Here is a 178,201-nt window from a genome sequence, read left to right as displayed (position 1 = left end):
AGCGGCGAAGACGCTGCACGGGTTCATTGGTCAGGTCGTGGAACCCGGCGCACACATCATCACCGACGGCTGGCTCGGTTACGAAAATCCTCCGGCAAACACGCACGAGGCGAAGGTCGTCAGCGGCAAGAAGGCACACGAGATCCTCCACTGGGTCCACCGCGTGTTCTCCAACCTGAAAACATGGGCCAAAGGTGTCTTCCACGGCCTCAGAAAACGCCATCTGCAACGCTATCTCGACGAATTCGTGTTTCGCTGGAACCGACGGCGACACTTGCGCAGCGCGTTCGACACGCTGCTCGGGATCGGTGTTGGTCTCGGTCCCGCGACATATCGCGATTTCGTTGAACTGCGGGCCTGAAGGCCCTCGTCCCCACAAAAGCCGCCACCCATAACTCAGCATAGCGATCAAAACTGATCCGGGTCGCCTCTAAAGCCGCAGACGCGAGGTTCTGCGCCGCGTCAACATGTAGGCCGACCGGACTAAAAGGGATAAGCCTTTGCAACCAAATGGAGTTGTTGACCCGTGGATGTGCACAAGTCCTCAGTTCTCGCCGTGTTCGATGCCAAGCAACGGCTTGAGGTCCCTCTATTCCAGCGCCAATACGTCTGGAACGAAGAGCAGCAGTGGCTTCCCCTTTGGGAAGACATTCAGCGCAAATTCGTCGAATCGCTCGAAGGCCGCAAAGATGCACCCAACCACTTCTTGGGCGCACTGGTTCTAGATCAAAAGCAAACCCCAACGGGCCATGTTGTCGTTCGGCAAGTCATAGATGGTCAGCAACGTCTGACTACCCTTCAAATCTTTCTGGCTGCCTATCGGGACTTTTGTTCAATTCAGGCATGTAGCGACTTAGCTGCCGAGTGCGAAAAATTTCTGTATAATACGGGAATGATGACTGATTCAAATGTAGACCGTTTCAAAGTCTGGCCTACTCAATTGGATCGATCTCAGTTCACAGACGTCATTTCTTCCGGCTCTCGCAAGACTCTACTTGATCGACACCCCCTCCAGCGCAAGCCCTATGCGCGCCACCCAGAACCGCGCCCCCGGATGGTTGAAGCCTATCTATTTTTTTCCGACCAACTAGAGTCTTTCTTTCTAGGGGTGAACGGCGAGCCTCCACTCTGTGCCGAATTTGAAATTCATGCGCGCCTTGATGAGTGCTTCCAGACGCTTCGAAATTCTTTGATGGTAGTTGTGATCGATTTGCAAAAGGATGATGACCCCCAAGTAATCTTCGAAACGCTTAATGCGAGGGGAGAGCCTCTGCTTCCCGCTGACCTTTTGAAGAACTATATATTCTTTCGGGCCAGCCGCGCTGGACTTAATAGCGAGGAGCTCTATGAAAAGTATTGGTCAAGGTTTGATGACCACTTTTGGCGACAAGAAGTGAAACAAGGGCGCTTAGTCCGTCCGCGCAGTGATCTATACATGCAGCATTTTCTTGCGAGCCGTCAGGGCCAAGACATCCCAATAAAGCATCTCTATGTTGAGTATAGGCATTGGCTTGAACGGGAAAAACCGTTCTCGGACGTGACAGCCGAGCTTTCCACTTTGGCGCGCCAAGGTGATCACTTTAGGCGAATTATTGAACCTGCCCGGGGTGATTTCATATTCGGAGTTTGTAGTTTTCTCGACGCATTTGACATTCGCACAGCCTACCCATTGTTGCTTACGCTTCTCGAAGCAAATCTTGGCCACGACGAATGGAAAGAAATTTCGGGAGTTCTAGAGTCATATTTGCTTAGACGCGCAGTTTGCAATCTTGGAACCCAGAACTATAACCGAATTTTTTTGTCACTGACTCGGGCAGTTCGAACAGAAGGCTTTTCAGCAGAAACTTTACGACGGGCATTGATGGCTCAAAAGGGTGATTCCGGGCTTTGGCCAAACGATGCAGTGTTTAGAGAAGCTTGGATTCACAAGCCGCTTTACGGACCACTTAACAATCCGAAACTAGTTTATCTGTTTGGAAGGTTGAACCAAAGCTACATGTCTTCCAAGTCAGAGGCACTTAGTTTCGATAAAAAACCGTCCGTCGAACATATCATGCCCCAACAATGGGAAAAGAACTGGCCTTTGCACGGCGACGTTCTTGGTATGGACTTCATGCAACTCTACACGGCTGCCGAAACTGATCCGAGAGCAGTCGGATCGCGCGCCCGCAATATTGCCAAAGATACTCTTGGGAATCTCACGATTTTAACTACAGAGTTAAATTCGTCACAATCGAATCTCGCTTGGAACACGAAGAAGCCGGAAATGATGAAACACTCTCTCTTGCCGATAAATCTTTCCCTATTCGAAAAAGAGACTTGGAACGAGCAACAAATTGCTGAGAGGGGTGAGCAATTGTTTATTAGGGCGCAAAATCTTTGGCCCAGATAGAAGTTCATTCCTCTAATTATTCATCCGGCCCGATCAGGTCAGGCAGTTTCGTCGGAATGTCCTGCATGAGAACAAGCGCACATTCGACCGTCTCGCCTGTTATCTCAATTTGAAGCTGACCGGCAGGCACGGCATTGTCCCACGAAAAACTCGTGGTCAGGAAGGACAGGACGGCCTGCTTGTAATCTGTGTCGGGATTCTGAAGGTGATCGCCCTTCGTTTCCAGAACAACCACCCGGCCCTTGCCAGCATTGCCCCCAGTTGCGAAAATGAAGTCGGGATAGATGCGACCACGTTTCCAGCCCTGAAGCCCGTAGTCCGCGCGAGCGACGTTTCTGTGCCACCACTTTACAGCCGCTTCTCCGTCAAGGTGGACGGCAACGCCACGCTCTTCCTCGTTCAACTCGGCACGATAGACTGGCGAGAACAGGCTTCGCCGTAGGGCCGCACCATCACCCCCAGTCAAGTGCGGCGAACCTGCCGCCTCTGTCGTTTGGATAACGTGCGGCATTTGCCAATTCTTTTGACCGTCGATACGCAAGCGGAATTGGATCGTCCCCGCCGCCACCTCAGCCCTGAACAGCGCCTCAGCCCGCGAGTCTCGCTCCTTGTCGAGCGCCTTGCGCAGTTCATCAACGATCAAACCCGAAGCCGCTCCGATCTTGGCGTCGTCAAATCCGCGCTGCCTTAGAACGGCTAGGACCTTTTCGACAATCTCACGCGCCACAAAAGGGTTGGGCACTAGATCAGAAATGACCCGCACCGCATAGGCTGGGTCAAAGCGTAGCGCCTCTAGCCCCTTCGCCACCGTCTCACCGGCAAAGTGCTCTTCGCCTGCCGTGGTCAAGCTGATGCGCTGAAGCTGGGATGCAACTTCCTTCGGGTTCTCCGGCAACGTCTTGGCCATCGCAGACGGGTCATAGCCGCGCCAGTCGATAACCGACAGAAGGTCCGTTTCATAATCGAGGTCGCGCATCACAGGCCCATCGGCCCTCAAGACCTTGGGCAGATAGATTTCGACCGTCTTGAAGTCTGGGCGACGTTGAACAGGGCGCGGTATACCTGCCCCGCCTACCGGGCCACCTTGCGCCACAGTCAGCACCAGATCGGCCAGCCCATCTTTTTCCAGCCCGTCCTTGATCGCCCGCACCACTCCTTCCGTGCCCGCGTGGTGTGTCACCACATAGCATTCGTCGAGAAGGGGGTTGCCGGTCTTCAGCGCATGCGGTTGCCGAAGCACACGGCCCACAAGCTGCGTCATGGCCGATAGGTTGGACGCCGCCGCGAGCGAGCACAGCACATAGGCAAAGGGGCAGTCCCAGCCCTCTTGCAGCGCCGCCTTGGTCACGATCACCCGCACCCGGTTCGTTGTCGAAAGCAGGTCTTGGTTCTCCGCTTGGCTCAGGTCGTTCTGTTCCGCCGTCTTGATAGCCACCGCTGCATCATCAAGCCCAGCCTGCAACAGCCATTCCCGCACGTCTTGGGCGTGTATATGCACACCGTCGCGTTGGTCTTTCCCGGTCCGCTCTACCTGCACCAGCATGATAGGGCGGATATAGGTCAGGTCGCCCTTTTCGGCCCTGTAGGCATCAGCCGCCACCTGCAACGTGTTCAGCGTGGAAAGCGCCGCTGTCAGTGTCGCATGCCAATCTGTCCCATGCCGCGCGTCGAGATTCAGCGGCATTTTGATCATGTCTTCCGCGTGTAACTCTCGCCCGGTGACTTCCACCAAGAGGTTCGCATACCGCGCTGGGCGCGGCATAGGGGCACCACGCGCCGCCACGTCCTTGGGCGTTGCCGTCAGTTCCAGAACGAAGATCGGGTTGAAACCATAAAGCGTGTCATAGGCCACCAGAGCCGGGCCGATATTGGACAACCCAACTTTGGCTGCCTGTCGGACGAACTGCCAGCCCAAAGCCAGCCAGATCGGAGTCCCACCAAGTCTCCGGTTTTGCCGGGACGGACAGACCGCTGATGGACTTGCGAGACAACTTCATGCTGGGCATTTCGCGTTCCTTTCGAGGGCTTCGGTGATGACTCGCCGTTGCGAGTCATCACCGAGTCATCACCAATCACTGAAACGCTAAGATAGGCGATGTGGCCATATGATACAATATACATAATTATCAACAGTTTAGTGCAACTCCATGCAAGCCCAAGAGACCCTGTGAAACGCAGAATGTGAGAATGGCATTCAAGAGGTCGGGAGTTCGATCCTCCCTGGCTCCACCAAATTTCTAAACCAAAGCAAAATGGCCTGCCTTTCGGTGGGCGTTTTGGTTTGTGAAACGGCTCGGGTGGGTGGGCAGGGTGTCTGGCGTGGCCTTTGTTTTTGCGGGGGCATCGCAGTTTGCAGGGATGTCCATCAGCGGCAGTTTCATTCCCCGCTGGGAAGCACTTGTGCCCATCGCGACATTTGAGGGATTTTTCCACAACATGTTGTGGCCCCATGCCTATAAGTTCAGATCACGTCTGATTCTGAGATCACTTTGCCCCATCAGTCGCAGGTCATGCAGGTGTGGTGCGGCTTGCGGTGGTTGCCCTCGCAAGCCGCGCGGGGCAGCTCATCCTTGCTTGGCCTCAAGCACCGCAAGCCGCGCCGCCAGTGCCACGTTCTCCTCACGGGCTTTTTGCGCCATCAGGCGCACCGCGTCGAATTCCTCGCGGGTGACGAAATCGCGATCCGCCAGCCAGCGATCCACAAAGCCCTTCATCGCGGTTTCGGCTTCGGATTTGGCACCCTGTGCCACGCCCATCGCATTGGTCATCAGCTTTGACATATCGTCGAAGAATTTGTTTCCGGCCGTCATCTGGGGCCTCCTTTCGATTAAGTCTTATATGATCCGCCAAAGGCCTGCGCACAAGATGGCGATCTGCCGCAATCCCACGTTGACATCGCCCCGCCGCTTGCCGACAACGCGGGGGAAATCGCAGGAAGCCCCATGTCCTATATCCCCTTCCCGAACCTGTCGCCCGATATCTTCTCGATCCCGCTGGGGCCGATGACGCTGACCCTGCGCTGGTATGCTTTGGCCTATATCGTCGGGCTTTTGGCGGGCTGGAAGCTGATCGTGTGGATGATCAACACGCCCCGTCTGTGGTCCGGCCCGCCGCCTCTGACGGCTGAGGCGGTCGAACGCCTGCTGACTTGGGTGATCTTCGGCGTCATCCTCGGCGGGCGCTTGGGCTATGTGATCTTCTACCAACCCGACCATTTCTTACAAAACCCGTTGCAAATCCTGCGGGTGTGGGAGGGAGGTATGTCGTTCCACGGTGGCTTCCTTGGTGTCGCCATCGCGGGCATCTGGTTCTGCAAGCGCGAGAAAATCGCGATGCTGCCGCTGGCCGATCTGATGGCCGCCGTAGCGCCGATCGGCCTGCTGCTGGGCCGCTTGGCCAATTTCGTGAATGCCGAGCTTTGGGGCCGCCCCACCGATCTGCCCTGGGGCGTCGCCTTTCCGGGTGAGGCCGCGCAAACCTGCGAGGGCGTGCTGACCATCTGCGCCCGCCACCCCAGCCAGCTTTACGAGGCCGCATTGGAAGGCATGCTGCTGTTGGTCGTCCTCAGCTATCTGATCTGGCGGCGCGGCTGGCTGAAAACACCGGGCAAAATCGCGGGCCTGTTCTTCGCAGGCTACGGCATCGCGCGCTTTCTGGTCGAATTCGTCCGCCAACCCGACGCGCAATTCGTCTCGGAGGGCAACCCGCTCGGCCTTGCGCTGCATGCCGCAGGATACGGTCTGACCATGGGGCAAATCCTGACCCTGCCGATGATCGCCGCGGGCATCTGGTTCATCGCCAAAGCCAAACCCACCCCAGCAAACCCCGCATGACCCCCATCGCCGAACTGCTGATCCGGCGTATTCAGGCGACAGGCCCAATCACCCTCGCCGATTATATGGCCGAATGTCTGCTGCATCCCGAATACGGCTATTATTCCACCCGTGACCCGTTCGGCGCTGCTGGCGATTTCACCACCGCGCCCGAGATCAGCCAGATGTTTGGCGAACTTCTGGGCCTCTGCCTTGCGCAAACTTGGCTCGACCAAGGCGCGCCTGCCCGCTTCACCCTCGCCGAACTCGGCCCCGGTCGTGGCACCCTGATGGCCGATGTTTTGCGCGCCACCAAGCGCGTTGCGGGCTTCCACGCCGCAGCGCAGGTGCTGCTGGTGGAAGCCTCCGCCACCCTGCGCGCCCGCCAGCGCGCCACTCTGGGCGATTATCCAGTGCAATGGGCCGACCAGCTCACGCTCGGTGAAACTCCGCTCTACCTGCTCGCCAATGAATTCTTCGACGCCCTGCCGATCCGGCAATTCACAAGGCACGGCCAAGGCTGGGAGGAAACCCTGATCGGCGTCACAAACCACCGCCTGAGCCTCGGTAAATCCCCCCCCAGCCAAATTTCCCCGCTGGACCATCGCCTTGCCGACACCAAACCCGGCGATATCGTCGAAATCTGCCCTGCCGCTGCCCCGATCATGCAGACCATCGCCGCCCAAATTGAAACCCACGGTGGCGCGGCCCTGATCCTCGACTACGGCGATTGGACCTCACGCGGCGACACGTTCCAAGCGCTGAAGGCGCATAGCTTCACCGATCCCATAGCGCAACCCGGCGAAGCCGATCTGACCGCCCATGTCGATTTTGCCGCCCTCGCTGCGGCCTGCACATCCCATGCCTACACCACGCAAGGCCAGCTTCTGACCGCGCTTGGCATCCACCAGCGCGCCGTCCAACTGGGGTTAAAACTGACCGGAGATGCCCTTGTCCAGCACAATGCCGCCACGCACCGCTTGACCGCGCCCGAGGAAATGGGAAGGTTGTTCAAAGCCCTCGCCATCACCCCCTCTCACGCCCCCAAGCCCCCCGGATTCGCCTGATGCTTGAAATCATCACCTCCGATGCCCTTACCCCCCGCCACGGGTTTTTCACCCGTAAGGGCGGGGCCTCTTCCGGGATTTTCGCCGGGCTGAACTGTGGCACCGGATCGACCGACCAAGCCGACGCCGTGGCGATCAACCGTGCCCGCGTCGCCGAGGCACTGGATCTGGCCGCCGATCACCTCGTTTCCGTCCACCAAGTCCATTCGCCCGATGCCCTGCACATCACAGCCCCGTTGCGAGTCCGCCCACAAGCCGATGCGATGGTCACCGCCACGCCGGGACTCGGCCTTGCGATCCTGACCGCCGATTGCCAGCCCGTGCTGTTCGCCGATGCCAAAGCCGGGGTTATTGGCGCCGCCCATGCCGGCTGGCGCGGTGCGAAAGACGGTGTGCTGGAAGCGACGCTTGTGGCGATGGAGGCGCTGGGGGCATCTCGTGGCCGCATCGCCGCCGTGATCGGCCCCTGCATCAGTCAATCCGCCTATGAGGTTGGCCCCGAATTTTTTGAAGCCTTCACCGACGACGATCCTGAGACCCGCCGCTTCTTCGCTCAAGGCCAAGCCGACCGGATGCTGTTTGACCTGCCCGGCTATGGGGTGTGGCGGTTGCGTGCGGCGGGCGTCGGCCGTGCCGAATGGACCCGGCACTGCACCTTCTCAGACGCCTCACGATTCTTCTCGTATCGCCGCACCACCCATGCGGGTGAGGCCGATTACGGCCGCCTGTTGTCGGTGATCCGGCTTTAACCCAGCGGCCCGCGCCACAATTCAGCCCAAACCCGCTGAAAATCTCCTTAAACTCCACCGATTCCGGTCCAACCGCCGCCGCAAACTTCCGGCAAATTGTCTCCAACGCATGAACAAACCTGCAAGGGACAAGGGCCATGAAGAAACAACGCCGCTGGATGAAATCCGCCATCGCAGCAAGCGCCGAGCCGCAAGTGTGCCTGCCTTGGGCACGCGGCCAACGCCGCCGCCCCGAGGCAATGGCTGTGGCGCTGAAAGCCGCCACCGCCAAGCCGCGCGCGCAGGCTGCCCACTGATCTATCGCCCAAATCTGGGCCCGATTCGTAAAAAAGGCCGGGGACAACCCCCGGCTTTTTTTGATTTTCGGCGCACAACGCCTGCATTGCACCTGCAGCGTGGACAATAACGGCAACGACATGAAGATCGCGTCATAACTGCATATCAATTAAGAATAAACTTTGACAACAGGGCGTGTTTCCGCCATGTTTGGCCTTACAGATGTCCCTCTGTGAAAACAGGCGGTGGCGGGCGTGGTAAGACCCCTCAAAGGCACCCCCCTCAGCGCACCAGTTCGGCAAATGTCGGGCTGCGGATGATGCTCAGTTAAGGCGGCCCTGGTGTTCTCTGACACCATCAAGGGGCCGCCTAAACATTTGTGCAGACCGCTGGCCAGCAGATCGAATTCTGTCACAGAATTCGGCACGTTTTCTGACTTCAGAAAACGCCCCCTCCTGCCAATTCAGGCGTGCTTGGCCAGCCGCGCTTCCAGCACATCAAACGGCAGTCCCGGATCGTCCTTGGCACAGCGGATCACCAAGGATGTTTTCACATTCGCCACATTCTCGGCCTTCAAAAGCTGCTCGGTCAGAAAAGACTGAAAGCTCGACAGATCGGGGGCCACGCATTTCAAGATGAAATCAATCTCGCCGTTCAGCATATGGCATTCACGCACCAATGGCCACGCGCGGCAGCGGCCCTCAAAGGTTGACAGATCCGCCTCGGCCTGACTTTGCAGCCGCACCATCGCGAACACCTGCACCTCAAAGCCCATTTCGCGCGCATCAATATCGGCGTGATAGCCCTTGATATAGCCCGCCTCCTCCAGCGTGCGGACCCGGCGCAGGCAGGGTGGTGCTGAAATCCCCACCCGGCTCGCGAGTTCCACATTGGTCATCCGACCATCCGCCTGCAATTCAGCTAAGATTCGGCGGTCGATCGGATCGAGTTTGCTGCCGGCCATATGGGCCTCCTTTTTGCCTCGTATCTATGCCTGTGCCCTGCGCTGCGCAACATTCTTTCACAACCGCGCAAGATGTTTTCGCAAAACACCCGCTCTCCGCACAATTCCGTCCTGCGTTTGCCAGCCCTTCCCCCGCGCGCGGGCAACGCATATATCAAGCGTCACACGATTCCGGGGATGCGCCATGACCACGACACGCCACAGTAAAGTTCTGATCATCGGCTCTGGCCCCGCAGGCTATACCGCCGCAGTTTACGCCGCCCGCGCCATGCTGGAGCCGATCCTGGTGCAAGGTCTGCAACCCGGCGGGCAGTTGACCATCACCACCGAGGTGGAAAACTGGCCGGGTGACACCCATGTGCAAGGCCCCGATCTGATGGTGCGGATGCAGGGTCATGCCGAGGCGATGGGGGCGGAAGTGATCTCGGACTACATCACCAGCCTTGATCTGCAAAACCGCCCGTTCACCGCGCAATCAGACAGCGGCACCACCTACACCGCCGATGCGGTGATCTTGGCGACGGGGGCGCAAGCCAAATGGCTGGGTCTGCCGTCGGAAGAAAAATTCAAAGGCTTCGGCGTCTCGGCCTGCGCCACTTGCGACGGTTTCTTCTATCGCGGCAAAGAAGTTGTTGTGATCGGCGGCGGTAATACGGCGGTCGAAGAAGCCCTGTTCCTGACCAATTTCGCCACCAAAGTCACCCTGATCCACCGCCGCGATACGTTGCGGGCCGAGAAGATCATGCAGGACCGTCTGTTCAAACACCCGAAGATCGAAATGCTGTGGAACTCCGAGGTCACCGAAGTCTTGGGCAGCGACGCCCCGGCTTCTGTCACCGCGGTCCGTACCCGCAATCTGAAAACCGGAGAAGTGAAAGACGTACCCTGCCACGGCTTCTTCGTCGCCATCGGCCATTCCCCCGCTTCGGAATTGGTCAAGGATCAACTGCCGCTGCATGAGGGCGGCTATGTGCAGATTGGGGCAGGCTCGACCCGCACCGCCATTCCGGGCGTCTTCGCGGCAGGCGATTTGACCGACCATATCTACCGCCAAGCCGTCACCTCTGCCGGAATGGGCTGCATGGCCGCGTTGGATGCCGAGCGTTGGCTGCAAGAGCAAGCCGAGAACGACGGCGTCGCCGCATAAACAAACCCGCATGCCAAACAAAAAGCCGCGCATTTTGCGCGGCTTTTTTCATATCGAAAATACAGTGTTATACCGGGTTGAGTCTGATCTGTCTTCAAAGCCGTCGGAGTGGGAAACGCTTCCCAGCGGGGAACGACTTGTGCTTTTGCTCGATTTGAGCAGGTATTTTTACAACATATTGTGGTTTTGCTGCGTATTGTGATTTAGGGCATCGTTAAAGAATGATGCGACAGATCCGGCGCGACTTATAATTACTTTGCGCCAGATCCCCCCGAAACGGCTTTAATGCGCGTTGACCGGCGCCATATCGTGCTGACGTGCCAGCGAGAACGCCAGATCGCGGTCAGCGACCAGCGCCAGTTGTTCGCCATCTTCGCCATGCACGGCATAGACGGTTTTCATGCCGTTGATCTGTGCGCGCACCTTTTCGGGCAGGCTTTCCACCGCAATCGGGCGCACATACACGATGCGGTTTTCTGCCGCATCAAGGCCGTCAAATTTCACATCCATCATCATCTCTCCTTATTTGCGGCCAATACGAATGGTCTGCACAATGGTGTCGGGCACCATGCGGCGCAGGTCGATGTGCAGCAGCCCGTGATCAAGATCAGCCCCCGCCACTTCCACGCCATCGGCCAAAACGAACGAGCGTTGAAACGCCCGCGCTGCAATGCCGCGATGCAGGAACACCCGCTCGCCCAGATCATCGCTTTGCCGCCCGCGCACCACCAGCTGACGGTCTTCTACCGTGATCGCCAGATCTTCATCGCGAAAACCAGCAACGGCCAGGGTGATGCGGTAGGTGTTCTCGGACGTGGCCTCAATGTTGAACGGCGGATAGCCTTCCGAGGCAGTTTTGGCGGTACGCTCCACCAGCCGTTCCAACTGTTCAAACCCCAGCAGAAACGGGTGCGAGCCGAAGGTAAGTTTCGTCATAACCGATGCCCTTTGCAACAAGCGACATGAGAGGTCAGGCCCAGACAGCGGCACATGACCATTTTAATATGGGGGCAGCGGCGGATGCCTACAAGGGACGGATTGCGCAAGAAAAGTGACGCGCTGATGCAGAAACGTTGCGCGGAATTTGGGCGAATCACTGTATCTTAAAGGCAAGCCATAAAGACTGGATTCGGTCCTGCCATGAATGCCTCCTCCGAGATGAACTTTGAAGACATGCTGCGCGTGAAGCTGGAAGTGCTGCGGCGTGAGCATCGCGATCTGGATGAGGCGGTTTATGCGCTGGAAACCGCAGGCCGCCCGGATATTCTGACGCTGCGGCGGCTGAAAAAGCAGAAATTGCAGATGAAGGACCAGATCGTGTGGATCGAAGATCTGCTGATCCCCAATATCATCGCCTGATCGGTCAGAATGGTGCGTGAAAAGCGCACCCTACCCCTGATGTTCCGGCTTTTCCTTGCCTCCTCCGCCTGCATTGCTATGAAGCGCTGTGAAATCAGCCGGAGTTGCCAATGTCTGTTGATGTCGGGATCATCATGGGAAGCCAGTCTGACTGGCCAACGATGAAAGAAGCGGCGCTTGTGCTGGATCAGCTTGGCATTTCGTATGAGACGAAGATCGTCTCGGCCCATCGCACCCCCGACCGGCTTTGGGCTTATGGCAAAGCGGCGGCAGGACGTTTGCAGGTGATCATCGCAGGCGCGGGCGGGGCGGCGCATTTGCCGGGCATGATGGCTTCCAAAACCCGCATCCCCGTGATTGGCGTACCGGTGCAGACCAAAGCCCTGTCGGGCGTCGATAGCCTGTATTCCATCGTGCAGATGCCGAAGGGCTATCCGGTGGCTACTATGGCGATCGGTGCCGCTGGCGCTGCCAATGCGGGCCTGCTGGCTGCCGGGATTCTGGCGCTGCATGATCCGGCTTTGGCGGCCCGTCTGGATGCGTGGCGCGAGGCCCTGTCCGCCTCGATCCCAGAGGAGCCGAAGGATGAATAACCTGCCACTTGGGTCCACAATCGGTATCCTTGGCGGTGGGCAGTTGGGCCGGATGCTGTCGGTCGCGGCCTCTCGTCTTGGCTACAAAACCCATATCTTCGAGCCCAGCCAGAACCCACCCGCCGCTGATGTCGCCCACACCCTCACCACCGCCAGCTATGATGACATCGCCGCTTTGCAGGCTTTTGCCGCTTCGGTCGATGTGATCACCTATGAGTTCGAGAACATCCCCACCGCCGCCCTTGACGCGCTGGAGGCCCTGCGTGAAGTCCGCCCCAATCGCCGCGCGCTGGCAATTTCTCAGGATCGTATTCTGGAGAAAGACTTTCTCACTGGATTGGGGCTGAGCTGCGCCCCCTATACCGCCGTGCAGACCCTGCCCGATTTAGAGGCTGCCATCGAAAAGATCGGCACGCCTGCGATCCTGAAGACCACCCGGCTGGGCTATGACGGCAAGGGGCAGGCCCGGATCAGGAACGCCTCTGATACGGCCGAGGCGCATGCCAGCATGGCGGGGGCGGCTTGCGTGCTGGAAGGTTTCATCGACTTCAGTCACGAGGTTTCGGTGATCGCGGCGCGGGGCCTGGATGGTTCGGTCGCCTGCTATGATCCGGGTGAGAACGTGCATCGCGATGGCATCCTTGCCACCACCACCCTGCCCGCGCGGCTGTCGGCTTCGATGCGGTCGGATGCGATCCTGCTTGCGGCGCGGATATTGAACGCGTTGGAGTATGTTGGTGTGATGGGGGTGGAGTTGTTTGTCACCCCCGCCGGGCTGATCGTGAATGAGATCGCGCCGCGGGTGCATAATTCGGGGCATTGGACGCAGAATGGCTGTGCTGTCGATCAGTTTGAGCAGCATATCCGGGCTGTCGCGGGGCTGCCGTTGGGCGATGGCGGGCGACACTCGGATGTGGTGATGGAAAACCTGATCGGCGACGATATGGATCGGTTGCCGGAATTGCTGCGCGAAAATGATTGCGCGGTGCATCTTTATGGCAAGGCCGAGGTGCTGCCGGGGCGGAAGATGGGGCATGTCAACCGGGTGATCCGAAAGGCGTAGCGTCCACGCATGGACACAGACGCCACGAAGGGAAATCAGGGACTTAACAGGGTTTCATTCATACTTTGTTAAGCTTTGAGCCTGGCTCAGGAACACACCACCGCGATCACCATGAACTTGCAGGTTGGCTTTTTCTTCACGGGTGCTGCGACAGCGGGTTTTTTCTTGGTTGTGGTGGCCGCGACTTTTTTGGTGGTTGATTTCTTCGTGGTGGCCTTCGGCGTGGTCTTGGTGGCCGATTTCACCGCCACAGCGGCCTTTTCGCAGGTCTTTTCCGGCTCGGCCAGCAAGGTGCGATACACCGCTTCGCTTGGCTCCAATTCTCCGGGTGGCACCTTTTTCGCCTCATAATACGCGGTCATGGCGCGGCGCGAACCATTGCCCCAATCGCCATCAACCCGCATCCCATAGCAGCCGATGCGGTCGAGTTCGGTCTGCACGCCCAAAGCCAAATTCTCGGGCAGGGCTGCGTTCAGGCTGCGGGTGTCACTTTCCAAAGACGCCAGCTGATCATCGCCCACCCCTTGGCCGATCACCGCAATGCCACCCGGAGGCGCAAGTGCCGTGCTTTGATCCGCCACCACTTCAAACGCGGGCAGCACGTCTTCGGCGGCAGCAACTTCGGCCACCGGCGGCACGAAGAAGAACTGTTCACGCAGCGAGGATTGCTCCCACGGGGTTTGCTTGCCGCTGGTTGCAGTTTCCACATCATTGCGCACCGCGATCATCAGATCGGAAATATTCTGCCCCGGCTTGGCGATATGGGCGAGCAATGCAGCGGTAAACGGGCTGTTCACCGCGCCTTCGGTCTTGTCCCAAGCCACCTGCCCCGGCGCTGTGGCAAAGGCGACGTAAGTGCCCGCGCCACCGTCAAACTGCGCCAGACCGCCCGCTTCGGCAGCGCTGCGCACGGCTTCGGGCAGCGGGTTGTCGCGGCAGGCATCGACGAACAGCAAAAGCTGATTGGTCTTGCCTTTCAACGCTTTGGCAATGTCGTCCAGCCGCCACGTTTCGGTATCCAAAGCCTTGGCATCGGCCAGCCGCGCATTGACCGGCACCAGATGGTTGACGCCGTCTTTCTGAAACGCGTGGCCCGCGTAGAAGAACAAAACCGTATCGGTCTCATCGACCTGTGCGGTGAAAGTGCCCAGCACCGCCTGAAACACCGCAGGGCCAACGTCGGTGAGCAAAGTCACCTCAAACCCCAGATTGCGCAGCGCATTTGACACGCCTTGCGCGTCTTCAACCGGGGTATTCAGCCCCGGCAGCACCGTGTAAGCCTGATTGCCGACCACCAACGCCAGCTTGCGACCCGCAGCTTCCGCAGCCGCTGGCAGCAGAGCCAGCGTCAAGATGCCAAACAGGCAAAGCCGGAAAAAATGCCCGAGTCGATCAAACATCAGCACAACCTGTTTCTGAAATCTGCAAGAAGTTTAACCGAAATTGCGCTTTTCGCAAAGTCTTCTGTTTTGCTGCCGCGCGGCTTACGCTTCGGGCGAGTCGGTGTCGATGCCGCCCGCCAACCGCAAATCCCGGGCGGTACGGGCCAAAGCCTCGTATCGTCTGCGGAAGGATTCCAGCGCGCGCTCGTCCAACTCCTCCAGATCAAGCAGCGCGTTGTGCGCGCCTGTGGTGGCGCGGATCAACTCATCCAGTTTCAACTGGATGGCTTGGGTGTCACGGTTCTGGGTGTTCTGGATCAGGAATACCATCAGGAAGGTGACGATCGTGGTGCCAGTGTTGATCACCAACTGCCATGTGTCTGAAAAGCCGAACAAAGGCCCGGTGATGATCCAGATAACGATCACCCCGCAGGCCAGCAGGAAGGTGCTGGGTCGCCCGCAGTAGCGTGACACTGCCTTTGCGAGCCCGGCATATCCCAGACCCGTGCGTCCTAAGCGTGCCATGCGTTATTCCTTGTTAAAAGCGATGCGCAGCGCATCGGTGTAGCTGAGGTTATGATCAAACTGCCCGGCGTCCAGAAAGATCAGGGTCTCGGCGATCACCACCGGGTTCAGCATCATGAAGGTATGGGTGACGGGCAACTCGATCTGATCTGCCATCCCTGCAAGATGCGTGCTGGCGACCGAAACCTTGCCATCATCGGGGCCGGGTATCACCACCGAGGTGATCGGGTTCAGCGATTGCGTGCCCGCGATCACGCCGACGGCGTAATCCGGCTTTGGCAGTTCCTGCGGCACAGCGCCGGGGTCGGTGCCAAGCTGCAACCCTGCCGGGCCGTTCATCCACCGAAACGCGCCGATCTCTCCAAAGGTATCGACCAGCTCTGATCCGTGATTGGGGGGGCCGAGCATCACCACGCGGCCCATCACCTCGGGTTTGTGGGTGGCCAGCCAATAGCGTGCAAGGATGCCGCCCATCGAATGGGTGACGAAATCGACGCGCGCACCTTTGGGGCATTGCGCAACGCGGGCACCAACGCCTGCGGCGAGTTCGGCAATCGGCGCTTCGGTGGACGGATAGCTTTCGTTGATCACAACATGGCCCTTGGCCTCCAGCGCGGCTTGCATCGCGACCAGCGAGGTTTCGGTGCGCGCGAGGCCATGCAGCAGAACCACGCAATCGGCCTGAGCAGGGTTATTCTGCGCAAACGCCGCGAACAGCATAAAAATCATCGTTTTTGTCATGCTGGCATTAAAGCGCATCTTATGTGCAGGGCAAGTGGGGTTTGCAGCTTGTGCCCGAGCGGGGGGCTGGTAGAAATTGCACGTCCGGGGAGGCCCGGACATTCTCAGGGCGGGGTGCAATTCCCCACCGGCGGTAAAGCCCGCGAGCGCCTTTGGCTTTGGTCTTTCGGGACTTCGGCCTTGGGGTCAGCAGATCCGGTGTAACTCCGGGGCCGACGGTATAGTCCGGATGCAAGAGAATGCGCGCAGCCTCAACCGTTTTGCGGGGGGTGTTGGCGTGTCATGTCCCCCTGATTGATGTTGGTCTTGAAGGAGGACAGGCATGAATCAGTCGAATATCGCCCCGCTGAAAGGCGCGCTTTTCATGGTGCTGGCTGGAGTGGCCTTTGCTGCCGCCAATGCGATCACTTGGACCGTGACCTATAAGATGGGTTTCAAACCGCAATCGGATGCGTTCTGGCAATATGCCATCGCCACGCTGTTCTCGCTGCCGTTCATCTGGCGGCAAGGAGTGGCGAGCATGAAGACGGGGCATCCCTTTTTGCATGGGTTGCGCATCCTGCTGTCGGTGCTGGGGGTGCAGGCGTTTACCCAAGCTTTCGGCGCAGGTATGGCGCCCTGGCATGTGGTGGCCCTGGTGATGACCTCGCCGTTCTTCGTGATGATCGGGGCGGCGGTGTTTTTGCGCGAGCGGGTGGCGGCGAACCGCTGGCTGGCGGCGTTGATCGGGTTTAGCGGCGCGATGATTCTGCTGCGGCCATGGGAGGGGGCTTTGACGCTTGCCATGCTTTACCCGATCATCGCTGCGATCTGCTGGGGCGGGGCCTCGTTGATCACCAAGCGGCTGACCGCGACCGAGCCGCAAACAGCGATCACGCTATGGCTGTTGCTGCTGCTGACGCCGATCAACGGGCTGTTCTCGCTGCACGCCGGGTTTGAAATTCCAACCGTAACTGTGCTTGGCCTGCTGATCCTTGGCGGGGCGATCATGTACGCGGCTCAGCATTTCCTGACCCTCGCCTATGCCAGCGCCGATGCGGGGTTTGTGCAGCCGTTTGATGATCTGAAGCTGTTTTCCAATATCGCGGTCAGTTGACTGGTGCTGGGCTTTGCACCCGAAGGTGCCTATTGGTTGGGCGTGGCGCTGATCCTTGCGGGCTCGATGTATCTGCTGTGGTCGGAACGGCAGGGGCAAAACCATCCCGTCACAGTATAGGCCCTTGACCTTGCGGCACCGGGGCATCAGCCTGACACCATGTCGAAACGCCCCACCCGCCTCGCCACCCGCGCGCTGATCTTGCATGAGGATCGGCTGCTGTTGGTCAACGCCTATCCCGGCGCGAGATCAGACCTGTGGTGCGCGCCGGGCGGCGGGGTCGAGCCCGGCACCTCGCTGCCGGTCAATCTGGCGCGCGAAGTGCATGAGGAAACCGGACTTTCAGTGACCGTAGGCGCGCCCGCGTTGATCAATGAATTCCATGACCCGGTGTCAGGCTTTCATCAGGTCGATATCTTCTTTCGCTGCACCATCACCGCAGGGGCGATCAACGCCAGCTGGCGCGACCCCGAAGGCGTCGTCACCCAACGTCGGTTCTTTACCCGCGCCGATCTGGAATCGGGCCGCATCCGCTTTAAGCCCGACAGCCTGATCGCCACCGCTTGGGGCATCGGCATCCTGTATGACCCGCTGGAAGTCATCGTGCGATGAGCGGTTATCGTGAGTAGGGCTTTCGTCAAAGAAGGCGACGGCACGCTTGATCCGCTGCCCGATCTGCCACAATCGCCGCATCCGAACTACGTCACGCCCCGAGGCCTGAACGCCCTGCAAGCCCGCCTGCGCGATTTGCAAACCACGCTGAGCGCCCTGAAATTCCGCCTCGAACGGCTCGACAAACTGCCTGAAGCTGCCTGCGAGCGTGACATCCGCTACTTTGAGTCCCGTCTGCGCTCTGCCATCCTGATCGACCCCGCCACCCTGCCGCTTAGCGAAGTGGCCTTTGGTCTCGCCGTGACCGTCGCCGATGATCACGGCCAACAGACCACCTATGAGATCACTGGCGAGGACGAGGCCGACGCGCGCCTGCACCGCATCACCCCGCAATCCCCGCTCGCCCGCGCCTTGATCGGCGCACAGGTCGGCGATGAGGTTATATGGCGCAAACCTTCTGGCCCGGTCAGCCTTGAGATTGTCTATATTACCCATTCCAATCAGTAAGTTATATTAACATGGCGGTGATCACTTTGATCCCATCATTCGAAACACCAAACAGACCCTCCGGGGGGAGTATTTCAAAAAGAGCAACGCGAAAGTAGCGTTCAAGCCCTAAAGTCATCCTCTGCGCTTAAACATCCGCATACCCACGCCTGCTCTGCACGCTGACCTTACAGAACCGGCACCCACCGCGCGCAAGCGCTAAAAGGTCTTGCGGCGTAAGCCGCGCTATAAGGTCACGTCTGTAGGCCCAAACGCGCCGCCAAAAGAAAAGGGCGCAGCTTGCGCCACGCCCGTCCCGATCTTCAATCCAGAGTACTGGATTACATCATGCCGTCCATGCCGCCCATGCCGCCCATGCCGCCGCCCATGCCGCCGCCATTGCCTTTAGGCTCTGGACGATCCGCAATCATCGCTTCGGTGGTGATCAGCAGCGATGCAACCGAAGCTGCATCTTCCAGCGCGGTCCGCACGACTTTCGCCGGGTCGATCACGCCGAATGCGAACATGTCGCCATATTCTTCGGTCTGTGCGTTGAAACCGAAGGTCACGTCGGTCGACTCGCGCACTTTGCCAGCCACAACCGCGCCATCAACACCGGCGTTCTGTGCGATCTGACGCAGCGGAGCCTCCAGTGCTTTACGGACGATGTTGATGCCGTTGGTCTGGTCCGGGTTCGCCCCAACCATACCTTCCAGCACTTTGCCAGCCTGGATCAGCGCCACACCACCGCCAACAACGATACCTTCTTGCACGGCCGCACGGGTCGCGTTCAAAGCGTCGTCAACACGGTCTTTGCGCTCTTTGACTTCGATTTCGGTCATGCCGCCAACTTTGATGACAGCAACGCCGCCCGCCAGTTTCGCCACACGCTCTTGCAGTTTTTCACGGTCATAGTCCGAAGTGGTTTCTTCGATCTGGGTGCGGATCTGCGAAACACGGGCTTCGATCTCGGCCTTGACGCCCGAGCCATCAATGATGGTGGTGTTGTCTTTGGTGATCGAGACTTTCTTGGCTTTGCCCAGCATGTCGATCGTGACCGACTCCAGCTTCATGCCCAGATCTTCCGAGATCACCTGACCGCCGGTCAGCACTGCGATGTCTTGCAGCATGGCTTTACGACGATCGCCAAAGCCCGGAGCTTTCACAGCCGCGATTTTCAGACCGCCGCGCAGTTTGTTCACGACCAAAGTCGCCAAAGCTTCGCCTTCAACATCTTCCGAGATGATCAGCAGCGGGCGCTGCGATTGGATCACGGCTTCCAGCAACGGCACCATTGGCTGCAGCGACGAGAGTTTTTTCTCGTGCAGCAGGATCAGCACGTCTTCCAGATCGACAATCATCTTGTCAGCATTGGTGACGAAGTAAGGCGACAGATAGCCACGGTCGAACTGCATGCCTTCGACAACGGTGGTTTCGGTTTCCAGACCCTTGTTTTCTTCAACAGTGATCACGCCTTCGTTGCCGACTTTCTGCATCGCATCAGCAATCTGACGACCGATTTCAGCTTCGCCGTTGGCCGAGATGGTGCCAACTTGTGCGACTTCTGCGGTGTCTTTCACGGGGCGGGCAGCCGCTTTGATCGCAGCCACAACCTTGGTGGTCGCCATGTCGATGCCGCGCTTCAGATCCATCGGGTTCATGCCAGCTGCAACAGCTTTCATGCCTTCTTTGATAATCGCTTGCGCCAGAACGGTCGCGGTGGTGGTGCCGTCGCCAGCCTCATCATTGGTGCGGGAAGCGACTTCCTTCACCATTTGCGCGCCCATGTTTTCGAACTTGTCGGACAGTTCGATTTCTTTGGCAACCGTCACACCGTCTTTGGTGATGCGCGGAGCGCCGAAGCTCTTGTCGATCACAACGTTACGGCCTTTCGGGCCAAGCGTTACTTTGACAGCGTCAGCCAGGATGTTCACGCCGCGCAGCATGCGGTCGCGGGCATCGGACTCAAAACGTACGTCTTTTGCAGCCATGATATGGACTCCAGTCTAAGATGTTGAAAAGTAAAGCGTAGGGTGGGGTTTCACCCCACCACCCACCCCTTAGGAAATGATCCCGAGGATATCGCTTTCTTTCATGATCAGCAGATCTTCGCCGTCAAGTTTCACTTCGGTGCCCGACCATTTGCCGAACAGGATCTTGTCGCCGGCCTTGACCGAAGGCGCGATCAGCTCGCCACTGTCCTTGCGTGCGCCCGGACCTGCCGAGACGATTTCGCCCTCAGCCGGTTTTTCTTTGGCGCTATCCGGGATGATAAGGCCGCCCTTGGTTTTGTCTTCGCCTTCGATACGACGGACCAATACGCGGTCATGCAGCGGTGTGAATGCCATCTGGTTACACTCCCTTGAGTTTCCAGGTTTGAATAAGATTAGCACTCGTATTCACTGAGTGCTAACGAGGCTAGAATTAGGCGTTGTGCCTCTCACAGTCAACACCCGACTGCGCGAAATTTTTGCGACAGCCGAACAGATCGGCGGCTGACTTCCGCCTTGGCGGCGTGGTTCGGGCTTGGCCTTGCAGCTTCAAAATGCAACGCTTGTGCCACCTCCAAAAGCAGGACGCCATGCGCCAAATTTTATCTATAGTCATCGCCCTGTTGGCCATAACCGCCCCTGCCTTGGCCGAATGCAAGGGTCAAAACCTGATCGCAGACCTGTCGCCTCAGGCGCAAACCGCCCTGCGTGCCGAGGCCGCAAAACAGCCCTTTGCCGTCGGCAATTTATGGCTGGCCACCAAGGGAGCCGAGAAAATCACCCTCGTCGGCACCTATCATTTCGACGATCCGCGCCATGCCACCACATTGGCCGCCCTTGCGCCCGTATTGGCCAAAGCCAAGGTCTTGCTGGTCGAGGCAGGTCCAAAAGAGCAGGAATCGCTGAAAGCCCGCATGGCCGACGACCCCTCCCTGATCGTCAACACGGATGGCCCCACCCTTGCCGAAGTGCTTGCGCCCGAAGACTGGCAGCACCTGCGCGCGGCAGCCTCGGCGCGCGGCGTGCCCAGTTTCATGGTTGCGAAATTCCGCCCGTGGTATGTCTCGGTCCTCTTGGCAATGCCGCCCTGTAGCATGGACCTTGCCGCGATGCCCGAAGGTCTGGACTCACAACTGATCAAAGCCGCCAGTGCGCGTGACCTGCCCGTCGAGGCGCTGGAACCCTATGACACGCTGTTTTCGATCTTCGGCGGCATGTCGCAACCCGAGCAGATCGACATGATCACCTCGGCTTTGGCGCTTGAAGATAAATCCGCCGACATGGCCGTCACCCTTGCGGATGCCTATTTCGCCGAGGAAGGTCGGCTGATCTGGGAGTTTTCCAAGCTGCAATCGCTGCAACTGCCCGGTTTCACCCCGGAACGGGTGGAGCGTGAATTTGCCGTGATGGAAAAGCTGATGATGAACGACCGCAACCAGTCCTGGATTCCGGTGATCACAGCGGCAGCCGCGAAAGGCCCGGTGCTGGTGGCGTTCGGTGCGCTGCATCTGTCGGGCGATCAAGGGGTGTTGAAGTTGTTGCAGGATGATGGCTATACGATCACCCGCCTGTCCCTTACCCCGTAAAGGTTTGTTATGAAATGATTGCTGATGTTTGTGGTTATCATTGCGCTCGCCGTTCTCGGCACCGGTGGCTATCGCTATTACGCTTGGGTCAACAATACTGCAGGGGCTGCCGACCCCTTTGATGAAGTGGGCATCGACTTGCATAAGATGATGCCGGGCTTTGTGCAGGATTGGGGTTGCAGCCAGTTGAAATCGCATTTTGGCGACAAAACCCTGCCGCCTTATGGCTGCCAGTCGGAAACCGATCCGGCGCAGTGGCCGTAAACGCGTGCGTGCCCGCGGCTTTGCGACCCCGTGACAATTCCCCCCCCTGCCCCTATAAGCCGGGCAAAATCCCATCGCGAAGGCTTGCCCCATGACCACTCTCGTTTTCGGCCACAAATCCCCCGACACCGACGCCACGCTGTCGGCAATCATCTGGGCTTGGTATCTGACCAATCTGCGCTGCGGCAATGCCGAGCCGCGCCTGCTGGGACAGCCTAACACCGAAGCCGCCTTCGTGCTGAAACATTGGGGTTTCGCGCAGCCTGAAATCATCGCCGATGTCGCCGCCGGTCAGCAAGTGGTGATCGTCGATACCAACAACCCGGCTGAACTGCCGCCCTCGATCAACGAGGCCAATATCATGGCGATCATCGACCATCACATGCTGGTGGGTGGCCTGAAATCCAAAACCCCGATCAATGTGGTGATACGGCCCTTGGCCTGCACCGCCACCGTGATGCACGATATTATGGGTGCCGATCTGGCGAAATGCCCGCGTGAAATCAAGGGCGCGATGCTGTCCTGCATCCTGTCTGACACGCTGGAATTCCGCTCTCCCACCACCACGCCGCATGACCGCGCGGTGGCCGAGGCTTTGGCGGCGGATTTGGGCGTGTCGATCCCGGAACTGGCGGCTGCGATGTTCGCGGCGAAATCCGATGTGTCGGCGTTTTCCGATGTGGCTTTGCTGCGGATGGATAGCAAGGAATACAACGTCGCCGGGCGCGAGCTGCGGATTTCGGTGTTGGAAACCACTTCGCCCGCCACTGTGCTGGCCCGCAAAGCTGCCCTGATGGCCGCGATGCCCGGCGTGGCGGCGGAAGACGGGGCCGAGCAGGTGCTGCTGTTCGTCATCGACATTCTGCGCGAGGAAGCCACGTTGCTGGTGCCGAACGATCTGGTAAAGGCGCTGGCCGAAGCTTCCTTTGGCGTCACGGTGACGGGCGATACCGTGCTGATCCCCGGCCTGATGAGCCGCAAAAAGCAGATCATCCCGGCGCTGAAATTCTAAGCTGATACCGCCGGAACCGACGAGCCTCCGGCGGGTTTGCGATATTGCCCGGATATGGCCGGTTTCTGTGTCGTCAACCTCTCGAAACCCCTACGCCCTGAAAGGCCCGCCATGACGCAGATCATCGCCAACCTCGCTCAGATTTCCGCCCGCTATGATGCTGTGTTCTGCGACCTGTGGGGGTGTTTGCACAACGGCCTCGCGCCGTTCCCGGCAGCGGTGGCGGCGTTGCAGGCTTTCCGCGCCAAGGGGGGCCGGGTGATCTTGCTGACCAATGCGCCCCGCCCAAAATCCAGCATAATCAAACAGTTGGATGAAATGTCCGTACCGCGCGATGCCTGGGATGATGTAGTGACCTCGGGCGATGCCGCGCAATATGCGATGCTAAGCGGGGCTGTCGGGCATAAGGTGCATTTCATTGGCGCACCCAAGGATGAGGTGTTTTTCACCGATTTCGCCGAAGATCTGCAAGCGGTTGCCGCCGCTAATCCGCCGATTGCCCGCGTGGCCACCAAAGACGCCGAGGGCCTTGTGGTGACGGGTCTGGTGGATGATCTGACCGAAACGCCGGATGATTACCGCGCCACTTTGCTGCTGGCGAAAAACCTTGGCCTGCCCATGCTGTGCGCCAATCCCGACATCATCGTGCATTGGGGTGACAAGCTTTTGTATTGCGCGGGGGCGCTGGCGAAAGAATATGAGTCGATGGGCGGCACCGCGCTGTATTTCGGCAAGCCGCACCCGCCGATCTACGATCTTGCCCGCCGCCGTCTGACAGCCTTGGGCGGCGCGGAAGATGCGCGTATCCTCTGCATCGGCGACGGCATCCATACCGATGTGCAGGGCGCGATTGGCGAAAGCCTTGATGCGCTTTTCGTCACCGGCGGCATCGCGCATGAAAGCTTTGGTGCGGATTCTAACAATCCAGACAAGGACTTGCTGGAGGACTGGCTGGAAGCGGGGATGCTGTCGCCCAGCTATAGCATTGGCCATCTGCGCTAGCGCAGCAACAAAATTACCCAATAAGTCGTTTTTGCGCACAATTAATGCGCTTTGAATTTGCGCCGCAGCGCAGCATCTGCTACGCTGCATTGGCATATCTAAGGGATTCGGCTCATGCTTGATAACCACCCGCGCGGCACCATCTGCATCGAAGACTTGGAAATTGGCATGGTGCGCAGGTTGCAAAAAACCATAACCGACCGCGATATTCAGCTTTTCGCCGAAATTTCCACCGATCATAATCCGGTGCATCTGGATGAGGCTTATGCGCAGGACACAATTTTTCAAGGACGCATCGCGCATGGCATGCTGACCGCCGGGCTGATTTCAGCGGTGATCGGCGAACAGCTTCCCGGCCATGGCACTGTTTATCTTGGACAATCCCTGAAATTCCTTGCCCCCGTCCGCCCCGGTGATACCGTTGAAGCCGTGGTGAAAGTGCTGGCCATCGACCATTCCCGCCGCCGTGTGACCCTTGAAACCCATTGCGCGGTGGGCAATACCATGGTTCTGAAAGGCGAAGCGCTGGTTCTGGCGCCTAGCCGTAAGTTCGACTAGGGGTGCCTGCCGCCCCACCCTGGGGTAGCATGCAAATAAACCAGCATTGGCAAGGGCTTGACCCTGACACACGCGGCGCTTCGGTGGCGATGGGCAATTTTGACGGCGTGCATCTTGGCCACCGCTCGGTGATAGACCGCGCCCGCCCGCATGGCCCCCTGGGCATCGTGGCGTTCGAGCCGCATCCGCGCGAATATTTCGCCCCCAACGCTCCGCCGTTTCGTTTGATGAACGCCGAAGCCCGCAGCAACCGTCTGGCCAAGCTGGGCGTCAAGCAGTTGTTTCAACTGCCGTTTAACGCAGAAATGGCCGGCTTCACGCCAGAAGAATTCGCGCGTCAGGTGCTGGCGGAGGGCCTTGGCGTCGCCCATGTTGTCGTCGGAGCAGATTTTTGCTTTGGCAAAGGCCGCACGGGTAAAGCGACCGATCTGCAAGCGCTTGGGCGGCAATATGGATTCGGCGTCACTATTGCCGATCTGGTGAAGACCGAGGGCCGCGAGATTTCCTCAACCGCGATCCGTCAGGCGCTGACCGAGGGCCGCCCGCGCGATGCGGCCTCGATGCTCGGCCACTGGCACCGCATTGACGGCGAGGTGATCCATGGCGAAAAACGCGGCCGCGAACTCGGTTATCCGACCGCGAATATGTCCGTCGCGGGTCTGCATCTGCCAAAACTTGGCGTCTATGCCGCGCTCGTCGATGTGCTGACCGGACCGCAAGCGGGCAGTTATCAGGGCGCAGCCTCGCTTGGCGTGCGGCCGATGTTTGGCGAAAACACCCCGAACCTTGAGACGTATATCTTTGATTTCAATGGCGATCTCTACGGGCAGCACGTCTCGATCGGCCTTGTCGATTACCTGCGGCCCGAGATGAAATTTGAGGGTCTGCCGGGGCTGATGACGCAAATGGCCGCTGATGTCGCCCGCGCCCGCGAAATTCTCACCGCACTCTAGCCCTTCCCTTTTCCGCGCGCCCGCGTCATTTTGCAGCCATGACAAATCTGCGCCCGAAATTCTGGGAGACCGTTCCCCTCGCCAAAATGACCACCCCGGAATGGGAGGCGCTTTGCGACGGCTGCGGCAAATGCTGCCTGAACAAGATCGAATATGAAGATACCGGCGAGGTCGAGTACACCCGCGTCGCCTGCCGCTTGCTGGACAATGAAACCTGCCGTTGCAGCAACTATACGCGGCGGTTCGAGTTTGTGCCGGAATGTATTCGGTTGAACCCGAAGACCTTGAAAAAGATCAGCTATTGGCTGCCCGCCACCTGCGCCTACAAGCTGTTGCAGCAAGGTAAAGCTTTGCCCGACTGGCACCCTTTGATGACTGGCGACCCGCTGTCCACCCATACCTCTGGCCAGTCGATGCGGGGCCAGACCGTCTCGGAAGTCACAATCAATGAAGACGATTGGGACGATTATATCATTCAGGAAAATATCTGATGTATTTCACGTCTGACAACGCCTCGGGCGCGCATCCCGAGATTCTGGCGGCGCTGACCCGCGCCAATGATGGTTTCGCGCGCAGCTATGGTGCCGATGCGATCATGGAGCGGGTGACGGCGCAGGTGCGCGCGGTGTTCCAGCATCCTGATGCCGCCGTTTACCTTGTGGCCACCGGAACCGCCGCCAATGCGCTGTCCTTGGCGATCTACAGCAAGCCGTGGTCGGCGGTGTTTGCCCATAAAGACGCCCATATCGCCACCGACGAATGTGGTGCGCCAGAGTTTTACACCGACGGTGCCAAGTTGATCGGGGTGCCCGGCGATCACGGCAAGATGACGCCGGACAGCCTTGCGCAAACCATTGGCCGGATTGGCGAAGTTGGCGTGCATGGCGTGCAGCGTGGCATGGTCTCGATCACCAATGTGACTGAGGCTGGCACGGTTTACACCCCCGCCGAGGTTGCCGCCTTGACCGCTGTGGCGAAGCAATGGGACCTGCCCTGCCATCTCGACGGCGCGCGCTTTGCCAATTCTTTGATCGCCACGGGTGCTTCGGCTGCCGAGATGACATGGCAGGCCGGGATTGATGTGATCTCATTCGGTGGCACCAAAAACGGCTGTTTGGGCGTGGAAGCGGTGGTTATGTTTGACCCCGAAAAGGCGTGGGAGTTTGAATTGCGCCGCAAGCGGGCGGGGCATCTGGTCTCAAAGCACCGATACCTCTCGGCGCAGATGGAGGCCTATCTGACGGATGATCTGTGGCTGCGGCTGGCGACCCATGCCAATGCGATGGGGGCTCGGTTGGCGGCTGGCGTCGCAGCTGCAGGTGCTACGCATCAGCACCCGGCGCAGGCGAATATGATGTTTCCAGAATGGGCGACGGGTACGCATCAGCGGCTGGAAGCAGCGGGCGCGGCCTATTATCAGATGCCCGCAAGCGCTGGCATGGAGGCCGCCCGGTTGGTCACCGCATGGAACACCCAACAGGCGGAAGTTGATCAGTTCCTGACCGCTCTGCGGGCCTGACAGCCCTTATCGCTGGGTGCCGCCGCAGCGCAGAGAGCCGAAAGGCCCGATAAGCGTCTAAGCGCCATCCAGATGCGCCTGAACGCTTGGTGCAATGGTTGCGGCATGGGTGATCGCCACCATATGCGCCGCCCCCGGCACCACCAAGCGCGCGGCTTGTGGCAGACGCAGCACCAAGGCGCGGTGCAGCGCGTCGATGATCTCGGGGCTGCCGGCGCCCTCGATCAACAGCACCGGAACATCAACCGCCTCTAACCCACCGGGGCGCAAGATACCTGCGGCATCGTCAAGAAGCGCCGGATTTTGCGCCACAATAAGATGGATACGGTCCACCATATAGGCGCGGGTGCGTTCGGGCAGATCATCCAGACGGTCGCCCGATCCCCAATGGCTGTGGAACAAGGCGGCCGCGGCTGCGCGGTCGCCGGTATCGACCAGTTCGGCAAAGCCAAGGTGATCCGCGCGGAAACGCTGATAGGCGGCGGCATCGACGGCACGGCCCGCGGCGAAAATCACCGGCTCGACCAGCGTCAGGCTGCGCACCAGATCGGGGCGCTCGACCGCTATACGCAGGGCCACGGTGCCGCCAAAGCTGTGGCCGATCAGGTCAATCGGCTTGCCTTGACCCAGACTTTCCGCCATCGCAATCGACTGCGCCGTGGCCAGTGCGTGCATATCAGTGCCCGGCAGCCAATCTGGCGCGCGACCATGCCCCGGCGCATCGGTGGCGGTGATCGTCACCCCTTCCAGCGCGCCCGCCAGCCCAGACCACGCCCCGGCATGGGCAAGGCTGCAATGCAGAGCCAAAACCGGGCGCTGACCGCCGCGATGCCAGACACGGTGCGGCGGCAGCGCGATATGGTGCATATCTTCGGGCATTCAGAGCTTGCCAGACAGGTGCATGTCAAGATCTTCCAAGCGATCCTGGCCCCAGAACCGCTCGTCGCCGACGATATAGAACGGCACGCCGAAGACACCGCGCACCACCGCTTCTTCAAGGTTCGCCATATAGGTTTCCGCCGCCATCAGCATGTGTTTGTCAGCGATTTTCGGATCAAAACCGTGGGCGGCAAGAATGTCTTGCACCACCTCATCCTCGGCAATGTTGCGCCCCTCGGCCCAGACCGCGCGCGGGAAGGCTTGCACCAAACCACCCAGATCGCCGCCGCCCACTTTCGCCGCCGCGATGATCGCATAGGACGCGGGCGCGGGGTTGACCGGGAAATGCGCGGGCTGCACATCCAGCTTCAGCCCCAGCCGCGCCGACCAGCGCCGCAACTCTTGCAGTCGGTAGGTCTTGCGCGACTCGTGCCGTTCGGCCAGCACCTGACCGCCAGTGCGCGGGAGCAGCGCGGGTGAGTTCAGCGGGATATAGCGGATGCTGGCCCCATGTTTGGCGGCAATCGCCTCCAGCCTGTTTCCCGCCAGATAACAATAAGGCGAGATTGGCGCGAAGTAGTAGTCGATCTGTGGCATTTCAGGCGCCCCCTAGGCTTCAAGGTTTGCAAGACCCTAGCTGGGTGATAAGCGGTGTCAACGATCCGAATCTGCCCACCGGAGATCCCCATGCCCGCTATGACTGAGCCGAAACTGATTTCCGGCAACGCAAATCTATCCCTCGCCAAATCCATCGCGCGCCGCATGTCGATGCATCGCGGCATGTCGGTCAATCTGGTCGATGCAAGGATTGAACGCTTCAATGATGCCGAGATTTTCGTTGAGGTGTTCGAGAATGTGCGCGGCGAGGATATGTATATCATTCAGCCGACCTCGAACCCGGCCAACGACAACCTGATGGAACTGCTGATCATGACCGACGCGCTGCGGCGCTCGTCGGCCAGTCGGATTACTGCGGTGATCCCGTATTTCGGCTATGCGCGGCAGGATCGCCGCGCCAAGGCCCGCACCCCGATCACAGCCAAGCTGGTGGCCAATATGATCGCCGAGGCCGGGGTGGACCGGGTGTTGACGCTGGATCTGCACGCAGCACAGATTCAGGGCTTTTTCGACATTCCGGTGGACAACCTTTATGCCTCGCCAGTGTTCGCTTTGGACATCGAGCATCACTTCAAAGGTCAGATGCACGACTTGATGGTCGTCTCACCCGATGTCGGCGGTGTGGCGCGGGCGCGGGAATTGGCGAAGCGGATCAACGCGCCGCTGGCCATCGTGGATAAGCGGCGCGAAAAGGCGGGCGAGATTGCCGAGATGATCGTCATCGGCTCGGTTGCTGGCAAGAAGTGCATCATTGTGGACGATATTTGCGACACCGCCGGGACGTTGTGCAAGGCGGCGGAAGTGTTGATGGAGAATGGCGCTGTCGAAGTTCACAGCTATATCACGCATGGGGTTTTGTCGGGGCCTGCGGTAGAGCGGGTCACCAATTCGGTGATGAAATCCTTGGTGATCACCGATTCGATTGAGCCGACCGAAGCGGTGAAGAACTGCCCGAACATTCGGATCGTGCCGACAGCGCCGATTTTCGCGCAGGCGATTTTGAACATCTGGAACGGCACCAGCGTTTCATCGCTGTTTGAGACGGACACACTGGTTCCGATTTATGAGGGTATGTATCAGCGGCCTTAAGGGCGGTGCGTGCCAGCACGCACTCTACCAATAATGGAAAGGTCCCAACTCGGGACCTTTTTTATTTGTTTGATATCAATATGTTAATGCAGTCATTTTAACGAAATCTTAACGAATTCGCCACTTAGGCACCCGAATTGCTCTTTTTGAAATACTCCCGCCGGAGGCTTCAACGGTCCAACCCTCAATACAACTGCCAGTCATCCTCACTCGCAGCCGAGCCCATCGCGATCCAGTCGGCGCGAACGCGGGCGACGCGGGTGTCACCCCAAGTGCGGAACACCAGATGAAACCCGGTCTCGGTGATGTTCTCCGCCGTAATATCGGCGCGGGAGGTGTGTTTGTGGTCAATGTCCCACATCGAGATCGAGGCCATCACGGTGGGGGCTTCGGTGAAGGCTTCCTTGAACGTTACCACATGGCGGCTTTCGCGCGCGCCCTGCCCTGTCCACATCACGCCACCGTCGGCAAAGTCGGAAAACAGGACCCGGCTGCCCTGTTGAATGCCGATGGTGTTGGAGGTGATGCGTTTCATGCGGACCCGGATTTTATAACTGCAACGTAGCAATGAATTTCGGCGAAACTAGGTTGATTCCGGGTTTATGACGCAGCTATCGCGAAATTTTGGTGTGACTTTCTGCTGTTAAACCGCAAACCCACCAAAATGAAAAGGCCCCGACAAAGCGGGGCCAGATCCATTCTGTCACAACCAGCTTAGAAGCCAGCGGCGGCGCGCATTGCGACCAGATCGGCCAACGCTTTGTCGGCAGCGTCTTTGTCAACCGCAACGGCGGTGGCCTCGGACGCATCGGCGATCAGTTGATCCATTAGCGCGGCGTTGAGTTCCTCAATCGGCACCGCGCGTTCGGCCAGAACCGAGACGCTGGTGGCGCTGATTTCGGCAAAACCGCCTGTGACGACGAAGGATTTAGAGCCTTCGCTTGAGACAACCTTCAACACGCCGGGGCGCAGGGTGGTGATGGTGGGGGCGTGCCCCTCCATCGCCGTCAGGTCGCCATCGGCGCCCGGGATTTGCACTTCGGATGCCACAACCGACGCCAAGCGGCGTTCGGGTGACACGAGATCAAATTGCAGCGTTCCAGCCATGATGCCCCCTTAGGCCGCAGCCGCAGCAAGCCGCTGTGCTTTGGCCTTCACGTCTTCGATGCCGCCAACCATGTAGAAGGCCGCTTCCGGCAGATGGTCGTATTCGCCCGCCACAACCGCCTTGAACGAGCGGATGGTTTCTTCCAGCGGCACCTGCACGCCGTCAGAACCGGTGAACACCTTCGCGACGTCGAACGGCTGCGACAGGAAGCGTTGGATCTTGCGCGCACGCGACACGGTGAGTTTGTCTTCTTCGGAAAGTTCGTCCATGCCAAGGATGGCGATGATGTCTTGCAGCGATTTGTAGCGTTGCAAGATACCTTGCACCGAACGGGCGACGAGGTAGTGCTCCTCGCCGATAACCGCCGGGTCCAACAGACGCGAGGTGCTGTCCAGCGGGTCAACCGCCGGGTAGATGCCGAGTTCCGAAATCGCGCGGCTCAGAACCGTGGTTGCGTCGAGGTGGGCGAACGAGGTTGCTGGTGCAGGGTCAGTCAAGTCATCGGCAGGCACGTAGATTGCCTGAACCGAGGTGATCGAACCCGCTTTGGTCGAGGTGATGCGTTCTTGCAAAGCACCCATGTCGGTTGCCAGCGTCGGCTGGTAGCCCACGGCAGACGGGATACGACCCAAGAGAGCCGACACTTCCGAACCGGCTTGGGTAAAGCGGAAGATGTTGTCCACAAAGAACAACACGTCGGTGCCGGACTGGTCGCGGAACTGTTCTGCCAAGGTCAGACCCGACAGAGCCACGCGCAGACGTGCGCCCGGCGGTTCGTTCATTTGGCCGTAAACCAACGCCACTTTCGATTTGGTCATGTCTTCGAGGTTGATAACCCCGGATTCGATCATCTCGTGGTAAAGGTCGTTGCCTTCACGGGTACGCTCACCCACACCAGCGAACACCGAGAAGCCCGAGTGCACTTTGGCGATGTTGTTGATCAATTCCATGATCAGAACGGTTTTACCAACGCCCGCGCCGCCGAACAGGCCGATTTTGCCGCCCTTCGCGTAGGGGGCCAGCAGGTCGATCACCTTGATGCCGGTGACCAGCACTTTGGATTCGGTGGCTTGCTCGGCGAAGGTCGGGGCGGGGCGGTGGATCGAGCGGTATTCGCTGGCCACAACCGGGCCCTTTTCGTCCACCGGCTCGCCGATGACGTTCAGGATGCGGCCCAAGGTGGCGTCGCCAACCGGAACCTGGATCGGAGCGCCGGTGTCGGACACAGGTGCGCCACGCACGAGGCCTTCGGTTGCGTCCATCGCGATGGTGCGGACGGTGTTTTCGCCAAGATGCTGGGCCACTTCAAGCACCAGTTTCTTGCCGTTGTTGTCAGTGATCAGCGCGTTCAGAATTGCGGGAAGATCACCCGTGAACTGCACGTCAACCACGGCGCCGATGATTTGCGTCACCTTGCCTGCTGCGGCAGCGCTTTTCGGTGCTTTTGCCATGTTGTTTCTCCGGTTCCTTACAGCGCTTCCGCGCCGGAAATGATTTCGATAAGCTCTTTGGTGATCGCAGCCTGACGCGAGCGGTTGTAGATCGTGGTATATTTGGTGATCATGTCGCCTGCGTTGCGCGTTGCGTTGTCCATCGCGCTCATCCGCGCGCCCTGCTCGGACGCACCATTTTCCAGCAAAGCCGTGAAGATTTGCGTGGCAATACTGCGGGGCAGCAAATCGGCCAGGATGGCTTCCTCGCTGGGCTCGTAGTCATAAAGCGCCGTCGCGGCACCTGCCTCAAACTTCGCCGGGATCACCTGCAACGCGGTCGGGATCTGGGCGATCACCGACTGGAAGCGGTTGTAGAAGATGGTGACCACATCACATTCGCCAGCTTCAAAGCGGGCAAGCACGTCACGCGCGACGTTCTGGGCGTTGACATAGCCGACGCGTTTCACCTCGCCCATATCGACATGGCCGACCATATTGGCGGCGTAATCCCGGCGCAGCTGTTCGCGGCCTTTTTTGCCAACGGTGAGGATCTTCACCGTCTTGCCAGCCGCGATCAACTCTTGCGCCTTGGCGCGGGCCAGCCGCACGATGGTCGAGTTGAAGCCGCCGCAGAGCCCGCGTTCCGAGGTCATCACGACCAGCAGTTGCACTTGGTCGCTGCCCGTCCCGGCGAGAAGCCGGGGCGCGCTGGCCGATGTTCCAACCGAAGACGCAAGGCCCCCCATCACCGCATTCATCCGCTCGGCATAGGGCCGGGCAGCTTCAGCGGCTTCCTGGGCGCGGCGCAGTTTTGCCGCAGAGACCATCTGCATGGCTTTGGTGATTTTGCGGGTGTTTTTCACACTCGCAATCTTGTTTTTTAAGTCCTTAAGGCTGGGCATTGTCTATCCCCCGGCGCTTAGGCGAAGTCTTTGGCGAAGGCCGCGATCTCAGCTTTGATGGCTTTCTCCAGATCGCCCGCAACTTTGCGGTCGTTCTGGGTGATGTCATCCAGCAAAGCCTTGCCAGCGCCGCGCAGATGCTTCAGAAGGCCCGCTTCAAAACGGCCGATGTCTTTCACAGCCACTTTGTCCAGCGCGCCGGAGGTGCCTGCGTAGATCACGCAGACAATCTCGGCGTTGGTCATCGGCGAATACTGCGCTTGCTTCATCAACTCGGTCAGACGCGCGCCACGGTTCAGCAGTTGCTGGGTCGAGGCGTCAAGGTCAGAGCCGAACTGCGCGAAGGCAGCCATCTCGCGGTACTGCGCGAGTTCCAGTTTGACCTTGCCAGCCACCGATTTCATCGCGTTGGTTTGGGCAGACGAACCCACGCGGGAAACCGACAGACCGGTGTTCACAGCCGGGCGGATGCCTTGGTAGAACAATTCGGTTTCAAGGAAGATCTGGCCGTCGGTGATCGAGATCACGTTGGTCGGAATAAAGGCTGAGACGTCGCCGCCTTGGGTCTCAATAATCGGCAGCGCGGTCAGCGAGCCCGAACCAAAATCTTCGTTCAGCTTCGAGGAACGCTCCAGCAAACGGGAGTGCAGGTAGAACACGTCGCCCGGATAAGCTTCACGGCCCGGCGGACGGCGCAGCAGCAGCGACATTTGACGGTAAGCCACGGCTTGCTTGGAAAGATCATCATAGATGATCAAAGCGTGACGGCCGTTGTCGCGGAAGAATTCTGCCATCGAGGTCGCGGCATAGGGTGCAAGGAACTGCATCGGCGCCGGGTCGGAAGCGGTCGCTGCCACCACGATGGTGTATTTGATCGCGCCGGTTTCTTCCAGCTTCTTCACCAACTGCGCCACGGTCGAACGCTTTTGACCGATAGCCACGTAGATGCAGTAGAGCTTTTTGTATTCGTCGTCGCCAGCAGCCTCGTTATAGGACTTCTGGTTCAGAATGGTGTCCAAAGCCACGGCGGTTTTGCCGGTCTGACGGTCACCGATGATCAGTTCGCGCTGGCCACGGCCAACCGGGATCATCGCGTCGACAGCTTTCAGGCCGGTTGCCATCGGCTCGTGCACCGATTTGCGCGGGATGATGCCGGGGGCCTTCACGTCAGCCTGACGACGCTCGGTCGAGGCGATCGGGCCTTTGCCGTCGATCGGGTTGCCCAGACCATCGACAACGCGACCCAACAGGCCGTTGCCAACCGGCACGTCCACGATGGACTTGGTGCGCTTGACGGTGTCGCCTTCTTTGATGTCCTGGTCGGAACCGAAGATAACGATACCGACGTTGTCGACTTCAAGGTTCAACGCCATGCCGCGGATGCCGCCGGGGAATTCCACCATCTCACCGGCTTGGACATTGTCCAGCCCATGCACACGGGCAATGCCGTCGCCAACGCTGAGAACGCGACCAACTTCGGCCACCTCTGCATCTTTGCCAAAGTTCTTGATCTGGTCCTTAAGGATCGCAGAGATCTCAGCAGCCTGAATTCCCATCACCCAACCTCTTTCATTACATTCTGGAGCGCCGCGAGCTTTGCCTTGACCGAGGTATCGATCATCGACGAGCCGAGCTTGACGATAAGTCCGCCGATGAGGCTTTCATCAACGGTGGTTTGAAGTTTGACATCTTTGCCGATTTTGGCTTTCAGCGAGGCCGCCAGCTTCGCGGCCTGATCTGCCGAAAGCGCTGTCGCCGAGGTGACTTCCGCCGTCACTTCGCCCTTTTCAGCGGCGATGCGGGCAGTGAGATCGCTGACCAGTTGCGGCAGCACGAACAAGCGGCGGTTCGATGCCATCAAAGCGATGGTATTGGTCATCACCGTGGACAGCCCCATTTTGGCAGCAATCGCCGCCATCGCGCTAGCTTGATCTTCACGCGCCACAACCGGCGAGGCGATCATGCTGGCAAGCTCGGGGCTGGCAGCAAGGGCCGCTCCCAAAGCATCGGTATCGGCCTCAAGCGTTTTAAGACCGTTTTCTTCTTTCGCAATCTCAAACAAAGCCTGCGCGTAGCGCGATGCAATGCTCAAGGAGATTGAAGCTGGTTCGGACACGTCAACCCTTCCGCTGTATAGGCCCCTCGCGCGGGCCGCATCCGGGTTACAACCCATTTGCGGCGCATACTTGGGGCATGCGTCTTCTCGATTTCGGGCGTCTCTAGCAGACGATTGGCCATCCCGCAACGGGGAAGGACACTCAATATCCGCGTGCGCGCGTGCGACATATCGGCATGGCGGTTTTGTCGCAGGGGTGGCAGGTTTGAGATGTGGCCGATCACGCGGGCTTCACCTTTTCGGCATTGCTTTGTTAATCAAGGCGAAACAATCCGGGAAGGTGCCGGGATTGCCCCGCAAACCCCTGCAAATGCGTCATATATTCGCCATATTGTTTGACCCGGCGTCGGTGCGCAATTTAGTCTAAAGCGATGATTTTCCGAGTGAGGGGTTAACGCGATATGGATTTGCTGATTCTGGGATCGTTACTGCTGACCGGGGGCTTGCTGGCGCTGTCGGGCGTGTTTGATGGCGACGACGACAAAGAAGATACCCCGCCCAATGAGGCGCAGCATGGCACAGCCGGAGATGACACCCTCAGCGGCGATCAGGGTGTTGTGAGCGGCTGGGGCGGCGACGACACGCTGCACCTGAGCGGCACTGCCGAGGTCCATGGCAATCAGGGCGATGACACTATCACAGCCGAGGATCACAGCACGGCCCATGGTGGGTTGGGTGAGGATGATCTGACGGCGGATGGTTTCAGCACGCTTTATGGCGGCGGCGGGGATGACGCGCTTGTAGGCCAGGGCAATGTTCAGGGGCATGGTGACGCTGGCAACGATTCCATCGAGGCTTATGACAATGCCACGATGTGGGGCGACGCCGGAGATGATCGGCTATACTCGGGCCTGTTTCCATCTGGCGACACCGGCTTGCCAACAACCTACGGCGGTGCCGGGAATGATCTGCTTTTCACAGAGCTTGGTCATGGCTATGGCGGCGATGGGACTGATCATCTTGTCGCCAGCGGCTTCGCAAATATCCCCGTCTACGACGGACTTGGCACGACCGTTTCGGGCGGAGACGGCAGTGATGTGATCGCGGCCAGTTTCAACGCCCACGCACAGGGCGACGGTGGAGGTGACACGCTGGTGCTTGACCATGGCGCCTCTGGCGCGGGCGGTGCGGGCGACGATACCTTGGTGCTGAACGGGCAAATTATCGCACAGGATGCCACATTCAACACGACCACCGCTTCGGGCGGCGATGGCGCGGATCGTTTTGTGATCGACGGCTCGGCATCTCACTTTGGGTTGCCGATATCGACGCCACTTGAGATCACTGATTTCGTGTCGGGCACCGACCATCTGCTGGTTGATGCAACGGGCGGTCCGAACGACAGCTATGTCTATGACCACGCCAGCGTCGTCGTGAACGCCGATCAAGGCTATACCGAAGTCACCCTGCATTGGCTGGATCCGAATGACCCCGACGCCGCCCAACAAACCAATGTGGTGCGACTGAATGGCGTGACCAGCGATTTTGACATCTCGGACATCGAGATCGCCTCGCATGTTCATACAGTCTCCGGCACCGAGAGCGGCCCCGTCGTCGAAATCGGCAGCCCGCTGCACCAAGCCGATGGCAGCGCGGGCAACGACACCCTGTTGCAGCAACATGATGTGGTGTTGAACACCGGCGCGGGCGATGACAGCGTGACCTCCACGCGATCGGACGAGTTGATCGTGCAACTCGGCGATGGCAACGACAGCTTCATCGGCAATGGTGCAGCACATGTGGTCTATGCCGGCGCGGGTGATGACAGTTACCTGCTGAACGCGCCAAACGGAATCGCGGGCACAACGCTCGATTCAGGATTTTACGGTGGCGCGGGCAACGATCATATTGTGATCCAGAACGACGGCCCAGGTCTGGTGCAGCCCGGCCACCATGCACCGCAGTATGAGGGTGGCAGCGGCGACGATTACCTTGAGGCGCAGGCTGGCACAGGCGCGTTGTCGATGGATGGCGGTTCGGGGCATAACATCTTGATCGGTGGCGCGGGGCAAAACTTTAACAGCGGCGATTACTTTGATCTCGGCAGCGATGATGTCACGATCAATTTCAACGCCGAGGATGTGGCAGCCTATGGCCCAGCAAATGTGCGCCTGCTGGGCAGTGATCACCTGACGCTGAACATCGACGCAAATCTGCAAGGGGAAATCACCTTCCACTACAACACCGCAGGCAATGGCGTTGAAGTGAACAGCACCAAAATCCGCGTCGGAGGGGTCACTGTCGCGATTGTCGCCGAAGGCATACCGCTGATTGAAGATGCGATTGCCGCAGGTGACTCTCAGCTTACAGTCCATCGCGTTTGAAAATAGACTGAATGCCGGGCAGCACCTTATGGCTGGGCACCGCAGCCCCCACGCCCTCTAACACGCGCAGCGGTTTGCGCACGGTTGCGCCCAAGCCGCCGCGCGTCGGGGCATAGACTTGTTTGCTGGCCTCGACCATCAGCACCCCGCCTGCCAGCCATGGCAGGCGGCGGCCAAAGCCCTCCCAAAAATTCGACGTGCCCAGCCAGAACCGGCTTTCCGACGGCGGCGCGAACAGCGAGGTCATGCTGCGTTCTGGCGTGAAGCCGTGGGCCTTCAGTTGCGCCTCTAACTGTCCACCGGAATAGGGGCGGCCAAAGCCGAACGGCGTGCCGTCGCGGCGCGCCCACAGGCCTGCGCGGTTCGGCACCACAAACAAGGCCCGGCCACCGGGGCCAAGCACGCGGTGGGCTTCCTCCAACACGGCGGTGGGGTTGTCGGAAGTCTCCAACCCGTGCATCAGCACCAAGCGGTCGACATGCCCGGTCGGCAGCGGCCAGAGCCTTTCCTCACAGAGCACCGAGACGTTGGCCATCCCCGCGGGCCAAGGCATCACCCCTTGCGGACCCGGCATCAGCCCAATCACCCGGCGTGCATCCTGCAGATAGGGCCGCAGCAGCGGCACCGCAAAGCCAAAACCCACCACAGTCTGCCCCGGCGCAGGCGGCCAAAGGCTGACCACCTGATCGCGGATCGCCCGCTGCGCCACCCGACCAAGCTGGGTGCGGTAGTAGAAATTGCGCAGATCGAGGACATCAAGATGCATGGAGTCGGGGTTTCCTCGGCGGTAAAATCGCGCCAATCATAGCCGGATGCGCCGGTATGGCTATGGCCGAAACCTATCCCCTGCCGATTAAGCAGAGCCTTTGCGGCAAGGCCACGGAATTTCTCAAATTCCGTTTGGTTTCTGCCCGATTGTGCGGCGAAACGAATTGCACCTGCCCGGCGCGCGCTGCACTCTGGCTGCAAACCTTGAAAGGCCACCGCCGCATGACCCTGGAACTTGTCACCATTCCCTGCCTGAAAGACAATTACGCCTATCTGCTGCATGATCCGGCCAGCGACGAGACGACGTTGATCGACGCCCCCGAGGCAGGCCCGATCCTTGCCGCGTTGAAGGCGCGTGGCTGGCATCTTGATCAAATCCTGCTGACGCATCACCACTGGGACCATATCGACGGCGTGGGGGCGATTGTCGAAGCCACTTCCGCCACCATCCTGGGTGCTGCCGCCGACGCCCACCGCCTGCCGCCTTTAAGCCGCGCACTGGTCGAGGCCGATCAGGTGACAGTCGGCGCCGAGATCGGCTATGTCATTGATGTGCCCGGTCATACCGTCGGCCATATCGCGTTTTACTTCCCCGCCTCAGGCCTGTGCTTCACCGCCGACAGCTTGATGGCCGCAGGCTGTGGTCGGCTGTTTGAAGGCACGCCGCAGCAGATGTTCGAAAGCCTTGCCAAGTTGCAACAACTGCCGCCCGCCACGCTGATCTGCTCGGGCCACGAATACACCGCCGCGAACCTTGCGTTCGCAATCAGCGTCGATCCGGGCAACTCCGCCCTGCAAGCCCGTATCCGTGCGGTGACACGCGCGCGCAGCGGCGGCCATCCCACTGTGCCGGTGACCTTGTCAGAAGAATTGGCCACCAACCCTTTTCTGCGCGCGCAAGACCCCTATATCAGACAATATCTGGGTATGGCTGATGCAACCGATGCCCAAGTCTTCACCGCAATCCGCGCGCTAAAGGACAAATTCTGAGTCCATTCTGCACCGCGCCCATCACAAATTGCATCACTGCCGACAATTTACGAAATCTTGCTGAAATAGGGCTTGAAGATCGCAGAATAAAACCGATCCTTTACCTTATGAGGCCATGGTTGGATTAGGGCCATCCGCCCGTCCGACCCGCAGGACAGGAGCACGACCAAGTGCCATCATTTTCGACGACCCTCGAACAAGCCATCCATGGCGCTTTGGCGCTTGCCAATGCCCGCCGCCATGAACTTGCCACCCTGGAGCATCTTCTGCTCTCTTTGATCGACGAGCCTGACGCTGCCCGCGTCATGAAGGCTTGTTCGGTCAACCTCGATGATCTGCGCAAAACCCTGAACGACTTCATCGACGACGATCTGTCAACTTTGGTCACAGATGTCGAAGGCTCGGAAGCCGTACCAACTGCCGCCTTCCAACGCGTGATCCAGCGCGCGGCGATCCATGTGCAAAGCTCGGGCCGCACCGAAGTCACCGGGGCCAATGTGCTGGTTGCGATCTTTGCCGAACGCGAATCCAACGCCGCCTATTTCCTGCAAGAGCAGGATATGACCCGTTATGACGCGGTGAACTTCATCGCTCATGGTGTCGCCAAAGACCCCAGCTATGGCGAGGCGCGCCCGGTCACGGGGGCGGAGGAACACCACCATGAAACCCCGAAAGCCGAGGCGGGCGAGGCCAAGGAATCCGCGCTGTCGAAATATTGCGTGGATCTGAACGTCAAGGCGATGAAGGGCGATGTCGATCCGCTGATCGGCCGCGAAGCCGAGGTGGAACGCGCGATTCAAGTGCTGTGCCGCCGTCGCAAAAACAACCCGCTGCTGGTCGGTGATCCGGGTGTCGGGAAAACCGCAATTGCCGAAGGTTTGGCGAAGAAAATCGTGGATAAACAAACGCCTGAGATTTTGGCGCATGCCACGATCTACTCGCTTGATATGGGCGCATTGCTGGCAGGCACCCGCTACCGTGGTGACTTTGAGGAACGCTTGAAAGCGGTCGTCAAGGAAATGGAAGATCACCCCGACGCGATCCTGTTCATCGACGAAATCCACACCGTGATCGGCGCGGGTGCGACTTCGGGCGGTGCAATGGATGCCTCGAACCTTTTGAAACCGGCCTTGGCGGGTGGCAAGTTGCGCTGCATGGGCTCGACCACCTACAAAGAATTCCGTCAGCATTTTGAGAAAGACCGTGCGCTTGCCCGGCGTTTCCAGAAAATCGACGTCAATGAACCCTCTGTGCCCGATACCATCAAGATTCTGATGGGGTTGAAGCCGCATTTTGAGCAGCATCACGACCTGCGCTACACCAATGATGCGATCAAATCGGCTGTAGAACTGGCGGCGCGCTATATCCACGACCGCAAACTGCCGGATTCTGCGATTGACGTGATCGACGAAGCCGGGGCTGCGCAGCATCTGCTGGCGGATTCGAAAAAGCGCAAATCTCTGGGTGTGAAAGAGATTGAGGCGGTTGTCGCCAAAATCGCCCGCATCCCGGCCAAGACGGTATCGAAAGACGATGCCGAAACCCTGCGCGATCTGGAAAAAACCCTGAAACGAGTGGTGTTCGGGCAGGATAAAGCCGTGGAATCGCTATGTTCCGCGATCAAACTCGCCCGCGCTGGCCTGCGCGAGCCGGAAAAACCCATCGGCAACTACCTGTTCGCAGGGCCGACGGGCGTGGGTAAAACCGAGGTTGCCAAGCAGTTGGCATCCTCGCTTGGCGTCAAGCTGCTGCGGTTCGATATGTCGGAATACATGGAGAAACATGCGATTAGCCGTCTGATCGGCGCGCCTCCGGGCTATGTCGGCTTCGATCAGGGCGGCATGCTCACCGATGGCGTCGATCAAGACCCGCATTGCGTCCTTCTGTTGGACGAAATGGAAAAGGCCCACCCGGATGTCTACAACATCCTGTTGCAGGTTATGGACCACGGCAAGCTGACCGACCATAATGGCCGGACGGTGGATTTCCGCAATGTGATCCTGATCATGACCTCGAACGCAGGCGCTATGGAGCAATCGAAAGAATCGATTGGCTTTGGCCGCACCGCGCGCACCGGGGAAGATACGGCGGCGATCGAGCGCACCTTCACGCCCGAATTCCGCAACCGTCTGGATGCGGTCATCAGCTTCGCGCGTTTGGGCAAAGAGGTCATCATGCAGGTGGTGACCAAGTTTGTGCTACAACTGGAAGCGCAACTGTTGGATCGCAATGTCCATATTGACCTGACGCCCGAAGCCGCCGCTTGGCTGGGTGACAAGGGCTATGATGAGAAAATGGGCGCGCGGCCGCTTGGTCGGGTGATCCAGGAATACATCAAGAAACCTTTGGCCGAGGAGTTGTTGTTCGGCAAGCTGACCAAGGGCGGTCTGGTACATGTCCATGTCAAGGATGGCGAACTGGCTTTGACCTTTGAGGAGCCGCAAAAGGCCCGCCTCACCGGGCAGAAACCGCCGCTGCTTACGGCGGAATGATCAAGACCTTACTTCTGACTTTGGCCCTCGCCTTCCCGGCGGGGGCCTTTGAACTATCATTCCCCGCCGACTGTCGCTTCGGGTCAACCTGCTACATCCAGCAATATGTCGATCACGACCCCGGACCGGGCGCGCAGGATTTCACCTGTGGGCCGTTGTCGTATGAAGGCCATGATGGCACCGACATCGCCTTGCCCACCCGTGCCGCGATGCAGGCTGGGGTAAATGTGCTGGCCGCAAGTGCCGGAACCGTGAAAGGCGTGCGCGATGGCATCGCTGATTTCGCGCCTGTTGTGGCCGATAAAGAATGTGGCAATGGCGTTCTGGTCGATCATGGTGGTGGCTGGGAAACTCAATATTGCCATATGAAACAAGGCTCTGTGCGCGCACGCGTCGGCGATGAGGTGGATACAGGCACGGTGCTGGGCCAGATCGATCAATCCGGCATGGCCGCCTTTCCGCATCTGCACCTCTCGGTGCGCCGCAATGGCGCGGAGCTTGACCCTTTCGCGCCCGAAACCCTGACCAGTTGCGGCGCGCCCGGCCCCGGTCTGTGGGATCAGCCCGTGGCCTATCAACCGGGCGGCTTGCTCAGCATCGGCATCAGCGCGGAAATTCCCGATTATCAAGTCGTCAAGGATGGGCTTGCCAGCCCTGCCCTCGCGGCCAACGCGCCCGCCTTGGTGGTCTGGGCGTTTCTTTATGGCGCGCAACCTGCCGATGCGATCCTGTTTCGGCTGACCGGGCCTGAGGGCGATATTCTGACCGACCGGTCTGTGATCGAGAAAACCCAGGCGCAGGCGTTTCGCGCGGTGGGGCGGAAGTTGAAGACCGCCGCATGGCCTTCGGGGCGCTATCAGGGTGAAGCAGTTTTGCAGCGGGGCGGGGTCGAATTGGGGCGTGAGCAGATCGAGATTACGGTGGGCCAATAGTTAATAAGCTATGAATATCACCACCGTAACCCTTTGATTTCACATAAACCGCACCCCTGTCCACGTGCAGACACTACCTCTCTGTCAGCTTCAACTCAATCCGCCGGTTCTGCGCCCTTGCCTGCGCCGAATCTCCCGCAGCCACCGGCTGATACTCGCCAAATCCGGTCGCCGCCAACCTCTGCGGCGGGAAGCCCAGATTGTCCTGCATGAACCGCACCACCGACAAAGCCCGCGCCTGAGACAGCTGCCAGTTATCCTTGAACGCCCCGGCCCCCGACAACGGCACGTCATCGGTGTGGCCATCGACCCGGATGATCCAATCAATCCCCGGCGGAATTTTCCCGGCCACCTCATCTAATATCTTCACCACATCAGCGATCTGAGCCTGCCCCTCGGGTGCCAGATCAGCCGAGCCGGGGTTGAACAAAACCTCGGACGAGAACACAAACCGATCCCCGACCACCCGCACGCCTTCGCGGCCCGCCAAAAGCTGCGAGAGTTGGCCGAAGAATTCGCTGCGGAACTTCGCCAGATCGGCGTTCTCGGCCTGCAACCGCACCCGCTCCGCAGCCTCCAATTCGGCGCGTTTTTTCTGTTCCGAAGCGACCTGCGCCAAAGCGGCGTTCAACTGGCTGCCCAAAGCCTCAATTTGCACTTTGTTGGTGGAGTCTTTCGAGGCCGAAGCATCCAGCAGGCCCTGCAATTCCCCCAGTTGCACCCGCAGGGCAGCGATTTGCTGGTTCAGCACCTCGGTCTTGCGGGCCGCGTCAAGCGATTTGGCTTGCTCGGCGGTCAAAGCTTGCTGCGCCACGGCAAGCAAGGGGGCGTTTTTATCGCCTGCGGTTGCCGATTGCGCGGCTTTGGTGTTGGCGGCAGCCAGCAGGGTCAGGGTGTCTTCGGCCGCTTTGCGTTGATCTTCCAGCGCCAATGTCATCGCGGTCAGTTCGGCATCCGAATTTTTCAGCTTGTCGCGCAGCGCGGCGAGGGCTGCGGCATCGACCAGACGGGTGGCCTCGGCGTCAGTGATTTTGGTTTGGGCGGCTTTAAGGTCGGCAGCGCTGGTGTCGCCCTTTGCTTTCAGATCGGCCACCAAGGTTTCCAAAGCCTCTCGGCGGGCGGCGGTAAGGCGGGCGGCCTCGGTGCTGGCGTCAATCTCGGTGCGGGCTTTGGCGAGGGCGAGGTCAAGGGCCTGTTTTTCGGTCAAAAGTTTCGCGCCTTTGGCTTCAAGATCGCTGACTTGCGCGCTCAAGGCGCTGGCTTGCCCACGCGCGGTGTCACGTTCCGACAGCAGGCTCGCGACTTGGGCTTCAAAGCTGGTGATGCGGGTTTGGGCGGCGGCGATTTCGCCCTCTTTGGTGGCAATTTGCCCGGTGAGGGTGGCGATCAGGGCGGATTGCTGCTCGCCTTTGGTTTGGGCCGCGGTCAAATCAGAGCTGAGCGTGCCGACTTGGCCTTGCAGATCGCTGACCTTTTGCCGTTCCAGCCCCAAAGCGTCGGCCAGGCCGGCGATTTGCGCGGTGAGGCCGTCAAGCTCGGTCGATTGCGTGGTGATGGTGTCGCGCAACACCGATTGCATAACAGTGAAGATGGTGAGCACAAACATCAGCACCATCAGCAAGGTGGTCACGGCATCGACAAAGCCGGGCCAGATCATCGCGGAATCGCGTTTGCGGCGCAAAGCCATGGCTTAGCCCCGCGCGGGGATGCCGCGCGCCAACTGGCGGACGGAGGCGGTCAGCGCCGAGATGTCGCCGCGCAAATCGGCAAGGCTTTCTTGGCGACCAGCTGAGATTTCTTCAAGGATACGCAGCAGTTGCACGTCGATCGAGCGCAGCCGCATCCGGCTTTCGGCGTCGGAATGGGCACCACCTTCGGCCCCGGTGAGGGCGGCAATCAGGCGGTCTTGGCCTTCGGCGATGCGGTTGAGCGCTGCGGTTTGACCACTTTCGGCAGCGATCAGCCCGGTCAGTTGGGCGACAGCCCCAGTCAAATCACCAAGCCCTTGTCTGAGATCGCCAAGCCCCTGCTCCAACCCCGCGAGGCCTTGTTCCACGCCGGAACGGTTGGCCTCGACTTGCGCGAACAGGCTTTGCATCACCTCGATCTGTTCAGCCAGATGATCCAGCACGGCAGACGTGACGCCGGACTCACCGCCCTCTGCATCGCCACTGGAGAAGCCGACGCGGGTGATTGAGGACAGCCATTCTTCCAACTCGCGGGCGAAACGGTTTTGGCCATGGTTAGCGAACAGTTCCAGCAGACCGACAACCAGCGATCCTGCGAGGCCCAAAAGCGAGGAGGAAAACGCGGTGCCCATGCCGCCAAGTTGGCTTTCAAGCCCCTTCATCAGCTTGCCGAACACGTCCATACCGGATTCGCCCGCTTGCGGCGCGAGGGAGCGGATGGTTTCGACGATGGCGGGGACAGTGGTGGCAAGGCCGTAAAAGGTGCCGAGAAGTCCGAGGAAAACCAACAGATTGATCAGGTAGCGCGTGATATCGCGGGCTTCCTCAATCCGGGTTTCCACCGATTCCAAGATTGAGCGCGAGGCGGACGACGAAATTTGCATCCGCGCGCCACGGGTGCGTAGCAGATGCGCCAAGGGGGCGAGAAGCCGCGGTGCGGCGGCGTCTTCATAGCCCGGTTCGTGGCGCACGAAGCGTTCGATCCACGATACCGATTGCACGAGGGTAAAGACTTGCCAGAAACAGGTCAGCACGCCCAACAGGAACACCAGGATGATGAAGCCGTTCAGCAGCGGGTTGGTGTCGACGATGCCCAGCACGGTGCCGTGGATCAGCCATGCCCCCGCGCAAACCAGCGCCACGGCCAGAAGCATGGTGACAATCTGGCGAATAGGTTGGCTGAAGAAGGTCGACTGCTCGGCCTTGGAGATGTCCATTTCGTCGGTTCCGCCCGGCTGTTCTGCTGGAGTTAAGCATAGCAGGCGGCGGGCATCTGCCAAGTAAAACCCTTAGAGATTGCGAACTTGTGTGGAAAGCCACGCCAAATCGGGGTCGGCGATGCCAAGCTCGGCGAGATGATCGGCGGTGGCGAAAAGGTAATCGCGGTTCGGGCCGCGCCCGCCCGTGGCATGGGCGATGATCTGGGCTTGTTGTGCCAAGGGCAGGTCACCGCAATATTGGTCGTGATCGGGGTCGATCACATAAGCTAGGGCGTTGATATTGCGACCATCTGAGAGGGTGAGCGGCAAGGTGGTTTCCAAGTAAGCCGAGGAAATCAGCTCGCGCTCGCGTAGGGTTTGCAGGGTTTCGGCCTCGGCCCCCGGTGTGACGCGGAAAGCGACGCCGTCGCAGATTGCCCCCGGTGCGTGATCCAGCGCGAGGACAAGGCCGGGGGCCTCGACGCTACCGCGATGGTGGATCGAGCGCATGCAAAAGCTGCGATGCCAGTCGGTGGCGCGGGCAATTTGGCGTTCGACGACAGGGAAATCCGGGTTCCAGATCAGCGAGCCATAGCCGAAGACCCAAAGCGGTTCTGGTATTTCTGGGCTGTCTGGCATTGGCTATCCCTCTGTTCGGCTTAGGTGTAAGCATTGGGCAAAGCAAAGAAAAGGGGGCGAGGATGCGCGCGCTTATTTGGATCGTGCTGGCGGCAGCGGCGGTGTGGACCGGCTATTGGTGGCTGGGGGCGTCGCAGCTTGAAAGCGGGGTCAAGGCGTGGATCGCGCAGCAGCCGCCGGGAGTGGTGAGTGCCTCTGGCGTGGAGGTGCATGGCATTCCGAACCGTTTTGATCTGACGGTTTCCGATCTGGTGCTGGCTGATCCGGCGCAGGGCGTGCAGGTTTCCAGCCCGTTCGTGCAGGTTTATGCGATGACGTGGAAGCCGTGGCATGTGATTGCGGCTTTGCCCTCGGGTCAGGTGATTACGCTGCCAGATCAGAAGGTTACGGTTGGATCGCAGCTGCTGCGGGCGAGTGTGCAGGTGCATCCCTCGACCATGCTTGCGCTGAATGAATTGGTGGGTGAGGCTGCCGGAGTAAAGCTGACCTCGGATGCGGGCTGGACGCTGGGGATCAATAGCGCCACGGTCTCGATGGCCGAGGATGTAACCCGCGCGAACGCATATCGGTTGGGGTTGCGGGTGGCCGAGATTGCGCCGGATGCGGCGGTGTTGCAGGCTTTGGCGGCGACGGATTTGCCGGATTTGATGGATGAGGTGTTTCTGGATGGCCATGCGGTTTTGACCGCTCCGCTGGATCGTGCGGCGGCGACATCGAAGCCGCAGCTGGCGGCGCTGGAGATCGCCGATACGCGGGTGACTTGGGGGGCGCTGAAGTTTTCCGCCAAGGGCATGCTGACGGCGGGGCCGGATGGGCTGGCGGAGGGCGAGATTGCACTGCGGGTCGAGGGCTGGAAACGGCTGCCACCGATATTGGTCGCTTTGGGGTTGGTGAAGCCGGATGTCGCGCCGACGGTAGAGCGGATGTTGGGGATTGTCGCAGCGCAGGGCGGCGATCTGGAGGTGTTGCAGATCAAGCTGATTTGCAAGGATGGCGGCATGGTACTGGGGCCGCTGCCGTTGGGCCCTGCGCCCCGGATGCGGAATATGGGCGGGGCTTGAAATTTGGAAATGCGTATCTGCCGTCCTGCGCTGCCCCGGACCTGATCCGGGGCCTCTGATCCAATTTCGCAACCAGAGGCCCCGGATCAAGTCCGGGGCGGCGTGTCTCATATGGTGGCCTTAGCGGCAGTAGGCAGAGCCACGCCGCTCAGCGGTGTCAAAGTGCAGATGGTCTTCGTGGTAACCGTCTGAACCGGGGCCAAGCGTCGTGCCAAAGATGCCGCAGGCGGCTTTCTGGGCGCGGCGGATTTGCTTGTTGTAGTCGCGCGCCACGGTCCATTCTTTGCCGTCAGAGAAGATAAATCCAGCGATATCAACGGCTTTACCGCGCCCATGTTCGGAGATTTTCGCGCCCCGGACGTTGTTGCGGCTACGGCACATGTAGCTTCCGAAGATGTGAAGTTGCACGACCTCGCGGTTGCCGAAGGCGGGGGCCATGCCTTCGCGCATCCAGCGTTTCAGCGCGATTGCGGTGTCGCAGTCAATGGTGGCGGGCTGGCTGAACGGGATGCCGTCGATGGCGGTGACGCGGACGGGCTCCGTTATGCCGCAGCCTTTTGTACGCGAGGTGACGGGGGGGAGGTCTTGGCCACGGATGGCGGGGTCGCCGCAGACCGAGCCTTTGCGGGATTCCTTTTTGGATGTTCGGCTGGGGGCTGCTTCCGGTTCGGGCTGGGCCATCGCCACTTGTTCGACTTGAACTTGCAATCCTTTAGGGCGGGGCTGGGGTCGTGGCAGCGGCGCAACCGCTGTGATCTCTGGGAGGGCCTGTTGCGGCGCTGGTTCTGATGCGATTGGCGGCACGGCGGCAAGGATGGTTGGGCGATGCCGGGGGCGAAGGATGGGTGCCGCCACGGGCGTTTCGGGTTGTGCAATGATCGGGCGCGGTAAGGGATGCGGTGAGGTTATCGGGGCCTCGGCCAGCGCCATCCCGGCCAGCGCCATACAGAGCAGCGTCAAGGGGCCAATGGCCCGCATGTTAGGCCTCGCCTGCGGGCTTTGCGGCGGCAGGGGCGCGACCGAAATCGGGGGCAGAGGTGTCTTGCCCAGCCTCGATAATGCCGCGACGGATGGCGCGGGTGCGGGTGAAGTAATCGTGCAGATGATCGCCGTCGCCCATGCGGATGGCGCGTTGCAGCACGAACAATTCCTCGGCAAAGCGTCCCAAGATGTCGAGCACGGCGTCTTTGTTGGTGAGGAACACGTCGCGCCACATGGTGGGATCAGAGGCGGCGATGCGGGTGAAATCGCGAAAACCCGAGGCGGAGTATTCGATGACTTCCGAATTGGACACTTGTGCGAGATGATCCGCGACACCGACCATCGTATAGGCGATCAGGTGCGGGGTGTGGCTGACGACGGCCAAGACCTGATCATGGTGGGCTGCGTCCATCAGATTGACCTTGGCCCCCATGCCGACCAGCAGCGATTGCAGGCGCGCGAGGGCTGCAGGATCGACCTCGGGCGCGGGGGTCAGCAGCCACCAGCGGTTTTGAAAAAGCGTAGCAAAGCCCGAGCGCGGGCCGGAATATTCGGTGCCGGCCATCGGGTGGCCGGGAATAAACTGAACGCCTTCAGGGATATAGGGGGTGACGGCGGCGATCACCGCCTGCTTGACCGAGCCTACATCGGTGACGGTGCAACCCGGCATAAGATGCGGGCCGATTTCTTCGGCAATCGCGGCCATAGCACCGACCGGGACGGCGAGAACCACCAGATCAGCACCCTGAACGGCCTCGGTAGCGGTGGCATAGACGTGATCACAAAGCCCTAGTTCCAAGGCGGTGGCGCGGGTCTCAGCGGATTTGGCGTGGCCGACAATTTGCCCCGCCAAGCCATTGGCGCGCATCGCATGGGCCATCGACGAGGCGATCAGGCCCAGCCCGATCAGCGCGACACGGGCATAGATTTGCGTCATTTCACACCCTTGAACTGCGCAATCGCGTGGACGACGCGGCGGCACGAGGCCTCATCCCCCACGGTGATGCGCAGGCAGTGCGGCAGTTTGTAGCTGGCGACGCGGCGCACGATCAGGCCTTGCTTTTGCAAGAACAGATCGCAGGCTTCGGCTTCTTCCGGGCTAGCAAAGCGGGCGAGGATGAAATTGGCAAGCGAGGTGTCGGACGGGATGCCAAGCTCGGCCAAAGCCTGCGCAAGCCAGTGGCGCATCCGGGCGTTGTCGCTGCGGCAGCGGTTAACGAAATCCTGATCGCGCACGGCGGCTTCGGCGGTGTCAAGCTGGGTATTCGACAGGTTGAACGGGCCACGAATACGGTTCAGCACGTCGATGATTTGCTGCGGGCCATAACCCCAGCCGATGCGCAGGCCGCCCAGACCGTAGATTTTCGAGAAAGTGCGGGTCATCACGACGTTGGTGCGGGATTCGATCAGCGCGAGGCCAGCGTCGAAGCCTTCAACGAATTCCGCGTAAGCGCCGTCGAGCACCAGAATGGCTTGCGCGGGTAGGCCAGCGGCAAGGCGTTCGATCTCGGCGGCGGAAATCATCGTGCCGGTGGGGTTGTTCGGATTGGCGATAAAAACCAGTTTTGTCCGACGGTTACAGGCGCGTAGGATGGCATCGACATCGGTGGTGCGATCCCGCTCGGCGACTTCAACCGGGGTTGCTCCTGCGGCAAGGGCCGAGATGCGATACATCAGGAAGCCGTGTTCGGTGAACACCACTTCGTCTTTCGGGCCGGCATAGGCTTGGCACAGGAAGGTGATGATTTCATCGGAACCAACGCCGCAGATCACGCGGTTAGCATCAAGGCCATGCACTTCGGCGATGGCTTGGCGCAAGGACGCGTGGTCGGTGTTCGGGTAGCGGTGCAGGTTGTGGACCGAGCGCGCGAAGGCGTCTTTGGCTTTGTCAGATGGGCCGAACGGGTTTTCGTTCGACGACAGTTTCAGCACATTGGTCGCGCCTGCAATGGCGGCTTTACCACCTTCATACAAAGCGATGTCCATGATGCCGGGCTGCGGGCGGATTGCGTCGTTCATCGTATTCCCCAAGTGTTGCGCGGGTTTTAGCGACGGGAGCGGTGCAATACCAGCAACATTTGGCCTATACAGCTGCGCAAGGGGCTAGCCCTTGCGCAAATGTCTCAAACCGCGAGGAAGTTGGTGAACTGCCACGGGTCGTCTTCGTCGCGGTCCTCGGCGAAGTGGTTGATGCGGTTTTGCAGCGGGGTCCAGTCGGTGTAGTGACATTCAATCCGGCCAAGGTAGGGGCGCTGCACATCAAGGCAACGGGCGTGGTCCATCTCATCGGCTTCCACGAAGCCTTCGTTGGGGTTTTCGGCTGTCCAGACCATTGCGGCAAGGACGGCGGACGTTACCTGCATGCCGGTGGCGTTCTGGTAAGATGCCAGAGCGCGGGCTTCTTCGATGGTCAAGCGCGAGCCATACCACATCGCGCCCTTGGCATGGCCGTAGAGGAACACGCCCAGATCATCGCCGCCGCCGGTGATCTCATCGGCGGTCAGGATGTGCTTGGATTCGGGGAGTTTTCCGGCTCCGTTGGTTTCGTGCAGGCTAAGGATCGCATCGGGGCATGGGTGGTAAGCGTAGTGGCAGGTCGGGCGATACAGCGCCTTCGGGCCGTCCCAGACTGTGTAGTAATCCGGGATCGACAGGGATTCGTTGTGGGTGACGACAAGGCCGAATTGCGGGCCAATGTCGGGGCACCACGAGCGCACGCGAGTGTCAGCGCCGGGGCGGTCGATCCAGATCGCATAGCCGGGGCCGGATTCGAATTTGTGGCCGTTGGGCGGTAGCTTTTTCTCATGCGTGCCCCAGCCGAGTTCGGCGGGCTGGTAGCCTTCCGACAGCAGGCCATCGACCGACCACGAGTTGACGAAGGTGCCTTGGGGTTTAGGGCGGGCCGAGACTTGGGTATCCCGCTCCGCAATATGCACACCATTGACACCTAGGGTCATCGCCAGCAGTGCCCAGTCTTTTTGGGTTTTTGGGTCGGCTTTTACGCCGGTATCTTTGGCGAGGCGCAGCAGGGCCTCTTTCAATAGCCAAGACACCATGCCCGGATTGGCACCGCAGCAGGAGACGGCGGTGGGGCCACCGGGATAGGTTTTGCCCAAAGCGCGGACCTTTTCGCGCAAGGGATAGTTGGTGCGGTCGGCATTGGGCAGCGGCGAGTTGAAGTAGAAACCGGGCCACGGCTCGACTACGGTGTCGATGTATTGCACGCCAAGCTCTTGGGCTAGCTTCATCAGTTCGATGCTGTCCACATCCACCGACAGGTTGACGATGAAACCTTTGCCATTCGGGAACAGGTTGCGCAGGGTTTCGGCGAAGTTGGCCTCGGTCAGCGCCAGTTGCAGGTGTTTGATGCCATGTTCGGCCAGCATCGGTGCAAATTCTGCCGAGGGCTCGATCACGGTGAACTGGGCGCGGTCGAAATCAATATGGCGCAGGATCAGCGGCAGGGTGCCACGGCCAATCGAGCCGAAGCCGATCATCACCAAGGGGCCGTCGATGCGGGCGTGGATTTGGTAGGTCATTATGCTCTCAATGCTTGTCGGTCTTGGCGGCAAGCCAATCCATCAGGGCCAGCAGGACGCCCGAGATGACGAAGGTCAAATGGATGATCACCATCCAGCGCAAGGTTTCCGTGGTCACCGGGTAGGCGGAATCTGTCTTTCCCAACCCCATGAAAACCTTCAGCAAATGAATACCCGAGATCGCCACGATCGACGCGATCAGCTTCATTTTCAGGCCCGAGAAATCAACCTTGCCCATCCAGTCGGGGCGGTCATTGCTGGTGATATCCAGTTTCGAGACAAAGTTCTCATAACCGGAAAACAGCACGATCAGCAGCAGGTTGGCGGCAAGGCTGAGATCAATCAGCGTCAGGATCGAAAGGATGCCCTGATCGGCGGTCATGGTTAAAACTTGCGGCGCGTAATAAGCCAATTCCTTGACGAAGATCACCACCAGCATCGCCAGACTGATCACCAGCCCCAGATACATCGGCGCCATCAGCCAGCGGCTGGCGAACAGGCCCTGTTCGAACTTTGATTCAAGCGTGGGTTTGTCTGACATCATGGGCTCCGTGGAAAATAAAAAGGCCCGCCATAAAGGCGGGCCGATCGTAACGGTTTCGCCTCTGCCGAGTGGGGCAGAGCTTAGTTTTTCGCGTAATATTCGACGACCAGGTTCGGTTCCATCACGACGGGATATGGGATGTCGCCCAGACCCGGCGTGCGAATGAACTTCACGGTCAGCTTATGGGTGTCGATTTCCAGATAATCCGGGGTGTCACGCTCGGTCAGAGCCAAAGCTTCGGCGATGATCGCAAGTTGGCGCGACTTTTCACGAACGGCGATAATGTCGCCCTCTTTGACGCGATAGGACGCGATGTTGACGCGGCCGCCGTTAACGGTGACGTGGCCGTGGTTCACGAACTGACGCGCGGCGAACACGGTTGGCACCAGTTTAGCCCGGTACACGACGGCATCGAGACGACGCTCCAACAGACCAACCAGCATCTCGCCGGTATCGCCTTTGACGCGTTCTGCTTCGGTGTAGATCTTGCGGAATTGCTTTTCGGTCAGATCGCCGTAGTAACCCTTCAGTTTTTGCTTAGCGCGCAACTGAGTACCGAAATCCGACAGTTTGTTCTTGCGGCGCTGGCCGTGCTGGCCGGGGCCGTATTCGCGCTTGTTCACCGGGGATTTTGGGCGGCCCCAGATGTTTTCGCCCATGCGGCGGTCAATTTTGTACTTGGCAGAGGTGCGTTTTGTCATCTCTGATCTCCTTCTTTAGACGTGAAGGGCGTTGTCCTTTAACCCGAAGGTTCGACAGGGTTCTTCTTGCGAAGTCCACCAACACCAATGAAAAAGCCCCGGACGCATCTCCGGGACTTGGGGGGCTTATACAGTCGGTCTAAGCAGAGTCAACCGCTGCGGACGACTTTATGCCGCCAGTTCGTGCCGCAGGATGGCGGCTTCCGAGCCCGAGATATTGCGGCGGGCGTAATCGCCGTAGGCATGTGGGTTTTCCGCGATCTCAGGCAGGATGTTCAGCAGGCCCTCGAGTTGTACTGGATCGACCGTGTCCAAGGCGGTGTTGGAGGGGTGGAAGCTTTCGGTTTCCAGCCCATTGGCCCAGACAATGTTGTGCCGCTCCAACAGGATATGCACATAAGTCACCTCGCGCAGCATGTGATCGACGGCGATGGTGGCGTCGTTGACCAGATCTTCGGCAGCGACCAGCACTTCCGAGGTGTTGAACAGGGCCTGCGCGGCGGCCCCCTTCACCAGCATCCGGTGCTGCGGCGAGACCAGCAGGTCTTCGTCCGGGCGATACAGCCCCATCGAATTTGCCTTGAACCGAATGGGGCGCAGATGCGGCATGGCGTAAAGCCGCGCGCCGGACATGCGGCGGTGACCGCTCCAGAGCACCTCTTGCGGGCCATTGTCGCGGGTGAGGATCATATCGCCGCTGCGCAGATGGCGGATTTGCTGCACGCCGGCCGGCGTGGCAACCCGTGTATCCGGTGTGAAGCAGATCACCCCACCCGCCACACGCGCCCCTGCCCCGGAATGGGTGCGGTCAATCGCGGTGCGCACCACCCACAAATCCTGATCGCAGGGCGGCAGATCGCCGACCAGCATCAACAGTTGCGCCCCGGTGTCGGGCACCGGAATGATGGTTACCGTGAAGGACTGATGCCCGTCGGTGACGATAAAGCCCTGATCGGGAAGATCAGGATAGGGATCTGCTTGGTATTCCGGCTTAACCTCGCCACCCACCGCTACTCCCACCAGCCGGCGCACCATGCGCGCCGCCCGTTTGCGTAAATCCGCCGCCCCTTCAGCCTGTTCCAAAAGCAGCAACCCCTGAGGACCGTCCACGCGGACGGCTGCACCCGTCCAGCGCCATGCGGCACCGACGCTCAGTAAGTCTAAAGATGCGGCCTTGAGGCCGTCTACTTCTGTTTGTGACCAGGAGATGACGAACGTGCCCAAAGAGCCCGTTTTCATGCCTGTTTGCCTGCCTGTTTGCCTGCCTGTTTGCCTGCTCGTTTTTTTGTTTCTTATCTGGAAACGTTAACAGAGGCTTAGCCGAATTCCTATGGTAAAAAGGCAACAGAGCAAGTGAATGTTGCATTGTACAGCTTAGGGTTGAATGCGGATGTTTAGACCCACTCGGCCTGATCAGAACTTCAGATTCAGGTTCAATCCGCCGACAAGCTGACCTTCTGGCTGCTGATCGAATTCTTTGCTCAGATAGGTGACACCATAAAACAGCGAGGCCTTTTCGCCCTGCCAATGCACCCCGGCGCGCAGGCGAGAGCGATCTTCGGTCAGGGTTGCCACACCGTCTGCGGGCAGCAGGGCCGAGTCGAACACCCGCGCGATATCACCACCCAGAATGAAGCTAACGCCTTGATCGCGCGTGCCTTCCACGGCGCGGTAGCGCTGGCCTGTGACGCCTTCGCGCACCATCAGATCATCGCGGCCCAGCGTGCCGATCACCAGATCGCCGCCAACGCGCACAAAGCTTTCCACCCCGGCTTGGGCCTGCACGAAGGGACGCAGCTCGGCCCGGTCACCCAAGGCAAACTTGCGGCCAAACTCGCCAATAACGGTGGGGTAAATGCCATTGCCGATCTGATCATCAATCACCGTCGGCGCATCCATACCGACGATCCGATGCACCCATTTCTGGAAATTACTGATCCCGGTCTGTGGCCCGACGAACACCAGATCAGTGCCGACGCTGATATCATTGCCGCGCCAATCGAATTGGGTGTGCAGCCCGAACGACAGCGTGGCGGCGTAACGGCGGTCTGTGGGCGGCGGCGACACCAGATCTTCGGGCGCTACGATCTGCGCAGAGGCGCGGAATTCGAGGATCTCGCCGGGTGTGGTGGGCAAAGCGCCGTCCCACGCATGTCCCCGGATGCGGCTGACCTGATAGCCGCCGGTACGCCAACGGTCTTTTTGATCGCCCAAAGCGTCATTGCTGAACATGCGACCCCAGCCGAGCGTCACCCGATCTTCGGCCAACGCGGGCAATGCCGCGCAAAGTGTGGCTGCAATCACAAGGGTTTTGACAAAGTTCAACATTCTGGTCCTCAGTTTCGCGACTATGCGGCCTATCCTGCCACAAACCACGCCTTTTATGCTATAAATCAACCGCCACCTCAGTAGCGCATCTGCTGTTGTTGCATTTGCACTATGGCAAGAAGATGGAAAACACTTTCTTAGTACAAAAGAAATTTCGCCGCGAAAGGATGTGCGATGGCCACAGGATTCTACCATGACGAGCGGTGTCTGTGGCATACGGGCGGCGAGCAGGCGCTGTTCATGCCCGCAGTTGGCTATGTGCAGCCTCCATCTGCAACCGGATTTGCCGAGAACCCTGAGACGAAGCGGCGGTTCAAGAACCTGCTGGAAGTGGCGGGGATCTGGTCGCAACTGGTGGTGCGCTCGGCTGAGCCTTCTAGCCGCGAGGATTTGTTGCGGGTGCATACGGTGGCTTATCTTGATCGCTTGCAGGCGATGTCGGATACGGGTGGTGGCAATATCCCACCGCATTTCGCGCCATTTGGGCAGGGCAGCTATGAGATCGCTGGCCTGTCGTCTGGGCTGGTCAGCCGCGCGGTGGAGGATGTGGTAACGGGGGTGTCCTCAAGGGCCTACGCACTGTCGCGCCCGCCGGGGCACCATTGTTTGCCGGATGCTTCGATGGGGTTTTGCCTTTTAGCGAACATCCCGGTTGCACTGGAAGCGGTGCGCGCCAAGCACGGGCCGTTGCGGGTGGCGGTGGTGGATTGGGATGTGCATCATGGCAATGGCACTCAGACGATTTTCTATGACCGTGCCGATACGCTGACGATATCCTTACATCAGGAAAACTGCTTTCCGCCGGGTTATGGCGGGGCGGAAGATCGCGGTGCGGGTGCTGGGCATGGCGCAAACCTCAACATTCCACTGCTGGCGGGCTGCGGGCATCAGGCCTATCTTGATGCCTTCGCGCTGTTGGTGACGCCAGCGCTGCGCGCGTTCAAACCCGATCTGATCGTGGTGGCCTCGGGCTATGATGCGTCTTGCGTCGATCCCTTGGCGCGGATGATGGCGACGTCTGAGACATTTCGCGCGATGGCGCATCAGGTCTGCGAATTGGCGGAGGAGCTGTGTGGCGGCAAGATTGTGGTGGCGCATGAGGGTGGCTATTCAGATATTTATGTGCCGTTTTGCGGGCTGGCGGTGGTTGAAGAATTGCTGGGCACGCGCAGCCCGGTGATCGACCCGCTGCTGAAGATGTCTGATCTGCAACAGCCGCCCGCCGATCTGATCGCGTTTCAGCGGGCGAGGCTGGAGGCGCAGGCGGCGCGGGTGTTCGGCTGATCGGCTGATCACGAAGGTTTTCCGCCCAAGGCAAAGCACACCCTTCCCTGCGCTTGCGCCAGACTGTATCATACCGCGTGAACGGGTCGGAAACGGTCAACGGCAGAGGAAAAGCCACCAAAAGGTGGGAAAGCGCGAGCAATAATACGCGCAGGGGAGCAGGGCATGACAAGTTTGGCAATGCGACGTTTGATGATCGCGGTGGCGATGGCTGCGATTTTGGCCGGGTGCCAAGAGGGCAAGGGCCCGCTGGCTGCCAAGGCTCCACCGGATGCGGCGGCGCAGGGCGCGGTTCCAGCCGCGTCAAAATCGGTCAAGCTGGTGGACCGTGATGTGGAAGACCCGTCGATTTTCCATACCACCGATCAGGCCTTGTGGGATGGCCGCCCCTCGCTGGGCGGTGTCTGGGTGGCCTCGCCCGATGCGAAAGACCCCGAGCGGGTGATCCTGCGCAATACCGCGAATGGCAAATTCGTGATCGGCGCGCTGTTCCGGCGGGAATTGGACAATCCGGGGCCGAAACTGCAAATCTCGTCGGATGCGGCGGCGGCTTTGGGCTTGCTGGCGGGCGAGCCGGGCAAGGTTTCGGTGACGGCTTTGCGGCGTGAGGAAGCGGCGAAGACCGCGCCCGATGCCACGAAACCGATTTTGGATGCCGCAGAAACCGTGGCCACCGAAACGCTGGACCCGATCCCCGGTGCGGCGGCGGCGATTGATCGCGCGGCACCGAAGGACGGCAAGCCGACGGCGCCGCCGCTGGCAACCATGCCTACCAGCGGCAAACCTGCGGCAGCGGCCCCTGCCCCGGCGGCACCGAAAGCTCCGGTTGCCAGTGGTAAAGGCGGGTTGATCCAGGTTGGCATTTTCTCGGTTGAGGCCAATGCCAAGCGTGCGCGCGATCAGTTGAAGGCCGCAGGGATCGCGGCTGATATCCGCGCAGAAACAGCGCAAGGCAAAAGCTTCTGGTCGGTGACGGCGCGCGGCGACAAGGCCCTGATGGGTAAAATCAAGCAGGCGGGATTCAAGGACGCCTATTTCCTGAAAGGCTAAGCCAATGATCTTCCGTTTATTTTCCGCAGCTGCTTTGTTTTTGACCGCCAGCCTGCCGGGTCAGGCGTTTGAAACCAGTGCTACGGCGGCATGGGTTTATGATGTGACCACCCATACCGTGCTGATGGATAAAAACGGCGAACAGGCGTTGCCGCCAGCCTCGATGTCCAAGCTGATGACGGTTGAGATGCTGTTTCAGGCGCTGAAAGATGGCCGGGTGCAGATGGACACCAGCTTTGGCGTCTCGGCCGAAGCGATGAAGTTCACCGATTTGAACGGCTCGACCATGTTCTTGCAGCGCAATGACCGCCCCACGGTCAGCGATCTGATCCAAGGTATGGTGGTGAACTCGGGCAATGACGCCTGCACCGTGGTCGCCGAAGGGCTAGAGGGCAGCGAGGCTGAATTTGCCAAGAAAATGAACGAGCGCGCAAAGGTTTTGGGTCTGGAAAACTCGACCTTCGCCAATTCATCGGGCTGGCCAGACCCGGGCCAACGGATGAGCATGAAGGATCTGGGCCTGCTGTCGGTGCATCTGATCACCACTTACCCTGATCTATACCCGGTGTTTTCGCAGACCGAATTCAACTACAAAAACCGCGCGCCCGCCAATGCCAACAATCGTAACCCCTTGCTGGCCTTGGGCATTGGCGCAGATGGCTTGAAAACCGGCCACACCCAAGAGGCCGGCTTTGGCATGGTGGGATCTGTCAAACAAGGCGAGCGGCGCATCGTGTTTGCGATCTCGGGCATGGCTTCGGCAGAAGAACGCTCGAAAGAAGCCGAAAATATCGCCAACTGGGCATTCCGGCAATTTGCACTGAAAACCGTGGTGAAAGCGGGCGGCGAAGTGGCGCAGGCCGAGGTGTTCATGGGTGACGCGGCCAGCGTAGCCTTGGTGCCAGCCGAAGATTTGCGCCTGCTGATCCCGGCGGGGGCTGCCGCGGCTGTGCAGGCCGAAGTCAGCTACACCAGCCCGATCAAGGCGCCGGTGCTGAAGGGCACCAAACTGGCCGAATTGCTGGTGCATCTGCCCGATATGCCGGATCGCCGGATTGATCTGGTGGCCGGGGCCGATGTTGGCGCGGGCGGGTTCATGACCCGGCTGAAGGCTGCCGCCCAGAAGTTGCAGGCTGATTATCTTGGCGATAACACGGGCGCTGACACGGTGGGCGAAAAGGCTCCGGCGACGTGAGCGTATTCCTTTCGTTTGAAGGCATTGACGGCTCTGGTAAGTCTACCCAAGCGCGGTTGTTGGCCGAGGCATTGCGCGCACGCGGGCTGGTGGTGTGTCTGACCCGCGAACCGGGTGGCAGTGCCGGGGCCGAGGAGATCAGGCGTCTGGTGCTGGAGGGCGACGCAGATCGCTGGTCGACCGAGACCGAGTTGCTGCTGTTCACCGCCGCGCGGAGGGATCATCTGGAAAAGACCATCCGCCCGGCTTTGGCGCGGGGTGAGGTGGTGATCTCGGATCGGTTTGCCGATAGTTCGCGAATTTATCAGGGCCTGACCCGTGGCGATCTGCGTGAAACGGTTGACCGTTTGCACGCGCTGATGATCGGGGTGGAGCCGGATTTGACCGTGCTGATCGACATTGATCCCGCAGAGGGACTGGCGCGGGCAGTGGCGCGGGCTGGCCGCGAAATGCGCTTTGAGGGTATGGGCTTGGGCGTGCAGGAAAAAGCCCGTGATGGCTTTCTGGCATTGGCTGTGGCACATCCGACGCGGTTCCGGGTGATTGCCGGTGCGCGGATGGCTGAGGTTGTGGCGGCGGATGTTTTGGCTGCCGTTTTGGCGCGGATATGAGCGAGGATCTGCCCGAGCCCGACCGGATCGAGGGCGCGCCGCATCCCCGCCACACTGCGCGGCTGATCGGGCAGGCGCAGGCGGAGGCGGCGTTTTTGCAGGCGTTCAATGGCACAAGGCTGCACCATGGTTGGCTGATCACCGGGCCGCGTGGCGTGGGCAAGGCGACTTTGGCATGGCGGATCGCGCGTTTTTTGCTGGCGACGCCCGAGGATGACGGTGGGATGTTTGCACCGCCGCCACCGGAGATGTTGGATATTCCCGAAAGCCATCCGGTGTCGCATCGCATGGCGGCGCTGACGGAATCGCGGATGTTTCTGCTGCGCCGCGCACCGAATGAAAAGCGCGACAAATTGCAGACCGTCATTTCGGTGGATGAAGTGCGCAAGATGAAGTCGTTCTTCGCGCTGTCGGCGGCGGATGGCGGGCGGCGGGTGGCGATCATTGATTCTATTGACGAAATGAACGTCTCGGCGGCCAACGCGTTGTTGAAACTGCTGGAGGAACCGCCCGCAAAGGTGACGATTTTGATGATCTCGCACCAGCCTGCCAAGCTGTTGCCGACCATCCGCTCACGTTGTCGCGAATTGCGGCTGGGGTCGTTGTCTGCGGAAAACCTGTCGGATGCGCTGACGCAGGCGGGGGGCGAGGTTGCCCCCGAGGATCGCGTGGCACTGGCGGAACTGGCGGGTGGCTCGGTGGGTGAGGCGTTTCGGATGACCAATCTGGACGGGTTGAAGCTGTATGAAACCCTGATCCGGCTGTTTGGCACCCTGCCCCGCTTGGACCGCCCCCGCGCGCAAAGTTTGGCCGAGGCGGGGGCTGGCAAGGGTGCCGAGGCGCAGTTTGAGTTGATCGTGACGCTGCTGGATTTGTTTCTTGCACGCCTGGCGCGGGCGGGTACGCTGCAGCAGCTGCCGCCCGAGGCTGCGCGCGGCGAAGGCGATCTGATCGCGCGGCTGTCGCCCTCGCCCGAGTATGCCCGCATTTGGGCCGATGTGGCGCAACATTTAGGCCTGCGCGCCCGGCGCGGCAAGGCGGTGAACCTTGACCCTGCCGCCCTTCTGATGGATATGGTTCTGCATATCAATGAGACGGCGGCAGAGCTCGCCTAGAGGTGCGGCATGGCTTTTGAGATTGTTGACAGCCATTGCCATCTCGATTTTCCGGACTTTCAGGGGGAATTGCCGCAGATCATCGCCCGTGCGCATGAGGCGGGGGTCAGCCGGATGGTGACGATCTGCACCAAGCTGCACAACTTGCCGAATGTGCGGGCGATTGTGGGGGCTTATCCCTCGGTGTTTTACGCGGTAGGCGTGCATCCGATGAGTGCTGCGGAGCATCCCCCTGTTTCAGTGAGCGATCTGGTGGCACTGGCGGCTGATCCGAAGTTTGTCGGCATCGGTGAGACGGGCTTGGATTATCACTACACGGCTGAGACGGCAGAAATTCAGCAGCGGTCGCTGCGCATCCATATTGAGGCGGCGCAGGAAACTGGATTGCCGCTGATCATCCACTCGCGTGCGGCGGACGCGGATATGGCGCGGATTTTGGCGGAGGGGATGGCGGTAAAGCCTTACTCTTGTGTCATGCACTGCTTTTCCTCGGGTGAGGCTTTGGGGCAAGCGGCGCTGGAGATGGGGTTTTATCTGTCGATGTCCGGCGTTGCGACCTTCCCCAAGTCACAGGACTTGCGCGATATTTTTGCTCGCGCGCCGCTGGACCGGATTTTGTTGGAGACCGACAGCCCGTATCTTGCGCCGCCGCCCTATCGCGGGCGCCGCAATGAGCCCGCCTATACCGCTTTCACGGCACGGGTCGGCGCGGGCGTGTTTGGCGTCACAGAGGCAGAGTTTGCCACCACCACCACAGCCAACTTTGACCGCCTGTTCGCGCGGGCTGCCAAAGCGCAGGCGGCATAATGGCGACGCTGCGGTTTACCATCCTCGGTTGCGGCTCGTCGGGCGGTGTGCCTCGGCTGGGCGGTGATTGGGGTGATTGCGATCCAAGTAACCGCAAGAACCGCCGCCGCCGTTGCTCGGTGTTGGTAGAGCGGCTGACGGGCGATGCAATCACCCGGGTGCTGATCGACACCTCGCCGGATATGCGCGAGCAACTTCTGGATGCCGGGATTGGCACGCTGGACGGGGTGGTGTTCACCCATTCGCATGCCGACCACACCCATGGCATTGACGATTTGCGCCAGATTGTCTTCAACATGCGGCAGCGGCTGGCGGTCTGGGCCGATCATCCGACGCAAGAGGCGCTGCTGGCGCGTTTTGCCTATGCGTTTGTGCAACCCGAAGACTCGCCCTATCCGCCAATCCTTGATCTACACACCATTGCGCATGGGGCGTTTGAGGTGCCGGGGCCTGCCGGGGCGATCCGGTTTGACCCGGTGGTGGTTGATCATGGCTCGATGGAGGCTTTGGGATTTCGGATTGGCGACTTGGCTTATATTCCCGATGTGGTGACGATCCCAGAGGCGGTTTGGCCGCAACTTCAGGGGCTTGAGTGCTGGATCATCGACGCGTTGCGCCGCAAGCCGCATCCGACCCATGCGCATCTGGCGCTGACATTGGAGTGGATCAACCGGGCGCGTCCCGAACGCGCGGTGATCACCAATATGCATCTGGATATGGATTACGACACGCTGGTGGCGGAACTGCCGCAGGGGGTCACACCCGCGTTTGACGGCATGGTCTTGACCTTTGAGAATGTCGCATGAGCGCGTTGCTTGACGTTATTCTGCCGGTGTTTTTGCTGATTGGCTTTGGTTATGCGGCGGCCCGGGCGAAGCTGTTCAGCGAAAGTGCTGTCGATGGTGTGATGCGCTATGCACAAAGTTTTGCGCTGCCGGTGCTGTTGTTCAAGAACGTCGCGACGCTGGATTTGGCCACGGCCTTCGCACCGGGTCTGCTGATCTCGTTCTATACCGGGGCGGCGGTTTGCTATGCGTTCGGATTTTGTGTGGCGCGGTTTGGGTTTGGCCGGCCTTTGACCGATGCGGTGGCGATCGGTTTTGCCTGCACGTTTTCCAACTCGCTGCTGCTGGGGGTGCCGATCACTGAGCGTGCTTATGGCACCGCAGGGCTGGCGGGGAACTTTGCGATCATTTCGATCCACGCGCCGTTGATTTACACATTTGGCATCGTGTTCATGGAATGGGCGCGCTCACGTGAAGCCGACACCCGTAATCACGCCGATTTGGCGTTGCAGGTGCTGCGCGGGGTGTTTACCCAGCCGCTGGTGGTGGGGCTGATGATCGGTTTCGCGGTGAACTTGAGTGGGGTGCCGCAGCCGGGATTCTTCATGGCGGCGGTGGACATGATGGCGAAGTCGGGCCTGCCAGCCGCGCTGTTTGGCTTGGGCGGCGTGCTGCTGCGCTATCATCCTGAGGGTGATAAGGGGCTGATCGCGACGGTGTGCTTTGCCTCATTGCTGCTGCATCCGGCGATTGCCTATAGTTTGGGGCGTTGGGGTTTTGGCCTGGATGTCAATGGCTTGCGGTCGGTGACGGTGACTGCGGCAATGGCACCGGGGGTGAATGCCTATATGTTTGCCAATATGTATGGTGTGGGCAAACGCATCAGTGCGACGGCGGTGCTGGTGGCGACCGGGTTGTCGATCTTCACCTCTTGGGGCTGGTTGCACATTTTGCCATAGGGTGCCGATTTCCGAAGACGGAAATCGTGTACGAATTCCGTTACGGAATTCGGCTTACTTTACCCCGCGCGCGTGGAAGACGAAGCCCAGGAAGTTCAGCAATATCTGTGCAGCGAGGATGCTCGTTGATTGCGTGGGGTCATAATCGGGGGCGACCTCGACCAGATCCATGCCGACCACCTCGTGGTTTTTGGCAATCGCTTGGAGCATTTCCAGCACTTCGTAATAGAGGAAACCACCGTGGCTCGGCGTCCCCGTGCCCGGCGCAATCGAGGGGCAAAAGCCGTCGATGTCGAGCGTGACATAAACCCGCGCGCCTTTCGGGATACGGGCAACCACGGCTTCTGCCCCCAAAACGCGGGCTTGGCGGACCGAGAGAATATCGGTGCCCATCGCGCGCGCGGCGTCATAACCTTCACGCGAGGTGGACGATACGTTGCGAATGCCCACCTGTGTCAGCCCGGTGACATAGGGCTTTTCCGCTGCCCGGCGCATGGGCGAGCCGTGGCCGACCTTTACACCGTGGCGTTCATCGACAAAATCCAGATGTGCGTCAATCTGGAAGATATGAATATCGCCGTGGCCCTCAAACGCCTGAATGCAGGGGATATTCACCGAATGATCGCCGCCGATCACCACTGGCAGCGCGCCTGCGGCCAGCATCGCTTGCACGCCTTGGCGAATATTGTCGTGGCTGCGGGTGGTGTCGGTGTGGATGATATCGGCATCGCCAATATCGACGATGCGGACGGCGGCGGGCAGATAGGTGCAGTCGTCTTCGTGATCATAGGCCCCGGCATGGCCGAAACTGAACAGGGTAGATGCCTCGCGCACCGAGCGCGGACCAAAGCGCGCACCGGCGCGGAATTGGGTGCCGAAATCGAAGGGCGCACCCATCACCGCCACGTCGGCGTCGATCTTGCTCCAATCCTCGACATAGGGCCGCTTGCCGAAAGTCGCGATTCCGACAAACGGCAGATTTAACCGTCCGGTGTCATAGGTATTGGCCATGATGGTTCCTATTGCGGGGTGACACCGCGCAGGCGTTCCGAGCGGCGACGCAGGATTTCGACGGTGGCGAGCATGGCGATGGAGACGATCACGAGGATTGTGGCCACGGCAAGGATGGCCGGGCTGATCGCTTCGCGGATACCGTTCCACATCTGGCGCGGGATGGTTTGCTGTTCGGGGCCTGCGATAAACAGCACGGCCACGACTTCATCAAACGAGGTGACGAAGGCGAACAGCGCACCAGATATCACGCCGGGCAGGATCAAGGGCATGATCACCTTGAAGAAAGTTGTGCGCGGGTTGGCACCCAAACTGGCGCTGGCGCGGATCAGCGATTGATCAAACCCCGACAAAGTGGCGGTGACGGTGATGATTACAAACGGGATACCCAGCGTCGCGTGTGCCAGAATGATACCCAGATGCGAGTTTGCAAGGCAGCCCTTGACCGACAAAAATGGCGACAGCAGCCAGCCCAGCCAATTATCCGGCGAAATACAGGCGCTGGAGTAGAAGAAGAACAGCCCAGTGCCGATGATGATGATGGGCACGATCATCGGTGAGATCAGCAGTGCCATGATCAGGCGACGATACGGCATCTCTGGCCGCGACAGGCCAAGGGCTGCGGTGGTGCCCAGAACGGTGGCGAGGATGGTGGCCCACATGCCGATCCACAGCGAATTTTTCGCAGCTTTCACCCACGTCGCCTGCTCCCACACCATGCCCCACCATGCACTGTCGCGCACGGCATCATCCGGCGCGTTGACGCCCAAGGTCAGCAGGGTGTCGTACCAGCGCAGGCTGTAGCCCGAAGGGTCCAGCGCCAACATCTTGTGGGTAAACGAAAAATACGGCTCGACGTTGAACGACAGCGGGATCACGATCAGGATCGGGGCGACCAGAAACAGAAAGATTAGCGCGCAGAGGGTGCGGAAGCTGTAGTACCAGACGCGCTCTAGTGGTGAGGCATAGACGGGAAGGGCCATGGTTCTCTCCTCAGCCGAGTTTCAGGCGGTCGATGCCGATCAGGCGATCATAAAGCCAATAGAGCAGCAGCACGGCAGCCAGCAGAATCGCGGCCAAAGCGGCAGCCATCGACCAGTTGGCTTTGTTCATGTGGAAGCTGATCAGGTTCGAGATCAACTGACCATCCGCGCCACCGACCAAGGCCGGGGTGATGTAATAGCCGACGGCCAGAATGAATACCAACAGCGAGCCTGCGGCGATGCCCGGCAGGGTTTGCGGCAGATAGATGCGGCGGAAGGTGGTCCAACTGGTCGCCCCCAAAGAGCGCGCCGCACGGGCATAGCTGGGCGGGATCACCCGCATCACCGAATAGAGGGGCAGCACCATGAACGGCAGCAGGATATGCGTCATCACGATGATGGTGCCGGTTTGGTTGTAGATCATCCGCACCCGGCCATCCTCGCCAAACACGCCGATCCACACCATCAAGTCATTGATAATGCCTTGCTCTTGCAGAATGGCGATCCAAGAACTGGTGCGCACCAACAACGATGTCCAGAACGGCAGCAGCACCAGAATCATCAGCAGGTTCGACTTTGCCATCGGCAAAACCGCGAGCAGATGTGCAATCGGGAAGGCCAGCAGCAGGCAAGCGACGGTGATCACCACCGACAGAACAAAGGTTTTGACGAACAGGTAGATGTAGATGCGTTGGTTGTCGTCAACGCTGACCAGATTGTCATTGGCATCACGCTTCAAATCCGCCGAAACCATATAGAAATCCGAGGTATAGGCCGAAGACGCGTTGCGCATCGCCACCCAAACCAGCGGATCACCCCACATTTTGTTGCTGGCGATCAACGCGTCTTTATAGGGCGGAGTCATTTTTTCAGCCGCACGCGCCGCCGATTTGAACACTGAAATCGTGCCGGGCACTGTGTAGTTGATCCGGGTGCCCGCGGCGCCTGCGGTTTTGCCCTTTTGCATCTGCTTCAGGTCAGTGACCAAAGCGGCATAGGCGTCTTCGGGAATATCTGACGCGGCGGGATTGGCTTGAAACCACGCCACCATCGTCGGCGCGTTTGCGGAAAATCCGTCGTGGTTGACCGAGCGTTCCAACATTTTCAGAATCGGCACGATGAAGGTCAGCACCACGAAGGCCAAGAGCGGCAGCACCAGAAAGAAGGCGCGCCATTTGGCTTTGCGCTGCGCTTGCGCCAGCGCCGCTTTCAGCGGGCGGCCATCTGCGGTGCGCAACATGTCGGGGGCAGAGGTCAAATCAACCATGGGGCATCCTTGCGGTCGCTCAGCAAAAGACGACTAAGACCACGCGCATAAAGGGAAATTCGCAAAGAAAACCGGGCGCGGCATTACACCGCGCCCGATATTCAGATCAGTTTGCCGCCAGCCATGCGTTGAAGCGGTCGTTCAGTTCTGCGTCATGGTCGACCCAGAATTCGAACGACGAGCCCAGTGCATTGGCCATGTTTTCAGGCGCTGTCGGCACGTTCGGACCCATCAGGGTCTTGCCGTCTTTGTACATGATCGGGGTGGCGTTGGCAGATTTGCGCGCCGGACCATAAGAGATCTGGGTCGCCTGCGCCTGCATGCCTTCCGTCGAGGTGGCATAAGCGATGAACTGCAACGCCTCTGCTTTGTTCGGAGCACCCTTCGGGATCACATACATTTCGTTCTCGAAGGTCTGCGCGTCCCAGACGATTTGGAACGGCTTGCCTTCGCCGATGGCGGCGTTGAAAATCCGGCCATTATAGGCCGAGGTCATCGCGACTTCGCCATCTGCCAGCAGTTGCGGCGGCTGCGCGCCTGCTTCCCACCACACCACATCTTTTTTGATGGTGTCGAGCTTTGCAAACGCCTTATCAACGCCTTCCGGGGTGCCCAGAGTTGCGTAAACGTCAGCAGGTGCGACTCCGTCTGCCATCAAAGCGAATTCCAGAACGGCTTTCGCGCCCTTGTGCAGGCCGCGCTTGCCGGGGAACTTGGTCAGATCAAAGAAGTCAGCCGCAGTTTTCGGGCCTTCGGGGAACTTGGTGGTGTCATAGGCGAAAACGGTTGCCCAGATGTCGGTAGACACGCCGCAATCGGTGAGAGCGCCCGGCAGGAAATCGTCAACGGCGGCAACGCCGTCAGCGCCAGCAGGCAGGCTTGCCGGATCAATCGGCTCTAGCACGCCTTCGTCACACAGACGGATCGCATCGGCATATTCCACCGAAGCCACGTCAACGGTGACGTTGCCAGCCTCGACCATCGCTTTGATCGGGGTGGCAGGGTTATCGCTGTCGGTCATCGTGGCTGCGATGCCGGTTTTCGCGGTGAATGGCTTGACGTGTGCTTCGGTTTGCGCAGCGCCATAAGCCCCGCCCCAAGACATCACGGTCACATCGGCCTGCGCGGCAAATGCGATGGTGGTCAGGGCGGTGGACAGAACGAGAAGTTTCTTCATTGACGACTCCCAGGTTGGATAAGGACGTTTGTTAAGAGGCCGCGTCCCTGCGGCCGCCCCCTTTGCGGGGGATCACATTGGATCAAGCGCGCGGGCGTCTTGCGGCGCCCAGCCGATCTTGATCTTCTCACCCGGCGCCAGCATGCGCTGACCCAAGGTATTGCGCGATTTGATCACGAATTCATCCGATCCGGCAACACGCAAACGCGTGCGGAACATGTCGCCCATATAGATAAATTCCATCACTTCCGCGTCGATGGTGTGAGCGCCTGCGGGCATCGCCTCGGATTTGTATTCGACACGTTCGGGGCGGATTGAGACAAGAGTTTTCGCGCCTTTGGTCGAGACGTTCACTGGCGTGGCATCAATAACCTCGCCAGTTTCCAGCCGCACGGTGCATTTGCCGTCGCCGATGGATTCAATGGTGCCCGGCAGTTTGTTATTCTCGCCGATGAACTGCGCCACAAAGCTGTTGTCGGGGCGTTCATAGAGGTCGGACGGCGTCGCAAGCTGTTGGATGCGGCCATCGTTGAATACCGCGACCCGGTCTGACATCGTCAAAGCTTCGCCTTGATCATGGGTCACATAGACCACGGTGATGGCAAGGCTTTCGTGCAAGTGTTTGATTTCGAACTGCATGTGCTCGCGCAACTGTTTGTCCAGCGCGCCCAAGGGTTCGTCCATCAAAACCAAGGACGGATCAAACACCAACGCCCGCGCCAACGCGATGCGCTGCTGCTGGCCGCCCGAAAGCTGCGCCGGGCGGCGGTTGATGAAGGAATACATCTGCACCATGTCAAGCGCGCGTTTGACTTTGGCCTCACGGTCAGATTTGCCCATGCCGCGCACTTCCAGCGGGAAGGACAGGTTTTCGCCCACCGTCATGTGCGGGAACAAAGCGTAGTTCTGAAACACCATGCCGATGCCGCGCTTATGCGGCGGCACCTCGTTGATATTGGTGCCGTCCAGCATGATCCGGCCATGCGTCGCAGTTTCAAACCCGGCCAGCATCATCAGGCAAGTGGTCTTGCCCGAGCCTGATGGCCCCAACATCGTCAGAAACTCACCTTTGCCAATCGACAGGTTCAGGTCTTTGACGACCAATGACACGCCGTCATAGCTTTTCTGAACGTGCTCAAAAGCGACGAAAGCGTCGTTCGGGCTGGTTGCAACCACGCCAATCTCCCCATGTGTCCGGCAGTTTTCCTGCGTTTGTCATATACGCTTAAGGCAATGGCCTATCGGATGGCAATTCCCGATTACATACGGGCAGGCTTGCATGGTCAAACTGGTTCAATCGGGCATTTTGCGCCCTGTTTGCCGCTTAGAACGGCAGTTGATAAACCATGTGGCAGTCGGATCGGCTGCAAGGCGGTGAAGCCGGCCGGGTTAAGGCAAGGCTTCAGTCGATAGGCTTAGCGCTAACTGATTCCCAAAACCGATCTGCGGGCGTGTCAATAACGCCCAATGCTCAGGTTTTGGGCGCGGGAAGCACCCCGCGGCAGCCCCGGAGAGTGGCAGATAGACCCCATGCTGCGGCGACAAACAGCAGATCGTGGTGATTGCCGAAGCCGCCAGCGGACGGTCGGATCGGCTGATCGCGCGATTGGGAAGCCAGAACCTTAACCAGCCGTTGGCTATGCCAGAACACTTGGCAGCGGCGCGGCCAAAGGCGGTCGTCACCAGATCGCCGACAGCTATATCTTCAACAAGCCGTGCGCCCTGTTGCGTCATAATCCGGGTGCCCGCAGCAAAACACAGCACCGCCATCGCATGCCGTGTTGCGGCATCTGAGTCGGGCTGACGCCACCCAGCGCCACACTTTTGCCGCCCGGAAAGCTTTGCAGCGCTTGGCTGTGGCCATCGTCGCTAACGGGGATGTCCCAGGGCCGGAGCGTGCTGCCGTCGGCGTTGTGCAATTCAGACACATCGAGTTGATCTGTGGTGTGACCGCCGCCCAACGACATATCGAAATCGCTGACAAGATCGTGGCCGCCGCTGGTGTCAAAGGCAAAGCTATCGTTGCCGCTGCCGCCAGTTAAGGTGTCATTGCCCGCGCCATTGAACACCGTATCGTTGCCCGTGCCGCCATGAAACTGATCGTCATTGGATTCACACGCCAAGGAATCATCGCCCGAATCGCCATAAAGCATGTCGTTGCCCAAGCCTGACCAAACAACGTCATTGACGCTGCTAAAGTAGATTGTGCCATTGCCCGGCCCAGAGGTGATCAAATCAACGCCCGCGCCAGAATTCAGCCGCAGATCGCCCGTCGCTGCCGCGCTGTTCAGCGTGTCATTGCCATCATTGCCGTGGATCGTATCGCTACCGGCAAGGCCCGAGAGGGGGTGTCGGCCCAAGCGGTGCCCGTCAGCGAGTCATTGGCCGATGTTGCGATGGGCATCCCGAAGCTGTCGCACAGCTGCGGCTTGTGTGAGGCCAAGTCGGGCGAGAAGGAATGGCAATAAATCTGGCATTATCAGCCTTGGCTTGCGCAGCGCATCCACTTCAAAGATTCAGCCTGACGTTCAGGCCATATCTCTAGGTTAAGACGTGTATTTTAGCAAAAATCTATAGCATTTCTTTGCTGCAACTGGTGAGCCTCAGGCTCAAACCACCTTGCCGGATTGGTGCGGATGAAACGCACGAATCAATCCACGCTGGCACTTGCATAGGCACGAAATAAGCCTAAGAATTAAGGCAGTTAACGCCCCCAACTGCCGCTTCGCCACGATCTGCAACGCACTGAATCGGCGATCAAATGGGGGGCTAATTCATGGGCTGAGAATGACATTTAGCATTGATACGCGCTTGGACAACTTCGAAGTAGTTGGGCTTCCTGTGCGATACAGCAATGTGCTGGCCAATGATGGGATCATCACGGTTAAGGATTTAGTCAAGGCCGTTGGCACGAAAGGTGGAGCTGGCCTTGAGCGCACGCCCAATATTGGGAAGAAGGGCGCAAAGATGATCCTAGATGTTTATGACCGCGCCGCGCCGATGCGGGGCGCGCCAGAGAAAAGCTGTTGGCAACCGATAGAGACGGCACCAAACTATCATGCAGGTGAGAGATTACGGGTATTGGTTTGGAACCGCTACTTGGGAAATGGCGGCGTGGAAATGTGCTTGGCGGATGGAGATTTTTGGCGTCACCGTGGCGAAGATTGCGCATATACCCACTGGATGCCACTCCCGGCCTCGCCCAAAGCATGACCCGCGCCACTTCCCGCCTGACCGCTATTCAGATCAAGAACGCCGCGCCGGGTAAGCTACTCGACGGCGGCGGGCTGTTGCTTGATCGGACAGAGACGGGCGGGAAGTGGGCCTACCGCTATAGCATCGCCGGACAGCGCCGAGAAATGGGCTTGGGCGCATACCCTGACACAACCCTAGCCGAAGCGCGCAAGGCCCGTGACAAGTGGGCTGTGGTGCTGGCTGCGGGGTTGGACCCGATCACCGAACGCAAGCGGCAGATTGAGATTGAGAAGGCCGAAGCAAACCGCAAAGACCCGACGCTAGCCGAAGTCACTGACACGGTGTTTGATGCGATCAAAGCTGGCTTGCGCGGCGAAGGCACACGCGGGCGCTGGCGCAGTCCGCTGGATATCCACGTGCTGCCCAAGATCGGCAAGCGCAATATCTCAACCATCATCGCCGCCGATATCCGCGACACGCTTAAGCCGATCTGGAAAGCCAAGAACGCCACGGCAGAAAAGGCCATTCAGCGGCTTGGCATTATATTCCGCCAAGGCAGGCTGATGGGCTATGACTGCGACCCGTTCACGCTGGAACAGGCTAGGCATATGCTGGGGGTGTTTGTCCGCGCGCCCGTGGGCATCGCCTCGACGCCGTGGCAGGATATCCCTGCGCTGTTCACCGCACTGTCTGCGCAAACGGTTTCACACGCGGCGTTGCGGCTTACGATCCTGACATGCGCCCGCACTGATAGCCTGCGGGGGATGCGGTTCAGCGAGATTGACGGCGATGTGTGGACGGTGCCGGGGGATAGGATGAAGTCGGGCGAGCCGTTCCGCTACCCGCTGCCGCCCGCTGCATTGTCGGTGGTGCAAGAGCGATCAGCCTATGCGATGGATGATTTCGTACTCCCAAGCTATCGCCGGGGCCAGTGCATATCGGAAACCGCGTTGCTGAAGGCGTTGAACGCCACGGGGGAAGTTGGACGCCCGCACGGGTTCCGCACCAGCTTTCGCACTTGGGCGCAGGATACCGAGGTCTGCACCTTCGATGTGGCGGAAACGGTTCTTGCGCATAAGGTCGGCGGCAAGGTGGAGCGCAGCTATGCCCGGTCGGACCTACTGGACCGCCGCATGATCGTCATGCAGAAATGGGCCGATCACGTCACGGGGCAGACAGCGCAAGTTGTGCAGTTACGCCGGGGCTGAAACGCGAAAGCCCCCGCCTGTTACAGCGCGGGCCGGGTTGTTTGCAGATTGCGCAAAGAAGTCAGCCGACCCCGTAGGATCGGCTGGGGCCTCTGGGCTTACCATGAGGCGGGGCAGTATTGGCGGACAGGTAGAGCGTGGCGGGTCAGGAATCGAACCCGCAAGGCGTCTTAGCCGCTCCCATCGTCGCGCCGCGCTCTAGTGGTGCATCTCAGCCGAAAAACTCCAGCCCTTAAGACCAAGCGGGAAAATCCCACTCCAGAAGATGCACCGCCAGAAAGCGGCGCGGTCTTTCCCGCCGTCACACCATCCTGTCAGCTTTGCGGGGATGTGGTGATTTCATCCGCAGCCGGGTTATGAGGTGCACGGATTGCCCGCCGTGCCGGGGGTTGCGTTGAATTCGCCGCCCGCCCACCATAGCCCATATAGCCGCGCGTGGGAATCCCCCTAACCTGCCGACTGCCTCACGCATTCCAGCGCGTCAGCCATCGTTTCAGCCGAGCCGTGCTGCGATCCGGCAAACCAGCGCCATTGCATCGGGGGGATGTAGTTTTCGCCGAAATACACCCGACCAACGGGCTTGCCGTCCCGCAGCACTTCCCGGTCACCCGGCGATGATCTGCCGCCGATTATGGTTGCGCGATGTGTCCACACGCGGGGTTTCTGACATAAGCCGCGCCCTCATGTCAACAAAACCGCGAAAAACTAACATGACGCGCGGCACGTGTTAGCCGATGCACGCACCACCGCCGCAAGAATCGTTGACTCAATTCCGCACCGCGCCCACGCTCAGATTTTGCGCGTATATTGGGGGTGAGTGATGCACAGGTTTTTCTTGGCGATGTTGGCGGCGGTTGGGTTGGCGGGGAGCGCGGGGGCGGCGACTTATGAACTGAAATTCTATGACACCCTAGAAGCTGATGCCAATGAAGTAGGCAGGGCCAAATTTAGCACATTCAATCTACACTGGTATTCCCCCACACTGGCCGCTACCTATTCCGTATCGCTGATTTCCATGATACTTAATGGCAACATCTATGAGACATGGGAACCAACCGAGTTCAAGATTGTGGACGGCGTTGATATCATACAAACAGAAGCTTTTATCGGACAGCCGCAATGTACCGATAAGGGACTGAAAGCAATTTCTCTGAGCGACTCCTTGAGCATTTTGTATTCGGAGGGGCCTGCTGATCTTCCCGCGCATACGTGGGTTCCCGTATTGTGGGGTGATTGGTGTCACGGATCTGGAAGCGTTGGCTTGCCAGAGGGTTACAAGATTGGGCGCTACACCATTGCTGCCGTGCCCTTACCGGGGTCCGCCGCAATGGTGCCACTGTCCATTGCGGCGCTAGCTCTAATACGTCGGCGCAAGCGCAACCATTAATAGCTTGGCGTTGTGCTGGAAGCGGTCAGCGCGCCCGTAACGGTCAGCGCGCCGCCCGTGCCTTGGTTGGACCAAGCAGCCCCGGCCCCGTCCAAATAGAACTCTGGCACTGTTCCCGTGGGGATTGCGCCATTGCCGCCCTGATTAACAGGAACCCCCGCAGACACGAATTTTGCCCGATTGGTGGAGTTGGTGATATCAAGTGTTTGAGTTGTCGAGAACCAGAAGTGCGCTAGATCGCCTTTCCAGATCGAAGTGCCGATGGTGTTTGATCCGAACGCGATGGAGGTGATATTGGCACCGCTCATATCAACAGACGCAAATGTCATTGTGGCTACAGATGCGCCGTTGACGTAGATTGTCGCCCCCGATGCAGTCCACGCGATCATGATATGATACCAAGTCGCGATTGCAAACTGAACGCTTCCGGTCGCAGAGAAGAACGTCGCCGTGTCAGTTGCTGTATCGTTGTTAAGTCGGAATGTTAAGCGCCCCGTAGTAGTCGTGGACAAACTGCAAACAATAGTGCTGCCAACTATACTGCTGAAAATAGTCCGGGCACTGGCGTTCCACGCGGTATCGTCAGATTTTATCCAGAACGACATAAGACCGTTAGAGCCACACGTGACAGCAGACGATCCATTTCTAAGGTTGTCGGCGCTGTCAAAGTAAGCCCCGCGCGCTGCAAACGCGACCGCAGCAACAACTTGAAGGGAACTCCACACCCGCGTTGTCACCCCACCTGAAGTCACGTCGCACCCGATGTAATAGCCAACATCAGCGTTAGCCGCATCTGGCGTGTAAGAAGTTCCAGTCTGGCCGCTTATGTTGGTAATCCCTGTGATGCGGGTTGTTGACCTTACCCATTGCTGCGTTTGTGCCGCAAAGGGGTAGCCCACGCGATAGCCACCGACTAGGCTTAGGGCGGTGCCGCTGGTTGGAGTGCCAGAGATTGTAGGCCGTTCAATCCATATCATAGGTACTGCAAGCGGACTGAGCGCATTGACGTATGGCCCCATTGGCGGGGTTGCTGAGTTAAACGCAGCGCCTGAAATATCGTAAGCCATTTGGCTTGCAAAGTCGGGAAACCAACCTGCAAGAACAGCGATATCCGCAGCAATGCTGGCGGTTGCTGCCGACAGTGTAGGACTGCCAGCTTTGATTGATGTGTCACCATTCATTACGTCATTGTAGATCAGCGACAAGTTGGTGTTGACTGTATCGGAGGCGTCAATTGATACACCAGACGACAGGAAGTTATTTTTCCAGCCGCCCGCTTTCAGCTTGCTTTGATCAACGCTAGACGCTCCTGTAGCGCCGTGGAAAATGTTATTCTTGGCTGTGAACAAAACAGCGGTTTCAGCGGTTATCCCGAGCGCGATAGATGTGGTTGCCGATACCGTATCTCTGAATGGCGCGGTGATGCAGTTCAGGAAGTAACTGTCGCCGTTGATTGATTGCTCGGTGGCTGGCGATTGTTGCCCCGCGGTGGCGCTGTTCTGATCGTTGATCGCATAGACGTTATCCGAGATATAAGTGACCGGGATATCACAGAACGCGGCAACGATTGACGAACACTCTTGGAATGTCCAATAGCCGGAGCAACTACGCCAATCGCAGCCCCAATACAGAACTTTGTGTGATGATGCGTAGACAGAGGCTTTATTGGCGTGAGCAGTGACACCGCAATCCCGGCAGGAAGTCCAACTGACAACGCAAAGCGTTTGGCCCCACGTTCTGATTGGGCTGCTTTCCATTCTCTCTATCAGGCATCGGTCAATGCGGTTTCCTGACGCCATACCCGTGCCGTTCCACTCGCCACCTTGCAAGAAAATAGCGCCCTGATTGTACCCGTCTTGGATAGTGGTCTGGCGGATTACAACGTCGCTTACGTTGCCCATATGAATCATGGTATAGCTACGATTGGCGCGATAGCCGTGGCGAACTAGGCAGTTATCAACGACAAATCCGATACCTGACCCCGCGCCTGCGATGTTATAAAGTCCATCCGCCCCAACACCTGCCGATGATGCGCGCTCAATGATCAGGCCCGCAACTTCGCAATGGCTTTCAGAAGCCCGATCAATAACCTTTCCGCGTGCCGAATATTCGATATTCGCGGTCATATTGGCGGCGCTGGTCGGGTAAATGTAGAGCGTGCAGTTGGTGGCGTCGTCGTCTGTAAAGCCCCACTCCCCGGCCTTTAGTTGCGGCAAAATGTTGATGAGAGCAAAGCGGTCCTTGTAAGTGTTGGTTTCATAGGTCTGAGTTTGGTCAGTCAGGTTGATCGTGTTTGCAACAGCGTCCGTGCCAGCGCCAAAAGATGCGACCTTCGTGCGATAGTTGACGTTTGGATAAGCGTGGAAATATACATCAGCGTTTTGGATTTGCGCTGTCGTGTAAAGGCTTGTCATAGATGCAAGGCGGAAGCCTGTGACCAAACCTAAGCTTGTGACAGTTGTCGTTGCAGTTTGCCAATCCGCCGTGACGCTTTCGTATTGCGGGAATTGCGGAGCGGGCAGCTTTGCCATGCAAGGGTTTAGCTTCACCCCATTTTCAAATGGGAATGCCGCGCGCGGATCGCTGCTGGCAATCGTGGATTTAGCAACGGTTTTCTTGTAAACGGGAGACGAAGCCACACCCAGCACCGAGCCTAGAACCGTGCTATCGCCAGCGGCGCATTGCGTCCAGCCTGTCAAGGCTTCTGCTGCGGTGACAATAACCTGTTCAGTCCCGTAGCCGGAAACCTTAGTCCTAGCGCCGACAGTGCCGCCCTTGCCCGAGAAAGAAACTGAGGGAACAGGGCGGTACTTTCCAGCCCGAACCTTGATGTGTTGCCCCGCTGTAATCTGCGTCATTGCATATTCGATGGTCAAATACGGAGAGCCGATGGTGCCTGCGTTTGCATTCGAGCCAGTCGGAGACACAAACTTATCGCCCGTGGTCCCCATATTCATACTGGGTTGATATCCGCGCATAACCGACAGCGGCGCACCGCCCCCACCGCCCCCACCGCTGCCCATGAGTTGCGCCGTGAGGCTAAGGCCAAATCCGAAATTCATAGCTTACACCCCGCATCCATTAACTTGATCAGCCGCGCGCCTGTAACCAGCGACCGAGGCCCGCCATCATCTGCCAAAGCCGCCGCGTGTTGCGTGCGCGCCTGTGCGGTCCCGCCGCAGATCGCCGCGTCATTTACCGCGCTCACGCAGCCAGCGTTTAGCAGCGTCAGGATCATCCCCAGCTTCCACATCATCCATCGCCTTCCGTGTTTTCTGATACCGTTCCAGCGTGTCGCGGTGCGCCTTCACCACGCCGTTGTGCCTGCCGCGCAAATACAGCCCCACCAGCGCCATGAGGCCGATCAGGTAGGGAATGGCCTTAACGAACAGCCACGCGGTCATGCCCTGCCCCCCACGCCAGCCAGAAACTCATGTTGCAGCATCGAGACCGCCGCAATCATCGGCATGGATTGATCGCCGCCGCTCCACCGCGTAGCAATTGATCCATCGCTGTTGACGAAGGCCATGCCCATAGCGGTGATTGATCCCGCCTGCGCGCGGGCCAGCAATTCTTCTAACTGCTCCACCAAATCGGGGTTGCCAGCAGCAGAGGACGGCTCACCGCTCCACATATTGACGACGCTCATTTGCGCGCCCCCCAGCCCCGCCAGATGGCTACCATAGCCAGCGCGTTGCCGCCGCCAGACACCGCCGACCGCACAGCATCATCGACGCGGAACGGGTACAGATCGAACGTCATGTTCGCGCTATCCCATGTGCCGAATTGCGCGATTTCCAGCCCGGTTGCGCCGATGCCTGCGAGATAGATCATCCATCGAATTGCCGTGGGGTTCATATCAGGCTCCTTTGCCGAATAGCCACGCGATCAAGCGGGCGAGGAAAGAGGGGGGTGTCGAGCTAGGGGTCGACACCCCCTGTTGAGTGGGCGCGACTGGTTTCTGTGCGGGCATATCCGGCAGCAGCCGCAGCGCCGCCTCAAACTCGCGCGCATAGCGGCCTGCTCCTCTTTGGTAGGCTGCGAGACGCCCATGGAAACCAGCTTCTTGCGGCTCCACTCGCGCACATCGGCAAGCCCTTGGCCTTCCATGTTGTTGATCGCCACGTTGGTGAGGACAGTCAGCGTTTCAGGGTCTTGCGCCACGGCCATCAGCCCGGTGACCGACCGCACAACAGCATCACGCTTGGACTTGGACGATGGTCCTACCTGAACCGCCACATCAAAATCAGCATCCTTGAAGCTCAGCTCGTCCTTGATCTTGCCCGTATCTTTGTCCAGCATCGGCTTGCCAATCTCGACAGTGCCGCGCTTGCCCGTGTCGGACATGATCTTAATCTTGCGCCCGCGCTCGGTGTAAACTTCCTTCGCCACGCCAAGCCAGATCGAAGCCCCCAAACGTTCCATATCGCCGAGGTTTTCAACATAGCCAGAGGTTTGCATATCAATGCGGCCCTGCGTCAACTCCATCGCTACGCCAGAGGTTTGAGCCTGCAACTGCTCGCCCATCTGCGGGTTGCCGAGAATATCCATCAAGCCCTGATTGCTGATATTCAACAGCCCGGTGATAGCCTCTGGCACAGACGGCGCTTTGGTTGACCCGATCTGCGCTACCGGGAGAGGGTTGCCATCGGTTCCGATAATTGGGTTCAACAGCAGAAATGCCGGGTTTTCAATCGCCTGATTGTTCCAGCGGTTTTCATGGCCCGCGATCTGTTCCGGCAAAAAAATAGGAACCTCAACTGCCGACGATGCCGCAATCTCGGCCATCTTTGACACCCAGATATCAAACAGAATCTGCGGATCAATCGCGGGCAGGACATGGCCCCGGAACCGCTCAACGCCATTGATCACCGAGCGATACGCATAGCCCACTGCAATCGGAATGCGGTCGCCTGCAATCTCGCCATCATCCGACAGCACCTTTGCACCGGACAGCGTGTATTTGCGAACAGTTGTTTGCTTTGTCTTGAACGTCTCGCCCTCGACGTATCCCTGCGCCATCATATCCGCCACATCTTCGGCGGTCAGATCATCGGCACAATATTCCTCAACCGATCCGTCAATTGCGGTGAAGCTGCGATATATCTCGCTGCCCTTGGTTTTGACGAAGTACTCCGCGACATAGATCAGATCGCCAAACCACGCGAATTCAAACTGTCCTTTGAGGTGCAGCGGCCAATCGCTGCCTTCATCGCCGAACAGCGTCTTGTATGCGTCTTTCGTGTAAGGCCGGATCAAGAACGCATGTTCAGCGTCGGACTTATCCTTGCGCTTGGAATTGGCGTCAAAATACACCGTTGTCGCCGCGTCATGGATTGGCTCGATCACAATCCGCTGAGTGCCCTTGCGCTCGTCCTCAAACTCGGTGCGATAGCGCACTGCGCCCATGCCGCCCTTGATCATCTCATCAAAGGCATTATCACGGGCTTCTTTGCCGTTGCTATCTTGGAAGTCAGCACGATAGCGGGACGCGCACAGATCAGCGATAGGATCGGCCTCAGTGCCATCCTTGGGAATGAACTGCGCCTCGATCTCGTTTGCCTTGTATTCGTTGTTAATCCGGGTGCAGGCCAGAGAGACGAAGTTAAATTCCAGTTTCATGCGAACTGCAAAATCGTTGTTGGTGTCCCAATCCCACTGTGCGCCGCGAATATCGACAAAGCGCCTTGCGGCTAGGGCTGCTTCCCGATCAGGCCAAGACACTGACCAAGACGCCTCAAATTGACGCAGTGCGGTTTCGTGGATTTCCTTGAGCCTATCGGCTTTGGACATGCGCGCCATGAATATCCCCGATTGTGTGGAGTATCATCTTACCCCAATCTTCGGCGCAAGATACGGCATGTTATGTTATAACACAAGCACTAGAACGCCCGCCGCGCTCCGGGGGCATATCTGGGGCCTGTGTCAACGTATGGCGTTGGCGTCGGTCGCTGCACCATCGCGGGGAATAGATCGGTGAACCCCCATACCAGCGCATCCACGCGGTCGGGGGAATAGCCTTGTGCAGTCCGGTCAAATCCAAGAGTGAATGCGCAAAGCTGATCGCATAACTCAACGAAGTCTTCGGTGTGCCGAACCTTGCCCTGCTCGTATAGCGCCGCTACAGGCTCAGCGCGCACATGCTTGGCCCTTGTGGCTGTCACCTTGCGCACAGGCACCACACGGCCCTTAGCGGCAGCCTTGATCATGCTCTCCACCATATCGCCGCCTTGATTGACCTCGGCGACAACGGCATCAGCATCATATGTGTCAAACAGGCTAATTGCGCGCCTTGCCCATTCCTCGGGCCGATATTTGCCGCTCTCATCCGCCAGCACATAGCCGCGCCCATCCAAGCCGACGCCTGCCACGATGATGCCCGTCTCATCCGAACCTGGCGTGTTGGTGGTTGCCGGATCAATCGCAACTACAATCCGCTTCATTTCCGGGGCTGTGTCGATCTTGATGTAGGACCGCCGCCACAGCGCGTTATCATCATCTGCGGTGAATGCCCCATCGAAAAACCGCCGCCGCATCCGCTCGGGCAGGTTGCGAAGTGCCGCGATGTAATCAGGTGGCAGGTTGCTCGCGTTATCCACCGGGTTGACCATCACGGTTCGGTAATCTGTGGCGTGTTCTGGAATGGCAAAGCTGCCCTCTGGATGGATGCCATTGATCCAGATTTGATAGGTCCAATGCGCGGCAACTGTTGGGTTAAGGTCGACATATAGCCGCAGCGGCAATCGCCGCCCGTCAACCTGCATCACGTTCTGCGCAAGACGGGTTTGCACAATCGAGAATGCCGCGAGGGTGATCTGGCTGGCCTCGTTCAGGTAAATCGTGGCAAATTCCTTGCCCAGCACCTTATCAAGCCGCGCCTTGTCTTTCAGCCCCGCAAGCCAAAGCTGCGAGCCGTTGGGGGCCTCATAGTATCCATCCTTGTCGTGCCATTTCAGCGTTAATCCGGGGAATGCCAGCGCCAGCACGGAAGGCACCGTCTCATTTCCGACCGACTGCTTGGCGTCCACTCCATCAGCACGGAATACCGCATGGCGCGACCCCGGCGCTTTCAGCATCCGGGTTATGATGGCGTAGATTATGAAGAAAGTTTTGCCAGATCGAGAGCCGCCGTAAACCAGAAAGAACTTCGCCCCGGTTGCGAATATCGCGCGGACCTCTTTCTGTTTCGGGGTTAGATCAAAGGTCATTACTCCTTGTTCATTTCGAAGATTTCCGAAGTATGCTTTAAATATGTCGCGGCAAGATTTCTTTCGAATTCATCAAGTTCATCAATCTCATTTACCAATAGATTCGCAAGATCATATCTTGCCCACATATCACCGCCGTAGTTAATAGCTAGTTCAATTCTGCCGTCTTTAACCGAAATAAGAGGCGCAGATACAGAGCATTGCTTTCCGCCGAGAAGATTGCCATCAAATACATACGATAGAACCGCATCAACAAATTCACCCAACACATCATATTTTATAACCCGCCCTAAATGATCGGTTGATAAGTCGTCAACAATTGACTTTCGGAATGCAGAAAGCATTTTTTTGTTAAAGTTGAAGAAATCCTTCATAGTATTAACTCCTAAAGATCGGCATCATCGCCGGTGATCGTGACAGTAAACGACCGAACCTCCTGCTTTTCAACCAGCAACCCGTGTAGCTTTGCCTTGCCCATTGTTGCGCCTGTCATTGCGGCGGGATTGGCGACTTCCTTAGCAAGTTTGCGCGCTTCATCCAGTTCGGCGGTGAGGCTTTCTAGCGTTACCATCAGGCGTTCTGCTGATTTATTGCGTAGGGCATCCACCCTTGCCCTCACCTTACCGTTTGCAAGCAGTTGACTTGATTTTGTCCAGATTGCCTCTGGCTTGGTTTTCTCGCCTACATCATAGCAACGTCGATAGGCCTCTGAAGCATTGCCCGTCTCGACAAACGCTAGGCAGAATGATTCTTGCTTTGCGGTCAGGGCAGTCATGTTCAGGCGTTAATCACGGCGATTTTATCACCGGGCGTTAGCGGCCCTAGATCGAGGCTTGCGCCTGACATGATGATATCACCGCTTGCAATGACTGCGATAGGATTGACGCCTACCGCGAAGCAAATGTTCCCGCCGTTGGCGACGATGCGGGCGAAGGTTTTGCCTTGGCGCGGGGCTGTGATGGTTGTTTGCAGCGATGCCGCGCCCGTTGTGATGGTTTCAGTTCCGCCGTTGGCGATAGGCTCGATGACGACTGCTCCGCCGTTCATTGCGCCGCCGATACGGATATGTGCTGTGGGCATTGGTTGGCTCCTAGTGCTGAAGGTTGACGTTATATTATCACATTACAGGGCATTGTCACGCCCTTCTGATTTTCTTCGAGTGCTGGCCTATGTGCCACGCTCTGCATATCGGGCAATGATACAGGCTGCGGCGCTTTTCCCGGCTGCGTGGGCGGGCGAGGATGGCAATGGCTTCGCACCATGTGAGGGGTGCCTTGCCGTCACACATGGCGGCGCGCTGGCTCATTTTGCCCCCTTGGATGGTGTTTCCCACGACCTGCGATAACCCCGTCGATAGTTGATAGCGTCACGGCTCACGCCCAATGCCTTGGATGCAGCGTTGATGCTGGGATATGTGATGCCGTCCAGTTCAACGCGCCGCCCCTTTGTCGGCCAGTCACGCCCAATGCTTGCTGTTGTGCCGTGCCGATCTAGGTGGGCGGATGTTGTGCCGATGGGCACCCCTAGCGCGCGATCTGCGGCAGACATGCTGGGGAATATGCGGCCATCATGCAGGCGCGTGGTGATACTCATTGCGCTGCCTGCTTCCATGCCCATACGTGGGCGCTGCCCTTCATGCCCCAATGCTGGACGAGTCCCATGCTGAGAAGTTTGGTGAGTTGATGCTGTACGGAGCCGTATTGAAGCCCTGTGCGGTTCGCCACGTCGCGGATGGTTCCGGGGGTGGCAAGTGCCTTGATGATGGTGCGGCGGTTATCAGCCCCTAGGGCTGTCATACCGGGTATCGGGGTGCTGGTGTATGCGTGCATCGGTGTGGGTTTCATCCCCGCCCCCTGAACCATGCGCGGATGATCCAAGCGCGTGTAAAGCTGGCGAGAAAAAACACGGCGGTAATCCCGGCGCTCTGGATGGGGTTAAAGCCCAACCATGCCCATGTCAGGCACCACGATACGACAAGGCCTATGGCGGCGTTGGTCAGCGCTTCGGTTGCGTCGATCATGGCTTTACCGCTTCCCGTGCCACCGAGGCCATGCGCTTTGCGGATGGGGCTGCGTTGGGGGTTTCCATGGCGGCGATGGTGCGTAGGGCGGCGCGATACGTTGCGGCCTTTTCGTTCACCTCGTCACGCTTGAAGCTGGCATCCATCGCCAGTTCATACATGCGGTCGTATCGCTGCTTGTAGCAATCTGCATCGGTCAGCGCGCCCCCGGCTATCAGGTCTGCGATCCAGTAGCGGAAGGATTGGGCGATCATGTTATCACCCCAGCCTGCCGCGACGGGGGCGGTGATGGAGACGTTGGCACTTAATGCCGAGTTGGTTGACCTATTGCCATTTCTGCAAACCGCTGACTTGGCCAGCGAACCGCAACTGCGCGGAATGTGTAAGTCATTGGCGCGGATTATCGAAGCCGCAGCCGTTGCAGCCGCCAAGCGCATGACGGGAGGTGTGTGATGAAATCTAACCTGATCGACATTGAAGCCCGCCTTGTCCACGAAACGGAAAAAGCTTGGCTTCTGGACGCTGGCGAAAAGAAGCCAGTGTGGGTGCCAAAATCTGGCGCTGAATTTGACGGCATCACCCTGACAATCCCTGAGCCGCTGGCGCTAGAGAAAGGACTGATCTGATGAAAATCACGGCGAAAGAGGGCGCTTATTCTAGTGTGGTCGGCGGCGGTGTTTTGCTTCTTGGCGCGAAGGGCAAGATGGTCGGGCAGGTCGCGTTTCTGTGCCATGACGACACGCTGCGCGATAGGAATTTGCAGGTGCGGCTTGGCAAGATAATCACCGATGCAATCAACGCGGCTGAAATCGAGGCCACCCCATGACCCCTCCCCTCACGCCGGAAGCGGTGGCGCAGATCATCGACGCTCTGAAAGACCGTCGCGCGGCATGGCTTGGCGACGGATCAACGCCTGACAAGCTTTGCGCCGATGCCGCCGACATGCTCACCACCCTCGCCGCCGAGAACGCCACGCTGCGGGCGGAACTCGCGGAGTCGAAGGAAAATTTTGCGACGATGAATAGGTTGTGTCGCGCGGCGCAGGATAAATGGAACGTAGCACTCGACAAAATCGCCACGCTGCGGGCCGATCAAGACGACTTACAGGGCAGATATAACTCAATGGCCAACAAACATCTGCGTGAGACTCTGCCGCTGCGGGCAGCCGAGGCCGCCGCACAGGCCCGCATTGCCGCACTGACCGAGGCGATGGAAGATATTGCCGAGGGCATGGGCGAAACATCGCTTGAGGAAATCGGACGGTTTGCACCTGCTGTCGCCCGCGCCGCCCTCACAACCGACAAGGAGCCGAATACATGATCGCCGAATTGAAGCCCTGCCCATTTTGTGGGTCGGCGAACACTGATCCTGAGTTTTCGTATTGTGCCGATGCCGATGGCACAAAAAGCTACTCGCCGGGGTGTATGGATTGCGGTGGAAATGCTGACGATGCCGCCGCATGGAACCGCCGCGCCGATCTGGCTCCCAGCGCTGACTATGTGGCGGGGCGCGACCGAGGATATGTAGATGGTTACAAATCTGCGATTGCTGACATTGAAGCTATGCGGGCAACTCCGGGCATTTTGGCTGGGCAAAGCCTGATCGTAACCGGGTTGAAAATCAGCCTCACTAAAATGACGCAAGCCCTCGCCGCCCGCCCCGATCAGCCAGATAAATATGAATACCCGGAACTCATGGCGGCGCTTGATGATGCAACTGAACCGCATCGGTTGGTTATGGCTCCACAGCCCGCAGCGGATACGCGGGTAGTGACGACTGCACTGCTGCGGCAACTGAACAAATTGAGCGGATACGTCCACGAAAACGAAATACGCGCCATCATCGACGGGGAGACAGGACAATGACGGATATGCCTAGAATAAACAGACTGATAGATCAAATCAGAGATACAGACATGACGTCTCGACGCCATGCAATCGCCGACGAATTGCGCCGTGCTGTCGCCGCCCTCGACGCAGCCGAGGGGCGGGTGACGGTGAAGCCGCTGGTGTGGTATCCGGCAGACAATGACGCTGGTAAACAGGGGTTATGGTTTTGCTCTAAGTCTGGTGACGTCATTAAGTCATATCATGGTCAAAAGGGTGCTGGATGGACATCCCGAGATGAATGGTACACCACCATCGAACTCGCCCAAGCCGCTGCCCAAGCCAACTACGACGCCCGCATCATGTCGGCCATCACCATCACCGCCCCGAGCGACAAGATCGCAGAGGCGGCAATTGCTGCGGCGATGTGGCGCGAAGAAGCGGTGGACGCGGGGACACCTGACAGCGTTGCAGAGGGCCGCACATATGAGGCGTTTGGAGACCAAAGCCCGGAATTACAGGCGCGATGGTTGAAGTTTTCCCGTGCCGCACTGCGCGCACCCGCAGGGAAGGGGGAGTGATGGAAAGCAGTACTCGCAGCCAATGGGCGGCAGTAGCAATGGCAGTTATGGCCGCCCACGATGCCCAGCCCCGCCACGAATGGGGAAGGCCACGCGGGCCAGAACCCAAGAAGGCCACTAAAGATCGCAGCAAGATCAAAGCTGCCCGCAAGCAGAACCAGAGCCGCAAATGACCCCCACCCCCCACCTACAAGCCGCTGCGATGCGGGCGAGAGCGGCGGATGCAGCAGACAATGCTAAAGGCGGTGCATACCATGTTGCGGGGAAAGCCATTCGCGCCCTGCCCCTCGAAGCCACCCCCGCCGAACTGCTGGCCGAAGCCAAAAAGCTGCCGGAGATTGCGGTGCTGATAATGATCGCAAGTGCCGTGCTGCATTTCGTTCCAATGCACGGACCGATGTTTGAGCAACTTAAAGCCGCCCTCGCCGCATTGGAGACGCCATGACCCCCGATACCGCCCTAGCCGCGCGGCTGGTTGCGATGGAAACAACTTCGCAGGACCACAGCCCGTTTTCAAACCTATTTGAGCGCGCCCTGTGCAGCGCCTACCGCTCTGGCCAGCTTATCACCCTCGCAGATCACGAACGCGCCGTGCAAGACCTCATCGCAGAACGCGACTTCTTGCGCGTCGAGAACGAAGCCATGCGCGAAATGTCTGCGGCACCCGTCGAGGGCCTGCTGAAAAACCGATTGCGCGAAATGCGGGAGCGCCGTGAAGCCGTGGATAAGGCGGTGGAGGCGTGTGCGAAGATATGCGACGACGCCCACCGCGAAGATTTAGCCGCCGCCATCAGATCGCGCGGGGTGGCCCCATGACGCACCCACAGACCGCCGCGCTGCAAGCCCTGCTTGAACGGGTGGAGGCGGGGGATATGCACCCCGGCGAATGGGATGGCGTGTTTGCATATCCCGGATTGGCAATAATGGCTTACGAAGGTTCACTCGACGCGGCCAAGGCGCTGCATGAGGCTGTCGCGGATAAATGGACGGCAGTTGAAATCAGCAGCAGGGGTCGGCGAACAATATGGGTTGTTGAGATAGAGAGGCTGATACCAATTATCGCGGATGATGACGGCACGGAACGGCATACTGGCTGGGCCGAAACACCCGCCCGAGCATGGTTGATCGCCATCCTCCGCGCCCTGATCGCCCAGCCCACGGCGCATGAAGGAGGGGTGTGATGGGGAAATGGTCCAAATATTCCGCTGACGAAATGGAGCGCCGTCGAGCCGCGTCAGTGAAAGAACTTCGGCGCATGGATGATGCGGCTTGGCAGGTCAAGTATCAGCAAACTTGCGATGCGCTATACTGGGAATTCGGGCCATGCTGCGGCGGGTGTGACCATTGGGATAGCAGTGAAGGCCTAACTGGAGGCTGTTCTGCTAACGGGTTGGTTTCAGGCGCAGATGTTTTGCGATCAATGGACATATCATTCAGCAGCTATATGCCGCCGCCCGGTTTTCCCGCCACGAAAGCAAAGTTTCGGTGCGGCAAGTTTAAGGATGATTTCGACTGGCAATCTCTGCCAGCTGAATACCTCAAAAGCATCGGCTATCGTCCAGACCGCATTCCCGCCCCGCCCCCACCGCAGGAGGATGCAGAGTGACGCCCGAACCGATCTTCACCCGCATGTGCGATGTGGAAAGCCGCTTTAGTGTGGCGCATGACACGATCCGCAACTGGATTAAAAAGGGCGCAATCCGGCACTACAAGCCGGGCGGCGTCTCCCTCGTCAAAACCGCCGAGGTGGTAGCCTATATCGAGTCTACCGCCGTTGAAAGTGGGGGCTAATTCATGGGCCAAAACGGGCTGAAAAATGCGGCCGTCAATGAAATCAATAACTTAACTTGCCGGATTGGTGCGGATGAAAAGACTCGAACTTTCACTCCGATTAAAGAACAGCGACCTCAACGCTGCGCGTCTACCAATTCCGCCACATCCGCATTTGATCCGGCAAGGTGGCGGTTGTGTAGCCGCACAATGGCGCGATGAAAAGGGGGATTCTGCATGGTTTGATCCACACGGGCCAGCGCGGTTGCGTTTCGGCTCTGCCCGCGCCAGATGTGTCGCAACGGATAAGGAGCGCGCCGATGAATCCCGTGCAATGGCAGCATCTTTCGGGGCTTGCGCCCTACTTAGAGACCTTGGCTGCGATGGAAGCCCGTGCGGCGGCGATTGCCGCAGGCGAGGCACCTGAGGCGGTTTGGCTGCTTGAACATCCGCCGCTTTACACCGCAGGTACCTCGGCCAAACTTGCCGACCTGACCGACCCCGCGCGTTTCCCAGTGTTTCAGGCCGGGCGTGGCGGCCAATACACCTATCACGGCCCCGGTCAGCGCGTCGCCTACACCATGCTGGATCTGAACCAGCGTGGCCGCGATGTGCGCCAATTCGTCTGTGCATTGGAAAACTGGGTGATCGCGACGCTGGACGAGTTCAACGTAAAGGGCGAACGGCGCTCGGGCCGGGTTGGCGTTTGGGTGGTGCGCCCTGACCTTCCTGCCAACCCGGATGGAACCCCGCGCGAAGATAAGATTGCGGCCATCGGCGTGAAGTTGCGGCGCTGGGTGTCGTTTCATGGCATCTCGATCAATGTCGAGCCCGACCTGTCGCATTTCGCTGGCATCGTGCCCTGCGGCATCCGCGATCATGGCGTCACCAGCCTGGTGGATCTTGGCCTGCCAGTGAGCATGGCCGATCTGGATGCCGCCCTGCTGAAGACTTTTCCGCGATTCTTTCCGTGATCTGTGCACGGGACTACTCCGTGTGATGAAGATACCCCCTGAAACACTCAGTTGTTTTCCGGCGCATTTTTCAAGCAAACCCTGTCGCATCCCCGCGCCAGATCAGGAAAAATTGACGCAGATCAAACTCTGACATTGCCCTGCCCCGGCCTGCGATCTAGATACATCTTATAATCCGGTGTGGGCTTCCCATGCACGGGCAAGAACACATTGACAACGGGAGACGCCAATGGCCGACGCAGCCATCCATGGCCACGACCATGAGCAACGCAGCTTTTTTACCCGCTGGTTCATGTCGACGAACCATAAGGATATCGGAATCCTCTATCTGTTCACCTCGGGCCTTGTTGGCCTGATTTCGGTGATCTTCACGGTCTACATGCGGCTCGAACTGATGGAGCCGGGTGTGCAGTATATGTGCATGGAGGGGATGCGTTTTGTCGCGGATGCTTCGCGCGAATGCACCCCCAACGGCCATGTATGGAACGCAACCGTCACCGCGCACGGCATCTTGATGATGTTCTTCGTGGTGATCCCGGCGCTGTTCGGCGGCTTTGGCAACTACTTCATGCCGCTGCAAATCGGTGCGCCAGATATGGCGTTCCCGCGGATGAACAACCTGTCTTACTGGATGTATGTGGCTGGCACCTCGCTGGCTGTCGCCTCCTTGTTTGCTCCGGGTGGTGAGGACCAGTTGGGCGCAGGCGTCGGCTGGGTGCTCTACCCGCCGCTGTCCACGCGCGAAAGCGGCTACTCGATGGACCTTGCGATCTTCGCAGTCCACCTCTCTGGTGCCTCGTCGATTTTGGGCGCGATCAACATGATCACCACGTTCCTGAACATGCGCACACCGGGGATGACCCTGCATAAAGTGCCGTTGTTTGGCTGGTCGATCTTCGTGACCGCATGGCTGATCCTGCTGGCGCTGCCGGTTCTGGCGGGTGCGATCACCATGCTGCTGACCGACCGTAACTTCGGCACCACCTTCTTCGACCCTGCTGGCGGCGGTGACCCGATCCTGTATCAGCATATCCTGTGGTTCTTTGGCCACCCGGAAGTCTATATCATCGTGATCCCGGCCTTCGGCATCGTCAGCCAGGTGATCTCGACCTTCTCGCGCAAACCAATCTTCGGCTACCTGCCGATGGTTTACGCCATGGTCGCGATTGGCGTGCTGGGCTTCGTGGTCTGGGCGCACCACATGTATACGGTGGGCATGTCGCTGAACCAGCAAAGCTACTTTATGCTGGCCACAATGGTGATCGCGGTGCCAACTGGCATCAAGATCTTCTCTTGGATCGCCACGATGTGGGGCGGCTCGATCGAGCTGAAAACCCCGATGCTCTGGGCGTTTGGCTTCTTGTTCCTGTTCACTGTCGGCGGCGTGACTGGCATCGTGCTAAGCCAAGCCCCGGTAGACCGCGCCTATCACGACACCTATTACGTCATCGCCCACTTCCACTACGTGATGTCTCTGGGTGCTGTGTTCGGCATCTTTGCCGGGATTTACTTCTGGTTCGGCAAGATGTCGGGGCGTGAATATCCGGAATGGGCAGGCAAGCTGCACTTTGCCATGATGTTCATCGGATCGAATGTCACCTTCTTCCCGCAGCACTTCCTCGGTCGTCAAGGCATGCCGCGCCGCTACATCGACTACCCCGAGGCTTACGCCTTCTGGAACTATGTCTCGTCGATGGGGGCGTTCCTGTCTTTCGCGTCGTTCGTGTTCTTCATCGGCGTGATGTTCTATTCGCTGCTCTGGGGCAAGAAGATCACCCAGAACAACTACTGGAACGAATACGCCGACACTTTGGAATGGACCCTGCCCTGCCCGCCGCCCGAACACACGTTCGAGCAGCTTCCCAAGCAAAGCGACTGGGACCACAACCGCGGCCACTAAGCTTCGGTTAGAGATGAAAAAGCCCCGCAGCGATGCGGGGCTTTTTAAATGTAGGGTGGGTGCAAACCACCGTTTGGAACACATCAATGACCCTCGCCATTTTTCTTGTCGCTTGGCTTGTGCTGCCCGTAGCGCTTTGGCTGATCCTCAGGCGCAAAACCAAGCATGCAGTTCCGCTTATCAGCATCATGATTGGCATCATTCTCTTGGGAGTAGGGCAATGGATGAAAGCAACCGGGCTAGAGGTTCTCACCGCTACCACACAAAGCGCAGCCCGACGCGCCATCCAAGCGAGTGTTTCCCATGCGGTAGCTTTGCAGAAACTGGGCTTTCAGTTCTTCTTCCTCACTCCGATTCTGGTGACAGTGACCGCATTCGGGCGAGGGCTGCCGCCGCGACTGTTGCCTGTGGCTTTTGGCGCCTATTACCTCAGCTGCACTCCGTTCGTGTTACAACCCGCGTTAGTGATGGCGCTGAACAGCGGAAGCATAGATCATTCTCAATTTATCCGCTGGCTGCCAGCCATCACATCAAGCATCGAGATCCTTCGCAACATCGGCATTGGGCTATTGCTTTTGTTGGCGGTCATTGCATTTGTCCAAGCTGTGATCCGACTGACCCAAACCCTCGTGCGACGAAAAACATAAATGCCCTACGAATGGCTTCCCCCTTCCGGCGATGACACCCAGCGCCTGCATCTGTGGCCCTACCGCTCGCTGCCCCGGCGCGGCATGGTGTGGTTTGTAGGCTCCACGGCGGCGCTGATCGCCCTGCCCCTGCTGGTGCTGATCGGCTCTCCCGTCCTGTGGGGCTTGCTGCCCTTCCTGCTTGCCGCCATCGGGGGCATCTGGTGGGCGCTCAATCGCAGCTACAAAGACGGCGAGATCCTCGAAGACCTGACCCTTACCGCTACGCAGATCAACCTCACCCGCCACGGTCCGCGCGGCAAACGTCAAGATTGGCAAGCCAATCCGCATTGGGTCCGCGTCACCTTACACAAAACCAAAGGCCCGGTGCCCGATTACCTGACCCTGACGGGCAACGGGCGCGAGGTGGAACTCGGGGCGTTTCTGCAACCCGAAGACCGCGTGGCGCTGGAGGTTGATCTGCGCAAACGCCTTGCCGCCCTGCGCTAAGCGCGGCACACTCGCAGCCACGCATGGAAGGGGCAGGCCATGATCTACCGCTACACCATTCTCTACGTCGCTTCGGTGCCCGAGACGCTGAAATTATACCAAGCCGCCTTTGGCTTTGACATCGGCTTTCTGCACGAAGGCGGCGATTATGGCGAGTTGATCACCGGGGCAACCAAACTCGCTTTCTCATCGCACGCGCTGATGGCCACCATCGGCAAGGATGTCGCCACCGAGCCGCCCGCCAAGCCGTCTTACGAATTGGCGTTTGAGACGGATGATGTCAGCGCAGCGCTGGATCGCGCCACCGCTGCCGGGGCTGTGCTGGTCAAGCCGATCACCGAAATGCCTTGGGGGCAGACGCTGGCCTATGTCCGCGCGCCCGAAGGCACGCTGATTGAGATTTGCACCCCGGTCGGCTGAGTCTGCCCTAGCCCAGCTGCGCCTTGATCAACGCGCCAACCGCGCCAAAATCCATCATCCCGGTATACTTGGCTTTCAGCACGGCCATCACCCGGCCCATGTCCTTGATGCTGGTGGCCCCCGCTTCGGCCACGGCTGCGGCAATAACTGCCTCCAGATCAGCGCCCGTCACTTGTTGCGGCAGGAACTCATTCAGCACTTTGATTTCGTTCAGCTCTTTGGCTTCCAATTCGGGCCTGCCGCCAGCGGCAAAGGCCTTGGCGGATTCCTGACGTTGCTTCACCATCTTGCCCAGCAGGGTCAGAATGTCGTTCTCGCCGACCTCTGTCGCTTCACCACGCGCGGCAATTTCGCGGTCTTTGATCGCTGACGACACCATCCGCAGCGTTGAAAGCCGTTCCGCCTGTTTCGCCTTCATCGCCTCTTTGACTGCCGCTTGCAGACGCTCCCGCAACTCCATCTTCCGCACTCCTTGAAACTTTGGCCGACCATACACCGCCACCCGATTTGGCGCAACCGCAGGTCAAAACCACAAGTCCTTGATCTTGCGGTAGAATCCTTTTGCGTCAAACCCTTGACCCTGCAAGCCCCTGCCACTAGTGTCCGCCAGATTTTGCTGCTGGGAGCCGCCGTCATGTCCACCTCCTCCGAATCTCGCCCCACCGCCTGTATCGCGCTGTCCGATGGCTCGGTGTTCTATGGCCACGGCTTTGGCGCGGTGGGGGAAACCGTGGCGGAACTGGTGTTCAACACTGCGATGACCGGCTATCAGGAAATCATGACTGACCCGTCTTATGCAAGTCAGGTCGTCACCTTCACCTTCCCGCATATCGGCAACACTGGCGTGAACGTCGAGGATGACGAGACGGCCACGCCTTTTGCCGCCGGGATGGTGGTGAAATGGGACCCGACCGAGCCGTCGAACTGGCGCTCGACCGCTGATCTGCAAGACTGGCTGCTGCAAAAGGGCCGCATTGGGATCGGAGGCATCGACACCCGCCGTCTGACCCGCGCCATCCGCCAACAGGGCGCGCCGCATGTGGCTTTGGCGCATGATCCCGAGGGTAAGTTTGACATCGGCGCGCTGGTTGCAAAAGCCCGGGCTTGGAAGGGTCTGGTCGGGCTTGATCTGGCGAAAGACGTGTCCTGTACGCAGTCTTACCGCTGGGACGAACAACTGTGGGCTTGGCCGGACGGCTATACCAAGCGTCAGGTCGCGGGGCTGCGCGTGGTTGCAATCGACTACGGTGCCAAGCGCAACATCCTGCGTTGTCTAGCCTCGGCGGGCTGCGAAGTCACCGTGCTGCCTGCCACCGCCACGGCTGAAGACGTGCTGGCGCTGAACCCCGAAGGCGTGTTTCTGTCGAATGGCCCCGGTGATCCGGCGGCAACGGGAAAATATGCCGTGCCGATGATTCAGGGTGTGTTGGCCCGCGATCTGCCGCTGTTCGGGATTTGCTTGGGGCATCAGATGCTTGCGCTGGCTTTGGGAGCGATCACCGTCAAGATGAACCACGGCCACCACGGTGCCAACCATCCGGTGAAAGACCTGACCACCGGCAAGGTTGAGATCACCTCGATGAACCACGGCTTCACGGTAGATAGCCAGACCCTGCCGAAAGGCGTGTCGGAAACCCATGTGTCGCTGTTTGACGGCTCGAATTGCGGCATCGCGGTGGATGGCAAGCCGATCTTCTCGGTGCAATACCACCCCGAGGCCTCGCCCGGCCCGCAAGACAGCTATTATCTGTTTGAGCGATTTGCCGAAGCCATTCGCGCCCGCCGCACGGCTTAAAGTGGCAAGTTTCCCGACGCCGTTAATCAAGCATTAATCCTTCCGGTGCAATCTTTGCGGGTTGCCCGGAGGAATGATGTCCGTCACCCCGCTGCGCCCGATCCACCGCTTCCTGCCCGGCATTGCTGCGCCGAACCCGGTGGTGTTGCCGCGGCCCACGCTACAAACCTTGGCGGCCAGGTTGATACAAAACGGGCTGGTGCAGCCGCATGTCATGCTGCAAGTGCTCGCCCAGCATAGTCACCGCCGCCGGCATCTGGCCGATATGTTGCTGGCACGTCGCGCCGTGCCGCCCGAGGCGCTGTATGACTGCATCGCGCAGCACTGGGGCGTCGGCCGCGTCGATTTGATGGCCCTGCCCCCCGACCCGCGACTGACAGCGCAACTTAACCATGTCACAGCGTTGCGGTCAGGCTTGCTGCCGTGGCGCAAGGTTGGGCAAGCCACGGTGATCGTCACCGCCTATCCCGATCTTTTCCGCCGCCACCGCGCTTGGCTGGAAGACAGCTTTGGCCCCGTGGCCATGGCCGTCGCCCCGATGATGCAGATTGAATCCGCGCTATTGGCACAGCACGGCGCGCGACTTGCCAATGCTTCGGAAACCCGCGTGCCCGCTTTGGAAAGCTGCCGCGCCTATCACAGCACCACTTTGCAGCGCCCCGCAGCCATGCTGGCGAGCATCATTGCAATTTTGGCTCTATTTCAACCTGTTGCGACACTGGTCGCGGTGTTTGCCGTCGCGTTGACTGCCCTGTTTTCTGCCAATATCATGAAGCTGATCGCTCTGATCCTGATGCACCGGCCCGCATCAGAGTCGTGCAACCCCGCCGTGATCGCGCACCTGCCCGTGGTTTCGGTGATGGTGGCGCTTTACCGCGAAAGCAACATCGCCGCAAAACTGACGGCAAGGCTGGACCGGCTGGAATATCCGCGCGAGTTGCTGGATATTCTGCTGGTGGTCGAACAGGAAGACCTGATGACCCGCAACGCGCTGAACACCAGTGATTTGCCGGGCTGGATGCGGGTGATCGTGGTGCCAGATGGCAGCGTCAAAACCAAACCGAGGGCGCTGAACTACGCACTGGATCATTGTCGCGGCTCCATCGTCGGGATTTATGACGCCGAAGACGCGCCCGAACCTGATCAAATCCACAAAATCGTTGAGCGTTTTCACCAACGCGGCCCCGAAGTGGTCTGCCTGCAGGGCCAGCTTGACTATTACAACCCGCGCAGCAACTGGCTGGCGCGCTGTTTCACCATCGAATACGCCTCGTGGTTCCGCATGTTCCTGCTGGGAATCGCGCGGATGGGCATGGCGATTCCCTTGGGTGGCACCACTTTGTTCTTTCGCCGCAAAGCCTTGGAACAACTCGGCGGCTGGGATGCGCAAAATGTCACCGAAGATGCCGATCTGGGCATGCGTCTGTTCCGCCACGGCTACCGCACCGAGTTGATCGACACCACGACGTTTGAAGAAGCCAACTGCCGCTCTTTCCCTTGGGTCAAACAACGCTCGCGCTGGATCAAGGGCTATACGATGACCTGGATCACCCATATGCGCGACCCGCGCCTGTTGTGGCAGCAACTCGGGCCGCGTTGCTTCATCGGATTTCAGGTGCAGTTCTTGGGCTCGGTCCTGCAAACCCTTCTGGCGCCTTTGCTGTGGTCGCTGTGGTTGATCCCGCTCGGGTTTCAGCACCCGCTGCCCGCCGCAATCGGTGCCACAGCTTTCGGGGTGATCTACTTTGCCATGATGGCAACCGCCGCATTGTCGATCATTTTTGACATCGCCGGGATGCGTCGCACCAAGCACGGGCTGAACCCGCTGTGGGCACTGACACTGACGCTGTATCATCCGCTGGCGACCCTCGCCGCCTACAAGGCACTCTGGGAGTTGATGACCAAACCGTTTTACTGGGATAAAACCAGCCACGGCCATTTCGACCTGTAACAGATTGGTTATAAACGTCTATCTGGTTTTCAATTCGCCCGAATCAACCCGCAACCTTGTCTCGAATGCCTTCGAGATATGCGATTTCAGCGCCAAATAGGCTGCCTCACCATCATGGGCTTCAATGGCGTGGACGATCCGATCATGCTCGGCCAGAGCCACTTCATCACGACCGGCAGCCGCAAAAGTTGTCGTCGCCATCAGCGCCATCGAGCGGTGTACCAAATCCAATTGCTGCACCAGAAAGCGATTGTGGCTGGCAAGGTGAATCAGCCGGTGAAACCGCTTGTTGGCCCGGCTAAGCGCACGGGGGTCACCGCCCAGCAGCGCGCGATCCTCCTCGACCATGTCGCGCAGCACCCGGATTTCCTCATCCGAGGCATGCCGCGCCGCCAACCGCGCCGCCAGACCTTCCAATTCGGTGCGCACGACGTAAAGTTCCGCCAACTGGTTGTGATCCAGCGAGGCCACAATCAAACTGCGGCCATCCCGCGTCAACATGCCTTGGGTTTCAAGACGTTGCAACGCCTCACGCACCGGAGTGCGCGACACCCCCAGCCGCTCGGCCAACTCCGATTCGACCAACCGATCTCCCGGTTTGTGAATCCCGGCCTCGATCGAGTCGAGAATTAATGTGTAAGCGTCCTTCTGCACGGCGTGGGCTCCTCCTTGTCGGGCGACACTAAACGCCCACGCCGCAGGATCAAGCGATTGCTGCGCTGAAAGCTTCAGGCTATCCCTGCTGGATGAAAAAACAGTTTCAACATGTCACGTCTTGGGTCTTCGATCTGGACAATACGCTATATCCGCCGCAGTTCCGGCTGTTCGATCAGATCGAGCTGCGGATGACGGCTTGGGTGATGAGCGCCCTAGGCGTTGGCAAGACCGAGGCGGACCGCTTGCGTCAGCACTATTGGGACAGTTACGGCACGACGCTTGCTGGCCTGATGCGCGAGCATGACATCGACCCTGCGCCATACTTGGCTGATGTGCATGATATTGATTTCACGGTGCTTCCCGCTGATCCTAACCTTGCTGCCCAAATCCGCGCCCTGCCTGGCCGTCGCATTGTCTACACCAATGCCTGCGCGCCCTATGCCCATCGCGTGTTGGAAGCGCGCGGATTGTCGGGCCTGTTTGATGCGGTTTACGGTGTGGAACACGCGGGTTTTCGCCCCAAACCTGAACGTGCCGCCTTCGAGACGATCTTTACGCAAGACGGCCTTGATCCCGCAACGGCCGCGATGTTTGAAGATGATCCGCGCAACCTGATGGCTCCACATCAGATGGGGATGAAAACCGTGCATGTCGCGCCTAAAGCCATGAAAGCGCTGCATATTCAACATCACACCGATGATCTGGCAGGTTTTCTTGCCGCACTGGTCTAGGCTTGAGCCGAGACGCTTTGTCGCCTCGCTTTCCGCCGCGATCTCACTAAATTAGGTGGTAAAGGAGCCGAAATGACACGCATTTCCACCGATATCCTGATCTCTGGCGGTGGCATCGCGGGCCTCGCCGCCGCCGCCGCCTTTGGCAGCGCTGGTTTTTCGGTCGTTTGCGCCGACCCCAGCCCCCCCGTAACAGGTGCCGAGGCCGATGGCGCAGACCTGCGCACCACCGCGTTTTTGCAGCCGTCGGTTCCCGTGTTGCAGGCCGCAGGTCTGTGGGCACTGCTGGAACCCTTCGCCGCCCCCCTGCAGATCATGCGCATCATTGATGCGGGTGGCGAGATCATAGAACCCCGCGTTATCAAAGACTTCAACGCCGCTGACCTTTCCGATGCCCCCTTCGGCTGGAACCTGCCAAACTGGCTGCTGCGGCGTGAGATGGTCGCCCGGTTGGCCGATCTGCCCAATGTCAGCTTCTTGCCCGGCATCGCGACGACCACCCTGCTGACCCGCGAATCTGAGGCTTTGGTGACGCTGTCTGATAGCCGCAAAGTCAGCGCAAAACTGGTGATTGCCGCAGACGGTCGGGCCTCTACCATGCGCGAAGCGCTTGGTATTCCCATCAAAACCACGCGTTATGGCCAAAAAGCGCTGGCCTTTGCCGTCACCCACCCCATCCCGCATGATAACGTCTCAACCGAAATTCACCGCTCTGGCGGCCCCTTCACCCTCGTGCCGCTGCCCGACCGCAATGGCTTGCCCTGCTCTGCCGTGGTCTGGATGGAAACCGGACCGGAAGTGCAGCGCCTCGCCGCCCTGCCTGTTCCAGATTTCGAGGCCGCGATCAATGCGCGGTCCTGCCAAATTCTCGGCCCGCTGACCCTCGCCGCGCGGCGTTCGGTCTGGCCGATCATCAGCCAAATCGCCGCAAGGATGGCGGGTGAGCGGGTTGCCCTGATGGCCGAAGCCGCACATGTCGTGCCCCCGATCGGCGCGCAGGGGCTGAACATGAGCCTTGCTGATCTGGCCGTGCTGCTGGAGTTGGCGCAGGCCGATCCTGCCAATCTCGGCAGTACCAAGATGCTGGATACCTACCACCGCCGCCGTCATTTTGACATACAGGCGCGGGTGACGGGCATTGATGCGCTGAACCGTGCCGCGATGATCGAAGGCCAATTTCTGCGCGATCTGCGCGCAGGTGCGCTGAATGCGTTATATTCCATAGCCCCAGTGCGCAAAACGCTGATGAAAGCCGGGTTGGGCCTGCGTTAACGGCTGTTGAATTTGCCCTTCAACGCATCGGCGAAGGCACTGCTGCCGCCCGATGACCCTGCCAACGTTGGCAGCGGCTTGCCCCGCTGCGGCTGTGGCGCACGATATTGCTGACGTTCCCGCACCTGCTCGCGCGCCTCGCCGCTGTCGGATTTCATCGTCAGGCCAATGCGCTTGCGCGCCACATCCACCTCAACCACCCGCACCTTGACCACATCGCCCGCCTTAACCACTTCATGCGGGTCTTTGACGAATTTATCCGCCAACTGGCTGACATGCACCAAGCCATCCTGATGCACGCCGATGTCCACAAAAGCGCCAAATGCCGCGACATTGGTGACGGTGCCTTCCAGCATCATGCCGGGTTTGAGGTCTTTGATGTCCTCAATGCCGTCGGCAAAGGTCGCAGTTTTGAAGCTGGGGCGCGGGTCGCGACCGGGCTTTTCCAATTCGGCGAGAATGTCTTTCACTGTTGGAAGACCAAACTTCGCATCGACGAAGCGGCCCGGATCAAGGCCCTTCAACGCCGAGGCATCCGCCATCAGCGCGCGAATATCCCGCCCGCAAGCCGCGATGATTTTCCGAGCCACATCATAGGCTTCCGGGTGAACCGAACTTGCGTCCAGCGGTTCCTTTCCGCCCGAGATTCGCAAGAACCCTGCCGCCTGTTCAAACGCCTTTGGTCCCAACCGTGCTACTTTCAGCAACTCGCGACGGGTTTGGAACGGCCCATTGGCGTCGCGATGGCTGACAATCGCTTCGGCCAACCCCGGCCCTACGCCGGAAATCCGTGCCAGAAGATGCGCCGAGGCGGTGTTCAAATCGACGCCAACCGCGTTCACCGCATCTTCCACCACGGCCTCCAGGCTGCGGCCCAAGCGGTGCTGATCGACATCATGCTGATACTGGCCGACACCAATGGCTTTCGGTTCAATCTTAACCAATTCTGCCAGTGGATCTTGCAGTCGGCGCGCGATGGAAACCGCCCCGCGCAAAGACACGTCCAGCCCCGGAAATTCTTTCGCTGCCAACTCTGACGCCGAATAAACCGAAGCCCCCGCCTCGGACACGATGACTTTCATCGGCTTTTCCGCCCCCAATTTGTCAGATTGGGGCAACAGCGACAACAGATCAGCCACCATTTTCTCGGTCTCGCGGCTCGCCGTGCCGTTGCCGATGGAGATCAGCTTCACCCCGTGCTTGACAATCGCCTGCGCAATCGCCGCCTGCGCGCCGCGCAGATCGTTTTTCGGCTGGAACGGATAGACGGTATCGGTCGCTAGAACCTTTCCCGTACCATCGACCACAGCGACCTTCACGCCGGTACGTATCCCCGGATCAAGCCCCATGGTGGCCTTGCCGCCTGCCGGAGCCGCCAGTAGCAAGTCTTTCAAATTGCGCGCAAAAACCGCAATCGCCTCGGCTTCGGCGCGCTCACGCAACTCGCTCATCAAATCCAGCGTCAGCGAGGTTTTCAACTTGACCCGCCAACCCCAAGCCGCAGCTTCCCGCAGCCAAGCATCGCCCAAACCGCGCCCCGAGACGTTCAATGCCGCGGCACAGGCGCGCTCTGCCGGGCTGTCGCCTTTCGGTGCATCGGGGTCAATCTCCAGATCAACCGTCAGAAAACCTTCGTTCTGCCCGCGCAGCATCGCCAGTACACGGTGGCTTGGCGCGCCCGCCCAAGCCTCGTTATGGGCGAAATAGTCGGAAAACTTCGCACCCTCGGTCTCTTTGCCCGCAACACCTTTGGCGTTCAGCCGCCCGACCTGCTTCATATGGCCGCGCAGCCGACCCAAAAGCGCTGCATCCTCGGAAAGCCCTTCGGCGATAATATCACGCACGCCCTCCAAGGCAGCTTTCACATCCGCGACTGCTTCGGTCACGAAATCCTTCGCCAAAACCGCAGGGTCCGCCGCCCGGTCGGCCAGAACAGCCTCGGCCAGTGGTGCCAGCCCATTTTCCCGCGCAATCATCGCCCGCGTGCGGCGCTTCGGTTTGTAGGGCAGGTAGATATCTTCCAACTCTGCCTTGGTTGTAGCTTTCGCCAGCGCGCCCGAAAGTGCATCGGTCAGCTTGCCTTGATCAGAAATCGAACCCAGAATCGCCGCCCTGCGCGCTTCAAACTCGCGCAAATAGACCAGCCGTTCCGCCAAATTGCGCAGTTGCGTGTCGTCCAGGCCACCCGTCACCTCTTTGCGATAACGCGCGATGAACGGCACCGTCGATCCTTCGTCCAAGAGCGTGATCGCAGAGATCACCTGCTCCGCAGTCGCGCCAATTTCTGCTGCAATAACAAGGGGGATACGGCGGGCTGCTTCGGGGGTCATAGCTTGGTCCTTCACTTGGAAGGCCGACCATACAGCCGCAATGCGCTGGGGCCAAGAGCCGCAATCAGATACAAGCGGGCTTTAACCAAGGCTGAAGGAAGGATGGTACCACGTCCCCGGCTCGAACGGGGGACCTCTAGATCCACAATCTAGCGCTCTAACCAACTGAGCTAACGCGGCACGCAAGCGGGGATTTAACGCCACGCTTGCGGGATTGCAAGGGCAGGATTGCCAAAGTTTGCGCCGCTTGTTACCCCAATGCAAAGATAAAGGAACAGCCAGATGGGCATCGACAAGCAAAGCGACATCGCAGCCAACATCCAGATCGGCCCGACCGAGCTGGGCATGGTGCGGATCTATATCGAAGCGGATGGCGGCGTTGAGCTGCCTTTGGATTTTGACGCTGATGAGGCCGAAGAAATCGCCGAAGAACTGATGGCAGCAGCCGAAGCCGCGCGGGCGATTGCCGGTGGCGCTAAGCCCAAGAAAAAACGCTGACGCCGGGGTCGCGGTAACTTTGCAGCCGCAGCGCTGCATGACGGGCGAATTTTTGCAGCATCACGCGGCGACGGGCAGCGCTCAGCGGCGTGTCCGGCCCCATCCGCACAATCGCTGCGTCATAGGCGTCGGCTATAATCAGACCTGATGCCTCGGGCAGCAACTGGATTGGAAAATCGCCATCCACCGCCCAGAAAAATCGGTCACACCATTCGAGGTAGCCCTGCCATTTCTGATCCGCCCTATAATCGGCGCGGCTGGATTTACACTCGATGATCCAGATTTCGCCCTTGGGCCCCAGCGCCATCACATCGACCCGCAAGCCGGGGGTCGGCACCAGTTCTTCCACTGTCACGAAATCAAACTGCCGCATGGCACGGCACACCCCGCGCGCAAGGCGCTGGCCGGGCATCACGGGCAAGATGTCTTCGATATCCATTGGGAAAATATGAACCAAAGGTGAACACGCTGCAAGCCCCTCGGGCCCGATGCTACGCCCTTGCTATCGCACCCATGCAAGCCTACATTCAGCCTTGGCGAGTTCTGCTCTTCTCGTGTATGGCCCTTTTCCAGTGGCCGATAAGCATCTCCGAGGGAGCTGGCTCTGGCAAGATCCTGGTCTTGCTACCTGGCGACCAACCTGAACACTCAGGCTCTCGGGAAATTCACGCCGTCACGGCCGCTGCGGGCCCGCCACTTCGACCCAGCGCATGAAAAAGGGGACAGCGCGCGCTGTCCCCTTTTCCGCATCTCAGGCCGTGATCAGAAGCCGTAAACCAGCGACACGCCCAGTTTGTTGTCCGCGCGGATCGCGCGGCTGTCGTTATAGTCCGTCAGATAGCTGACACGCGTCGAGAACGCGTCCGTTACCTTGAAACTCACGCCCAAGTCGTTGCCGATGCGCAGTGCGGTGTCCGATTTCAGCACATCGGTGTCCATGCTGGCAAAAACGTTTTCGTTGATCTTATAGAAGAAGCGCGACGAAACGATTCCCGCAGATTCAGTTGTGCTGCGGTCATCACCGAATTCCAGATAGCTGATACCAACACCGGCCTGCACGCGCCAAGCGATGTTCTCGTTGTTCACGATACGGTAACCCGGACCAAAGCCCAAGAACGCATCTTTCGACAACGAGGTGGAAGGATCGACCGCATCCTGCGCCAAGCCATCCGAATTGATCCGGCCCAAGACAAAGCCGTAAATCTTGTCGGTGAAGTAATAGTTGGCGTCATAGACCGCCAAAACATCTTCTTTCGACTTCACGTTATCGGCGTCGGCATAGTCAACGACAAAGCTGAGGGTCTGCACAAAGCGATCTTGGTTGAAACGCAACCGCGCGCCAGCTGAAAACTCTTGCGATTCATTATTGCCGGTTTTGCCACTATAGCCCAGCGACGCCGACCCCGACATGCCTTGGCGCATATCCTGGTTGCCAAAGCGCATCTCATCATTGCCGCGCGCCATGTCACGGTTGGCTTTGATCGCCAAATCGTCGACCTGATCGTTCACCGCAGACGACCCCAACAGCGTTGTCTGTGCCAAGACGGGCATCGACCCCATAGCCAGAGCGAATGCGGATACTGCCGCGATACGAGTTACGTTCTTCATGATCCGTCCTTTCAACATCTATCCCTTGCACCGAAGTTTTCCGGCGCTGAAGTGCAAATGTTTCATCGGGAGAGGTCATTCAAGCCCAGATGCCAAGCAAATGATTTCACATCATTTTTCCGCCGAAATCAGAAAATTTACGGCGAGTTTTTGCGCAAATCCTGTAACACGCCCAGTGTTACAGAAACGTGATGGAACCAACCCCAAGGTCTTGGATGGCCCGTTAAACACGCAAAATTTGAAGGCTTTTGGCCTGCTCGGCTGTAGCGGCAACCTGCCAGTGTTGCGCAAAACCGCAGAAACAGCCCCATAAGCCGCGTGATCAGCGCCGAAATCTCTGTATCGGCGGATCACTGCGTTGCGGGCATGAACACCATCTGATGCCCCGCCCCGGTCAACACAAGTTGCGCCGCCGTCTCCTCAGCCGTCTCGATGCCCTGAAGCGTTTGGAAAAACGCAGCTTCGCCCTTGATCTGCAAACAGGCCATCCGGGTGGTGCCAATCATGCCCAGCTTAAAGGCCGCACCGTCCCGCGTCACATCGGCGAAGTAGCGGTTGCAGGGCGCTTGACCCACCACCCGCCCCGGCTCGGCCAAGCTGAGCGTTGCAGTATAATCCACCGCCGCGCCATCGACCGAGGCCAGCACCCAATCGGTGCCCGCCTGCCCGGTCTCCACACAAGCCGCCAGCATCAGCGCCGCCATCCAGAAATGTTTCATCACATAGTCCTTTCACAACCGATAAGACTTTGACGCGCGCCAAAGCCATATCCTTGGAAAAGATTTGGCCCTGAAACTTAATGGGCCTAGGACCCTAAAATGCCTCGGGATTCGCTTCGCGCGCCATATGATCCAGCACCGCGTTGACGAATTTCGATTCCTTCCCCTCGGGGAAGAACGCCTTGGCGACATCGACATATTCGTTGATCGTGACTTTCGGTGGCGTCACCATCTGGGTCAATTCCGCCCCAGCGGCACGGAACAAAGCCCGGATCACCGGGTCAATCCGGTCAATCGGCCATTTCGCAACCAAGGCCCGGTCGGTCATCTGGTCGATCATCGCCTGAAAGTTAACCGCATGGTCAACCACGGCGCGGAAGTGATCGACATTGCCCTCCGCCATCTCGTCGCCATCATAAATCGCCCCGAAGCGATGGGTTTCAAACTCGCGCCGGATCGACTCGACGGTCTGTCCCGAGGCTTCCATCTGAAACAACGCCTGCACGGCATAAAGCCGTGCGGCTGATTTCATCTGCTTCTTGTCAGGCTTGGCGGTGTTGGAAGTCATGGACGAAAACCGATCCCCTTGGTGTCGGTCGCCCATTTGCGCGATAAGGCGATCAGGTGCAAGGCCGCAGCGGCTGCACCGCCACCTTTGTTTTGCCCAAGCGCCTCGGCACGCACTTCTGCCTGCTTGCGGTTTTCCACCGTCAGGATGCCATTGCCAATCGCAGCGCCCTGCAACCCCAGCATGGTAATCGCCCGAGAACTGTCATTGCACACGGTATCATAATGCGTCGTTTCCCCGCGAATGACGCAGCCGAGCGCGACATAGCCGTCAAACTTCGCCATCCGTTCGGCCAAAGCAATCGCCGTCGGCACTTCCAGCGCCCCCGGCACTTCGATGATCTCGGCAGTCGCACCGCAAGCCGCAGCAACAGCTTGCGCGCCTGCCACCAACTGATCGGTGATGTCTTTATAGTAGGGGGCCACCACGATCAGCAGCTTCACAGGCGCGCGAAATTCCGGCAACGGCAGGGTGTAACGGGTTTCATTGGCAGCCATGATCTACTCCGAAATCGCGCGGGTGCCGACAATCGACAGCCCATAAGCATCGAGGCCCACCACTTTCGGCGCCTTGGAATTTGTCACCAAGGTGATCGCACTCAAGCCCAGTGCCGACAGAATCTGCGCGCCCAAACCATATTGCCGCAGCGTGTGCGGGCTGACTTCCCCCGCCTCCACCTTCATCGAGGTGTCGCGCAGCAGCACGATCGCCCCGCGCCCCTCGGCAGAAATCACCCGCATCGCGCCCTGCAAATCGCCGACATGATCGTCACCAATGCCCAGCACATCCTCCAACGCGTTCAGCGTATGCACCCGTGCCAGCACCGGACCATCGCCAGAAAGATCACCCTTGGTCAGCACGACATGCTCATCGCCATGAGTTTCATCGGCGAAAATCCGCATCAGCCAATCGCCGCCATGCACAGATTGCACCCGCTTGACGGAACGTTCCTTGATCAGATTGTCATGCCGCCGACGATAGGCAATAAGATCGGAAATCGTGCCGATCTTCAGATTATGCTTTTGCGCAAACGCCACCAGATCGGGCAGTCGCGCCATTGTGCCGTCATCCTTCATAATCTCGCAGATCACGCCCGACGGGTTCAAGCCCGCCAGCCGCGAGATATCCGTCGCAGCCTCGGTATGCCCCGCGCGCACCAGCACGCCACCATCGCGGGCGCGCAGCGGAAAGACATGGCCCGGCGTTGCCAGATCACTCGGAGCCGACTTCAGATCAATCGCCACTGCAATCGTGATCGCGCGATCTTGCGCCGAAATCCCGGTCTCCACCCCCTCACGCGCCTCAATCGACACGGTAAACGCAGTCTCATGACGGCTGGAGTTTTTCGAGGCCATCAGCGGCAGCCCCAAAGCATCAATCCGCGCTCCGGTCAGCGTCAGGCAAATCAGCCCGCGGCCATGCGTCGCCATGAAATTCACCGCCTCAGCCGTCGCCATTTCCGCCGGAATCACCAGATCGCCTTCGTTTTCGCGATCTTCGTGGTCCACAAGAATGAACATCCGGCCATTGCGGGCGTCTGCGATGATTTCTTCTACGGACGAGATTGCGTCCGAGTATTCCGTGCGTGTGGTCATGATCTGGCTTCCTGCAACTCTCTCTTTGCCCTTAGCGCCAAAGGGGCCAGAAAGCCAGAGCCGCGCCGCCTGCTTAACCGAACAAGGTCTGTGCGGCGAAGCCTACTCCCACTCGCGCAACCGCGCCACATAACGCGCCATGGTATCGACCTCCAGGTTTACCTTATCGCCCAGCTTGACCTCACCCCAAGTCGTCACCGCCTGCGTGTGCGGGATGAAATTGATACCGAAATCGCAGCCATCGACCTCATTCACCGTCAACGATGTACCATTCAGCGCAACCGAGCCTTTTGACGCAATAAACTTCGCCAAAGCCTCTGGCGCGCGAAACGTCACCCGCACGGACTCGCCCTCGGGCACGATCCGCACCACCTCGGCCACGCCATCAATATGCCCCGAGACGATATGCCCGCCCAGTTCATCACCGACTTTCAGCGCCCGCTCTAGGTTCAGCCGTTTGCCAGGCTTCCACCCCGACAGATTGGTCTTTGACACCGATTCCGCCGAAATCTGCACATCAAACCAGTTGCGCGGGCTTGTTCCCAGCGCCACCACGGTCAGGCAAACCCCCTCGCAGGCAATCGACGCGCCTATATCCACACGGTCAACATCATAGACTGTGCCGATCCGCGCCCGCAGATCGCCGCGCTGCTCCAACTCCAGCACTTCGCCCATATCGGTGACAATTCCGGTAAACATAGCATAGCCCTCATGATTTGCCGCAAAGCTACCGTCTGCGCCCGGCTTGCGCAATCGCCTCAAATTCGCCGCGCTTTTACGGTAACGGTTCACAAAGCCGCAGTTTTCCCCTTCTATTCTGGAACCCTCCGGCGCAGGCAGACTAAAAACGCGAGAAACATGTCAGGTTCAGCTCAAGATCGCCGCTTTCTGTTTTTGCAGGGTCCGCATGGCCCGTATTTCCATCGCCTTGGCAAAATGCTGACAGCCGCAGGCGCGCAGGTCTGGCGCGTGGGCTTCAACCGGGGCGACCGCGCGCTTTGGCCCAGCGATGACAGCTACATCGCCTATAAAGGCACGCTGCAAGACTGGCCGCTGGCCTTCCGCGCGGTGATCGAGCAAAAGCAAATCACCGATATCGTGCTATATGGCGACACCCGGCCCATCCATGCCACAGCTGTCGCTGCCGCCCGCGCCGCCGGCATAACGGTACATGTGTTTGAGGAAGGCTATCTGCGGCCCTATTGGATCAGCTATGAACGTGGCGGCTCGAACGGCAATTCGCGGCTGATGCAGATGTCCGTGCCGCAGATGCAAAAGGCGCTCGAGGCTTTGGACATGGAACTCCCCGACGCCCCCGCCCGGTGGGGTGACATGCGCCAGCATATGTTCTGGGGCGCGCTCTATCATTGGTTCGTAATGACCGGATTTTGGGATTATCGCAATTTTCGACCGCATCGCGCCCTAAGCGTGCGGCAAGAATTCTGGCTTTATGTCAAACGCCTTGTGCTGCTGCCCGTGCATCGCTGGGAGCGTATCGCCGCCACTTTCCGCATCAAACACGGCGGCTTCCCCTATCATCTGGTGCTGCTGCAACTGGAACATGACGCCAGCTTTCAAATGCACTCGCCGTTCAAAACCATGACCGAGTTTCTGGCGCTGGTGATCGAAGGCTTCGCCAAAGGTGCCGCCCCGCATCACCACATCGTCTTCAAAGCCCACCCTTTGGAAGATGGCCGTGTCCCCGTTGCGCGTGAAATCAAACGCTTGGCCGCCCTGCATGGCGTGACCTCTCGCGTGCATTTCGTGCGCGGCGGCAAATTGGCGGCGCTTTTGAACCACGCCCGCTCTGCCGTGACAGTGAATTCTACCGCCGCCCAGCAAGTTCTGTGGCGCGGATTGCCGCTAAAAACCTTTGGTGCTGCGGTCTATGCCAAACCTGAATTCGTCTCCACCCAAAGCCTGAAAGACTTCTTCACCCTGCCCACCCGCCCCGACAGCCGCGCTTACCGCGATTATCGCCACTATTTGTTGGAAACCAGCCAAGTGCCGGGCGGCTTCTACAGTGCGCGCGGGCGGCGTGAATTGCTACGACAGGTGGTAGATATGATGCTGCAACCGGAAGACCCCTACGATGCGCTTACTTCGGGCAAAGCGGCACCACGGCAACAGTTGCACCTCGTTAAGTGAACAAAAAAAGCAAGACTGGCATTTTGTTTCGTCTTTCTGTAGCCTTGCAGGCAAAACTTGAGGCAAATCCAGTTAAAGGAGCCCGGGCAGTGAAAATTACCGGAACGAGGGGGGCGAAAGCCCTTGCCCTTGTGGCGCTTGTCGGTGCGGTCGGGGCCTGTGGCCTGCCGCGCTCTGGCCCCAACAAGGCAGAAATCTTCAAAGGCTCGGTCCTGAAACAGGGCGACGCCTTCATCGTGACGGTCAACGCGCGGGTGACCCGCGCCACCGCCGTGACGCCCGCGCTGGGGTTCAGTTCGGCTTTCCGCAATGCCGGGGTGGTCGGATCAGATGTGATCTCGCCGGGGGATGTGCTGGGCCTGACGATCTATGAAAACGTCAAGGATGATCCGCTGCTCGGCAATACCGGGCAACGCGTTTCCGCCCTGACCGAGATTCAGGTCGATGGTGCAGGCTACATTTTCGTGCCCTATGCCGGAAAAATCAAAGCGGCGGGACAGTCGCCCGACGGTTTGCGCAACATTATAACCAAAAAGCTCGACACCCAGACGCCTGATCCGCAAATCTCGGTGCAGCGTCTGGCTGGCGATGGTTCGACCGTCTCGGTTTCCGGTTTCGCCGGGGCCAGCGGTGTGTTCCCGATTGAACGCCCAACCCGCACGCTGTCCGCCATGCTTTCAAAGGCGGGTGGCGTGACGATTGAACCTGCCGTTGCCATCGTGCGGGTCACGCGCGGCAATAAGACCGGCTCGATTTGGCTGGAAGACCTCTACTCCAACCCCGGTCTCGATATCGCTTTGCGTCCCGGTGACAAAATCACCGTCGAGAAAGACACCCGCTCTTTCGTGGCGATGGGGGCCACTGGCTCGCAAAGCAAGATCCCGTTTGAAACCCAAACCCTCTCGGCAATTGAGGCTTTGGCCACCGTTGGCGGCCTGAACACCGGCACCGCAGACCCCACCGGGGTGTTCGTGTTCCGCAACGAGCCCGCCGAAGTTGCCAATTCCGTGCTGGGTCGCCGCGATCTGAAAGGCGATCAGCGCATGGTCTATGTGCTTGATCTTACTCAACCAACTGGCATGTTTGAGGCGCGCGACTTCCTGATCCGCGACGGCGACACCGTCTATGTCACCGAAGCGCCCTTCGTGCAGTGGACCAAAACCCTGTCGGCGATTTCGGGCTCGACTGCTGCGGCCAACAACATCGCCACCACGGGGCAATGAGCGGGTCTTGACCGTAGCCGGACCCAACAGCCAAGCCGCCGGGATCATTCCCCGGCGGCTTTTCTATTACAACGCGGGCTTCCTGCGCCAACCCCACCTGCGCCGGATACTCGCGCTGGCCGGGTATGACTTGTGCCTCAGCCTGCCCGGCCCCGAGGATGGCGTGGTGGTCTGGGGCCGCTCGCCCTACGCGCGGCGCGGTGAGGCGATTGCAGCACGCTATAATGTACCATTGATCCGTGTCGAGGATGCTTTTCTGCGTTCCATCCGCCCCGGTCGCTTGGGCGATGCGCCCTTGGGCCTACTGATCGACGGCCTCGGCGTATATTTCGACAGTGGCACCCCGTCTATGCTAGAGACGATCCTCGCCAAACACTCCTTAGACGATTCGAACTTATTGGCCCGCGCAAGGGACGGTATTGCCAGAATCCGCACCCTAGACTTGTCAAAATACAACCTTCACCGCGCAGACGCTCCCTTGCCCGCTCCTGGCTATGTGCTGGTGGTGGATCAAACCACAGGCGATGCCTCGATCCGCCATTCCGGGGCAAATGCCGCCCGCTTTGCCGAGATGCTGGCGACCGCGCAAAGCGAACACCCCACTGCCCGCATTGTGATCAAGACCCATCCCGAGACGCAACTCGGCCTGCGTCGCGGCCATTTCACCGCCGCCGATCAAACCGACCGCATCCGCCTGCTGACAAGCCCCGTATCGCCTTGGGCGCTTCTAGAGGGTGCCATCGCCGTCTACACAGTGTCCTCGCAACTCGGGTTCGAGGCTGTTCTCGCAGGCCACCGTCCCCACGTCTTCGGCCAGCCGTTCTACGCAGGATGGGGCCTGACTTCTGACGCTTTCCCCATCGACCGCCGCAAACGCGTCCTGACCAAAACCCAGCTTTTCGCCGCCGCGATGATCCTCGCGCCCACTTGGGTCGATCCCTGCCGTAACCGGTTGTGCAGCTTTGAAGAGGCTGTCGATCAACTAGAGGCCGAAGCCCGCGCCCACCGCGAAGATCGGCTTGGTCATGTCGCGCTTGGGATGCGCGTGTGGAAGCGCGCCCGGTTGCAAGCCGTATTCGGTCGCGAAAAGTCGATGATTTTTCAGGATAATCCTACGAAAGCCATCGCCAAAGCCCGCGCCACGGGCCGGGGTCTGCTCGTCTGGGCAGGCAAAGAGCCCGCTGACCTGCCCGAAACCTTGACCATCCGCCGGGTTGAGGATGGTTTCCTGCGCTCGCGGGGCTTGGGTGCCGAACTCGTACCACCGCTTTCCCTCGTCACCGACGATCTCGGCATCTACTACGATCCCACCCGCGAAAGCCGCCTTGAACAGCTGATCCAAACCCCGCTGCCCCCTGATGCCGCGCGCCGCACTGAAAAGCTGATCGCCGCCCTGATCGCCGCGCGGCTTTCGAAATATAACCTCTCCGGCAGCCTGCCCGATCTGCCCGAAGGCATGCGCGTGCTTGTTCCCGGTCAGGTCGAGGATGACGCTTCAATCCGCCTTGGTGCAGGCGATATCCGTACCAACCTTGCATTGCTGCAAGCCGCCCGTTCCGCCCATCCCAACGCGACAATCATCTACAAACCCCACCCCGATGTTGAGGCTGGCCTGCGCCCCGGCACCATTCCAGACGCCACTCTGCGCGGTCTGGCAAATGTCATTGCCCACCACGCCGACCCGATTCAACTGATCGAGGCCTGTGACGCCGTCGTCACCATGACTTCGCTGCTTGGCTTCGAGGCTCTGCTGCGCGGCAAACGCGTCACCTGCGTTGGCGCACCGTTTTATGCCGGATGGGGCCTGACCCAAGACTTGGGCCAAATCCCGGCACGGCGCAAACAAGCCAAAGATGGCCATCCGCTGCCCCGCCCCAGCCTTCTCGCCCTCGCCCACGCCGCCCTGATCGCCTATCCGCGCTATTACGATCCGGTCAGCCGCAAGCCCTGCCCGCCCGAAGTGGTGATCCACCGCTTGGCCACAGGCACCGATACCCCAACCGGGTTGGGACTTCGCCTTCTGGCAAAGCTACAGGGGCGGTTTGCCACCTATTCCCGGTTTTGGCGTTAACCACGCTCGGGCCATTCTAGCCCGCAGCGGCCTGGCGATTTTGGCCTTCGCCAAACCGCCCGTTCAGTAAATATACCGGATCTGTTCGGTCCAGTACCGCTCCATCCGCTTCAGCGATTGGTTCATGTTTTCCATGTTATTGGCATCGACCAGACCCCGCTTCGCCAGTCCTTCGGCATGGCGCTGGAACAGATCGGTGAGCATCCCGCGCACCCGGCGGCCCTTTTCCGACAGCCGCACCCGCACCGAACGGCGGTCAATCTCCGAGCGCTGATGGTGCATATAGCCCAGTTCGACCAGCTTTTTCAGGTTATATGACACGTTCGAGCCTTGGTAATAGCCGCGCGATTTCAACTCGCCCGCCGTCACCTCATTCTCGCCAATGTTGAACAACAGCAAAGCCTGAACCGAGTTGATCTCAAGCACCGCCACCCGTTCAAATTCATCCTTGATCACGTCCAAAAGCAGCCGATGCAGCCGCTCCAGCAACGCCAGATTGTCGAGATAGCCCGCCATCAACAGCTTTTGCGAGCCGTCCAGCAGGGGGTCATTTAAACTCATTTGTTAACTCCGCGAGCGATGGCACCTGCGGATAGAATCGGCATAAAACAAAAACATATCGTAAACTCGCCACGATTTTGGCGCAAATTACCGCACAGCCAGCCGCCCCCGCGCATAGACGCCAATTTCTGCAATCAATTCCGTTAGATAGCCGGGTGCAGGGTTCTGCCCCAACACCCATGGCAACAGGTCCTGATCGTTTTCCTCTAAAAGTTTATCGAAAACAACCAGCCTATCTTCGCTCATCCCTGCCAAATGCGCATCCGCATAGGGGCCCAAAATCAAATCCATCTCTTTCATGCCACGCCGCCAGCTGCGCATCGCCATCCGCTTCAGCCGCGCTTCTTCGGTTTCCCTCATTGTGCCATCCCTCGCAATTCGACTGCAAGTTTCTGCTCGGCCTGCGTCAGCTCTAAACCCAGCGTCTGCATTTGCCGACGCAGACGGGTGATATCGGCCAACACGCTGCGCGCAGGCAAAGCGAGCGGCTCGCGTGCATCGGGCGCGGCCACGCCTTCGCCCCGCCCCGACAGCAGCCACATCAGCGAGACATTCAGCATCCCGGCCAACATCTGCAAGCGATTGCCGCGCGGCTCCCATGCGTCGGCCTCCCAGCTTATGATCGTGGTGTCGCGCACGCCAAGCCGTTGCGCCAACTCGGTCTGGCTCATGCCACAGGATTCGCGCGCAGCCTCCAGCCTGTCGCCGAAGGTTGCAGCGGCTTCGCTATACCAAGTCTCGTTGTTGATTTCTGCCATCTTGCCTCTCCATAAGGTGATATCGCTTGATTGCGTAGGGGGTGCATCCTATGGCAATGAGGCGAAAATTGCAAACCAGCCCTCGGAGCCCGCCCCATGGCCTTCCTGTCCGACACCCTCGCCCGCGTCAAACCCTCGCCCACCATCGCCGTCACCACCAAGGCAGCCGAGCTCAAAGCCGCTGGCCGCGACGTGATCGGTCTGGGCGCGGGCGAGCCGGATTTTGACACCCCCCTTAATATTCGCAATGCCGCCAAGCGTGCAATTGATGCAGGAAAAACCCGCTACACGGCCGTTGATGGCATCCCGGAGCTGAAAAAGGCGATCTGCGAGAAATTCGCGCGTGAGAACGGCCTGACCTATGCGCCCAATCAAATCACCGTCGGCGCGGGCGGCAAGCAGACGCTGTACAACGCCTTGATGGCCACCTGTAATCCCGGTGACGAGGTGATCATCCCCGCGCCGTATTGGGTCAGCTACCCAGACATGGTGTTGCTCGCGGGCGGCACTCCGGTTCCGGTTGTGGCCACCATCGACACCGATTTCAAACTCACGCCCGCGCAGTTGGATGCCGCTATCACGCCGAAAACCAAGTGGTTCATCTTCAACTCGCCGTCCAATCCGACGGGCGCGGGCTACACCCGTGCCGAATTGCGCGCCCTGTGTGATGTGCTGCTGAAACACCCGCATGTCTGGATCATGTCCGATGATATGTATGAACATCTGGTGTTCGACGACTTTGAATTCACCAGCCCCGCGCAGATTGAGCCGAAACTCTACGACCGCACCCTGACCTGCAACGGTGTGTCGAAATCCTATGCGATGACTGGCTGGCGCATCGGCTATGCCGCAGGCCCCGCACATCTGATCAAAGCCATGGGCACGATCCAGTCGCAATCCACCTCAAACCCGTGCTCGGTCAGCCAATATGCGGCGTTGGAGGCCCTGACCGGCCCGCAAGACTTCCTTGCCCCCAACCGCAAAATCTTCCAACGCCGCCGCGATCTGGTGGTTTCGATGCTGAACGACGCCCGCGGCATCAAATGCCCGAAACCCGAAGGCGCGTTTTACGTCTACCCCGACATTTCCGGCTGCATCGGCAAAACCAGCGCCGCAGGCACCAAGATCAGCAATGACGAGGTCTTTGCCACCGCCCTTCTGGAAGAAACCGGCGTCGCCGTGGTGTTTGGTGCTGCCTTCGGTCTATCGCCAAACTTCCGCGTCAGCTACGCTACGGCGGACGAGACTTTGCGCGAAGCCTGCACCCGCATCCAGAATTTCTGCGCCACGCTGACCTGAAGGACGCTATGTCATCCGATCTGCCCGAGTTCTACTTCCGCATCCGTGACAACGGTGCTGCCGTGTTCCGGGTTGATACCGAAAACCGCCAGCGCCGCATCGACATGGAAGAAATCGCGCTGGTCAACGTCAAGAACGGCAATATCAAGCCGCATGGCGACCACAAACTGACGCCGGATGAAATCACGATGATCGGCAAATGGGTCGCCAAGCGCCAAGCCATGCTGGCCGCCCGCGATGTCGATGATATCCTGCGCGCCGTCGATCACATGAACCTGACGACGCAATGGGTACAGTCCAAAGCCTCGGACGCGCAGTTAGAGGAAGTTACCGACCTTCTGCTTCTCGCCATGCACGACCTTCGCTCCGTTCTGGTGCGCAAAAAGGCCGAGCGTCTGATGAAGGGCGAAGCGGCGGAGTAATCACCGCACCCGGTGCCAGAACCGCCACATCATCGTCACTGCCGCGAACACCAGCCCAATCACCAGCCCTGCCCACAAACCAATGCCGCCCATTCCAGCATGGAACGCGAGGAAATAGCCGCAGGGAATCCCGATCCCCCAATAGCTGACCGCCGCCGCAATCATCGGCACCCTTGTGTCCTTGATCGCCCGCAGCAAGCCCAGCGCCATCACCTGCATCGCATCCGCCATCTGAAACAGCGCTGCCATCGCCAGCAGCGTGACACCAAAGGCAATGATCTCAGCGCTCTGCGGTTTGCTCTCGTCCAGAAACAGCGAAATAATCGCCACTGGAAAGCTGAGAAACAGCACAACCATCACCGCGCCAAACCCGATCGACAGCGCAATCGCAACCTTGGCCGCATCGCGCAGGCCTTGGGCGTCACCCGCGCCATCTGCCCGCCCGGCCCGCACCGTCGCGGCATTGGACAACCCCAGATGCACCATGAACGACAGTGCCGCGACCTCCATGGTGATGCCATGCGCTGCCAGTTCCACCGTGCCAATCCAGCCCATCATCAGCGCCGTCGCCTGAAACAACCCGCTCTCGGCCAGCGAAGTCACCCCAATCGGCCACCCCAGCCGGAACACCTGATGCAAAGCTTGCCAATCGGGGCGCCAAAACCGCTGGAACAGCCGGAAATGCCGCAGTTCTGGCAGCCAACCGGCATAAATCGCCAGCGCCAGAGCCGTCAAAGACTGCACCAGAACCGAGGCTATCGCCGCCCCGCGCACGCCCAATTCCGGCGCACCCCAATGGCCAAAGATCAACGCATAGGCCAGCACAAGGTTGACCCCCACCGCCGCCAGCGTCACCCACAAAACCACCTGCGTGCGCTCTAACGCCGCTAGGTAATTCTTCAACACCATCACCAACAGCGCCGGGATCATCCCGAGCCCCGCGATCCGCAGAAAATCCTGCCCCAAAATCGAAACTTCAGGCCGCTGCCCTAGGGCCAGCAACAACGCCTCAGACCACCAAAACACCGGATACGTCAGCAAACCGAATCCAATCGACAACCACATCCCCATCCTTGTATCGCGCCGCACCTGGCCCTCATCGCCGCGCCCTACCGCCGTGGCAACCATCGGCAAAACCGCCTGCGCAAACCCCGCGCCAAGGATGAAAATCACGAAGAACGTCGAAGTTGCCAGCACCACGGCGGCGAGTTCATTCACCCCATACCAGCCCAACAGCACGGTATCGGTGACATGCAGTGCCATCTGCGCCAAATGACTGCCCACCAGCGGCAGCCCCAAGGCCAGTGTCGCGCGGGCATGTAAGATGTAGGACATTCTTTTGATCATATCGCAGCCTTACAAGTCCCAGATCACCGCCACAAGACACCGCTTCCGCCGCAGCGCAGCGCACCCGGCTCAGCGCATCGCAGCAACGCAATGTCGGATTTCACGAAACCCCGTCGATAACGCGGCATTTACATTCCCCACTCCGCGCGCCTACCGTAAGCCCTGTCATAGAGTGACCGCGATGCCGCCCAACTCCACCCGCCAGATCAAGCCACCGCAAATCCACCTTATCCGCGCCTATGACATCCGCGCAGGCACACCCACGCTTGGAGCCCGTCTGCTGGTCGACCGCCTTTGGCCGCGCGGCATCGCCAAATCCGATCTGCCGATTGAGGCTTGGCTCAAATCCGCCACCCCCAGCCCCAACCTGCGCAAATGGTTCGGCCACGATCCCGCCAAATGGGCCGATTTCACCGCCCGTTACCGCGCCGAACTGACCGCCACGCCCGAACCCCTCGCCGAAGCGCTGAAGTGGTGCCGCAAAGGCCCCGTCACCCTGATCTACGCCGCCCGCGATACCAATCACACCCACGCCCTGATCCTGCGTGATGTGCTTCTCGAAACCCTAACGCACGAGGCAAATCATGCCTAACCCCCTGCCCACGCATCAGAACCTGCGCACCCCCGTCTGCGACCTGCTTGGCTGCGAGCACCCGATCCTGCTGGCAGGCATGGGCGGCGTTGCCCGATCAGACCTCGTTGCAGCCGTCGCAAACGCAGGCGGCTACGGCATCCTCGGGATGGTCCGCGAATCCCCTGAGCTCATCGCGCGGGAAATCGACGCCATCCGCGCCCGCACCACAATGCCTTTCGCCGTCAACCTGATCCCCGCCGCAACCGACCCCGCTTTGCTCGACGCCGAACTCGACGCCTGCTTTGCGAAAAAAGTCGCCGCCATGTGTTTCTTCTGGCACCCCGTCCCCGCAGCCATCCAGCGCGCCAAAGCCGCTGGCTGCCTTGTGCTGCACCAAGTAGGCTCGCTGCAAGCAGCACTAGAAGCCGAAGCCGCCGGAGCAGATGTGCTGATCGTGCAAGGTGTCGAGGCGGGCGGCCATGTCCACGGCACCGCCGCCGCTTTGATCTTGGTCGAGCAGGTCGCCCGCGCAAGCGCCCTCCCCATCGTCGCCTCAGGCGGTTTTGCCACCGGAGCCAGCCTCATCGCCGCCCGCGCCTTGGGGGCCCAAGCCATCCACTGCGGCACCGCCTTTCTCGCCACCGAAGAATCCTTCGCACATGATGACCACAAAGCCCGCGTGCTGGCGGCTTCTGCCGAGGATACCGTCTACACCGACATCTTCGCACTGAACTGGCCGCCGAACGCGCCGGTGCGCGTCATCCGCAATTCCGTCACCGATGCCATCGGCCACACCCTGACAGGCCACCACCCCGACACCCTGCCGCGCGAGATCATTGCCCATGAGGATGGCCGCCCGCTGCTGCGCTACAGCACCGACAGCCCGCTGCGCATCACCACGGGCAATCTCGAAGCCATGCCCAATTACGCCGGCCAAAGTGCTGCGCTGATCACCACCCTGCCCACCGCCGCCGCGCGCATCGCCACGATCTTGGCCGAGGCCCAAACGGCCCTCGCCCGGCTCACATCGCCATGACCCAAGCGCCCCGCCCCTACGCCTCCCCCGCTTGCCTTGCGCAGGAAATTGACCCCGATCATATCGACCCGCAACAAGCCACTGACGTCGCACGGTGGCGCAAAGTCGAACGCACCCGCCTGCTGACCGAGCGCGCCGCCCTCGCCGTCGCCACCCGCCAAGCTGCGGCCCAATCCATCGCCAGCCACCTTGACCACCTGCTCGCCCAGCGCTTTCCCAGCCTGAGTGGCCTGATCATCTCGGCTTGGTGGCCGATCAAAGCCGAACTTGACCTGCGCTTCTGGCTTGCCAGCCTCGCGGCAGAAGGGGCCACCGCCGCCCTGCCGCTGATCCTCACCCCGAAAGCCCCGCTCGCCTTTCGCGCCTGGACGCCCGAAACCCCGATGGAGCGCGGCTTCTGGAACATCCCCACCCCCGCGACGGGCCCCGAGATCACCCCCCATATCACGCTCTCGCCCCTCGTCGGTTGGGACAGCGCTGGCTTCCGCTTAGGCTACGGCGGTGGCTATTTCGACCGCACCCTTGCCAGCCTCACCCCTTCGCCCATCGCCATCGGCATCGGTCTGGATGCCGCCCACTTGCCCACAATCTTCCCACAACCGCATGATATTCCTATGGATTATATCCTGACAGAATCCGGCCCACAGCCGCTTCACGCCTGAGACGCAACGCCACATCTCCACCACCGAAAAATCCGCTATACTTGCGCCATGGCTGATGAAACCCGCGTACTTTATAACGAAACCTGCCCGGTTTGCCGCTTTGAGATCGGCCATTACCGCAAGGCAGCCCTCGCTGAAGATCTGCCCCTACGCTTCGATGACCTGACCCACGCCGCCGCTTGGGGTGTCACGCCCGAAGCTGCCGCAAAACGCCTGCATGTCCTGCACCAAGGCCAACTGCTCTCTGGTATCCCGGCCTTCCAAATCCTCTGGGCGCAACTGCCACGCTGGCGGCTGGTCGCCCGCATCACCGCATTACCGCTGATCCACCCGCTGACATGCGCGTTGTACGATCACGTCATGGCCCCGATCCTTTACAGCGCCCACAAACGCCGCGAAACGGCCAAAAACCTGCCGCAATAGCCTGACAACCTGCACGGGAATTCCCGGTGAGGTTGCCCCATGTTGCGCTTAATTTTCCTGCTGCTGCCGCTGCCCGGTTACGCGCTCCCCCAGTCCGAACCCGTGCTCTGCGCCGAAGGCACCGAGATCACCGCCGACCTGCTGCACCCTGTTCTGCCCCATTGCACCCCCGCCCCACAGCAATCGCGGGCCCCGCAGCCCAATGCGTAACCTCCTGCTGCTGCTCTGCCTTCTCGCTTCACCCGCCCAAGCCGCAATCAGCTTTGACGATCTGCGCGCGCTCGTGCTGGCCCGTGATTTCGTCGCCACCGATGCCGCCCTGATCGCCGCCCACACCGAATACACCGCCGCCCAGACCCCCGATGCCGAGCGTGATCTCTATGTTGTCTTCGGCCTGACCGACCCCGCCATTGGCCAGTTTGTGCTGGATTGGGCAGAGAATGATCCCGACAACCCCCGCGCACTGACCGCCAAAGCCTGGAATCTCTATGACTGGGGTTGGATTTTACGCGGCGAACGCACGATGCAAAACACCACGAACCAAGCGTTCGCGGCGATAACCTCCCGCCACCGCGCCGCCTTCCCGCTGTTCAAACGCGCGACCGAACTGCAACCCGACCTGATCCCGGCCTCGGACGGTTTGCTGCGCCTGACCGCAACCTTGGGCAACAAATCCATTATTCCTCTGGAACTTGAACGCATCATGACCAGCCAGCCCAATCGCGGCAGCCTGATGCGGGCGATGTTTGCGCTGGCCCCGCAATGGAACGGACGCCCCGAACAGGTCAACCTGCTCTGTGATCGCTACGCGCCAAAGATCACCGACATCAAAGACTACAGCCCCGAAGTCTGCCGCATCGACGCGGTGTATTACGCCAATTTCTGGTATGGCGACCAACGCGCCGCAGCACACCAACTGTTGATGTTCACGCCCAATCCCGTGCTGGATTACGCGCGCCTGAATGATCTGATGGATGGCTTGACCTCTGGACAAGACGCCATCGAGATGTTGGAAAACGTCAAGGCCGAGCGCAATCTGACCACGCGTGAGGCGCGCAAACTCGATATCTTCCGCAATGAACGAAACAACGTCTCACCCCTTGACGCAACCTTCCCCGAATACCGCCTTGCCCTTCAGAGAACGATCCCCGAACTGCAAACGGCACTTGCGAAAGACCCGCTGAACCCCAGCCTATTGCATCACTACTTCGCCATTCTAAGCGATGCCGAGGCATTCGCCAACCGACCCGTAACCGCCGCCGAAAAAGCCGATCTCGTCACGCGCCTGCAAGCGACACTAAAGCTGGTGCCGACAGCGCCAGAGCTTTGGCTCGACATTACCGAGCTTACCCTGCGCGCGCAGGATTTGGACAGTATCGCCCGCGCAGAGCCGTATTTCCACAACGCCATCCACTATTCTCTCTACGATGTCTGGGCATTGTCCCAAGCCGTTCGGCCGAAGGTGCAAATCGTTCAGGATCAGAACAACCTGATGCGCGCCGCGGATATTTCCGACTTTACTCCCGAACAACTGGCCAAGCTGGACGAGATCGTGAACTGCCCGCTGGCCAAGCAACTCAGCTTCCTGCGCATGATCTGCGAAAACAGGGGCACGCCAGAAAACCAATGCGGCAACGGTGCTGCGACCGACAATGTGGTGTGGGATCGCTTGAAAGACCGCATCAACGCCGGAGTCTGTGAGAAAGAATTCAGCGAAGCGATGCAATTCACGTATGAACAACCCGCCAAAGTCGATTTCTGATCGCACAATTCGATCACAGCCCGCCCCAAATTCGCAACATTTCTGATCGCCCTACCCGATCAGAATCACAACCCAAGCCACCCCGCCCGCAATCGCCGTCAAAGCCACCGCCGCCGAGCCGCAATCCTTCGCCTTCTTGGCGCGCGGATCATCGGCCTTTGAGATGTAATCGACGACTTCCTCCAGCCCGGTGTTCATCAACTCCGCCGCCAGCACCAACAGGCCCAAGGCAAGGATCAGACCACGCTCGGCCACCGATATCTCAATCGAAAACGCCAAAGTCGCGGACAGCACGTTCACCACAGTCCATTGCCGCAAGGTCTTTTCCGTAGCCCAAGCCGCAACCCAACCGTCCCACGACCAAATCACCGTATTGGCAAACCGCCGTGCCTCGGCGCGCAAAATATCCCGCATGGCTCCCCCCATTTGAGGCCGCCATCCAAGCGCAAGCCTCACGCCTTGGCAAGCGCCTCAAGATAAGCCCGCACCGCAGTCACCACATGCGCAAAGCGGTCGCCGCCCAGATGCACACCACCGTACCAACGCGTCACCACCACGATATGGTTTCGCAACTCGGCCCGCTCCAGCATCTTCAGGATCACCGCCGCAGCACCCGCCTCGCCATCATCGCCCTTCACAGCGCCACCGTCCGACAGCACGCATGCCCAAGTGTTATGCGTCGCCTTGGCGAATTTCTTGGCCCGCTTCAGATCGACCAAAAACGCCTCAACCCCCGCGCGCCCCCGCACGGGCCCGCCTGACACCGCATAACGCGAGCCACGATCCCGCAAAACATCCATGATCTGCAACATGCTGGTTCCGTTTCCACTGTAGAAGCCTCCGGCGGGAGTATTTGAGCCAGTATGAAATGCAAAGCGCAATGCCTTGGGCTTGACTTCACCCAATGGGCAGAGTGTATCGGGCAAAACCGATCTAGCCTCCGTGAAGGGGAAGTCCATGCACGCCTATCGCAGCCACACTTGCGCCGATTTGAATAAATCTCATGTGGGCAATGACGTCCGCCTTTCGGGTTGGGTGCATCGGGTGCGCGATCACGGCGGCGTGTTGTTCATCGACCTGCGCGACCATTATGGCATCACCCAAGTCATCGCCGACAGCGACAGCCCGGCCTTCGCCGATATCAACAAAGTCCGCGCCGAATGGGTGGTGCGGATTGATGGCCGGGTGAAGGGCCGCGATGCGTCGCTGGTCAACGCCAAACTGCCAACCGGTGAGATTGAGGTCTACGCCACTGGCCTGACCGTGCTGGGTGCCGCCGAGGAACTGCCGCTTCCGGTGTTCGGCGATGTCGATTACCCCGAGGAAACCCGGCTGACCTACCGCTTTCTCGATCTGCGCCGCGAAAAACTGCACCGCAACATGATGCTGCGCTCGAACGTGGTGCGCTCGATGCGCAACCGGATGTGGGATCAGGGTTTTACCGAGTTTCAGACCCCGATCATCACCGCATCTTCACCCGAAGGCGCGCGCGACTTTCTGGTGCCGTCGCGGTTGCATCCCGGCAAATTCTACGCTTTGCCGCAAGCGCCGCAGCAGTTCAAACAACTGATCATGGTGGCGGGATTTGACCGCTATTTCCAGATTGCACCCTGCTTCCGCGATGAAGATCCGCGCGCAGACCGCTCGCCGACCGACTTTTATCAGCTTGATATTGAAATGTCTTTTGTCGAGCAGGAAGATGTCTTCGCCGCCGTGCAACCGGTGGTGCAAGGCATCTTTGAAGAATTCGCGCCGTGCAAGAAAACCTATTCCGACTGGACCAAGATCGCCTACCGCGATAGCCTGAAATGGTATGGTTCCGACAAACCCGACCTGCGCAACCCGATCAAGATGCAGGACGTGTCGGAGCATTTCGCAGGCTCCGGTTTTGCAATCTTCGCCAAATTGCTGGAGCAACCCGGCAATGAAGTGCGGGCTATTCCGGCCCCAAAAGGCCCCAGCGGCGAGCCTGTCGGGCGCAAATTCTGCGACCGCATGAACGCGTTTGCGCAGAAAGAAGGTTTGCCGGGGATGGGGTATATCTTCTGGCGAAATCAAATTGCTGATGCGCTTCGTGATTGGTGTCTGGGGCGTGTAGCCAGCAACAGAGCCGTTCTGGAAGCGATGAAATCACTACCTGACGCAGATATCGAAAACGCCGAGCGTATTCGGAAAGATATTGAGTCTGGGGATGGTAAAAAGATAGCAAACGCAAGCACGGAAATTGAGAACACATTTACCCATTTGAATGAAGCCGCTGGCCCCCTCGCCAAAAACATCGGTCCCGAACGCACCGAAGCCATCCGCCAACAACTCGGCCTCGGCCTTGGCGACGCCGCGTTCTTCCTCGGCGGCAAGCCGGAAACCTTCGAGGCGATCTCCGGCCGTGCCCGCAATGAAATCGGCCGCGAACTAAACCTCACCGAGCAGAACTGCTTCAAATTCGCTTGGATCGTCGATTTCCCGATGTATGAGAAAACCGATGACGGCAAGATTGATTTCTCCCACAACCCGTTCTCGATGCCACAAGGCGGGCTGGAGGCGCTGAACGGCGATCCGCTGGAAGTCTATGCTTATCAATATGATCTGGCCTGCAACGGTTACGAGTTGATCTCTGGCGGCATCCGCAACCACAAGCCCGAAATCATGTTCAAGGCGTTTGAACTGGCGGGCTATCCGAACTCCGAGGTTGAAAAACGCTTCGGCGGCATGGTCAAAGCCTTCAAATACGGCGCCCCGCCGCACGGTGGTTGCGCCGCTGGCATCGACCGTATCGTGATGCTGCTGGCCGATGAGCCGAACATCCGCGAGGTCATTATGTTCCCGATGAACCAGCGTGCCGAAGACATGTTGATGGGCGCACCGTCTGAACCCACCAACGCCCAGATGCGTGAGCTGTCCCTGCGCGTCACGCCGAAAGAATAAGCGCTGAACCATCTGGATGGTCTGTCCGCGCAGGTCATCCGACACGCAGCCCCACAGGCGGCTTTCCGCTATGTGCGGCGCAGGCGTAGGCTATCGGGTGCCCATGCTGGATTTTTGATACCGAAACTGTGGTATTTTATCCGCTGATGCCTATGTTTTTCCAAAGGCAGGCCGTGGCCGCGTGAACCGGAGTTTGAAAACGATGTCGAAGCTAAGTACCCTTGCTGCGATACGTTTTGGTTATGGCCTGCCGCAACCCAAAGGCGCTCCCGAATCCGCTGAAGCCATGCTTGCGATGCTCGCCGGGCCTGACGACGCGATGGGCAGCTTGCCGATCCGCAAGTCCGCAGATTTGATCCCAAATCTGCAAGAACTGCGCCAGATTCAACAGGCCGATAAGAAATCCACCCTCAAAAACCCCAAACGCGACGCGTTGCTGCAAGATTTCAGCGACGCCGCACAAGACGCCACCGTTGTGACCTTTGCCCGCGCCGTGGACAATGCCGATGGCTTTCGCGAACGGCTGATCACGTTTTGGGCCGACCATTTCTCGGTCACCGCCAAGCGCCAACTCGAAGCGCTTTTTCCGTTTAGCTTGGTGGATGAAGCCATCCGCCCGCATCTTACGGGCAATTTCGCCGACATGCTGACGGCCGCCACGCTGCACCCGGCCATGCTCAGCTATCTGGATCAATCCAGTTCGGTCGGGCCGAATTCGCACTTTGGCAAAAACCAGAACAAAGGCCTGAACGAAAACCTCGCCCGTGAGGTGATCGAGTTGCACAGCATGGGCGTTGGCGCGAACTACAGCCAGACCGATGTCACTGAAATGGCGAAAATTCTTGCTGGCCTGACGATGAATGCCAATCTGCTGATGACGTTTCAACCGCGCCGGGCGGAACCGGGACCGCGCGAACTATTGGGCAAAACCTACGACGCGGCGGGAATGGTCAACATCCGTGCCGCCCTGCGCGATCTGGCGCTGCAGCCCGCCACCGGCCAGCATCTCGCGCGCAAACTGACGGTGCATTTCGTCTCCGATACCCCCGATGCCGATCTCGTCAAAGCGATTGCCTCGGCCTACAATAGCTCGGGTGGCGATCTGATGGCAACGTACACCGTCCTGCTCAATCACCCCGCAGCCTGGGTAGAAACCACCGAAAAAGCCCGCCAACCCTTTGATTTCATGATCGCCTCTCTGCGCGCCTTGGGCGTTACCGGTGAACGACTTCAGCAAATGCCCTTCAAGCAATTTCGCGGCCAGGTCTTGGGCCCGATGGCAGGCATGGGTCAACAATTCAAACGCCCCACAGGCCCAAATGGCTTTGACGAGGCCGCCGAGGAATGGATCACGCCGCAGGGCCTGGCCCGCCGGATCACTTGGGCGATGCGAGTGCCAATGCGGCTGGTCGAACTTTTGCCCGATCCCGTCGCCTTTGCGCAATCCTGCCTTGCCGACCGCGCCAGCGAGCCGCTGCTCTGGGGGGCCGCCCGCGCCGAAGACATCACGCAAGGTGTCGGGCTGGTGCTGGCCTCCGCCGAATTCAACCGCAGATGAGGGCCGCCATGACAGCTTCGATGGACAGACGGAATTTTCTGCGCGGGCTTGGTGGCGTGCTGGGCTGCTCTGTCGCCGCGCATCCGCTGATGACGACAGTGACGATGGCGGGTGCCAATGGCGGGAAACTGCTGGGCGATCATCGGCTGATCGTGATCATCCTGCGTGGAGCGATGGACGGGCTGGATGTGGTGCAGCCGCAAGGTGACGCCGATTACGCCGCGCTGCGCCCCACGCTTTTGAACCCGCAAGCCACTGACCTTGATGGATTTTTCCGCCTGCATCCGGCGTTTGGCGATTTGATGCCACTTTGGGGTGCGGGCCAGTTGGGCTTTGTCCACGCCACCTCAACCCCCTACCGCGACAAGCGCAGCCATTTTGTCGGCCAAGACATCCTTGAGGCAGGCACCGGCATGGATGTGCCGCTCAATCAGGTCAAGGACGGCTGGTTGAACCGTCTGTTGCAGACCCAAAAAGGCCTGACCTCGGAAACCGCCTATTCCATCGGCCAGATCGCGATGCCACTGCTGGAGGGCACCGCCGAGGTGCGCAACTGGTCGCCGGAAACCACGCTACTGCTGACGCCGCAAGCCCGCCTGCTATTTGACCGCGTGTACGAATCCGATCCGTTGTTCCACGCCGCCTCGCAAGAAGCGATGGAACTGGCGGATGCGGGCAATGGCGACATGGAAATGATGGCGGCAGAGCCGTCGCAAATGGCGGGCCTGAAGGTACAGGATATCGAGCAACTGGTGGATTATGCCGCCGGAAAGCTGCGCCAAGACGCCCGCATCGCCGCGTTTTCGATGAGCGGGTGGGATACCCACCGCGGTCAGGCGGGCGGACTTTCCAAATCGCTCGCCCGTTTGCAATACGCGATCCTACGGCTGCAAACCGGCTTGGGAGAGAAAGTCTGGGGCAAAACCGTGCTGCTGGCGATGACCGAATTTGGCCGCACCGCACGCGAAAATGGCACGACCGGCACCGATCACGGCACCGGCGGGGTGATGGTGATGGCGGGTGGCGCGCTGAACGGCGGCAAGGTCTATGGCGATTGGCCGGGGCTGTCCGAGGCCAATCTGTACGAGCGCCGCGATCTGATGCCCACCTCGGATGTGCGGGCTTGGGCGGCGCATACGATCCAAGGTCTGTATGGCATTGACCAGTCCGTACTGGAAAACGCTGTGTTTCCGGGCTTGAAAATGGGCAAAGATCCCCGGATCTTACTGTAATCAAACGCCAGACATCACCACCATGGCGCGATTGTCCGCAAAATCCGCATCGCCGCGCCGCGCCAAGCCGTGATCGCGACCATACACAACGTCACCACAACGGCGGTGATCACCCCCCATTCCGCAAAAACCGCTCCCGATTCGTCGCGTAGAAATCGTTGTTTTGCGGACATGGGCGGACCGTTCTCTCAACTGCTTGGTCACGGGTTTGCACCCTGATTAGGCCGAAACCATGCTGCTGATCAGCCAAACCCATGGTGATTGCCGGGCTGCACCGCGTCACACAGCCTCGGGCTTGGCGGCAAAAGCTGCTGCCCTGTTGGCAACCGTCAACCGCGTATCAATCAAACCGCGCAACTGATCCAGATCGCCGCTATTCGGCACTCCCGCAGCACTTGCCGCCCGCGCCAAGGCGCCGTCATGGGCGTGATGCGCCACGCCCAACAGAAACCCAGCCAGATAGCGCCGCCCCGCCGCATCCGGCTCTGTCGAAAGCGCTGCCGCCGCACGCGCAAGATCATCCTGCAACGCCAAAGGATCGGGATGTATCGCCGAGTCTTCAACCAAAGTCGGCGCAAGTCCGGGCAGAAACCGCCGCAAAACTGTGCAAAACGCCGCGAAACTTTCCAAAGGCTTATCAAGAAACCCCTCTGCCCCCGCAGCCAAAGCAGCACCCCGCCCGTCTGGATTGCCCGAAGTGCCAAGCACCGCCAGTGGCCGCTGCCGCGCCATGGCCAACTCGCGGATCAACCCCTCGCCCCGGCCATCCGGCAAGCCGAGGTCAACAATCACCACATCAGGCCGATACACCCGCAAATGCGCCCGCGCGCGCGCCAATATATCCGCCCGACGCAACCGCGCCCCCGCCCGCTGGCTCATCAACCGCAGCGCTTCGCAGGCGTAGCGGCTGTCCTCGACCGCCAGAATGGTGACGCCCTGCAACGGCAACTCCGCCCCCTCCCTAAGGTTGGGCAAGGCAAAACCGGGTGGCAGCGGTGGGTCATGGGGCATCTGGCTGGGCATGGCGGACCTGCGGCTAAAGCGATGCCGCCATTCATCCACGGTTTTGGTTCATAAATCGTAAACACCGCCGCCGCTGCGGCAACTTAAAACAAAGCAGTATCAACCCAAGCCTGCGACAGCAGCCCCCCTTGCCGGAACCCCCCGCTGCAGCCATAAGGCCAGTATCAGCTTGCAAGGAGCCTTGCCGATGATTGGCCGCCTGAACCATGTAGCAATAGCCGTGCCGGATTTGACCGCGGCGGCAGATCAATACCGCAACACCTTGGGCGCGAAAGTCGGACCGCCGCAAGATGAGCCCAACCACGGCGTCACGGTGATCTTCATTGAGTTGCCCAACACCAAGATCGAACTGCTGTACCCTTTGGGCGACAACAGCCCGATCAAGGCTTTTCTACAGAAAAACCCCGCAGGCGGCATCCATCATATTTGCTACGAGGTGGATGATATTCTGGCCGCAAGGGACCATCTTCAGGCCAGTGGCGCGCGCGTGCTGGGGTCGGGAGAGCCGAAAATCGGCGCGCATGGCAAGCCGGTGTTGTTCCTGCATCCCAAGGATTTCAACGGCTGTTTGGTGGAATTGGAGCAAACATGACAATCACCGCCGCATTGGTGCTGTTTTCGGTCACTTGGTTCATGGTGTTTTTCTGCGTGCTGCCTTTGCGCTTCAAAAGCCAGGCGCAGGCGGGTGAGGTTGAACCCGGCACGCCACGCTCGGCCCCCTCCGAAGCCATGATCAAACCGAAAGCCAAACTGACCACGCTGATCACGATTGTGATCTTCGTCGTGCTGTATCTGCTGATCACCTCGGGCCGCTGGGGCATCGCTGATCTGGATGTGTTCGGGCTGTGGGCCAACCGTTACTGACGGCTCAAGCGATGGAACATATGGGTGAAGGTGGCGACGCCTAGTACCGGAATTGCAAGGTTGATCAGCGGGATAGACAAAGGTGCCGCCATCAGCACCCCTGCCGCCCAAATCCGCAAATTATAGGCTTTGCGCATCGCGCGCGCACCATCCCGCCCCAAACGCCGGGTGGCAACCAACGTGAAATACTCCCGCCCCAACAGATAACCATTCATCCCCCAGAACAACAGCGGGCTGAACGGCCCGACAAACGGGTAAAGCAGCAGCGCCCCAGTGTTCAACGCCAGCAGCAGACCAATGAAATTGGCCGTATCAATCAGCGTATCGCCAAAGCTTGGCCGCGCCACCGACGGCAGCCCCGGATAATGCTGATCCTCCACTGCCTGCGCCACATCCTCCAGAAACAGCCCCGAGAAGGCCGAGGCGACCGGAATCATCAGGAACACCGACAGCACGATCATCAACAGAATTGATCCGCCACTCAGCAGAGTGTGCAATCCCTGAACCGGGCCAACAAACGGAATGTCGATGCTACCGGGCGTGAAGGTCTCGATCAGCCACAACAGCGCCGCATAGGCCCCGGTCAGCAGCGCCGCCGCAAGCGCCACGCCCAGCAGCATCACCCGCAGAAACCGGCCATCGCCAAGCTGACCCAACGCCTTGGCGAAATCACTGAAAATCATGCTCTGACCCTCTTGGCGCTCGCGCCGCCATCCCTCATGCCCATGTGATCAGCTTCGACAAATCGGGGCGCGGGCGGTCCGAAATCGGAGTCACAACCGTGCCGATATGCACGATGCCCGCAACCGTCTCGTCCCCCTCACAACCAAAGGCTTGCTGCGCGAACACCGGGTCATGCGAGGGCCAGCCCGACAGCCAATTCGCGCCCCAGCCCTTCGCCAAAGCCGCGTTGAGCACACCAAGGCACAACGCCCCTGCCGACAATATCTGCTCGGACAGCGGGATTTTGTCGCTGGCTTTCGGTGAGGAAATCACCGCCACCGCTAACTGCCCCAGATCAAACTGCCCGCGGCCCTTGGCGATTTTTTCCGCGTCCGCCCCGATTGCCCGCGCCCGCGCCTCGGCCAGATCGGCCAATCGCAGCATGGCCGCGCGGTCCAGCACCACCAACCGCCACGGCTCCAGCTTGCCATGATCGGGCACGCGGCTGGCTGCTGTCAAAATCTCCAGCAGTTCGGCCCGCGCGGGCACCGGGCCTTTGAACAACTTGGCCGGGTGCGATTGCCGGGTTTGCAAGAAAGCGAAGGCGTCTTGGGTCAAAGCGGAAGTGTCTTGGGACATAGCGAGCTCCTTTGCGCCAGAGGTGGCGATATGTGTGGCCCGCGTCAAGTCAGGTTTGGCGGTAGAATGAGGCCGCACAAGAAGTCATACGAAACACTTGGACTAAGGCTGCTTCGGCTCAATCCGGTAACTGCCCTCGGGCAGATCCAGAGCCGCCGCAAGGTCACGCAACTGCCCGATGGAAAACGTGATCGCGACCACTTCGTCGGTCATTTGATCCATCTGCCGCAGCACCACACATTCGGCGAAGGCATCAATAGTGATGTCTTCTTGCAACGGGCTGTCCGGCTCGCCCTCGTCCACCAATGTGATCACGGTGGCGTCGAATTCATGCTCGATGGTGAACATCGCAAGGCTCCTGTGCCGGATCAAATCACCGCCAGATGAGCCCGCATTGCGGTCAGGGTCAAGCATCCGGGCCACGTTCAAGCGAAAGTGCAGCCGGATCGGGCCCAGATGGGGCTATGAAACCGCAACGGGTTTGATATGGGCTGTCGTCAGGGCAGTGGTGAAGGCGAACGTGATGCAGCGGCAAGCAGGATGGGTTTTGGCGGCGGCGCTGCTGGCGGGCTGCGTGCAGCCGGGGATGCCCACGATCAGCCAAACCGACAGCGCCGCACAGGTGCTGACGCAACCCTCGCAAACCGGCGGTGTGCTGGCGTCGCGGGCGGCGGCGGTGAATTTTCTGACCGTGGTGCAGCGGGTGGAACCTGTCGCCGAGGCCTACTGCCGCGCCGAGCATATGGCGCATCGCTGCGATTTTCAGATCGTGATCGACGACCGCCCCGGCCAGCCCGCCAACGCTTTTCAAACCGTCGACAAGGCGGGCCGCCCGATCATCGCGTTCTCGCTGGCTTTGATCGCCGACGCCCGCAACGCCGATGAGATCGCTTTTGTGTTGGGCCACGAGGCCGGGCATCACATTCTGGGTCACATCCCCAAGCAGGAACAAACCGCGCTGTCCGGCGCGATGATGGCGGGGATTGTGGCCGCCGCTTCCGGGGCCGGGCAGGACGAGGTTCAGCAGGCGCAAACGCTGGGGGCTGGCCTCGCGACGCGGCAGTTCTCGAAGGAATACGAGCTGCAGGCCGACGCCATCGGGGCAGAGATTGCGTTTCATGCCGGCTATGATCCGGTCAAAGGCGCGGGCTTTTTTGATCGGCTGCCCGATCCCGGCGATCAGTTTCTGGGCACCCATCCGGGCAATCGGCAGCGCAAGGCTTTGGTGGCCGCTGTGGTCGCCAAACTGCGCGGCGCTTAAGCTGTACACGCGTGGCGCATGATCCCCGTCACGCAATATCAAGAACTTAACAGGTATCCGTTCAGATTTGATGAACCCACATCAAACGCCTATGTCAACCGCCGCCCTACCCAGATCACGCTGACCGCTGCACCGAGCGCCCTCCCCGTAGGTTTCGGGCGAAGTCCTGTAAACCCGAGATAAAGCCAAAGCGCGCAACGCGCTCCGCTGCTTTGCCGTCGGGGGTCACTTTGGAAGCCGTGAAGTCAAGGTCATGTGATATATTGGGAACCGAATTGGGCTTGGTTCGTTGAACAAAGCCGCATTTCTATCTTTGCGGATGCGACCCATGGGCAATCTCGACCGCGCGTCTGTCCCAAAAGCTGGGACGATTGATGTGCCAAAGCCATGCTTTTCACTGCAAAAGGGTATGACCATGTGGACGGCCATTTTGAATCGGATGTTGGCGCAGTTGATCCGGCACGGCACGCTGATCCTGCATTTTCCAGACGGCACCATCCAACGCCATGGCAACGGCAGCGCACCTGCGGTCACGGTGCGGGTGATAGACCCCGCCCTTGTCGGCCGCATGGCGCGCAACCCTGATCTGGCTTTGGGCGAGGCCTATGTGGATGGCAGCCTGACGATTGATCAAGATAATCTGCACGGCCTTTTGGCCCTCGTCGTGGCCAACACAAAGGGCAGCGGAGCCCTGGTCTGGTGGCGGAGGATGCAGGACGCGGCGCGGGTGATGCTGCGCGGGTCGGCGCAATTCAACAACGCCAAACGATCCGCCGCCAATATCGAACACCACTATGACCTTTCGGGCGCGCTGTATGATTTGTTTCTGGATGCCGACAGACAATATTCTTGCGGCTATTTCATCCATCCTGATGACACGCTGGAACAGGCGCAGCAGCAGAAAAAGGCGCATATTGCCGCAAAGCTGTGCCTGCAACCCGGCATGAGTGTGTTGGACATCGGCTCGGGCTGGGGCGGCATGGCTTTGACGCTGGCGAAAGAACACGGCGCAACCGTGCTGGGCGTGACGCTGTCGCAAGAGCAGTACAAACGCTCAGTAGAGCGCGCAGCCGAGGCCGGTCTGTCTGACCGCGTGTGGTTTCAGCTGATGGACTATCGCCACCTGACCGGCAAATTCGACCGCATCGTCTCGGTTGGCATGTTTGAGCATGTCGGTGTGCCGCATTACCCGGAATATTTTGCGCAAGTGAAAAACCTGCTTGCCCCGGATGGCATCGCCCTGATCCATACGATTGGACGTGCCGCCCCGCCGAGTGCGACAAATCCGTGGATCACAAAATACATCTTCCCCGGCGGCTATGTGCCTGCGCTTTCCGAAATGTCGGCGGCAATGGAGAAATCCGGGCTGTGGCCGACGGATATCGAGGTTTGGCGGCTGCATTACGCCATGACCTTGGCGCATTGGCTGCAACGCTTTGACGCCAATATTGATAAAATCCGCGCGCTTTATGATCAGCGGTTCTGCCGGATGTGGCGGTATTATCTGATCGCGTCCGAGATGACCTTCCGGGAAGGCCGGCAATGCGTGTTCCAGATGCAGCTTGCCAACCGACAGGACGCGGTGCCCCTGACGCGCGATTACATCACCGAGGCGTCACGCCCCGATCTTATTCACCATGACCTAGGGCACAAAGACCGCTGGGATCAGGCCGCGCAGTGAGTTGCCTACCCAGAGCCGAACATCCGCAAGATCGGTAGCCAGCAACACCGCTTCACGCACGGCCCCCGCCGCCAACATCTCGGCGCGCAGCACCCCCGGCAGCAGTCCACAACTGAGGGGCGGCGTGCAAAGCCCCGCGCCCTGATCGAAAAATACGGTTGTAATAGAGCCGTCGCAGACCTCGCCGCGCTGATTTCGGAAAACCACCTCATCCAGCCCATCGGGCAGGCTGGCCCGCGCCGCATCGTAAGCCGCGCGGTTTGTCGTTTTCACCGTAAGCCAAGGATCGTGCGAGGTCAGCCGTTCTGTGGCCAGCCCAACCCGCCACTCCGGCTTCCCCGCTGGGAGAGAATATGTCTCAACCCCCAATGCACCCCCTACATCTAGCGTCAGCCGCAGCCGCGCGGCCCCCGCAGGCAGCCGCGCCCGCAAGGCGGCCTCCACCGCCACCAGATCACAGCCCCAGCCCAAAGCCTGCGCCGAAGCGGCCAGCCGCGCCAGATGCAGCGGCAGCCGCACCAGCCGCTGCCCATCCCAACACAGCGTCTCGATCAGCTTCAGGCCGGGCGCACCAGCCCCTGCAGATAACGCGCTTTCCACAAAGCCTCCTCCCATTCGCCATCGGGCGTGCTGTCTTGCACCACGCCGCCGCCGACGTTCAACTCGATCACGCCATCCGCAAACACCGACAACGTGCGGATCGCGACGTTGAACGACGACGCGCCATCCGGGGCCATCCAGCCAATCGCGCCGCAATAGACGCCGCGCGGGAACGGCTCGACCTCGTGGATGATCTGCATCGCGCGGATTTTCGGCGCGCCGGTGATGGAGCCGCAGGGGAACAGGGCTGGCATCAGCGCGGTCATGCTGGGGGCCTCGATCAGTTGCCCGACCACGCGGCTGACCATCTGATGCACCGTTGCGTAATGTTCCACCGCAAACAGTTCCGGCACCTTGACCGAGCCTATCTGCGCCACCCGGCTGATATCGTTGCGCAAGAGGTCAACGATCATCAGGTTTTCGGCCTGATCCTTGGCCGATCCGCGCAAAGCCTCGGCCAGTTCGGCATCGCGCACCGGATCGGCATCGCGGGGTGCTGTGCCCTTCATCGGCCGCGCCTCAATCCGCCCCGCTGCCGTGGTGCGCAAGAACAGCTCGGGGCTGCGCGACACCAGCACCGGACCGCCAAATCCCTCTGGCCCAAAATCGACAAACGCACCATGCCCCACCGCCTGCCGCGCCCGAAGCGCACCATAAAGCCCAAGGGCCGAGCCTTGCAGCAGCTTTGTGCGCAGAGGAAAGGTCAGGTTGATCTGATAGCAATCGCCCGCCGCGATATAGCCCATCACGCGATCCATCGCCAAACCATAGTCAGCTCGGCTGATCGCAGGTTGCAGTGCCGCCACCGCCACGCCGCGCGCCTGCGATGCCGCCTCTGCCAGCGCCTGCGCCGGATCGGAAGGCCCCGCGAACACCCCGAACACCAGCAAGGGCCGCGCCGCATCCGGCGCTGGCATCAGCCCCGCCAGCTTCGGCTCTAACGCATAGCCCGCCTCATAGCCGATATAGCCCGCCACCCACTTGCCCTGCGCCCGCGCCGCATCCAGACGCGCCAAAGCCGGGGCCATATCCGGCGCATTCTGCGCCAGGATCAGCGCCTCTGCGCCGTCAAACAGCGCATAATCCCCGCCCGGTCCGTCTTCGATCAGGATCACGCCCGCGCCCCTTTTTGCCCTGCCTTACCACCTAGGTCAGTGCCCCGCGCAAATCCACCCCAGTGCCGCACGTCTTTTGCACATTTGCGACGCGAAAATGTCCGTCGCTGACTCTGGCTTTCGCTGATTTCTGAAAATATCTATTCAGTGCTTGCCAGACTGTAAAATCCGCGCTTCCCTACGCTTAGGGACGGCAAAACGCCGCACCTCGCACAATAATAACGATCCATCAACGGTTCGGAGGGAAATGCAATGGCAGCCGACGACTATTCGGACAATCACAAAAGTGAGGATGTAAAAATCCTGCACGGCATGGGCTATGCCCAAGAGCTTTCGCGCTCGATGTCGAAATTCTCTAACTTCGCGATCTCGTTTTCGATCATCTGCATCTTGTCGGGCGGGATCAACTCGTTCGCGCAAGCGATCAGTTCGGTCGGCGGTGCTGGCGCTGGCATCGGCTGGATCGTAGGGTGCATCCTGTCGGGCATGTTTGCCCTTGCAATGGCGCAGATCGCAAGCGCCTTCCCGACGGCGGGCGGGCTGTATCACTGGGCCTCAATCCTCGGTGGCCGATTCTGGGGCTGGCTGACGGCTTGGCTGAACCTTTTGGGCCTGATCACGGTCTTAGGCGCGATCAACATCGGCACCGCCTATTTCTTCGCGGGCACCTTCGGGTCGATGTTCGGCTTTACCGGCACTGACGGTCAAGTCGTGGCTTTCGTCGCCGCGATCACGATCATTCAGGCGTTGTTCAACCACCTTGGCATCAAAGTCACCACGATGCTGACCGATGTGTCGGGCTATATCATCTTCGCGACCACCGCCGTGCTGGTGCTGGCCTGCCTGTTCTATGCGCCCGCCATCGACATCTCGCGGTTGTGGACATTTACCAACTATTCGGGCGAAGCGGGCGGCAATGTGTTTCCGGCATCGGACAATATGGGCTATCTGTTCCTGCTCTGCCTGTTGCTGCCGGTCTATACCATCACCGGCTATGACGCCTCGGCCCATACGTCGGAAGAAACCAAAAACGCCGCGCAATCGGTGCCAGAGGGCATCATCAAGGCGGTGTTCTGGTCGTCGCTGATCGGCTGGATCATGATCTGCGCCATCACTCTGGCGATCCCGGATCTTGGCGTCGCGGCTGGTCAAGGCTGGACGATGTTCTACGCCACGATGGATGCGATCCTGCCGTCTGGCCTGAAAAACATCCTGTATCTGGGGATTTTGATCACCCAGCTGCTCTGCGGTCTGGCGACGGTGACTTCGGCCAGCCGGATGCTGTTTGCGTTCTCGCGTGATGATGGCATGCCAATCGGTTCCAAGGCGCTGGCATCGGTTTCGCCGAAATACCGCACCCCGGTCAACGCGATCTGGACGGCCACCGTGCTGTGCATCCTCTACGTGATCCTCGCCATGTCGATCAAAATCGCAGGCACTTCGATCTATGTCATCGTGGTGAACTCAACACTGGTGTTCTTGTTCCTGTCGTTCACCGTGCCGCTGGTGGCGGGTTTGTTCGCCTATGGCACCGCCAAATGGCCAAATCCCGGCCCTTGGGCGATGTCTGCGGGCGTCTACAAACTGGTCACGGTTCTGGCCGTGGTCGGCATGGGCGTGATCTTGTTCATCGCCGTCGCGCCACCGAACGAGCGCGTGCTTTGGGTGGTGCTTGGCTTTATCGCGCTGGCGCTGGTGCTGTGGTTTACGGTTGAAAACCGCCGCTTTGAAGGCCCGCCGACAGGCGAGCGTATCGCCGCCCGCCGCGCCGTAATCGCTGCCGCCGAAAAGGCCGTAGGCGAAAAGGGCTAACCTTACCAGATCGCAAAGGCCGGGGGGAAACCCCCGGCCTTTCGCCTACCAAATCCGCCGCAACCCCGGCACTGCATCAAACGCAGGATCAGCCGAGACGAAATCCATCTCACCGACCAAAGCTGTCGCCGCCAATATCCGATCAAACGGATCGCGATGCGACCAATCAAGCAGGCCAGCACGAGAGGCAATAGCAGGGCTCATTTCGGCAAACACAAAGCCCTGCCGCCGCACCACTTGCTCTAGGCCTACCGCATAGGCAGTCATTTCGGGCCATTTGCCCAAGCGAACCTTCTGCGCAACCTCATACAGGCTGATCGGGCTCACCGCGATAAAGGCAGCATTTCCCATCGCCGTCATCGCATACAGGGACAAATTCGGGTTAGTCGTCAAAGCCCATGCCCAACTGTGCGTGTCCAGAAGGACGCCTGCCACCTATTCCCACTCCCGCAACTCTTCTTCGCTCATAGGCTCCAGAAAATCCGGCACAGGCATGCCGATGAATTCGGGCAGACCAAACTTGAACTTCACTTTCGCCTGCGGAAGTGGCTCTATTCGCACCGCAGGCTTGCCATCACGCGCAATAATCACTTCCTCGCCGCGCAGCGCGGCCTCGATCAACTTGGAAAGCTGCGTTTTCGCCTCGTGAACGTTGACTTGCATCGGAACCTCCGCTTTTGCTTAGCTAACATAGCTAACCACACCTCAAAAAGCAACCAAGCCCACCCCCGGAATCCGCTTGCGCCTAGGCGTCGCATGGCTATAACCCGCAAAGTTTTGCGCATTGGGGGCCGATATGCCGAAAAGAACCGACATCAAATCCATCATGATCATCGGTGCGGGCCCCATCGTCATCGGCCAGGCGTGTGAGTTCGACTATTCCGGCGCGCAAGCCTGCAAGGCTTTGCGCGAAGAAGGCTACCGGGTGATCCTGGTCAACTCGAACCCCGCCACCATCATGACCGACCCCGGCTTGGCGGATGCAACGTATATTGAGCCGATCACCCCCGAAGTGGTCGCCAAAATCATCGAAAAAGAACGTCCCGATGCCCTGCTGCCCACCATGGGCGGCCAGACGGGCCTGAACACCGCTTTGGCGCTGGCAGACCTTGGTGTGCTTGAGAAATTCGGCGTCGAACTGATCGGCGCCAAGCGCCCCGCGATTGAAATGGCCGAAGACCGCAAACTGTTCCGCGAGGCGATGGACCGCATCGGTCTTGAAAACCCAAAAGCCACCATCATTGCCGCCCCAAAACTACCCAACGGCAAATACGACATTTCCGCAGGCGTCGCCGAATGCATCGCCGCCATCGAATACGTCGGCCTGCCCGCGATCATCCGCCCCGCCTTCACGCTTGGCGGCACCGGCGGCGGTGTGGCCTACAACCGTGACGACTTTGAGGCGATCTGCCGCTCGGGCCTGGAAGCCTCACCGATGGCGCAAATCCTGATCGACGAATCGCTGCTGGGTTGGAAAGAATTTGAGATGGAGGTGGTGCGCGACACCGCCGACAACGCCATCATCATCTGCGCCATCGAAAACATCGACCCGATGGGCGTGCATACCGGCGACAGCATCACAGTCGCCCCCGCCCTGACCCTGACCGACAAAGAATACCAGATCATGCGCAACGGCTCCATCGCCGTTCTGCGCGAGATCGGCGTGGAAACCGGCGGCTCGAACGTGCAATGGGCGATCAACCCCGCGGATGGCCGCATGGTGGTGATCGAGATGAACCCGCGCGTGTCGCGCTCGTCGGCTTTGGCGTCAAAGGCCACCGGCTTCCCCATCGCCAAAGTCGCCGCCAAACTCGCCGTAGGCTACACTCTGGACGAGCTTGACAACGACATCACCAAAGTCACGCCCGCGTCGTTTGAACCCTCGATCGACTACGTTGTCACCAAAATCCCGCGCTTCGCATTTGAGAAATTCCCCGGCGCAGAGCCCAACCTCACCACCGCGATGAAATCCGTCGGCGAAGTGATGGCGATTGGCCGTACTATCCACGAGTCGATGCAAAAAGCCCTCGCCTCCTTGGAAACGGGTCTAAGCGGCTTCGACGAAATCGCCATCCCCGGCGTTGCAGCCACAGGCATCCCCGACCGCACCGCCATCACCCTCGCACTCTCGAAAGCCACCCCCGACCGCATCCGCGTCATCGCCCAAGCCATGCGCCACGGCCTGTCCGACGACGAAATCAACGCGATCACCAGTTTCGACCCATGGTTCCTCGCCCGTATCCGCGAAATCATCGACGCCGAAGCCGTGATCCGCGCCAAGGGCCTGCCGCTTGACGCCACAGGCATCCGCAAACTGAAAATGATGGGCTTCACCGATGCCCGCCTTGCCATGCTGACCGGCCGCGATGAGGCGCAAATCCGCCGCGCCCGCCGCAACCTTGGCGTCAATGCCGTCTTCAAACGCATCGACACCTGCGCCGCCGAGTTTGAGGCGCAAACCCCCTATATGTATTCCACCTACGAGGCCCCCGCGATGGGCGATGTGGAATGCGAAGCCCGCCCCAGCAACGCCAAAAAAGTCGTCATTCTCGGCGGTGGCCCGAACCGCATCGGCCAAGGCATCGAGTTCGACTATTGCTGCTGCCACGCCTGCTATGCCCTCACCGCTGCGGGCTTCGAGACCATCATGGTCAACTGCAACCCTGAAACCGTTTCCACCGACTATGACACCTCGGACCGTCTGTATTTTGAACCCCTCACCCTCGAACACGTCCTCGAAATTCTGCGGGTCGAGCAGGAAAACGGCACCCTTCACGGCGTGATCGTGCAATTCGGCGGCCAAACCCCGCTGAAACTCGCCAACGCTCTGCATGCCGAAGGCATCCCGATCCTGGGCACCACGCCAGATGCCATCGACCTCGCCGAAGACCGCGAGCGTTTCCAACAGCTTCTGCACAAGCTGGGTCTGAAACAGCCACACAACGGCACAGCGCGTTCGCGCGATGAGGCCTTCGCTGTCGCCAAAGACGTAGGTTATCCTCTGGTCATCCGCCCCTCCTTCGTTTTGGGTGGCCGCGCGATGGAAATCATCCGCGACGACGCCCAGCTTGAACGCTATATCCGCACCGCCGTGCAGGTCTCCGGCGACAGCCCGGTTCTGCTCGACAGCTACCTCTCTGGTGCCATTGAGGTTGACGTAGATGCGTTAAGCGACGGTAAAGAGGTGCATGTCGCTGGAATCATGGAACATATTGAGGAAGCGGGCGTGCATTCCGGTGATTCGGCCTGCTGCCTGCCGCCACATTCGCTGACGCCCGAGACGATTGCCGAACTCAAATCCCAAACCGTGCAGATGGCGCTTGCGCTAAACGTGGTCGGCCTGATGAACGTGCAATTCGCGATCAAAGATGGCGATATCTACGTCCTTGAAGTCAACCCGCGCGCCAGCCGCACCGTGCCTTTCGTCGCCAAAGCCACCGACAGCGCGATTGCCGCCATCGCCGCCCGCCTGATGGCAGGCGAGCCGATGTCAAACTTCCCGATGCGCGCGCCTTACGCCCAAGGCGTAGGCCCCGATACCCCCCTGCCCTTGGCCAACCCCTTCACCCTCGCCGATCCGATAACCCCTTGGTTTAGCGTGAAAGAAGCCGTCCTCCCCTTCGCCCGCTTCCCCGGCGTCGATCCGGTTCTGGGGCCAGAAATGCGCTCCACCGGCGAAGTGATGGGCTGGGACCGCACCTTCGCGTTGGCCTTCCTGAAAGCGCAAATGGGCGCAGGCGTTGCCCTGCCCGACGCAGGCCGCGCCTTTGTGTCGATCAAGGATATGGACAAAACCGCCGCCTTCGCCACCGCGATGGCCGATCTGGTGGCGCTTGGCTTTGAAATCGTCGCCACCCGTGGCACTGCCGCCTGGCTAACCGCGCAGGGCATCAAGACGACGCTGGTGAACAAGGTCTATGAGGGCCGCCCGAACATCGTCGATCGCTTGAAAAACAACGACATAGCCATGGTGATGAACACCACCGAAGGCACCCAAGCCGTCACCGACAGCCGCGATATTAGGCGCGTGGCACTGATGGACAAGATCCCCTACTTCACCACCGCTGCGGCGAGTATTGCCGTGGTCGAGGCAATGAAGGCGCGGGGTGAGGGGTATGGGGTGCGGACGCTGCAGGGGTGAGGTATTGCCTCACCCAAGCGCATACTCAATAATCTTTGCTTTCTCATCTGCCAAAATGGTCGAAACGCCTGCGCCGTTGAGTAATTCAATCGCTTCTTTATATGCAACAAGCCGTTTTTGACCATCCTTTGGTGGTCGAATTGGGAATAGAATTTCTTTAGGCAGAACGCCCGCCTTACGCAATCTCGTCACCGTGTAAGCCCATTTATTGCCATGATCAATTATGGCCTCAGGTCGTTCTTGCCCCAAAAACAATGGTTTAATTATCCTCTTAATACTCCCGTCCAAAGTTTTCACGAATGGAAATCTGGCTTGGTAAGTACCATCCCCCACTTTTTGACTGGAAAAATCACGCGCCAAATCAAAATCTTGCAATCTACCCCGTACCTCTAGTTCGAGCAAACGCTCATTGTATACTGGAGTTGCAAACTCGCGATCAACATAATGTCTATACAGTTCCTGCAATTTCTCCTGCGGATCAGCGGCAAGCACCAGTTTCACAGGACTGAATCTGATCGCACCTTCTTTACGGCGAAGCAAATCCTGAAACACCAAGCGCGTTATCTGCTTCTCACCAAAGTCAAAATACCTTTGCTTGATAGAGTAATTTGCAGAAACCTTGGCTATTCGGCTCAACTCAATATTGAGCTGCCGAGTGGCTGACAAGTAAATATCTCTTGGCAACGGATCGAAAAAATTTGTAATTCTGCTGTACTTCCTAGACTGAATTTTCGAGCCAAAAAAACCAACCTCGGGTGCAATCAGTACAATACCAATATTTGCAAACTCCTCCGTCTCAACGAACGGGGAAAATCGTACTATTCCATACTCCATCACATACATTGTATTATTCAATTCCATTCATTCATCGACAATCGCTCAAGCCATGTCTTCATCCGCGCAAGATCAAGAATGGCGGGTTCGGTCATCTCATCGTCCAGATAGTACCATTCATCGGGAATCGACGCCACGATTCGGGGCCAATCCTGCAGACAAGTCGCCATCTTGCCAGCGTACAAACTACGCTCAGAGGCCGACCCGGCGGCCAACCTTAGATCGTCTCTGAATACGTGTAATTCAAGCTGTCTGACCAAGCTCATCTCGTAGTCAAATGCTAAGTTGTGGTCAATGACCACAAGGGAGCCGTCAGAAAGATCGATAAACAGGTTCGGGTTCCCGCCAAACTCAGTCAGGCTTCGGTCCCCGTTGCCTATCCAAAAATCAAAAACTGCTACATTTTTCCGAACAGCTTGATCAACGTTCTTGGCGGTGTTTATGTCGATCTCGGACAAGTGTGCCGCTGCCAATGTCTTAAAAACAGGTCCAGGGCCAAGGTCCTTCAGCCGCCACTCTGAGGATACGACTACAAGTTCTCGGGGCACGTTGAGAATTGTATGCTCAAGCGTTGGAACCCCAAATAGCTCCGCAAGCTCTGCAGACACATATTCCGCTACAAGACCTTTTCGGGTTAAATTTCGTCCCTTAGCAAAATACACATTGCCGTCGCGCCCACGACAGACAAACGGTTGTGTGACGCCTTGTTCAGATCGCCTGAGTATCTCAGATACTTGCACTCACCCTCCCGGAACAAACGGCACATCTACAGACTGAATGACACAGAACCACGATACAAGAAATATGTGCTCCGCTCCTTTACTCCAAGACCCGCAACATAGCTTGTACCTTTGCCACCTCCCGTCCCCCTTGACACCCCACCCCCAATCTGCGATCTCCCCCCAATCGGAGCGTCCGTGCCGCGTGGGCATGTGTAAGACCCCGAGACTGGTTCCCACCGCACGCAGGGGTTCCGCGACGGCCACGGTATTGGGCAAGCGCCTGATGCGAGGGGGGGTCGCTTCCCACTGCCGCCCTTCGGGGTGGACGGGCGGCTATGGGCCGCCGGAAAGACTGTTATGACCACCACTTTCGCAGACCTTGGGCTTTCGGAAACCATCCTGAAAGCATTGGAAAAAACCACCCTGAAAATGCCGTCGCCGATTCAGGTGCAGGCGATTCCGCATATCATGGCGGGCAAAGACCTGATGGGTCTGGCGCAGACCGGCACCGGCAAGACCGCCGCCTTCGGTCTGCCCTTGCTGCACCGCATCCTTGATCTGGGCCACCCGCCTGCCCCCAAAACCGTGCGGGCGTTGATCCTTGCGCCAACCCGTGAACTCGTCGCCCAAATCGCGGATAACCTTGAGGTTTTCACCAAAGGCACTGCCGTCAAGGTCGCCATGGTTGTTGGCGGCGCCAGCCTGTTCAAGCAGGCCGAACGCCTGAAACGCGGCGCGGATATTCTGGTCGCCACGCCGGGCCGTCTGATTGATCTGCTGGAGCGCGGCGATGTCTCGCTCCACGCCACCGGCTATCTGGTGCTGGACGAGGCCGACCACATGCTCGACATGGGCTTCATCCATAGCTTGCGCAAAATCGCCAAGCATATCCCGCTGAAACGCCAGACCCTGCTGTTCTCGGCGACCATGCCGAAGGATATTGAGGAACTGGCCGCGACCTATCTGCAAAACCCGATCAAGGTGCAAGTCGCGCCTCCGGGCAAGCCGGTAGAGCGGATCGACCAAGGCGTGCACTACCTGCCGAATGGCGATAAGGCTTTGATGCTGAAAGAATATCTGCTGAAACATCCGGGCGAGCAGGCGCTTGTGTTTGGCCGCACCAAGCATGGCTCGGAAAAGCTGATGAAGCTGTTGGTGGCTTGGGGCTTCAAGGCAGGCTCGATTCACGGCAACAAAAGCCAGAACCAGCGCGACCGCACGCTGACCGAGTTCCGCAAGGCCGAACTCGATGTGCTGGTGGCGACCGATGTGGCCTCGCGCGGCATCGACATTCCTGGCGTGCGGTTTGTCTATAACTTTGACATGCCGAACGTGCCGGAAAACTATGTGCACCGCATTGGCCGCACCGCGCGGGCGGGCAAAGAAGGCACCTCGATTTCCTTCTGCGCGCCTGCGGAAATGGGCGAATTGCAAGCCATTGAAAAGCTGCTGAAAAAGCCGATCCCGGTGTTGGGTGGCGCGCCTTGGGCAGCGGATGCGGTTGCTGCCGCACCGAAACCCGGCCAGAATCGTGGCCAGCGCCCCGGTATGGGTCGTGGCGGTCAAAAGCCCGGCAGCCAACCGATCCAACGTGCGGCCCCCGGCAAGCCCGGTGCGAAACCGCAGGGCAAACCAAAACCCGCTGGCGGCAGCTTTGCGCCGCGCCGCGTTGATGGTGCGGCCAAGCCGCGCTCGGCTGTGGCCCGCACCCCACGCTAAAACCATCGCGAAAATGAAAAGCGCCCGGAGATCATCCGGGCGCTTTTTCTATGTCTAAATCTTATTAAATCTTGCACGCACAAAGCCAAAAGCCTGCGCAACCTCAGCTGACCTCATCTTCCAGATTAAGCTTCATATCCAGCAGAACCTGTTGAATCGCCAAGGTTTCCCGCAGCATCCGCTTGGCCTCATTCACCGAAATCACCCCGTCGCCAATCGCCGTGTTATACTCGGCCATCAGCATGGCAAAGCGCTGCGCCAGCGCCACCACATCGGCATTCACACCCTTGCTGTCGGCGTTGCGCTTTTCTGGATCGTAGCTGAGCGTGATGCCGCGCAGATCGGCCAAAGCCTCGGTCACATGCGGAAACCGCGCGGCCGATTCCAACTGGGCCACCACGTCAATCGGCATGAACCGATCGTCATGCTCACCCGAATCCGAGTAATACCGCCCCAGCGTCGCCTTTGACTTTCCGGTCAAAGCACAAGCCGCCTCGATGCCGACATCTTTCACCAGCGCTTCGGTGTGTTTTTTCAGATAGCTTTCGGTACTCATAATCCGCTCCACCCTCCCCTTGCGGCTAAGCCGGGGAATTCATTCTGTCTTTTCCCATTAATCCCGCCCTAAGGATTTGTCATGCATAAAGGTGTGCCGGGCAACCGGAACGCGTAGTGAGTGGCCAGCGCCCCCAGCGTTGGCGTGGGTGGGGTTCCGTCGTGCACAGGCCCGTCAGGGTGATCTGGGGCAAGTGTCACGGTCGCACGGCGGGCCTGCCGCTTAAGTTTGCGTTCGGGCTTGCCTGATCGCGCGTAACCATTTGAGGCGGGTCAGCAATGGCCCCACCCCGTATGTGCCCGTCGCTTATGTGCCCGTTGCTGCCTGTGTCTGTTGCTTATGTGCCCGCTACTTATGTGCCCGTCGCTTATGTGCCCGTTGCTTCCTGTGTCTGTTGCTTATGTGCCGTGTTGCTTATCTGCCAGTTGCCAGTATGCCGGTTTGGAGTTGGTGTCCGTGTTTCGCTGCGGCAAGTCCCCGTGATCTCCTCGCACGGTCTTGCCTCTGACCTTGGCCATGCGCTAGATCGGCGCATGGCCAAGCTGTATTTCAACTATTCCACGATGAACGCAGGCAAATCGACCCTGCTGCTGCAAGCCGCGTATAACTACCGCGAGGGCGGCATGCAGACCTATCTGATCACTGCCCAATTCGACAACCGCGCAGGCGAGGGTCGGATCGCCAGCCGCATCGGTATTGGCGAAGCGGCGGATACGTTTGCCCCCGGCGATGATATGTTCGAAAAGCTGAAGCATCGTTTTGCCGCAGGTCCGGTTGCCTGTGTTTTTATCGACGAGTCGCAGTTTTTGACCAAAGAACAGGTTTGGCAGTTGGCCCAAGCGGTGGATGATCTGGGCGTGCCCGTGATCTGCTATGGCTTGCGCGTTGATTTCCAAGGCAATCTTTTCCCCGGATCAGCGGCACTGCTGGCTTGGGCGGACGAGATGCGCGAGGTGCGCACCATCTGCCATTGCGGCAAGAAGGCCACCATGGTGATCCGGCGTGGCCCGGATGGCCGGGCGCTGAAAGACGGCGAACAGGTGCAGATCGGCGGCAATGAAACCTATGTTTCGCTCTGCCGCCGCCATTGGCGCGAAGCGGTGGGCGCATAGCCGCTCTTTGGCCCTTGCGGGCCGCCTCGCTCAGGCGATGCGCGCGGCCACTCGCGCCAACTAGCGATGCGCGTGGCGAAGCGAGCAAAGAGCGGCGCTAGCCCTCTTGCGCCTTCGCCCGTAGCGCGATCATCGACCCTGCTACCACGATCAGCCCCATGCCACACACCGCCAAAGCTGTCAGCGTCTCGCCCCAGATCAGATAAGACCAGAACGCCGAGGCGGGCAGGATGCTGTATTCCAGCACCGATGCTCGGCTGGCCTCGGTGATCTGATAGGCGCGGATCATCATGCCGACGCCCAGCAGCGATCCCGCCGCCTGCACAAAGGTCCAGAAGTAGAACTCACCCGAGGCCCAAACCGCCCCGCGTTGCAAAAACCCATCTGTCCCCAAAGGCACCGCAATCGGCCACAACGCGAGTGCGATCATGCCCAGCGCACCAATCACCCCCAAGGCCAGAAAGAACCCGGCCAGCAGGGTCTCGGCGCTTTCCTCGGGGCACCATTCGCGCGTCGCAATATTACCCATCGCATACATCGCACCTGCAATCACCGGCAGCAAGGCCGCCACAGATGCGCCGGACATCGCCGTTGGCCCCAGCACCAGAATCACGCCGATAAACCCCACCGCCACCGCGATAATCCGCACCGGGCCGATGCTATGGCCATAAGCAAAGCGCGAAATCAGCAGCACGAATATGGGTGCGGTGAACAGCCCTGCGGCTACCAAAGCCACCGGCAGAAACGCCAAAGCGCCAAAGTAGATCACCATAGCCGCGCCATGAATGGTGGACCGCGCCAGCACCGCCCGCAGGTTCACCGGGCGCAAGCGCAGCCCCAACGGCACCGCCGCCAAGCCCAGCAGGATCATCGCCATCGCCGTCCGGGTGAAGTGAAACTGCCACAGCCCGGCCTCGCCTGCGATCACCTTCACATAATTGTCGGTAAAGCCAATGATCATCGCATAGCTAAAGATCAGTCCGGCGGCGGCTAAAGTATGGTCTTTCGTCGCGGACATCGCATGATCCTTCGGATTTCAACTTCCCAACTGCCCGGAACGCTTCCACTCTGCACGTCAGAATGCGACATATCGCACAGGGTTTCGGGGAGACGACAACATGGGCTGGTTGGCAGATGAAGCCGGGCTTGGCAAAACACCGGCGAACTATGCGCCGCTGACACCTTTGTCACATCTGCGCCGCGCCAGCGATGTCTTCGCCCACCGCACCGCAATCATCTGGAAATCCACCCGCCTGACCTATGCCGCATACGCCGCCCGCGTCAGCCAACTGGCCGATGCCCTTGCGCAAAACGGCATCCAGCCCGGCGATGTGGTGGCGACCCTGCTGCCGAATATCCCAGCACAGGCCGAGGCGCATTTTGGCGTCCCCGCCTGCGGAGCCGTTCTGAACACCATCAACACGCGGCTAGAGGCTGAAACCGTCGCCTATATCTTCGGTCATGCCGGGGCGAAACTGCTGCTATGTGACACCGCTTTCCTGCCGCTCGCCGAAGCCGCTATCGCGCAGATGACCACGCCCGCGCCACAGATCATCGAGGTGGTGGACCATGGCTTCACCGCCTCGGGCCGGTATGAAACCTACGATTCCTTCATCGCCCAAGGCGACCCCGCTTACGCATGGCTGATGCCCGAAGACGAATGGGAAAGCATCGCTATCAACTATACCTCCGGCACCACCGGGCGGCCCAAGGGCGTCGTCACCCACCATCGCGGCGCGTATCTGGCGACCACCGCCAACACCATCGCCTGGCGGATGCAGCTGTTCCCGACCTATCTGACCATCGTGCCGCTGTTTCACTGCAACGGCTGGTGCCATGCCTGGATGATCCCGATGCTCGGCGGCACCGTAGTCTGCTGCCGCGATGTCACCGCGAAAGCCATCTATGACGCCATCGCCGATGAAGGTGTGACCCATTTCGGCGGCGCGCCGATCGTCTTGAACACCATGATCAACTGCAAACCGGAAGACCGCCGCACCTTCGCTCACATCGTAGAAGTTTTCACCGCAGGCGCACCGCCCCCCGCCGCCACCCTCGCCGCCTTTGAGCCACTCGGCTTCAACGTCACCCAGGTGTATGGCCTCACCGAAACCTACGGCCCCGCCACCGAATGTCTGTGGCAAACCGAATGGGACGCTGCCCCCGAAGATCGCGCAGGCCTGAAAGCCCGCACCGGGGTCGCCATGGCGATGCTGGAGGGGGCCGAAGTCCACGACACCAATGGCAACCCCGTCCCGCGCGATGCAGCGCACTTGGGCGAGATCGCCATGCGCGGCAATATGGTGATGAAGGGCTACTACAAAAACCCCGAAGCCACCGCCGAGGCGTTCAAGGGCGGTTGGTTCCGCACGGGCGACATCGCGTTTCAAACCGCTGACGGCTATCTGAAAATCACCGACCGCGCCAAAGACATCATCATCTCGGGCGGCGAGAACGTCTCCTCGGTCGAGGTCGAAGGCGCACTGATGCACCATCCCGCGGTGCTGCTTTGCGCCGTCGTCGCCAAGCCTGATGCGAAATGGGGCGAAGTGCCTTGCGCCTTTGTCGAATTGAAACCGGGCGCCACCGCCACCGAGGCTGAATTGATCGCGCATTGCCGCACCCGGCTCGCTGGCTTCAAAACCCCCAAATTCGTGGTATTCGCCGAACTTCCCAAGACCTCGACCGGAAAAATCCAGAAGTTTGAACTGCGTGCGGTGGCGAAACTGATGGACGCGTGATTGTGGCCTGCGCAGCAACTGGCTATCGTAACCCCATGAGAATAGGGAAAGACACTTCCGCGCAATGACAGCACTTCGCAAATACCTGCGGCTGGAAAGCCCTGGGCTGTGGCGCGAAACCCCGTCAGCGCAACTGCGCGAGGTTGTCGTTGGCCTGCGCGAAGCCACCATCGTGCTGTCAGATCCCAAGACCGAGATGGCTCTGGCGCAGTGGTCGCTGCCTGCGCTGACCCGGCTGAACCCCGGCAAACTGCCCGCTTTGTACAGCCCCGGTCAGGATGACCCCGAAACCCTTGAGGTGGACGACCGCGAGATGATGGCGGCACTGGACACCGTCCGCACTGCATTGGAGCGCCGCCGCCCCAAGCCGGGCCGCCTGCGCGGGGTGCTGCTGGGTGGCTTTGGCGCGGTGGTAGGCTCGCTGGCGGTGTTCTGGCTGCCGGGCAAGCTGATCGACTATACCGCCGCCATGCTGCCCGCCGCCACCCGCAGCGATCTGGGCAAATTGGCGCTGCAAGACCTCACCAGATTGACCGGATCGCCCTGCACTGGCAAAGCGGGCACCGCAGCCTCGGTTGCCTTGGGCCTGCGGCTGAATCCCACCCATCCGCCGCATGTGCTGGTGGTGCGCGATGCGCTGCAAGCCCCGCTCGCGCTGCCCGGTGATCTGCTGATCCTGCCCGAAAAGCTGGTGCAGACCAGCACGCCCGACGTCCTCGCAGGCTATATTCTTGCCACCACAAGCCAGGCGATGCTGAATGATCCAATGCAGCCGCTGCTTGAAAAGGCTGGCCTGATGGCCACCATACGCCTGCTCGCCAGCGGGGCGATTTCGACAGATGCGCTGACCGGCTACGGCCAAAGCCTGCTGACCCCGCCTGCGATCACGCTGTCGGATGAGACCCTGCTCGTCGCGTTCACTGCGGCGAAAATCACAGCACAACCCTATGCCTATGCCTTGGATAAATCCGGCGAAACCACCCTGCCGCTGATCGAGGCCGACCCGTTCCCGAACGGAAGCCAACCCCAGGTTCTCAGTGACAAGCACTGGAAAGCTCTGCAAAACATCTGCACTTTATAAGCCAACGCAGATTGCGCCAACCAAGGACTTCTCGCAGCATCAATCATTCGTGGCACAATATGTAGTGTTTTTCGCACCATATCTGCGATGTTTCCACAAGTCATTCCCAGCGGGGAAAGATTTTGCGGCCAAAAACAAAAGCCCCCCGGCGCAAACCGAAGGGCCTTCTCAAACCACAGTCTAGACCCTTAGCGGATATAAGCGTCGCCAAACCCGGCCCCGCGCGCGATCCGCAACGCGGCCTGCGCATCAGCCCCCGAGCCAAACGGCCCCGCCATCACGATCTGCAAATCCTTGCCGCCGCGCTGTAACTTCGACTTCGCCACTGGCAGGCCCAAAGCCTGCAACTGCGCCGCAGCCCCCGCCGCATTTGCGGCCACGCCAAAGGTGCCAACCTGCACCCAAGCCCCGCCACGCACGGGCTTAGGCGCGGCCTCGGTCTGCCCTTTTGAGGACACCGTCACCGAAGCCACTGGCTTGTGCTTGCGGGTCTTGGCTTTTTGCACATCACTGATCAGTTGTGCGGGAACCTTCTGCGTCCACAACTGATCCTGCGCCGCCTGCCCCTCTGCCGTGCCAACGCCACGCAGCGGGTTCAAGCGGCCATCGGTCCAGGCCACTTTGTAGCCTTTCGGCACCACCACATCCGGCACCGCAGCCGAGGCATAAACCGGGGCCGCAGCCACCCGTCCAACGCCAGAATTATCAGCCCGCGCCACCTGCACAGGCTCGCTCAGCGCCGCACCGACACCTGCACTGCGCGGATAGATCGGCGGCCGCCAGCCGGTCAGCGTGCCATCACCGCGCGTACAGACCACCGCCGTGCCGCCACTCCGCAACCGTACCACTTCCGCCACCGGAGCCGAGGTATAACAGCCGATCTTGCCCGCAGCCGGGCCAACGCTCGCCGCTCGCTCATAAGCCTGCGCCGGGGTCGGCAAACTCGCCACCAGACCTGCGGTCGAATGTTCCACCCGCACCTGCGGCACGGGGGCGACGACCACAGCTTCGGGCATCATCGCACTGGCCACCGTCGCCATCGGCGCATTGGCCTTCGCGGGCTTGACCATCACAGGGGCCACAGCCACCACCACCGGGGCCACCTTGACCGGTGCCACTGGGGCCACATCTTCGGCGACTTCAATCGCAGGCCGGGCGCCAAATGTTGGCGGATAGCCACACAGAACCTTGTGCCTGCGGTCCACCCGCGCCACCCATTGCGCAGCACCCGCATAGCTTGCGTTCATGAAAACGCAGCCCCGGCTGTCAACGTATTGCGCGCCCTTAAAGCTTGCAGGTGGCCGCTCGGCAGGTTGGCCAATCTGCGCCACTGTCTGCGCAGAGGCCACAATCGGACCCATCACAGCCGCAAACACTGCGACCGATACAATTTTCAATAGCATGACTACCCCCAAGTAGCTTTGGGAAATCATGCGTCAGGATTGTTTCCGAGTAAAGGGGGCTAAGCTTTATTTAGTGCCAAACATGCGATCACCCGCATCCCCTAGCCCCGGAACAATATATCCGTGGTCATTCAGTTGCCTGTCTACTGCTGCTGTGACGATCTGAACATCGGGATGCGCCTCTTTCATCCGCGCAATGCCTTCGGGGGCCGCCAGCAAGCACAAAAACCGGATATTCTTCGCACCCGATTGTTTCAAAAGCGTAATCGCGGCCACGCTCGAATTCCCCGTCGCCAGCATCGGATCGACCACGATCGATACCCGTTCTTCCAGATGATCGGGCAGCTTGCAGTAGTATTGCACCGGCTGCAGTGTTTCCGGGTCGCGGTACAATCCGATAAAGCCCACCCGCGCCGCCGGGATCAGTTCCAAGATGCCATCCAGCAAGCCATTACCGGCCCGCAGGATCGAGATCAGCGCCAGTTTCTTGCCGTCAATCGTCGGCGCGTCCATCGGCTCAATCGGCGTCTCGATGTGCTTGGTGGTCATCGGCAACTCGCGCGTCACCTCATAGGCCAAAAGCAGGCTGATCTCACGCAGAAGCTTGCGGAAAGACGCGGTCGAAGTGTCTTTTTCGCGCATAAGCGTCAGCTTATGCTGCACCAATGGGTGGGAAACGACGGTCAGATGTTCAGCCATTGGCCTGCTCCAGAGTTTTCAGAATGCGGGTTTTGGTATCGGCGTCACAAAACGCCGCGTCAAGCGCGGTGCGGGCAATCGTGGCAAAAACCGCCTCGTCCCAGTCAAACGCTTGGTGCAGCATCTCATATTCCCGCGCCATCGTGGTGTGGAAAAATGGCGGATCGTCGGTGTTGATGGTGACCTTGACGCCGCGATCATACATCTCACCAATCGGATGCTTGCGGAAACTGGAGTAGATTCCAAGCGCGACATTCGAGCCGGGACAGACCTCCAACACCACGCCACGCTCGGCAATCTCGTCTACCAACGCCATATCCTCAATCGCGCGCACGCCATGACCAATCCGCTCTGCCCCCAGATCATTCATCGCCGCGCGCACCTCATCTGGGCCCTTCCACTCGCCCGCATGGGCGGTGATCCGCAACCCCGCCTCACGCGCCATATCGAACGACCATAGGAAATCCTTCAATTCCCCGGATTTCTCATCGCCACCAATGCCAAAGCCGGTGATGAACCCGCCCGCCGTCTCTGCCGCACAGCGCGCAGTTTCCCGCGCCTTCTCCGGCCCGAAATGCCGGATCGGCGTGACGATGCCGCGCAAAGTGATGCCGAAATCCTTCTCGGCTTTGGTCGCAGCTTCGGTGATCGCGTGCAGATATTCACGCCAAGCACCCAAATCGCGGCCGCCGCAAAAATCAGGGCTTAGGAAAGTTTCACTGTAAAGAACGCCACTTGCAGCACTTTCTTCAAGCACCGCAAGGGTAAGGCGATAGAAATCCTGCGGCCCTTTCAGCGGCTCGCAAGCCGCCTCATAGACCTTCAGAAAGTTCCAGAAGTTGGTGAAGCGATAGCTGCCGTCCTCGTTGAAAATCCCACCAATGTCGATGTTCTTCTCTTTGGCAAGCCCCCTGATGAACGCAGGCGGCGCTGCACCTTCCAGATGCAAATGCAGCTCAATCTTCGGCATTTTACTCAAATTGTTCATCCTATCTGCTCAAATATCATGCGGTGATTAGCGAAAAGAAATCCTCCAGTGGAGGATTTCCGCGAAGAACGCCCGGCCCGTGGCCGGGCTGGGGGGCTAGCCCCTCGGGGGAGGTCATAGAAACGACCTTCCCGGCCCTTGCGCAGCCACCCCCAAATGCGCGGCGACACTCGCCCCCACATCCGCAAACGCCCGCAGCCCCAAACCACCAGACCCAATCCCCGCGCAAACAACCGGCACCCGCTCCCGCGTATGTTCAGTCCCCGCCCAAGTCGGATCATTGCCATGATCAGCGGTGAAAATCGCCAGATCGCCGGGACGTAACCGCGCCAGAAACGCCCCGACACGGGCATCAAACCACTCTAACGCGCGCGCATATCCCGCCACATCGCGGGGATGGCCATAGAGCGTGTCAAATTCGACAAAGTTGGCAAAGGTCAAGGAACCGTCCTCGGCATTGTCAAGCAAGCCATACAAATATCCGAAAAGGTCAAGATCACTCTTGCCCTTCCACAGCTTGCCAATGCCCTTCATCGAGAAAATATCGCCGATCTTGCCAATCGCATGCGTCTCGCGCCCCGCGCTTTGCACCCATTCCAGCAATGTCGGCCCCGGCGGGTCCATCGCATAATCATGCCGGTTGGAGGTGCGCTTGAACGCCCCTGGCACCCCGGTAAAAGGCCGTGCGATCACCCTTCCGACCTTCATCGCATGCAGATGCGGCGCCAGATCCTGACACAGTTTCAACAGCCGCTCTAACCCAAACGCTTCCTCATGTGCTGCAATCTGGAACACTGAATCCGCCGAAGTGTAGCAAATCGGCCAGCCGGTGCGCAGATGCTCGGCGCAATGCTGCTCGATGATCGGCACGCCCGAGGCGTGGCAGTTGCCTAAAATCCCCTGCGTTCCGGCCAACTTACACACCAACGCCACCAAATCATCCGAAAACGCCGGGACGGTATCGGGGAAATACGTCCAATCCCACGGCACCGGCACCCCGGCCAGTTCCCAATGCCCCGAGGGCGTATCCTTGCCGCGCGACACCTCTGTCGCCGCCCCCCAACGACCCACGGGCACTGCGTCAAACCCCGGAGCCTCCAACCCGGAGGCCAGCCGAATGGCAGCCCCCAAGCCCAAACGATCCAGATGCGGCATCCGCAATGGCCCCGCGCGCGCCACTTCAGCCCGCCCCAAAGCACAGGCTTCGGCGATATGCCCCAAAGTATTCGCCCCGGCATCGCCGAAATCCGCCGCATCCGGCGCGCCGCCACAGCCTACCGAATCCATCACGATCAGAAACGCGCGTGCCACCTAAGCGATCCTTTTGATGATCAAATCCGGGTCTGGCGGCGCCACCACCCCCATCGCATAGGCCGCCTGCACCCGCAGAATTGCTTCTTCCGCCGCCGCTTCCGTCGCCGCATGCACCATGCACAGCGGATCGCCCGCACCGATATCCTCGCCAAGTCCAGCCAGATCAGAAAGCCCGACCGACAGGTTCAACTTGTCGCCCTCGCGCTGTCGCCCACCGCCAAGGCCAACCACCGCCAGACCCAAACCCTGCCCATCAATCGCTGTGACAAAGCCTTGCCGCAGGCTTGGCACTTCACGGATCACCGTCGCCGCAGGCAGACGATCCGGCCAGCGCTCGACAAAATCCAGCGGCCCACCCTGCGCCGCCACCATGCGGCCAAACCATTCCGCCGCAGCCCCGGATTCCAGCGCCTGCTCAATCCGCCCAGCCCCATCCGCAGGGTCGGCCGCAAGCCCGCCCAAGGCCAAAGCCTCGCCGCCCAAAGCCATGGTGATATCCCACAGCGCCGCGTTCACAGAAGTGCCGGTCAGCGTCTCCATCACCTCAATCACCTCCAGCGCATTACCCGCAGCGGTCGCCAAAGGCTGGCTCATATCGGTGATCAAAGCGCTGGTCATACAGCCCGCCCCTTGTGCTGTATGCACCAAGGCCCGCGCCAAAGCTTCCGCCTCGGCTAGCGTTTTCATAAACGCGCCGGACCCGCATTTCACATCCAGAACAAGCGCTTCCAGCCCAGCCGCCAGTTTTTTCGACAAGATGGAAGCGGTGATCAGATCCACCGATTCCACCGTTCCCGTTACGTCGCGCACCGCATAAAGCCGTCGATCCGCAGGCGCAATTTCGGCGGAGGCCGAGACAATCGCACAGCGAATATCCTTCAACTGCCGCCGCAACTGGTCTTCGGAAAGCCCGGTTTTGAACCCCGGAATAGATTCCAACTTGTCCAAAGTCCCGCCGGTATGGCCCAAGCCCCGCCCCGAAATCATCGGCACATAGGCGCCGCAAGCCGCCAGCGCAGGCGCCAGCATCAGCGACACGCAATCGCCGATCCCCCCAGTGGAATGTTTGTCCAGCACCGGCCCCGGCATGTCCCATTCCAGCACATGCCCCGAGTCTCGCATCGCCCGCGTCAGCGCCACACGCCCCTGCTCACCTAAGCCTTTCAGCAGCACTGCCATCGCAAACGCCCCCGCCTGCGCATCGCTCACAGCGCCAGAGGCCAGCCCCTGCGCGAACCATTGCAACTGCTCGGTCGAGGGCACCACGCCATCGCGCAAGCTGACGATAATGGCGCGGGCATCCATTAGGTATTGTCCATATGGGCAGCGGTAAACACCCCCGGCAGCAATTCCGCCACCGTCAGGGATTTCGATTTTCCATTGGTGGTATAAAGCGTTACCCGCACGTCTTGACCCGCAAACTCGGCGATTTTCTGACGGCAGCCACCGCAGCAGGGCACAGGCTCGGGGCTATCAGCGATCACCGCAATCTCGGCAATCCTTGTGTCACCGCTCGCAATCATCGCCGCAATCGCTCCGGCTTCGGCGCAGGTGCCTTCCGGGTAGGCCACGTTTTCGACGTTACAGCCGACGTGCAGATTGCCTTCAACCGACAGGATCGCCGCCCCCACCTTGAACCGCGAATAGGGCGCATAGGCGCGCAGCCGCACCTCGGTTGCAGCGGTTAACAACGACATCAGCGGCTCCACTTCCTGACCATATGATCCAGAACTGTGAGCCGCTTCAGGCCAAAGTGCAAGTGCGCTACAAAATCTGCGTCGGCGGATTTCCGGGGAGCGAGACCTCTAACACCTGCAAATCGCCCGAACATTCCGCATAGCGTGTCGCCATGCCGGGCGGGATCACAAAGGCATCGCCGGGGGCGAGGCGGAAGGGGGCTTTGCCCTCGCCCTCCAGCACCATATCGCCCGTCATCACGAAGCTGAACAGAATATCGCCTTGATGTTTGGTCCACGGAGCCACCCCATTTGGCCGCGCCACCATCACCGACGCCACCCCCTTGGTGTTGGCGTTAATGGTGGTATCGCGCGCCTCAAACCCCGGAATTCGGAACGGCGCAAACGCCCCTGTGCTGCCAATATTGTGCACGAAACGCTGGCCGTCCCATTCGCGATCACGGTTAACGGTGCCATTCGGCAGGATCATAACGTGGTCAATCTCGGTGACGTGCTCGGCAGGAACGCCGATTTCCACCACCTGTACGCCTTCCGAGTGTAGCACTTTATGGCGAATGGTGGGCGGCTGAATGAAGCAATCGCCCGCTTCAATCCGCATAGTATCGCCTTGATCTTCATAGAGAACATCAACCCAGCCCGCGACGCAGAAGATGAGCTGAAACCCAACCTTATGGTAATGCACCATATCCGGCACCGGGCCATCCGGCACCCGGATGTGGCTGGCGATCATCGCACCGCCCAACCGAGTCGGGATCAGATCGCGGTATTCCATGCCGGCACGCCCGATCACCCAAGGCGCTTGATCGGCCAAGCGGCGGACCACAAAGGCATGTTCGGTTTTCGGCAGCACCAGCGGCGGGTTCAACTCATCAATTTCCACCCGCGTGCCGCCCGGAGAGGTCAAAGTCTTCGCGCCGTCGGCAATCGGATCATCGGTCAAAATCCGCAGCAAACCGGGGGCGGCCTTGCTTTCGGCGTCCAGCCGCAGCCGCAACCCGTGGCCCGAGATCACCGCCACCGCCGGGTTATCCGCCGGGTAAATCATATCCATCCGCATCCCCAAGGTCTTGGTAAAGAACGGCAAATCCTTACGCAAGTCGAGGGTCGGCAGCACGATTTCGGCGCGAATATCAGACATTAACTTTTCCCTTTGGGCCCATAGTTGTTCGGCCCGTATTTGGCCATGTATTTGGCGCTATATTTCAAACTTAAAGCTTCGATTTCAAGCGGTTTCTTGTGATACGAGCTATCACCAAACCGCTTTGACTTTGCGATGGGCTTGGTTTGGTTTAAGTCTGCCAGCGCATACTCAAACCAAAAGCACACGCACCATTGACAAAAAGCCGCTAAAACACCGTGTGGAAAAGCCACAGTTGGCGCGCGATACAAACTGGTTTAAGGGTAAACTATAAATCTGCGGGAGGTTCGGATGGAAGAAGCACGGCAAGATAACGCACGGCAAGCGGCGCTGGATTACCACGAATTCCCGAAGCCGGGAAAGCTGGAGATCCGCGCGACCAAGCCGCTGGCCAACGGCCGCGACCTCTCGCTGGCGTATTCCCCCGGCGTGGCTGAGGCTTGCCTTGAGATCAAAGCTGATCCCGCCACTGCCAGCCGCTACACCGCGCGCGGCAATCTGGTGGCGGTTGTCACCAACGGCACCGCTGTGTTAGGCCTTGGAAACATTGGTGCTTTGGCCTCAAAGCCGGTAATGGAAGGAAAGGCGGTTCTGTTCAAGAAATTCGCCAATATCGACTGTTTCGATATCGAGTTGAACGAACCCGATCCCTATAAACTCGCCGATATCGTTTGCGCGCTAGAGCCAACCTTCGGCGCAATCAACCTTGAAGACATCAAAGCCCCGGATTGTTTCATCGTTGAACAACTTTGCCGCGCGCGGATGAAAATCCCGGTGTTCCATGACGATCAACACGGCACCGCCATCGTGGTGGGGGCCGCCGCCACCAATGCCCTGTACGTTGCGGGCAAGAATTTCGCCGATATCAAGGTGGTCTCTACCGGTGGTGGCGCTGCGGGAATCGCCTGCCTGAATATGCTGCTGAAACTGGGCGTCAAACGTGAAAACGTCTGGCTCTGTGACCTTGCCGGCCTCGTCTACAAAGACCGCAACGAGCAGATGACCGAGCAGAAGGCGGCCTATGCCCAAGGCAGCACCGCAGCCTCGCTCTCCGAAGTGATCAAGGACGCCGATCTGTTCCTCGGCCTGTCCGGTCCCGGTGTTTTGACTGCCGAAATGGTCGCGAAAATGGCCCCGCGCCCGATCATCTTTGCGCTGGCCAACCCGAACCCCGAGATCATGCCGGAAGCCGTCCGCGCCGTCGCCCCCGATGCGATCATGGCCACCGGTCGCTCTGATTTCCCCAATCAAGTCAACAACGTGCTGTGTTTCCCCTTCATCTTCCGCGGCGCTTTGGACGTCGGCGCCACGGTGATCAATGACGAGATGCAACTCGCCTGCATCGAAGGCATTGCGGCCCTTGCCCGCGCCACCACCAGCGCCGAGGCCGCCGCCGCCTATACCAGCGAAAAGCTGACCTTTGGCGCAGATTATCTGATCCCGAAGCCGTTCGACCCCCGTCTGATCGGGGTGGTTGCCAGCGCGGTTGCCAAAGCCGCGATGGAAACCGGCGTCGCCACCCGCCCGATCCACGATCTGGACGCTTACCGCGAAAAGCTGAATGGTTCGGTGTTCAAATCGGCGCTGATCATGCGCCCGGTGTTTGAAGCCGCCGCCACCGTCAGCCGCCGCATCATCTTTGCCGAGGGTGAAGATGAACGCGTGCTGCGCGCCGCCAATGCCATGCTGGAGGAGATGACCGACAAGCCGATCCTGATCGGCCGACCCGAAGTCATCGCGACGCGCTGCGAACGCGCGGGCCTGCCGATCCGCCCCGACAAAGACTTTGAAATCATCAACCCCGAAAGCGATCACCGCTACCGCGACTACTGGGGCTCCTACCACGAGTTGATGGCGCGCCAAGGCGTCACCCCAGATATTGCGCGCGCCGTGATGCGCACCAACACCACCGCCATCGCGGGCATCGCCGTGCATCGTGGCGATGCCGACAGCATGATCTGCGGCACTTTCGGGCAGTATCTGTGGCATCTGGGCTATGTCCGCCAGATTTTGGCCCGAGACGGCCTGCATCCCCGCGCGGCTTTGTCGCTGATGATTCTGGAAGACGGACCGCTCTTTATCGCCGATACCCAGATCAATGCTGTCCCCTCCGCTTTGCAAATCGCCGAAACGGTGATTGGGGCGGTGCGCCACGCCAAGCGGTTCGGCGTTACGGCCAAAGTTGCTTTGTGCAGCCATTCCAGCTTTGGCAATCTGGATAGCGACTCGGGTCGGCGGATGCGCGAAGCGCTCGAAATACTCGACGCCCGAGAGGTAGATTTCATCTACGAAGGCGAGATGAACGCCGATGCAGCCCTTGATCCTGAGTTGCGCGCCCGCATTTTCCCCGGCTCGCGGATGCAGGGTGCGGCAAATGTGCTGGTGTTCGCCTATTCCGACGCCGCCAGCACCGCCCGCAACATGTTGAAACTGAAAGCCGATGGCCTTGAAGTTGGCCCTATCTTGATGGGCATGGGCAACCGCGCCCACATCGCCACGCCGTCCATCACCGCGCGTGGGCTTTTGAACATGACTGCTATCGCGGGCACGCCAGTCGCGCATTACGGTTAAACATCGCCGCCGAAATCTTCGCAAACCCGGCACGTCGGGTTTGCAAACTCCGCAGTATGTGCGCAAACACCGTAAGATTTTCGACAGTTTGCAACACTTTGCGCTCAGCTGTGCGCAATATATGCAAACTTAGTGTCGCATACACGTCGCGATCCTTGCGCGACTCACGGCACCCCGCATAACACTCCCGCAGCTTTGGAGGAGGCATACAATGGTATACCGTGAAATCTATGCAGGCTGGCAAGCCAACCCGGAAGCGTTCTGGATGGAAGCCGCGTCGAAGATTGATTGGGTGAAACCGCCGTCCAAAGCCTTGGATGCCTCGCGCGCGCCGCTGTATGAATGGTTCACCGATGCCACGGTCAACACCTGCTGGAACGCGGTTGACCGTCACGTTCTGGCCGGGCGCGGCGATCAACTGGCGATCATCCACGACAGCCCGGTGACCCGCACCAAGCACGCGATCACCTATGCCGAGTTGCAAACCCGCGTCGCCTCGCTTGCCGGGGCCCTGCGCGCCAAGGGCGTGAACAAAGGCGACCGCGTCATCATCTACATGCCGATGGTCCCCGAAGCCCTAGAGGCGATGCTGGCCTGCGCCCGTCTGGGGGCGATCCATTCCGTGGTGTTCGGCGGCTTTGCGGCGGCAGAACTGGCGGTCAGGATCGACGATTGCACCCCGAAAGCCATCATCGCCGCCAGCTGTGGCATCGAGCCGTCGCGGGTGATCCACTACAAACCGCTGCTGGATGCGGCCATCGACATGGCCCACCATAAACCAGACTTCTGTGTGATCCTGCAACGCGAACAAGAGGTTGCGGCGCTGATCCCAGGTCGTGACGTGGCGTGGCACAGCTTTCAGTTTGGCACCGAGCCTGCCGAATGTGTGCCCGTCGCGGGCAATCATCCGGCCTATATCCTGTATACCTCGGGCACCACCGGCGCGCCTAAAGGTGTGGTGCGCCCCACCGCGGGCCATCTGGTGGCACTGAACTGGACGATGCGGGCGATCTACGATTGCGGCGTGGGCGATGTGTTCTGGGCGGCCTCGGATGTCGGCTGGGTCGTCGGTCACAGCTATATCTGTTACGCGCCGCTGATCGCCGGATGCACCACCATAGTGTTTGAGGGCAAACCCGTCGGCACCCCGGATGCGGGCACGTTCTGGCGGGTGATCGCCGAGCACAAGGTGAAAACCTTCTTCACCGCCCCCACCGCCCTGCGCGCCATCAAGCGCGAGGACCCGAACGGCGCATTGCCCTCAGGCTATGATCTCAGTGCGCTGAAGACGCTGTATCTTGCCGGAGAACGCGCCGATCCTGACACCATCCACTGGGCGCAAAGCCATCTGAACATCCCGGTGATTGATCACTGGTGGCAAACCGAAACCGGCTATGCCATCGCCGCCAATCCCATGGGGATTGAGGCAATGCCTGTGAAAATCGGTTCTCCCACCGTGGCGATGCCCGGCTATGACGTGCAAATCCTCGATGAAGGCGGCCATCCGGTGGCCTCCGGCACTTTGGGCGCGATCACGGTGAAGCTGCCGCTGCCCCCCGGCACCCTGCCGACGCTGTGGAACGCCGAGGATCGCTTCATCAAAAGCTACCTGACGCATTTCCCCGGCTATTACGAGACGGGCGACGCGGGCTATGTCGATGACGACGGCTATCTGTATATCATGGCCCGCACCGATGACGTGATCAATGTCGCAGGGCACCGCCTGTCTACCGGGGCGATGGAGGAAGTTCTCGCCAACCACAAAGACGTTGCCGAATGTGCGGTGGTCGGCGTGGCGGATGCGCTGAAGGGCCAAAGTCCGGTCGGATTCCTGTGTCTCAACACTGGCTGCAGCCGTCCGCATGATCAAATCGTCAAGGAATGTGTGCAACTGATGCGCGACAAAATCGGCCCAGTCGCCGATTTCAAACGTGCGGTGGTGGTGGACCGCTTGCCGAAAACCCGCTCTGGCAAGATCCTGCGCGGCACTATGGTCAAGATCGCAGATGGCACGACTTGGAAAATGCCCGCCACCATCGACGACCCGGCGGTTCTTGATGAAATTCGCGCCGCCCTGCAAACCATCGGCTATGCCAAGGCCTGACCAAAGCCCTACGCCTCAAGCCGCACTAGACAAAGCCGCCGCAGCGCTTACTTTGAGGCCATGCGCAACAGCCCTGCCCCTCCTGATGCCCAGACCGTCGCCCTGTTGGGCCATGATCTGCGCGCGGCTTTGTCCGAGGTGATCGGCGGGCTGCGGCTGATTGAGCCTGCGCTGCTGCCGCCAGAACCCCGCGGCCATATCGCCCGCACCCATGCCGCCAGCGAAGCCTTGGCCCTGCTGTTAGAGCAAGCCCTTGCCCTGCTGCAGGACGCGCCGCTGCATCAGACCACCGCCCCAGTTGGCCTGCGCACCGACCAGTTGCTGCACAACTTGCAACTGCGCTGGACAGCGCGGGCGCAAGAACACGGGCTTGAGTTTCAGCTTGAGACCAAGGATCTGCCCGCAGAGCTGGCGCTGGACCCGGCGTTGCTGGAACGGATTCTGTCGAACCTGCTGAACAACGCGCTGAAATATGCCAATACCGGCTGCATCACGTGCAAATTGCACATCACCGCCGCGCGGCAGTTGAACATAACCGTGCAAGATCAAGGCAAAGGCTTTGCCCCCGCCACTTTGGCACGGCTTTACACCTGCAACAATCGCGATGACAGCGCCAGCATACCGGGCACAGGCATGGGGCTGCATATCATCTGGCAAATCGTCGGCCAAGCCGGCGGCCAGATCAGCGCCGCCAACCACGCAGGCGGTGGCGCTGAAGTGATGGTGCTGTTGCCGCTTCAGCACCTGCCCTCAGCTGCACCACAGGCAGTGATGCCGCCTGCCGTTGCAATCGTCGCCTCCGCGCGCTTGCAAAACCGCCATTTGTTGATCGCCGATGACAGCGAAACCGGCCGCCTGCTGCTGACCCAGCTGCTGAGCAGTCAAGGCGCGCAGGTAACGTCAGCAAACGATGGAGTGCAAGCCATCGACCATCTCAACCGCAGCCGTTTTGATGCCCTGCTGGTCGATATCGAAATGCCGCAGATGAGCGGGCTTGAAGTGATCCGCCACATCCGCAGCCAACCCGGCCCGCTGGCCCGGCTGCCGATCCTTGCGATCACCGCCTATCAGCTGCGCGCCAACAAAACGGCAATTTTGGCCGCGGGTGCCGATGGCCTGCTGTGCAAACCGGTGCTCGATGCCCAGAACCTCGCCGAAGTCCTGCTGCAAGTGCTGCGCCGTAACATAGCCCCTGATCACGCCGCCCCGCAGGTCGAACCCGGCCAGTTTCAAGAACTGTTGCAGATGGCTGGGCCGAAAATGGCCGCCGAGCTGTTGGATCATCTGCAAAAGGATGTGCGCGCCGCCGAACGCGGGCTGCTCGCCGCAGCACATGGCCCAGACTGGCTGGAAGTGCGGCGTCAGACCCATGTGATGATTGCGCTGGCGGGCACGGCAGGGGCCAGCTTTCTGCATCAGTTGGCGCAGGCGATCAACACGCTGGCGCACCAGCCGGTGCCAGATCGCGGCACGTTCCACACTCTGCTGCCACAAGCCCTTGAACAATTAGACATGTTGATCCATTTCATCGACCAGAAAATCGCCAGCCCCCTCAACTTCTCTGACCCCATCCCCTCTCAGGAGCAGCAGTGACCTCAGCTCTGTCCCCTATCCTGTTGATCGAGGACACACCCTCGTTGCAACTGCTGTATCGCGCGGCACTGACCAAAGCCGGCTATGCGGTGGTGACAGCAGGCTCGGCTGCCGAGGGGCTGGAGTTGTTGCTTGAGGCCACGCCACAGGTGATCTTGCTGGATCTGGTGCTGCCCGACCGCGATGGTCTTGATTTGATGCGCGAAATGCTGCAAATCCACCCCGGCCTGCATGTTGTGGTGATGACGGCGCATGGCTCGATCAACAAGGCGGTTGAGGCGATGCGGGCGGGCGCGCATGAGTTTCTGGTCAAACCGTTTGACGAGGCCCGACTGCTGAATGTCGTGGCCAATGCTCATAAGGCGGCGTCTGCCAAGCCGCGCGCCAAAGCCGCAGCGCCGCTGACGGTGCTGCCCGCCACGATCCTTGCGGTGCCGCCGATTGGCAGCGGCTTCATCGGCTCGTCGCAAGCGATGGCCGCCATCCACGCCACCATCGTCTCGGTGGCGCGGTCAATGGCTACGGTGTTCATCACGGGCGAAAGCGGCACTGGCAAAGAGCTGTGCGCTTTGGCGGTACATAGCAACAGCCCGCGCGCCAACGGCCCGTTCATCGCGCTGAACTGTGGCGCGATCCCGCAGGATTTGCTGGAATCCGAAGTGTTCGGCCATATGAAGGGCAGCTTCACCGGGGCGATTTCCGACAAACCGGGGGCGGCCACGGCAGCGGATGGCGGCACGCTGTTTTTGGACGAAGTCTGCGAAATGGCCCCGGCACTGCAAACCAAACTGCTGCGGTTTTTGCAAACCTCTACCGTGGTGCCGGTGGGAGCGACCCGGCCAAAGAAGGTCAATGTCCGCATCGTCTGCGCCACCAACCGTGATCCGATGGATGCGGTGCGGTGCGGCCAATTCCGCGAGGATCTGTTTTACCGCCTGTTCGTGGTGCCGATCCATATGCCGCCGCTGCGCGAGCGCGGCGATGATGTGATCGAGATCGCCGAAACCGCGCTCGCCCGCTTTGCGCAAGAGGAAGGCAAGCAGTTTGACGGTTTGTCGCCCGAGGTGCGCACGCTGTTCCGCCGCCTGCCGTGGCCCGGCAATGTGCGACAAGTGCTGAATGTGATCCGCAACGTCGCCGTGCTGCACGATGGCGGGGTGCTGACCTCTGCGATGCTGCCCGCCAGTCTGCCGCAGCAGGCGCAAGACCTGCTGATCGCGCAGTGCCCAGCCCATCCAAGCGAGCCGCCGAGCCAACCAGAACCGCTTGGCCTCGGGTCGCTGCTGGGCCGCCCCTTGGCCGAGATCGAGCGTCTGGTGATCGAAGCCACGCTTGCGCAACACAACGGCTCGGTGCCAAAAGCCGCAAGAGTGCTGGAACTGTCGCCCTCGACGCTCTACCGCAAGATTGAGACCTGGACGCAGCGCTAGGGCGATTTTTTACGTAAAAAATCGTGCCGATTTCTGTGACAGAAATCGGTTCCGCAACGGGCAAGTGTTAACACTTCCCAAACAGCCCACCCGTGACCTATTGATTTATCACAGTGCAAATTCAGTCCACGCGTGGACGGGCCTCAGATCAAGCAAATTGCTCCACGATCAGCCGCTCCTCCAACCCATGCCCCGGATCAAACAAAATCCGGTGCCGGATCGTGGGTTCCGAGCGGATTTCCACCGAAACCACATCCGTGACCGGTCGGCTGTCCGCATCCGCCCGCACCGGGCGTTTTTCAGGTTCCAGAATATCAAACCGCACCACCACCGATTTCGGCAGCAATGCCCCCCGCCACCTTCTCGGCCTAAATGCCGCCATCGGTGTCAAAGCCAGCACACCCGACCCAATGGGAAGCACTGGCCCATGCGCCGAATAATTATACGCCGTCGATCCCGCAGGCGTGGCCACCAGCACCCCATCACAGACCAACTCCTCCAACCGCACCACACCATCGACCGAGATCCGCACCTTCGCCGCCTGCGGACCCGCACGCAGCAAGGACACCTCGTTGATCGCCAGCGCCTGCGTCACTGATCCATCCACCGATACCGCCGTCATCGCAAGGGGATGGATCACCGCTTCCTCGGCCACGTTCAACCGTTTCGGCAGCAAGTCCGCCGAATATGCGTTCATCAAGAACCCTACCGTGCCGCAGTTCATGCCATAGACCGGCAGACCCAATGGCTGAGTTTCATGCAGAGTTTGCAACATAAAGCCGTCGCCGCCCAGCGCCACCACCACATCGGCGCTGTCCACGGCGACCTGCCCATGCAAGCCCACCAATTCCACCAACGCCTCTTGCGCCGCCGGGGTCGCACTGGCCACAAACGCGATCTTCTTGAACACCACCCCAGAATCCTTGTGCTTGGGATGCGCAGCCTTGCCCGCCCTGCCGCCAAACTCAACCCCTCGCCGTGCTTGCGATAGCGGTAACAAGTTTCCTATAGTGAACAAGACGGCGTAACCGACGCTTCCTGAGTCGTTTCTTGCCTTCCCCAAAGCCCGCCCTTGGCCTAAAACCGCTGCAAATCGGCCCATCACCCGCAGGAGACGCCATGACCGCCCAAAGCGATACCGGATTTTTCACCGAAAGCCTGTCCAGCCGCGATCCCGAACTTTTCGGCTCGATCACCAGTGAACTCGGGCGTCAGCGCCATGAGATCGAGCTGATCGCCTCGGAGAACATCGTCAGTCGCGCGGTGATGGAAGCGCAAGGCTCGGTAATGACCAACAAGTATGCCGAGGGCTATCCGGGCAAGCGGTACTACGGCGGCTGCGAGTTTGTTGATGTGGCGGAAAATCTGGCGATTGAGCGCGCCAAGCAGTTGTTTGGTTGCGGGTTTGCTAATGTGCAGCCAAATTCGGGCTCTCAGGCCAACCAAGGCGTGTTTCAGGCGCTGATCAAGCCGGGTGATACTATTTTGGGGATGAATTTGGCCTCGGGTGGCCACCTTACCCATGGGGCTGCGCCGAACCAATCCGGCAAATGGTTCAATGCCATCCAATACGGCGTGCGCCAGCAAGACAATCTGATCGACTACGATCAGGTCGAGGCTTTGGCGATAGAGCATCAGCCCAAGCTGATCATCGCGGGTGGCTCGGCCATTCCGCGCCAGATCGACTTTGCCCGTTTCCGCGCGATTGCTGATAAGGTCGGCGCGTATCTGCTGGTCGATATGGCGCATTTTGCGGGCCTTGTGGCGGGCGGTCATCATCCGTCACCCTTCCCCTATGCCGATGTGGCAACCACCACGACGCACAAAACCCTGCGCGGCCCGCGTGGCGGCATGATCCTGACCAACAACGAAGACATCGCCAAGAAAGTGAACTCGGCGATTTTCCCCGGCATCCAAGGCGGGCCTTTGATGCATGTGATCGCGGCGAAAGCCGTGGCGTTTGGCGAGGCGTTGCGGCCCGAGTTCAAGACCTATGCAGGTCAGGTGATCAAGAACGCGCAGGCTTTGGCGGATGAGTTGATGAAGGGCGGCCTTGATATCGTCACCGGCGGCACCGATACCCATGTGATGCTGGTCGATCTGCGCCCGAAAAACGTCAAAGGCAACGCGACCGAGAAAGCCTTGGGCCGCGCCAACATCACCTGCAACAAGAACGGCATCCCGTTTGACCCGGAAAAACCGATGGTGACAAGCGGTGTGCGTTTGGGCACTCCGGCAGGCACCACGCGCGGTTTTGGCGAGGCCGAATTCCGCCAGATCGGCAAATGGATCGTCGAAGTGGTTGATGGTCTGGCCGCCAATGGCGAGGACGGCAATGGCGAGGTTGAGGCTGCGGTGAAGGCCCGCGTTGAAGCCATGTGCGAGAAATTCCCGATTTATCCGGGGCTGTAAAGCTTACAACATCGAGAAAAGGGTGCAGGAAAACCTGCGCCCTTTTGTTTTGCGCGGACTTTGGGCTGGATGCCCTCGACTGGCTAGGTTTCGAATTTGGCGCTGCGAATGGTTTTGACCCGCGTTGCTTGCAGGCACCACATCTTTTCGGCGAAAAAGCATCTTGGCTGCGGAAAGTTCTTCCCCGCTGGGAGCGACTTGTGTTTTGATACAGGTGCTATACAAGATGTTCTGTATAAAGCTCGCTTGGTATCCGTGCAGACATAAGTTTCAGCCAATGATGCGCCCAATCTAAGCAGCAGTTTGATACCCTTGCCGACGCTTTCGCCCAAACCGCTTAGATAAAGCCGCGCCAACGCAGCACGGAAAACAGCAAAGCCGCGACGACCAGAACCGAGAACGCCACCGAAGCTGCAATCCCCAGCACAGCACCCTTGCGGCGATCACCGCCATCGACGTTGTTCAGATGCCGCACGCAGGTGTCGTAGGCCTGCGCCACGGCCTGCTGATCGACCTGCGACCACAGTTTGGGGTTCTGCGCCATCACCGCGCCTGTCTGCAAAATCTCGGCCGCTGCCCGCACCCGGCGCGGCAACAACCGCCCGCCCTTGCGCAGCTTTTCGCCAAGCCCCTGCCCGCGCACCCGCAGGCGCTCTTCCATCAGACCCGCCACGCGGTCGGCCATCTGCTGAATAGGCACTCCGGTCATCTAGCACTTCCTTTTGACATTGCCGGACCTTATCGCTGCAGGTGCAGGGCTTCAACTGCTCTGGTCGAAACTCTCTGGCCGAAGTTCTGTGGCCGCGCTATCAAAGCCACATGCTTGCGATCACCACCTATCCCGCCACCGTACCCGACCCGAGCTTGCCCGATTTGCTGATCGCGCATGGGCTGTTCGGTTCTGCCCGCAACTGGAGCGTGATCGCCCGGCATCTGGCTGACAGCCGCGCGGTGCATGTGGTGGATATGCGCAACCACGGCCAAAGCCCGCGCGCGCCTTCGCAAAGCTATCCCGATATGGCGGGCGATCTGGCCGAGGTGATTGCGGCACTGGGCGCGCCGATGGATGTGCTGGGCCATTCGATGGGCGGCAAGGCTGCGATGCAACTGGCGCTGACCGAGGGTGATTTGGTGCGCAAACTGGTGATCGCCGATATCGCACCCGTCGCCTACAGCCATGATCAGACGCAGTACATTGACGCGATGCGCGGGCTGGATTTGAACGGCCTGACCTCGCGCAGTGAGGCGGATCGCCGCCTGAGTGCGACCATCCCCGACCCTGCCCTGCGGGCGTTTTTCTTGCAATCTCTGGATCTTAAGGCGCAGCCCCCGGTCTGGCGGCTGAACCTTGATGTGCTGGAGGATCAGATGCCGTTGATCGTCGGTTGGCCGGGCACTTTGGGGCAGTTTACGGGCCACACGCTGTTTCTCACCGGGGCACTGTCGCATTATGTCAAGCCAGAGTACCGCGAAGCGATCCGCAGCCTGTTCCCGAAATCACATTTCGCCAAACTGCCCGGCGCGGGCCATTGGCTGCACGCCGAGCGCCCGCGTGAATTTGAGCAGGCTGTGCGGGTTTTCCTGAACGGCTTGTCTGCTTAGATCAGCGCGCCAAACCGATTTTTGGGCCAAAAATCGTGCCGGAAAACCGCGTTTTCCGCTTCGGCGCAGGCCGCGCGCCTTAGTCCAGCGGACGGCGCATCCGCAGCAGCAACCCATCCTTCACGATAAAATGGTGATACAATGCTGCCACCACATGCCCGGGGACCAGCACGATAATCACCGGCTTGAACCATCCATGCAGCTCGGCCGCCGTAGCCACGCCGCCAAACCAAGCCAAAAGCCCGGTGATCGGCGCCAACAGCATCGCCGCATAAAGCGCCCTATGGCCCCATTTCGCCGCCAGCAGCAGCAGCGCTGAGTCGGCAGGAGCCTCTGGCGCGCCACGGCTGAACCGCAAAGCCAGCCGCCACAGCGCAAACACCAGCACCGCGCTTCCCACCACGATATGCGCCCAAACCCAGAGCGTCATATCGGGGCTTCGTCCCTCCTCAAACGCATCCCAAGCGCCGCCCATATCTTCGCCAAAGATCAGTTGGTACAAGATCAAGACGGCCACCAGCCAATGCAGAAAGATTTGGCTGGCCGAATAGCCTTTGAGATCAGACATGCGACGTCCCTTCATAATCATTTGACGTAATACGCTGTATAGACTGGTTTCCGTTGTCGCCTATGATTCAGATCAGTTTGCACAAATTCAAACCGAGGCGCTGGGGAAGCCCCGGTTTTCGACAGCAAAACCCGGATCAGACCTTCAGACTAACCCCAGCTTGGCCTGCCGATTGCTCTGCCCGGTCGAGCAGCCGCTGCAATGCTGCGCCGCGCGCAAAATCCGGCTCTGCAGCCCCCTCGCCCCGAATCGCGGCGATGAAACGCTGATAGATCGTCGCCAAAACTGGGGCTTCAACGTCATGCCACTGACCCGTTTGCAGATCGGCCTCAAGGCAGGCGCGCAGGGTGCTGATGTTCTTCTCCCAACATACTTCCAGCCCGCCCTTGTCGCCATAAATCCGCAAGCGCAGGTCGTTCAGATGGCCGGAGGCAAACCGCGTTGCGGCCACGGTGCCAAGCGCGCCATTTTCCAGCACGATCTGCATGGTGGCGGAATCATTGGCATCGAGCGGGTATTCGCCAATCTGATCGCCGGGGGCTTTGGGAAAGGTGGCGAGGCGGCAGGACACTTCGACCGCTGCCTGCCCGGCGATAAAGGTCGCGAAATCAAGGATATGGATGCCAACATCGCCCAGCACACCTTTCGATCCGTGCTTGGTCGACAACCGCCACAGCCATTGGCTTTCCTTATCCCAATGGCCCCAGGCCGGTTGGGTCAGCCAGCTTTGCAGATAGCTCGCCTCAAAATGCCGCACCGTACCGATGGCGCCTTCACGCACCATGGCGGCGGCTTTTTGCAGGGCGGCCACGTTGCGGTAGCTGAGGTTGACCATATTCACTACGCCCGCCTTGGCGGCAGCTTCGGCCATCGCATCGGCCTGCGCTTCGGACGTGGCGAGCGGTTTTTCACAGAGCACATGCTTGCCCGCCGCCAGAAACGGCAGGGTGGTGGCGTAATGCGCGGCATCTGGCGTCACATTGGTGACAGCGTCAAACTGTCCCCAAGCAATCGCCTCGTCAATCGAGGCAAACCGCCCGGCGATGCCAAACCGATCACAGAACTCCGCCAGTTGCACAGGGCGCGTGTCGATGCCGCCGACAAGCGTGACGCCCTCAATCGCCTTGAAACTGTCGGCATGGTTGGCCGCCATGCCCCCGGTGCCGAGGATCAGGATACGAACGGGGGATGCCATCACCGATACCCCGCCTCGCCGTCATGGTGCAGACGCGGTCCGCGTTCGGTAATCGGCTCTAGCGCGTTGTCGATCATGGTATTGGGCGCTTCATTCGGGTCGGCGATCCGCACATTCGGGTTATAGGCCCAGCGCACCGCGTTTGAGATCACCCGCTGCACATTGGCGTCGTGGTAGGTCGGATAGGTTTCATGGCCGGGGCGGAAATAGAAAATATTGCCCGCGCCACGCTTGTAGGTCAGACCGGAGCGGAACACTTCACCGCCAGCAAACCAGCTGATGAACACCGTCTCCAAGGGTTCCGGCACGCCAAACGGCTCGCCATACATTTCCTCGTATTCCAGCTCAAAATGACCCGGCAGGCCAGCGGCAATCGGATGCTGACGGCTTGTCACCCAAAGCCGTTCGCGCTCGCCTGCTTCCCGCCACGTCAGGTTACACGGCGCGCCCATCAGCCGCTTGAACGGTTTGGCGAAATGGGCGGAGTGCAGGAAGATGATCCCCATGCCGCCCCAAACCGCGTTGCAGACCCGCTCGACAATCGCATCATCAACGTCGCCATGGGCTGCGTGGCCCCACCAGATCAGCACATCGGTCGCGGCCAGTTTCTCGGCGGTCAGCCCGTGTTCGGCGTCTTGCAATGTTACGGTGGTAGCTGCAATCCCTTCGGCCTTGTTCAAGCTTGCGGCAATCGTGCCATGCATGGTCAGCGGGTAAACCTCTGACACAACTTTGTTTTTCTGTTCGTGGACGTTCTCGCCCCAAACGGTGACGCGGATGCTCATGGCATGCTCCTTCTGTAGCTGCCGCGCCCCAAGTGGGGCGCAGTGTGGATTTGAAATTCAGCGGATCGGCTTGCCGTTCTGATCGAACTTGTGCAACTGGCCAGCCTTGGGCGACAGCGAAACGGTATCGCCGACCTTCATGGTCAATTTGCCCTCGCGGCGCACGATCAAAGGCTCATCAGAGCCCACTTCAACGAACAGATAATTGTCACTGCCCAAATCTTCGGCATGAACGATCTGGCCCGTCCACAAGCCGCCCTCGACCACGTCGATATGTTCCGAGCGGATGCCAAGCGTGGTGCAACCGTGATCGCTGGCGAATTTTCCGGTCAGGAAGTTCATCTTCGGACTGCCGATGAAACCCGCGACGAAGATCGAATTCGGGCGTTCATAGAGTTCAGCAGGCGAGCCTACCTGCTCTAACCGGCCATCGCGCAGCACGGCGATACGGTCGGCCAAAGTCATCGCTTCGACCTGATCGTGGGTGACGTAGATCATCGTCACGTCCGACATCGAGTGATGCAGTTTGGCGATTTCCAGCCGGGTCTGCACCCGCAAGGCGGCATCCAAATTCGACAAAGGTTCGTCAAACAGGAACACCCGCGGGTCGCGCACAATCGCGCGGCCAATGGCGACGCGCTGACGCTGGCCGCCGGAAAGCTGCTTCGGCAAGCGTTCCAGCAGATGATCAATTTGCAGCAGTTTCGCCGCTTCCATCACGCGCTTTTTCATCGCCTCGGGGCTGGCCTTGGCCAGTTTCATCCCGAAGGCCATGTTGTCATACACGCTCATATGCGGATAAAGCGCATAGCTTTGGAACACCATGGCGATGCCGCGCTGGCTGGGCAGCACGTTGTTGACGCGTTCATTGTCAAACAACATATCGCCCGAGGAAATCTCCTCCAGCCCCGAGATCAGCCGCAACAGGGTGGATTTGCCGCAGCCCGAGGGCCCGACAAACACCATGAATTCGCCCTTCTCAATCGTCAGGTCGATGCCCTTGATCACATCCACCGCGCCATAGGACTTCTTGACGTTCTTCAGTTCAATTTTTGCCATTTTTTCAGCCCTTCACGCCGCCTGCGGTCAGACCCGCGACGATTTTGCGTTGGAAGATAAGAACGAGGATGATCAGCGGGACGGTGACGATCACTGAAGCCGCCATGATCGGACCCCAAGGGATTTCCTGCTGCGATGCCCCGGAAAGCAGTGCAATCGCCACCGGAACCGTGCGCGTCACCTCGGATGAGGTGAAGGTCAGCGCGAACAGGAATTCATTCCAAGCGCCGATGAAGGCCAGAAGACCGGTTGTGACCAAAGCCGGCCACAAAAGCGGCAGAAACACTTTAGTGATGATGATCCAAGGTGTTGCGCCATCGACGATTGCCGCTTCTTCAATCTCGACCGGAAGATCACGCATGAAGGTGGTCAGCACCCAGACCGTGAACGGCAAGGTGAAGATCGTGTAAGACAGGATCAGCGCGAAGGGCGAGTTGAACAGGCCAAGGTAGGTGATCAGCTCGAACAATCCGGCCAACACCGCGATCTGCGGGAACATCGACACCGCGAGTATCGTCATCAGCAGCAGGCCCCTGCCCCGGAAACGCACGCGGGCAAGGGCGTAGGAGGCGGTGACGGCGAGGAACAGCGCCAGCACCACCGTGGTGGTGGCGACGAACACCGAGTTCAGGATATTGCGCGGGAAGGTACGGCCACCCAGCACAGCTTCGTAGTTTGCCCAATCGAAGGCTTTCGGGAAGTAGTTGGTTTCAAACAGCGCCGTGCCTGTGGCAAAAGACGTGACGATGGCGTAGTAGAACGGGAAGATAGAGAAGATCATGATCACCACGACCAAAGCGTAGAAGGCGATGTTTTTGAACAGTTTGTTGGCGGTCATTTGCCTCCCTCCCCGCTGAGATCAACCTTGCCGAGCCAGATATACAGCGATACGAAGATCGCCAGAATAGCGAACAACAGGGTTGATTGCGCCGAGCCGTAAGCGAATTTATCAAACTCGATCAGGTTCTCGCGGCTGATCACCGACATGGTTTTTGTGGCTGCCGAGTTCGGCGTCAGCACATAGATCAGATCGAAAATCCGCAAAGCATCCAGCATACGGAAGATCACCGCCACCATCAGTGCCGGGCGGATCAGCGGCAAAGTGATCTTGAAAAACACTTTCACCGGGTTGATGCCGTCGATCTTCGCGGCCTCGTAAATATCGCGCGGCTCCATTTGCAGGCCCGCCAGACACAACAAAGCCATGAACGGCGTGGTTTTCCAGATATCCACCATCAACACGGCATACATCGCGGTATCAGAGTTGGCAGTCCATGCGATTTTGGACGAAATCAGCCCGAGATTCAGCGCCATATCGTTCAGGATGCCGTATTGGTCGTTCAGCATCCAGGCCCACATTTTGGCGGAAACGATGGTGGGGATCGCCCAGGGGATCAGAATGGCGGCACGTACAAAGCCGCGTCCCTTGAACTCGGCGTTCAGCACCAGCGCCGCGATCAGCCCCAGTATGGTTTCGCAGACCACAGAGGCCACCGAAAACCGCACCGTGTTCCACACCGCATTCCACCATGCCGGATCGACCAGCGTGCCTTTGTAGCGCACGGTGCCGTTGGACAGGGTTTGCACGCGCAGATAATTGTCAAAGCCGATCCACTTGCCGCCATACAGATTGTTCAACGACGTGTCGGTCAATGAGAACCAAACCGTTCTCAGCAAGGGCCATGCCGCGACGCAAAACAGCGCGATCAGCATGGGGGCCAAGAACCAGAACGCGGCTTTCTGGCGCTGCTGTTGCAGGCTGAGGCCGCTTTCCCGCCCTGTACCAGTCGGCAAACTGGCGGCAGTCTTTGAAGCTGTCATGAATTTCCCCCCTTAAACCGGCCCCTATCCGAGGCCGAGCGTAAAAGATGGGCGGCGGTTGGCATGATGCACTGCCGCCGCCCATCCTCAAGGCGTGCCCGCTATCGGGAGGATTACCAGGCGTCGCCTTTCAGGTCGGTCAAATCGGCTTCAAGGCCAGCAAGGTTGTCGGCAGCGGAGCCATTGCCCGACAGAGTTTCATGCACCGCCGACCAGAACTTCGACGAGACTTCGTTGTACTTGCCCAAAGTTGGCGCAGAGGGACGCGGCACCGCGTTCAAGAACACACTCTTCCACTGCGGGATGATCGGCTGGGCCGCAGCGATATCGGCGTCATCATACAAAGCCACGATGGTCGGCAGTGCCGATTCCGAAATCGCCCGCGCCTTTTGTGCCTCGGGTCCAGCCAGATACATCACCAAGCTGATCGCCACATCCTGATGTTTGGAATATTTCGACACTGCTGCGTTCCAGCCGCCCAAGGTGGCCGCCGACGTGTCGCCTTCTGCACCCACCGGCAGCGTTGTCACGTCGAACAAGCCCTTGACCGCCGAGTCGTCGCCATTGCCCAACTGATACGCATAGGGCCAGTTGCGCATGAAGGCCGCGTTGCCGGTCTGCCAGACGCCACGCGATTCTTCCTCGCCATAAGCCAGAACGCCCTCGGGCGAGATCGTGCCAACCCAAGCAGCTGCCGTTTCCAGCGCCTTCACGGCCTTTTCGTTGTTGATCGAGATCGTGCCATCGGCTTCAACGATCTGGCCGCCGCCGAAGGATTTCACCCATTCCAGCGCATCGCAGGTCAGGCCTTCATAAGCGTTACCCTGCCAGACATAGCCCCAGAAATCACCCTTGCCTGCTGCCCGCTCACCCTCTTGGATTTTGGTCGCAGCGGCTGTCAGCTCATCCCAGGTTTTTGGCACCGCAACGCCGTATTTCTCCAGCAAATCCTTGCGGTAATACAGCGCAGGCGCATCGGTGAAGATCGGCAAAGCCACCAGCTTGCCGCCCACAGTCTGCGACTCGATGATCGAGGGGAAATGCGTCGGGGCCAGATCTTTGGCAACTGCGCTCAGATCGACAAAGTGATCCGCCAGCTGCGGCGCCCAGATCACATCGGTCTGATAGACGTCAATATCGGTGGCCCCAGCAGCCAACCACAAACGGTACTGGCCGAACTGGTCCGATGTCGATGCCGGCATCGGCACGATGGTGACGGTATTGCCAGTGGCGTCTTCCCACGGCTTCACCAGCGTTTTGAAATTCTCAACCGCTTTGCCGACCGAGCCGGAGACGTAGAAGATTTCTTCCGCCATCATCGGCGTGCCAAGCGCACTGATCAGTGCTGCAACACCAGCCGACCGCAATGCGCGGCTCTTGAATCCAAAGGACATGGATTTCCTCCCTATAATTTTGATCGCGCCCTATCGGCGCTGCCCTGTCTAAAACGCGTCCTTTTCCGGTTCTTGCGACCCGGCCTCCCGAAGCGTTTGCACGGCAATAGCCCGAAACTGGCCATTTCGTCAACGATTCGCGGCTCAAAGCGCTTTCAAATTCGCAAATGGCGTCAGTTCGAGGGATTGAAAATCTATTGCAGCCCTCTCAGCCTGTGGTTGCTGCATCGCCGCATTTTCCTGCGGCGTCGCAGCATTCAGTGTATCGAGAAAATGCCATAACCTACTGTTAGTTATATGTATTTAACAAAACTGCCCCGCTGCTAACTCTGCGACGCCCCTGCAATCAAACTGCGGCGACCGAACTGCAAAAACCCACTCAGCCCGCTAAAAGCGATGTGAATTTTCTCCAAATCCGGGCAAATCCACGCTCTACCTTCTACCGCGCGGGTGTCACATTCAAAGCAGCCATTGCAGCCAAATGGGCTTGGGTTTGCGCCCGCGAAGGTGCATGATGATCAAGGCCAAACGGATGGCCGCTGCTTGTAAGGAAAATCAGATGGCCAAGGGCATGAGCAAACCCGGCAAGAACGTGAAAAAGCCGAAGAAAGACAAGGCCAAGCCCGCCGTGGCGACGCCAAGCACGAAGAATTCCGTGGTGATCAATACCAATGGGCCGAAAGACTAACTCTGGCGCGCTGACTTAAACGTCGTGCTCTGGCACCTTACCCGAAGGTGCCAGATAGGGCCGCGTGACATCACGCAAAGTGGCGTCCAGTGCTTCGACCTGCAGGCCAATCGCGCCATCCCCTGCCAGCACCAGAGTCACCAAACCCGTGCCATCCGGCCCCGGAGTGAAGCTCATATCCAGCAGCGACAGGATGGTGTCTTTGTCGGCCCGATCAATGCCCTGACTGCGCACCGCCAGCACATCTTCAAACACCAGCAGGCTTTGCACCCGCTCAAACGGCTGTCCCGCCTTCTCGGCGGCCTCGCGGTATTCCCAACGAAAGCGGTTCAGCATCAGCGCGAACCGTCGCTTTTGCCGCACCAGAGTCATCTCGGTGATCGGAAACACCGCGTCCTGTACCAGCGCCGCAATCACCGCCAAGCTTTCAGCATCATGCACTGCCAGCCGCAGCGGAGCCTCATCGCCATCTTCAAACCGCGCATCACTCATCCGCTGATCCGCTCAATTTGCGCCCCGACGCCGCGCAGCTTTTCCTCAACCCGCTCATAACCGCGATCCAGGTGATAAACCCGGCTGACCACGGTTTCACCCTCTGCCGCAAGGCCCGCGAGGATCAACGACACCGAGGCACGCAAATCGGTCGCCATCACGCGCGCGCCGCGCAGTTTTTCCACGCCAGTGACGGTGGCATGACCGCCATGCACATCAATCTTCGCGCCCATCCGCACCAGTTCCGGCGCGTGCATGAAGCGGTTCTCGAAGATCTTTTCCTCCAGCACCGAAGTCCCGTCAGCGGTGCAGAGCAAAGCCATCATCTGCGCCTGCAAATCGGTCGGGAAACCGGGGAACGGCTCTGTCACCACATCCACCGCGCGCACCCGGCCATTCTTCCGCGTCACCTTCAAGCCGCGCTCGGTTTCCACCACCGAAACCCCCGCCGCATCCAGCTTTTCGGCAAATGCCCCAACCAGCGCCATCTTACCGCCCAGACACTCCACCTCACCGCCGCAGATCGCGGGCAGCAGCATGTAGGTGCCCAGCTCAATGCGGTCTGTCACCACCGGATGCGTCGCCCCGCCCAAGCGATCAACGCCCTGAATGGTGATCGTGCTGGTGCCTTCACCGTCAATCTGCGCGCCCATCCGGCGCAGACAGACCGCTAGATCGACAATCTCCGGCTCGCGCGCGGCGTTCTTCAACACCGTGGTGCCCTTGGCCAAAGTCGCCGCCAGCAGAGCGTTTTCCGTGGCCCCAACCGAGACGAACGGGAAATCAACCACCGCCCCGCGCAACCGCCCGCCCGGAGCTTTGGCATGGACATAACCGTCGCGCAGATCGAGTTCCGCCCCCATCGCCTCAAACGCCTTTAAGTGCAAATCCACCGGACGCGCGCCAATCGCACAGCCGCCCGGCAGCGAGACAATCGCATGGCCATCCCGCGCAAGCAGCGGCCCCAGCACTAGGATAGAGGCGCGGAACTTGCGGACAATTTCATAATCGGCGGTGTGGTTATCGACCTTATGGCTCGACATCGCCAAGACCAGACCGTTCTGCATCGAGGCCACTTCCGCGCCCAGTGACTGCAAAAGTTGAGTCATCGTCGCGATATCCGACAGCCGCGGTGCATTGGTCAGCGTCAGCGGTTCTTCCGACAGCAACGTCGCGGGCATCAGCGTCAGACACGCATTCTTCGCCCCCGCAATCGGGATCACCCCGTTCAGCGGCCCATTGCCCTTGACCAAAATCGAATCCATCTGCCAGCCTCACTCGTTTTTGTTGTTATCGTCGATAAGGCCCGCATCTGGGCCATCCGAATCCGCCGCCGATCTTGCCCGCGCTTGCGCCTTCCTGCGGCTCATATTCGCCTTCAACGCCAGCTTCAAGCGCGCCTCGCGCTCAGTCTCGCGTTGCGATTTGGGCTTGCCGAGGCCAATGTCATCAGGTTTTTCACGCATCAGACCTTCTAATACAGTGCGCCCCAACCGTCCAGCAAGGCCATGCAAAAAACCGCCAGTTTGCACTTGCACCCTGCCACGAACGCGTCTATTCAGCCGCCACGCCAGCGGTTACACACGGTTCCGCAGGCAGGCGGCGATGCACTAGCTTAGCGGTAGAGCACACCCTTGGTAAGGGGCGGCGCTGGAGACGGAAGTGGTTGTTTAGGCGGGGGATTTCCTAACCCCGCCGACTTCGGGGTAACGCCCGGGGTTACGTTTCGGAAAAAGGCGGCTGTGGTAGCTCAGTGGTAGAGCACACCCTTGGTAAGGGTGAGGTCGAGAGTTCAATCCTCTCTCACAGCACCAGCAACTTCTTGAAATTACAGAATAATATAAAATTTGGCGGCTGAAGCTTCCTAGCTGGGCAGCACTGGGGCAGCACGCTTTTATAAGCATTTTCGGCTTGAGAAAGTCGCGTTGATTTCACCCAGAACAGCGCGGCGAGATAGGTGGGTTCGGCTTGTTTGTCACTTTAGCCGGAGTTTAGCGCGTCGTAACTCGATACACGCCCACGCCGCCGAAGTCTTCAAGACGCTCAATCCCGCATTCATAATCGCCGCGTGTGAGGCCGGGGTCGCCATTTGCTGACGCCATTGCGCCGACACTGTCGCGGCACTCTTGCACCGAGCCCAGATCACGGGCCGCCTCGTAGTTTGTCAGGTCCGCCTTGTCGGGGTAGTAAAACGCGTCCACTTTTTCCCAAGGTGCGGCATCATTTTGCCAGACCATGTTTGCTACGGTTTTTCCCGGCGAACCGAAAACAAAGAACAGAACGACTGCAATCAAGATCAGAAGCGGCAAATTAAACCCTCCAAAAAAGTGAAGCAGGGCGGTCATGCTTTGCCCCATCTGGTGAACAGTAGGGCACGGAGTTCAAAAGTTCCACAGCGGCGAAAATTCCTAGCGGCCGCTGCGACGGTTTCCGCGCCGCGCGGCGGAGTGGGGGGCAGGGGGTGGGTCGGCCGCCGTGGCAAGCCCCATCTGCGATTGACGTAGGGGCAGACAAGGAGAACATGCGCACTGCAACACATTAAATCAGGTGAAATATGAAACGCACTGCTTTCCTTGCCCCCGCTTTCCTTGCCCCCGCTTTGCTCGCCGTGCTATTTGCCAATAGTGCGACGGCCAAGGTAATGACTTACACGTGCGCATTCCCAAACGCCGCTTTTGAAGATGGTAGGTTCGAGACTGGTGGAACCCTCGACCTTAAATTCGTATTTGACGACGTGTCGGGCAATGCCTTTTTGGTTGGGAATGCGGGCGCGTCTACAGTTTACCCCGTTACCGGTTCAGGCGGCATAACATTCCTAGAGCCGCTGCAGTCCGGCGCTGTTCAAACGACGACCATCGACAACGCCGGTAAGGCCGCCCACAGCCGACACACCATCATGTTCGCGTCAGGTCTTTATCCATCCCAATCCTACGGTAATTGCGACATCAGCTAGGCCGTGCCGTGTTCGTAAGGGTATGGCCTCACATATACCAAAAAATACTTTCAAAACCCGTCAACAAGGGTTGCTTTTCATTCATATGTGAATTTATATAAGAACACACCCTTGTTGACGCTCAGTTTACCTAGAGAGGCCCATACCATGACCAATACATTAGATACCGCTGCATACTTTGCTTTTGCCCAAGCCGCCGCCGCAGCCGTCGCCGCAGGTGACGAAGCTGCACTTGATGACAACCTCTGTGAACTCGCCACTCTCTCGGTATACGGAAAATCACGCGCCTGCCGGGACAGGGCGGCCCGTCTTGTCTCACTGCACCGCTATGAGGAGAGATTGGAAGAGCGTGAAGCCGCGCGGCTGGACGCCGCGAGAGACGGTCTGGCAATCGCGTTGGCAACTGGCGACATGGCCAGCGCTAACGCCGCTCTTGAGGCATTGGAGACGCTAGCGGGGGGAGCGGTGGTCCCCGCAAACCGCACCGCAGCGCGGCGCGTCATAAATCGACACTTTAGAGCGTTCGGCACGCCGGTGCTGTAAAACAGCGTGCAAAAGTGACCAGCTGACGGGGTGGAACAGCGTCCAAAACTGACCACCCCAGTCGTGCAACAATCCCGCTTTTAGGCGGGAGCAGCTGGAGTGTTATGCGTGGAA

192 protein-coding genes, 3 tRNA genes and 1 riboswitch are annotated in these 178,201 nt (G+C 59.6%); of the genes, 94 read left to right on the top strand and 101 right to left on the bottom strand.

All coding sequences use genetic code 11. From position 1 onward, the window contains the following. Both ACP7AP_RS05055 and ACP7AP_RS05050 read left to right on the top strand, forming a co-directional pair. Nucleotides 1-361, top strand: a 361-nt coding sequence (locus ACP7AP_RS05055; protein ID WP_426032859.1) for an IS1595 family transposase, incomplete at its 5' end; no start/stop codon positions are given. 165 nt (nt 362-526) lie between these two features. Further along, a complete protein-coding gene (locus ACP7AP_RS05050; RefSeq protein WP_426032857.1) occupies nt 527-2,392 on the top strand; it encodes a DUF262 domain-containing protein in 1,866 nt (621 codons plus the stop codon). A 16-nt stretch (nt 2,393-2,408) separates the two neighbouring features. Here the strand turns inward: ACP7AP_RS05050 and ACP7AP_RS05045 are convergent, their stop codons facing one another. Continuing rightward, nucleotides 2,409-4,085 carry a hypothetical protein gene (locus tag ACP7AP_RS05045; protein ID WP_426032855.1) on the bottom strand — a complete coding sequence of 559 codons (1,677 nt, stop codon included), beginning with the start codon at nt 4,083-4,085 and terminating at the stop codon, nt 2,409-2,411. A gap of 871 nt (nt 4,086-4,956) precedes the next feature. After that, nucleotides 4,957-5,202, bottom strand: coding sequence for an accessory factor UbiK family protein (locus tag ACP7AP_RS05040; RefSeq protein ID WP_426032853.1), 246 nt, complete (start codon nt 5,200-5,202; stop codon nt 4,957-4,959). 132 nt (nt 5,203-5,334) lie between these two features. Here ACP7AP_RS05040 and lgt point away from each other — a divergent pair, with 132 nt between their 5' ends. The 4 genes from lgt to ACP7AP_RS05020 all read left to right on the top strand — a co-directional run bounded on the left by lgt (nt 5,335) and on the right by ACP7AP_RS05020 (nt 8,316). Further along, complete coding sequence (lgt, locus tag ACP7AP_RS05035) at nt 5,335-6,225, top strand: prolipoprotein diacylglyceryl transferase (RefSeq protein WP_426032851.1); 891 nt, start codon at nt 5,335-5,337, stop codon at nt 6,223-6,225. Then, the gene (locus ACP7AP_RS05030; protein WP_426032849.1) at nt 6,222-7,271 is read left to right on the top strand and encodes a class I SAM-dependent methyltransferase; all 1,050 of its coding nucleotides are present in this window, start codon (nt 6,222-6,224) and stop codon (nt 7,269-7,271) included. Before lgt ends, ACP7AP_RS05030 begins: the two co-directional genes overlap by 4 nt. Beyond that, the gene (pgeF, locus tag ACP7AP_RS05025) at nt 7,271-8,020 is read left to right on the top strand and encodes a peptidoglycan editing factor PgeF (protein WP_426032847.1); all 750 of its coding nucleotides are present in this window, start codon (nt 7,271-7,273) and stop codon (nt 8,018-8,020) included. Before ACP7AP_RS05030 ends, pgeF begins: the two co-directional genes overlap by 1 nt. Nucleotides 8,021-8,157: 137 nt before the next feature. After that, nucleotides 8,158-8,316 (top strand): hypothetical protein, encoded by a 159-nt coding sequence (locus ACP7AP_RS05020; RefSeq protein WP_426032845.1) that lies wholly within the window; start codon nt 8,158-8,160, stop codon nt 8,314-8,316. Nucleotides 8,317-8,759: 443 nt separating this feature from the next. Here the strand turns inward: ACP7AP_RS05020 and ACP7AP_RS05015 are convergent, their stop codons facing one another. Next, complete coding sequence (locus ACP7AP_RS05015; protein WP_426032843.1) at nt 8,760-9,260, bottom strand: Lrp/AsnC family transcriptional regulator; 501 nt, start codon at nt 9,258-9,260, stop codon at nt 8,760-8,762. A gap of 184 nt (nt 9,261-9,444) precedes the next feature. On the opposite strand from ACP7AP_RS05015, the gene trxB reads away from it, so the two are divergent. Continuing rightward, nucleotides 9,445-10,407, top strand: a complete 963-nt coding sequence (gene trxB, locus ACP7AP_RS05010) for a thioredoxin-disulfide reductase (protein ID WP_426032841.1) — start codon at nt 9,445-9,447, stop codon at nt 10,405-10,407. Nucleotides 10,408-10,689: 282 nt separating this feature from the next. Here the strand turns inward: trxB and ACP7AP_RS05005 are convergent, their stop codons facing one another. Together ACP7AP_RS05005 and ACP7AP_RS05000 are read right to left on the bottom strand one after the other, a co-directional pair. Further along, nucleotides 10,690-10,920 (bottom strand): DUF1150 family protein, encoded by a 231-nt coding sequence (locus ACP7AP_RS05005; protein WP_426032839.1) that lies wholly within the window; start codon nt 10,918-10,920, stop codon nt 10,690-10,692. A gap of 9 nt (nt 10,921-10,929) precedes the next feature. Next, nucleotides 10,930-11,343 (bottom strand): Hsp20 family protein, encoded by a 414-nt coding sequence (locus ACP7AP_RS05000; RefSeq protein ID WP_054007007.1) that lies wholly within the window; start codon nt 11,341-11,343, stop codon nt 10,930-10,932. Nucleotides 11,344-11,547: 204 nt separating this feature from the next. On the opposite strand from ACP7AP_RS05000, the gene ACP7AP_RS04995 reads away from it, so the two are divergent. The 3 genes from ACP7AP_RS04995 (at nt 11,548) to ACP7AP_RS04985 (ending at nt 13,422) form a co-directional block, all read left to right on the top strand. Next, entirely contained in the window at nt 11,548-11,766 is a 219-nt protein-coding gene (locus ACP7AP_RS04995) for a YdcH family protein (protein ID WP_426032837.1), read from the top strand. A 110-nt stretch (nt 11,767-11,876) separates the two neighbouring features. Further along, nucleotides 11,877-12,359: a 5-(carboxyamino)imidazole ribonucleotide mutase gene (purE, locus tag ACP7AP_RS04990; RefSeq protein WP_426032835.1), complete on the top strand. Its 483-nt coding sequence runs from the start codon at nt 11,877-11,879 to the stop codon at nt 12,357-12,359. Then, on the top strand, nt 12,352-13,422 hold the full coding sequence (locus ACP7AP_RS04985) for a 5-(carboxyamino)imidazole ribonucleotide synthase (RefSeq protein WP_426032833.1): 1,071 nt from the start codon (nt 12,352-12,354) through the stop codon (nt 13,420-13,422). Before purE ends, ACP7AP_RS04985 begins: the two co-directional genes overlap by 8 nt. An 86-nt stretch (nt 13,423-13,508) precedes the next feature. Here ACP7AP_RS04985 and ACP7AP_RS04980 read toward each other — a convergent pair whose 3' ends face one another. The 3 genes from ACP7AP_RS04980 to ACP7AP_RS04970 form a co-directional block, all read right to left on the bottom strand. Beyond that, nucleotides 13,509-14,822 (bottom strand): caspase family protein, encoded by a 1,314-nt coding sequence (locus ACP7AP_RS04980; RefSeq protein ID WP_426032831.1) that lies wholly within the window; start codon nt 14,820-14,822, stop codon nt 13,509-13,511. A gap of 84 nt (nt 14,823-14,906) precedes the next feature. Beyond that, nucleotides 14,907-15,329: a low affinity iron permease family protein gene (locus ACP7AP_RS04975; RefSeq protein WP_426032829.1), complete on the bottom strand. Its 423-nt coding sequence runs from the start codon at nt 15,327-15,329 to the stop codon at nt 14,907-14,909. Nucleotides 15,330-15,332: 3 nt separating this feature from the next. Continuing rightward, entirely contained in the window at nt 15,333-16,058 is a 726-nt protein-coding gene (locus tag ACP7AP_RS04970) for an esterase/lipase family protein (RefSeq protein ID WP_426032827.1), read from the bottom strand. A gap of 108 nt (nt 16,059-16,166) precedes the next feature. Continuing rightward, nucleotides 16,167-16,315: riboswitch (FMN riboswitch) on the top strand. A gap of 77 nt (nt 16,316-16,392) precedes the next feature. On the opposite strand from ACP7AP_RS04970, the gene ACP7AP_RS04965 reads away from it, so the two are divergent. The 3 genes from ACP7AP_RS04965 (at nt 16,393) to ACP7AP_RS04955 (ending at nt 18,285) form a co-directional block, all read left to right on the top strand. Further along, entirely contained in the window at nt 16,393-17,166 is a 774-nt protein-coding gene (locus ACP7AP_RS04965) for a DMT family transporter (RefSeq protein ID WP_426032825.1), read from the top strand. 159 nt (nt 17,167-17,325) lie between these two features. Next, nucleotides 17,326-17,778 (top strand): NUDIX domain-containing protein, encoded by a 453-nt coding sequence (locus ACP7AP_RS04960; RefSeq protein WP_426032823.1) that lies wholly within the window; start codon nt 17,326-17,328, stop codon nt 17,776-17,778. Between the two features lie 9 nt (nt 17,779-17,787). Next, on the top strand, nt 17,788-18,285 hold the full coding sequence (locus tag ACP7AP_RS04955) for a GreA/GreB family elongation factor (RefSeq protein WP_426032821.1): 498 nt from the start codon (nt 17,788-17,790) through the stop codon (nt 18,283-18,285). Nucleotides 18,286-18,605: 320 nt separating this feature from the next. Here the strand turns inward: ACP7AP_RS04955 and groL are convergent, their stop codons facing one another. Both groL and ACP7AP_RS04945 read right to left on the bottom strand, forming a co-directional pair. Next, nucleotides 18,606-20,255, bottom strand: coding sequence for a chaperonin GroEL (groL, locus tag ACP7AP_RS04950; RefSeq protein WP_426032819.1), 1,650 nt, complete (start codon nt 20,253-20,255; stop codon nt 18,606-18,608). Nucleotides 20,256-20,324: 69 nt separating this feature from the next. Next, nucleotides 20,325-20,612, bottom strand: a complete 288-nt coding sequence (locus ACP7AP_RS04945; protein ID WP_054006994.1) for a co-chaperone GroES — start codon at nt 20,610-20,612, stop codon at nt 20,325-20,327. A 233-nt stretch (nt 20,613-20,845) separates the two neighbouring features. Between ACP7AP_RS04945 and ACP7AP_RS04940 the strand changes: the two genes are divergently transcribed. The 8 genes from ACP7AP_RS04940 (at nt 20,846) to ACP7AP_RS04905 (ending at nt 27,149) form a co-directional block, all read left to right on the top strand. Further along, on the top strand, nt 20,846-21,841 hold the full coding sequence (locus ACP7AP_RS04940) for a TraB/GumN family protein (protein ID WP_426032817.1): 996 nt from the start codon (nt 20,846-20,848) through the stop codon (nt 21,839-21,841). A gap of 24 nt (nt 21,842-21,865) precedes the next feature. Continuing rightward, on the top strand, nt 21,866-22,105 hold the full coding sequence (locus tag ACP7AP_RS04935) for a hypothetical protein (RefSeq protein WP_426032815.1): 240 nt from the start codon (nt 21,866-21,868) through the stop codon (nt 22,103-22,105). Nucleotides 22,106-22,196: 91 nt separating this feature from the next. Next, the gene (locus ACP7AP_RS04930) at nt 22,197-23,117 is read left to right on the top strand and encodes a manganese-dependent inorganic pyrophosphatase (protein WP_426032813.1); all 921 of its coding nucleotides are present in this window, start codon (nt 22,197-22,199) and stop codon (nt 23,115-23,117) included. A gap of 111 nt (nt 23,118-23,228) precedes the next feature. Next, entirely contained in the window at nt 23,229-24,119 is an 891-nt protein-coding gene (locus ACP7AP_RS04925; RefSeq protein WP_426032811.1) for a TIGR01459 family HAD-type hydrolase, read from the top strand. A 114-nt stretch (nt 24,120-24,233) separates the two neighbouring features. Further along, on the top strand, nt 24,234-24,677 hold the full coding sequence (locus tag ACP7AP_RS04920) for a MaoC family dehydratase (RefSeq protein WP_426032809.1): 444 nt from the start codon (nt 24,234-24,236) through the stop codon (nt 24,675-24,677). A 29-nt stretch (nt 24,678-24,706) separates the two neighbouring features. After that, entirely contained in the window at nt 24,707-25,630 is a 924-nt protein-coding gene (locus tag ACP7AP_RS04915; RefSeq protein ID WP_426032807.1) for a bifunctional riboflavin kinase/FAD synthetase, read from the top strand. A 38-nt stretch (nt 25,631-25,668) separates the two neighbouring features. Beyond that, on the top strand, nt 25,669-26,121 hold the full coding sequence (locus tag ACP7AP_RS04910; RefSeq protein ID WP_426032805.1) for a YcgN family cysteine cluster protein: 453 nt from the start codon (nt 25,669-25,671) through the stop codon (nt 26,119-26,121). Beyond that, nucleotides 26,121-27,149 carry a threonine aldolase family protein gene (locus ACP7AP_RS04905; RefSeq protein WP_426032803.1) on the top strand — a complete coding sequence of 343 codons (1,029 nt, stop codon included), beginning with the start codon at nt 26,121-26,123 and terminating at the stop codon, nt 27,147-27,149. The genes ACP7AP_RS04910 and ACP7AP_RS04905 overlap by 1 nt, the downstream gene beginning before the upstream one ends. Before the next feature lie 57 nt (nt 27,150-27,206). Here ACP7AP_RS04905 and ACP7AP_RS04900 read toward each other — a convergent pair whose 3' ends face one another. Both ACP7AP_RS04900 and ACP7AP_RS04895 read right to left on the bottom strand, forming a co-directional pair. Then, complete coding sequence (locus ACP7AP_RS04900) at nt 27,207-28,028, bottom strand: alpha/beta fold hydrolase (RefSeq protein WP_426032801.1); 822 nt, start codon at nt 28,026-28,028, stop codon at nt 27,207-27,209. Beyond that, the gene (locus ACP7AP_RS04895) at nt 28,029-28,625 is read right to left on the bottom strand and encodes a 2-hydroxychromene-2-carboxylate isomerase (RefSeq protein ID WP_426032799.1); all 597 of its coding nucleotides are present in this window, start codon (nt 28,623-28,625) and stop codon (nt 28,029-28,031) included. 90 nt (nt 28,626-28,715) lie between these two features. Here ACP7AP_RS04895 and ACP7AP_RS04890 point away from each other — a divergent pair, with 90 nt between their 5' ends. Next, nucleotides 28,716-29,735, top strand: a complete 1,020-nt coding sequence (locus ACP7AP_RS04890; RefSeq protein ID WP_426032797.1) for a ribose-phosphate pyrophosphokinase — start codon at nt 28,716-28,718, stop codon at nt 29,733-29,735. A gap of 184 nt (nt 29,736-29,919) precedes the next feature. Here the strand turns inward: ACP7AP_RS04890 and ACP7AP_RS04885 are convergent, their stop codons facing one another. The 6 genes from ACP7AP_RS04885 to ACP7AP_RS04860 all read right to left on the bottom strand — a co-directional run bounded on the left by ACP7AP_RS04885 (nt 29,920) and on the right by ACP7AP_RS04860 (nt 35,294). Continuing rightward, entirely contained in the window at nt 29,920-30,270 is a 351-nt protein-coding gene (locus tag ACP7AP_RS04885) for an H-type lectin domain-containing protein (protein ID WP_284324624.1), read from the bottom strand. A gap of 179 nt (nt 30,271-30,449) precedes the next feature. Continuing rightward, nucleotides 30,450-30,842, bottom strand: a complete 393-nt coding sequence (locus tag ACP7AP_RS04880; RefSeq protein ID WP_426032795.1) for a F0F1 ATP synthase subunit epsilon — start codon at nt 30,840-30,842, stop codon at nt 30,450-30,452. Between the two features lie 9 nt (nt 30,843-30,851). After that, nucleotides 30,852-32,294: a F0F1 ATP synthase subunit beta gene (gene atpD / locus ACP7AP_RS04875; RefSeq protein ID WP_426032793.1), complete on the bottom strand. Its 1,443-nt coding sequence runs from the start codon at nt 32,292-32,294 to the stop codon at nt 30,852-30,854. A 17-nt stretch (nt 32,295-32,311) separates the two neighbouring features. Further along, nucleotides 32,312-33,178 (bottom strand): F0F1 ATP synthase subunit gamma, encoded by an 867-nt coding sequence (locus ACP7AP_RS04870; protein WP_426032791.1) that lies wholly within the window; start codon nt 33,176-33,178, stop codon nt 32,312-32,314. A gap of 17 nt (nt 33,179-33,195) precedes the next feature. Then, nucleotides 33,196-34,734, bottom strand: coding sequence for a F0F1 ATP synthase subunit alpha (gene atpA / locus ACP7AP_RS04865; protein WP_426032789.1), 1,539 nt, complete (start codon nt 34,732-34,734; stop codon nt 33,196-33,198). Continuing rightward, nucleotides 34,734-35,294, bottom strand: coding sequence for a F0F1 ATP synthase subunit delta (locus ACP7AP_RS04860; protein WP_426032787.1), 561 nt, complete (start codon nt 35,292-35,294; stop codon nt 34,734-34,736). The genes atpA and ACP7AP_RS04860 overlap by 1 nt, the downstream gene beginning before the upstream one ends. 401 nt (nt 35,295-35,695) lie before the next feature. On the opposite strand from ACP7AP_RS04860, the gene ACP7AP_RS04855 reads away from it, so the two are divergent. Next, nucleotides 35,696-37,618 carry a hypothetical protein gene (locus ACP7AP_RS04855; RefSeq protein WP_426032785.1) on the top strand — a complete coding sequence of 641 codons (1,923 nt, stop codon included), beginning with the start codon at nt 35,696-35,698 and terminating at the stop codon, nt 37,616-37,618. On the opposite strand, the gene ACP7AP_RS04850 is transcribed toward ACP7AP_RS04855, so the two are convergent. After that, complete coding sequence (locus ACP7AP_RS04850; RefSeq protein WP_426032783.1) at nt 37,599-38,384, bottom strand: class I SAM-dependent methyltransferase; 786 nt, start codon at nt 38,382-38,384, stop codon at nt 37,599-37,601. The two genes, ACP7AP_RS04855 and ACP7AP_RS04850, sit on opposite strands and share 20 nt — an antisense overlap. Nucleotides 38,385-38,608: 224 nt before the next feature. On the opposite strand from ACP7AP_RS04850, the gene gloB reads away from it, so the two are divergent. The 3 genes from gloB (at nt 38,609) to ACP7AP_RS04835 (ending at nt 42,800) form a co-directional block, all read left to right on the top strand. Continuing rightward, on the top strand, nt 38,609-39,376 hold the full coding sequence (gloB, locus tag ACP7AP_RS04845; protein WP_426032781.1) for a hydroxyacylglutathione hydrolase: 768 nt from the start codon (nt 38,609-38,611) through the stop codon (nt 39,374-39,376). 170 nt (nt 39,377-39,546) lie between these two features. Continuing rightward, entirely contained in the window at nt 39,547-41,868 is a 2,322-nt protein-coding gene (clpA, locus tag ACP7AP_RS04840; protein ID WP_426032779.1) for an ATP-dependent Clp protease ATP-binding subunit ClpA, read from the top strand. After that, nucleotides 41,865-42,800, top strand: coding sequence for a M23 family metallopeptidase (locus tag ACP7AP_RS04835; protein ID WP_426032777.1), 936 nt, complete (start codon nt 41,865-41,867; stop codon nt 42,798-42,800). The genes clpA and ACP7AP_RS04835 overlap by 4 nt, the downstream gene beginning before the upstream one ends. A gap of 73 nt (nt 42,801-42,873) precedes the next feature. Here the strand turns inward: ACP7AP_RS04835 and ACP7AP_RS04830 are convergent, their stop codons facing one another. The 3 genes from ACP7AP_RS04830 to ACP7AP_RS04820 all read right to left on the bottom strand — a co-directional run bounded on the left by ACP7AP_RS04830 (nt 42,874) and on the right by ACP7AP_RS04820 (nt 46,308). After that, the gene (locus ACP7AP_RS04830; RefSeq protein ID WP_426032775.1) at nt 42,874-44,487 is read right to left on the bottom strand and encodes a peptidoglycan -binding protein; all 1,614 of its coding nucleotides are present in this window, start codon (nt 44,485-44,487) and stop codon (nt 42,874-42,876) included. A gap of 3 nt (nt 44,488-44,490) precedes the next feature. Continuing rightward, nucleotides 44,491-45,705 carry a biopolymer transporter ExbB gene (locus ACP7AP_RS04825; RefSeq protein WP_426032773.1) on the bottom strand — a complete coding sequence of 405 codons (1,215 nt, stop codon included), beginning with the start codon at nt 45,703-45,705 and terminating at the stop codon, nt 44,491-44,493. A gap of 72 nt (nt 45,706-45,777) precedes the next feature. After that, entirely contained in the window at nt 45,778-46,308 is a 531-nt protein-coding gene (locus ACP7AP_RS04820; protein ID WP_426032869.1) for a gamma-glutamylcyclotransferase, read from the bottom strand. Nucleotides 46,309-46,388: 80 nt separating this feature from the next. On the opposite strand from ACP7AP_RS04820, the gene ACP7AP_RS04815 reads away from it, so the two are divergent. Continuing rightward, on the top strand, nt 46,389-47,387 hold the full coding sequence (locus tag ACP7AP_RS04815) for a DUF2125 domain-containing protein (RefSeq protein ID WP_426032771.1): 999 nt from the start codon (nt 46,389-46,391) through the stop codon (nt 47,385-47,387). A gap of 120 nt (nt 47,388-47,507) precedes the next feature. Here ACP7AP_RS04815 and ACP7AP_RS04810 read toward each other — a convergent pair whose 3' ends face one another. The 8 genes from ACP7AP_RS04810 to ACP7AP_RS04775 form a co-directional block, all read right to left on the bottom strand. Continuing rightward, nucleotides 47,508-48,365: an extensin family protein gene (locus ACP7AP_RS04810; RefSeq protein WP_426032769.1), complete on the bottom strand. Its 858-nt coding sequence runs from the start codon at nt 48,363-48,365 to the stop codon at nt 47,508-47,510. Between the two features lies 1 nt (nt 48,366). Beyond that, nucleotides 48,367-49,305: a prephenate/arogenate dehydrogenase family protein gene (locus ACP7AP_RS04805; protein ID WP_426032767.1), complete on the bottom strand. Its 939-nt coding sequence runs from the start codon at nt 49,303-49,305 to the stop codon at nt 48,367-48,369. Then, nucleotides 49,302-50,387, bottom strand: a complete 1,086-nt coding sequence (gene hisC / locus ACP7AP_RS04800) for a histidinol-phosphate transaminase (RefSeq protein WP_426032765.1) — start codon at nt 50,385-50,387, stop codon at nt 49,302-49,304. The genes ACP7AP_RS04805 and hisC overlap by 4 nt, the downstream gene beginning before the upstream one ends. A gap of 104 nt (nt 50,388-50,491) precedes the next feature. Beyond that, nucleotides 50,492-51,907, bottom strand: coding sequence for a homospermidine synthase (locus ACP7AP_RS04795; RefSeq protein WP_426032764.1), 1,416 nt, complete (start codon nt 51,905-51,907; stop codon nt 50,492-50,494). A gap of 7 nt (nt 51,908-51,914) precedes the next feature. Continuing rightward, nucleotides 51,915-52,448: a TIGR00645 family protein gene (locus ACP7AP_RS04790; protein WP_426032762.1), complete on the bottom strand. Its 534-nt coding sequence runs from the start codon at nt 52,446-52,448 to the stop codon at nt 51,915-51,917. An 83-nt stretch (nt 52,449-52,531) separates the two neighbouring features. Beyond that, nucleotides 52,532-53,152, bottom strand: coding sequence for a 30S ribosomal protein S4 (gene rpsD, locus ACP7AP_RS04785; RefSeq protein WP_426032760.1), 621 nt, complete (start codon nt 53,150-53,152; stop codon nt 52,532-52,534). Nucleotides 53,153-53,320: 168 nt separating this feature from the next. Beyond that, nucleotides 53,321-54,187 (bottom strand): Hint domain-containing protein, encoded by an 867-nt coding sequence (locus ACP7AP_RS04780; RefSeq protein WP_426032758.1) that lies wholly within the window; start codon nt 54,185-54,187, stop codon nt 53,321-53,323. A gap of 378 nt (nt 54,188-54,565) precedes the next feature. Continuing rightward, nucleotides 54,566-55,480, bottom strand: a complete 915-nt coding sequence (locus ACP7AP_RS04775) for a lipid A-modifier LpxR family protein (RefSeq protein WP_426032756.1) — start codon at nt 55,478-55,480, stop codon at nt 54,566-54,568. A 174-nt stretch (nt 55,481-55,654) separates the two neighbouring features. Here ACP7AP_RS04775 and ACP7AP_RS04770 point away from each other — a divergent pair, with 174 nt between their 5' ends. The 8 genes from ACP7AP_RS04770 (at nt 55,655) to ACP7AP_RS04735 (ending at nt 63,286) form a co-directional block, all read left to right on the top strand. Continuing rightward, nucleotides 55,655-56,764, top strand: coding sequence for a class II histone deacetylase (locus tag ACP7AP_RS04770; protein ID WP_426032754.1), 1,110 nt, complete (start codon nt 55,655-55,657; stop codon nt 56,762-56,764). 165 nt (nt 56,765-56,929) lie between these two features. After that, nucleotides 56,930-57,814, top strand: a complete 885-nt coding sequence (locus ACP7AP_RS04765) for an SPOR domain-containing protein (RefSeq protein WP_426032752.1) — start codon at nt 56,930-56,932, stop codon at nt 57,812-57,814. 4 nt (nt 57,815-57,818) lie between these two features. After that, nucleotides 57,819-59,009 carry a D-alanyl-D-alanine carboxypeptidase family protein gene (locus tag ACP7AP_RS04760; RefSeq protein WP_426032750.1) on the top strand — a complete coding sequence of 397 codons (1,191 nt, stop codon included), beginning with the start codon at nt 57,819-57,821 and terminating at the stop codon, nt 59,007-59,009. Then, nucleotides 59,006-59,620, top strand: coding sequence for a dTMP kinase (gene tmk, locus ACP7AP_RS04755; protein WP_426032748.1), 615 nt, complete (start codon nt 59,006-59,008; stop codon nt 59,618-59,620). The genes ACP7AP_RS04760 and tmk overlap by 4 nt, the downstream gene beginning before the upstream one ends. Further along, nucleotides 59,617-60,735: a DNA polymerase III subunit delta' gene (locus ACP7AP_RS04750; RefSeq protein ID WP_426032747.1), complete on the top strand. Its 1,119-nt coding sequence runs from the start codon at nt 59,617-59,619 to the stop codon at nt 60,733-60,735. The genes tmk and ACP7AP_RS04750 overlap by 4 nt, the downstream gene beginning before the upstream one ends. A 9-nt stretch (nt 60,736-60,744) precedes the next feature. Beyond that, nucleotides 60,745-61,542, top strand: coding sequence for a TatD family hydrolase (locus ACP7AP_RS04745; RefSeq protein WP_426032745.1), 798 nt, complete (start codon nt 60,745-60,747; stop codon nt 61,540-61,542). Further along, nucleotides 61,542-62,348 carry an MBL fold metallo-hydrolase gene (locus ACP7AP_RS04740; RefSeq protein WP_426032743.1) on the top strand — a complete coding sequence of 269 codons (807 nt, stop codon included), beginning with the start codon at nt 61,542-61,544 and terminating at the stop codon, nt 62,346-62,348. The genes ACP7AP_RS04745 and ACP7AP_RS04740 overlap by 1 nt, the downstream gene beginning before the upstream one ends. Then, nucleotides 62,345-63,286 (top strand): AEC family transporter, encoded by a 942-nt coding sequence (locus ACP7AP_RS04735; RefSeq protein ID WP_426032741.1) that lies wholly within the window; start codon nt 62,345-62,347, stop codon nt 63,284-63,286. The genes ACP7AP_RS04740 and ACP7AP_RS04735 overlap by 4 nt, the downstream gene beginning before the upstream one ends. A gap of 54 nt (nt 63,287-63,340) precedes the next feature. Here ACP7AP_RS04735 and speB read toward each other — a convergent pair whose 3' ends face one another. From speB to ACP7AP_RS04700, 7 genes are all read right to left on the bottom strand, one after another. Next, nucleotides 63,341-64,297, bottom strand: coding sequence for an agmatinase (speB, locus tag ACP7AP_RS04730; RefSeq protein WP_426032739.1), 957 nt, complete (start codon nt 64,295-64,297; stop codon nt 63,341-63,343). An 8-nt stretch (nt 64,298-64,305) separates the two neighbouring features. Continuing rightward, nucleotides 64,306-65,280: an ABC transporter permease gene (locus tag ACP7AP_RS04725; protein ID WP_426032737.1), complete on the bottom strand. Its 975-nt coding sequence runs from the start codon at nt 65,278-65,280 to the stop codon at nt 64,306-64,308. A gap of 10 nt (nt 65,281-65,290) precedes the next feature. Further along, a complete protein-coding gene (locus tag ACP7AP_RS04720; protein ID WP_426032735.1) occupies nt 65,291-66,547 on the bottom strand; it encodes an ABC transporter permease in 1,257 nt (418 codons plus the stop codon). A gap of 106 nt (nt 66,548-66,653) precedes the next feature. Further along, complete coding sequence (locus ACP7AP_RS04715; RefSeq protein ID WP_426032733.1) at nt 66,654-67,724, bottom strand: ABC transporter substrate-binding protein; 1,071 nt, start codon at nt 67,722-67,724, stop codon at nt 66,654-66,656. A gap of 72 nt (nt 67,725-67,796) precedes the next feature. Further along, nucleotides 67,797-68,900 carry an ABC transporter ATP-binding protein gene (locus tag ACP7AP_RS04710; protein WP_426032731.1) on the bottom strand — a complete coding sequence of 368 codons (1,104 nt, stop codon included), beginning with the start codon at nt 68,898-68,900 and terminating at the stop codon, nt 67,797-67,799. A 213-nt stretch (nt 68,901-69,113) separates the two neighbouring features. Next, nucleotides 69,114-69,458: a hypothetical protein gene (locus ACP7AP_RS04705; protein ID WP_426032729.1), complete on the bottom strand. Its 345-nt coding sequence runs from the start codon at nt 69,456-69,458 to the stop codon at nt 69,114-69,116. After that, the gene (locus tag ACP7AP_RS04700; protein WP_426032727.1) at nt 69,455-70,084 is read right to left on the bottom strand and encodes a calcium-binding protein; all 630 of its coding nucleotides are present in this window, start codon (nt 70,082-70,084) and stop codon (nt 69,455-69,457) included. Before ACP7AP_RS04700 ends, ACP7AP_RS04705 begins: the two co-directional genes overlap by 4 nt. Before the next feature lie 427 nt (nt 70,085-70,511). Between ACP7AP_RS04700 and ACP7AP_RS04695 the strand changes: the two genes are divergently transcribed. From ACP7AP_RS04695 to ACP7AP_RS04685, 3 genes are all read left to right on the top strand, one after another. Continuing rightward, on the top strand, nt 70,512-70,937 hold the full coding sequence (locus ACP7AP_RS04695; RefSeq protein ID WP_426032725.1) for a hypothetical protein: 426 nt from the start codon (nt 70,512-70,514) through the stop codon (nt 70,935-70,937). After that, nucleotides 70,889-72,127, top strand: a complete 1,239-nt coding sequence (locus ACP7AP_RS04690; RefSeq protein ID WP_426032723.1) for a tyrosine-type recombinase/integrase — start codon at nt 70,889-70,891, stop codon at nt 72,125-72,127. The genes ACP7AP_RS04695 and ACP7AP_RS04690 overlap by 49 nt, the downstream gene beginning before the upstream one ends. 820 nt (nt 72,128-72,947) lie before the next feature. After that, nucleotides 72,948-73,514: a hypothetical protein gene (locus ACP7AP_RS04685; protein WP_426032721.1), complete on the top strand. Its 567-nt coding sequence runs from the start codon at nt 72,948-72,950 to the stop codon at nt 73,512-73,514. On the opposite strand, the gene ACP7AP_RS04680 is transcribed toward ACP7AP_RS04685, so the two are convergent. The 13 genes from ACP7AP_RS04680 to ACP7AP_RS04620 form a co-directional block, all read right to left on the bottom strand. Further along, a complete protein-coding gene (locus ACP7AP_RS04680; RefSeq protein ID WP_426032719.1) occupies nt 73,511-76,576 on the bottom strand; it encodes a LamG-like jellyroll fold domain-containing protein in 3,066 nt (1,021 codons plus the stop codon). The genes ACP7AP_RS04685 and ACP7AP_RS04680 overlap by 4 nt on opposite strands. Before the next feature lie 129 nt (nt 76,577-76,705). After that, nucleotides 76,706-76,918: a hypothetical protein gene (locus ACP7AP_RS04675; RefSeq protein ID WP_426032717.1), complete on the bottom strand. Its 213-nt coding sequence runs from the start codon at nt 76,916-76,918 to the stop codon at nt 76,706-76,708. After that, on the bottom strand, nt 76,915-77,163 hold the full coding sequence (locus tag ACP7AP_RS04670; protein WP_426032715.1) for a hypothetical protein: 249 nt from the start codon (nt 77,161-77,163) through the stop codon (nt 76,915-76,917). The genes ACP7AP_RS04675 and ACP7AP_RS04670 overlap by 4 nt, the downstream gene beginning before the upstream one ends. Beyond that, nucleotides 77,160-77,372, bottom strand: a complete 213-nt coding sequence (locus tag ACP7AP_RS04665; protein ID WP_426032713.1) for a hypothetical protein — start codon at nt 77,370-77,372, stop codon at nt 77,160-77,162. Before ACP7AP_RS04665 ends, ACP7AP_RS04670 begins: the two co-directional genes overlap by 4 nt. Before the next feature lie 30 nt (nt 77,373-77,402). Next, the gene (locus tag ACP7AP_RS04660; protein ID WP_426032711.1) at nt 77,403-79,316 is read right to left on the bottom strand and encodes a portal protein; all 1,914 of its coding nucleotides are present in this window, start codon (nt 79,314-79,316) and stop codon (nt 77,403-77,405) included. Nucleotides 79,317-79,396: 80 nt separating this feature from the next. Beyond that, nucleotides 79,397-80,722 carry a phage terminase large subunit gene (locus ACP7AP_RS04655; protein ID WP_426032709.1) on the bottom strand — a complete coding sequence of 442 codons (1,326 nt, stop codon included), beginning with the start codon at nt 80,720-80,722 and terminating at the stop codon, nt 79,397-79,399. Continuing rightward, nucleotides 80,722-81,096: a hypothetical protein gene (locus ACP7AP_RS04650; RefSeq protein ID WP_426032707.1), complete on the bottom strand. Its 375-nt coding sequence runs from the start codon at nt 81,094-81,096 to the stop codon at nt 80,722-80,724. The genes ACP7AP_RS04655 and ACP7AP_RS04650 overlap by 1 nt, the downstream gene beginning before the upstream one ends. Before the next feature lie 11 nt (nt 81,097-81,107). Continuing rightward, on the bottom strand, nt 81,108-81,497 hold the full coding sequence (locus tag ACP7AP_RS04645) for a terminase small subunit (protein ID WP_426032705.1): 390 nt from the start codon (nt 81,495-81,497) through the stop codon (nt 81,108-81,110). 2 nt (nt 81,498-81,499) lie between these two features. Continuing rightward, on the bottom strand, nt 81,500-81,802 hold the full coding sequence (locus ACP7AP_RS04640; RefSeq protein ID WP_426032703.1) for a hypothetical protein: 303 nt from the start codon (nt 81,800-81,802) through the stop codon (nt 81,500-81,502). Nucleotides 81,803-82,024: 222 nt separating this feature from the next. Continuing rightward, a complete protein-coding gene (locus ACP7AP_RS04635) occupies nt 82,025-82,270 on the bottom strand; it encodes a hypothetical protein (RefSeq protein WP_426032867.1) in 246 nt (81 codons plus the stop codon). 41 nt (nt 82,271-82,311) lie between these two features. Continuing rightward, entirely contained in the window at nt 82,312-82,566 is a 255-nt protein-coding gene (locus ACP7AP_RS04630) for a winged helix-turn-helix domain-containing protein (protein WP_426032701.1), read from the bottom strand. Then, nucleotides 82,563-82,742, bottom strand: a complete 180-nt coding sequence (locus ACP7AP_RS04625; protein WP_426032699.1) for a DUF7220 family protein — start codon at nt 82,740-82,742, stop codon at nt 82,563-82,565. Before ACP7AP_RS04625 ends, ACP7AP_RS04630 begins: the two co-directional genes overlap by 4 nt. After that, the gene (locus ACP7AP_RS04620) at nt 82,739-82,996 is read right to left on the bottom strand and encodes a hypothetical protein (RefSeq protein ID WP_426032697.1); all 258 of its coding nucleotides are present in this window, start codon (nt 82,994-82,996) and stop codon (nt 82,739-82,741) included. The genes ACP7AP_RS04625 and ACP7AP_RS04620 overlap by 4 nt, the downstream gene beginning before the upstream one ends. On the opposite strand from ACP7AP_RS04620, the gene ACP7AP_RS04615 reads away from it, so the two are divergent. The 11 genes from ACP7AP_RS04615 (at nt 82,995) to ACP7AP_RS04565 (ending at nt 86,940) form a co-directional block, all read left to right on the top strand. Further along, the gene (locus tag ACP7AP_RS04615) at nt 82,995-83,195 is read left to right on the top strand and encodes a hypothetical protein (RefSeq protein ID WP_426032695.1); all 201 of its coding nucleotides are present in this window, start codon (nt 82,995-82,997) and stop codon (nt 83,193-83,195) included. The genes ACP7AP_RS04620 and ACP7AP_RS04615 overlap by 2 nt on opposite strands. Then, complete coding sequence (locus tag ACP7AP_RS04610; protein WP_426032693.1) at nt 83,195-83,368, top strand: hypothetical protein; 174 nt, start codon at nt 83,195-83,197, stop codon at nt 83,366-83,368. The genes ACP7AP_RS04615 and ACP7AP_RS04610 overlap by 1 nt, the downstream gene beginning before the upstream one ends. Then, nucleotides 83,368-83,568: a hypothetical protein gene (locus ACP7AP_RS04605; protein ID WP_426032691.1), complete on the top strand. Its 201-nt coding sequence runs from the start codon at nt 83,368-83,370 to the stop codon at nt 83,566-83,568. The genes ACP7AP_RS04610 and ACP7AP_RS04605 overlap by 1 nt, the downstream gene beginning before the upstream one ends. Then, nucleotides 83,565-84,062, top strand: coding sequence for a hypothetical protein (locus ACP7AP_RS04600; RefSeq protein ID WP_426032689.1), 498 nt, complete (start codon nt 83,565-83,567; stop codon nt 84,060-84,062). Before ACP7AP_RS04605 ends, ACP7AP_RS04600 begins: the two co-directional genes overlap by 4 nt. Beyond that, entirely contained in the window at nt 84,059-84,607 is a 549-nt protein-coding gene (locus ACP7AP_RS04595; RefSeq protein WP_426032687.1) for a Lar family restriction alleviation protein, read from the top strand. The genes ACP7AP_RS04600 and ACP7AP_RS04595 overlap by 4 nt, the downstream gene beginning before the upstream one ends. 50 nt (nt 84,608-84,657) lie before the next feature. Continuing rightward, the gene (locus ACP7AP_RS04590) at nt 84,658-85,149 is read left to right on the top strand and encodes a hypothetical protein (RefSeq protein WP_426032685.1); all 492 of its coding nucleotides are present in this window, start codon (nt 84,658-84,660) and stop codon (nt 85,147-85,149) included. Between the two features lie 169 nt (nt 85,150-85,318). Further along, nucleotides 85,319-85,594, top strand: coding sequence for a hypothetical protein (locus ACP7AP_RS04585; RefSeq protein WP_426032683.1), 276 nt, complete (start codon nt 85,319-85,321; stop codon nt 85,592-85,594). After that, nucleotides 85,591-85,965 (top strand): hypothetical protein, encoded by a 375-nt coding sequence (locus ACP7AP_RS04580; RefSeq protein ID WP_426032681.1) that lies wholly within the window; start codon nt 85,591-85,593, stop codon nt 85,963-85,965. The genes ACP7AP_RS04585 and ACP7AP_RS04580 overlap by 4 nt, the downstream gene beginning before the upstream one ends. Continuing rightward, nucleotides 85,962-86,330 (top strand): hypothetical protein, encoded by a 369-nt coding sequence (locus ACP7AP_RS04575; protein ID WP_426032679.1) that lies wholly within the window; start codon nt 85,962-85,964, stop codon nt 86,328-86,330. Before ACP7AP_RS04580 ends, ACP7AP_RS04575 begins: the two co-directional genes overlap by 4 nt. Then, a complete protein-coding gene (locus ACP7AP_RS04570) occupies nt 86,330-86,755 on the top strand; it encodes a hypothetical protein (RefSeq protein WP_426032677.1) in 426 nt (141 codons plus the stop codon). The genes ACP7AP_RS04575 and ACP7AP_RS04570 overlap by 1 nt, the downstream gene beginning before the upstream one ends. Continuing rightward, nucleotides 86,752-86,940: a helix-turn-helix domain-containing protein gene (locus tag ACP7AP_RS04565; RefSeq protein WP_426032675.1), complete on the top strand. Its 189-nt coding sequence runs from the start codon at nt 86,752-86,754 to the stop codon at nt 86,938-86,940. Before ACP7AP_RS04570 ends, ACP7AP_RS04565 begins: the two co-directional genes overlap by 4 nt. A 65-nt stretch (nt 86,941-87,005) precedes the next feature. Here ACP7AP_RS04565 and ACP7AP_RS04560 read toward each other — a convergent pair. Next, nucleotides 87,006-87,092: transfer RNA gene (locus tag ACP7AP_RS04560), tRNA-Leu, on the bottom strand. Nucleotides 87,093-87,137: 45 nt separating this feature from the next. Between ACP7AP_RS04560 and lipB the strand changes: the two genes are divergently transcribed. The 5 genes from lipB to ACP7AP_RS04535 all read left to right on the top strand — a co-directional run bounded on the left by lipB (nt 87,138) and on the right by ACP7AP_RS04535 (nt 91,349). Beyond that, nucleotides 87,138-87,893, top strand: coding sequence for a lipoyl(octanoyl) transferase LipB (gene lipB, locus ACP7AP_RS04555; protein ID WP_426032673.1), 756 nt, complete (start codon nt 87,138-87,140; stop codon nt 87,891-87,893). A 229-nt stretch (nt 87,894-88,122) separates the two neighbouring features. Beyond that, on the top strand, nt 88,123-89,793 hold the full coding sequence (gene ctaD / locus ACP7AP_RS04550) for a cytochrome c oxidase subunit I (protein ID WP_426032672.1): 1,671 nt from the start codon (nt 88,123-88,125) through the stop codon (nt 89,791-89,793). Nucleotides 89,794-89,879: 86 nt separating this feature from the next. Next, on the top strand, nt 89,880-90,440 hold the full coding sequence (locus ACP7AP_RS04545; RefSeq protein WP_426032670.1) for a hypothetical protein: 561 nt from the start codon (nt 89,880-89,882) through the stop codon (nt 90,438-90,440). Further along, complete coding sequence (locus ACP7AP_RS04540; RefSeq protein ID WP_426032668.1) at nt 90,441-90,929, top strand: DUF2244 domain-containing protein; 489 nt, start codon at nt 90,441-90,443, stop codon at nt 90,927-90,929. Nucleotides 90,930-90,968: 39 nt separating this feature from the next. Further along, nucleotides 90,969-91,349 carry a VOC family protein gene (locus tag ACP7AP_RS04535; protein ID WP_426032666.1) on the top strand — a complete coding sequence of 127 codons (381 nt, stop codon included), beginning with the start codon at nt 90,969-90,971 and terminating at the stop codon, nt 91,347-91,349. Nucleotides 91,350-91,356: 7 nt separating this feature from the next. On the opposite strand, the gene ACP7AP_RS04530 is transcribed toward ACP7AP_RS04535, so the two are convergent. After that, complete coding sequence (locus ACP7AP_RS04530; protein ID WP_426032664.1) at nt 91,357-91,809, bottom strand: GatB/YqeY domain-containing protein; 453 nt, start codon at nt 91,807-91,809, stop codon at nt 91,357-91,359. 174 nt (nt 91,810-91,983) lie between these two features. Here ACP7AP_RS04530 and carA point away from each other — a divergent pair, with 174 nt between their 5' ends. Together carA and ACP7AP_RS04520 are read left to right on the top strand one after the other, a co-directional pair. Continuing rightward, nucleotides 91,984-93,144 (top strand): glutamine-hydrolyzing carbamoyl-phosphate synthase small subunit, encoded by a 1,161-nt coding sequence (gene carA / locus ACP7AP_RS04525; protein ID WP_426032662.1) that lies wholly within the window; start codon nt 91,984-91,986, stop codon nt 93,142-93,144. Nucleotides 93,145-93,220: 76 nt separating this feature from the next. Beyond that, nucleotides 93,221-95,095, top strand: a complete 1,875-nt coding sequence (locus ACP7AP_RS04520; RefSeq protein WP_426032660.1) for a glycosyltransferase family 2 protein — start codon at nt 93,221-93,223, stop codon at nt 95,093-95,095. A gap of 18 nt (nt 95,096-95,113) precedes the next feature. On the opposite strand, the gene ACP7AP_RS04515 is transcribed toward ACP7AP_RS04520, so the two are convergent. Next, nucleotides 95,114-95,749: a GntR family transcriptional regulator gene (locus tag ACP7AP_RS04515; protein ID WP_426032658.1), complete on the bottom strand. Its 636-nt coding sequence runs from the start codon at nt 95,747-95,749 to the stop codon at nt 95,114-95,116. A 92-nt stretch (nt 95,750-95,841) separates the two neighbouring features. Between ACP7AP_RS04515 and ACP7AP_RS04510 the strand changes: the two genes are divergently transcribed. Together ACP7AP_RS04510 and ACP7AP_RS04505 are read left to right on the top strand one after the other, a co-directional pair. Further along, a complete protein-coding gene (locus tag ACP7AP_RS04510; protein WP_426032656.1) occupies nt 95,842-96,483 on the top strand; it encodes a pyrimidine 5'-nucleotidase in 642 nt (213 codons plus the stop codon). Nucleotides 96,484-96,555: 72 nt separating this feature from the next. Next, nucleotides 96,556-97,755: a UbiH/UbiF family hydroxylase gene (locus tag ACP7AP_RS04505; protein WP_426032654.1), complete on the top strand. Its 1,200-nt coding sequence runs from the start codon at nt 96,556-96,558 to the stop codon at nt 97,753-97,755. Here ACP7AP_RS04505 and ACP7AP_RS04500 read toward each other — a convergent pair. Together ACP7AP_RS04500 and ACP7AP_RS04495 are read right to left on the bottom strand one after the other, a co-directional pair. After that, nucleotides 97,752-100,085, bottom strand: a complete 2,334-nt coding sequence (locus ACP7AP_RS04500) for a Tex family protein (RefSeq protein WP_426032652.1) — start codon at nt 100,083-100,085, stop codon at nt 97,752-97,754. The genes ACP7AP_RS04505 and ACP7AP_RS04500 overlap by 4 nt on opposite strands. 103 nt (nt 100,086-100,188) lie before the next feature. After that, nucleotides 100,189-100,265, bottom strand: a tRNA-His gene (locus ACP7AP_RS04495). Nucleotides 100,266-100,367: 102 nt separating this feature from the next. Between ACP7AP_RS04495 and ACP7AP_RS04490 the strand changes: the two genes are divergently transcribed. After that, the gene (locus ACP7AP_RS04490) at nt 100,368-100,583 is read left to right on the top strand and encodes a DUF6324 family protein (RefSeq protein WP_304925697.1); all 216 of its coding nucleotides are present in this window, start codon (nt 100,368-100,370) and stop codon (nt 100,581-100,583) included. On the opposite strand, the gene ACP7AP_RS04485 is transcribed toward ACP7AP_RS04490, so the two are convergent. Continuing rightward, the gene (locus ACP7AP_RS04485; RefSeq protein WP_426032650.1) at nt 100,561-101,022 is read right to left on the bottom strand and encodes an MmcB family DNA repair protein; all 462 of its coding nucleotides are present in this window, start codon (nt 101,020-101,022) and stop codon (nt 100,561-100,563) included. The genes ACP7AP_RS04490 and ACP7AP_RS04485 overlap by 23 nt on opposite strands. 323 nt (nt 101,023-101,345) lie before the next feature. Next, entirely contained in the window at nt 101,346-102,191 is an 846-nt protein-coding gene (locus ACP7AP_RS04480) for a DUF481 domain-containing protein (protein ID WP_426032648.1), read from the bottom strand. Between ACP7AP_RS04480 and ACP7AP_RS04475 the strand changes: the two genes are divergently transcribed. Then, the gene (locus ACP7AP_RS04475; protein WP_426032646.1) at nt 102,190-102,504 is read left to right on the top strand and encodes a hypothetical protein; all 315 of its coding nucleotides are present in this window, start codon (nt 102,190-102,192) and stop codon (nt 102,502-102,504) included. The genes ACP7AP_RS04480 and ACP7AP_RS04475 overlap by 2 nt on opposite strands. Before the next feature lie 37 nt (nt 102,505-102,541). Here ACP7AP_RS04475 and ACP7AP_RS04470 read toward each other — a convergent pair whose 3' ends face one another. The 5 genes from ACP7AP_RS04470 to ACP7AP_RS04450 all read right to left on the bottom strand — a co-directional run bounded on the left by ACP7AP_RS04470 (nt 102,542) and on the right by ACP7AP_RS04450 (nt 105,772). Continuing rightward, nucleotides 102,542-102,910, bottom strand: a complete 369-nt coding sequence (locus ACP7AP_RS04470; RefSeq protein WP_426032644.1) for an META domain-containing protein — start codon at nt 102,908-102,910, stop codon at nt 102,542-102,544. A gap of 94 nt (nt 102,911-103,004) precedes the next feature. Further along, nucleotides 103,005-103,478: a transcription antitermination factor NusB gene (gene nusB, locus ACP7AP_RS04465; RefSeq protein WP_426032643.1), complete on the bottom strand. Its 474-nt coding sequence runs from the start codon at nt 103,476-103,478 to the stop codon at nt 103,005-103,007. Next, complete coding sequence (locus ACP7AP_RS04460) at nt 103,475-103,975, bottom strand: 6,7-dimethyl-8-ribityllumazine synthase (RefSeq protein WP_426032641.1); 501 nt, start codon at nt 103,973-103,975, stop codon at nt 103,475-103,477. The genes nusB and ACP7AP_RS04460 overlap by 4 nt, the downstream gene beginning before the upstream one ends. A gap of 3 nt (nt 103,976-103,978) precedes the next feature. Next, nucleotides 103,979-105,073, bottom strand: a complete 1,095-nt coding sequence (gene ribB, locus ACP7AP_RS04455; RefSeq protein ID WP_426032639.1) for a 3,4-dihydroxy-2-butanone-4-phosphate synthase — start codon at nt 105,071-105,073, stop codon at nt 103,979-103,981. A 102-nt stretch (nt 105,074-105,175) separates the two neighbouring features. Further along, the gene (locus tag ACP7AP_RS04450) at nt 105,176-105,772 is read right to left on the bottom strand and encodes a riboflavin synthase (protein ID WP_426032637.1); all 597 of its coding nucleotides are present in this window, start codon (nt 105,770-105,772) and stop codon (nt 105,176-105,178) included. 159 nt (nt 105,773-105,931) lie between these two features. Here ACP7AP_RS04450 and ACP7AP_RS04445 point away from each other — a divergent pair, with 159 nt between their 5' ends. From ACP7AP_RS04445 to ACP7AP_RS04435, 3 genes are all read left to right on the top strand, one after another. Beyond that, complete coding sequence (locus ACP7AP_RS04445; RefSeq protein WP_426032635.1) at nt 105,932-107,221, top strand: capsule biosynthesis protein; 1,290 nt, start codon at nt 105,932-105,934, stop codon at nt 107,219-107,221. A gap of 89 nt (nt 107,222-107,310) precedes the next feature. Next, nucleotides 107,311-108,444 carry a polysaccharide biosynthesis/export family protein gene (locus ACP7AP_RS04440; RefSeq protein ID WP_426032633.1) on the top strand — a complete coding sequence of 378 codons (1,134 nt, stop codon included), beginning with the start codon at nt 107,311-107,313 and terminating at the stop codon, nt 108,442-108,444. 7 nt (nt 108,445-108,451) lie between these two features. Next, nucleotides 108,452-110,515 (top strand): capsular polysaccharide biosynthesis protein, encoded by a 2,064-nt coding sequence (locus ACP7AP_RS04435; RefSeq protein ID WP_426032631.1) that lies wholly within the window; start codon nt 108,452-108,454, stop codon nt 110,513-110,515. Between the two features lie 63 nt (nt 110,516-110,578). Here the strand turns inward: ACP7AP_RS04435 and ACP7AP_RS04430 are convergent, their stop codons facing one another. The 3 genes from ACP7AP_RS04430 to ACP7AP_RS04420 all read right to left on the bottom strand — a co-directional run bounded on the left by ACP7AP_RS04430 (nt 110,579) and on the right by ACP7AP_RS04420 (nt 111,834). Beyond that, on the bottom strand, nt 110,579-111,076 hold the full coding sequence (locus tag ACP7AP_RS04430) for a MarR family winged helix-turn-helix transcriptional regulator (RefSeq protein ID WP_426032629.1): 498 nt from the start codon (nt 111,074-111,076) through the stop codon (nt 110,579-110,581). A gap of 87 nt (nt 111,077-111,163) precedes the next feature. After that, nucleotides 111,164-111,436, bottom strand: coding sequence for a succinate dehydrogenase assembly factor 2 (locus ACP7AP_RS04425; protein ID WP_426032628.1), 273 nt, complete (start codon nt 111,434-111,436; stop codon nt 111,164-111,166). Continuing rightward, entirely contained in the window at nt 111,433-111,834 is a 402-nt protein-coding gene (locus tag ACP7AP_RS04420) for a helix-turn-helix domain-containing protein (RefSeq protein WP_426032626.1), read from the bottom strand. Before ACP7AP_RS04420 ends, ACP7AP_RS04425 begins: the two co-directional genes overlap by 4 nt. Nucleotides 111,835-111,930: 96 nt before the next feature. Here ACP7AP_RS04420 and ACP7AP_RS04415 point away from each other — a divergent pair, with 96 nt between their 5' ends. Together ACP7AP_RS04415 and ACP7AP_RS04410 are read left to right on the top strand one after the other, a co-directional pair. Then, complete coding sequence (locus ACP7AP_RS04415) at nt 111,931-113,133, top strand: pyridoxal phosphate-dependent aminotransferase (RefSeq protein WP_426032624.1); 1,203 nt, start codon at nt 111,931-111,933, stop codon at nt 113,131-113,133. An 8-nt stretch (nt 113,134-113,141) separates the two neighbouring features. After that, nucleotides 113,142-113,555: a hypothetical protein gene (locus tag ACP7AP_RS04410; protein WP_426032622.1), complete on the top strand. Its 414-nt coding sequence runs from the start codon at nt 113,142-113,144 to the stop codon at nt 113,553-113,555. Here the strand turns inward: ACP7AP_RS04410 and ACP7AP_RS04405 are convergent, their stop codons facing one another. Continuing rightward, nucleotides 113,556-114,890 (bottom strand): MATE family efflux transporter, encoded by a 1,335-nt coding sequence (locus ACP7AP_RS04405; RefSeq protein ID WP_426032620.1) that lies wholly within the window; start codon nt 114,888-114,890, stop codon nt 113,556-113,558. A gap of 193 nt (nt 114,891-115,083) precedes the next feature. On the opposite strand from ACP7AP_RS04405, the gene ACP7AP_RS04400 reads away from it, so the two are divergent. Genes ACP7AP_RS04400 through ACP7AP_RS04375 form a run of 6 tightly spaced genes read left to right on the top strand, consistent with a single transcriptional unit; the run spans nt 115,084 to nt 119,359 of the window. Further along, a complete protein-coding gene (locus ACP7AP_RS04400; protein WP_426032618.1) occupies nt 115,084-115,494 on the top strand; it encodes a DUF488 domain-containing protein in 411 nt (136 codons plus the stop codon). Next, entirely contained in the window at nt 115,487-116,512 is a 1,026-nt protein-coding gene (locus ACP7AP_RS04395) for an NAD(P)H-dependent flavin oxidoreductase (protein WP_426032616.1), read from the top strand. Before ACP7AP_RS04400 ends, ACP7AP_RS04395 begins: the two co-directional genes overlap by 8 nt. Then, nucleotides 116,509-117,174, top strand: a complete 666-nt coding sequence (locus ACP7AP_RS04390) for a 5-formyltetrahydrofolate cyclo-ligase (RefSeq protein WP_426032614.1) — start codon at nt 116,509-116,511, stop codon at nt 117,172-117,174. The genes ACP7AP_RS04395 and ACP7AP_RS04390 overlap by 4 nt, the downstream gene beginning before the upstream one ends. A 48-nt stretch (nt 117,175-117,222) precedes the next feature. Beyond that, the gene (locus ACP7AP_RS04385) at nt 117,223-117,597 is read left to right on the top strand and encodes a thiol-disulfide oxidoreductase DCC family protein (RefSeq protein WP_426032612.1); all 375 of its coding nucleotides are present in this window, start codon (nt 117,223-117,225) and stop codon (nt 117,595-117,597) included. A 39-nt stretch (nt 117,598-117,636) separates the two neighbouring features. Then, entirely contained in the window at nt 117,637-117,807 is a 171-nt protein-coding gene (locus ACP7AP_RS04380; RefSeq protein ID WP_426032610.1) for a hypothetical protein, read from the top strand. Beyond that, a complete protein-coding gene (locus ACP7AP_RS04375; RefSeq protein WP_426032608.1) occupies nt 117,800-119,359 on the top strand; it encodes a hypothetical protein in 1,560 nt (519 codons plus the stop codon). Before ACP7AP_RS04380 ends, ACP7AP_RS04375 begins: the two co-directional genes overlap by 8 nt. Before the next feature lie 51 nt (nt 119,360-119,410). Here the strand turns inward: ACP7AP_RS04375 and ACP7AP_RS04370 are convergent, their stop codons facing one another. Next, entirely contained in the window at nt 119,411-119,773 is a 363-nt protein-coding gene (locus tag ACP7AP_RS04370) for a diacylglycerol kinase (protein ID WP_426032606.1), read from the bottom strand. 38 nt (nt 119,774-119,811) lie between these two features. Then, nucleotides 119,812-120,171: a YigZ family protein gene (locus ACP7AP_RS04365; protein WP_426032605.1), complete on the bottom strand. Its 360-nt coding sequence runs from the start codon at nt 120,169-120,171 to the stop codon at nt 119,812-119,814. A 145-nt stretch (nt 120,172-120,316) separates the two neighbouring features. Here ACP7AP_RS04365 and aspS point away from each other — a divergent pair, with 145 nt between their 5' ends. From aspS to ACP7AP_RS04350, 3 genes are all read left to right on the top strand, one after another. Further along, a complete protein-coding gene (aspS, locus tag ACP7AP_RS04360; RefSeq protein WP_426032603.1) occupies nt 120,317-122,284 on the top strand; it encodes an aspartate--tRNA ligase in 1,968 nt (655 codons plus the stop codon). A gap of 202 nt (nt 122,285-122,486) precedes the next feature. Beyond that, nucleotides 122,487-123,842 (top strand): DUF1800 domain-containing protein, encoded by a 1,356-nt coding sequence (locus ACP7AP_RS04355; RefSeq protein ID WP_426032601.1) that lies wholly within the window; start codon nt 122,487-122,489, stop codon nt 123,840-123,842. A gap of 8 nt (nt 123,843-123,850) precedes the next feature. Continuing rightward, nucleotides 123,851-125,074 carry a DUF1501 domain-containing protein gene (locus ACP7AP_RS04350; RefSeq protein WP_426032599.1) on the top strand — a complete coding sequence of 408 codons (1,224 nt, stop codon included), beginning with the start codon at nt 123,851-123,853 and terminating at the stop codon, nt 125,072-125,074. Nucleotides 125,075-125,088: 14 nt separating this feature from the next. On the opposite strand, the gene ACP7AP_RS04345 is transcribed toward ACP7AP_RS04350, so the two are convergent. Next, nucleotides 125,089-125,247 (bottom strand): Flp family type IVb pilin, encoded by a 159-nt coding sequence (locus tag ACP7AP_RS04345; protein WP_426032597.1) that lies wholly within the window; start codon nt 125,245-125,247, stop codon nt 125,089-125,091. Nucleotides 125,248-125,353: 106 nt separating this feature from the next. After that, a complete protein-coding gene (locus ACP7AP_RS04340; RefSeq protein ID WP_426032865.1) occupies nt 125,354-126,085 on the bottom strand; it encodes a response regulator in 732 nt (243 codons plus the stop codon). Nucleotides 126,086-126,284: 199 nt separating this feature from the next. Between ACP7AP_RS04340 and mce the strand changes: the two genes are divergently transcribed. Then, nucleotides 126,285-126,689 (top strand): methylmalonyl-CoA epimerase, encoded by a 405-nt coding sequence (gene mce, locus ACP7AP_RS04335; protein ID WP_426032595.1) that lies wholly within the window; start codon nt 126,285-126,287, stop codon nt 126,687-126,689. Further along, nucleotides 126,686-126,961: a DUF1467 family protein gene (locus ACP7AP_RS04330; protein ID WP_426032594.1), complete on the top strand. Its 276-nt coding sequence runs from the start codon at nt 126,686-126,688 to the stop codon at nt 126,959-126,961. Before mce ends, ACP7AP_RS04330 begins: the two co-directional genes overlap by 4 nt. Here ACP7AP_RS04330 and ACP7AP_RS04325 read toward each other — a convergent pair. The 3 genes from ACP7AP_RS04325 to ACP7AP_RS04315 all read right to left on the bottom strand — a co-directional run bounded on the left by ACP7AP_RS04325 (nt 126,955) and on the right by ACP7AP_RS04315 (nt 128,611). Next, nucleotides 126,955-127,641, bottom strand: coding sequence for an EI24 domain-containing protein (locus tag ACP7AP_RS04325; RefSeq protein ID WP_426032863.1), 687 nt, complete (start codon nt 127,639-127,641; stop codon nt 126,955-126,957). The two genes, ACP7AP_RS04330 and ACP7AP_RS04325, sit on opposite strands and share 7 nt — an antisense overlap. Before the next feature lie 37 nt (nt 127,642-127,678). Then, on the bottom strand, nt 127,679-128,263 hold the full coding sequence (locus ACP7AP_RS04320) for a nitroreductase family protein (protein ID WP_426032592.1): 585 nt from the start codon (nt 128,261-128,263) through the stop codon (nt 127,679-127,681). A 102-nt stretch (nt 128,264-128,365) separates the two neighbouring features. Continuing rightward, the gene (locus tag ACP7AP_RS04315) at nt 128,366-128,611 is read right to left on the bottom strand and encodes a hypothetical protein (RefSeq protein WP_426032590.1); all 246 of its coding nucleotides are present in this window, start codon (nt 128,609-128,611) and stop codon (nt 128,366-128,368) included. 175 nt (nt 128,612-128,786) lie between these two features. Between ACP7AP_RS04315 and ACP7AP_RS04310 the strand changes: the two genes are divergently transcribed. Then, the gene (locus ACP7AP_RS04310) at nt 128,787-129,524 is read left to right on the top strand and encodes a M48 family metalloprotease (protein WP_426032588.1); all 738 of its coding nucleotides are present in this window, start codon (nt 128,787-128,789) and stop codon (nt 129,522-129,524) included. A gap of 415 nt (nt 129,525-129,939) precedes the next feature. Next, nucleotides 129,940-131,205: a class I SAM-dependent methyltransferase gene (locus tag ACP7AP_RS04305; protein WP_426032586.1), complete on the top strand. Its 1,266-nt coding sequence runs from the start codon at nt 129,940-129,942 to the stop codon at nt 131,203-131,205. Here the strand turns inward: ACP7AP_RS04305 and ACP7AP_RS04300 are convergent. Beyond that, a complete protein-coding gene (locus tag ACP7AP_RS04300; RefSeq protein WP_426032584.1) occupies nt 131,167-131,805 on the bottom strand; it encodes an aminotransferase class IV family protein in 639 nt (212 codons plus the stop codon). The genes ACP7AP_RS04305 and ACP7AP_RS04300 overlap by 39 nt on opposite strands. Next, nucleotides 131,763-132,920 (bottom strand): aminodeoxychorismate synthase component I, encoded by a 1,158-nt coding sequence (locus ACP7AP_RS04295; protein WP_426032582.1) that lies wholly within the window; start codon nt 132,918-132,920, stop codon nt 131,763-131,765. The genes ACP7AP_RS04300 and ACP7AP_RS04295 overlap by 43 nt, the downstream gene beginning before the upstream one ends. A gap of 252 nt (nt 132,921-133,172) precedes the next feature. On the opposite strand from ACP7AP_RS04295, the gene ACP7AP_RS04290 reads away from it, so the two are divergent. Further along, the gene (locus ACP7AP_RS04290; RefSeq protein WP_426032580.1) at nt 133,173-134,732 is read left to right on the top strand and encodes an amino acid permease; all 1,560 of its coding nucleotides are present in this window, start codon (nt 133,173-133,175) and stop codon (nt 134,730-134,732) included. A 45-nt stretch (nt 134,733-134,777) separates the two neighbouring features. On the opposite strand, the gene ACP7AP_RS04285 is transcribed toward ACP7AP_RS04290, so the two are convergent. Both ACP7AP_RS04285 and ACP7AP_RS04280 read right to left on the bottom strand, forming a co-directional pair. After that, a complete protein-coding gene (locus ACP7AP_RS04285) occupies nt 134,778-135,167 on the bottom strand; it encodes a type II toxin-antitoxin system VapC family toxin (RefSeq protein WP_426032578.1) in 390 nt (129 codons plus the stop codon). Further along, entirely contained in the window at nt 135,168-135,395 is a 228-nt protein-coding gene (locus ACP7AP_RS04280; protein WP_426032576.1) for a type II toxin-antitoxin system Phd/YefM family antitoxin, read from the bottom strand. It abuts the gene before it with no gap. 133 nt (nt 135,396-135,528) lie between these two features. On the opposite strand from ACP7AP_RS04280, the gene carB reads away from it, so the two are divergent. Continuing rightward, nucleotides 135,529-138,873, top strand: a complete 3,345-nt coding sequence (carB, locus tag ACP7AP_RS04275; protein ID WP_426032574.1) for a carbamoyl-phosphate synthase large subunit — start codon at nt 135,529-135,531, stop codon at nt 138,871-138,873. Between the two features lie 9 nt (nt 138,874-138,882). Here carB and ACP7AP_RS04270 read toward each other — a convergent pair whose 3' ends face one another. Continuing rightward, a complete protein-coding gene (locus ACP7AP_RS04270; protein WP_426032572.1) occupies nt 138,883-139,734 on the bottom strand; it encodes a DUF3037 domain-containing protein in 852 nt (283 codons plus the stop codon). After that, a complete protein-coding gene (locus tag ACP7AP_RS04265; protein ID WP_426032570.1) occupies nt 139,725-140,447 on the bottom strand; it encodes a HipA family kinase in 723 nt (240 codons plus the stop codon). The genes ACP7AP_RS04270 and ACP7AP_RS04265 overlap by 10 nt, the downstream gene beginning before the upstream one ends. Nucleotides 140,448-140,786: 339 nt before the next feature. On the opposite strand from ACP7AP_RS04265, the gene ACP7AP_RS04260 reads away from it, so the two are divergent. Next, nucleotides 140,787-142,148, top strand: coding sequence for a DEAD/DEAH box helicase (locus tag ACP7AP_RS04260; RefSeq protein ID WP_426032568.1), 1,362 nt, complete (start codon nt 140,787-140,789; stop codon nt 142,146-142,148). 103 nt (nt 142,149-142,251) lie between these two features. On the opposite strand, the gene ACP7AP_RS04255 is transcribed toward ACP7AP_RS04260, so the two are convergent. Beyond that, entirely contained in the window at nt 142,252-142,704 is a 453-nt protein-coding gene (locus ACP7AP_RS04255) for a hypothetical protein (protein WP_426032566.1), read from the bottom strand. A 533-nt stretch (nt 142,705-143,237) separates the two neighbouring features. Between ACP7AP_RS04255 and ACP7AP_RS04250 the strand changes: the two genes are divergently transcribed. Continuing rightward, entirely contained in the window at nt 143,238-143,816 is a 579-nt protein-coding gene (locus ACP7AP_RS04250; protein ID WP_426032861.1) for a thymidine kinase, read from the top strand. Between the two features lie 97 nt (nt 143,817-143,913). Here the strand turns inward: ACP7AP_RS04250 and ACP7AP_RS04245 are convergent, their stop codons facing one another. After that, the gene (locus ACP7AP_RS04245; protein ID WP_426032564.1) at nt 143,914-144,834 is read right to left on the bottom strand and encodes a DMT family transporter; all 921 of its coding nucleotides are present in this window, start codon (nt 144,832-144,834) and stop codon (nt 143,914-143,916) included. A gap of 100 nt (nt 144,835-144,934) precedes the next feature. On the opposite strand from ACP7AP_RS04245, the gene ACP7AP_RS04240 reads away from it, so the two are divergent. Further along, nucleotides 144,935-146,557, top strand: coding sequence for an AMP-binding protein (locus ACP7AP_RS04240; protein ID WP_426032562.1), 1,623 nt, complete (start codon nt 144,935-144,937; stop codon nt 146,555-146,557). Between the two features lie 64 nt (nt 146,558-146,621). Beyond that, nucleotides 146,622-147,638, top strand: coding sequence for a hypothetical protein (locus tag ACP7AP_RS04235; RefSeq protein WP_426032560.1), 1,017 nt, complete (start codon nt 146,622-146,624; stop codon nt 147,636-147,638). Nucleotides 147,639-147,826: 188 nt separating this feature from the next. On the opposite strand, the gene ACP7AP_RS04230 is transcribed toward ACP7AP_RS04235, so the two are convergent. The 7 genes from ACP7AP_RS04230 to ACP7AP_RS04200 all read right to left on the bottom strand — a co-directional run bounded on the left by ACP7AP_RS04230 (nt 147,827) and on the right by ACP7AP_RS04200 (nt 154,877). Further along, nucleotides 147,827-149,041, bottom strand: a complete 1,215-nt coding sequence (locus tag ACP7AP_RS04230; protein ID WP_426032558.1) for an SPOR domain-containing protein — start codon at nt 149,039-149,041, stop codon at nt 147,827-147,829. Between the two features lie 66 nt (nt 149,042-149,107). Continuing rightward, entirely contained in the window at nt 149,108-149,740 is a 633-nt protein-coding gene (gene upp, locus ACP7AP_RS04225; protein ID WP_054006893.1) for a uracil phosphoribosyltransferase, read from the bottom strand. Then, nucleotides 149,733-150,728 (bottom strand): adenosine deaminase, encoded by a 996-nt coding sequence (locus tag ACP7AP_RS04220; RefSeq protein ID WP_426032556.1) that lies wholly within the window; start codon nt 150,726-150,728, stop codon nt 149,733-149,735. Before ACP7AP_RS04220 ends, upp begins: the two co-directional genes overlap by 8 nt. A gap of 114 nt (nt 150,729-150,842) precedes the next feature. Further along, complete coding sequence (locus ACP7AP_RS04215) at nt 150,843-152,039, bottom strand: phosphopentomutase (protein ID WP_426032554.1); 1,197 nt, start codon at nt 152,037-152,039, stop codon at nt 150,843-150,845. Further along, a complete protein-coding gene (locus tag ACP7AP_RS04210; RefSeq protein ID WP_426032552.1) occupies nt 152,040-153,347 on the bottom strand; it encodes a thymidine phosphorylase in 1,308 nt (435 codons plus the stop codon). It lies immediately after the preceding gene. Further along, the gene (locus ACP7AP_RS04205; protein WP_426032550.1) at nt 153,347-153,739 is read right to left on the bottom strand and encodes a cytidine deaminase; all 393 of its coding nucleotides are present in this window, start codon (nt 153,737-153,739) and stop codon (nt 153,347-153,349) included. The genes ACP7AP_RS04210 and ACP7AP_RS04205 overlap by 1 nt, the downstream gene beginning before the upstream one ends. A 67-nt stretch (nt 153,740-153,806) precedes the next feature. Continuing rightward, nucleotides 153,807-154,877 (bottom strand): cupin domain-containing protein, encoded by a 1,071-nt coding sequence (locus ACP7AP_RS04200; RefSeq protein ID WP_426032548.1) that lies wholly within the window; start codon nt 154,875-154,877, stop codon nt 153,807-153,809. Nucleotides 154,878-155,168: 291 nt separating this feature from the next. Between ACP7AP_RS04200 and ACP7AP_RS04195 the strand changes: the two genes are divergently transcribed. The 4 genes from ACP7AP_RS04195 to ACP7AP_RS04180 all read left to right on the top strand — a co-directional run bounded on the left by ACP7AP_RS04195 (nt 155,169) and on the right by ACP7AP_RS04180 (nt 162,575). Then, on the top strand, nt 155,169-157,448 hold the full coding sequence (locus tag ACP7AP_RS04195) for an NADP-dependent malic enzyme (RefSeq protein ID WP_426032546.1): 2,280 nt from the start codon (nt 155,169-155,171) through the stop codon (nt 157,446-157,448). A gap of 211 nt (nt 157,449-157,659) precedes the next feature. Continuing rightward, nucleotides 157,660-159,552: a propionyl-CoA synthetase gene (locus ACP7AP_RS04190; RefSeq protein ID WP_426032544.1), complete on the top strand. Its 1,893-nt coding sequence runs from the start codon at nt 157,660-157,662 to the stop codon at nt 159,550-159,552. A gap of 60 nt (nt 159,553-159,612) precedes the next feature. After that, complete coding sequence (locus tag ACP7AP_RS04185) at nt 159,613-161,145, top strand: response regulator (protein WP_426032542.1); 1,533 nt, start codon at nt 159,613-159,615, stop codon at nt 161,143-161,145. Beyond that, a complete protein-coding gene (locus ACP7AP_RS04180; RefSeq protein ID WP_426032540.1) occupies nt 161,142-162,575 on the top strand; it encodes a sigma-54-dependent transcriptional regulator in 1,434 nt (477 codons plus the stop codon). Before ACP7AP_RS04185 ends, ACP7AP_RS04180 begins: the two co-directional genes overlap by 4 nt. Nucleotides 162,576-162,723: 148 nt before the next feature. On the opposite strand, the gene ACP7AP_RS04175 is transcribed toward ACP7AP_RS04180, so the two are convergent. After that, nucleotides 162,724-163,485, bottom strand: coding sequence for an NAD kinase (locus ACP7AP_RS04175; protein ID WP_426032538.1), 762 nt, complete (start codon nt 163,483-163,485; stop codon nt 162,724-162,726). 209 nt (nt 163,486-163,694) lie between these two features. Between ACP7AP_RS04175 and glyA the strand changes: the two genes are divergently transcribed. Next, nucleotides 163,695-164,987, top strand: a complete 1,293-nt coding sequence (gene glyA, locus ACP7AP_RS04170) for a serine hydroxymethyltransferase (protein ID WP_426032536.1) — start codon at nt 163,695-163,697, stop codon at nt 164,985-164,987. 337 nt (nt 164,988-165,324) lie between these two features. Here the strand turns inward: glyA and ACP7AP_RS04165 are convergent, their stop codons facing one another. Then, a complete protein-coding gene (locus tag ACP7AP_RS04165; protein ID WP_426032534.1) occupies nt 165,325-165,696 on the bottom strand; it encodes a hypothetical protein in 372 nt (123 codons plus the stop codon). Nucleotides 165,697-165,806: 110 nt separating this feature from the next. Between ACP7AP_RS04165 and ACP7AP_RS04160 the strand changes: the two genes are divergently transcribed. Continuing rightward, entirely contained in the window at nt 165,807-166,589 is a 783-nt protein-coding gene (locus ACP7AP_RS04160; RefSeq protein WP_426032532.1) for an alpha/beta fold hydrolase, read from the top strand. A gap of 79 nt (nt 166,590-166,668) precedes the next feature. Here ACP7AP_RS04160 and ACP7AP_RS04155 read toward each other — a convergent pair whose 3' ends face one another. The 7 genes from ACP7AP_RS04155 to ACP7AP_RS04125 all read right to left on the bottom strand — a co-directional run bounded on the left by ACP7AP_RS04155 (nt 166,669) and on the right by ACP7AP_RS04125 (nt 173,411). Beyond that, nucleotides 166,669-167,157: a cytochrome b gene (locus tag ACP7AP_RS04155; RefSeq protein ID WP_426032530.1), complete on the bottom strand. Its 489-nt coding sequence runs from the start codon at nt 167,155-167,157 to the stop codon at nt 166,669-166,671. 136 nt (nt 167,158-167,293) lie between these two features. Then, on the bottom strand, nt 167,294-168,352 hold the full coding sequence (locus ACP7AP_RS04150; protein WP_426032528.1) for a Gfo/Idh/MocA family protein: 1,059 nt from the start codon (nt 168,350-168,352) through the stop codon (nt 167,294-167,296). Further along, nucleotides 168,352-169,137, bottom strand: coding sequence for a ThuA domain-containing protein (locus ACP7AP_RS04145; protein ID WP_426032526.1), 786 nt, complete (start codon nt 169,135-169,137; stop codon nt 168,352-168,354). The genes ACP7AP_RS04150 and ACP7AP_RS04145 overlap by 1 nt, the downstream gene beginning before the upstream one ends. Before the next feature lie 57 nt (nt 169,138-169,194). Next, entirely contained in the window at nt 169,195-170,196 is a 1,002-nt protein-coding gene (locus ACP7AP_RS04140; RefSeq protein ID WP_426032524.1) for an ABC transporter ATP-binding protein, read from the bottom strand. Nucleotides 170,197-170,200: 4 nt separating this feature from the next. After that, nucleotides 170,201-171,034, bottom strand: a complete 834-nt coding sequence (locus ACP7AP_RS04135; RefSeq protein ID WP_426032522.1) for a carbohydrate ABC transporter permease — start codon at nt 171,032-171,034, stop codon at nt 170,201-170,203. Next, complete coding sequence (locus ACP7AP_RS04130) at nt 171,031-172,017, bottom strand: carbohydrate ABC transporter permease (RefSeq protein ID WP_426032520.1); 987 nt, start codon at nt 172,015-172,017, stop codon at nt 171,031-171,033. Before ACP7AP_RS04130 ends, ACP7AP_RS04135 begins: the two co-directional genes overlap by 4 nt. 113 nt (nt 172,018-172,130) lie before the next feature. Then, nucleotides 172,131-173,411: an ABC transporter substrate-binding protein gene (locus tag ACP7AP_RS04125; protein WP_426032518.1), complete on the bottom strand. Its 1,281-nt coding sequence runs from the start codon at nt 173,409-173,411 to the stop codon at nt 172,131-172,133. Between the two features lie 514 nt (nt 173,412-173,925). Here ACP7AP_RS04125 and ACP7AP_RS04120 point away from each other — a divergent pair. Then, nucleotides 173,926-174,099, top strand: coding sequence for a hypothetical protein (locus ACP7AP_RS04120; RefSeq protein ID WP_426032516.1), 174 nt, complete (start codon nt 173,926-173,928; stop codon nt 174,097-174,099). Between the two features lie 15 nt (nt 174,100-174,114). On the opposite strand, the gene ACP7AP_RS04115 is transcribed toward ACP7AP_RS04120, so the two are convergent. From ACP7AP_RS04115 to ACP7AP_RS04105, 3 genes are read right to left on the bottom strand one after another with little or no spacing between them, the layout of a single operon-like run. Next, nucleotides 174,115-174,591: a DUF2948 family protein gene (locus ACP7AP_RS04115; RefSeq protein WP_426032514.1), complete on the bottom strand. Its 477-nt coding sequence runs from the start codon at nt 174,589-174,591 to the stop codon at nt 174,115-174,117. After that, nucleotides 174,588-175,856 carry a UDP-N-acetylglucosamine 1-carboxyvinyltransferase gene (murA, locus tag ACP7AP_RS04110; RefSeq protein WP_426032512.1) on the bottom strand — a complete coding sequence of 423 codons (1,269 nt, stop codon included), beginning with the start codon at nt 175,854-175,856 and terminating at the stop codon, nt 174,588-174,590. Before murA ends, ACP7AP_RS04115 begins: the two co-directional genes overlap by 4 nt. A gap of 9 nt (nt 175,857-175,865) precedes the next feature. Beyond that, nucleotides 175,866-176,057: a hypothetical protein gene (locus ACP7AP_RS04105; protein ID WP_426032510.1), complete on the bottom strand. Its 192-nt coding sequence runs from the start codon at nt 176,055-176,057 to the stop codon at nt 175,866-175,868. Nucleotides 176,058-176,330: 273 nt separating this feature from the next. Between ACP7AP_RS04105 and ACP7AP_RS04100 the strand changes: the two genes are divergently transcribed. Then, a tRNA-Thr gene (locus ACP7AP_RS04100) sits at nt 176,331-176,405 on the top strand. A gap of 177 nt (nt 176,406-176,582) precedes the next feature. On the opposite strand, the gene ACP7AP_RS04095 is transcribed toward ACP7AP_RS04100, so the two are convergent. Then, entirely contained in the window at nt 176,583-176,936 is a 354-nt protein-coding gene (locus ACP7AP_RS04095; protein ID WP_426032508.1) for a hypothetical protein, read from the bottom strand. A 209-nt stretch (nt 176,937-177,145) separates the two neighbouring features. Here ACP7AP_RS04095 and ACP7AP_RS04090 point away from each other — a divergent pair, with 209 nt between their 5' ends. Continuing rightward, complete coding sequence (locus ACP7AP_RS04090; RefSeq protein WP_426032506.1) at nt 177,146-177,544, top strand: hypothetical protein; 399 nt, start codon at nt 177,146-177,148, stop codon at nt 177,542-177,544. A 147-nt stretch (nt 177,545-177,691) separates the two neighbouring features. Beyond that, complete coding sequence (locus ACP7AP_RS04085; protein WP_426032504.1) at nt 177,692-178,087, top strand: hypothetical protein; 396 nt, start codon at nt 177,692-177,694, stop codon at nt 178,085-178,087. The last annotated feature ends 114 nt before the right edge of the window (nt 178,088-178,201 follow it).

Source organism: Cypionkella sp. TWP1-2-1b2 (assembly GCF_049896245.1).
GTDB lineage: Bacteria > Pseudomonadota > Alphaproteobacteria > Rhodobacterales > Rhodobacteraceae > Cypionkella.
This window is presented reverse-complemented; position numbering and strand designations above follow the sequence as displayed.

Bases quoted from the DNA above. Each gene is read 5' to 3' on its own strand.
- ACP7AP_RS05045 (WP_426032855.1), bottom strand. From the start codon at position 4,085: ATGATCAAAATGCCGCTGAATCTCGACGCGCGGCATGGGACAGATTGG.
- ACP7AP_RS05040 (WP_426032853.1), bottom strand. From the start codon at position 5,202: ATGACGGCCGGAAACAAATTCTTCGACGATATGTCAAAGCTGATGACC.
- lgt (WP_426032851.1), top strand. From the start codon at position 5,335: ATGTCCTATATCCCCTTCCCGAACCTGTCGCCCGATATCTTCTCGATC.
- ACP7AP_RS05030 (WP_426032849.1), top strand. From the start codon at position 6,222: ATGACCCCCATCGCCGAACTGCTGATCCGGCGTATTCAGGCGACAGGC.
- pgeF (WP_426032847.1), top strand. From the start codon at position 7,271: ATGCTTGAAATCATCACCTCCGATGCCCTTACCCCCCGCCACGGGTTT.
- ACP7AP_RS05020 (WP_426032845.1), top strand. From the start codon at position 8,158: ATGAAGAAACAACGCCGCTGGATGAAATCCGCCATCGCAGCAAGCGCC.
- ACP7AP_RS05015 (WP_426032843.1), bottom strand. From the start codon at position 9,260: ATGGCCGGCAGCAAACTCGATCCGATCGACCGCCGAATCTTAGCTGAA.
- trxB (WP_426032841.1), top strand. From the start codon at position 9,445: ATGACCACGACACGCCACAGTAAAGTTCTGATCATCGGCTCTGGCCCC.
- ACP7AP_RS05005 (WP_426032839.1), bottom strand. From the start codon at position 10,920: ATGATGGATGTGAAATTTGACGGCCTTGATGCGGCAGAAAACCGCATC.
- ACP7AP_RS05000 (WP_054007007.1), bottom strand. From the start codon at position 11,343: ATGACGAAACTTACCTTCGGCTCGCACCCGTTTCTGCTGGGGTTTGAA.
- ACP7AP_RS04995 (WP_426032837.1), top strand. From the start codon at position 11,548: ATGAATGCCTCCTCCGAGATGAACTTTGAAGACATGCTGCGCGTGAAG.
- purE (WP_426032835.1), top strand. From the start codon at position 11,877: ATGTCTGTTGATGTCGGGATCATCATGGGAAGCCAGTCTGACTGGCCA.
- ACP7AP_RS04985 (WP_426032833.1), top strand. From the start codon at position 12,352: ATGAATAACCTGCCACTTGGGTCCACAATCGGTATCCTTGGCGGTGGG.
- ACP7AP_RS04980 (WP_426032831.1), bottom strand. From the start codon at position 14,822: ATGTTTGATCGACTCGGGCATTTTTTCCGGCTTTGCCTGTTTGGCATC.
- ACP7AP_RS04975 (WP_426032829.1), bottom strand. From the start codon at position 15,329: ATGGCACGCTTAGGACGCACGGGTCTGGGATATGCCGGGCTCGCAAAG.
- ACP7AP_RS04970 (WP_426032827.1), bottom strand. From the start codon at position 16,058: ATGATTTTTATGCTGTTCGCGGCGTTTGCGCAGAATAACCCTGCTCAG.
- ACP7AP_RS04965 (WP_426032825.1), top strand. From the start codon at position 16,393: ATGAATCAGTCGAATATCGCCCCGCTGAAAGGCGCGCTTTTCATGGTG.
- ACP7AP_RS04960 (WP_426032823.1), top strand. From the start codon at position 17,326: ATGTCGAAACGCCCCACCCGCCTCGCCACCCGCGCGCTGATCTTGCAT.
- groL (WP_426032819.1), bottom strand. From the start codon at position 20,255: ATGGCTGCAAAAGACGTACGTTTTGAGTCCGATGCCCGCGACCGCATG.
- ACP7AP_RS04945 (WP_054006994.1), bottom strand. From the start codon at position 20,612: ATGGCATTCACACCGCTGCATGACCGCGTATTGGTCCGTCGTATCGAA.
- ACP7AP_RS04940 (WP_426032817.1), top strand. From the start codon at position 20,846: ATGCGCCAAATTTTATCTATAGTCATCGCCCTGTTGGCCATAACCGCC.
- ACP7AP_RS04935 (WP_426032815.1), top strand. From the start codon at position 21,866: ATGTTTGTGGTTATCATTGCGCTCGCCGTTCTCGGCACCGGTGGCTAT.
- ACP7AP_RS04930 (WP_426032813.1), top strand. From the start codon at position 22,197: ATGACCACTCTCGTTTTCGGCCACAAATCCCCCGACACCGACGCCACG.
- ACP7AP_RS04925 (WP_426032811.1), top strand. From the start codon at position 23,229: ATGACGCAGATCATCGCCAACCTCGCTCAGATTTCCGCCCGCTATGAT.
- ACP7AP_RS04920 (WP_426032809.1), top strand. From the start codon at position 24,234: ATGCTTGATAACCACCCGCGCGGCACCATCTGCATCGAAGACTTGGAA.
- ACP7AP_RS04915 (WP_426032807.1), top strand. From the start codon at position 24,707: ATGCAAATAAACCAGCATTGGCAAGGGCTTGACCCTGACACACGCGGC.
- ACP7AP_RS04910 (WP_426032805.1), top strand. From the start codon at position 25,669: ATGACAAATCTGCGCCCGAAATTCTGGGAGACCGTTCCCCTCGCCAAA.
- ACP7AP_RS04905 (WP_426032803.1), top strand. From the start codon at position 26,121: ATGTATTTCACGTCTGACAACGCCTCGGGCGCGCATCCCGAGATTCTG.
- ACP7AP_RS04900 (WP_426032801.1), bottom strand. From the start codon at position 28,028: ATGCCCGAAGATATGCACCATATCGCGCTGCCGCCGCACCGTGTCTGG.
- ACP7AP_RS04895 (WP_426032799.1), bottom strand. From the start codon at position 28,625: ATGCCACAGATCGACTACTACTTCGCGCCAATCTCGCCTTATTGTTAT.
- ACP7AP_RS04890 (WP_426032797.1), top strand. From the start codon at position 28,716: ATGCCCGCTATGACTGAGCCGAAACTGATTTCCGGCAACGCAAATCTA.
- ACP7AP_RS04885 (WP_284324624.1), bottom strand. From the start codon at position 30,270: ATGAAACGCATCACCTCCAACACCATCGGCATTCAACAGGGCAGCCGG.
- ACP7AP_RS04880 (WP_426032795.1), bottom strand. From the start codon at position 30,842: ATGGCTGGAACGCTGCAATTTGATCTCGTGTCACCCGAACGCCGCTTG.
- atpD (WP_426032793.1), bottom strand. From the start codon at position 32,294: ATGGCAAAAGCACCGAAAAGCGCTGCCGCAGCAGGCAAGGTGACGCAA.
- ACP7AP_RS04870 (WP_426032791.1), bottom strand. From the start codon at position 33,178: ATGCCCAGCCTTAAGGACTTAAAAAACAAGATTGCGAGTGTGAAAAAC.
- atpA (WP_426032789.1), bottom strand. From the start codon at position 34,734: ATGGGAATTCAGGCTGCTGAGATCTCTGCGATCCTTAAGGACCAGATC.
- ACP7AP_RS04855 (WP_426032785.1), top strand. From the start codon at position 35,696: ATGGATTTGCTGATTCTGGGATCGTTACTGCTGACCGGGGGCTTGCTG.
- ACP7AP_RS04850 (WP_426032783.1), bottom strand. From the start codon at position 38,384: ATGCATCTTGATGTCCTCGATCTGCGCAATTTCTACTACCGCACCCAG.
- gloB (WP_426032781.1), top strand. From the start codon at position 38,609: ATGACCCTGGAACTTGTCACCATTCCCTGCCTGAAAGACAATTACGCC.
- ACP7AP_RS04835 (WP_426032777.1), top strand. From the start codon at position 41,865: ATGATCAAGACCTTACTTCTGACTTTGGCCCTCGCCTTCCCGGCGGGG.
- ACP7AP_RS04830 (WP_426032775.1), bottom strand. From the start codon at position 44,487: ATGGCTTTGCGCCGCAAACGCGATTCCGCGATGATCTGGCCCGGCTTT.
- ACP7AP_RS04825 (WP_426032773.1), bottom strand. From the start codon at position 45,705: ATGGACATCTCCAAGGCCGAGCAGTCGACCTTCTTCAGCCAACCTATT.
- ACP7AP_RS04815 (WP_426032771.1), top strand. From the start codon at position 46,389: ATGCGCGCGCTTATTTGGATCGTGCTGGCGGCAGCGGCGGTGTGGACC.
- ACP7AP_RS04810 (WP_426032769.1), bottom strand. From the start codon at position 48,365: ATGCGGGCCATTGGCCCCTTGACGCTGCTCTGTATGGCGCTGGCCGGG.
- ACP7AP_RS04805 (WP_426032767.1), bottom strand. From the start codon at position 49,305: ATGACGCAAATCTATGCCCGTGTCGCGCTGATCGGGCTGGGCCTGATC.
- hisC (WP_426032765.1), bottom strand. From the start codon at position 50,387: ATGAACGACGCAATCCGCCCGCAGCCCGGCATCATGGACATCGCTTTG.
- ACP7AP_RS04795 (WP_426032764.1), bottom strand. From the start codon at position 51,907: ATGACCTACCAAATCCACGCCCGCATCGACGGCCCCTTGGTGATGATC.
- ACP7AP_RS04790 (WP_426032762.1), bottom strand. From the start codon at position 52,448: ATGTCAGACAAACCCACGCTTGAATCAAAGTTCGAACAGGGCCTGTTC.
- rpsD (WP_426032760.1), bottom strand. From the start codon at position 53,152: ATGACAAAACGCACCTCTGCCAAGTACAAAATTGACCGCCGCATGGGC.
- ACP7AP_RS04780 (WP_426032758.1), bottom strand. From the start codon at position 54,187: ATGGTGCGCCGGCTGGTGGGAGTAGCGGTGGGTGGCGAGGTTAAGCCG.
- ACP7AP_RS04775 (WP_426032756.1), bottom strand. From the start codon at position 55,480: ATGTTGAACTTTGTCAAAACCCTTGTGATTGCAGCCACACTTTGCGCG.
- ACP7AP_RS04770 (WP_426032754.1), top strand. From the start codon at position 55,655: ATGGCCACAGGATTCTACCATGACGAGCGGTGTCTGTGGCATACGGGC.
- ACP7AP_RS04765 (WP_426032752.1), top strand. From the start codon at position 56,930: ATGACAAGTTTGGCAATGCGACGTTTGATGATCGCGGTGGCGATGGCT.
- ACP7AP_RS04760 (WP_426032750.1), top strand. From the start codon at position 57,819: ATGATCTTCCGTTTATTTTCCGCAGCTGCTTTGTTTTTGACCGCCAGC.
- ACP7AP_RS04750 (WP_426032747.1), top strand. From the start codon at position 59,617: ATGAGCGAGGATCTGCCCGAGCCCGACCGGATCGAGGGCGCGCCGCAT.
- ACP7AP_RS04745 (WP_426032745.1), top strand. From the start codon at position 60,745: ATGGCTTTTGAGATTGTTGACAGCCATTGCCATCTCGATTTTCCGGAC.
- ACP7AP_RS04740 (WP_426032743.1), top strand. From the start codon at position 61,542: ATGGCGACGCTGCGGTTTACCATCCTCGGTTGCGGCTCGTCGGGCGGT.
- ACP7AP_RS04735 (WP_426032741.1), top strand. From the start codon at position 62,345: ATGAGCGCGTTGCTTGACGTTATTCTGCCGGTGTTTTTGCTGATTGGC.
- speB (WP_426032739.1), bottom strand. From the start codon at position 64,297: ATGGCCAATACCTATGACACCGGACGGTTAAATCTGCCGTTTGTCGGA.
- ACP7AP_RS04725 (WP_426032737.1), bottom strand. From the start codon at position 65,280: ATGGCCCTTCCCGTCTATGCCTCACCACTAGAGCGCGTCTGGTACTAC.
- ACP7AP_RS04720 (WP_426032735.1), bottom strand. From the start codon at position 66,547: ATGGTTGATTTGACCTCTGCCCCCGACATGTTGCGCACCGCAGATGGC.
- ACP7AP_RS04715 (WP_426032733.1), bottom strand. From the start codon at position 67,724: ATGAAGAAACTTCTCGTTCTGTCCACCGCCCTGACCACCATCGCATTT.
- ACP7AP_RS04705 (WP_426032729.1), bottom strand. From the start codon at position 69,458: ATGACGCAACAGGGCGCACGGCTTGTTGAAGATATAGCTGTCGGCGAT.
- ACP7AP_RS04695 (WP_426032725.1), top strand. From the start codon at position 70,512: ATGACATTTAGCATTGATACGCGCTTGGACAACTTCGAAGTAGTTGGG.
- ACP7AP_RS04685 (WP_426032721.1), top strand. From the start codon at position 72,948: ATGCACAGGTTTTTCTTGGCGATGTTGGCGGCGGTTGGGTTGGCGGGG.
- ACP7AP_RS04680 (WP_426032719.1), bottom strand. From the start codon at position 76,576: ATGAATTTCGGATTTGGCCTTAGCCTCACGGCGCAACTCATGGGCAGC.
- ACP7AP_RS04675 (WP_426032717.1), bottom strand. From the start codon at position 76,918: ATGACCGCGTGGCTGTTCGTTAAGGCCATTCCCTACCTGATCGGCCTC.
- ACP7AP_RS04670 (WP_426032715.1), bottom strand. From the start codon at position 77,163: ATGAGCGTCGTCAATATGTGGAGCGGTGAGCCGTCCTCTGCTGCTGGC.
- ACP7AP_RS04665 (WP_426032713.1), bottom strand. From the start codon at position 77,372: ATGAACCCCACGGCAATTCGATGGATGATCTATCTCGCAGGCATCGGC.
- ACP7AP_RS04660 (WP_426032711.1), bottom strand. From the start codon at position 79,316: ATGGCGCGCATGTCCAAAGCCGATAGGCTCAAGGAAATCCACGAAACC.
- ACP7AP_RS04655 (WP_426032709.1), bottom strand. From the start codon at position 80,722: ATGACCTTTGATCTAACCCCGAAACAGAAAGAGGTCCGCGCGATATTC.
- ACP7AP_RS04650 (WP_426032707.1), bottom strand. From the start codon at position 81,096: ATGAAGGATTTCTTCAACTTTAACAAAAAAATGCTTTCTGCATTCCGA.
- ACP7AP_RS04645 (WP_426032705.1), bottom strand. From the start codon at position 81,497: ATGACTGCCCTGACCGCAAAGCAAGAATCATTCTGCCTAGCGTTTGTC.
- ACP7AP_RS04640 (WP_426032703.1), bottom strand. From the start codon at position 81,802: ATGCCCACAGCACATATCCGTATCGGCGGCGCAATGAACGGCGGAGCA.
- ACP7AP_RS04635 (WP_426032867.1), bottom strand. From the start codon at position 82,270: ATGTCTGCCGCAGATCGCGCGCTAGGGGTGCCCATCGGCACAACATCC.
- ACP7AP_RS04630 (WP_426032701.1), bottom strand. From the start codon at position 82,566: ATGAAACCCACACCGATGCACGCATACACCAGCACCCCGATACCCGGT.
- ACP7AP_RS04625 (WP_426032699.1), bottom strand. From the start codon at position 82,742: ATGATCGACGCAACCGAAGCGCTGACCAACGCCGCCATAGGCCTTGTC.
- ACP7AP_RS04615 (WP_426032695.1), top strand. From the start codon at position 82,995: ATGTTATCACCCCAGCCTGCCGCGACGGGGGCGGTGATGGAGACGTTG.
- ACP7AP_RS04620 (WP_426032697.1), bottom strand. From the start codon at position 82,996: ATGATCGCCCAATCCTTCCGCTACTGGATCGCAGACCTGATAGCCGGG.
- ACP7AP_RS04610 (WP_426032693.1), top strand. From the start codon at position 83,195: ATGAAATCTAACCTGATCGACATTGAAGCCCGCCTTGTCCACGAAACG.
- ACP7AP_RS04605 (WP_426032691.1), top strand. From the start codon at position 83,368: ATGAAAATCACGGCGAAAGAGGGCGCTTATTCTAGTGTGGTCGGCGGC.
- ACP7AP_RS04600 (WP_426032689.1), top strand. From the start codon at position 83,565: ATGACCCCTCCCCTCACGCCGGAAGCGGTGGCGCAGATCATCGACGCT.
- ACP7AP_RS04595 (WP_426032687.1), top strand. From the start codon at position 84,059: ATGATCGCCGAATTGAAGCCCTGCCCATTTTGTGGGTCGGCGAACACT.
- ACP7AP_RS04590 (WP_426032685.1), top strand. From the start codon at position 84,658: ATGACGTCTCGACGCCATGCAATCGCCGACGAATTGCGCCGTGCTGTC.
- ACP7AP_RS04585 (WP_426032683.1), top strand. From the start codon at position 85,319: ATGACCCCCACCCCCCACCTACAAGCCGCTGCGATGCGGGCGAGAGCG.
- ACP7AP_RS04580 (WP_426032681.1), top strand. From the start codon at position 85,591: ATGACCCCCGATACCGCCCTAGCCGCGCGGCTGGTTGCGATGGAAACA.
- ACP7AP_RS04575 (WP_426032679.1), top strand. From the start codon at position 85,962: ATGACGCACCCACAGACCGCCGCGCTGCAAGCCCTGCTTGAACGGGTG.
- ACP7AP_RS04570 (WP_426032677.1), top strand. From the start codon at position 86,330: ATGGGGAAATGGTCCAAATATTCCGCTGACGAAATGGAGCGCCGTCGA.
- lipB (WP_426032673.1), top strand. From the start codon at position 87,138: ATGAAAAGGGGGATTCTGCATGGTTTGATCCACACGGGCCAGCGCGGT.
- ctaD (WP_426032672.1), top strand. From the start codon at position 88,123: ATGGCCGACGCAGCCATCCATGGCCACGACCATGAGCAACGCAGCTTT.
- ACP7AP_RS04545 (WP_426032670.1), top strand. From the start codon at position 89,880: ATGACCCTCGCCATTTTTCTTGTCGCTTGGCTTGTGCTGCCCGTAGCG.
- ACP7AP_RS04540 (WP_426032668.1), top strand. From the start codon at position 90,441: ATGCCCTACGAATGGCTTCCCCCTTCCGGCGATGACACCCAGCGCCTG.
- ACP7AP_RS04535 (WP_426032666.1), top strand. From the start codon at position 90,969: ATGATCTACCGCTACACCATTCTCTACGTCGCTTCGGTGCCCGAGACG.
- ACP7AP_RS04530 (WP_426032664.1), bottom strand. From the start codon at position 91,809: ATGGAGTTGCGGGAGCGTCTGCAAGCGGCAGTCAAAGAGGCGATGAAG.
- carA (WP_426032662.1), top strand. From the start codon at position 91,984: ATGTCCACCTCCTCCGAATCTCGCCCCACCGCCTGTATCGCGCTGTCC.
- ACP7AP_RS04520 (WP_426032660.1), top strand. From the start codon at position 93,221: ATGTCCGTCACCCCGCTGCGCCCGATCCACCGCTTCCTGCCCGGCATT.
- ACP7AP_RS04510 (WP_426032656.1), top strand. From the start codon at position 95,842: ATGAAAAAACAGTTTCAACATGTCACGTCTTGGGTCTTCGATCTGGAC.
- ACP7AP_RS04505 (WP_426032654.1), top strand. From the start codon at position 96,556: ATGACACGCATTTCCACCGATATCCTGATCTCTGGCGGTGGCATCGCG.
- ACP7AP_RS04500 (WP_426032652.1), bottom strand. From the start codon at position 100,085: ATGACCCCCGAAGCAGCCCGCCGTATCCCCCTTGTTATTGCAGCAGAA.
- ACP7AP_RS04490 (WP_304925697.1), top strand. From the start codon at position 100,368: ATGGGCATCGACAAGCAAAGCGACATCGCAGCCAACATCCAGATCGGC.
- ACP7AP_RS04485 (WP_426032650.1), bottom strand. From the start codon at position 101,022: ATGGATATCGAAGACATCTTGCCCGTGATGCCCGGCCAGCGCCTTGCG.
- ACP7AP_RS04475 (WP_426032646.1), top strand. From the start codon at position 102,190: ATGATCCGTCCTTTCAACATCTATCCCTTGCACCGAAGTTTTCCGGCG.
- ACP7AP_RS04480 (WP_426032648.1), bottom strand. From the start codon at position 102,191: ATGAAGAACGTAACTCGTATCGCGGCAGTATCCGCATTCGCTCTGGCT.
- ACP7AP_RS04470 (WP_426032644.1), bottom strand. From the start codon at position 102,910: ATGAAACATTTCTGGATGGCGGCGCTGATGCTGGCGGCTTGTGTGGAG.
- nusB (WP_426032643.1), bottom strand. From the start codon at position 103,478: ATGACTTCCAACACCGCCAAGCCTGACAAGAAGCAGATGAAATCAGCC.
- ACP7AP_RS04460 (WP_426032641.1), bottom strand. From the start codon at position 103,975: ATGGCTGCCAATGAAACCCGTTACACCCTGCCGTTGCCGGAATTTCGC.
- ribB (WP_426032639.1), bottom strand. From the start codon at position 105,073: ATGACCACACGCACGGAATACTCGGACGCAATCTCGTCCGTAGAAGAA.
- ACP7AP_RS04450 (WP_426032637.1), bottom strand. From the start codon at position 105,772: ATGTTTACCGGAATTGTCACCGATATGGGCGAAGTGCTGGAGTTGGAG.
- ACP7AP_RS04445 (WP_426032635.1), top strand. From the start codon at position 105,932: ATGTCAGGTTCAGCTCAAGATCGCCGCTTTCTGTTTTTGCAGGGTCCG.
- ACP7AP_RS04430 (WP_426032629.1), bottom strand. From the start codon at position 111,076: ATGAGTTTAAATGACCCCCTGCTGGACGGCTCGCAAAAGCTGTTGATG.
- ACP7AP_RS04425 (WP_426032628.1), bottom strand. From the start codon at position 111,436: ATGAGGGAAACCGAAGAAGCGCGGCTGAAGCGGATGGCGATGCGCAGC.
- ACP7AP_RS04420 (WP_426032626.1), bottom strand. From the start codon at position 111,834: ATGGCAGAAATCAACAACGAGACTTGGTATAGCGAAGCCGCTGCAACC.
- ACP7AP_RS04415 (WP_426032624.1), top strand. From the start codon at position 111,931: ATGGCCTTCCTGTCCGACACCCTCGCCCGCGTCAAACCCTCGCCCACC.
- ACP7AP_RS04410 (WP_426032622.1), top strand. From the start codon at position 113,142: ATGTCATCCGATCTGCCCGAGTTCTACTTCCGCATCCGTGACAACGGT.
- ACP7AP_RS04405 (WP_426032620.1), bottom strand. From the start codon at position 114,890: ATGTCCTACATCTTACATGCCCGCGCGACACTGGCCTTGGGGCTGCCG.
- ACP7AP_RS04400 (WP_426032618.1), top strand. From the start codon at position 115,084: ATGCCGCCCAACTCCACCCGCCAGATCAAGCCACCGCAAATCCACCTT.
- ACP7AP_RS04395 (WP_426032616.1), top strand. From the start codon at position 115,487: ATGCCTAACCCCCTGCCCACGCATCAGAACCTGCGCACCCCCGTCTGC.
- ACP7AP_RS04390 (WP_426032614.1), top strand. From the start codon at position 116,509: ATGACCCAAGCGCCCCGCCCCTACGCCTCCCCCGCTTGCCTTGCGCAG.
- ACP7AP_RS04385 (WP_426032612.1), top strand. From the start codon at position 117,223: ATGGCTGATGAAACCCGCGTACTTTATAACGAAACCTGCCCGGTTTGC.
- ACP7AP_RS04380 (WP_426032610.1), top strand. From the start codon at position 117,637: ATGTTGCGCTTAATTTTCCTGCTGCTGCCGCTGCCCGGTTACGCGCTC.
- ACP7AP_RS04375 (WP_426032608.1), top strand. From the start codon at position 117,800: ATGCGTAACCTCCTGCTGCTGCTCTGCCTTCTCGCTTCACCCGCCCAA.
- ACP7AP_RS04370 (WP_426032606.1), bottom strand. From the start codon at position 119,773: ATGCGGGATATTTTGCGCGCCGAGGCACGGCGGTTTGCCAATACGGTG.
- ACP7AP_RS04365 (WP_426032605.1), bottom strand. From the start codon at position 120,171: ATGTTGCAGATCATGGATGTTTTGCGGGATCGTGGCTCGCGTTATGCG.
- aspS (WP_426032603.1), top strand. From the start codon at position 120,317: ATGCACGCCTATCGCAGCCACACTTGCGCCGATTTGAATAAATCTCAT.
- ACP7AP_RS04355 (WP_426032601.1), top strand. From the start codon at position 122,487: ATGTCGAAGCTAAGTACCCTTGCTGCGATACGTTTTGGTTATGGCCTG.
- ACP7AP_RS04350 (WP_426032599.1), top strand. From the start codon at position 123,851: ATGACAGCTTCGATGGACAGACGGAATTTTCTGCGCGGGCTTGGTGGC.
- ACP7AP_RS04345 (WP_426032597.1), bottom strand. From the start codon at position 125,247: ATGTCCGCAAAACAACGATTTCTACGCGACGAATCGGGAGCGGTTTTT.
- ACP7AP_RS04340 (WP_426032865.1), bottom strand. From the start codon at position 126,085: ATGCCCCATGACCCACCGCTGCCACCCGGTTTTGCCTTGCCCAACCTT.
- mce (WP_426032595.1), top strand. From the start codon at position 126,285: ATGATTGGCCGCCTGAACCATGTAGCAATAGCCGTGCCGGATTTGACC.
- ACP7AP_RS04330 (WP_426032594.1), top strand. From the start codon at position 126,686: ATGACAATCACCGCCGCATTGGTGCTGTTTTCGGTCACTTGGTTCATG.
- ACP7AP_RS04320 (WP_426032592.1), bottom strand. From the start codon at position 128,263: ATGTCCCAAGACACTTCCGCTTTGACCCAAGACGCCTTCGCTTTCTTG.
- ACP7AP_RS04315 (WP_426032590.1), bottom strand. From the start codon at position 128,611: ATGTTCACCATCGAGCATGAATTCGACGCCACCGTGATCACATTGGTG.
- ACP7AP_RS04310 (WP_426032588.1), top strand. From the start codon at position 128,787: ATGCAGCGGCAAGCAGGATGGGTTTTGGCGGCGGCGCTGCTGGCGGGC.
- ACP7AP_RS04305 (WP_426032586.1), top strand. From the start codon at position 129,940: ATGTGGACGGCCATTTTGAATCGGATGTTGGCGCAGTTGATCCGGCAC.
- ACP7AP_RS04290 (WP_426032580.1), top strand. From the start codon at position 133,173: ATGGCAGCCGACGACTATTCGGACAATCACAAAAGTGAGGATGTAAAA.
- ACP7AP_RS04280 (WP_426032576.1), bottom strand. From the start codon at position 135,395: ATGCAAGTCAACGTTCACGAGGCGAAAACGCAGCTTTCCAAGTTGATC.
- carB (WP_426032574.1), top strand. From the start codon at position 135,529: ATGCCGAAAAGAACCGACATCAAATCCATCATGATCATCGGTGCGGGC.
- ACP7AP_RS04270 (WP_426032572.1), bottom strand. From the start codon at position 139,734: ATGGAATTGAATAATACAATGTATGTGATGGAGTATGGAATAGTACGA.
- ACP7AP_RS04260 (WP_426032568.1), top strand. From the start codon at position 140,787: ATGACCACCACTTTCGCAGACCTTGGGCTTTCGGAAACCATCCTGAAA.
- ACP7AP_RS04255 (WP_426032566.1), bottom strand. From the start codon at position 142,704: ATGAGTACCGAAAGCTATCTGAAAAAACACACCGAAGCGCTGGTGAAA.
- ACP7AP_RS04250 (WP_426032861.1), top strand. From the start codon at position 143,238: ATGGCCAAGCTGTATTTCAACTATTCCACGATGAACGCAGGCAAATCG.
- ACP7AP_RS04245 (WP_426032564.1), bottom strand. From the start codon at position 144,834: ATGTCCGCGACGAAAGACCATACTTTAGCCGCCGCCGGACTGATCTTT.
- ACP7AP_RS04240 (WP_426032562.1), top strand. From the start codon at position 144,935: ATGGGCTGGTTGGCAGATGAAGCCGGGCTTGGCAAAACACCGGCGAAC.
- ACP7AP_RS04235 (WP_426032560.1), top strand. From the start codon at position 146,622: ATGACAGCACTTCGCAAATACCTGCGGCTGGAAAGCCCTGGGCTGTGG.
- ACP7AP_RS04230 (WP_426032558.1), bottom strand. From the start codon at position 149,041: ATGCTATTGAAAATTGTATCGGTCGCAGTGTTTGCGGCTGTGATGGGT.
- upp (WP_054006893.1), bottom strand. From the start codon at position 149,740: ATGGCTGAACATCTGACCGTCGTTTCCCACCCATTGGTGCAGCATAAG.
- ACP7AP_RS04220 (WP_426032556.1), bottom strand. From the start codon at position 150,728: ATGAACAATTTGAGTAAAATGCCGAAGATTGAGCTGCATTTGCATCTG.
- ACP7AP_RS04210 (WP_426032552.1), bottom strand. From the start codon at position 153,347: ATGGATGCCCGCGCCATTATCGTCAGCTTGCGCGATGGCGTGGTGCCC.
- ACP7AP_RS04205 (WP_426032550.1), bottom strand. From the start codon at position 153,739: ATGTCGTTGTTAACCGCTGCAACCGAGGTGCGGCTGCGCGCCTATGCG.
- ACP7AP_RS04200 (WP_426032548.1), bottom strand. From the start codon at position 154,877: ATGTCTGATATTCGCGCCGAAATCGTGCTGCCGACCCTCGACTTGCGT.
- ACP7AP_RS04195 (WP_426032546.1), top strand. From the start codon at position 155,169: ATGGAAGAAGCACGGCAAGATAACGCACGGCAAGCGGCGCTGGATTAC.
- ACP7AP_RS04190 (WP_426032544.1), top strand. From the start codon at position 157,660: ATGGTATACCGTGAAATCTATGCAGGCTGGCAAGCCAACCCGGAAGCG.
- ACP7AP_RS04185 (WP_426032542.1), top strand. From the start codon at position 159,613: ATGCGCAACAGCCCTGCCCCTCCTGATGCCCAGACCGTCGCCCTGTTG.
- glyA (WP_426032536.1), top strand. From the start codon at position 163,695: ATGACCGCCCAAAGCGATACCGGATTTTTCACCGAAAGCCTGTCCAGC.
- ACP7AP_RS04165 (WP_426032534.1), bottom strand. From the start codon at position 165,696: ATGACCGGAGTGCCTATTCAGCAGATGGCCGACCGCGTGGCGGGTCTG.
- ACP7AP_RS04160 (WP_426032532.1), top strand. From the start codon at position 165,807: ATGCTTGCGATCACCACCTATCCCGCCACCGTACCCGACCCGAGCTTG.
- ACP7AP_RS04155 (WP_426032530.1), bottom strand. From the start codon at position 167,157: ATGTCTGATCTCAAAGGCTATTCGGCCAGCCAAATCTTTCTGCATTGG.
- ACP7AP_RS04150 (WP_426032528.1), bottom strand. From the start codon at position 168,352: ATGGCATCCCCCGTTCGTATCCTGATCCTCGGCACCGGGGGCATGGCG.
- ACP7AP_RS04145 (WP_426032526.1), bottom strand. From the start codon at position 169,137: ATGAGCATCCGCGTCACCGTTTGGGGCGAGAACGTCCACGAACAGAAA.
- ACP7AP_RS04140 (WP_426032524.1), bottom strand. From the start codon at position 170,196: ATGGCAAAAATTGAACTGAAGAACGTCAAGAAGTCCTATGGCGCGGTG.
- ACP7AP_RS04135 (WP_426032522.1), bottom strand. From the start codon at position 171,034: ATGACCGCCAACAAACTGTTCAAAAACATCGCCTTCTACGCTTTGGTC.
- ACP7AP_RS04130 (WP_426032520.1), bottom strand. From the start codon at position 172,017: ATGACAGCTTCAAAGACTGCCGCCAGTTTGCCGACTGGTACAGGGCGG.
- ACP7AP_RS04125 (WP_426032518.1), bottom strand. From the start codon at position 173,411: ATGTCCTTTGGATTCAAGAGCCGCGCATTGCGGTCGGCTGGTGTTGCA.
- ACP7AP_RS04120 (WP_426032516.1), top strand. From the start codon at position 173,926: ATGATCAAGGCCAAACGGATGGCCGCTGCTTGTAAGGAAAATCAGATG.
- ACP7AP_RS04115 (WP_426032514.1), bottom strand. From the start codon at position 174,591: ATGAGTGATGCGCGGTTTGAAGATGGCGATGAGGCTCCGCTGCGGCTG.
- murA (WP_426032512.1), bottom strand. From the start codon at position 175,856: ATGGATTCGATTTTGGTCAAGGGCAATGGGCCGCTGAACGGGGTGATC.
- ACP7AP_RS04105 (WP_426032510.1), bottom strand. From the start codon at position 176,057: ATGCGTGAAAAACCTGATGACATTGGCCTCGGCAAGCCCAAATCGCAA.
- ACP7AP_RS04095 (WP_426032508.1), bottom strand. From the start codon at position 176,936: ATGACCGCCCTGCTTCACTTTTTTGGAGGGTTTAATTTGCCGCTTCTG.
- ACP7AP_RS04090 (WP_426032506.1), top strand. From the start codon at position 177,146: ATGAAACGCACTGCTTTCCTTGCCCCCGCTTTCCTTGCCCCCGCTTTG.
- ACP7AP_RS04085 (WP_426032504.1), top strand. From the start codon at position 177,692: ATGACCAATACATTAGATACCGCTGCATACTTTGCTTTTGCCCAAGCC.